We start from the raw sequence: 218044 nt of genomic DNA on the forward strand, positions 1-218044 counted from the left end.
CCTGCGCAAGGATCTAATTAGCGGAAAAATCCGCGACTATTGCCCAACCACCTGTATCCCCGTCGAGGGTGAGGTCGACGTGCCGGTTCAGACCTCGGCCTGATCGCGCAAAAAGACCCAGTTGTCGCCGTCGGTCAGGTCGGCGTTGAACGCATACTCGCCCGTGTCGAAATCCTTGATCGCCTCAGGATCTGACAGACGGTTTTCAATGATGAACCGCGCCATCGAACCCCGCGCCTTTTTGGCGTAAAAGCTGACGATCTTGGGCTGGCCGTTCTTCATCTCCATGAACACCGGCGTAATCACCCGCAGGTGCAGCGCGTCCAGATCGACCGCTCCGAAATATTCCTGACTGGCGCAATTGATCAGGGTGTCGATCCCGGCCTCGGCGGCATCCTCGTTCAGCTGTTTCGCGATCCGGTCGCCCCAGAACGCATAGAGGTTCTTGCCCCGCGGGTTTTTCAGACGGCTCCCCATTTCAAGGCGATAGGGCTGAATCCCATCCAATGGGCGCAGTGCGCCGTATAGCCCCGACAGAATCCGCAAATGCGATTGAGCCCAGCGTAGATCATCCGCCGACATCGTTCCCGCATCCAGACCCGTATAGGTGTCCCCGTCGAAAATCAGGGCCGCTTGCTTCAACTGATCACCGTCCGCATCGGGATCGAAGGTCGCAAACCGGTCCGCATTCAGACGGGCAAGGTTTTCGCTGATCCCCATCAGTTTTTGCAACTCGGCCACGGACAGGTCGCCCGCCACTTTGGCCAGTTCATTCGCCTGATCGCCAAAGCGCGGCGCGGTGATCTCCAGATCCGGCACCGGCGTTTCGTTCAGCTTTTTCGCGGGTGAAATTGCGACCAGCATAAAGGCCCCCTATCTTTCGTCCTGTGCCTGACCTAGGACGCCTCAAGCAGCACTTCAAGAAATGCCTCACCAAAGCGTTCGGCGCGGCGATCGCCCAGCATCCGCGTGATGGTGTTCAGATTGTCAGGCCGGATTTCCGCCAGCTTGGCCAGAACCGACGACGAACAACTCAGCGGCTTGTCGCCCCCGTCCGTTCCCCGTGCCAGATCGGCCTGCACGGCCAACAGACGGTCATAGATTTCACCCGCGCCGCGTGCCGCCAATTTGCGGCGTTTGGGGTGCATGTCGCCCGTCATTTCACCGGTGATGATCTCCAGAAACGCCGCGCCATAGCGTTCAAGCTTTTTGGCACCAACCCCACCAATCCGCGCCATGGCGTCCATGTTGGCGGGCCGTGTTTCGGCCATTTCGATCAGGGTCCGGTCGTTGAAAATCATATAGGCGGGCAGCGCGGCCTCTTCGGCAAAGGCACGGCGCCGCGCCTTGAGCGCCGAGAGCAACGGTGCGTCCTCGTCCGACACCAGCGTGCGCAGCGCGGGGCGCGCGCGTTCCGATTTTAACGTGTCCTTGCGCAGGGTGATCGACGCCTCGCCACGCAAAATGGGGCGCGCGGGTTCGGTCATGCGCAGCGCGCCGTGGCGTTCGGGATCGGGCCGGACAAGGTCATGGCCCATCATCTGGCGAAACACCGCCTGCCATTGACGCCGGTTGAACTCGGTCCCCACGCCAAAGGTCGGCAGTTGGTCGTGATTTCGGCCCAGAACCTTATCCGTACGCTGACCGGTCAGAATGTCGATCAGATGACCCGCGCCGAAATATTCCCCTGTCCGCAGGATCGCCGACAGGGCCTTGCGCACGGCCTCGGTCCCGTCGAAGAGATCGGGCGGGCTGTCGCACAGATCGCATTTGCCGCAGGGTTCGGCCTGTTCCCCGAAATAGGCCAGCAATGCAACACGGCGGCATCCCGTCGCCTCGGCCAGACCCAAAAGGGCGTTCAGGCGGGCGTGATCGGCGCTGCGCCGTTCGGGTGGCGCGAGGCTCTCATCAATCTGGGTGCGGCGCAGGCGGATGTCGTCAGGACCGAACAGGGTCAGGGTTTCCGCCGGCGCGCCGTCGCGACCCGCGCGGCCGATTTCCTGATAGTAGGCTTCAATCGACTTGGGCAAATCTGCATGTGCGACCCAGCGCACATCGGGCTTGTCGACCCCCATGCCAAAGGCCACGGTGGCAACAACGATCAACCCGTCCTCGATCGCGAAGCGTTCTTCGACGTGGCGACGTGCCTCGGGGTCCATACCTCCGTGATAGGAACAGGCGGTATGCCCCGCCTCGGCCAAGGCCGCGGACAGGGTTTCGGTTTTCGCCCGCGTTCCGCAATAGACGATGCCCGACTGTCCTTTGCGCGCATCGGCAAAGCGTAGGATCTGCTGGCGCGGGCTATCCTTGACCGCAAAGGCAAGGTGGATATTGGGCCGGTCGAACCCGCGCAGGAACGTCTCGGGCGCAATGCCATCGAACAGACGCTGCACGATTTCGGCGCGGGTTTCGGCGTCGGCGGTGGCGGTGAATGCGGCGACCGGCACGTTCAGCGCCTGTCGCAATTCCCCTATCCGCAGGTAATCGGGGCGGAAATCATGTCCCCATTGGCTGACGCAATGGGCCTCATCTACGGCGATGCGTGCAATGTTGGACCGGCGCAGCATCGACAGGGTGCCCATGGACGCCAACCGTTCGGGCGCCATATAGAGCAGACGCAATTCACCCGCGTTCAGGGACGACAGAACCGCGTCGTTTTCATCTTCGGTATTGGCCGAGGTCAGGGCACCGGCGCAAACACCCGCCTCTTTCAGTGCGCGCACCTGATCGCGCATCAGGGCAATCAGGGGCGACACAACCAATGTGACCCCATCCCCCATCAGCGCAGGCAATTGATAACACAGGGATTTCCCGCCACCCGTTGGCATGATGGCCAGCGTGTTTTTACCGTCGATCACGGATTGCACGATATCCGCCTGTCCGGGGCGAAAGTCGTCGAATCCGAATACCGAGGCCAAAAGCCGCTGTGCCTGTTCCATTGATCCCTTGGGGGTTTTGTTTACCGCTCTGGCGGAAACATCCCACGTTCAGAATCGGGGGACAAGCCCCTAGAACGCTTACATGTTGTTTCGGATCACAATACGTAGTGCCGCGATGGCGAGGATCACAATCAATGGTGCCAGATCCAGACCACCCGTATAGGGCAGACGGCGACGGATCGGACCATAGAGCGGTTCCAGCAACCGGTTCAGGCCATCCCACAGTTGCGCGACCAACGGCTGACGCAGGTTCAGCACCTGAAAGCTGATCAGCCAGCTAAAGATGATGTGCACGATGATTACAAACCAGACAACATCAAGGATCATCAACAAAATCTGAAAGATCGACTGCATATCCGTTTCACACCCCTAATTGCGCTCTCTATGACCTAGTTGCAGGACCCCCGCGACGCAAGCACCTAACGCAACGTCGTGCCTTGACCCTACCCCGCGACCGGCCACTTTGGCCCAAAGGAGACGCCGAATGTACCCGTTGTTGCGCCTGATCAAGGGCGATCTGACCAGCCGAAACGCCCCGCCCCTGCCCCTCACGGGGACGCATGTGTCCTATCACCTGTGCTGGCCTTGGGACATTGATCCATGGGCGGAACTGAACAACGGGCGGACCCTAACCCTATATGACCTAGGGCGCGTGCCTTTGGCCAACCGCACCGGTTTGCGCAAGGCGTTGGTCGACAACAAATGGGGCATGACCGTCGCGGGCAGTTCGGTGCGCTATCGCCGCCGTGTACGGATGTTTGACCGTGTGCGGATGCACAGCCGCTGTATCGGCTGGGATCACCGATTTTTGTATATAGATCAAAGCATGTGGAACGGGGACATCTGCACCTCGCAGGCCCTGTTGCGCACCGCCATCACCTCACGCGACGGGATCGTCGATCCGGCCCATGTGGCCAAGGTTTTGAACCACGATGGCCCTTCGCCCGAGTTGCCGGATTGGGTCAAAGGTTGGATTTCCGCGGACGGCGAACGCCCTTGGCCGCCTAAAGTTGAAGGTATCTAAACTCTTGCGTTCAGATCGTTTTCCCGATCTTATTTGCCCGCAGCGCTATGAGGGGATGAGCGATGTCCGAAGTTTCGCCGAAACGGCGAGTGTGGGGCTGGTATTTTTATGACTTCGCCAGCCAACCTTACCACACGCTTTTAATCACGTTTATTTTCGCGCCCTATGTCACCGAGGCATTGGGCGACGGAAGCGCCGCACAGGCCGCGTGGGGATATGGCGTTGGCATCGCCGGTCTGATCATTGCCCTCCTGGCCCCCGTTCTGGGCGCGATTGCGGATCGTGCGGGCGGGCGCATCCGGTTCATCTGGGCGTTTTCGGTTCTCTATGTGATCGGCGCGTGGGGGCTATGGCTTGCAACGCCGGACGATTTTAACCTGCCCTTGATCCTGTGCTTCTTTGGGCTTGGCCTGATCGGCATGGAATTTGCCACGATTTTCACCAACGCGATGATGCCTTCGCTGGGCGATCAGGACAAACTGGGGAACATCTCCGGTTCGGGCTGGGCGTTTGGCTATGTCGGCGGGGTTCTGGCCCTTGCGATCATGCTGGTGTTCTTTGCCGAGAGCGCGACCACCGGCAAAACCTTTGTCGGCCTCAGCCCTATCCTTGGCCTTGATCCCGAGATGCGCGAAGGCACCCGTGCCGTGGGGCCGTTCACCGCGATCTGGTTTGCGGTCTTCATGATCCCGTTCTTTTTGTGGGTCAAAGAAGGCCCCGCCGAAAACCGCCAACCGATCCGCGTGGCCGTGCGCGGTGCCCTGCCGGAATTGGCCCAGACCCTGCGCCATTTGCCCCAGAACCGTAGCCTGTTTGCCTATCTCGGCTCGTCCATGTTCTATCGGGACGCGCTGAACGGGATGTATATCTTTGGCGGGATTTACGCGTCGGGGGTTCTGGGATGGACCGTGATTGACGTCGGTGTGTTCGGCATTCTGGCCGCGATTTCCGGTGCGATATTCGCCAAGATCGGTGGCATCGCGGATCAGAAGTTCGGGCCCAAGCCGGTGATCGTGGCCAACGTCCTGACCCTGACCTGTGTGGCGATCGCGATTGTGTTCGTATCGCGCGACATGGTGTTCGGCATCGCGGTTGAGCCGACTTCGAACCTGCCAGACATCGTGTTCTATATCCTTGGCGCGATGATTGGCGCGGCGGGCGGTGCGTTGCAATCGGCCAGCCGTACAATGATGGTGCGTCAGGCGGACCCGCGCCGCACGACCGAGGCATTCGGCCTCTTCGCGCTGGCCGGCAAGGCAACGTCGTTTGTTGCGCCACTGACAATCGGATTTGTCACAGATTTAAGCGGCAACCAGCAATTGGGCATCACACCTTTGATCGCCCTCTTTCTTATCGGATTGTTTTTGCTACTCTGGGTAAAACCCAACGGCGAGAAGTTCGAGCAATGGTCCGCGCCTTCATCACCCTTTGTCTGACGATCTGTGCCTTGGCGACGCCCGTTGCGGCCGAAACCAAGGCGAACACGCTCTTTGGGGCGAAACAGGACGGGTCAAACCAGAAACCCCACGCCATCGGCACCTATGCCAAGGGATGCGGCGCGGGTCTGGTTCAGCTACCGGAAACCGGCCCCACGTGGCAGGCCATGCGCCTGAGCCGCAACCGCAACTGGGGTCATCCGGAAATGATTTCGTTTCTTGAACGGCTCAGCACGAAGGCCGCCGCCCAACCGGGGTGGAAGGGTCTCTATATCGGTGACATCAGCCAGCCGCGCGGTGGCCCGATGGTATCAGGGCACCAATCGCACCAGATCGGGTTGGACGCGGATATCTGGATGCTGCCCCCCAAACGTCTGAACCTCAGCCGCAAGGATCGCGAAAACCTCAGCTCGATTTCGGTGCGCAGCAAGGACCAGACCTCGGTCAACGGCAACTTTACCGCCGCGCATATCGAAATCATTAAGGCAGCCGCGCTTGACCCCGCCGTGGACCGGATTTTCGTGACCCCGCCGGTCAAGATCGAGATGTGCAAAACCGCGACCCGCAAGGACAAAAAGTGGCTGCAAAAGGTGCGCCCCCTGTACGGGCACCACTACCATTTCCATGTGCGCCTGAAATGCCCCGACGGATCGCGTCTGTGCCAAACGCAAAAGCCGACCGTGGCCGAACTGTCGAAAAACGGGGATGGCTGTGATGAGACGCTGAACTGGTGGGTGACCGATTATCTGAACCCACCCAAGGTCGCCAAACCGGCGAAACCGGCCAAGCCTGCCCCGAAAAAACGTGGTGCGCGGGATTACACAATGGACGATTTGCCCAAACAATGCGCCAAGGTCTTGGCCGCGCAGTAGCGGCATTTTTTCTCATCACCGCGCCGGTTCTGGCCCTGAACGAGCGCGACTGGACCACGTTCAACTGGTCCGTTGCGGATGACCGGTTCGGGGGCCTGTCCGCCTTTGACTGGGTGGATGCTGAGGACGGCCGTTTTGTCGCCTTGGGGGATCGGGGCCTTTTCGTGACGGGGCGCGTGATCCGTGACGATGCCGGACAGATCACCGGCATAGAGGACACGGTTCTGTCGCCCGTGCGCAATCCCGAAGGGGCACAGGTCGATGGCCGGGACGCCGATTCCGAAGGGTTGGCCATTCGCGGCGATGGGCGTCTCTTCCTGACGTTTGAGGGCCACCACCGCATGTGGACCTATCGCGACACGGGGTCCGAGGCCGCATGGATGCCCCGCGATCCGTCCTTCCGCTCGCTGCACTGGAACTCGGGACTTGAGTCCTTGGCGATCGCGCCGGACAACAGCCTGTTCACCATAACCGAGGACACCCGCACCAGTCAGGGCGATTTTCCCGTTTACCGATACGCACGGGGCGCGTGGCAAAATGCGGGGACCCTGCCGCGGCAGGGTGACTACCTGATCACCGGTGCGGATTTCGGGCCTGACGGGTATCTCTACGTGCTAGAACGCGGCTTTTCCGGCATCTTCGGGTTCCGCAGCCGTGTGCGCCGGTTTGAATGGACAGGCCGTGCGTTGCGCGAAATCGACACGGTGATGCAATCCCCAGCCAGCCGCCACGGCAACCTCGAAGGGCTGGCCGTTTCCCGCACCGCGGACGGGAACCTGCGCCTGACTATGGTGGCAGACGACAATTTCCTGCGGCTGCTGCGCACCGAGATCGTGGAATACACGCTGCAAGAATCCCTTGATTAGGGACAAAACCGGCGTTAAACGGCCCCGTTCGCCCATGATGGGCGACCAAGTCGCCGCTACCTTGTAAAAACGGATTACATCTATGACTCGCGCACTTTTGCCTGGCGTAATCGCCATGGCCGTTATCGTCGTTGCCTCGAACGTGTTGGTTCAGTTCCTGTTGTTTGACGGGCTGCTGACATGGGGGGCATTCACCTATCCCTTTGCGTTTCTGGTCACCGACCTGATGAACCGCGTCTATGGCACCGCCGCCGCCCGCAAAGTGATCTTTGCCGGTTTTGTCACGGGCATCATCTGTTCGCTGATCGGCACGCAAATCACCCTGCAGGGGGATGGATACACCTATCAAGCCGTCGCCTTCCGCGTCGCCATCGCATCGGCCACCGCGTTCCTGATTGCGCAACTGGTCGATGTTGCGATCTTTGACCGCCTGCGTTCGGGCAGCTGGTGGAAGGCCCCGTTCGTGTCCTCGATCGTTGGCTCCGCCGTGGATACCGCGATCTTTTTCACGCTGGCCTTTGCACAGTTTGTTACATTTTTTGGCCAATCTGCCGATGCAGAGATCAACTGGGCATGGAACACCATGCCGTTCTTGACCACCGGCCCCGAGGCGCCGTTGTGGGTCACCTTTGCTGTTGCTGACTGGGTTCTCAAAACTGCTATCGCATTGGTTGCACTTGTGCCGTTTCGCCTAATTGTTGGGCGTTTAGTGGCACGTGTTGCGTAAAAGGTTTTGACAAACACAAAATCTGTGGCACGCTGAACTTAACGGCAATCAGCAGAAAGGAGGTGGTCCAGTGTCTAGAGTGATATTGGAGAGAGGTGTCCGAACAGTCAGGGGGGCCGTGGTCTGAAGGCAAACCCGAAGACCGAACACTTCTGATTGGGCTACGCTCTAACTGGCCCCATCTCCCAAGAAACTCGAAGGGCTGCTATATCTGGCAGCCCTTTTCGCATGACGGACCCGCACCATGTCGCTGCGCATCAACGATCAGATCGAAATCGCCGATTGGGAACTGACCGAACAGTTCATCCGCAGCAGCGGCCCCGGCGGGCAGAACGTGAACAAGGTGTCCACGGCGGTCGAGCTGCGGTTTGAGGCCGCCAGATCTCCGAACCTGACCGACCCCGTTAAACGTCGCCTGCAACGGCTGGCGGGACGGCGATGGACCAAAGAGGGCGCGCTGATCCTGTTTTGCGACGAAACACGATCCCAAATCCGCAACCGCGAGATTGTGCGTGAAAGGCTGGCCGACCTGATCCGAAAATCGCTGATCGCGCCCAAACGGCGGATCAAAACCAAACCGACCAAAGGCTCGGTCGAGCGCCGGATCAAGGCCAAGAAACAACGCGCCGAGGTCAAGGCCCTGCGCGGCCGGATCGATTAGACCACCACGTCATAGGCCGTTTGGCCACCCACCCCGAACACCCGTTTATAGCGGTCGATCTGGTCGGTGGGGCCCATGGCCTTGTTCGGGTTGTCGGACAGTTTGACCGTGGGTCGCCCGTTGGCCGACACCGCCTTGCAGACCAGTGAAAACGGCGCAAGCGCGTCATTCGGCGTCAGCCCGCGGAAATCATTGGTCAGCAGCGTCCCCCAGCCAAACGACACCTTGGCGCGGCCTGCGAAATGGGTGCTGAGTTCCGCGATTTTGTCGACGTCCAAGCCGTCGCTAAAGATGATCAGCTTTTGCTTGGGGTCCTCGCCACGGCTGGCCCACCATTTGATCGCGGCCTCGCCGCCCTCAATCGGGTCGCCACTGTCGATGCGGATACCGGTCCAACCGGCCAACCAGTCCGGCGCGTTGGCCAGAAACCCGTCCGTCCCATAGGTGTCGGGCAGGATGATGCGCAGGTTGCCGTCGTGTTCCGCGTGCCAATCCGCCAGAACCTGATAGGGCGCATTGGCCAATTCCGCATCCGTATCGGCAAGGGCGGCATAGACCATGGGCAATTCATGGGCGTTGGTCCCGATCGCTTCAACCTCGCGGCGCATCGCGATCAGACAGTTCGAGGTGCCGACGAATTTGTTGCCCAGCCCCTCTAGCATCGCCTGCACGCACCAGTCCTGCCACAGAAAGCTGTGCCGCCGCCGCGTGCCGAAATCCGCGATGCGTAACCCGTCGATTTCGCGCAGGCCTTCGACCTTTTCCCACAGCTTGGTCATCCCGCGGGCGTACAGGATTTGTAACTCGAACCGGTCCATGTCCTGTAGAACCGCACGCCCGCGTAGCTCCATCAGGATCGACAGGGCGGGGATTTCCCACAACATCACCTCGGGCCAAGATCCCTCAAACGTCAGTTCGTACTGACCGTCGCGCTTTTCCAGATGATAGGGCGGCAGTTGCAGGTTCTCGAACCACTCCATGAAATCGGGGCGGAACATCTGCCGTTTGCCATAGAACATGTTCCCGCGCAGCCAAGTGCTCTCGCCCCGCGACAGGCGCAGGGACCGCACATGATCCAACTGCTCGCGCAGCTCACCCTCATCAATCAGATCGGCCAGACGGATGGATTTGGTGCGGTTCAACAGGCTGAACGTGACCTGCACATCGGGCCGGTTGTGAAACACCGATTGGCACATCAACAGCTTGTAGAAATCCGTGTCGATCAGGGACCGGACGATCGGATCGATCTTCCATTTGTGGTTATGCACACGGGTCGCGATGTCGACCATGGGTCCTCCGGGGCCGTTGGGGCGTCGTCGGGTCGGTTAGATCAAAGGGGCGCCACCACGCGCAAGGGGAAACCGCGTTCAGGCCTCTAATACAACGCCTGCATCAAGCATAGCCTCGCGCGAATCTTCAAGAGATCCGTCCAGATCAATCGCACGGCAGGCGCGTTCGATCACCCGCACCTTGAGGCCCAGCCGCGCCGCATCCAGCGCCGAGTATTGAACACAGAAATCCGTCGCCAACCCGACCAGTGTCACCGATTGTACATCCCGCTCGGCCAGATACCCGGACAGGCCCGTAGGCGTGGTGTGGTCGTTCTCGAAAAACGCGGAATAGCTGTCGATCTGGGGGCGGAACCCTTTGCGGATGATCAGATCGGCGGCGGTGGTGTTCAGGTCGGGGTGGAACTCTGCGCCCGCCGTGCCCTGAACACAATGATCGGGCCATAGGACCTGTGCGCCATAGGGCATGTCGATCACGCTGAACGGATCGTGGCCGGCGTGACCTGACGCGAATGACGAATGCCCCGCCGGATGCCAGTCCTGTGTGAATACCTTGACCGGATAATCGTTCAACATCGCGTTGATGATCGGCACCACCTGATCGCCCTCATTCACGGCCAGCGCCCCACCGGGACAGAAATCGTTCTGGACATCGATCACGATCAAAGCGTCGTTCTGGGCGGTCATTGAGGGCTCCTTCCTGTGCGACACATGCGGCAGGCCGGTCGCGGGCGATCAATCCCCCTTGCAGGCCATCACATCTCGGGACTATGAGAACATATGTTTACCGTCGCTGCACTCTATCATTTCACCCGTTTTGACGATCCCGCCGCATTGCGCGAGGGTCTGCTGAAAACTGCCGAAGAGGCAGGCATTGTCGGATCACTGTTGTTGGCCCAAGAGGGTATCAACGGCACCATCGCCGGATCGCGCGCGGGGATCGACACGATCCTCGCCTATATCCGCGCCCTGCCCGGATGCGCCGATCTGGAATGGAAAGAAAGCACCGCCTCGATGCGTCCCTTTGGCAAGATGAAGGTGCGTCTGAAACGCGAGATCGTCACCATGGGTCAGCCCGACGTCGATCCCCGCGCCAAGGTCGGCCATTACGTCGCGCCCGAGGATTGGAACGACCTGATCCGGTCCGAAGATGTGGTCGTCATCGACACCCGCAATGATTACGAGGTCGAGATCGGCACATTCGAGGGCGCAATCGACCCCAAAACCAAGAGCTTTGGCGAATTCCCCGCGTGGTGGGAGGAAAACAAGGACCGGTTCCACAACAAGCGCGTCGCGATGTTCTGTACCGGCGGTATCCGGTGCGAGAAATCGACGAACTTTCTGCTGGGTCAGGGGGTCGAGGACGTCTTTCACCTCAAAGGTGGCATCCTGAAATACCTCGAAGAGGTCCCTGCCGAGGACAGCACGTGGAACGGCGAATGTTTCGTGTTCGATGAACGCGTATCGGTGGGCCACGGGTTGAAAGAGGGGCCGCATGTCCTGTGCCGTGCCTGTCGCCAACCCTTGATGGCCGAGGACGTCAACCGCCCCGAATACGAAGAGGGCGTCAGCTGTCACCGGTGCATCGATATGTATGACGATGCGCGCAAGGAACGATTCCGCGAACGCCAGCGCCAGATCGAATTGGCCAAAAAACGCGGTGAACGACACATTGGCGCGACTCACAAACGGGGCTGATCCGGTCCATTTGGCATACCAAAATCGCAGCATTTTGCAGAAATTGCATAGGCGTCATGTGAAACCCACATGGCGCCTTATGTATTTTGTTTAATTACAAACACTTAACATATTTATTCGTTATGAATTTCCGGTTGTTTTCTATTCGATTTCTGCATGGCGGCAATTCCAACCTGTGGATTGTGCAAGCGCAGCATTTGTCTAAGTTAACGGTAACAGAAGACGGCGAGCGAAAGGCGCTCGCGCCCCAACTCGAAGGAAGACTACCATGGCATTTGCATCTGACATCCGCCGCATCGAAGCCAACATCGCAGCACCGTTCTACTCGGCCTACGCATCGCTCAAGGTCGCTCTGGCCCGCCGCGCCGTGTACAAGCGCACCGTGGCCGAACTGAACACGCTGAACGACCGCGAACTCAGCGATCTGGGCCTGCACCGCAGCATGATCAAAGGTCTGGCACGCGAAGAAGCTGCCAAAATCCACTAACGGATTTCCGATTTCCCTCACCGGTGTCCTCCCACACCGGTTAAAGAACCGCCCGCCTCCTCTGTCGCGGGCGATTTTTTTATTGCGCAGGCGTCGGCGTGACCGGCACGCGACCCGTCGCGGTGACCTGCCAGACCTGCCGCCCGTCAATCGCCACCACGCTAAGGGGACCGTCATAACCCGCCCGCGTGTCGATGTTCAGGCGGTTGCCATAATGCGTCACCTCATCAATCGCGGTGTGCCCGTGCACGATCAGAGGGCCGTGGTCGGTCTGATCGTTCAGAAACCCGTCGCGGATCCAGACCAGATCGTTTTCGTCCTGTTGGTGCAGATCGACGCCCGGCCGCACGCCTGCGTGACAGAAAAACACCTCCCCGCCGTCGTGCCATAGAGGGCAGGACATGATGAAATCCAGATGCGCCTGTGGCACCTTGGCGCGTGCATCGGCGTGGATGGCGGCAACGGTACGATCATGCCCCGCATTCACCCCGTAGGACGCCAATGTCTTGCGCCCGCCGATCCGATCCTCAAGCCAGTGCAAATCAGGCCGAACCGGATCGTCCAGCGCGGGATCCTGCAAAAACAGCCACATCATCCGGTCGTGATTGCCGCGCAGCGTGATCCACGGCGCGCCCTTGGCCTGACCCGCCATGAGGTGCTCCAGAACCCCCGCCACATCCGGCCCACGATCCGCGTAATCACCCACATGCACCACCGGCGCGTCCGCAAAACCAGCGTTCTCGGCACGGTCGAGGGCGATCAGGGCATGCGCGCCCTCCAGCTTGTTCAGATACCCGTGGATATCGCCAATCGCGTAAAAGCAGCCCATCAAAACCATCCGTTCCAAATGCAAAGGCCCGCCACGGATGCGGCGGGCCTTGTTTTCATACCGTATGCGGCGCCTTAGGCCACGTCGAATTCCAGCGGACGAACCTGTTGGAATTTACCGGTGTCTTTCAGGGCCTTCAGGACATCGGCGCTGGGGCTTTGGTCCAGATACAGCAGCGCGATGGCGTTGCCGCCCTGATCCGAACGGCCAAGGGTAAAGTTGGCGATGTTCATGCCGTTTTCGCCCAGAACCTGACCCAGCGTCCCGATGATGCCCGGCACGTCTTCGTTGGTGGTGTAGAGCATGTGCTCACCCACTTCGGCGTCGATGTTGATGCCTTTGATCTGGATAAAGCGCGGCTTGCCGTCGCTAAACACGGTACCGGCGATCGAACGTTCACGGGTCTCGGTTTTCACGGTCAGTTTGACATAGCCGTCGAACACACCCGATTTGTGCTGGGTGGTTTTGCTGATCTTGACGCCACGCTCTTCGGCGATGACCGGCGCGGACACGAGGTTCACGTCGGGGTTGGTCGCCTGCATGATGCCCGCAACGGCGGCACAGTTCAGCGCCTCAAGGTTCATCTCGGCAGCAACACCGTCATAGAGCACGTTGATCGACTTGATCGGCTCATCGGTCAACTGACCCACGAAACCGCCCAGATGACCGGCCAGTTTGATCCACGGCCCCATGACTTTGGCTTCTTCGGCGGTGACGGACGGCATGTTCAGAGCGTTCTGAACCGCACCGGTCAGCAGGTAATCCGACATCTGTTCCGCAACCTGCAGGGCCACGTTTTCCTGTGCCTCTGTGGTCGATGCGCCCAAGTGCGGGGTGCAGACGACGTTGGGCAGGTTGAACAGAACGTTGTCGACAGCGGGCTCAACCGCGAACACGTCGAACGCTGCGCCAGCAACGTGGCCGGATTTCAGCAGCTCGGCCAGGGCTTCTTCGTCAACCAGACCACCACGGGCACAGTTGATGATGCGCACGCCTTTTTTGGTCTTGGCGAGGTTTTCAGCCGACAGGATGTTGCGGGTGCCATCGGTCAACGGCACGTGCAGGGTGATGAAATCGGCACGGGTCAGCAGCTCGTCCAGCTCAACCTTTTCGACCTGCATCTTTTCGGCTTTTTCTTCCGACAGGAACGGGTCAAACGCGATGACCTTCATTTTCAGGCCACGCGCACGGTCGCACACGATGCCACCGATGTTACCGGCACCGATCACGCCAAGGGTCTTGCCGGTCAGCTCAACCCCCATGAATTTCGACTTTTCCCATTTGCCAGCGTGGGTGGACGCGGATGCTTCGGGGATCTGACGGGCAACGGCGAACATCATCGCGATGGCATGCTCGGCGGTGGTGATCATGTTGCCGAACGGCGTGTTCATGACGATCACGCCTTTTTTCGACGACGCCTCTTTGTCGACGTTGTCCGTACCGATACCGGCGCGACCGACAACTTTCAGGTTGTCCGCGTGCTCAAGCAGGCTGGGCGTGACTTTGGTGGCCGAACGAATGGCCAGACCGTCGTATTTGCCGATCACCTCGGCCAGTTTTTCTTTGTCTTTGCCCAGCTCGGGCATGAAGTCGACTTCGATACCGCGGTCGCGGAAAATCTGAACGGCGGTTTCAGACAGTTTGTCGGATACAAGAACTTTGGGGGCCATCTGGCACACTCCTAGATATAGGGGGGATGGTCCGGGCCCACGCGGGGCCCGGCAAATCAGGTCACAGAGGGCCGATTAGGCCGCTTCGGTCTGGGCTTCGATCTCGGCGTTGAACGCCCATTCCAGCCACGGCAGCATCGCCGCAACATCGGCGGTCTCAACCGTGCCACCACACCAGATACGCAGACCGGCAGGCGCGTCGCGATAGGCACCGATGTCCAGAGCAACGCCTTCTTTTTCCAGACGTTTTGCAACGGCCTTGGCGAAGGCTGCACCGTCTTGGATGCGGGCGTCGGTGAACTTCAGGCAGACGCTGGTGTTCGAGCGGGTCGCGGGATCAACGGCAAGGTTGTCGATCCAGTCGCGTGCCGCGCAGAAATCCCAAACGGCCTGTGCGTTGGCATCGGCGCGTGCGATCAGACCTTTCAGGCCACCGATCGATTTCGCCCAGTCCAGCGCAACCAGATAGTCCTCAACCGCCAGCATCGAGGGCGTGTTGATGGTTTCACCGACAAAGATACCGTCGATCAGCTTGCCGCCTTTGGTCATGCGGAAGATTTTCGGCAGGGGCCATGCGGGGGTGTAGGTTTCCAGACGCTCGACCGCGCGCGGGCTGAGGATGATCATGCCATGCGCGGCCTCACCACCCAGAACTTTCTGCCAGCTGAACGTGGTCACATCCAGTTTGTCCCACGGCAGGTCCATCGCGAATGCGGCCGAGGTGGCGTCGCAGATGGTCAGACCTTCGCGGTCGGCGGGGATCGCATCACCATTGGCAACGCGCACACCCGAGGTGGTGCCGTTCCATGTGAACACGACGTCGGTGTTGAAATCGATCTCGGCGAAATCGACGATCTCGCCGTATTCGGCGGTTTTGACGTCTGCCTCGATCTTCAGCTGCTTGACCACATCCGTGACCCAGCCCGCACCAAAGGATTCCCAAGCGACCATCGTGGCCTTGCGTGCGCCAAGCAGCGACCACATAGCCATTTCAACTGCGCCGGTGTCCGACGCCGGTACGATACCGATTTTGTAATCTGCCGGAACGCCCAGAATCTCGCGGGTCGTTTCAATGGCGTCTTTCAGCTTGGCCTTGCCGACGGCGGCACGGTGCGAACGGCCCAGAGCGGCATCATTCAGTTTGTCCAAGGAGAAAGCGGGGTTCTTGGCACAGGGGCCAGAAGAAAAGCGCGGATTAGCCGGACGCGCAGCCGGTTGTTCGATAGTCATTTCTGGTATCCTTCCAGATAATCGCCCTTCGTTGGGGAAGGGTGTCCCGAGACCGCATCTACGGGGCACGCGGCTCTGGCGCAAGAGGGAAAGACGCGCTATTGCGCCGTTTAAGAGCACAAATACGACACCCTTGTTCACTATCGGAAACACGACCATGTACATCGTCACCCTCTTGTCGAACCCGAAAAACCCGACCCTGACACCGGCGACGGTGGACGCACTGCGCAACGCGTGGGGCGGTGGCGATGCCCAATGGCTGGCACCGGATGAGGCCGCCGAATTCGCGGTCGAAATCGTGCCCGAAAACCGGTGGGATGTGTGGTCGGATATGCAGGCGATGGGCGTCGATATGGTGGTGCAGCCTGCCGAGGGCCGAAAGAAAAAAATGCTTTTGGCAGATATGGATAGCACCATGATCGAGCAGGAATGCATCGACGAACTGGCCGATGAGGCGGGCGTCGGTGAGCGGGTCAAGGACATCACCGCGCGCGCCATGAACGGCGAGCTGGATTTCGAGGGTGCGCTCAAGGAACGGGTGGGTCTGCTCAAGGGTCTGGATGAGGCCGTGATCGCCCGCGTTCTGGCCACGCGGATCACATTCATGCCCGGTGGTCGCGAACTGCTCTCGACGATGAAGGCGAACGGCGCCTATGCCGCGTTGGTGTCGGGGGGCTTCACCGCATTTACCCAAAATGTCGCAGGCGAATTGGGCTTTGATGAGAACCGCGCGAACACTTTGTTGGTCGAAAACGGCGTTCTGACCGGTGAGGTGGGCATGCCGATTCTAGGTCGCGAGGCCAAAGTGCAGGCCCTGAAAGAGATCAGCGCGCGTTTGGGTCTGACCCACGGTGACGTCATGGCCGTCGGGGACGGCGCGAACGATCTGGGGATGCTGGGTCTGGCCGGTGCGGGCGTTGCCCTGCACGCGAAACCGACGGTCGCCGCCGAATGCGATATCCGCATCAACCACGGCGACCTGTCGGCGCTGCTGTACATCCAAGGCTATGCCAAGGACGAATTCGCGGCCTAGGCGTCGATCAAACCGGCGGCGGGGCGGATCATACCGGTATCCATCCCGCGCCAATTGCGGACGCGCGGCGTCATTCGTTTGATCACTGCCGGATCGTTTGCATCCAGAATGCCCAAGCGCACCAAAACGGCCGCAATCGTGCATTCGCTGGCCCGTGTTGCGCCATCCGTGACCTTGACCGCGACGCCCAGCTTTTGGTCCGGCAGAATCGCGGTGAACACGCCCTCGGCCCCTGTTTTGATCGCGGCCTGACCTTTGGCGGCGGCCATCAACTCGGTACAGGCGCGCCCGTCACCGGCCACCAGATGCGGATAGGCGATCATCGCCTGACGCAAGCGCGCCGCACCGGATTCGCGTTTGTCCGAACTATCGACATCGGCGGCGGCGAAATAGGCCATAGCGCGGGCCAGACCATACATCGTGGTGGCAAAGTTCGGGGCCGAGCACCCGTCGATGCCAAAACCGGGGCTATCCATATCCGTGACGGATTCAAACGCATCGCGCGCGGCGATCTGTACCGGATGGGTCGGGTCGACATATTCCGTGCCGCCCCCGATGTGTTTGTTCAGGGTCAGAAACCCGCAATGTTTGCCCGAACAGTTGTTGTGCGCCTGACACGGGGACCCTTCGGCGCGGATCATGGCGTGTTTCGTGTCGCGATCGCGCGGCACCTCGGCACCACAGCGCATGTCGTCATCCGTCAGGCCCAGTTCCGACAGCCACGCCGCAACAGGGTCCGTATGCATCGGCGCGCCCTGATGCGACGCACAGGCCAGCGCCAGTTGCGAGGGCTGCAAACCAAACGCATCCGCCGCGCCACTTTCCATCAGGGGTAGGGCCTGAATCATCTTCACCGAGGAACGCGGCAGGATCGTCTGATCCGGATTACCCAGCGCAAAAACGATCTGACCCGTATGATCACAGACCACCACGTGACCGGAATGCAGGGACTCGGCCAGCGGGCCGCGCCAGATCTCAACAAGGGGTGCTGGGTTGGTCATGCGAATCCTCGCTTATTTGTGGGCGAATTTATGCTTACGGGGGTTTCAAAAATCCCCACGTTCGCGCTATTCTGCCAAATATCGAGTTGAATTACGATCCGCCACAGGAAAAGGTCGCGCAAACGACCACAGGCGGTCGCACGAGGCAAATACAGCTGGAGGCTGTGAGTACTATGACTTCATGGGCGAAATTCGGACTGGCCGCCGCACTGGTTGCCGGCGTCAGCACGGGCGCAGTTGCGCAGGAAACGACCAACAAAGTCGACGAACAAACCCATTGGAATGTGTTCGCCGAACCGCCGCAGACCCCGAACGAATGCTTTGGCGTGGCGATCCCCAAGGAAACCGTGAACACCGATGAAAACGGCCGGATCAAGGCCGTGCGTCGCGGTGACATCATGCTGTTCGTGACGTTCAACCGTGGCAAATCGGGTGGCGTCGTGTCCTTTACCGGCGGCTATCCGTTCGCGCCGAACAGCTTTGTCTCGATGGAAATCGGCGACAACAAGTTTGAGCTGTTCACCGATGGCGAATGGGCGTGGCCCGCAACGCCTGCGGATGATTCCAAGATTATCGCGGCCATGAAACGCGGCGCCGAGGCGACGCTGACCGCCCGCTCGTCGCGCGGCACCATCACCAAGGATACGTTCTCGTTGCTGGGCTTTACGGCGGCATCGGAGTCGGCGGCGAATTACTGCGGGGCCTAAGGCCCACGCAAACGGATTGAACGGGGCGCCACGCGGCGCCCTTTTTCGTTCGCTCTCACCCAAAACCGAGCATATGCAGCATGCCTTTGCAGACTCGGAAAAAATCGTGTATCAGCCATCCCTGATTTCCCGAGGATTGAATGATGCAAGCCAGCGCCCCTATCACGCAGGACGTGATGACCATTCCCCGTAAGACCGACACAGGCGGCAAGACCAACCTTGTCGGCCTCACGCGTGAGCAATTGCGCGACACGCTGATCGCGGGTGGCACGCCGGAAAAACAGGCCAAGATGCGCGTGAACCAGATCTGGCAATGGATCTATCAATGGGGCGTGCGCGACTTTGCGGAAATGACCAACCTGTCCAAGGCCTATCGCGCCGAACTGGACGAAAAGTTCACCGTCTCGATCCCCGAAATGGTCAGCAAACAGGTCAGCGCGGATGGCACCCGCAAGTATCTGGTGCGCATCGCGGGCGGCCATGAGGTTGAGGTGGTTTATATCCCCGAGACCGATCGCGGCACGCTGTGTGTCTCGTCGCAGGTGGGCTGTACTCTGACCTGTTCGTTCTGCCACACGGGGACGCAGAAACTGGTGCGCAACCTGACCGCCGCCGAAATCGTCGGTCAGATCATGATGGCGCGCGACGATCTGGGCGAATGGCCCGAACCCGGTGTGGGCACGGGTGAATCCGGTCCGCGTCTGTTGTCCAACATCGTTCTGATGGGCATGGGCGAACCTCTGTACAACTTTGAAAACGTCCGCGATGCGATGAAGATCGCCATGGACGGCGAAGGCATTTCCCTGTCGCGTCGCCGGATCACCCTGTCGACCTCGGGCGTCGTGCCCGAAATCGCCCGCACCGCCGAGGAAATCGGTTGTATGCTGGCCGTTAGCTTTCACGCCACCACGGATGAGGTGCGCGACAAGCTGGTCCCGATCAACAAACGCTGGAACATTGCGGAGCTGCTTGAGGCGCTTAAGGCCTATCCGAAACTGTCCAACAGCGAACGGATCACGTTTGAATACGTGATGCTCAAGGACGTGAACGACACGGATTCCGACGCGCGCCGTCTGGTCAAACTGATCCAAGGCATCCCCGCCAAGATCAACCTGATCCCGTTCAACGAATGGCCGGGTTCGCCTTATCAACGGTCCGACTGGGACCGGATCGAGGCGTTTGCCGACATCATCTATAAGGCCGGTTATGCCTCGCCCATCCGCACCCCGCGTGGCGAGGACATCATGGCCGCCTGTGGTCAGCTGAAATCGGCGACCGAACGCGCCCGCAAATCCCGCGCCCAGATCGAGGCCGAGGTTAATCAGGGCGAATAACGCTGGAACCTTTGGGGCGATGACATAGTTAGTCATCTATGACGAACACCGCCTTTCGCCCACTGCCCCAGCCGACCAATGCCGACGGCACCCCCCGCCTGACGGGGGTCGAGATCGAACTGGGCGGCCTGCCCGAAGATAAGGTTGCCGCGATCGTGGCTAAGGTCCTGAACGGCACCGCCCATCAAGACGACACCACCATCTGGACGGTCCGTGACACCGACATCGGCGATGTCGAGGTGTATCTCGACACCGCCCTGCGCAAGGCCAGTGCCAGCACCTTTCGCGACGCCGGTCTGGCCTTGGGCCGTGAGGTCGTGCCGGTCGAAATCGTCACCGAACCCTTGGACGCGGAGGGGTTGGATCGCCTTGATCATCTGCGCGCGGTCCTCTGTGATCGCGGTGCCTTGGGTAGTACATCTGCGTGGTATTTCGGCTTTGGCGTCCATCTGAACGTCGAAATCGCCAGCACCGACACATCCGACATCCTGCGCCCCCTGTTGGCCTATGCGTTGATTGAGGACTGGATGCGCGCGGCGCGTCCGATTGACGAGTCGCGCAACGCATTGCCGTTCACAGATCCTTATCCGACCTCCTTTGTGCGTCATCTGGTCGAACTGGGGCGCGATGCGTCCCTGAGCGATCTGATCGATCTCTACCTAGAGGACACCCCGTCGCGGAACCGCGGCCTAGACATGCTGCCGATCTTTGCCCATCTGGACGCGGATCGTGTGACCGCCAAGATCGGCACGGACACCGCCGTCACGGCGCGACCCACGTTCCACTTTCGCCTGCCCGATTGCCGGATTGATGACCCCGATTGGACGCTGGTCACCGAATGGGACCGGTGGCGTCTGGTCGAACAGATCGCGGCAAGCGGTGATCTGTTGGACAAACTCGGCGCGGCCTACGTCGATGCGCATCAGGGCATCACCCTGTTCCGATCCGATTGGGCCAAGGAATGCGGCAAACTGCTGGGTGGTCTTGGGGGTACGTCATGAGCCGCCCCGTGATCGGTGTCACAACGTCCACACGGTCGGGGTGGCGCATTTTTCCGTTGGTCGCGCTGAACGTCTGGCTTGCCGGTGGGCGGGCCGTGCGATGGGGCGTTGGCCGCCCTGCGGACGTCGCGACGGTCGACGGCATCATCATCGGCGGCGGCGACGATATTTCGCCTGACCTCTATGGCGGAAAACTGATTACCAGCGCCCGATTGGATCCCGAACGCGATGAACTGGAATGCGATCTGGTACGTGCGGCGCAGGTTCAGAACAAACCGGTTCTGGGCATTTGCCGCGGCAGTCAGATGTTGAACATCGCCCTTGGCGGAACGTTGAACCAAGACGCCTATGCCACCTACACCACCAGCGAGCGCGTCTGGACCGTCCTGCCCCGCAAAACCGTCTGCATCGAACCGGACACCCGTTTGGCCGGTGTCAGTGGCGAGAAACCGATGAAGGTGAACGCCCTGCATTCCCAATCGGTGGATTGTTTGGGCGACGGGTTGCGCGTCGCGGCGCGCGATACCGGCGGCATGATCCAAGCGATTGAGCGCGTCAAAGAACCCTTTGCCATCGGCGTGCAATGGCACCCCGAGCATTTGTTCTATGCGCATCGCCAAATGGGTCTGTTCCGCGCGCTGGTCCACGCGGCCCGCGCCGCACGCCAAGACGACAGCCAGTTGGATGCCGTTTCGGCCGCTGCGTCCTGATTATTCGGCCCAGTTTTCGATATATTCGACCGCCTCGGCGGCGGTTTCGACGAAATGGAACAGGTCCAGATCCTCGGGCGCGATGGTGCCCGCATCGGCCAGAGCGTCCCAGTTGATAATGCTGTCCCAGAACGCGCGCCCGAACAGGATGAACGGCACGCGGCGCATGCGGTTCGTCTGGATCAGGGTCAGGGCCTCAAACATCTCGTCCAGCGTCCCGAACCCACCGGGGAACATGGCGATGACATTGGCGCGCATCAGGAAATGCATCTTGCGAATGCCAAAGTAGTGAAAGTTGAAACACAGCTCGGGCGTGACCCAATCGTTGGGTTTTTGTTCGTGGGGCAGAACGATGTTCAACCCGATGGACACGCCCCCCGCATCCGCCGCGCCGCGATTGCCCGCCTCCATCACACCTGGACCGCCGCCGGTGACAACGACGTTTTCGCGATTGCCGCTCTCGATGCTTTTCAGGGTCATCAGGCGGGCAAACTCACGCGCCTCATCATAGAACTTTGACAGGTTGGCCAATGTCTCGGTCTTGGCCGTGTGCTTTTGCGCGGGCTCGGGAATGCGCGCGCCGCCGAACAGAACGACGGTGCTCTCAATGCCGTATTCCGACATCAAAAGTTCCGGCTTCATCAATTCCAACTGCAACCGTACGGGGCGCAATTCGTCGCGGCAGATAAAGGAATCATCGGCAAAGGCCAGACGATACGCGGGCGAACGTGTCTGCGGCGTGTCGGGAATATCGCGTGCCGTTTCCATATCCTGATGGGCGTTGGGAAAGACGCGGGTGCGGTTCTCGGTCATAGGGGCCTCGGTTCCATTGCGCTGTTGCTCATGTCGGTCTATAGGCTCTGCCCAGATGAGGCCAGATACCTATCGGAGGAACGCGCATGTCGAATGCCCAACTCGAAGCTGCAATCGAAGCAGCTTGGGAAACCCGTGACCAGATCACCCCGCAAACCACGGGCGAAACCCGTGAGGCCATCGAAGACACGCTGAACGCACTGGACAGCGGTTCGCTGCGCGTGGCGGAAAAGCTGGAGAGCGGCGATTGGCACGTGAACCAGTGGGCCAAAAAGGCGGTTCTGCTGGGCTTTCGCATCAAGGACATGGAAGAGCAATCCGGTGGCCCCCAAGGCGGCGGCTGGTGGGACAAGGTCGACAGCAAGTTCAAAGGCTGGGATGCTGAGCAGTGGAAAACCGCAGGCTTCCGCGCCGTGCCCAACACCGTTGTCCGCAAGTCGGCCTATATCGCACCGGGCGTGGTCCTGATGCCGTCGTTTGTGAACCTCGGCGCCTATGTCGATGAGGGCACCATGGTCGACACATGGGCGACCGTCGGGTCCTGTGCGCAAATCGGTAAAAACGTGCACCTGTCGGGTGGCGTTGGCATCGGCGGCGTTCTGGAACCCATGCAGGCCGGTCCGACCATCATCGAAGACAACTGCTTTATCGGGGCGCGCTCCGAGGTGGTTGAAGGCTGTATCGTGCGCGAAGGCTCGGTTTTGGGCATGGGCGTGTTCATCGGCAAATCGACCAAGATCGTGGATCGCGAAACCGGCGAAGTCACCTATGGCGAGGTTCCCCCGTACTCGGTCGTCGTCGCAGGTTCCATGCCCAGCAAGAACGGCATCAACCTCTACTGTGCGGTGATCGTGAAACGCGTCGACGAAAAGACCCGTTCGAAAACCGGCATCAACGAATTGCTGCGCGACTGATCAGCGCCGCAAGAATGAATCGAAAACGCCTCGGGGACCTGTCCCCGGGGCGTTTTTCATTTAGGTCGGCGGCGCGGGTTTCTTGACTCTCTGCCCCAAACCCGCCACCTGTGCCCGCGACAGATGAGGTAGGCCATGAGCACTGACGACAAGAAAAAGGTAAAGCGCGCCCAACAGGTGTTCACGCTGGTGGTCCAAGTGGGGCGCAAGGACGGTGACGGCCTGCCCGACAAGGCGACCGGTGCCGCGCTGATGTGCTATGCCTCTGGCGTGGATGAGGCCGAGGCGGTGCGCGAAACCGTCGCCGTTCTGAAACAGGCCGATCTGAATCCCTTGGACGTCACCGGTTACGGCACCGCGCAGGAACGCCGCGACCAAGGGCACGACATCGCCAAGGACGAACTGGAATTGATGCAACGCGCGTTGGACGAGAACTCTGTCGTCGTGGCCCAGTTCACCCCGTTCTTTGACGGCGAAGAGCAAATGCCGCTCGACGGGCCGCTGAACTAATCAGTTCTGCGCGCCGAAATAGCGGCGGTAAATCCGGTCATAGGTCCCGTTCTCCCGCAGCTTCAGCAGGCTCCGGTTGACCGGCTCGACCAGCGGGCTGTTCGACGGCAGGGCAAAGCCATAGCTTTCACGCCGGAAGGGCGACCCGACCAGCATCGCGTCGCCACTGCCTTGGTTGTTCACGTAAAAGGCCAAGACGGGGGCGTCGAACACGACCGCCTCAACATTCCCGCCCTCGAAATCGCGCAGCAGGCTGTCCAGATCGGCATAGGTGTCGATGTCCAGATCCCGGTCGAGCAGGAACCGCTCGCTGGTTGAGCCTTGGATCGTCGCGACGCGTTTGCCGTAGAGGTCATTGACCGAATTGACCGATCCCTGAATCGCGTCGACCGTCATAACGGCGGTGATTTTCGCCACAAAGATCGACACGATGAACAGGCTGGAAATCACCAGCAACACCGCGAAAATCCGACCGAAAAACGTGCGCGGCACGCGTTCCTCAAACCCGCCGTTCACCACAAGGTTCAACGCCCACCAGAACGACGGGAACATCGCCTCGCGTGCGGGGCGGTCGAAATAGGGTTGGGCGCGGCGCTCCATCGCCCACATCAGCATCCCGCCACCAAACAGCGTCAGAAACGCCAGACCGATGAACATCGCCACATCGCGCGAGATCAGCGCGTTGATCAACAGGCTGTCCTGCCCGTCGTTGGGGATCATGATCTGAAGGCCGCTCTCGAAAATCGTGTGGCTGAAATCCAGAACTTCTTCGCGCTCGGCGGTGATCGAGATATTGGCGACGGCGGCATCACGGGTGCCATTTCGAATATGGCCCAGCATCTCGCCAAACCCGCCGACCATCTCAAAGCTGGAGGTGCGGCCCAGATCCTCGGCCACGGCGTTCCACAGATCGATGCTAAAGCCGTTGAAATCCTCGCCCTGTTTCATCGCAAAGGGCGGCCGTTCAACCGTGACGATCCGCAGATCTTGGGCCACAGCCGTGCCTGCCGTCCACAACAGCACCAAAACCGCCAGCAATTTCCGCAGAAAACCCGTCATATCCCGTCGTCCCACGCCATGTTTGCACCGGTTTAACGGCAAAGTAGCGCGGCGCGAAGAGTAATTGCTTCGAAATTACACAATGCGGGATAGGCCATGGCGTGATGCACAGGAAGTTGGCTGGCTGAGGCCTCGGCCAGAACGGTGGTCGACATGATCTCGGACTGTTCGCGCAGATCACCGATGAACATGGTGTCCATCGGACATCCCGCCACGTCGATCACGCCGTGGTCCTCAAGAACGAGTTGGTGATACCGGATCACGGCAGGCGCGGGGTGCCACGTGGCAAAATTGCTGTGCAAAAAAGTCTGCGCGGGGACCAGAACCGCCTCTTCGTTGAACAGGTATTCAACCTCGGTGCCACTGATCTTGATGCATTGTTCGGGGGATAGGATGATGTCCTGTTTCAGGCCCAGATAGGGGGCCAGCAACCGGATCGGGCGGAACCGTCCACGTGCCAGCACCTCGCGATGGGTGATCCAACGGATCGCGCGGGGACCCTGTTCGGTCTGGACCAGATCGCCCGCCGACAGGGTTTCAATCGGGACATAGCCGTTCGGGGTCAGGATCGGCGTGCCATCGGTCAGGCTGGGCGACAGACCCACGGGTTCAAACCCGTCCGACAGGCCAAAACAGCGCAGGCTAGGCCCAAAAGCAAAGGTCGCGCGCGGGGTTTTCAGACGGTGCAGGTCACCTTGGGTCCATGGCAAAGGCGCGATCATCTCGCGTTGCACCAAAACGCCCTCATCCGGCAGTTCGGCCGAAATCAAACCGGTGCCGCGATCACAATCCCACGACACGGTGACGCGTAGCGTGCCATCAATCATCGCGCCGTTGATTGGCATACAGACCTGTCGCGCCTCACCGTCCAACCGGCGACTAAAGGTCAGGGTCGCGTCCGCACCAAGATGCATGGCGCAATGGCTGTGGATTGGATCGTTGCTATGGAACACGAACAGGGCCTGATCGTCGTGTTTCCAGCGCTGGAGATCGGCCTCTAGATACAGGCTACCGCGGGTCAAATCGTCCGATTGCGCCATCGCACGGCGCGACACCCGCAGACCGGTGGGCGCGCCCTGTTCGAACGCGCTGGATTGATCTTGGGTCACGGCGATCCACGTCATGCGGCAAGGGTTCCGAACAACACGCGCGCCTCATAGGCCTTGAGGGTCCGGCGCGCCGCCGGTCCGTATCCCATACCCGTCGTCGGATCGAGTTCGGGGAAGATGCGGCAAATTTCGGCCACCGTTTCACGCTCAAAGCTGCGGGTGGTTTGCGGGCCGGGCAGAAAGCTCTCGGTTTCCAGACCCTCGGTAAACACGATCTGATGGGCGTCAAACAGGATATGCACGTATTCAACCGTGCCGCCGATTTGCGGACGGATGGAATGATCGTTGACCAGATCCTTGGCCGCGACCAGAACCTCCCCCTCGCCAAACAGAAGTTCGGCCAGATTGTCCCCGATCAACACGCGGTGCTGGGGCGACAGCTTGATGTCGCGCGCATTGCCCAGCGCGCCGGCCTTGATCAGGATCGGGGCCATTGTGCCCTCAGCCGCGACCGTGCGCCGCCCGATCCAGCGCACAGGCTGTAATCCGTTGTCCAGCGTGTGCACCAGATCACCCTCTTGCAGGGTTTCGATCGCCACCTCACCACGGTCCGTCAAAATGCGGGTGCCTGCTACGAAACAGGGCACCGAGTTGACCGTGACAAAGCCCGTGTCCGACAGGCCCACATCGTTTTCGGCGGTGTAGGTAAAGCTGACGCTCTCGGTGTCGCCATCGGCCACAACCGTAAACGTCCCGTCGGGGTTCAGCGTGATCTGCTGACCGGTGGCAAGGGTGACAGTATCCCCCGCAACCACCGGCACGCCGTTAATGTGGGTAATGGTCACGGTACCGGGAACGCGGCTGATGTCATTAGCCAGAACATCAACGGTGGTGGTTTCGCCGGGGGCGACGTTGACGATATCCGCATTTGCAATAAACGCGCTCTGGCCACTTTCGGCAGCGATCAGAACGGACGAGTCAAAATTGCTATCGGCGACGTCGGCGATGCCGATGCGAATGCTGTTCACCTCACCCGGAACGACGGGGATGGTGACCGTCATCGTGACGGTAAACCCGTCCATTTCGGTGTTGAAATCGCTGTTGGTGTTGTCGACGTACAGGTTCTGGTTATCGACATCGTTCACGTTGCCGATGGACGTGGTTTCACCCGCGATTTCCAACGGCACCAGTTCGCCGTTGATCCAGATGCCCACAACGTCGTTGTAGATCGAGTTCGTGAACTCAGGGTATTCCTCAGACGCGAACACGAACTGCAACGTCATCGTGTCGCCTTCGGGAATGAAATCCACATCCAGAATGGCCGCATCGAACGTGCTGGCCCCCGCCAACTCGTTGAAATCCGCGTCGTTGTTTACGCCGCTGGTGTTCGTGCTGGTGTTGGTTTCCTGGTTCGCCTCGGCGTTCCCGCGCGAGCGGTTGGTGAAATCCGTGGCGTCGCCCGTGGACAGGATCACACCCGAATCCGACGGCGTCACGCCAGGCGCGATCGTATCCCCGCCCGAATAGATGGCCGACGAGTCCTGATCGCCCGAATAGCTGGCCGAGACGACGGTGATGCCCTCACCAAAGATCGTCTCCGCCATCTCAACGGCGGTCGCATTGGTATCGTAGTCTAGGTCTGCTGCTCTAACCATCGTGCTGTCCTGCCTCAGTCGGCAAGGCGCACAGGTCACAGCCCGCGTTGCGGGTCAGTGGTTGGTCTGCGCGATTGGGCCCGTTTGTTTTTTTGGTGCCCGTTACCCTGCCTCAGGTACTCTTTGGGATAGGACTGTGCCCTACTTTTGTCACTTTGATAACCCTAAGACTTCATATTCCATGCTTTGGACACGCTATGGTGTTTCCGGCCTGCAACATTGCGGGGGGCAACACGGGGGTGTAAGACGGGCGGACGAACGATGGAGACCCCTTTGACCGACCCTGTTGCCCTGACCGCCGATCTGATCCGCTGCCCCTCTGTGACGCCTGTTGAGGGTGGCGCGCTGGTCCTGCTTGAACGGTTGTTGGGGGATGCGGGGTTTGACTGCACCCGCGTGGATCGCAACGGCACCGCCAACCTGTTCGCGCGTTGGGGCGCTAAGGGACACGCCCGCAGTTTCGGGTTCAACGGTCACACCGATGTCGTCCCCGTCGGGGATGAGGGCGCGTGGACCGTCGGACCGTTCTCGGGCGAGATCAAGGATGGCAAGCTCTGGGGGCGTGGCGCGACCGACATGAAATCGGGCGTGGCGGCATTCGCGGCGGCTGCGGTTGATTTCGTCACCCAAACCCCGCCGGACGGGGCCGTCATCATGACCATCACCGGCGACGAAGAGGGCGACGCGACGGACGGCACCATTGCCCTGCTGGACTGGATGGACGCCAACAACGAAGCGATGAGCGCCTGTCTGGTGGGCGAACCCACCTGCCCCAACACCATGGGCGAGATGATGAAAATCGGGCGTCGCGGGTCGCTGACCGCCTATTTCACCGCCAAGGGCACCCAAGGGCATGCCGCCTATCCGCATCGCGCGCTGAATCCCCTGCCCGCCTTGGCGCGGCTGATCGACCGGCTGGCGTCGCATGAGTTGGACCAAGGCACGGATCATTTCGATGCCTCGACCCTTGCCGTGACCACCATCGACGTGGGCAACCCCGCCACCAACGTGATCCCCGCCGAGGGCCGTGCAACGATCAACATCCGGTTCAACGACATCCATTCCGGCGACAGCCTGACGGGATGGCTGCAATCCCAGATCGACGCGATTGCTGCGGAAACCGGCGTTGCCTTTGACATGCGCATCAAGGTTTCGGGCGAGAGCTTTCTCACACCGCCCGGCGCCCTGTCCGATCTGGTCGCGGCGGCGGTTCGCGATGAAACCGGCGTTGATCCGGTCAAATCGACCTCGGGCGGGACGTCGGATGCGCGGTTTGTCAAAAACCACTGCCCCGTTGTGGAATTCGGTCTGGTCGGCAAAACCATGCATCAGGTCGACGAACACGTCGAGGTCGCCCAGATCGAACAGCTAAAATCGATCTATACCCGCATTTTGCGCGATTATTTCGCCTGATCGGGGCCTTTTGGGCCTCTGTTTCTGCATGACGCGGCATGTGGCGCGTGATACGGCAGGATCATGAACCAGATCCCCGACAAAGCACAGATCCTGCAATGGATCACCGACAACCCCACCCTGACCAACAAGCGTGACATCGCCAAGGCGTTCGGGATCAAGGGGGCCGCGCGTATCGAATTGAAACGCGTGCTGAAAGAGCTTGAGGCCGAGGGGCACCTGCAAAAGCGGCGCAAGACCTATCGCGATTCCGATGGCCTTCCGCCTGTGACGGTTCTGCAAATCCTGCCACCTGATGAAGATGGCGATCAATTCGCACTGCCGATGGAATGGCACGGGGACGGCGAACCGCCGCGCGTTCTCTATGTCGCGGAAAAGGGCGCGATGGCCCTGAAAACCGGCGACCGGATTCTTGGACGGCTCAAGGCCGTCAAGGCCGAGGATCACGCCTATGAGGCCCGTTTGATCCGCCGCATCGGCACCAACCCGCACCGCATTCTGGGTATCTTCCGCAAATCGGCCGAGGGCGGGCGCATCGTGCCCATCGACAAGGGCGCGGACAAGGAATGGACCGTCGCCCCCGGTGCCACGATCAACGCCAAGGATGGCGAACTGGTCGAGGCCGAGCAATCTGGCCCCAAGGGTCGCATGGGTCTGCCGCGTGCGCGGGTCATCAACCGTCTGGGCGATCCGACCGCGCCGCGCGCCGTGTCCCTGATCGCGATCCACCAACACGGCATCCCCGATGATTTCCCTGACACCGTGATGGCCGAGGCCGACCGCGCCCGCCCTGCCGGTCTGGGCAAACGCGAAGACCTGCGCGACATCCCCCTGATCACCATCGACCCTGCCGATGCCCGCGACAAGGACGACGCGGTTCTGGCGATCCCCGATGACGATCCCGAAAACCCCGGCGGGTTTATCCTGTGGGTCGCGATTGCCGACGTGGCGCATTACGTCCGTCCGGGCAGTGCGCTTGACCGCGAGGCGCGCAAGCGCGGCAACTCAACCTATTTCCCCGACCGCGTTGTGCCGATGCTGCCCGACCGGTTGTCGGGCGATCTGTGCTCGCTGCACGAGGACGTCCCGCGCGCCTGTATGGCCGTTCGGATGAAAATCAACGTAGACGGCGAAAAGATCAGCCACCGCTTTACCCGCGGTTTGATGCAATCGGCGGCGTCTCTGGCCTATGAAGAGGTGCAGGCCGCCATCGACGGCAATGTGACCGAACGCACCGAACCGTTGCTGGATGAGGTGATCCGCCCCCTTTACGACGCCTACGCCGCGCTGAAAAAGGCGCGTGAGGTACGTCAGCCCTTGGACCTCGACCTGCCCGAACGGCGGATCATCCTGAACGAAGACGGCAAGGTGGATTCGATCGCGTTTAAGGACCGGTTGGACGCGCATAAGCTGATCGAAGAGTTCATGGTGCTGGCCAATGTCGCCGCCGCCGAGGAACTGAACCGTCTGCGCCGCCCGCTGTTGTTCCGGGTGCACGAAGAACCCGCGCTGGACAAGCTCGACGCCCTGCGGGAGGTCGCGGGCGCATCGGGCTTTACCCTTGCGAAGGGGCAGGTGTTGCAGACGCGGCATTTGAACGGGCTGCTGAACGCGGCGGCGGAGTCCGAGTTCGCCGAACTGATCAACATGTCGACCCTGCGCTCGATGACGCAGGCCTATTACAGCCCTGATAACTATGGGCATTTCGGTCTGGCCTTGCGCAATTATGCGCATTTCACCTCGCCCATCCGACGCTATGCGGATTTGATCGTGCACCGCGCGCTGATCCTTGGGCATGGCTGGGGTGACGATGGTCTGTCGCCGGATGAAATCGAGATTCTGTCCGAAACGGCCAAACAGATTTCGGATAATGAACGTCGTTCAATGGCCGCAGAACGCGACACCACCGACCGCTATCTGGCGGCCTATCTGTCCGAACGTGTAGGCAATGAATTTGGCGGTCGGATTTCGGGCGTCACGCGGTTTGGCGTGTTTGTGCGGCTGGACGAAACCGGCGCGGATGGCCTGATCCCGATCCGCGAGTTGGGCAACGAATTCTTCCATCACGACCCCGAAACCCAGACCCTGACCGGATCACAAAGCGGCATTGAAATCGGGCTGGGTCAACGGGTTCTGGTGCGCCTTGCCGAGGCCGTGCCGGTGACCGGTGGTCTGTCGCTGGACCTGTTGGAACTTGAGGGCGCGAAACTGCCCAGTGGGCGGGGACGCGGCGGCAACCGTCGCGGCAAGGGTCCCGTGCGCCGTAAGGAAAACAAGGCCAAGGCAAAGACCGCCAAGGCCAAGCGCAAGGTCGTGCGCAAACGGCGTTGATCCGCCGAACACTTGGATGTTTCTTGCGTGGCGGCGTTGCTGCGCTAGACTGTCTAAAAAAGCAGTTACAGGCGTTTCAGGTGTTCACATGGGCTTTGCCATCAAAACCGCAATCGCGGCCGTTCTGGTCGGATCATTCTGTTCGGGCGCATTCGCGGCCGGGCTTGAACGGGCGTTGCGCCCCCTGCCACGGCCCGACGCAGGGACAGGTGGCGCCGTGATCGAACAGGCCTCGGCAAATCAGGCGTTCGACCGCTGGATCGCGGGGTTTCGTGGCCGCGCGTTGAACCAAGGGATCAGCCCCAAGGTGTTCGACACGGCGTTCAAGGGCATCAAGTACAACACCGATGTGATCCAGAAGGACCGCAACCAATCGGAATATACGCGCCAGATCTGGGACTATCTGGACAGCGCGGCCTCGCCCACGCGGATCGAGAACGGTCAGGCGGCGTTAAAGAAATACCGCCGTCAGTTGGACGCGATTGAACGCACCTATGGCGTTGAGAAAGAGGTCGTCGCGGCGGTCTGGGGGTTGGAGAGCGCCTATGGCGAGTTCCGTGGTAATATCCCGACGATTGAGGCCTTGGCGACGCTGGCCTATGACGGACGGCGCGGCAAGTTCTTTGAGGGACAGCTGGTCGATGCGTTGAAAATCCTGCAGGCGGGCGATGTGTCCGTGCGTCGAATGACCGGATCATGGGCCGGTGCGATGGGCCACACGCAGTTCATCCCGTCCAGCTATCTGGCCTATGCGGTGGATTTCACCGGCGACGGGCGACGCGACATCTGGGACGACAATGACCCGTCGGACGCGCTGGCCTCGACCGCCGCCTATCTCGCGCGGTTCGGTTGGGTCAAAGGCATGCCGTGGGGGGTAGAGGTGCAACTGCCGCGCGGGTTTGATTACGGGTTGTCCAGCCGCAAGATCCAGAAGATGCCGTCGGACTGGGGCGCGTTGGGTGTGCGGGATATGAACGGACGCACGGTGCGCGATTTCGGCTCGGCGTCGATCCTGTTGCCCGCCGGATCGCAGGGCGCGGCGTTCATGATCTTCAAGAATTTTTCGGTGATCGAACGCTATAACGTCGCGGATGCCTATGTGATCGGGGTGGGGCATTTGTCCGACCGTCTGGCCGGTGGACCCGCCATTCAGGCCGCATGGCCGCGTGGGTACAAACCCCTGTCGTTCAACGAAAAGAAAGACATGCAAAAGCGGTTGGTCAAGCTGGGCTTCCTGGATGACAAGATTGACGGGATCATCGGTCCCAACACGATCAATGCCATCCGGTCCTTCCAGATCAGCCGCGGCGTGACGCCGGACGGCTATCCGTCAGAGGAGTTGCTGGCCCTGTTGAAACGACAGTGACGCTTTGTGAACGTCGTTCATGTGGCGATGTTCCGGTTGAGTATTTTTGCCAAGATGAAGAGGCTAAGCCGCGTTTAGAAGCGGGCGGAGAAGGGCGAGAGGGTGGCGGCGTAGCGTGAGGCGCATTGCGGCGTAATCCTCGACGATCTCTTCGCCCTCGGTCATTTCGGGCAGGGTGACGGTTGGTTCAACGATGCCCTCGCCGTCGAGGTCGGCGGCAAAGAGTGGCAGGGGTTTTGGAGCGGTCAGGGCGCGGGCCTGCCAGAGCGCCTGACGACGGGTCAGGCCAAGGCCGTGGAATGCGTCCGCTTCGGCCAATAGGGTCAGCAGGCGCGACGACAGGCCCGCGCGACGCCAGACGTCATCGACCGAGTGAAAGCCGTTGGCGCGGGTGGCGGTGATCCATTCGGCCTCATCCTGTGGGAGGCGCGTGATCTGGCGAAAGCCGAGGCGCAGGGCGAGGCCACCCTGATCATCCGGTTCCATCGTATTGTCCCAATAAGAGCGGTTGATGCAGAGCGGGCGTACCTCGACCCCGTGTTCGCGGGCGTCGCGGATGATCTGGGAGGGCGCGTAGAACCCCATCGGTTGCGCGTTCAGCAAGGCGCAGGCGAAGATCCCCGGGTGGCGGCATTTGAGCCATGCGCTTGCATAGACCAAGAGGGCGAAACTGGCGGCGTGGCTTTCGGGGAAGCCGTAGCTGCCGAAGCCTTCGATCTGGGAGAAACAGCGTTCAGCAAAGTCACGGTCATATCCGTTTTGCGCCATGCCGCGCAGGAAACGGGTGCGAAAGGTGCTGACGTTGCCGTGCTTTTTGAAGGTCGCGAGAGAGCGGCGCAGGCGGTCGGCCTCATCGGGAGAAAAGCCTGCGCCGGTGATGGCGATCTGCATCGCCTGTTCCTGAAACAGGGGCACGCCAAGGGTTTTGCCCAGCACGCGGCCAAGGTCGTCCGAGGGGAAGTGCACATGTTCCTCACCGTTGCGGCGACGCAGATAGGGGTGGACCATGTCGCCCTGAATAGGGCCGGGGCGGATGATCGCGACCTGAATGACGAGGTCATAGAAGCTGCGCGGGCGCATGCGGGGGAGGAAGTTCATTTGCGCGCGGCTTTCGACCTGAAACACGCCAAGGCTATCGGCGCGGCAGAGCATGTCGTAGACCGCCGGATCCTCGGGCGGGAGGCGATCGAGCGTCACCGTATGGCCCAGATGTTGGCCGATCAGGTCGAAGGCCTTGCGGATACAGGTCAGCATCCCGAGGGCCAGCACGTCGACCTTGAGTATGCCCAGCGTGTCGATGTCGTCCTTGTCCCAGCAGATCACGGTGCGTCCGTCCATCGCGGCGTTTTCAATCGGGACCAGTTCGTCGAGGCGGCCCTCGGTGATGACAAAACCGCCCACGTGTTGGCTTAGATGTCTTGGGAAGCCTTGGATTTCGTCGATCAGACGCAGGGCGCGCAAGAGGCGGGTGTCGGTCGGATCAAGACCGATTTCGCGCAGGCGCGTGGCGGACATCTGGCCGAGGCTGCCCCAGCTCCAGATTTGGGAGGCCATGGCGGCAAGGATATCCTCGGACAGGCCCATGGCGCGGCCGACCTCGCGGATGGCACGTTTGCCGCGGTAATGGATCACCGTGGCGCAGAGGCCCGCGCGGTGGCGACCATAGCGGTCGTAGATGTATTGGATGACCTCTTCGCGGCGTTCGTGTTCGAAATCCACGTCGATGTCGGGTGGTTCGTCGCGGGCCTCGGAGACGAACCGTTCGAACACCATCGTGCCGACCTCGGGTGAGACGGACGTAACCCCAAGAGCATAGCACACGACCGAGTTTGCCGCCGAACCGCGCCCTTGGCACAGGATGTTGCGGCTGCGGGCGAATTCGACGAGGTCGTGCACGGTCAGGAAATAGGGCGCATAGCCGAGCTTGCGGATAAGGGTCAGTTCATGGTCCAGCATGGTGCGCGATTTTTCGGGCACGCCGTTTGGATAGCGGGCACGCAGACCCGCGCGGGCAAGGCGGGTCAGGCGGTCATCCGGCCCCTCACCCCCCGCGATTTCGGACGGGTATTCATAGCGCAGCATATCGAGTTCAAAGGTGCAGCGATCCGCGATCAGCAGGGTGCGGGCGATGGCGTCCTCATATCCCGCGAACAGGGTGGCGATTTCGGTGGGGCTGCGCAAACGGTGCTCGGCATTGGTGAGGGCGTCGCGGCCCAGTTCTTCGATCCGTTTGCCGGTGCGGATCGCAATCATCACGTCGCGCAGGTGGCGACGTTGCGCGGTGTGGATCACCGGTGCACCCGAGGCGACGGTGGGGAGGGTGAGCTTGCGGGCCAGCGCGTTCAGATGGGCAAAGCGGGACGGGTCGCGTCCGTCATAGAGCGGGGTCAGCAAGAGAGACACGTGATCGCCAAAGCGGCGCGCCAACCGTTGCGCCCGTGACGTCCACAAGCCCGCGCCGCAGATCGCCGTTTCGCCGGTGGTGCGCAGGGGTTGGATCAAAAGCTCGGCCCCATCGGCCCATTCCATCAGGTCATCGAAATGGAGGTGACACTCGCCCTTATCCGCGCGGCGTCGGCCCAGTGTGATCAGCCGCGACAACCGCCCCCATGCCGCACGATCACGCGGCAGCATCGTCACCGAAAACCCGTCCTCTAGCACGATCCGCGTTCCCGCGATCAGGCGCGGCACGTGGTAGATCGGGGCCGAGGGTGGGCGCGGGATATGCGCGGGACGGGGTGGGCCAATCGGGTTGCGGTCAGCCTGTTTGCGCACCTCGACCTGATGCGCGATATCGCGCGCCGCCGCAAAGGCACGCACGATCCCCGCCACGGAATTGTGGTCGGCAATTGCAATCGCCCTGATCCCCAACAGTGCCGCGCGGTGCATGTATTCCTCGGGGTGGGAGCCGCCGGTCAGAAACGTGAAATTGGACAGGGCGGACAGTTCGGCATAATCACCCATTGTTCACCTTTTGTTCGATACCTTTGATCGCCTACCCCACCTGATTCTGTCAAGATCATCGGGAATTCGCCGGTGAACACGCACATTTCTTGAGGATTTCGTCGACAATCTGTAAACATGGGACACCCAAGGAAAGAGCAGATCGTGACTGACACTCCCGCCCCGAAATCGACCCAAGACACGGCCATCGTGTCCTCGGCCCATCTGGCACCCGTGACCGGCGATGGCTGGCAGCTAAGCGAGCTGGAATACGCGATGACGATGACGTTTCACGCGTTTCAACGCTGGATGACGCATTGCATGAAGGCGGTCGGGTATAACGATTTCAACCCCTTGGACATTCTGGTGCTGCACCACATCAACCACCGCGCCAAGGAAAAGCGACTGTCGGATGTGGCGTTCGTTTTGAACATCGAGGACACGCACACGGTCAATTATGCGATCAAAAAGCTAGTCAAGGCCGAGCTGATCGAGGGGCGCAAGATCGGCAAGGAAATCTTTTATTCCACCACGCAGACCGGTCAGGATGTGTGCATCGAATACGGTAAAATCCGGCAGGCGTGTCTGTTGGACGCGGCAAGCGCGAATGGGCGCGATTTTGACGAGATCAGCCATATCGCCCGCGCGCTGCGCAATATCTCGGGCCTGTATGATCAGGCGTCGCGTTCGGCTGCGTCGCTATAGACGCGCGGCGTCCAGACGGTCCTGAAACGCGTACCACCGTGTCGCGATCCGCGCGGCCAGCGGGGCAAAGGCGCGCATCGGCACGGGGTTGAACGGCAGATCGTCAAAGGCGGTTTCGCCGCCCCGTTGGCCCAGCATCCGGCGCGCGACCTGACGCCCAAAGAACACCGACCGCGTGATCCCCGACCCGCCATAGCCCCCCGCATACCAAAGGCCGTCGATTTGCCCCAGATGCGGCGCGTGATCCAACGTATGGGCCACCTGCCCGCGCCAGATAAAGTCGGGCGTTTCATCGGGCAGGTCGGGAAAGATGTCGCGCGCCTGCGCCATCAGCTGTCGCGCGCAGATGTCCGTGCGCCCCGTCCGGCCCGTTGTCCGCCCGCCAAAAATCATGCGCGTGCCATCCGGCGTGGGGCGATACCACAGGAACACGCGCTTGGTCTCCCCAAAGATGCGGCCCGACGGGGACATGGATTGAACGGCGTTCAAATCCATCGGTGCGGTGGCAATCGCGCTGACCCGAATGGGGATCACACGGTCGCGCATCTGGGCCGTGGCGGCGTCGCTATAGGCGTTCGTGGCGACCAACACCTGCCCCGCGCGGCAGGTCCCGTTCGGGTGGCGCAGGGTCACCGCCCCGCCCACGCGCGAAAGGTCCGTGACCGGCGTGCCCTCAAACACTTGCCCGCCAGCGGCGATGAACCGGTCGACCAGACCTTGGATCAACTTATGCGGCTGGATCGCACCGTCGTTGGGGTAGAGGATGCCGCCATAATACCGGTCCGATCCGATTTCACGGTGCTGCTCGGACTGAGGGATCATGTGAAATTCCAACCCGATCGCATCGCGCAGGCGCGCAGCCTCTGCCGCCGTGGCGTCATAATCGGCGGGCGTGGCCATGCCGCGAAACCGTCCGCACATGGTCAGATCGCAATCAATCCCTTCGGCCCGCACAAAGTCGGTGAACATGGACAGGGCGCGCAGGCCCTCGGCCTGAATATCATGCGCGCGCTCTTGGCCATATTGCGCGGCCAGACCGGCCAGCCCCAATTTATGAAAGCTGGGCCCGATCATACCGCCACAGCGCGACGATCCCCCCGCGCCGGCCTGTGCGGCCTCAAAAATCGCGACGGAATGCCCCGCGCGGGCAAGGTGGATACCGGCGGACAGGCCCGTAAACCCCGCGCCGATGATGGCGATATCGACCGTATCGGGGACGTCACCCGCCGCGATTGGCGCCAAGGGCACGCCGTCCTGCCAATAAATCCGTTCGCCCATTTATCCGTGCCTTGCCAGAGGGTTGTGTGACGCAGGCTTGGCCGATTTTGCGCGATGTTCAAGCGGGAATTGCAGCGCAGGGTGCGATCAATATTCGGCCTCACACGCGGCGCCATTCATGCAGGCAATCGCCTGATCCAACTGCGCCTCGGCCACATGGGGTAGCACGGCAAAGGCGCATGGTCCTTCGGACACAGACAGGGTGCCGTCGGGGGAGCGCGCCGCAAAAATCAGAACCGGTTGATCGGCGGGGACGCGCGCGCACCAGATGCCGAGACAGGTTTCGGTGACCGTGATGTCAGCATCGACCGGCACGGTGAACCCGTCCATCGCTGCGCCCATCCCGTCAAACCGCGCGGTGAATGTGACATCCGCACGCGACATCCCGTCGGCGGTTTCGGTGTGCGGCGGCATGGCGTCGCCATCAAAGGACAACGCGCCATAGAGCATCACATAGGTGTCGTCGCGGGAGTTGAATTCGACAAAGCTGTTGACCGGGCTGGGGCGCATACAGCTGAGCGCGTGCGCAGGGCCGGTCAGGGCGGCAAAGCAGGCCGTCGCAAGCGCCACGGCCCGCCGGATCATTGGCCCGCCTCGGGGGTCAGTTGGGCCACGACCTGCGCGTAGACCTCGCGTTTGAACGGGACGATATTCGCGACCAGTTGATCAGGGGCCAACCACGTCCATTCCGAAAACTCGGGATGATCGGTGTCGATATTGATCTGATCGTCGCAGCCGTTGAACCGCATCCGGAACCATTGCTGTTTCTGGCCGCGATAGCGCCCTTTCCAGACCTTGCCGACCAATTCAGGCGGCAGATCATAGGTCAGCCAATCGCTCGTCTGCTCCTCAACCGTGACCAGGTCGGCGGTCACGCCGGTCTCTTCCCACAGTTCGCGCAGGGCGGCGGTTTTGGGGTCTTCGCCATCGTCGATGCCGCCTTGGGGCATTTGCCACGCGGCGACATCGCTATCCTTGCGTTGACCCACGAACACCTTGCCATCCGCGTTCATCAGCATGACGCCAACGCAGGGACGATAGGGCAGATCGGTCTTGGACGTGTCGGACATGAACGCCGTTCCTTAGTTGCCACTGCCCAGCGCGGACAGACCTTTCAGGATGTCGACCGCATAGGCCAGTTGATAGTCCTCTTCGCGCAGTTGGGCGGCCTCTTCGGCCTTGCGCTGTTCCTCTTGGGCCTGCAGGCGCTCATCCTCGGTCATCGAATCGTTGGACAGGCTGCCGCGCAGATCGGCCTCGGACCGCGTGGTGCGGGCTTCGGTCTCTTCCGCGTCCTCACCAGGCAGGCGCAGGGGCTGTTGTACGACGATATCGGGCGACACGCCCAGCGCTTGGATCGAGCGACCCGACGGCGTGTAATAGCGCGCCGTGGTCAGGCGCATCGCGCCGTTTCCGGCCAGCGGCATCACCGTCTGGACCGAGCCCTTGCCGAAACTCTTGGTGCCGACAACGATTGCGCGGCGGTGATCCTGCAACGCACCGGCGACGATTTCTGACGCCGAGGCCGAACCGCCATTGATCAGCACGACCAGTGGCTTGCCGTCAATCAAATCGCCCTCGTTCGCGTTGAACCGGCCACTGTCCTGCGGGTCACGACCACGGGTGGACACGATCTCACCGGCATCAAGGAAGGCATCGGACACGGCAATCGCTTGGTTCAACAAACCACCGGGGTTGTTGCGCAGGTCCAGAACAACGCCGTTCAGGTTGTCGATCCCGCCCAGTTCCTCAATCGATTTTTCCAGTTCCGCCTCAAGGTTCGGGTAGGTCTGATCGTTGAACGTGGTGACGCGCAAAACGGCGGTGTTGCCAACCAGACGCGAGCGCACAGCCGTCAGTTTGATCGTATCGCGCACGATGGTGACATCGAACGGTTCTTCCGCACCTTCGCGCACCACGGTGATGATGATTTCCGACCCGACGGGGCCGCGCATCAACTCGACCGCCTCATCAAGGTTCAGGCCAAGGACGCTTTCGCCATCGACATGGGTGATGAAATCGCCCGCCGCGATACCGGCCAGATCGGCAGGCGTGCCATCAATCGGCGAGACAACTTTGACAAAGCCCTCTTCCTGCGTGACCTCAATCCCCAGACCGCCGAATTCACCGCGCGTCTGCACCTGCATGTCGTCGAAATCCTGCGGCGGCAAATAGCTGCTGTGCGGATCAAGCGAGGTCAGCATCCCGTTGATCGCGGCCTCGATCAATTCGGCGCTGTCGACCTCTTCGACATATTGCGCACGGATGCGTTCAAAGATGTCGCCAAACAGGTCCAGCTGTTCATAAACCGTGCTCTCCGGTGCCGCCTGTTGCGCCAGCAGCGGACCCGCGAATTGCGTTGTCACAACTGCACCGGCCAAGGTGCCCCCCAAAGCGGCCATTACGAACTTTTTCATGCAGGTCATTCCTTTTTCGTCCTGAACCACACGGCGGGATCCACCGGCGTATTGTTCCGTCTAATTTCCATATAGAGCGTTTCGGGCCGTTCTGCACCCGTTCCCTGTGCCGCGGCGCTCAAAAACACGTTGGTTTGGTCGACTTGCCCACCCATCAGGCCCAAAGGCGCGCCCGCCGACAGAACCTCACCCGCCTCGGCAAAGATCTGATCCAGACCACCCAGAACGACCAACGTATCACCGGCCGGTTCAATGATCATCACCTGACCGAAATCCAACAATGGCCCCGCATAGCGCACCGTGGCCGCCGTCGGTGTCGTGACCAAGGCCTGCGGCCCCGTCGCGATCAACCACCCCGGACGCGCGACACCGGCGGCGTCGGCCTCGTTCATGGCGCGCAACAACGTGCCCTGCACCGGCCATGGCAATTGGCCCTGAAGGTCCTCAAACCGGCTGGCGGGGGGCAGAACATCCTGATCGGTCAGGCCCGATAGACCGCTGGCAAACCCTTCAAGCGTGTCCGTGCTCTCTAGCAACTCCAACAGCTTCTCGGGATCGGCGGCATAGCGTTCCGGCAGGTCCGTGCGATCAGAAATCGCTTGGCTTAGGGCGGTGCGGGCGGCCTGTGCACCGGTTAGGCCGGTCAATAGGGTGTCCTTGGCGTCCTCTTGCAACTGGCGCAGGACCGTCACCTCGGACAGGGTCGCCGCGATCTGGTTCGCCTCGGCCTGCAAGGCGGGCGTCACATCGCCCAGCATCATACCGGATCGAACGGTCCCCAACGGCCCCGACGGGTGCAGCAACAAAAACGTCTCGGGGGACCCTTGGATCGATCCCAGAACCCCCACCATCTGCATGATCCGTTCGCGTTTCAGGTCCAGTTCGCGCACTAGAACCTGTTCGCGGATGGCAGCACGGCGCAGACCCTCACGCAGCGCGATCAGGCCCTCCTCATAGGCCTGAACGGTTTGGGTCAGGGCGGCCACGCGATCCCGCGCGCCCTCGGCATCCTGCAACGCGATGCCCGCACGGTCCAACTGTTGCGCGGCGCGACGTGCCGTTGAGACCGGGTCGACCTGCGCCATAACCGGCAGCACCGCCACCAGCCAACAGCCCACGATCATCCCCAGTCGTTTGATCATGATTGGATCAGGCTCTGCCCTGTCATTTCCTCGGGCTGCTCCAGCCCCATCAGGGCCAGAACCGTCGGCGCCAGATCCGACAGACGCCCGTTTTTCAACATCGCGCCCGCAGGTCCGCCCACCATCACAACCGGTACAAGGTTCAGCGTATGCGCGGTATGCGGCCCACCGGTTTCGGGATCGACCATGGTTTCGCAATTCCCGTGATCGGCGGTCACAATCATCGCGCCCCCCACCTCGGCCAGCGCGTTCAGGGCCTCACCCAAACCGCTATCCACCGCCTCACAGGCTTTGATCGCGGCGTCCAGATCACCGGTATGCCCGACCATATCGGGGTTCGCGTAATTCACCACGATCAGGTCATAGCCGCCCTTGATCGCCTTGACGAAATTCTCGGTCACCTCTGGCGCGCTCATCTCGGGCTGCAGATCATAGGTCGCGACCTTGGGCGACGGGGCCATATGGCGATCCTCACCCTCTTCGGGGGTCTCTTTACCGCCGTTCAGGAAAAACGTCACATGCGGGTATTTCTCGGTCTCGGCCAAACGGAACTGACGCAGCCCCTGTTTCGCCACCCATTCGCCCAGCGTGTTGACGATCGACCGCTTCGGATAGGCGGTGGTCATGTACCCGTTGTGACCCTCGGAATATTCCACCATCCCCAACAGTGCCGACAGGTTGGGCCGCGTGCCGGTTTCGAAATCCGCAAACCCCGGCTCACCAATGGCACGCAGAATCTCGCGCGCACGGTCGGCGCGGAAGTTCAAACAGAACACACCGTCGCCATCCTTGATCCCCGCCGGATCGTTGATGACGCTGGGCAGGATGAACTCGTCCGTTTCACCGCGTGCATAGGCCGCCTCAACCGCCTGCTCGGCCGAGGTGCACTCTTCTCCCATGCCATTGACCATGGCGTGATAGGCAAGGCTAACGCGTTCCCACCGGTTGTCACGATCCATCGCGTAATAACGCCCGATGACCGATTCAATCACCGCCCCCTCGGGCAACTTGGACACGAACTCGGCCATGAACGCATCCGCCGATTTCGGCGCCACATCGCGCCCGTCGGTGATGGCGTGGATCACCACCGGCACGCCTGCATCGGTGATCATCTTCGCCGCGGCCAGAACATGGTTCAGATGCCCATGCACCCCGCCATCCGAAATCACCCCCATCAGGTGGGCGCGACCCCCTTTGTCTTTCACCTTGGCAATGAAACTCAAAATCGCATCGTTCTGGAAAAAACTGCCGTCTTCGATAGCGAGATCGATCTGGCCCAGATCCATCGCCACAACGCGGCCCGCGCCGATATTGGTGTGGCCAACCTCGGAATTGCCCATTTGACCGGTGGGCAGTCCCACATCGGGACCATGGGTGATCAACTCGGCATTGGGACAGTCACCCATGATCCGGTCAAAGTTCGGCGTTTGGGCCAGCGCGGGCGCGTTCGCGCCGGTCTCAAGGCGTTTGCCCCACCCATCCAGAATACACAGAACTACGGGTTTGACTGTCGACATCGCGCTTCCCTCTTGGATCGTTGCCCTGTTTCTAGGACCCGCCGCGCGATTGGACAACCGCCGTTTTACCTAGGCGCGGTGATAGGGCGATCCCGACAGGATGGATGCCGCCCGATAGAGCTGTTCTGACAGCATCACGCGCACCAACATATGCGGCCAGACCATTTTGCCAAAGGACAACGAGAAATCCGCGCGGGCCCGCAATTCGGGGTCAATCCCGTCTGCACCGCCAATGATGAACGCCAAATCCGAACATCCACCATCGCGCCACCGGCCCATGGTCTGGGCAAAATCGGGCGACGTTATCAGTTTGCCGCGCTCGTCCATGGTACAGATCATCGCGCCCTTGGGGATCACCCGATCCAAAAGCGCGGCCTCGGCGGCCATTCCGCCGCCTTTTTTATCCTCGACCTCATGGATTTGCACAGGCCCAAGCCCAAGTGCCCGCCCCGTCCGGTCGAACCGTTTCAGGTAGTCATCAATCAAATCGCGCTCGGGGCCGGTACGCAACCGACCCACCGCGCAGATGTGTACACGCATCAGTTCTGTGTCGGTGCGGCCCCGCCAACCGGCAGCCACATCTTTTCGATCTGGTAGAACTCGCGCACTTCGGGACGGAACACGTGGACAATCACGTCACCCGCGTCGATCAGAACCCAATCGCCCTGACCCTTGCCCTCGACCTTGCAGTGCCGTCCGAACTTTTGTTTCAGACGATCGGCCAGCTTTTCCGAAATCGCGCCAACCTGACGCGAAGAACGGCCCGAACACACGACCATATGGTCCGCCATAGCCGATTTGCCGCGCAGATCGATCTGCACGATTTCCTCGGCTTTGTCGTCGTTCAGGGACTCGATGATTTCGGCCAAAAGCAGTTCGCTGGTGGCTTCGATGGGCGGCGTCGTCATTGGGGCGCCCGCTGCGGCATTGCTGGGTGCCGCATCCGCTTGATGAGACAGGACATGGTCCTCCTAAGATAAACGCCGATATCCCCGGCGCTGGATACCTCAAAAATAGCACCGCACGCGGGGAATCTCAACCAACCGTATCGTTCGCCTGTTGGGATGTGTTCAACAAGGTGACTTCGCGCTGTGGGAAGGGGATGGAAATGCCATGTTCCTGAAAGCTATCCCACAGGCCCAGATAGACCGCGCCCTTGACGTTGGTCAGGCCCGCAGACGGGTCAGAAATCCAGAACCGCAGGATATAATCCACCGAACTATCGCCAAAACCGACGATATGACAGACCGGCGCGCGATCCTTCAGGACACGCCCCACACCCGCCGCAGCGGCCACCGCCAGTTCCCGAACCTTGTGCGGATCATCGTGATAAGAGGTGCCAAAAAAGATGTCCAAACGCACGAAATCATTGGTGTGGGACCAATTCACCACCTGATTGGTGATCAGGTCTTCATTCGGAATCAGGTATTCCTTGCCGTCCCGCGTGACCACGGACACGTACCGTGCGCCAAGGGCGTTGATCCACCCGAACGTATCGCCAAGGGAAATCACGTCGCCGGGCTTGATCGACTTGTCCAGCAGGATGATCACGCCAGACACAAGGTTCGACACCACCTTTTGCAGACCAAAGCCCAGGCCAACACCAATCGCACCCGACAGAACCGCCAGACCGGTCAGGTCGAACCCAACCGCCTTGAGCCCGATAAAGAACGCAGACCCATAGAGAATCGTTTGCACGATCTTGATGACCAGAACCTGCATGGATGGGGAAATGTCGTCGTTCCCCCGCAACCGCGACGCCGTGGTTTGCGACGTCACCCGCGCCAGCGTCAGCAAGACACCGGTCACGAACAGCGCCTTGAACACGATCAGGGCCGAGATGCGGAAACTGCCAAACGTGACCGCGATATCATCCAGAAACGCCGACACATCCCCCGACAGTCCAAGGATATAGATCGTCGCATAGGCCCACAGGACCCATGTCACCACCTTGCGCAGGAACGGGTTGCGCACCAATCGCGCCGCCAGCCCGACCAGCAACCACGCGGTCGCCAATGTCGCCACCACCCCGATCAGATAGCTGCGAGAGGGCCATGTGGTTTCACGCATGATCCATGTCGTGCCCCACGCCAGAATGACGAACAGGATCAACCGCGTGCGCCGGTGCAGCACCAACAGCGCCCGCAACCGCCATTTCGGCCAGCCCTCAAGTTCGCGCATCTGATCGCGCAGGCGGGGCATCAGAACCCAAGACGCCCCTTGGGCCAGCGCCAGCAGGGCAATGATGATGAACACCTGATATTGCCGCCATCCGGGTGTCAGCAGGCTCTCGGCGAACCCGACGGCCTGTGCACCGAACTGTGCAATCTGGTTCAATAGGCTTGCGGCGTCTGCTTCCATGATGTCCCCTCTCGCCTTTGATGATGGGGCGAGGTCCCCCCTATGGCAAGCGCCACCTCTTGCGAGACTCAGTTCAAAAGAGTATCTGAACGCGCATGAAACGGATTTTCGACATGGACGACCGCGCCCGCCTACCTTGGCGGTTCTTTGGCGCGACGCTGACGGTTCTGGCACGCCTATAAGGCAGTGCCCTCTTTTTCCATTTCACTTCCTAGTACCTGAAACACCCGCGGGAGAGGACCGATATGACCGCCCCGAAGACACTCTATGACAAAATCTGGGACGCCCATGTGGTAGACCAAGCCGATGATGGCACCTGCTTGCTGTACATCGACCGCCACCTTGTGCACGAAGTCACCAGCCCCCAAGCCTTTGAAGGTCTGCGTATGGCAGGCCGCAAGGTGCGCGCGCCGGAAAAAACCATCGCTGTGCCGGACCACAACGTGCCGACCACGCTGGACCGCGCCGATCCGGAAACCATGACCGAAGACAGCCGCATTCAGGTGGCCGCGCTGGACAAGAACGCCAAGGAATTCGGCATCAACTATTATCCGGTGACTGACGTGCGTCAGGGCATTGTGCATATCGTTGGACCCGAACAGGGCTGGACCCTGCCCGGCATGACCGTTGTCTGCGGCGACAGCCACACCGCAACGCACGGTGCGTTCGGCGCGCTGGCCCACGGGATCGGCACCTCCGAGGTGGAACATGTTCTGGCCACCCAGACCCTGATCCAGAAAAAGTCCAAAAACATGAAGGTCGAGATCACCGGCAAACTGCGCCCGGGTGTGACCGCCAAGGACATCACTCTGGCCGTGATCGGCGCGACCGGCACCGGTGGCGGCACCGGCTATGTCATCGAATATTGCGGCGAAGCGATCCGCGATCTGTCGATGGAAGGCCGCATGACCGTCTGCAACATGGCGATTGAGGGCGGCGCGCGCGCTGGTCTGATCGCACCGGACGAAACCACCTATGAATACGTCAAGGGCCGTCCCCACGCCCCCAAAGGCGCCCAGTTCGAGGCGGCTCTGGCGTGGTGGAAAACACTGTTCACCGACGAAGGTGCGCATTTCGACAAGGTCGTCACCCTGAAAGGCGAAGAGATCGAGCCCGTCGTAACCTGGGGCACCTCGCCCGAGGACGTTCTGCCGATTTCCGGCGTCGTTCCCGCACCCGAGGATTTCAAAGGCGGCAAGGTCGAGGCGGCCAAGCGTTCGATCGAATACATGGGTCTGACCGCCGGTCAGAAACTGACCGACATCGCAATCGACACCGTGTTCATCGGCTCCTGCACCAACGGCCGGATCGAGGATCTGCGCGCTGCTGCGGAAATCCTGAAGGGCAAAAAGGTCAAGGACGGCATGCGCGCCATGGTCGTACCCGGTTCGGGTCTGGTCCGTGCACAGGCCGAAGAAGAAGGTCTTGCCGACATCTTTAAAGAGGCCGGTTTTGAGTGGCGCATGGCCGGTTGTTCCATGTGTCTGGCAATGAACCCCGACCAGTTGGCGGAGGGTGAGCGCTGTGCCTCGACCTCGAACCGCAACTTTGAGGGTCGTCAGGGCTATAAGGGTCGTACGCACCTTGTTTCGCCTGCGATGGCCGCCGCCGCAGCCATCACCGGTCACCTGACCGATGTTCGTGAGTTGATGTAAGGATCTGATGATGAAAAAGACGATCCAAATCGTTTCCTTTGGTGCGCTGTTGGCCGTTGCGGCCTGCGGCAGCACCACCGCGGACTTTGCGTCGAACAAGTTCACCTTTGAACAAAAAGACGGTGCGCTTGTCGGTGCCTATGGCACGGATTGGACCAAAGACGAGGTCCAAAATTACCTCGTCGCTGAATGCTCCAGCCGCGCACTCGGCAGCTACGTCGAGCAAGTCCAGCCGACCGGAACCGTCACCTTTACCGCAACGTGCGCTTGATGCCGGACAGAAAGGCAAACTGAATATGGAAAAGTTTGAAACAGTCACGGGCATCGCTGCCCCCATGCCGCTGGTCAACATCGACACGGACATGATCATCCCCAAGATCTTCTTGAAGACGATCAAACGGTCCGGTCTGGGTGTGAACCTGTTTGACGAGATGCGCTATGACCGTCAGGGCAACGAAATCCCCGATTTCGTCCTGAACAAACCGCAGTACCGTGAGGCCTCGATCCTCGTTGCCGGTGATAACTTTGGCTGCGGCTCGTCGCGTGAACACGCGCCGTGGGCTCTGGCCGATTTCGGCATCAAGGTCATCATCTCGACCTCCTTCGCGGACATCTTCTATAACAACTCGTTCAAAAACGGGATGTTGCCGATTGTCTTGCCGCAGGAACAGGTCGACGCCCTGATGAAGGACGCCGAAAAGGGGGCAAACGCCCGCATGACCGTCGATCTGGAAAACCAGATCATCACCAGCTCGGACGGCGAGGAATTCCCGTTCGAGGTCGACGCGTTCAAAAAGCACTGCCTGCTGAACGGTCTGGATGACATCGGTCTGACGATGGAGAAGGAATCGTCGATCACCACCTTTGAAGGTGCCGCAGCACAGGCGCGCCCCTGGGTGTGACCAGATTAAGGCGGCCCCTTGGGCCACCTAGTCAAAAGTATACAAAATCTAGCGCCCTCCCATACGGAGGGCGCTTTTTTGATAACTTTTTGATGTAAAGTCGCGACACTTTCTCCACGAAATTGCCCGAAAGCTTTTGTCTTATTTAACAAGTTGTTGCTGAACATTGTGAAAGTAGGCAAAAATTGGGCAAGATTGAGGCGCCGCGCCATAATTTGCGGAACACCAAATGGAACAAGGACTTGGCAATGCACCAGGTCAGTCCGGGTTGGGGAACGAAGGCAGTGATTTCACATGCGACAGGCGTGATTGCGCGCGCATTTCTGGTCGTGTTGCTGATTGCAACGCCGTCCTTGCTGTTGCCGACGGTGTCGTCGGACGTGGCACAGGTCGTTGCGCTGGCCGCTATTCTGGCGGCGGGTCTGGTGATCTTTGAATACACCGCCACCTATCCCGGCCTGATCGAATTCCGCGACGCCCCGCCGTTCAACCGCATCCGCTTTGGTGCGATGTTCATTTCGGTGTTTCTGGTGTCCGTTGTTTGCCGGTCGCAGATTGATCCGAACGTCCCCAATAGCTTTGTCGCGGCGGTTGGCATGCTGATGGGGCATGTGATGGACTTCCCCTATAGCCCCGTGCACCTGTTTTTGTTGATGCTGCCCGATGACACGCCCGGTCAGACGGTGAACATCACACGCTCGGCCGCCGGTCTGGCCTATGTGGTCTCGATCGCGTCGATTGCCGCGTTTTCCATCGTGCTGCGCCTCTATAACTGGCCGCTGCGCAACGGGAACTTTAACGTGTGGGTGAACCTGCCGACCTTTGACCCGACCACGGGCGGGGATGTGGTGGAGCGCTTGCAACGGGCGGCGCGCGTTAACCTTTTGTTAGGCTTCTTGCTGCCATTCCTGTTTCCGGCGGGCGTGACACTCCTGACCAGCATGGTCGACACGCTGACGTTTGAGAACTCGCATACCCTGATCTGGACGGTGACCGCATGGGCCCTATTGCCAGCAAGCCTGTTCATGCGCGGCATCGCGGTGCAACGCATCGCGCATCTGATCTGCGAACAGCGCCGCCAGACCGAGGCGTTCATCGCCGATACTGGGCTACAGCCTGTCTGATCCTGTGGGCGTGGATGGGCGCGGCGTGGGCCGAGCCGATCCGCATCGCCACCTATAACATCGAACTGTCCCGTCGCGCGCCCGGCCTGTTGATCCGTGATTTGCGCGACGGCAAAGATCCCCAAGTCGCCGCCGTTTTGTCCGTGATCGCCCATGTGGCGCCGGATGTGATTGTGCTGCAGGGGATTGATTACGATTACGGCGGGGTCGCGGCGGCGGAGTTGCGCACGGCCCTGTCTGACGCCAGCCACGACATGCCACATGTATTCACGCGCCCGCCCAACGCGGGGCTCCGCACGGGGTTGGATCACACCGGCAATGGCTACACCGACAATGCGGGCGACGCCCAAGGATACGGGCGCTTTACGGGTGAGGGCGGCATGGTCGTCCTGTCGCGCTATCCCATCACGTCCTTTGTCGATTTCACCGAATTCTTGTGGGCTGACCTGCCCGATGCGGATTTGCCGACGCACCCCGATGGCACGCCCTTTCCGTCCGCCGCGGTGCAGGCGATCCAAAGATTGAGCAGCGTGTCGCATTGGGACCTGACCATCGACACGCCGGACGGCCCTCTGCATCTGTTGACCTACCACGGCACCCCGCCGGTTTTTGATGGTCCCGAGGACCGCAATGGCCGCCGCAATAAGGATGAGCTGTTGTTCTGGACCCGCTATCTGAACGGGGACCTGCCGTTCGTGCCGCCAACGGGGCGCTATGTTCTGGCGGGCGATGCAAACCTTGATCCCGATCGTGGCGATGGCCAAAGCCACGCGATGACGGCGACCCTGTCGGGCGGTCTGTTCACCGATCCAGTGCAAACCGGCGCGGACGGGGCGACCTATACCGCGGATTGGCGCGAAATCGGTGTCGGGTTGATGCGGGTCGATTATGTCCTGCCCGCGCCCGACCTGCGCGTCACAGACGGCGGTGTGTTTCGCCCCGCCGATCCCGAATGGGCCGACACGGTCGCGCGCGCATCGCGTCACAATCTGGTCTGGCTGGACGTCGAAATGCCCCGTTAAACCGCAGATACCTTGACCATATGGGGCCAAGCGGATAGGCGAAGGCAACCCTTGGACAAAGGATATCTGACCGATGAGCAACCCTTCCCTTCTTATCCTTCCCGGCGACGGTATTGGCCCCGAAGTCATGGCCGAAGTTCGCAAGATCATCGACTGGTTCGGTGACAAGCGCGACCTGAAAATCGACGTCAGCGAAGATCTGGTCGGTGGCTGTGCCTATGACGCGCACGGCACCCCCCTGACCGACGAAACCATGGCCAAAGCGCAAGAGGTGGACGCGGTTCTGCTGGGCGCTGTGGGTGGTCCGCAGTACGACAATCTGGACTTTTCGGTAAAGCCCGAGCGCGGCCTGCTGCGCCTGCGCAAGGAAATGGATCTCTACTCCAACCTGCGCCCCGCACAATGCTTTGACGCGCTGGCGGATTTCTCGTCCCTGAAAAAGGACGTGGTTGCCGGTCTGGACATCATGATCGTGCGCGAACTGACCAGCGGCATCTATTTCGGTGAGCCGCGCGGCATCTTCGAAGAAGGCAATGAACGCGTCGGCATCAACACCCAGCGCTACACCGAGAGTGAAATCGAACGCGTTGCGCGCTCGGCCTTTGAACTGGCCCGTCGCCGCAACAACAAGGTGTGCTCGATGGAAAAGGCCAACGTCATGGAATCGGGTATTCTGTGGCGCGAAGTGGTTCAAAAGGTTCACGACGAAGAATACGCCGACGTGGAACTGTCGCATATGTACGCCGATGCAGGCGCGATGCAGCTGTGCCGCTGGCCCAAACAGTTCGACGTCATCGTGACCGACAACCTGTTCGGCGACCTGTTGTCGGATGCGGCGGCGATGCTGACCGGTAGCTTGGGCATGTTGCCCTCGGCCAGCCTTGGCGCACCGATGGCCAATGGCCGTCCCAAGGCGATGTACGAACCGGTCCACGGCTCGGCCCCCGACATCGCGGGCCAGGGCAAGGCGAACCCGATCGCCTGTATCCTCAGCTTTGCAATGGCGCTGCGCTATAGCTTTGATCAGGGCACCGAGGCAGACCGCCTTGAGGCCGCGATCGAAAAGGTTCTGGCCGATGGCGTTCGCACCGCGGACCTGTTGCAGGCCGAGGGCGAGACCCCCGTCTCGACCAGCGAAATGGGCGATGCCGTGATCGCCGCACTGGACGCCAGCCTGTAAGGCGCATCCACATTTCTGAACTTTTTATGGAACCGGGCGACCTCTCGCCCGGTTCTTTCCGTATATGGGCGCGAACCGTCTTGGCAACGGAACCATTCGCGTGCCAATAATTTTGAACTGTTTGCGATAACGACAAAGGTGACCGTATGATGGGGTCAAATGCAAAAGGGGCTATTCTCGCGTTGATGGGGTTTGCCGTCTATTCCCTGCACGACGTGATCATCAAGGTCCTCGGCGCATCCTATCAACCCGCCCAGATCCTGTTTTTTAGCGTGCTGTTGGGCTTTCCCCTGACCACGGTCATGCTAATCCGCGATTCATCGGGCGAGAGCCTCAAGCCGCGCCGCCCCTTGTGGACATGGATTCGCACGGTGGCGGTTTGCATCACTGGCCTGTCTGCCTTCTATGCCTTTTCCAAGCTACCGCTGGCGCAAACCTACGCGATCATCTTTGCGACGCCTTTGTTGATCACCGTGCTGTCGATTCCGATTCTGGGTGAAACCGTGCGTCTGCGCCGCTGGGCCGCCGTGATCGTGGGTCTGATGGGCGTTATGGTCGTGCTGCGCCCTGGAGAAACGGAACTGGGCCTTGGGCATCTCGCCGCCCTTGTCGCCGCGTTTAGCAGTGCGATTGCGTCTATCATCGTGCGCAAAATCGGCCATGAGGAACGCAGCATCGTTCTGTTGCTGTATCCGATGCTGGCGAACTTTGTGATTATGGGGGCGTGGCTGCCGTTCATCTATGAACCGATGCCGGGGATGCATTTGGCAGGCCTTGGCGCGATTGCCGCAATGGCCCTGATTGCTATGTTGTGCATGATTTTCGCCTATAAGGTCGGCGAGGCCGTCGTGGTCGCCCCGATGCAGTATTCCCAGATTCTGTGGGCGTCTCTGTATGGCTGGTTCTTTTTCGGGGAGAGCGTGGACTCCGCCACGATGATCGGCGCGGCCATCATTATCGCAAGTGGTCTCTACATCCTGTTCCGCGAGGGCAATTCGGATGCCTCGGAGAACACGCCGGTTCTGCGCACACGCTCGCGTCCGGAAACGGGCACGGCTCCACGGGTTGGCGCCTATCTGCGACGGATGAACAAGCGCAAGAAATAGGGGAAATGGCCTCTTGCAAAACCCTGCAGGGCACTGTAATCCGCCCCCATTCGGTCGGAGTGTAGCTCAGCCTGGTAGAGCACTGTCTTCGGGAGGCAGGGGCCGGAGGTTCGAATCCTCTCACTCCGACCAAATAAACAAGGCGCCCACCGGCGCCTTTGTTTGTTTTAGGCGGCCCCATGTGCGCTCGACCACCGACGGATGATCGTGGGCCCCAGAACGTTGATCCCGACCCCGATCAGAACCAGCGCCGACGCGATCAGTTTCCAACCCTGCATCGGTTCGCCCAAAACAGTCGCCGCAAAGGCCATGCCGAACACCGGCACCAGCAAGGCAAAGGGCGCGACCGTGCTGGCCGGATAGGTGTTCAGCAGCTTGCTCCAGACGGAAAAGCCATAAAACGTCGTTGGATAGACGATATAGGCAATCGCCCCCACGCCGATCCACGACACATCCGACAGGGCGATGGCGATGCGTGCTGGCCCCTCAACCGCCAAGGACACCGCCAACAAGGGCACCGGCGGTACCAGACCGCCCCAAACCACAAGGGACAGGACGTTGACCGGCCAGATCCGCTTGGACACCAGATTGGCAATGCCCCAACTGATTGCGCCACAGATCACCAAGGCAAACCCGACAATCGCGCCCGTGCCGCCCGTATTCAACGCGACAATCCCAAGCCCCGCCAGCGCGATCAGGATCCCCGCGACCTTATAGGGGCGGATCGCCTCGCCCAGCACCAGAACCGACAGCACGACCGTGACCAGCACCTGAAACTGCAACACCAGCGACGCCAGACCGGCCGGCACGCCAAGGTACATGCCGCCAAACAGAAACGCGAATTGCAGCGTGAACATGAACAGCCCGTACAGGATCAGCAACCGCACCGGCACCCGTGGACGCGGCAACAGGAACACCGCCGGAACCACCACCAGAACGAACCGCAAAACGGTCAGCAATATGGGCGGAAATTCCCGCAAGCCCACCTGAATAACCACAAAGTTGAACCCCCAGATCGCCACGACCGACAGGGCCAACACGATGTGACGCGCGGACATGTCAGTCGACCTGCGGCACGTCGGCGGCACCGCGTTTATGCGCCTCTTGGATGATCTGTTTGTTCAGGATACGCACCTCGCCCACCATCAACAGGCGCATGTCCTTGACGATGTAAGCCGCCAGATCCGCGTCCGCGATGTCATCCCCGTCGATGTCCAGACGGAACCCTTGGCCCTGAATGCCGCCGCCGTTGCTAAAGTCAATCTCGAAATCAAAGACCACGCGATGCTCTGTCATTGGGGTGCCTTTCCATGTTTTTGGGCCGCGATACGCGCGCGCCGGTTTCTGGTTTTTGCCTGATTGCCACAGCCCGCCGCCGACGAGCACCATTTACGTCGGCCCGGGGGTGAGGCGTCAAAAAACAACATGTTACATCCGCCGCAGCGGCGCAGGCGTGCCCGACGTTCGCCCCCCAAAAGGGCAATGGCGTCGCCCGCAATTTCGGCCATCATCGCGCCAAACGGATCATCGGCACGCGTCACAACCCCGTCGCGCGTCAACACGGGCCGTGGCGCGCCCACCGACGCGGCCGCGTTGATCACGGCCAAATCCGCGTCATCCATCGGCGCGCCCTCGATACAGGCGCTGGCGGCGTTGAAAATCGCCTCACGCAATTTACGCACCGACGCGATGTCCCCGACCGCCCCTGCCGCATAGGCCAAACGCCCCGTCCCCGTGATCCACCGCGCCACATCGGCCTCAGTCGCCAACAGGTCCACATCCCCGACCCCGCGCTCGGACACGGTGTCGACCAGATCAAGGCACAGGCTGCCCGCTTTGTATTCGAAACCTCTCATGTCGACACTAGTATAACAGGTGTCGATTCGTCACAAACATTTCCCGATCCCGATTGCGTGATCGCACGGATCAAACGGGAATCGGGTCGCGACAAGCCACGGCAGGTAAAAGGAAAAGCCCCAGAAACGCGAAAACCGCCGGACCAAGGTCCAGCGGTTTTTCGAGTCCGACCAGCGGAGAAAGTGGTGAGCCGTGAAGGATTCGAACCTTCGACCCACTGATTAAAAGTCAGTTGCTCTACCAACTGAGCTAACGGCCCACTTTGTGTGGCGCTAACTAGGGAAACCGACGGATGGGGTCAAGTGCATTTTTGCGATTTTTTGCGACGATCTGGATAAAGTTTCACACAAGGGTTATATGCCGCCCTATGAGCACCACAGAGCCCCAACAAGGCATGGCATTTTATAAGATGCATGGCCTTGGCAATGATTTCGTCGTTTTTGATCACCGCGCGCAGGCCACCCCGCTTGCGCCGTCTTTGGTCACGGCCATCGCCCATCGCCATATGGGAATCGGCTTTGATCAGCTGGCGATCATCGAAAATCGCGGGAATGCGGACGCGCATCTGGTGTTTCTGAACGCGGATGGCTCGGAATCGGCGGCCTGCGGAAACGCGACGCGCTGTATCGCGCGCCACCTGATGAACGAGACCGGCAAGACCGATCTGACCCTGACCACCGGTCGCGGCACCCTGTTCGCGCGCGATGCGGGCGATGGTCTGACCTCGGTCAACATGGGACATCCGCAACTGCGCTGGGACGAAATCCCTCTGACGCATGAGATGGATACGCTGATTCTGCCGATCGACGGGGACCCGACGGCCACCGGCATGGGCAATCCGCACTGCACCTTTTTCGTCGAGGACGCCGAGGCGATCGATCTGCACACCCGCGGGGCCGAGATCGAACATCACCCCCTCTACCCCGAACGCACCAATGTGCAATTTGCCTCGGTGATCGGGCCTGACCACCTGCGCATGCGGGTGTGGGAACGGGGCGTGGGGCCGACGCTTGCCTCGGGCTCGTCCTCTTGCGCAACTGCCGTGGCCGCCGCGCGTCGGGGTCTGACGGGCCGCAAGGTGCGCATCGATCTGGACGGCGGTACGCTGCACGTGGAATGGGCGGATGACGGCGTCTGGATGACCGGCCCGACCATGCATGTCGCCACCGGCTATTTCACGCCCGAATTTCTGGACGCGCACCGATGACCACGCCGCCCAAATTCACGACGCTGGGCTGTCGCCTGAACGCATATGAAACCGCCGCGATGCAGGAACTGTCCGAACAGGCCGGCGTCGACAATGCGGTGATCGTGAACACCTGCGCCGTCACCGCCGAGGCCGTGCGCAAAGCGCGTCAGGAAATCCGCAAACTGCGCCGCGAAAACCCCGACGCGACCCTGATCGTGACGGGCTGCGCGGCCCAGACCGAACCCGAAACCTTTGCCGCCATGGACGAGGTCGATCAGGTCATCGGCAACACCGAAAAGATGCAGGCCGAAACGTGGCAATCCATCGCCAAAGGCCCCGATTTCATCGGCGAAACGGAAAAGGTCCGCGTCGATGACATCATGTCGGTCACCGAAACGGCGGGCCACCTGATCGACGGCTTTGGCCGCCACCGCGCCTATGTTCAGGTGCAAAACGGCTGCGATCACCGCTGTACCTTCTGCATCATCCCGTTCGGGCGCGGCAATTCGCGCTCGGTCCCTGCGGGCGTCGTTGTGGAACAGATCAAACGCCTCGTCGGGCGCGGCTTTAACGAGGTCGTCCTGACCGGCGTCGACCTGACCAGCTGGGGCGCGGACCTGCCTGGCGAACCGCGCCTCGGCGATCTGGTCATGCGCATCCTGAAACTCATCCCCGATCTGCCCCGCCTCAGGATCAGTTCGATCGACTCGATCGAGGCCGATGAGAACCTGATGGCCGCCATCGCGACCGAATCCCGCCTGATGCCGCATCTGCACCTGTCGCTGCAGGCGGGCGACAACATGATCCTCAAACGGATGAAGCGCCGCCACACCCGCGAAGACGCCATCGCCTTCTGCCAAGAGGCCCGCAAACTGCGTCCCGATATGACCTTTGGCGCGGATATCATCGCCGGGTTCCCGACCGAAACCGAAGAGATGTTCGAAAACAGCCTGCGCATGGTCACCGACTGCGACCTGACGTGGCTGCATGTCTTTCCCTATTCGCCCCGCCCCGGCACCCCCGCCGCCCGCATGCCACAGGTCAACGGCAAGGCGATCAAATCCCGCGCCGCCCGCCTGCGCGCCGCCGGTGAGACACAGGTCCAAACACACCTCGCCGCGCAAATCGGACGCACCTGCGAGATCCTGATCGAAACCCCCCGCCTTGGCCGGACCGAGCAATTCACCGAGGTCCATTTCGACACCGACCTCCCCGAGGGCCAAATCATCCGCGCCGAAATCACAGGGCGTACCGATTCCCACTTGCTGGGCCTGCCTCTTCATCTTGGCTAAAATACTCAAATTCCGAGACCGCCATGAGCACCCCGATCCTTTATACCTTCCGCCGCTGCCCCTATGCGATGCGCGCGCGCCTTGCCTTGGCTTCGGCGGGGATCACCGTCGAACTGCGTGAGGTCGTGTTGCGCGACAAACCCGCGGACCTGCTGACCGCGTCGCCCAAGGGCACAGTTCCGGTTCTGGTCGACGGGGACGATGTGGTTGAGGAAAGCCGCGACATCATGCTCTGGGCGCTCCATCGCAATGACCCCGAGGGCTGGCTGAACCGGCCCGACCTGAACGACCTGATCGACACGATCGAGGGTCCGTTCAAAACCGCGCTGGACCGCTATAAATACGCCACGCGGTATACGGACGCCGACCCCGACTCTGAACGGGCCAAGGCCGCCGCGATCCTGATGGGCCTCAACGCGAAACTGGACGGAAAGCCGTGGTTGGGCGGGGATTCTCCCTGTTTTGCGGATATGGCCACCGTGACTTTTGTGCGACAATTCGCCATGGTCGACCTTGCGTGGCTCCGCGCGCAGGACTGGCCGCATGTCACGGCGTGGCTGGACCGGTTCCTGAACAGCGACCGCTTTGCCGCGATTATGGCGAAATACCCCCAATGGGTGCCGGATTCGCCCCCGTTTTATACGGATTTCGCGCTCAACCCCTGATCTAGCGCGCAATGCTAAACACGCGTGACCACAGGATCCGCAAGGAATCGCCTGCATACTTTTGTGCACAGATTTCTGAAAATCATCGCGGGAAATGGGGATGGGCAGTGCCCTTTTCAAGATAAAAGGCAGCGTTATGTCGTCGCGGTTGCGCGAATTCGGTGCAATCGTGCTGGACGGTTGGAAGCAAGGCCGCTAAATACCGGCCCGATTGGAATGCTAATGGCCGAATGCGGTCGCAGACCAAGCGTTTGGTCCAGGAAGGGAGAAATCTCGTGTCCCACGCAGAAGATCACGCAGGCACACGCCGCGATTTTCTTTATTACGCAACCGCCGGTGCGGGCGCCGTTACCGCAGGTGCAGCCGCATGGCCGCTCGTCAACCAGATGAACCCCTCGGCAGACGTTCAGGCGCTGTCGTCGATCCGCGTTGATGTTTCGGGTGTTGAGGTCGGCACGCAGCTGACGATCAAGTATCTGGGTAAGCCGGTGTTCATCCGCCGCCGCGCCGCAGATGAGATCGAAGCAGCCCGCGCTGTTGATCTGAGCGAGCTGATCGACACCAACTCGCAAAACGCCAACAACCCCGCCTCTGACGCAGCCGACGAAAACCGGACGCTGGACGAAGCTGGCGAATGGCTGGTCATGGTTGGCGTTTGTACGCACCTTGGCTGTGTGCCGATCGGCAACGGCGCAGGTGAGTTCGGCGGCTGGTTCTGCCCGTGCCACGGCTCGCACTACGACCAATCCGGCCGTATCCGCAAAGGCCCGGCGCCGCGCAACCTGGACGTTCCGGTTGCCGAGTTCGTCGACGAAACGACCATTAAGCTGGGCTAAGGGAGGCACCTATGTCTGGAATTCCACACGATCATTACGAACCGAAAACGGGTGCCGAAAAGTGGCTGCACAAGCGCCTGCCCGTTGTCGGTCTGCTGTATGATACCCTGATGATCCCCACACCCAAGAACCTGAACTGGATGTGGATCTGGGGCATCATCCTGACCTTCTGCCTTGGCTTGCAGATCGTCACCGGCATCATCCTTGCGATGCACTATACCCCGCATGTCGATCTGGCGTTCGCCTCGGTCGAACACATCATGCGCGACGTGAACGGCGGTCACATGATCCGCTATTTCCACGCCAACGGCGCTTCGCTGTTCTTTATCGCTGTTTATGCCCACATCTTCCGTGGTCTTTACTACGGGTCGTACAAGGCCCCGCGTGAGGTCACATGGATCATCGGTATGCTGATCTATCTCTGCATGATGGGCACCGCGTTCATGGGCTATGTTCTGCCTTGGGGTCAGATGTCCTTCTGGGGCGCGACCGTGATCACCGGCCTGTTCGGCGCGATCCCGTTCATCGGTGAGTCGCTGCAGACTTGGCTGCTGGGCGGACCGGCAGTGGACAACGCCACGCTGAACCGCTTCTTCTCGCTGCACTATCTGCTGCCGTTCGTGATCGCTGGTCTGGTTGCTGTCCACATCTGGGCGTTCCACACCACCGGCAACAACAACCCCACGGGTGTTGAAGTTCGCCGCACGTCCAAAGCAGACGCCGCCAAAGATACCGTTCCCTTCTGGCCCTACTACGTCATCAAAGACGTGTTCGCGCTGGCGGTTATTCTGGCTGTGTTCATGGCGATTGTTGGCTTTATGCCCAACTACCTTGGCCACCCCGATAACTACATCGAGGCAAACCCGCTGGCGACGCCCGCACACATCGTTCCCGAATGGTACTTCCTGCCGTTCTACGCGATCCTGCGTGCCTTTACCGCCGACGTCTGGGTTGTTCAGTTCGCAAGCTGGATCACCGGCGGCATCATCGACGCGAAATTCTTCGGCGTTCTGGCGATGTTCGGCGCGATCATCGCGATGGCTCTGGCACCTTGGCTGGACACCTCGTCGGTACGTTCGGGCCGTTATCGCCCGATGTTCAAATGGTGGTTCGTCCTGCTGGTCATCGACTTCTTCGCCCTGATGTGGCTGGGTGCGATGCCTGCTGAAGAACCCTTTGCAAGCTTCTCGCTGATCGCTTCGGCCTACTGGTTCGGTTACTTCTTCGTCATCCTGCCGCTGCTGGGTGTGATTGAGAAACCGCTGGCAACGCCTGCGACCATCGAAGACGACTTTAACGCCCATTACGGCAAGGGCGGGACCGACGCTTCGTCGACCCCGGCCGAGTGAGAAAGAGGATCAAGAGAACAATGATCAAGAAACTCACCTTCTCGGCGCTTTCCGCCCTCGCAATTTCGGCCAGTGGTGCACTGGCCGCGGGCGGCGAAGGCCACATCGAGGACTTCGACTTTTCGTTCGAAGGTCCCTTCGGCACCTATGACCAGAACCAGCTGCAGCGCGGCCTCAAGGTTTACACCGAGGTGTGTTCGGCCTGTCACGGTCTGAAATTCGTCCCCCTCCGCACCCTTGCGGATGAGGGCGGACCGCACCTGCCTGAAGATCAGGTTCGTGCCTATGCCGAACAGTTCGACGTCTACGATCCCGAGATCGACGACTTCCGTTCGGGTACGCCGACCGACTTCTTCCCGAGCTCGGCTCTGGAAAACGCACCTGACCTCAGCCTGATGGCCAAGGCACGTGCCGGTTTCCACGGCCCGATGGGCACCGGTATCAACCAGCTGGTTAAAGGTATCGGTGGCGCGGAATACATCGCCTCGATCCTGACCGGTTACACCGGTGAGGAAAAAGAGGAATACGGTTCGATCTTCTACGAAAACACCGCCTTCCCCGGTGGCTGGATCGCGATGAGCCAGCCCCTCTATGGCGAAGACGTTGAGTTCGACGATGGTCACGACAACAGCCTGCACCACGAAGCAGAGGACGTTGCCGCGTTCCTGATGTGGGCCGCAGAACCCAAGATGATGGCACGTCAGCGCGCCGGTTTCGTGGGCGTGACCTTCCTGATCGTACTGTCGGTTCTTCTGTACCTGACGAACAAGCGCCTGTGGGCCGGCGTCAAAGGCAAGAAGAAAGACTAAGGTCTAGCGAATACGCAAAACACAAAACGCGCCCCACTCGGGCGCGTTTTTTTTGGTCCTTAACAGCAATTTAAATCTAGGCTGACCTTGTGGATCGGGGGCAAAGCCCCTATTCATATATCAAAAGATGAATATGAAGGTCCTGTTATGCGACTGTCTGCCCTACGTCCCCTTGCGCGGTATCTGCCCATTCTCGAATGGGGCAAGACCTATAACCGCGATGCGCTGACCAATGATGTGGTGGCGGCGGTGATCGTGACGATCATGCTGATCCCGCAATCGCTTGCCTATGCGCTGTTGGCCGGACTGCCTGCGGAAATGGGTCTCTATGCGTCGATCCTGCCTCTGGTGGCCTATGCGATCTTTGGCACCTCGCGCGCGCTGGCCGTGGGGCCCGTGGCGGTTGTGTCCCTGATGACGGCAGCGGCGGTCGGGAACCTTGCCCTGCAGGGCACCGCCGAATACGCGGCGGCGGCAATCATTCTGGCGTTCCTGTCGGGTCTGATCCTGATTGTGATGGGGGTGTTCCGTCTGGGCTTTCTGGCGAATTTCCTGTCCCACCCCGTTGTGGCGGGGTTCATCACCGCGTCGGGCATCATCATCGCGTTCAGCCAGCTGAAGCACATCCTTGGCGTCTCGGCGTCGGGGCATAACCTTGCCGAACTGCTGCATTCCCTGATCTCCCATCTGGGGCAGGTGAATATTCCGACCCTGATCATCGGCGTGACCTCAACCGCATTTCTGTTCTGGGTGCGCAAGGGGCTAAAGCCCCTGTTGCTGGCCCGCGGCCTGAAACCCCGCACGGCCGACATTCTGGCCAAGGCGGGTCCGGTGGCCGCCGTTGTGGTGACCACCCTTGTGACGGCCCTTTTCGGCCTACAGAACTATGGCGTGGCGATTGTGGGCGACGTGCCGCGCGGCTTGCCGCCCCTGACATGGCCGTCCTTTGACATGAGCGTCTGGAGCAGCCTGTTCGGCAGTGCCGTCCTGATCTCGATCATCGGGTTCGTGGAATCGGTCTCTGTGGCGCAAACCCTTGCGGCCAAGAAACGCCAACGCATCGTGCCCGATCAGGAACTGATCGGTCTGGGCGCCTCGAACATCGCCGCCGCCGTGTCGGGCGGGTATCCGGTCACGGGCGGTTTTGCGCGGTCGGTCGTGAATTTCGACGCGGGTGCCGAAACCCCCGCCGCTGGTGCGTTCACGGCGATTGGGATCGCCCTTGCCGCGCTGGCCCTGACGCCGCTGTTGTTCTTTTTGCCCAAGGCGACACTGGCCGCGACGATCATCGTTGCCGTTCTGTCCCTGGTCGACTTTTCCGTCCTGAAAACCACGTGGGCCTACAACAAGGCCGATTTCGCGGCCGTGACCGCGACGATCCTTCTCACCCTTGGGTTTGGCGTGGAAACCGGCGTGTCGGCGGGTGTGGGGATTTCGATCTTTCTCTATCTCTACCGCACCTCGCGCCCCCATATCGCCGAGGTGGGCGTCGTTCCGGGGACCGAGCATTTCCGCAACATCAACCGCCACCGCGTGAACACCACGCCGGACATCCTGACGATCCGCGTCGACGAGAACTTGTATTTCGCCAATGCGCGTTACCTTGAGGACTACTTGTTTGACCGTGTGGTTGGCGAAAAGGATCTGAAACACGTGGTTCTGATGTGCTCGGCCGTGAATAACATCGACACCTCCGCTCTGGAATCGCTGGAGGCGATTGATCACCGGTTCCGCGACATGGGCCTGAAACTGCACCTGTCCGAGGTGAAGGGCCCCGTGATGGATCGCCTTAGCCGGACCTATTTCCTGCACCACCTGTCGGGGCGCGTGTTCCTGTCCCAATACGAGGCGATTCAGGAATTGTCGAAATCCGCCGATGACGGTCACGAAGCCGAAACCGCGACGAACTGACTATTGATTCATATCGGATTCGCGTGCACCAACACTGTCAAAGTACCGATGGTAAACCCTAGGGAGAGACCTATGAAAACCAAGTTCGCTGTAATCGCTGCCACGCTTTTGGCTGCTGGTCCCGTATTTGCCGATGGCCACGGTGCCTCGGGCGACGCCGAAGCCGGTGAAAAAGCATTCCGTCAGTGCATCTCCTGCCACGTTGTCGTCAACGAAGCGGGCGAAACGCTGGCCGGTAAGGCCGCGAAAACCGGCCCGAACCTCTATGGCGTTGCTGGCCGCGTTGCCGGTAGCGTTGAGGATTTCCGCTATTCCAAACTGCTTGAGGCCGCGAACGGCGCTGGCGTCACCTATGACGAAGACACCTTTGTCCACTTCATCATGGACCCCTCGGGCTACATGAGCGAAGCAACCGGCGAAAAAGGCCGCTCCAAGATGTCCTACCGCGCACGTAAAGAAGACGACGCGAAAAACATCTACGCCTACCTGACCAGCCTCGCCGCTGAATAATCCGTCCCACGTGGATGGCAGGGCCGTCGGAGCGATCCGGCGGCCCTTTGTTTTGCGCTATTGCTTGCCCCGATCCGCGCGGACCGCTATTTCACCCCCAACAAGGAGCACAGCGTATGAGCATCAACAGTTTCGGACACCTGTTTCGCGTGACCACTTGGGGCGAGAGCCACGGGCCCGCCCTTGGCGCGACTGTGGACGGCGTTCCCCCGGGCGTGCCGGTGGATGAGGCGATGCTGCAGCACTGGCTGGACCGCCGCAAACCGGGGCAGTCGAAATTCACGACCCAGCGCCGTGAACCCGATGCGGTCAAAATCCTGTCCGGCGTGTTTGAAGGTCAGACCACCGGCACCAGCCTTCAGTTGATGATCGAGAACACCGATCAGCGCTCCAAGGACTACGGTGAGATCGCCGAGAAATTCCGCCCCGGCCATGCCGATATCACCTATTGGCAGAAATACGGCATCCGCGATTATCGCGGTGGCGGGCGCAGTTCGGCGCGCGAAACCGCCGCCCGTGTGGCCGCCGGTGGCGTGGCGCGCGAGGCGCTGAAATCCCTGATCCCCGGCGTACAGATCACGGGCTATATGACCCAGATCGGCCCGCACAAAATCGACCGCGCCAATTTCGATTGGGACCAGATCGAACAGAACCCGTTCTGGACCCCTGACGCACAGGCCGCCGATGATTGGGCAACCTATCTGGACGGTTTGCGCAAGGACGGCAATTCGGTCGGCGGTGTGATCGAGGTCGTCGCACGCGGCGTGCCTGCGGGTCTTGGCGCGCCGGTCTATGGCAAGCTCGACACCGACCTTGCCGCCGCCATGATGAGCATCAACGCCGTCAAAGGCGTCGAGATCGGCGATGGCATGGCCGCAGCCGAGCTGACAGGCGTCGCCAACGCCGATGAGATCCAAATGGGCCCCAACGGCCCCGAATACAGTTCCAACCACGCTGGCGGCATTCTGGGCGGTATTTCGACCGGTCAGGACATTGTCGTGCGCTTCGCGGTCAAACCGACCTCGTCGATCCTGACCCCGCGCAAGACGATCACCAAATCCGGCGAGAACACGGAAATCGTCACCAAGGGTCGCCACGACCCCTGTGTCGGCATCCGCGCGGTTCCGGTGGGTGAGGCGATGATGGCCTGTGTCCTGCTGGACCACGTGTTGTTGCACCGCGGTCAGGTCGGCGAAAACCGCGGCCAGATCGGTTAAATCAGGCGGGCGGTTTCTGGCGCGACAGTTGGACCGCCAGAATGCCCGCCATGATGATCGCTACCCCGATCACATCCGTCAGGCCAAGGGTCTCGCCCAGCAGGACCGCCGCCACGGCCACCCCGAAAAACGGGTTCAGAAAGTGAAAGGTCGCCGCGCGCACGGCGCCAATGCGGTTGACCAGCACAAACCAGATCAACGTCGCCGCCAGACCAGGCACCAGCGTGGTGTAGATAAAGGCGGCGATCAGACGGGCGCTCCACGTCACCTGCCACGTCTCGGTGAGCAGGGCGACAACGCCCAGAACCACCGCCCCGACCAGCATCTGTAGACCCACGATCATCAACAGGTTCCCGCCGGAGGACGCCCCGCGCACCGATAGGGTCGCCACCGACAGGGCCAGCGCCCCGATGATACACATGGCAAGGCCGGTCATATCGACGCCGCCACTGATCCGCGTGGCCATGATGACCGCCACGCCGACGAACCCCATAACCAACCCCGCGATGCCCAGCGCGGGCAGACGTTCGCGAAACACGATCCACCCCAGCATCCCCACCATCAACGGCATGGACGAGGCGATGATCGACGCCAAACCGGCCTCAATCGTGCGCATCGCGACAAAGTTCAGACCCAGATACATCGCGTTCTGGCAAATCCCGAAAATGATGGTCGAGCGCCACTGCGCACGGCTCAATCCCGCCGTCTGGCCCAATGCCGCCGCCAGACCCACACCGATCAATCCGGAAATCAGAAACCGCAGCGCCAGCGCCGTCACCGGCGGGGCGTCCTGAACAATGATCCGCGCCGAGGTAAAGGCCGACGACCACATCAACGCAAAGGTCAGGCCCAGAAAAATCGCGCGAATATCCATGCAGGTCTCCGGAAAAATTAAAGGGCCGCCACTGGCGACCCTAGACACTTGGTGCTTGCGTGCAAGCGAGAAAGATTAGCCGTTCACGCTGTCTTTCAGAGCCTTGGCGATCGTCATTTTGACAACCTTGTCGGCTTCTTTCTTGATCTGCTCACCGGTCGCGGGGTTGCGAACCATGCGCTCGGGGCGCTCACGGCAGTAGATCTTGCCGATGCCGGGCAGAGTTACAGCACCACCGCCGGAAACTTCGCTGGTGATCACGCCGGTGATCGCATCCAGAGCAGCGCTTGCGGTTTTCTTGTCTGCGCCCATTTCTTCTGCCAGAGCGGCGACGAGCTGGGTCTTGGTCATGGGTTTTGCCATGTATTGTCTCCTCGTTGTGCCCTCTGATTTGGGGCTCATTTGCGCAATCTACCTGAATATTGTGGTCGGACACAACGATTTGTGGTGCCGAAACCCTATTTTTCAAGGCAAAAAGGCCGGTTTTTCGCCCTACAGGAAGGCAGTTTCTTCAAAGCTACGCAATTTACGCGAGTGGATTCGTTCCAACGGCATCTCACGCAGCAGTTCCATGGCGCGTATCCCAATCTGCAGGTGGCGTGCAACCTGCGTTTTGTAAAAATCCGACGCCATGCCGGGTAATTTCAATTCGCCATGCAGGGGTTTGTCCGAAACGCACAGCAGCGTGCCATAGGGAACGCGGAACCGATACCCGTTCGCGGCGATGGTCGCGCTCTCCATGTCCAGTGCAATCGCGCGGGATTGGGACAGGCGTTGCACGGGTCCCGATTGATCGCGCAGTTCCCAGTTCCGGTTGTCGATCGTTGCGACCGTGCCCGTACGCATCACGCGCTTCAACTCATAGCCCTGTAGTTCCGTCACCTGTTCCACCGCCGTTTCCAGTGCGATCTGGATTTCGGCCAGCGCAGGGATCGGCACCCAGACCGGCAGGTCCGCGTCCAGCACGTGGTCCTCACGCAGGTAGGCATGGGCCAGAACAAAATCACCAAGGCTCTGGCTATTCCTCAGACCGGCACAGTGCCCGACCATCAACCACGCATGCGGGCGCAGAACGGCGATGTGGTCGGTCGCGGTTTTGGCGTTCGACGGCCCCACCCCGATATTGACCAAGGTAATCCCGCCACCATCCGCGCGCTTCAGGTGATAGGTCGGCATCTGCGGCAATTTCGCGGGCACCTGCATCGGGGCCTCGGGGTCGGTGATCACCTGATTGCCCGGACCGACCAAGGCGACATAGCCCGAGTCCGGATCGGCCAGCATCTGGCGGCCGTAGTCCTCAAACTCTTCGACGTAGAACTGATAGTTGGTGAACAGAACGTGGTTCTGAAAATGGCTGGGGTCGGTGGCCATGTAATGCGACAGACGGGCCAGCGAATAATCCACCCGCTGGGCCGTAAAGGGCGCCAAAGCCGAGGATCCATCGGGATGCTGGAACCCGTATCCGTTGACGATATCGTCGTTCGTGGTCGACAGGTCCGGCACGTCGAACACATCGCGCAGCGAGAACGACAATACCCCGTCCTGCGGGATCGTCACCGACTGATCCCCCGCCATGGCAAAGTGCAGAGGGATCGGCGTGCTCGACGGGCCGACCATCACGCCCACGCCGTGGTTTTCCATCAGCAGGCTGATTTGTTGTTCCAGATAGTGGCGGAACAGGTCAGGGCGCGTGATCGTTGCGGAATAGACCCCGGGATCGGTGACGTGGCCAAAGCTCAATCGGCTGTCGATGCGCGCATAGCTGGTCGTGACCAAACGCACCTCGGGGTAAAACGCGCGATAGCGTTGATTGCCCATGCCATTCTGGATCACATCCCCGAACTTGGCGCACAGAAACGTGGTCGCCTGCGTGTACAGATCGCACAACCGATCCACCGCCGCCGCCGGATCCGTGAAATGTTGGGGTCCGGTCATTTCGGGGGTTTGGATGGGGAATTCTTGATCTGCCTGCATGTGGTTCTTACCTGTCCAACACTTATTGTTTGCGTTATCGCAGGTTGTCACCAAGTGACAGGGTGACGCAAGCCCTTGGTCTTGCACACGCTGACGAATGCCGGAATGATCGCGCCATGAAAAAGATATTGCTGTCCCTCGGCCACGGCTATTCGGCCCAAGCACTGGCCCGTCTTTTGCCCCGTGACGAATGGGACATCATCGCCACTACCCGCGATGCGGATAAGGCCGCGCGCCTTCGTGATGAGGGCGTTGAGGCGATCCTTTGGCCGGGCACCGACCTGACCCGCTATTGCGAACGGGCGACCCATGTTCTGGCGTCTATCGCGCCGGGGCCTGAGGGCGATCCGGTCCTGCGTGAGGTGGCCGCGCCACTGCGCGCCGCGCCGAACCTGGACTGGGTCGGCTATTTGTCGACCACGGGCGTTTACGGCGATCATCAGGGCGATTGGGTCGATGAAGACACGCCCCTGACCCCATCCACCCGTCGCGGCATGGCCCGAAAACAGGCGGAGCTGGCGTGGGGGTCGTTTGACCTGCCGCTGCATATCTTTCGCCTTGCCGGTATCTATGGCCCCGGACGTGGTCCGTTCTCCAAGGTGCGCAAGGGCACGGCGCGCCGCATCATCAAGGAAAACCAGCTGTTTTCGCGCATCCATGTGGATGACATCGCTCAGGTTCTGCTGGCCTCGATCAACAGCCCTCGTCCGGGCGCGGTCTATAACGTCTGTGACAACGATCCCGCACCGCCCCAAGACGTAATCGCCCATGCGGCGGAATTGTTGAACATGCCGATCCCACCCGCGATCCCGATTGAAGAGGCCGAGATGTCCCCGATGGCGCGCAGCTTTTACGCCGAGTCCAAAAAGGTGCGCAACGACCTGATCAAGGATGAGCTTGGCGTCGACCTGCACTATCCAACATATCGGCAAGGTTTGGCCGCGTTGTTGGCTGCCGAAGAAAAACAATAGGCAACCCAAACGCGGGGAAATGCGTTATATTCCCGATCCAACAACGCAGACGCCCATGATTTCGAACCGCGAACCCCAGAGCCTGAACGACATTCTGACCGCCTTGCGCAAGGCGGCAGAGGGCGATCATGTGTCCGTGCGCGATATCCTTGCCCAGATCGGGTCGCACTCGTTCGCGCCGCTGTTGCTGGTGCCCGCGTTGATCCTGATTTCGCCGATTTCGGGCATTCCCGGGACGCCGACCATCGGGTCGATCATCATCCTGCTGATCGCCGGTCAGGCCGTTCTGGGGCGCGATCAATTGTGGCTGCCGGGGTTCATCATGCGCCGCAAGATCAGCGCCGCGCGGTTTTGCAAGGCGCTTGATTTCATGCAGCGCCCCGTCGATTTCGTGGACCGACACAGTCACAAGCGTCTGGCCGTCCTGACCTATCGCCCGTTGTCGTTCATCGCGATGGGAATTTGCGTGTCGATTGCCGCGATCATGCCGTTTCTGGAACTGTTGCCGATGGTCACGTCACTGGGCGCAACCGCGATTGCCCTGTTCGCGGTTGGCCTGATGGTGTCGGACGGGTTGTTCGTCGTGACGGGCTACGCGGTTCTGGGTGGTGCGGCGCTATTGCTGACGCACCTGATCAGTCTGGCCTAGCTGCTGGCCCGTGCGTCCAGAACCTCAACCCCCAGAACCTCAAGCACCTTGCGTTCGATATCGGGCGCATTCATCGCCGCGATATCATACATCGCCTCGGGGCTGGCCTGATCAATGAACGTGTCGGGCAGAACCATCGACCGGAATTTCAGACCGTGATCGAACACGCCCTCATCCGACAACAACTGGGCCACGTGACTGCCAAAGCCGCCCACGGCGCCCTCTTCGACGGTGATCAATGCCTCATGTTCCGCCGCGAGGGACAGGATCATGTCGCGGTCCAGCGGCTTGGCAAACCGCGCATCGGCAATCGTCGGGGTGATCCCGCGCGCCGACAGGGCCTCTGCCGCCTTTTGCACCTCTTGCAGGCGCGTGCCAAAGGACAGGATCGCAACGCGGCTGCCCTGTGCGATCATGCGACCCTTGCCGATCTCCAAGATCTCACCGCGTTCGGGCATGTCGACACCGACGCCTTCGCCACGGGGATAGCGGAACGCAATCGGCCCGTCGTCATAGGCGGCGGCGGTCGCGACCATGTGCTTGAGCTCGGCCTCATCCGCGGCGGCCATCACGACCATGCCGGGTAGGTTGGCCATGAACGCCACATCGAATGACCCCGCATGCGTCGCGCCATCGGCCCCGACCAGACCCGCGCGGTCAATTGCGAACCGGACCGGCAGGCGTTGGATGGCGACGTCATGCACCACCTGATCATAGCCGCGCTGTAGGAACGTCGAATACATCGCGCAGAACGGGCGCAGACCACCGGCGGCCAAACCCGCGCTGAACGTGACGCCGTGCTGTTCGGCGATGCCCACATCGAACACCCGCGTCGGAAAGCGTTCGGCAAACAGGTTCAGGCCCGTTCCATCAGGCATTGCCGCCGTCACGGCAACAACCCTGTCATCGGCGGCGGCTTCTTGGATCAATGCCTCGGCAAAGACCTTGGTATAGCTCGGCGCGTTCGACGGGGCCTTGCGTTGCTTGCCCGTCACCACATCGAATTTGGCGGTGGCGTGGCCCTTGTCCGGCGCGCCCTCGGCGGGGGCGTATCCTTTGCCCTTTTTGGTGATCGCATGGATCAGGATCGGGCCGTTCGCGCGGGATTTCACCGTGCGCAGAACCGCCAACAGCTGTTCCATGTCGTGACCGTCGATGGGGCCGATATAGCTGAACCCCAGCTCTTCGAACAGCGTTCCGCCAACGGTCAGATGTTTCAGCATCTCGCGCGCCCGTTTCGCGCCCTCTTGGAACGGCGGGGGCAGCAGGCTGACCGCGCCTTTGGCGGCGGCCTTCAGCTCTTGGAACGGCGCGCCTGCATAGAGGCGCGACAGATAGGACGAAAGCGCGCCCACCGGCGGGGCAATCGACATTTCGTTGTCGTTCAGGATGACGATCAACCGCTTGCCCAAATGGCCCGCGTTGTTCAGCGCCTCAAACGCCATGCCGGCACTCATCGAGCCGTCCCCGATCACGGCAATCGCGTCGCCCAGACCGTGTTCCGGCGCACCGCCCAGATCCCGCGCCACGGCAAAGCCCAGCGCGGCGGAAATGGACGTCGAACTGTGCGCGGCACCGAAGGGGTCATAGGCGCTCTCGCTGCGCTTGGTGAACCCGGACAGGCCCCCCTGTTGGCGCAGGGTACGGATGCGGTCGCGGCGACCGGTCAGGATCTTATGCGGATAGCACTGGTGCGACACATCCCAGATCAGGCGGTCGCGCGGCGTGTCAAACACCGCGTGCAGCGCGACGGTCAATTCGACAACGCCCAGACCCGCGCCCAGATGGCCACCGGTTTCGGACACGGCGGAAATGGTTTCCTGACGGACCTCTTCGGCCAGACGGGTCAGATCGGCATCGCTCAACCCTTTCAGGTCGGCGGGGACGTTCACCTTGTCCAAAAGCGGTGTCACAGGTTTATCGCCCATTGTGCGATCTCCGGTCTGATTAGCTGCGACGCGAAATAACGAACCGTGCCGCATCCCGCAAGGTATCGGCCCCTGCGCCATATGGTTCCAGTGCGCCAATCGCCTCATCAATCAGGTCGCGCGCACGGGCCTTGGCCCCGTCCAGACCCAATAGCGTGACGAATGTCGCCTTGCCTGCGGCGGCGTCTTTGCCGACGGCCTTGCCGACCTCGGCCGCGTCGCCCTCAATATCCAAGATGTCGTCGGCGATCTGAAAGGCAAGGCCGAGCGCTGCGGCATACCGCGTCATCGGCGCAATATCCGCACGCGCCAGACGCGCGCCGGCCTCAGCCGACCATGCGATCAGGGCACCGGTTTTACCCGCCTGCAATTCGGTGATTTCGTCCAAGGTCAGGGGACGATCCGCGCTTTCGGCGGCGATGTCCAAGGCCTGACCATAGACCATCCCGCGCGCGCCCGAAGCACGGGCCAGCGATCCGATCAAATCTACGCGAACATCGGCATCCGCGTGCGTCGCCGGATCGGACAACAGATCGAACGCCAGCGTCTGCAGGGCATCACCGGCCAGAACGGCCGTCGCCTGATCCCATTTCACATGTACGGTCGGCAAACCACGGCGCAGGTCGTCATCGTCCATGCAGGGCAGATCGTCGTGCACAAGGCTATAGGCATGGACCGCCTCAATCGCGGCGGCGGCGTTCAATGCGCGCGCGGGATCAACCCCGTAGAGCGCCGCGCCCTCAACCACCAGAAACGCCCGCAGACGTTTGCCCCCCGACACGGCATAGCGCATCGCGTGCACAACCGGCTGATCGGGGTAGTCCGCCAAAACGGCATCCAGATGGGCGCCGACCTGATCGGCGACGAATTCCAACCGGTCGCGGAACATTACATACCTTCGACGGGTGTGGTGCCGGTCGGGTTGCCGTTACCATCCAGCGTGATGGCGGCGACCTTTTCCTCGGCCTCTTTCAGCTTTTCCTCACAGCGCTTGTTCAGGGCCGCACCGCGTTCATAGAGCTTGATCGAATCCTCAAGCGGGACATCGCCGCGCTCCAACTGATTGACCACGCGTTCCAGTTCGGCCATGGCCTCTTCGAAACTCATCTCGCTGACTTGCTTGTCGCTCACGTCTACTGCTCCATCAACACCGCTATGTGGGCCGCTACGCTGGCGGCCAGCGCATCAAGATCATATCCGCCCTCAAGTGTCGAGACCACCCGCCCCTGACACAGACGATCCGCCGCCTCGCACAGACGCCGCGTGATCCATTCGAAATCGGTCGTGTCCCAGTCCAGTTGCGCTAGCGGGTCGTCGCGGTGCGCATCAAACCCCGCCGAGAGCAGAATCAATTCGGGTTGAAAGGCGTCCAGCGCCGGAATGATCTGCTCGGTCACGGCGGCGCGCATTTCCGATCCGCCGGAATGCGGCGGCAGGGGGATGTTGATGACATTGCCATGGGCACCGGTTTCCGACGCCTGCCCCGTCCCGGGATAGAGGGGCATCTGATGCGTGGAAATGAACAGCGTTCGATCCTCGTCCCACAACAGGTCCTGTGTGCCGTTGCCGTGGTGCACATCGAAATCCACAACCGCCACGCGGGACAGGCCGTGATGATCCAACGCATGTTTCGCGGCCAAGGCCACATTCCCGAACAGGCAAAACCCCATCGCGGTTTCGGTTTCCGCGTGGTGCCCCGGCGGACGGGTGGCGACGAATGCGTTCTGCACTGCGCCCGACAGGACCAGATCCACCGCCAACAGGTTCCCGCCAACAGCCCGCAATGCGGCGTCCAGTGAACCGGGCGATACATGGGTGTCACTGTCCAACATGACCATCCCCGTCTCGGGGATCGCGGCGGCAATACGGTCGGCATAGGATGCGGGATGACAGGCGTGAACCGCGTTCAATTCGGCGCGCGGGGCCTCATGCCGGATCAGCGCGTCAAACGCGGGATCCGACATGCGGGTTTCAATCGATTCTAGGCGCGCGACACGTTCCGGATGGCCCGGCGGCGTCACATGGCCCAGACAATCGGAATGGGTGATGTAGGCGGTGCTCATACTCTGAGCTTAGGTAGGCGCAGGCGCCCCGTCAAACCTAGGCCGTCAAAGCTAGTCAGGGGCCAACATATACCCCGCACCGCGCACGGTTTGCAGGTAACGCGGCTTTTTGCTGTCGGCCTCGATCTTGCGGCGCAGGCGGGTGATCTGAACGTCTACGGCGCGCTCTTGGGCCTGACCTTTGTCGCGGCCCAGATCCTCAACCAGTTTCGCGCGGCTGATCGGTTCACCCGGACAGGCCGAGAACAGGCGCATCAGCTGGCTCTCGGTTGCGGTCAGACGGACAAGAGACGTGCCTTGCCACAGTTCACCGCGTTCGATGTCATACCGTACCGCACCCAGATGCAGAACCTTTGGCCCCGCCTCAACCGTGGTTTCCTGCGGCACACGGCGCAGGATGGCGTTGATCCGCAACAGCAGCTCTTTGGGCTCAAACGGTTTGGCAAGGTAATCATCCGCCCCCGCCTCTAGGCCCGAAATACGGTCCGATGTCTCGGCCCGCGCGGTCAACAGCAGGATCGGCGTGGAAATCGTTTCGCGCAGGGATTGGGTCAGGCTTACGCCGTCCTCGCCCGGCATCATCACGTCCAGAACGATCAGGTCGAATTCCAGACCGCCCAGCAGACGCCGCGCCTGTGCCGCGTCGCGCGCCGCGCTGACCAAGAACCCGTTGCGCATCAGGAATTTCTGCAACAATCCGCGGATGCGTTCGTCGTCATCCACGATCAACAGGTGTGCGTCGCAATTATCGGTCATTGGCCCCCTCCTTGAGCGCGGCGAAATGGCGATGCATCTCGGGGTCCATCATCGCCTCAAGCACCTGCCGGAACCCGATCACGGCCTCGGGGCCTGCGATCTTGTACGCCTCGCGCATGCGGGCGCGTTGGGCATCTGACAGTTCTTGTTCCAACGCTTCACCAATTACAGTCAAATACAAATGACGTTCACGTTTGTCGCGCTTGCCAACCTTGCTTTCGACAAGGCCGTCCGCGATCAAACCGCGCAAAACTCGGTTCAGAGACTGTTTCGTAACCCCAAGAATAGCAAGCAGATTGTTGACCGTCGTACCCGGAGCGCGGTGGATAAAATGCAACGCGCGGTGGTGCGCCCGCCCATACCCATATTTTTCCAGAATACGGTCGGGATCGGCGGTAAACCCCCGATAGGCAAAGAACATTGCCTCAATCCCTTTGCGCAGCTGTTCGTCCGTCAGAAACAGCAGGCTTTCACCCCGTTGCGAGGATGCCGTGCCCGGTTCGGCCATGTCGCGCCCCTTAATCCTTTGTTTTTCGAAGTTTAAGTCAGCCTTGTTGACTTTCCAAGAATCAATTGGTAGCGATCCGGACAATTTAGCGAAACTTTCTGTCTGTTTGTCGCGCTAACGGCGCAATTTTCGCAAATCTGACAGCACCTTATTCGGAAAGGGTCGGCGAATGGCGGGCTATGACGATCGCGATGGCTTTATCTGGATGGACGGCGAAATGGTGGAATGGCGCTCGGCCAAGGTCCACGTTCTAAGCCACGCCATGCACTATGCCTCGTCCGTATTTGAGGGTGAGCGGTGCTATAACGGCAAGATCTTCAAAAGCCGCGAGCACTCCGAACGCCTGATCAAATCCGGTGAACTGCTGGACATGCCGATCCCCTATTCGGTGGATGAAATCGAAGCCGCCAAAGAGGCCGTGATCAAGGCCAACAACCTGACCGACGCCTATGTCCGTGTGGTTGCATGGCGCGGCGCGGGCGAAGACATGGGCGTGGCCTCGTCGCGCAACCCCGTGCGCATGGCCGCGGCCGCGTGGGAATGGGGGGCCTATTACGGCGACGCCAAGATGAAGGGCGCCAAGCTGGACATCGCGAAATGGAAACGGCCCAGCCCCGAAACCATCCCCACCGCCGCCAAGGCCGCCGGTCTTTACATGATCTGTACCATGTCCAAACACACCGCCGAGGCCAAAGGGTGCTCGGACGCGTTGTTCATGGATTACCGCGGCTATGTGGCCGAGGCGACCGGCGCGAACGTGTTCTTTGTCAAAGACGGTGAGGTCCACACGCCGATCCCCGACGCGATCCTGAACGGCATTACCCGTCAGACCGTCATCGGTATGCTGCGCGACAAGGGCATCACGGTGCACGAACGCCGGATCATGCCCGAAGAGCTGGCCGAGTTTGAACAGTGCTGGCTGACTGGTACGGCGGCCGAGGTCACGCCGGTCGGGCAGATTGGCGACTACACCTTTGAGGTCGGCGCGATCACCCGCGAGATCGCTGAAGACTACGAAAAGCTGGTCCGCGCCTAAGCGACCTGCGATCCGAACAATTCGGCCCCGTACCCCCGTGGTGCGGGGCCTTTTGTTTAGACGTTGCCCGGTGTGGCGGCCTTGCGCGAGGTGCGTTGTTTGCCCAACTGACGTTCGCGCCAGATGATCAGGATACCGGCGAAAATTACCAAGCCCGCCCCGATCAACATCGGCACCGTCGGCACCTCGTCAAAGATGAAATACCCGATCAAAAGTGCAAACAGCATCGAAGCATAATCAAACGGCGCCACAACGGCGGCATCCGCCAGACGATAGCTGGTCGTCAGGAAAATCTGCCCGACCCCGCCAAGCAAACCCGCGGCGACGAGGGCCAGAGCGGCGTTCATCGGCGGGACGACCCACCCGAACGGGATCGTGCACAGCCCCAATATGGACGAAGTCACCGAGAACCAGAACACAATCGCCGCCGTGTTTTCGGATTTCGTCAACTTGCGGATATAGACCTGTGCCATGGCCGCGCAGATCGCCCCGCCAAGGGTCACCACCGCGCCCAGCGCCAGAACCGCGTCACCCGTGTCCGCGCCCGAGAATGACCCCAGACGGGGCCACATCACGATCATCACCCCGATCAGGCCCAGACCTACGGCAAACAGACGAAACGCCCGCACCCGTTCATTCAGGAACATCGCGGCAAAAACGGTGATAAAGATCGGCGTGGCATATCCAATCGCCGTCACCTCGGGCAGGGGCAACAGGGCAAGGCCCGCGAAAAACAGCCCCATCGCCATGGTCCCCATAATCCCGCGCCAGAAATGGCCCAACGGGTCGCGCGTGCGCCACCCCGTCGCCAAATCACCGCGCGCCGCCAACCACCCCAGAATGATCGGAATGGCAAAAAAGGACCGGAAAAACACCGCCTGACCGGGCGGAACGTGTTGGGTCCCGAACTTGATCAATGCGGACATGACCACAAAGATCGTGACCGATCCCAGTTTGAACAAAATAGCCTGAGCGGTATGCATCCGCGCCCCCAAATACCCGTGGGTTACAAACCCGTTTAGGCCCGTTTGGAGTCGTTGAAAAGTGCGCCCGCGATCAGAGCAGTGTGCGTTCGACCACCCACCACGCGCCAACAAGGGCGATCAGGATCGACACAGGGTTCGCGATCCGCGTCCGATACCAATCGCGATCCCCGAACCAGAACCCCACCGCGATATAGGCCAGCGCGATCACCGTCAGCTGTCCCAGCTCGACCCCGATGTTGAACGCGATCAAATCCATCACAAGGCGCGACGGGTTCAGACCGAATTCGCCCAGAACCGACGCAAACCCCAACCCGTGCAACAGACCAAAGACAAACACGACGCCGATCCGCACAGGTCCAATCGCCCCGCCCCGCAGGTTTTCCAGCGCGACAAACACGATAGACGCCGCGATCAGGGGCTCAACAATCGAACCGGGGATATTCACCAGCCCCAGCGCCGCAAGGGCAAGCGTCACAGAATGGGCAACCGTGAAGGTCGTGACCTGAATAAGCAGTGGCCGCGCCTTGAGGCTAAAGAAGAACAGGCCCAGTACGAACAGGATATGATCCAACCCCTTGGGCAGGATGTGATCGAACCCCGAAACGATATAGCGGCCAAATTCCTGAACACCGTTCAATTCGGCAACACCTGTGCGGGGCAACGGATCGCTCAGCCCGCCATTGTTCAGATAGGCGGAATAGGGATCTTCGGCATCCGGCGCGATCTGGCGCACGATCAGAGGGCCATTCGCCGCGTCCCATCCCACCTGCACGGCCGTGTCACCGGCGGGCAATGCGGCACGGATTTTAACGGTACTGTCACGCGGAATGTCGACATCACCGACGGCGGGCACCTGAACCTCAACCAGTTCAGGCGACAAAACCGTTCCGTCCTCAAGCGTTACGGTGAACACCGTTCCAATTTCATCCCACCGCGTGGTGAAGACGTCGACCAACTCGGCAGGAGGCAGCGCGCGCGCGGCGTCATATTGCGCAGAGTCAGGCGTGTCATCCGTGTCCTCAACCCCCGCAAGGTTCAGACCCACCACCAGCGCCTCAATCGTGTGGGTCAGGTCGATCTCGACCTGTTCCGCGCTGACCCGCACATCGGCAACCGCCGGACGGACCTCATGCGCGGCAACGGGCGCAGACAGGGCGCAGAGCAACGCAATGCTTGACATCACCCCCAACAGCCGCAGCTTGGTCAGGGACAACAACGGGAATGACATCATGCGCATAAAACGGCCTTTGTTCTGGTTTCTGGGGGCGCTCATCGCATTTGTGCACACCGCCCACGCGCATGAGTTTTGGGTCTCGATGGATGAATATCAAGTCGAAACCGGCACGCCGATGACCGCACAGTTGCGGGTGGGCGAGAACCTGAAGGGTGTCGGCTATCCCTATATCCCCGACCGTGCGACGCGGTTCGATCTGGTGATCGGCGATACCGTCACACCGGTTAAGGCCCGTCTTGGCGACCGGCCCGCATTGAACACTGTTGCACCCGAGGACGGGTTGGTGATCGTCGTGCATGAAACATCCGACCTGAACCTGATTTACCGTGACTTGGACAAGTTTCGGAACTTTACCACGCATAAGGATTATCCCGACGCCGTGGATCGGCACCTTGCGCGCGGCCTACCCGACACGGGGTTCAAGGAAACCTATCGCCGGTATGCCAAGGCGCTTGTCGCCGTGGGTGATGGCGCGGGCGCGGATCGTGAGGTGGGCCTAAAAACCGAAATCGTCGCGCTGGCCAATCCTTATACCGATGACCTGTCGGGGGGACTGCCGGTTTTAGTGTTGCTGGACGGGGAACCGCGCAGAAACACGCAGGTCGAGATTTTCGCCAAATCCCCCGATGGCGCGGTCCAAGTGTCACAGATCCGAACCGATGACACCGGTCGGGCGGTGGTGAAGGTTGCGCCGGGGGTGGAATACCTGCTTGATGCGGTTGTGTTAGAGGACACCGGCAATGACGATCCGGAACAGGGGGCGGTTTGGCATTCCCTTTGGGCGTCGTTGACCTTCCGTGCCCCCCAGTGATGAGGACCACGCGCATGCGTCTTTTCGGGTTGATCTGTCTGGCCTTGGCCACCCTGCCTCAGGTGGCGCTGGCCCATGCGCCCCTAACGCCCGACACCCCGATGGGCGGCGCGTTTTTCCACAGCGCCCTGACATGGGATCACGCCGCTATGGCCGCCCTGATGGGGATGTGGGCCGCGTTTATCGGACGTCCGTCGATCTGGGTCATGCCGATTGTCGCGATGGCCGCGATCCTGATTGGCGGCGCGCTGCCGATGGTGGACGTTTCCCTACCCGGTGCGGATGTCGCCATTCCGATGGCCAGCGTTGTGTTCGGCCTCTGTGTTCTGTTCGCGGTTCAGCCGCCCATCGGAGTGACCAGCGTGATGATCTGTGTTGGGGGCCTCTACCTTGGGCAAATCCATCTGACGGGCATGGGGCCTATGGATTGGCCCCTAATGGGGGTCATCGGGTTCCTTGGCGGCATCTTGGCCGCAATGGCCGTGGGGACGGCGGCGGGTGCGCTGACCTATATCGGGCGCGGTGAATTCTTTGTCCGCCTCGGCGGCGCGGGCATGACGGCACTGGGCGTGTCGTTTCTGGCCGGCGCAATGATGTCCTAACGATCCGGCGTCAGACGCAGCACGCCCCCATCCGCCGCATCGACCAGCGCCAAGATCGCCCCGTCCGGCGCGATTTCAATGTCGCGAATACGGGTGCCGCGCAGGAACCGTTCCTCGCCGATCACTCGGTCCCCCTCCAGACGCAGGCGCACTACCCCGCCGGGGTTCAGTGAGGCGATGATCAGATCGCCCTGCCATTCGGGGAACATCGCGCCCTCGTAAAACGCCATGCCACCCGGCGCGATCACGGGGTCCCAATAATAGACCGGCTCTGCCATGCCTTCGGCGGAGTGCTGGCCAGTACCCACCGGACGCCCGTTGTAGTTCTCGCCATAGGACACCACAGGCCAACCGTAATTCGCGCCGCGCTGGATCAGGTTCAATTCGTCCCCGCCCTTTGGCCCGTGCTCAATCGTGAAGAGCGCACCGTCGCTGGGCCGCACCGCCGCGCCCTGCATGTTCCGGTGCCCATAGGTCCAGACCTGACTGTCATAGGGGTTGTCGGTCGGCGTGGAACCATCACCGTTCAGGCGGATCACCTTGCCGTAGGTGGTATTCAGATCTTGAGCCAAGACCCGTTCGTTCCGCGAAGAATGCTCCCCCGTCGTGATGTACAAATCCCCGTCCGCCCCGAACAGGATACGCGATCCATAATGCGCGGCAGTCGGACTGGGCGGATCTTGGACAAAGATATCTTGAACATCGTTCAATTGCCGCGCCTCTGCGTCGAGTGTCGCCACAAACGCCGCCGTCACCGATGTTCCACCGTCCATTGGTTTCGCATAGGTGCCATAGACCAACCCATCATCCGCGAAATTCGGACCAACCATCACGTCCAACATCCCGCCCTGCCCTTTGACGAACACCTCGGGCAGGCCGCTGACCTCCCCCAAATCCGTCCCGTCCGGCGACAGCATCCGCAACCGCCCGACCCGCTCGGTCACCAAAAACCCGCCATCGGGCAGGGTCGCCATGCCCCACGGACGCTCTAGACCGCGCGCAAACCACGCGGCATCCACGCCAAAGCTCGACGTCATCGCGGGCGCACGGGTCTGATTGGCAAAGGCGGGCTCGAACTCGGGCACATTCTTGGGACCTTGGGCCACCGGATCGGCGGCCAAGGCAACGGTCGGCAAACAAAGGGTCAAAAGAACAGATCGCAACATCAGAAATCTCCTGTTTCAAATGACCCTAGCGCGCCACCGCCCAAAGTCCCGTCACAGATTGGTTAGCCGCCCCACGGCCCACCGCGCCGCATCCGCAACCGTCTCATCTGGATCATCAACCAATGCCGCCGCCGTATCCCGCAACGTCACGTCGCCCGAGTTGCCGATGGCATAGAGGACATTGCGCACAAACCGGTCACGTCCGATGCGCTTGATCGGCGATCCGGAAAACAACGCCCGAAACGCCGCATCATCCAACGCCACCAGTTCGGACAGCTTTGGCGCAACGAACTCGGGCCGTGCCATATACCGTATCTCATGCGCCTCAACGGCAAACTTGTTCCACGGACAGGCCGCCAGACAATCATCGCACCCGTAAATCCGGTTCCCCAGCGCCGGTCGCAACGCCGGATCAACCGGCCCGTGATGTTCAATGGTCAAATAGGAAATGCACCGCCGTGCATCCAACTGATAGGGCGCGGGAAACGCCCCGGTCGGACAGGCGTCCAAACAGGCCCGACAGGACCCACAATGGGACACCTCTGGCGCATCAACGGGCAACTCCACGGTCGTAAAAATAGACCCCAGAAAGAACCAGTTCCCCAATTCGCGCGACAACAGGTTCGTATGCTTGCCCTGCCACCCCAACCCCGCCGCCTCGGCCAACGGCTTTTCCATCACGGGGGCGGTATCGACGAACACCTTGATCTCCGCCTCGGGCGCCTGGTCAATCAACCAACGCCCCACACGTTTCAAACGCTTCTTAACCAGATCATGATAATCGCGATTCTGTGCATAAACCGAAATCGCCGCGCGATCCGGCATGCCGACAACCTCACGCGGATCATGCTCGGGCGTATAGGCCTCGGCCAACATGATGACCGACCGCGCCTCGGGCCAGAGCGCAGACGGGTCCCCCCGCCAATGCACCCGATCCGACATCCATGACATTTGCCCGTGATGACCCGCCTCCAGAAACGCCTGCAAGCGCGCCATCGCCTCGGGGATCGCATCCGGCCGCGTCACACGCATGGCCGAAAACCCCTCCTCGACCGCCTTGGCCGCCAACCGCTCTTTCAGCCGCTCCATAAGGTCTTCACCTTGTCAAAATACTCTCGGGGGAGTCGCCCGTCAGGGCGACGGGGGCAGACGCCCCCCTCCGACCGTATCAGAAATCCAGATCGGCGTAATGGGCGGGCGGCGGGAAACCGGGCACCTGATCGGCCAGCAAACTACGAAACGCGGGACGCGATTTGATCTTGGCGTACCAATCCTTGACGTTCGCGTTGCGGTTCCAATCGACGTCACTGATGTAATCCAGACAAGACAGATGCGCCGCCGCCGTAAAATCGGCCAACGTCATCACATCCCCCGCCAACCAGCGCCGCTGGTCCAGCAACCAGCCCATGTAATCCAGATGGAACTTGATCCGCTGGGCGCCGTACTTGACGTTCTTACTGTCGGGATAGCCCTGCTTGGTGACCTTCTTGTTCACCCGCTCATACAGCAACTTTGACGTCACCTCGTGATGGAATTTGTCGTCGAACCAGAACACCAAGCGGCGCACTTCGCACCGGTCCGCCGGATCGCGCGGCATTAACGGGGGCGTCGGGTTGGTTTCCTCGATATATTCGCAAATCGCCTGACTTTCGGACATCAACCGTCCGTCCATACGCAGGATCGGCACCTTGGCCGCCGGATTGCGGCGCAAAAAGTCCGGATCCTGCTCCCAATACCGCTCTTCGACCAGTTCGACCTCAATCCGCTTTTCGGCAAGCGCGAGGCGGACTTTGCGGCAATACGGGGACAGGGGCACATGGAACAGACGGTTCATACACAGACTCGCAATCAATCGCAGACGTCACCCTCATGACGTGTGGGGCGGGATATTTCAACTGTCGAAACAGTCTGAGCGCCCATCCGCCTGTATCGTCGCCGCCCCGTCCAGAACCTGAGCTGCGCGGGCCCGCAAATTCTTGGACAAATTGCGGGGATCGCGCTCTTTGGGGTTGGGTAACAAAACCGCGAGGCGTGCGGATTGCACCGCGCTCAGGTCTTTGGCGCGTACGTTGTAATAGTGCTGGGCGGCGGCCTCGACGCCAAAGACGCCTTCGTCAAACTCGGCGATGTTCAGATAAATCTCCAGCATCCGGCGCTTGGGCCACAGAACCTCGGCCAGCGGGGTAATCGCGGCCTCAATCACTTTGCGCGGCCAACTGCGCCCTTGCCACAGATAGACGTTCTTGACGGTTTGCTGGCTGATCGTGGATCCGCCGCGCGTGGCGCCATTGGCCAAAGCCGCGCGGATCGCGGACATATCGAACCCCCAATGCCGACAGAAATTCGCATCCTCGGCGGCCACAACCGAACGCGCCATGTCGGGCGCGATTTTCTCCATCGCGACCCAGTCATGCGAAATCCCGCCAAGGCGCAGACGCTCGGCCATCATATAGGGCCCATAGGGCGTCGGCAGGAACCGCGGCCAGATCAGAGAGATCGCAAACAGAACGACAAAGGCCAACAGCCCGCGCCGCAGCCATTTGCGCAGACCGGCGGGCAGGGCAAACCGACGCCGTTTCGGCGCGGAACCTTTTTTTCGGGATGTCGTTTTGCGGGCCATACAGCCACTAAGCGCGCCCGCGCACGGGCGTCAAGAACGCGGGGCACACGCAGGGCGATTTATGCGGCGGTGTTATTCCCGCGCCAAGTTGGCGGTGATGTTTCGTAGGTGCTCGGCCATGAACGCAGCCTCATCCGCGGTAATCCCATCGGCCAGCGCATCGCGCAGTGAGGCGCGGTAGATTTCCCACATCCGCGCGCGCAGGTCCTGCCCCGCAGGGGTCAGCGTCAACAACTGTCCGCGCCCATCCTCATCGACCGTGTGACGCGCGACCCAGCCCGCATCGACCAAGCGCGCGATCTGACGCGACAGGTTGTATTGGCTGATCAACAGGCGTTGCTGCATCTCGACCGGGCGAATGCCATGCTCGCCCGCCCGCCAGATTTCCAACAGCAGGTCATAGACCGCCAGCGTCGGCAGACCGTGCGATTTCAATGCGGCGTCGATGTCCTGTTGCAGGCCACCGGTAAAGCGCATTGCAGCGACCCAAAGGTCGATATGGGCATCGGTCAGATCGGTCATAGAGCGGTCCTAGCATATATATGCAATTGCATCAACCTTGACTCAGATCGAGCCGCGCCCCATCTTACATGCAACTGCATGTTGTTTGAGGTTCCCATGACACAGACCGACCTGACGCTAATCAGTCACCATCTTTGCCCCTATGTACAGCGCGCGGCGATTGCGCTGGCCGAGAAAGAGGTGCCGTTTGATCGCAAGTACATTGATCTGAGTAATAAACCGGCGTGGTTCACGGCGATGTCGCCGCTGGGCAAGGTGCCAGTGTTGCAGGTGGGGGACGTGGGCGCGACCGATCCCTTGTTCGAATCCTCGGCCATTCTGGAGTATATTGAGGACACGGCGGGCAGGCCCCTGCACCCCACCGATGCGATTCAACGCGCGCGGCATCGGGGCTGGATCGAGTTCGGGTCGAACGTCCTGAACACCATCGGCGAGTTCTACAGCGCCAAGGACACAGAAACCTATGAGGCACAACAGGCCAAGCTGCGCGGGTTGATGGAACGGCTGGAGGCCGAGTTGGAGGCCCGCGGTGCGGGACCCTATTTCGATGGCGCCCGGTTCTCTCTGGTCGATACCGTATTCGCGCCGGTGTTCCGGTATTTCAATACGTTTGAGGAGGGCGGGGATCTGTACCTGTTGACCGGCCTGCCCCGTATCGCGGCGTGGCGGATGGAACTGGCGAGACGGCCCAGCGTCCAAGGTGCCGTACATGATGATTTCGCCGAACGCCTGCATGTATTCATGTGCGCGCGCCAGTCGGTTCTGGGTGAACGGTTTCGCAGGATCTCACCCCCGCCCGCCTGATACCAAAATGAAAAACGCCCGCCGTGTCCGGCGGGCGTTTTGTTGTTTTTTGCTATGCGGGCTTATTCCGCCGGCACGGCCTGATTTTCGATGCCCAGAGGTTGGGGCAGCTTGTTCAGCATCTCTTTGGGGCAGACCTGAACAAAGTTCGCGATCTCGGTTTCCCAATGCTGCAGGATCTCTGCACCCTTGACGCTCTTGGTTTCTTCGACGTGGCGTTCGACCAGTTCACGCAGCTGATTTTCCCAATGGTCCACCGTGACCGGGCAGGTCACCAGCGTTTCCATGTTCATCATGTCTGCGGTCAGGCCTTCGGGGTCATAGAGATAGGCCATACCGCCCGTCATACCCGCTCCAAAGTTCGCGCCGATGGTCCCGAGGATCACCGCGATGCCGCCGGTCATGTATTCACAACCGTTGCTGCCACAGCCCTCGATCACCACTTTGGCGCCCGAGTTACGCACGCCGAAACGCTCACCCGCGCGACCAGCCGCGAACAGGTAACCGTCGGTCGCCCCGTAGAGAACCGTGTTGCCGATGATCGTGTTATCGGCGGCAACCAGCGGGCTTGCCATCGGCGGACGGACAACAACCGTACCACCCGACAGACCCTTACCAACATAGTCGTTCGCGTCGCCCGACACTTCGATTTTGAGGCCCGGTGCCGAGAATGCGCCCAGCGACTGACCCGCGCTGCCGGTCAGTTTGACCGTTAGGTGATCGGGCTGCAGGCTGTTGCGCATGCCAAAGCGCTTCACGATGTGGCTCGACACACGCGTACCAACGGTACGGTCGGTGTTCTGAACCGCATAGGACAGCTGCATCTTTTCGCCGTCCTGCAGGAAGCGCGCGGCGTCCTTGACGATTTCCGCGTCCAGCGTATCGGGCACCGCGTTGCGTTCACGGTCACGGTTGTAGACGATGTCATGTGCACCATCGACCGTGATCAGCATCGGGTTCAGGTCCAGATCATCCAGATGTGCAGACCCACGGCTGACCTGCGTCAGCAGATCGGCACGGCCGATGACCTCATCCAGCGATTTCGCACCGATCGACGCGAGGATCTCACGCACCTCTTGGGCGTAGAAGGTGATCAGGTTCACAACCTTGTCGGCGTTGCCCGTGAACTTGCCACGCAGGCGTTCGTCCTGGGTACAGACACCAACGGGGCAGGTGTTGCTCTGACACTGACGCACCATGATACAGCCCATCGCGATCAGCGCGGCGGTGCCGATGCCGTATTCCTCGGCACCCATCATCGCGGCCATAACGATGTCACGACCCGTGCGCAGACCACCATCGGTCCGCAGCGTGACGCGGTCACGCAGGTTGTTCATCGCCAGAACCTGATGCGCCTCGGTCAGACCCATTTCCCACGGCAGACCCGCGTATTTGATCGACGTCGCGGGCGATGCACCGGTCCCACCGTTGTGACCCGAGATCAGGATCACATCGGCCTTGGCCTTGGCCACACCGGCGGCAATCGTACCGACACCGGACGACGCAACCAGTTTCACCGTCACCTTACAGCGCGGGTTGATCTGTTTCAGGTCATAGATCAGCTGGGCCAGATCCTCGATCGAGTAGATGTCGTGGTGCGGCGGCGGCGAGATCAGGGTCACACCCTTGGTCGAGTGGCGCAGACGGGCGATCAGGTCGGTGACCTTCATGCCGGGCAGCTGACCACCTTCGCCGGGCTTGGCGCCCTGTGCGACTTTGATCTCCAGCTCTTCACAGTGGTTCAGGTATTCGGCGGTCACACCGAAACGGCCCGACGCCACCTGTTTGATCTTGGCCGACGGGTTGTCGCCGTTGGGTTCCGGTACAAAGTGTGCCGGATCTTCACCGCCCTCACCCGAGTCCGATTTCGCGCCAATGCGGTTCATCGCAACGTTCAGGGTCTTGTGCGCCTCGGGCGACAGCGCGCCCAGCGACATGCCCGGCGTCACGAAACGCTTGCGGATCGAGGTGATCGATTCGACCTCTTCCAGCGGGATCGCTTTGCCCATCGGTTTGATATCCAACAGGTCGCGCAGATGGATCGGCGGGTTTGCCCGCATCGAGGCGGCGAAACGCTTCCACATCTCAAAGCTGGCGTTGTCACAGGCCGATTGCAACATGTGCATCGTCTGTGCTTCCCACGCGTGCTTTTCACCCGAGCGGCGCGATTTGTAGAAACCACCAATCGGCAGCACGTCGGAACCACCGCGCCAACCAAGGGCGTGGACCTGTTCCATTTTGTGCTGAACACCGCTGACGCCGATGCCCGAGATGCGGCTGTGCATACCGGGGAAGTATTCGGCAACCATCGCACGCGACAGGCCGACGGCCTCAAAGTTCAGACCACCACGGTAGGACGAGATCACCGAGATCCCCATCTTGGCCATGATTTTCAACAGACCTTGGTCAACCGCGTTGCGATAGGCGTGCACCGCATCCGTCAGGGACATCTCCAGCAGACCGCGTTCGATACGGTCGGCCAGCGAATCCTCGGCCAGATAGGCGTTGACGGTGGTCGCACCACAGCCGATCAGAACCGCGAAATAATGCGGGTCGATACATTCGGCCGCGCGCACGTTGATCGAGGTGAAGGTCCGCAGACCTTTGCGCGTCAGCCACGAGTGAACCGCGCTGGTCGCGAGGATCATCGGCATGGCGACCTTGTCTTCGCCTTGGTTCTGGTCGGTCAGAACGATGTGACCGGCACCCGAACGCACGGCCTCTTCTGCCTCGCTGCGGATACGGGCCAGACCGGCGCGCAGGGCGTCGTTGCCGCCATTCACAGGGAAGGTACAGTCGATTTCGACCATCGGCGCGTTGAAATGGCTAACCATTTCGTCGAACTGGGCGTTGCCGACAAAGGGGCTGTCCAGAACCAAGATCTCGGTCTGGCTGCTGTCCTCGTCCAGCACGTTTTTCAGGTTCCCGAACCGCGTCTTCAACGACATGACGCGGTATTCGCGCAGACTGTCGATCGGGGGATTGGTCACCTGGCTAAAGTTCTGGCGGAAGAAATGGCTGAGCGGACGATATTTTTCCGACAGAACCGCGGACGGCGTGTCGTCGCCCATCGAGGCAATCGCCTCTTTGGCGTCTTCGGCCATCGGCAGCAGGATTTGCTCCAGCTCTTCCATGGTGTAGCCGGCGGCGATCTGACGCTTGCGCAGTTCATTGCCGCTGAACAGGGCCTTTTCGGTCACCTGCGACAGCTCTTCGTCAAGCTCGTTGATCTTGCCAACCCAGTCGCCAAAGGGCTGGGACTCGGCCAGTTTGTCTTTGATTTCAACGTCGTGGAACAGTTTGCCCTCGGCCATGTCGACCGCGATCATCTGACCCGGACCCAAAGCGCCTTTTTCACGGACGGTGGATTCGTCGACCGGCACCATGCCTGCCTCGGACCCTGCGATCAGCAGACCGTTGCCCGTCACAACGTAACGCATCGGGCGCAGACCGTTCCGGTCCAGACCGGCGCAGACCCAGCGACCATCGGTCATGGCCAGAGCGGCGGGGCCGTCCCACGGTTCCATCACCGAGTTCACATAGGAATACATGTCGCGCCACGACTGGGGCAGTTCAACCGCCTGCTTGGACCACGATTCGGGGACCAGCATCGTTTTTGCCATCGGGGCGTTCCGACCGGCGCGCACCAGAACCTCAAACACGGCGTCCAGAGCAGCCGAGTCAGACGAGCCCTGCGGCACGATCGGTTTGATGTCTTCGGCCATGTCACCGAACGTGGTCGAGGCCATGCGGATTTCATGGCTCTTCATCCAGTTCAGGTTGCCCTTCAGCGTGTTGATCTCACCGTTGTGGGCCAACATGCGGAACGGCTGGGCCAGCCACCACTGCGGGAAGGTGTTGGTCGAGTAACGCTGGTGATAGATCGCGAAGGCCGATTCAAAGCGCTCGTCCTGCAGGTCGGGATAGAATTCCGACACCTGCTCGGCCAGCATCATGCCTTTGTAGATGATCGAACGGCAGGACAGCGAACAGACGTACAGGCTGGGCACTTGGGCGGCAGCGGCAGCCTTTTCGATGCGGCGACGGATCACGTACAGCTCACGCTCAAACGTGTCTTCGTCCACGCCTTTGCTGTTCGAGATCAGAATCTGTTCGATCTCGGGGCGGGTCGCGTTCGCCTTGTCACCCAGACAGGACACATCCACCGGCACATGACGCCAGCCGTAGATGTAATAACCCATCCGCAGAACTTCGGTTTCGACGATCGTGCGGCAGGTCTCTTGGGCACCGAAATCCGTGCGCGGCAGGAACACCTGACCCACAGCGATCAGTTGATCTTGCTTGGGTTCATGACCCGTGCGGCGGATCTGGTCATAGAAAAAGCGGACAGGGATCTGAACGTGGATACCGGCGCCGTCGCCGGTTTTCCCGTCTGCATCCACAGCACCACGGTGCCAGATCGCCTTGAGCGCGCTGATCCCGTTTTCAACAACACTGCGCGATGCTTTGCCGTTCAGCGCAACAACAAGGCCAACACCACAGGACGAATGTTCATCTTCGTCGCGATACAGGCTGTGTTCGGCCATATAGGCGCGTTTCGCCTCTTCGCGGGCCACCCATTCGGCATCGTATTTGGTCATGGGTCTTCTCCTATTCATCGGCATGGATCGGGCGCCTTGGCGTCCCGCCTGTGCCGGGTCAAATCGGGTGATGGCCGGACCTCTCCGGCCATCTGAAATTTCGGGATTATTCTGCGGCGACCTGTGCGGTCTGGTTCAGGAAATCCATGATGCTTTCGGACGCTTCGCGACCGTCACGGATGGCCCAAACAACCAAGGACGCGCCGCGCACGATGTCACCAACGGCGAACACGCCCGGCAGGCTGGTCTCATGGGTGCGGAAGTCGGCCTTGATGGTGCCCCAACGGGTCACTTCCAGTGCCTGTTCGCCCCAGAGCGTCGGCAGGTCCTCGGGCTCAAAGCCCAGCGCCTTGATCACCAGATCGGCGGGTTCGTTGTAATCCGCGCCCTCGATGACCTCGGGCGAACGACGGCCCGACGCATCCGGTGCACCCAGACGCATCTTTTGCACGATCACCGATTCCACGCTGTCGCCGGTGAAACCTTTGGGGGCCGTTTGCCAGACGAATTCCACGCCCTCTTCTTCGGCGTTCTGCGTTTCACGCTGTGAGCCCGGCATGTTGGCGCGGTCACGGCGATACAGGCATTTGACCGAGGTCGCGCCCTGACGGATGGCGGTACGCACACAGTCCATCGCGGTGTCACCACCACCGATGACGATGACGCTCTTGCCTTCGGCGTTCAGCTCACCGCTCTCGAACTCGGCGACATCGTCACCAAACGATTTGCGGTTGCTGGCGGTCAGATAGTCGATGGCGCGCACGATGCCGTCGGCACCCGAACCCGGACCGTTCAGGTCACGCGATTTGTACACACCGGTCGCGATCAGAACCGCGTCGTGTTTGCCACGGATGGCGTCAAAGCTGATGTCTTCGCCAACGTTACAGTTCAGGACGAACTCGACACCGGCCTCTTCAAGCTGTTTGACACGGCGCATAACCACGTCTTTTTCCAGCTTAAAGCCCGGAATACCATAGGTCAGCAGACCGCCGGCGCGGTCGTGACGGTCGTAAACGGTGACCTGCACACCCTGACGGCGCAGCATATCCGCCGCGGCCAGACCACCGGGGCCTGCGCCGATGATGGCAACGCTCTCGCCACGCTCTTGGGCGGGCGTGACGGGCTTGACCCAGCCCTGTTCCCATGCGGTGTCGGTCACGAATTTCTCGACCGAGCCGATGGTCACAGTGCCATGGCCCGATTGTTCAATCACACAGTTGCCTTCGCACAGACGGTCCTGCGGGCAGATACGACCACAGATCTCGGGGAAGGTATTGGTGGCTTGGCTGATGGCATAAGCTTCTTCCAGACGACCTTCAGCGGTCAGGCGCAACCAATCAGGGATGTTGTTGTGCAGGGGGCAGTGGGCTTGGCAATAGGGAACACCACACTGGCTGCAACGGCTGGCCTGTTCCTTCGCCTTTTTGTCGGCGAATTCTGCATAGATCTCCTGGAAATCCTGCGCGCGCGTATCGGCCGCCCGCTTTTGCGGCATTTCCCGATCTACGTCCACGAACTGGAGCATCTTTTGTTTCGCCATTGCGAAGTTCTCCTGAAGATTTCCTTGAATTGCGCCCTGACTACACAGAACGAAATGAAAATAAAAGTCAGTACACGTGACCTTTTTAAAGATTTTTCGTCGCAGATCATGTGAATTTTCGCTGCAGCGCCGAAAATTTAGGTAACTACTACTTACCCTTTAATTGTCTTTCGTTTTAAAATCAGATGATTAGGATAGGGTCGCTATTGGTTTTCGGGAAGGCCTTCATGCCCTTGTACTATCTCCTATTGGTCGCCGTAATTCAGGGCATTACCGAGTTTTTGCCGGTCTCGTCGTCCGGACACCTGATTCTCTTGCCGAATCTGACAGGGATGACCGATCAGGGCCAAGCCATTGATGTCGCGGTACATGTCGGCACCTTGGCCGCCGTTGTGATCTATTTCTGGCGCGATGTTGCGGTTGGATTGGGCGGGTTGCCGCGCCTGATGCGCGGGCGGGTCGACACGCCGGGGGCGAAATTGGCCCTGTTACTGATCATATCGACGGTTCCGGTGATTGTGGCCGGTTTGATCCTAAAGGTGACGGGCCTGAGTGACGCGATGCGGTCGGTCGCGGTGATCGGATGGACGATGCTGGTGTTTGGCATTGTCCTGTACTGGGCCGACCAAAAGGGGCCGACCGAAAAGACCGCCGAAGACTGGACCATGGGCGACGCGATCAAGATGGGTCTGTGGCAGGTTCTGGCCCTGATCCCGGGCACATCGCGGTCGGGCATTACAATCACCGGTGCACGGATGATGGGCTATGCCCGCACCGATGCGGCACGCCTGTCGATGCTGATGTCGATCCCGACGATTGTGGCCTCGGGTCTCTTGTTGGGGGTTGAGGTCGCGGGCGAGGCCGACGCCGGTCTGGCGCGCGATGCGGGGATTGCCGCGCTGTTTGCCTTTGGCGCGGCGTTGCTGGCGCTGGTTTTGATGATGCGCCTGCTGCGCTCGGTCAGCTTTACGCCCTACGTGATTTACCGCGTGGTTCTGGGCGCGATCCTGATCTGGGTCGCCTATACCTGAAAATGAAAAGGGCCCCGCGTGGGGGCCCAATCAATTCTATCTGTAACCGGCTCAGGCCTTGAGGTTCTTGGCCGATGCCTTGATCGCATCGTACTGACCCGACGGACGGAAGCGGTACAGGTATTCAGGGATAACAACGCCAATCGCGGTCGGCGTGATACCCAGATCCGCAAACCCTTTGGCGTCCTCGGCAACCACGTTGTCCGAACCCAACTGTTTCACCTGATCGCGCGTCAGAACACCGTTGCTGATCAGACCCAGCGTAACCGCCGACAGCATATCGAACCCGAACGCCATCGCCTTGGCCGCAAAGAACGGAATGTTGGCGATCAGACGGCGGCGGTTGATCACCTGCAGCATCTGTTTCATCAGATCGCGGAAGGTCGATACCTCGGGCCCGCCCAATTCATAGATGCCCGGCTCAACCTGACCCAGAACGCCTTTGACGGCGGCGGCGGCGACGTCATCGACATAGACCGGTTGGAATTTCGTATCCGCACCGACGACCGGCAGGATCGGCCCAAGGCGCGACATGCTGGCGAAACGGTTAAAGAACTGATCCTCGCCGCCAAAGATCACCGACGGACGCAGGATCACGGCACTGGGCATATGCGACAGGATCGCGGCCTCGCCTGCGGCTTTGGATTGGGCGTATGCGCTGGGCGCATCGGCATCGGCGCCAATGGCCGAGATATGCACCATATGGGTGATGCCGTTTTCCGCAGCGATGCGTGCGATACGCTCGGCGCCTTCGTTCTGAACCGCGTCAAAGTTGTTTTTGCCGCCCGCGTCGAAGGTCCCGACACAGTTCACAACCGCATCCGCCCCTTGGGTCGCAGCCGCAACCGACGCGTCATCGCGGATGTTGCAGAAAATCGGTTCAACCTGACCGACGACACCGTAGGGGCGTACGAACAGGGCCTCATTCGGGCGACGCACCGCCACGCGCACGCGCCAGCCCTCTTTCGCCATCCGGCGCGCAATGTAGCGCCCTACGAAACCAGAGCCGCCGAAAATCGTGACAAGCTTGGACATTAGGGTGGCCTCCATCATGTGTAAGAACGTTCTTTCAATAGCTTTCCGGTCGCCTCGGAACAAGCAAATAACAAAGATCGAAAAAATCTGGAAAAAGGTCGTTGACACTCCCCGCAACTATCCGTAAATCGCCCCTCACGACACCTGCCCAGGTGGCGGAATTGGTAGACGCGCTAGCTTCAGGTGCTAGTGTCCGTATGGACGTGGAGGTTCGAGTCCTCTCCTGGGCACCACCCTTCTTTATAAGGGTCCGATGTGACGAATTTCCTTTATCAGAACGACCTACCGAACGATCTGGACCTTGGTCCGGTTGTTGCCATCGACTGTGAAACCATGGGTCTGAACCCGCATCGGGACCGCCTGTGTGTGGTGCAGCTGTCGGGTGGCGATGGGCACGCCCATATTGTGCAGATCGCCAAAGGTCAGAGCGACGCGCCGAACCTGTGCAAACTGCTGGGCGATTCGTCAGTGTTAAAACTGTTCCACTATGGCCGGTTCGACATCGCGGCGATGTATCATGCGTTCGGCACGCTGGCCGCGCCGGTTTATTGCACGAAAATCGCGTCGAAACTGGTGCGCACCTACACGGATCGCCATGGTCTGAAGAATCTGGTGCAGGAACTGTTGTCCGTCGACATCTCCAAGCAACAACAGATGAGCGACTGGGGCGCCGAGACCCTGACCGACGCACAACTGTCCTATGCGGCGTCGGACGTGTTGCACCTGCACCGCCTGCGGGATGTTCTGGATGAGCGTCTGGCGCGCGAAGGGCGCAGCGAGATCGCGCAGGCCTGTTTCGATTTCCTGCCGACGCGGGCGAAACTGGATCTGGCGGGCTGGCCCGAGATCGACATTTTTTCGCACTAAGCACGGGGACGTCTCGGCAATCTGCCGCGCACATCCCATATGCAGCTTGGACAGGGGCGTCGCACTGCCTATGGTGCGATGCCAAACCCCGCCAAAGGTCCCGACCCGCAGATGCGCACCTATGACAACAGCTATTCCCGGTTTATCGCCTGGGTCAAAGTGATCCTGCCGCTTGCGGCGCTGGGTCTGTTGTCGACGCTGTTCCTGTTTTCGCGCGGCTCGGACGGGTTGCAGAACCTGCCCTATGCGCAATCCGAGCTGGAACAACTGGCACAGGAACAAGGGTTTCGCGCACCGCAATATGCGACCGTGACGCCCGACGGCACCGCCATTTCCCTAGAGGCAGACCGCGCCGTCCCGAACGCCGCCGACACCGGCCAGGGTCAGGCACAAAACCTGCGCGGACGGCTGGATTTCACCGATGGCGGCTTTGCCGCGATCACATCTGCGCAAGGCGTAATTGATAGCGACCAGACCACCGCCCATCTCTCTGGCAACGTCGAAATCGAAACGTCGCAGGGATATGTGATCATGACACAGGAACTGGATACCGCGTTGAACGCCGTTCGTCTGTCCACGGACACCCCCGTCGACATCCAGTCCCCAATGGGAAATCTGACCGCCGGTGGCCTTGATCTGCGCCCCGACGAGAACGATCCGAATTCGTATGTTCTTGTTTTCAATCAAGGCGTGAAACTGATATACGATCCCCAGACATCGGGGGATGAACGGTGAAGTTTTCGTCGATGGGCGGGATCGCCCTAGCTGTTATTTGTGCTGCCACCATGACCTTGGCCCAAGGGGCTCAGGTGGCTTTTGGCGGCCTAAAACAAGACGCCTCGTTGCCGGTTGAGGTGACTGCCGATCAACTGCGTGTTGACCAAGCCACTGGAATTGCAGAATTTTCCGGCAACGTCCTGATCGGTCAGGGTGCCATGCGCCTGAGTGCCGATAACGTCGCCGTCGAATATGCCCAAGGCGACACTCCCGGCCAAATCGCCCGCATGATTGCCACGGGGAACGTCGTTCTGGTCAATGGTGGTGAGGCCGCCGAGGCCGCCCGCGCCGAATACACGATCGACTCTGCCTCGATCATTCTGTCCGGTAACGTTTTGCTGACCCAAGGACAGAACGCCCTGTCGGGGGAGCGCCTGATCGTGGATCTGAACACAGGGCAGGGCACCATGCAGGGCCGCGTCAAAACCATTTTTCAACCCGGCGCGGCACAATGAGTGACGGCCCCTCCCTGACCGTGACCGACGGCGCCGCCGGTCTGCGTATTTCGCACCTGATGAAGAGCTATCGCAAACGTCCGGTCATCCGTGACGTCAGCCTTGATCTGGGTCGGGGTGAGGTTGTCGCGCTGCTGGGTCCGAACGGGTCGGGCAAGACCACGTGCTTTTACAACATCGCCGGTCTGATCAAACCTGAAGGCGGCACGATCAGTATCGATGGCCGCGATGTGACCAGCCTGCCGATGTATCGCCGCGCCAAGCTGGGTATCGGATACCTGCCCCAAGAGGTCAGCATCTTTCGCGGGATGAGTGTTGAGGACAATATCCTCGCCATTCTCGAAATCGCCGAACCCGACCGCCACAAACGGCGCGAACGGCTTGAGGAATTGCTGTCCGAGTTCTCGATCAGCCACCTGCGCCGCGCCTCTGCACTTGCCCTGTCGGGCGGGGAACGGCGGCGCGTGGAAATCGCGCGCTGTCTGGCGGCGAACCCGAAATACCTGTTGTTGGACGAACCGTTTGCGGGCGTGGACCCGATTGCGGTCGGCGAAATCCGGCATCTGGTGGCCGACCTGAAAAACCGAGGCATCGGCGTTCTGATCACCGACCACAACGTGCGTGAGACGCTGGAAATCGTGGATCGCGCCTATATCCTGAACGACGGTGTGGTTTTGATGAGCGGCACCACAGACGAGGTCGTGCGCGACGAAAACGTGCGCCGCGTGTACCTCGGCCAGAACTTCAAAATCTCCTAACCCGTCATCGGCGCCCAAACGCAAGTTTGGTTTCTTCGACCTCTGAGACATTGACAAGCGGTCCATATCGCGCGCCAATGTAAGGGATGGATGACCACAGACTCATCTCTTTCGCCACGGCCCTGAACGGCCAGGCACCCATCGCCCCCTCTGCCACGGGGCGGCGACGCGCACCATCAATTAACAAAATTTCAGGATACTGCCGGTCCCGCGACCGGTCTGTCCTGTTGTGCGGATAACCAAAAAAGGAGGCACCGTGATGCGTTACTCAATCACCGGCAAACATATTGATATTGGCGATGCCCTGCAGGTCCACGTCAAACAAGGCCTTGGTGAAATCGTCGACAAATACGCAGAGCGACCAACAGATGCGACCGTTGTGTTCTCGCGTGACGCCCATGAGTATGTGTGTGAGGCCACGATCCACCTGTCGACCGGTCTGACCGCTCAGGCCAAAGCGCATGCCACCGAAATCTACGCGGCCTTTGAGGATTGCGCCGCGAAAATGGAAAAACAACTGCGCCGTTACAAGCGCCGCCTGAAGGACCACCACAAGGACCGCGCCCAGCCGGTTGAATTGATCGGGGGTTCCTCGTATATCCTCGCCAACTCTGATGACGATTCGGAGCCGGATTCGCTGCAACCGATGATCATCGCCGAGATGGAGACGCAAATTCCGTCCCTCTCTGTTGGTGAAGCTGTGATGCAGATGGAACTGGCGGGGGCACCGCTTTTGGTGTTTCGCAATGAAAAATCGGGTGGCGTGAATGTCGTGCACCGTCGTGAAGACGGCAATGTAGGCTGGATCGACCCGTAAGATGGACGATTGTGGCGGCCGCTAGGTCCCTGACAACGTAGGATTCATGGAATTATCTAATATCTTGAAACCCGAGGCTGTGCGGGTGTTCAGCACCTTGTCCAGCAAGAAACGTCTGTTTCAGGACCTCGGCGATATCGCTGCATCGGTTTACGGTTTGCGGGCCTCGGACGCGGTTGACGCGCTTCAGGACCGTGAGAGCCTTGGACCAACGGGCGTAGGGCACGGTGTTGCCCTACCCCACGCACGTCTGGATGGCATCGACCACGTGGTTGGTGCCTTCCTGCGTCTGGAAAAACCTCTGGATTTCGATTCCGTCGACCGTCAGCCGGTCGATCTGGTCTTTGCCCTGTTCGCGCCCCGTGAATCGGGTGTGGATCACCTCAAGGCGCTGGCACTTGTGTCACGGACCCTGCGGGATGAGGGATTTTGCGCCAAGCTGCGGGCCAATTCGGACCCTGCCGCGCTGCACGCTATGCTGACCGATTCAACGGCCAGTCAGGCGGCCTGACGCATTGGCGTGGGCGGGATCGACCCAGCTCTGATAGCCGAACATCATATAATCACGCTGATACGCGTCCCGCGCGGCGCGCTCAACCTCACCGTCATAAATCGCGGATAGGGGCACAGGCCCCTCATCACCGATGTCCACAGGGACCAGTTTGGTCTTGCCGATCTGGGACGTCACCATGGCCAGATCGTCGATCAACCGTTCGGCGCGGATCACCAGATCGGGCACGCCGAATTGCGCGAACCCCTGTAGGACGTTCATTTGGGACGCCCATGCGGGATCGATCCGCACGCTTGTTTGGCCCGATAGGTTGGCCTTTACGAACTCAAGAAACCCTAAAAACGCCGCGCGGTGGGCAGTTGCGTCATAGCCCGCGTCCGGCGCGCCCTCGGGGATCGGCAGCTTATGCACCTTGATCAGGGTGCCGCGCACCTCGGGGTAGCATTTGGGTCCCGGCATCAGGATATGACGGCAAAACGCCGTGTGCGCCCGTTCAAGCGGATGGGTCACAACCGTAAACGTCCGGTGGCCCGGGTTCTGGCGTTTCCATTGGCGCAGGGATTTCTGGGTAAAATCGCGGGTCAGTTCATCAACCCCCACCCCGTCAATCGCCGCCATCCACGATTTGATCGCCTGCACCGGTCCGCCCTGCACCGGCATAAACAACAACGGCGTGCGATGCCCCGCCACATAGGACGGCACCAACGGACCCTTGCGGGGCTCAAAGCTGGGCAATTCGGACAGGGCGAACATGTCGATATCCGCCAGCGCCTGCTGCATCTCGTCGAAATTCTCGACCTTTTCCGAAATCGGTTCGGGGTTCTGTTTCTTGAGCTTGCCGCTGAGCGAGTCCAGACCCTTTTTCGCGCCCAGAAACCGGCCCAGACCGTTCATCACATCCAGATCGTTGATGTCCTCATACCGGATGTAAAACGCGGTCTGTCCGCTGCGTTGCATCGTGTTCTGGATCAGGGCCTGAAAATCGCCAAGCTGTTCCAGATGGGTGCGGAATTCTCCGGCGTCAAACACGGCCTTGGCGGTCTTTTTGTGGGTCACGTTGGTCAGGCGCCATTGCCCCGTCGCCACCGCGATCTTGCGCGACACGTAGCTGTCGACCGGATTGCGTTGCAGCACCACCTTGGCACAGCGCCGGTCGGTCAGAACGTGTTTCAAAATCCGCGGATCGTGGTCGTGGAAAAACCGGAAACCGGGCACGACCCCGTCCTGACCCTGCATCGCCGCGATCAGGCGCATCGGGTCCGCCTCACGCTGGCGCAGGTTGACGCCCAGCAAGGCCATCTGATCCTTGTGCCCGACGAAATGCGGATTGAACGCCTCGCCATGACAGATCAGGCCGGAAAATTCGTTCAGGTTCGCCTCGAGGAAATTCGAACCCGTCCGCATGTCGGCCAGAACTACAAAGTAATCGAAATCGCGCGCCATCGGGGGTTACTGCACCAAATAGGGTTTGCCGCCCTCGGGGCGGGAGGTTCCGTTGGGGTCCTCAATCGGGAAATCGCCCATGAGATAGGGCTGCATCCCTTGGTTTTTCAGGTTCTGCAGGAACTGTCCAAACCCGTTCAGATCGGACAGGCGCGGGGCCTCGGTCAGGCGACGTTGGCCGCGCGGCGCGATTTCGTCGATGATGATCTGAAGCGGCTCCATCGGGTTCTGGATGAAATCGGCCATGGACCAGATACGCACGCGGGCCTTTGTGCTGGATTCCCGCAGGATCGCCAGATGCTTGGCCTCGATCTTTTGCAGGGCGGCGGCCTCACGCCGGATATAGGCGAAGTTGTTGGACGAATGGAACAGGGGCACGGCCCACGCGCCGGTGATCACGGAAATCTGGGCGTTGGGGTCCTTGGCGATGAACCGCCCGATGTCCTGTTGATCGCCCGGACCGAATTGGAAACACTGCCGTTCGCCCCGCGTGTTCCAGATCAGATTGGTCAGGAACCGGCGCGGGTTATAATCGCGCAAGGCCGCCGAGTTCGACAAGCCGCCGTTATAAACCGTCTCGCCACCCGCGAATTGCACGGATTCGGGATGGTACAGATGGCCATGCACACGCACGCCGGCCGCGCGGTTCAGCCATGTTTCGAAATCGACAAACAGTTCGCTGAACCCTTGGAACACCGAATAGGGCGCACAGGTCGGGCCGTTCTCCCAGTTCTCGTTGGGAAAACGGCTCTGCATATAGAGGCCCGCGCGGCCACGGGTGCGGCGATCCACGGCCTTGGCAAACAGGCGATCGATCTTGCCCGGGTTCGGCTCGGCCACCTTGGTGACGTCAGGGTCCTTGGACAAAAAGCTGGCGTACAGACGGTCCGCACGGGGCCAGATTTTACGCGCGACAAAACAATCCGACCGACGCAGCAATTGCAGGTGGTCATCGTAAAAGATGTGCGGTTTGCCCTGAAAATCGAACTTGGACAGGGTCAGAGAGCGGCTCTCGATCGTTTCGGAATGCAGCCGGACCAGCGATTGGAAATAGCTTTCGTCCGGAATCCAGACCCGTTTGAAATAGCGGTCATAGGTGTCACGCTCGGGGTCTTTCAGGATCGCCTCAAGCGTGCGGCGCGTCAGGCACCACCATTGCGACCCCAGATGCGGCACCAGCCCTGCGGGAATGCGGCGTTTGAACCCTATGCGGCGTTGAAACCGCACATAGGCGTCGAACAGTTGGCGATGCTTTTTCCACGAGAACGGAAACCGCAGGGTAAAGCGTTCGCTGTCCAGCCCGCCGACGGTCCACGGCACGTCCTCGGTCGTGACGGATTCGATAAAATCGGTGCGCGGCCGCGCGGCCAGATATTCGCGCAACTCGTGAACCGAGCGCAGCGGCAAACACGATCCCGACGCCAGATAGACGTGCCGAATGTCGGGATAGCTGTCGAGGAACAGTTCGCCCGCCGATTGGGTCGCCGCGACCAAGGACCACGTGCCCCATTCCACCTTGTGGCGGGGGCTGAACTGAACGTTGTCCAAATCGGACAGGTCGGCGGCAAATTCACGATAGACGCGATTGGACACGGATTTGTCCACGTGGATCACGATGGGGCATCCCGCCTCGGCCCAATAGCGCGCGACCTGCGCCGCACGGTCCAACGCGGTGTGCACCAACATGATGAACCCGACGCTCATGCCCAGTTTCCTTTGGACATCAGGCCAAGGATCTCAAGCTGGCGCCAGTTGATGTATTTCTCGGACCACTTGTTCCACAGCTCGGGCTGGCTCTTGAGCACGTCGAGATACATCATGTACTCGCGGCTATTGGCATAGTGTTCCTTGCGGTCCAGTTCCTCTTCGGCCTTGGACACAAAGGTGTTCAGAAACTTGGCGTGCAGCAAACAGCCCGACGCCTTTTCCCCACCCCATTCGTCATAAACAAGGTTCAAACCCCGCGGCAAAAGCATGTGGGTCGAACTGATATAGACATAGTTCCGGTTCCACCGCACCAAGGGCGTCTTGTTCAACGCAGGCGCCTTTTTTGGCTGATCGGCAAAGAACACACGCGCGCGCGGTCCGCCCTGAATCCACAGGTTTTTATACTTGTTGTTCTTTTCGATGGTGAAATTGCCGCTGTCGAACCAGCTTGCGATCTCGAACGGATCGTCGCCCTCGGTATAGGGTTGGGCGTCAACAGGTCCGCGCGGGTACATGTCCAGAACCATCGTCCCGAACGACGTCACCCCCGAGGAATCCAGCCAATCGGTCAGCGCGGGGATCGAGCGCGTATCGCAATAGGGATAGACCAGAAATTCATCCGCATCGACGACTAGGGTCCAGTGATCGTGCCCGTATTTGCGTTGCAGCCAGTTCAGCCAATCCACACCGAAATGCGATTTGCGATAGCTGTGCTTGGTCTGCCAGACGGACACATCGGGCTGTTCCATCAGGTAATCAAGACTACCGTCATCCGAGCCATTATCGACGATCAGGAAATGCCCGACGCCCTTGTCGCGATAGTATTTCAGGAAATAGGGCAGGCGCACCCGTTCGTTGCGCAGGGTCGAAAACAACAGAATATCGTCGGGCTTGATCGTAGCAGTCCGGTTCGCGCACGGCTTTAGCTGACGGCGCTTGCGAAACGCGCGCATCTGCCATTTCTTACGCTCCCACCGTAGGCGGTAGGACGTTAGATATGCTGAAAGCTTGCCCAACGTATCTCCTTGACCTCGGCCTACCTCAGAAGTTGGACGAAAAGGTTAACCCAACAATTTGAAACGGCCCAAGCCCCCACATTTCTTAGATTTTCGCACAACCTACTGTTTTATTGGGTCAATACTAGGCCCAGCGACGATGCAAGTAAATTCAGAAACAAAATTAGTATTTTCGCGCTATACCCACGACCCTGGAAACAATAGCCCCTGCTGGGCTAGCTTTTCCCAACCTTCATAGGCGCTGGACGTCTCGGTCCAGAAATCTGGGTCCGCGATCAGACCGTCGTAATAGGCATCAAACAGGGTACTGTTGGCGAAATGCTCTTGTCGGTGCTTTTCCTCACGCGACTTTTCGATGACCGTCGGCAGGAACTTGGTATGCAGTAGAACCCCCGACACCATCCCCCCGCCATCCGCACCGCGAACGGCGTTCAACCGCGTCGGCAAAACCGAATGGGTCGAACTGACATAGGCATAGCGCCGGTTCCACTTGACCAAGGGTGTTTTGGATAGGGTCGGTACGCGATCGGGCAATGCGCCAAAAAACACCCGCTCCCGCACCCCGCCCCGCACCAGCAGATTGCGCAGGTTCGGTTGGTATTTTGTCGAGTAATTCCCGACGTCGTACCAGTTCAGCGTGCTGAGGGGATCATCCCCCGCCTGATACGTCTGTGCCGACAGCGGCCCCTTGGGATAAAGGTCCAACATGACCGCCCCAAATGCATCCTTGCCGATGTGTTCAAGGTGGCGCGTCAGTTCCGGCAATGGCCGCGTATCGGACTGCGGATAGATCAACAGCTCATCCGCGTCGACGGTCAGACACCAATGCCCGTGCCCGTGCCGGATCATCAACCACGTCAGCCAATCCATCCCAAAGCGCGATTTCTTGTAGCTATCGGCGGTGGTCCACAGCGAGACATCGGGTTGATCCCGCAGGAACGCGGCGGTGTCGTCCGTGCTGTGGTTGTCGACGATCAGGAAATGTCGAACGCCCAGCGCGCGGTAATGAGCCAGAAAATGCGGCAGGCGCACCGCCTCATTCCGCAAGGTCGCAAAGACCAGAATGTCGTCCGGCGCAATAGCGTCCGTGCGATCCACCACCGGGGTCAGTTGCCGCCGCTTGCGCCACGCCCGTGCCAGCAAACGCCGACGGGTCCACCGCATGCGATAGGCCTGCCACATCTCGACAAGCCACGGCCTTCTCGGCCCGTGATCACCGTTCAGCAACAGATCCCCATTCGGATTATTTGTCGTAATGCCCATTCTGGTGCCAGCGCCACGCGTCGGAAATCATCCGTTGCAGCGTAGACCGTTCAGGCGACCAACCCAACTCTGCATTTGCGCGGGTGCTGCCGGACACCAGCGCAACCGCATCACCGGCGCGGCGATCCCCCTCGACAATCGGGACGGGTTTGTTGGTGACGGAACTGGAATGATCGATCACCTCGCGCACCGAGAACCCTTTGCCGGTGCCAAGGTTGAAGACGCGGCTGCCCTTGCCGTCCTCCAGCCATTTCAGGCCAAGAACATGCGCATCGACCAAATCCATCACATGGACATAGTCGCGGATACAGGTGCCATCGGGCGTCGGGTAATCGGTGCCAAAGACGGTCAGCGCGGGGCGCTTGCCCTCAATCGCGTCCAGCATCAGCGGGATAAGATGCGTCTCGGGCTGATGGAACTCGCCCACCTCACCATCGGGATCACACCCCGCCACGTTGAAATAGCGGAAGATGACCGAATTCAGACCGTCACTGGCGCCGAAATCGGTCAGGATGTCCTCGATCGCGCGCTTGGATGCCCCATAGGCGTTCAGCGGCATCTGGGCGCTGTTTTCGTCCAGAACGACACCGTCCTGATCGCCATAGGTGGCGCAAGTCGACGAGAAGACAAAGTTAAGACATCCGGCGGCGACGGCGGCCTCAATCAACACCAAGGAGCCGCCGACGTTGTTGTGCCAGTACTTACCGGGTTCGCGCATCGCCTCGCCGACCTGACTAAAGGCGGCGAAATGCATCACGGCGACGGGTTCGTATTTGGCGAACACCTCATCCAGACGGGCACGGTCTTGCAAATCGCCGCGTTCGAACGGACCGAACTTGACCGCATCTTCCCAGCCGGTGGACAAGTTGTCATAGGTGACGGGCACATAGCCCTGATCGCGCAATACCTTACATGCGTGGGACCCGATATATCCGGCCCCACCCGTCACCAAAACGTTCTTCATCGACTATTAGACCTTTTATTGCGCCGCGTTCTGCAACGCGACCATCTCAGTCAGGTAATCGCTGAATTCGTCGCGCAAGTCATCCCGTGCAAGGCCAAATGCTACAGTTGCCTGCAGGAAACCGGCCTTAGAGCCACAGTCGAACCGCTGACCACGGAAGCGATAGCCGTACACGCCGCCGTCCTCTTTGCCGATTTCCTCGGCGATGGCATCGGTCAGCTGGATTTCACCACCAGCACCTTTTTTGGCCTTGGAAATGTTCTGCAGAACTTTGGGCGTCAGGATATAGCGGCCGATCACAGCAAGGTTCGAGGGCGCATCGTCGGGTTCGGGCTTTTCGACCATGCCTTTGACCGAGACCATGGACCCCATGTCGTCTTGGACGTCCAGAACGCCATAGGCTTTGGTCTTTTCGTGGGGCACTTCCATCGCGGCAACCATATTGCCACCGGTTTCAGCATAGGCCTCGACCATCTGCTGCAAACAAGGGGTTTCGCCGGCGATGACGTCATCGGGCAGAATGACCGCAAAGGGTTCGTTGCCAATCAGGCGACGCGCACACCATACGGCGTGCCCAAGGCCCAGTGCCTTTTGCTGGCGGATATAGGCGATTGCGCCGCTGTCCATGTTGGTCGCCTTGAGGGTCTCCAACAGGTCGGTTTTGCCTTTTTTGCGCAGCTCGGATTCCAGATGCGGCGAGCAGTCGAAATAATCCTCGAGGGCGCTTTTGCCTTTGGCCGTGACAAAGATGAATTCCTTGATCCCCGCGGCGCGGGCCTCATCAATCGCATATTGGATCAGCGGGCGATCAACCAGCGTCATGATCTCTTTGGGGACCGACTTGGTCGCGGGCAAGAACCGCGTGCCCATACCGGCGACGGGGAAAACTGCTTTGGTCACTTTACGTTTCATTCGATCTCTTTCCGCCTTTGGCGCTACACACGCGCCGTCAGAGTGCATTTTCGCATATCAGTATATTTGACATGGCAGCCAAAGGTAACAGCTGCGTATTTTGTTAACGAACTGACCCCTTTGAGGGATCCCCATTCTGGGCAAATTCGTCTTCGCAAACGCGCAATCCAATAGCATTCAGCAACTCAAGCCTACCTCAAGCTGAATTCTTGTGCATCTCAAAAACTTCCATCCGGTGACCGAGAATTGGGTAAATATAATTGATAAGCAGCGGATCTTTGCTGCTTGGTGTTAGGTTCGGCGCAAAAGACAAGTTCGGAGGCTCGCCACAATCGCCGAAAATTTAAGCAGACACACCCGAGGTCGCGGATTTCCGCGCGTTAAATTGCACTTCGGCATACACTCGGGCGCAAATTTAGCAGACCAGAGCGCGAACGCCCCCGCACGAGTCGACCTAGACTGTCGTTGGAATGCTGTACGCGATGGCGCGGTTATTCCGCGCCCATCTGGGCCAGCATCATCTCAATCCGTTCGACATCCGAAGGATTGTTCAGCTCCCAGAACGCACGTCCCTTGCCGTCAACCTCAACACAGAGGACGGGCTGCTCGCGCTCCATGAACCGCAACTGCTCCAGACCTTCGAGGTCCTCAAGCGCCCCTGCGGGCCATGTCGGATACTCAACCAGCGCCTCGGGCCGATAGGCATAGCACCCGACGTGGTGAAACACCGGCGTCAGGTCATCGTCGGCAAAGGTCTGACCGGTGTAGGGAATGACCTCTTTGGAAAAATAGAGGGCCTTGTTCCCCGCGCCGAACACGGCGGTTGTCCCGCCGACGCGACCATTGCGGCGATCCTCAAGGAACGCGTTCACCGCCGCCCCGTCACAGCGCAACACCGGCGTTGCCACCTGAGACGTCGGATCGGCGCGCAGGGCGGCGACCAGTTCATCCACGAACCACGCAGGGGTCAGCGGCGCGTCGCCCTGCAGGTTCACCACGACATCAAAGGTTTCGCCCAAGGTCTGATAGGCCTCGGCGCAGCGCTCGGTCCCGTTGGCACAGGTGGTCGCGGTCATGACGACCTCGGCCCCAAAGGCCTCAGCCGCCTCGCGGATGCGATCGTCATCTGTTGCCACCACGACGCGCGGATTGCCGGGGACGGCCATCGCGGCCTCCCACGAACGGCGGATCAACGACTTCGCCGTCCCGCCCGCACCGCGCAATTCCACCAAGGGTTTGCCCGGATAGCGGGTCGAGGCATAGCGCGCCGGAATGACAATCAGGAACGACATCAGGCGGATTTCAGCTCTACTTCGGGCGACAGAACGATGAAGAACGGGTTTTCATAGCCGTCTTTGCCGTAAGTCAGATCGGTGTGATCGTCAAAGCGCACGACCTTGCCGCCTGCGCCCAGAACCACGGCGTGACCTGCGGCGGTGTCCCATTCCATCGTGCGGCCGAGACGCGGGTAAAGATCGGCCTCACCCGTCGCGACCAGACAGAATTTCAGGGACGAGCCTGCGCTGGTCATGTCCTTGACGCTGTACTTGGCGATGTAGTCGTCGGTTGCCTGATCGCGGTGCGATTTCGAAGCGACGATCATCAGGGCGCTATTGTCGGCCTTGGTCACGGACATCGGGGTCAGATCACCCACCGTATCGACGGCCAATGCACCGGTTTCCTCAACCGACTGACCATCGGCACGGGTGTAAAACAGGCGGTCCTTGGCAGGCGCGTAAACCACACCACGCACCGGCACACCGTTTTCGACATAGGCGATGTTCACGGTGAATTCGCCGCGGCGTTTGATGAACTCTTTGGTGCCGTCCAGCGGGTCCACGATCAAAAAGCTATCGGCGTGGGCGCTGTGGCTGTCGGCCTGTTCCTCGGTCACGATCAGGGTGTCGGGGAATTCAGCACGCAGGATTTCGGCGATCAGGGCGTCGGCGGCCTCATCGGCCTCGGTGACGGGGCTCTGGTCCGACTTGGACTTCACCTCAAAATCGTCCGAGTTGTAGATGTCCATGATCTTTGCACCCGCCAAAAGGGCTGCACGGCGCGATACTGATTCAAGCTTTTCGTAATCCAAGGTCACTCTCCCGGCTTGGTCACCAACAAGCGAACGGACCAAGCGTTGTAAGAAAATCATAATGACCTTATGCTTTGCATGAGCAGAATGGGCAAGCCACGCAGCAGCGCCCGAAAAATTCTTAGGACAGTGATGTCATGTTTCAACGACGGTCCCAGCCTCAGACGTTGTTTGGCACGGCCCTGCGCATGGCCGAGCTGATTTTTCACGACTCTGTCCGCAATATCCGCAAAGGCCACCGGCACGCCCTGATCGGGTTGTTGATGAACATGCTACAGACGTTGCTGTTTGTCGGCATTTTCTATGTGATGTTCACGGTTCTGGGGATGCGAACCTTGGCGGTGCGCGGGGATTTCCTGCTCTATCTGTTGTCGGGCATTTTTCTATTTATGACGCACAACAAAACCCTAAAGGCCGTGATGGGCGCCGAGGGTCCGACGTCCCCAATGATGCAACACGCGCCGATGAACACGATCGTCGCCATTGGGTCCTCGGCCATGAGCACCCTGTATACTCAGGTTCTGTCGCTGGCGATTTTGTTGCTGGTGTACAACGCGATCAACGGACCCATCTACGTTTATAAACCCGGTGGTGCGCTGGCGATGCTGTTGTTGGCGTGGTTTACGGGCATTGCGGTTGGGATCGTGTTTCTGGCGCTGAAACCGTGGGCCCCCAAGGCCATTCCAATGATCGCCAATATCTATCAGCGGGCGAACATGATCGCGTCCGGCAAGATGTTTCTGGCGAACACTCTACCGGGATACATGCTGGCCATGTTCGACTGGAACCCCCTGTTTCATGAGATCGATCAGGCACGCGGCTTTATCTTTTTGAACTACAACCCCCATTTTTCATCGATCACATATCCGGTGGTCGTGTCTGTGGTCCTGCTGGTGGTGGGCTTGATGGGCGAATCCTATACCCGCCGGCATGCCTCGGCAAGCTGGGCGGCCGGGAAATAACACAGACTCATTGTTGCGTTTCTGTCGGTTTTGGACGTTGAATGGCGTTGGCGACTGGATTTTTTGTCGCGCGTAAGACATTATTAAGCTGAGCACCGCAAACCAAAAGAGTGCAGGCAGGATTTAACACATGAAACACACCCTTATCTGCGCAGGCATTGGCCTGACGATTCTGGCGGGATGCGAGACGCCGCCGCAAACCATCATCGCAGGACAATATGCCGGTGCGGCAATCGGCGCGGCGACTGCCGGTGCCTCGACGACACCGCCTGTGATGATCGGAATGATGGCCGGTATGGCGGTCGGTGCGGCGTATGAGGCGGCCAATGCTCCGCCGATGTGCCGCTTTGTCTATCCCGATGGCAGCGAACGGATCGCCGAAGGTCCCTGCCCCATCGCCGCGCATCACGATCTGGCGCAAGAGCTGATCGATGCCGCCGCGGCCCAAGACGACGCAGCGACCGATTTCTAATCGACCACGCGCAGGGTCAGGTTGATCCGCCCCCTGCGCGACAACGGGGATGTCAGGGCCGCACGAATGCGGTCCACCCCGTGATAGGCCAACCGTGCCGCACCCCCCATCACAACCACATCACCCGAGGCCAACCAGCGGCTCTCGGTTTTGCCGCCGCGCGTGTCATTGCCCATACGGAACAAACCGTCATCACCCAGGGACACGGACACGACGGGCTGGGTGAAATCAGCCTCATCGCGGTCCTGATGCATGCCCATGCGGGCGTCCTCATTATAATAGTTGATCAAACAGCACTCGGGCCGACGATCCACACCCGCGACGGCCTCCCATATGGCCATCACAGACGCTGGGATTTCGGGCCACGGGACACCCGTGGGATGCGCGCGGTCATAGCGATAGCCACGCCTGTCCGACACCCAACCGTATTGTCCCGCCGAGGTCATGCGCACGCTCATCGGTTTGCCACGCGGTGTGGTCGGCGTGAACAAGGGCGCGGCGCGCACCACGTCACGAATATCGTCCAGAACCTGCGTTTGCTGATCCGGCGACAACATCCCGCGATAGATCTGAAACCCGCGAATTTCCTCATCTGGTGTGATTTGCATCATTGAACCCTGTTCCACGGCATCAGAATCGCAGAAAACCCCGGTTTTGTTCACATTCAAGCGCTTGCAGGGCCTGAAACCCATCCTTATATACGCCCAGAAGCCTGGTGCGGGTCAAAATTAGCCAAAGACCCAAACCAAACTGGGATCGGGTGGCAGAAGCCTTATCAGGGTCTGTTGCCCAAAACATCGCCGAAAGAAGAGGTAGAGTATTATGGCCAAAGTCATCGGGATCGACCTCGGGACGACCAACTCCTGTGTTGCAATCATGGACGGCTCGCAGCCCCGCGTTATCGAAAACGCCGAAGGTGCACGCACCACGCCGTCGATCGTCGGTTTCACCGACAGTGAGCGCCTGGTCGGTCAGCCCGCAAAACGCCAAGCGGTCACCAACCCCGCAAACACCGTATTCGCCGTGAAACGCCTGATCGGGCGCCGCGTCGACGACGCTGAGGTCACCAAAGACCAGAAACACGTCCCCTATTCGATCGTAGACGCCGGTAATGGCGACGCATGGGTCGAAGTTCAGGGCGAAAAATACAGCCCGTCGCAAATCTCGGCCTTCATCCTGCAAAAGATGAAAGAAACCGCCGAGAGCTATCTGGGCGAGGACGTCACGCAGGCGGTTATCACCGTTCCCGCGTATTTCAACGACGCCCAGCGTCAGGCCACCAAAGACGCCGGTAAAATCGCCGGTCTCGAAGTGCTGCGCATCATCAACGAGCCGACCGCGGCTGCGCTGGCCTATGGTCTGGACAAAAAAGAAACCCGCACCATCGCGGTCTATGACCTTGGCGGCGGTACCTTCGATATCACCATTCTGGAAATCGACGACGGCCTGTTCGAAGTGAAATCGACCAACGGGGACACGTTCCTTGGCGGCGAAGACTTTGACATGCGCATCGTCAACTATCTGGCCGAAGAGTTCAAAAAAGAGAACGGCGTCGATCTGTCCAAGGACAAGATGGCTCTGCAGCGTCTTAAAGAAGCTGCGGAAAAAGCCAAGATCGAACTGTCCTCCAGCCAGCAGACCGAAATCAACCAGCCGTTCATCGCCATGGACCCCAACAGCGGCACCCCGCTGCACATGGTTCTGAAGCTGACCCGCGCCAAGCTGGAAAGCCTGGTGAACGACCTGATCAAGGGTTCGCTGAAACCCTGTGCGGCCGCTCTGAAAGACGCAGGTCTGTCGACCAACGACATCGACGAGATCGTTCTGGTCGGTGGTATGACCCGCATGCCCAAAGTGGTCGAAGAGGTCACCAAGTTCTTTGGCAAAGAGCCCCACAAGGGTGTGAACCCCGATGAGGTTGTCGCCATGGGTGCCGCCATTCAGGCCGGCGTTCTGCAGGGTGACGTTAAAGACGTGGTTCTGCTGGACGTGACGCCGCTGTCGCTGGGGATCGAAACGCTGGGTGGTGTGTTCACCCGTCTGATCGACCGCAACACGACGATCCCGACCAAGAAATCGCAGGTCTTCTCGACCGCCGAGGACAACCAGAATGCTGTGACCATCCGCGTATTCCAAGGGGAACGCGAAATGGCTGCGGACAACAAAATTCTGGGTCAGTTCAATCTGGAAGACATCCCGCCCGCACCGCGCGGCATGCCCCAGATCGAGGTGACGTTCGACATCGACGCCAACGGCATCGTGTCGGTTTCGGCCAAGGACAAAGGCACCGGCAAAGAGCAAAAGATCACCATCCAAGCATCGGGTGGTCTGTCGGATGACGACATCGAACAGATGGTCAAGGACGCTGAGGCAAACGCCGAGGCCGACAAAGAGCGTCGCGAAGTCGTAGAGGCCCGCAACCAAGCGGAAAGCCTGATCCACTCGACCGAAAAGTCGATGGAAGAGCACAGCGACAAAGTCGACCCGACCACGATCGAGGCGATCGAACTGGCCATCGCCGCCCTCAAGGATCAGCTTGAGGACGAAGGTGCCAGCGCCGAAAAGATCAAATCGGGCGTTCAGAACGTGACCGAAGCCGCGATGAAGCTGGGCGAGGCGATCTACAAGTCGCAGCAGGACGCATCCGAAGGCGCCGCGGCCGAGCCCGCCGGTGACGAAGATGAGCCCCGCAGCGTAGACGATGACATCGTTGACGCTGACTTTGAGGACCTCGACGGCGACAAACGCTAAGGCGATGGAACATGCGTGCCGGTCCGGACCCCGCGTTCGGGCCGGCATGACGTTTCCAGAAGGGATTGCAGATGGCAAAACGCGACTACTACGAGGTTCTGGGTGTAACCAAGGGCGCCTCGGCAGATGAGCTGAAAAAGGCTTACCGCAAAAAGGCCAAAGAGCTGCACCCCGACCGTAACGCCGACAACCCGGATGCAGAATCGCAGTTCAAAGAGGTCAACGAGGCCTACGAGACGCTGAAGGATCCGGATAAAAAGGCCGCGTATGACCGCTATGGCCACGCCGCATTCGAAGGCGGCATGGGCGGTGGCGGCGGACATGGCTTTGGCCGCGGTGGCGGCGATTTCTCGTCCGCTTTTTCCGACGTGTTTGACGATCTGTTCGGCGACTTTATGGGCGGTGGGGCACGTGGTGGCGGTGGCCGCCAACGCGCCGCGCGTGGCTCGGACCTGCGCTATAACATGCGCATCACCCTGCAAGAGGCCTATAACGGCGCGCAGAAAACCATCAACGTGCCGACCTCTGTGTCCTGCGCGGGCTGTGATGGGACCGGCGCCGAAAGCGGTGCGGAACCCGCCGCCTGTCCGACCTGTTCGGGCATGGGCAAGGTGCGCGCGCAACAGGGCTTTTTCACGGTCGAACGCACCTGTCCGACCTGTGGTGGCCTTGGTCAGATCATCAAGAACCCCTGCAAAAGCTGCGGTGGCGTCGGGCGTGTGGAAAAAGACCGCTCGCTGTCCGTGAACATCCCCGCCGGTGTGGAAACGGGCACCCGTATCCGTCTGGCCGGTGAGGGCGAAGCGGGCCTGCGCGGCGGTCCGTCGGGGGATCTCTATATCTTCATCGATGTGACCGAGCATCAGATCTTCCGCCGTGAAGGCGTGCACCTGTCCTGTCTGGTGCCCGTGTCCATGACGGCGGCGGCTCTGGGGGGTGACATCGAGGTGCCGACGATCGACGGTGGCCGTAGCCGGGTGAAAATCCCTGCAGGTAGCCAGTCCGGCAAACAGATGCGCCTGCGCGGCAAGGGCATGCCCGCCCTGCGTGGCGGTGGTCAGGGTGACATGTTCATCGAACTGGCGGTGGAAACCCCGGTGAATCTGACGTCCAAGCAAAAAGAGCTGCTGCGCGAGTTTGAGCGCCTCAGCGAAGACAATAACCCCGAGAGCACGGATTTCTTTTCAAAGGTGAAGAACTTTTGGGACGGGATGAAGGGCTAGGTTAACCGGCGTTAACCCGTCGTTTACCAGTTATTGAAAGGGTCGGCCTATGCGCCGACCCAATTCATTTCAGGAACCCCAACTGCCCTTGATGGACCCCGCCCCCGCGGTGCCCGCAATGATGGCCCCCGTCGCGGGTCGGGTTCCGTCCTATATCAAGGACCACCGCAAACGCCTGCGCGACCGGTTCATGTCGGGTGGCGCGGCGGCGATGCCCGATTACGAGATGCTGGAACTGGTCCTGTTTCGCGCGATCCCACGGGCGGATGTCAAACCGTTGGCCCGCGCGTTGATGGACCGGTTCGGAGATTTCAACCGCGTCCTGTCCGCCGATCCCGAACGGTTGAAAGAGGTCGCGGGCATTGGTGATTCCGTCATCACCGACCTGAAAATCGTCGAGGCCGCCGCGCATCGCATGGCGCGCTCGCGCGTGATCGACCGGCCCGTGATGTCGGGGTGGGACGCGGTGATTGATTACTGTCACACCTCCATGGCGCATCGCGAGACCGAGCAGTTCCGCGTGTTCTACCTTGACCGGAAAAACATCCTGATCGCGGATGAGGAACAGGCGCGTGGGACCGTCGATCATGTACCGGTCTATCCGCGTGAGGTCGTGAAACGCGCGCTGGAGCTGAATGCCTCGGCCCTGATCCTTGTGCACAACCACCCGTCCGGCGATCCGTCCCCGTCCGAGGCCGACATCGCCATGACCGCCCAGATCGAAACGGCGGCACAGGTTCTGGGCCTGACCCTGCACGATCATATCATCGTCGGAAAATCGCGGGAACTCAGCCTGCGGGCCGAGGGGTTTATCTAGCGCAGATCGCGCACCCAGACCTCAACGCGGCGATTTACGCGTTTGCCCCAATCCGTATCGTCACAGGCAATCGGCAAGGCCTCACCATAACCCGCCACCGACAGACGCAACCGCGACGGATCGGCGGTCAGGGCGGCGGTGCGCACCGCCTCGCGCACGGCCTCGGCGCGGGTTTGGGACAGACGTTTGTTCACCTCCCAACCGCCTTCGCCGTCGCTGAACCCCACGAAAATCAGTTCCTGATCATCGTAAAGACCGCTTTCCAGATCGCGGGCCAGACTGATCACATTGCCCGCCGATTGAGGCTCGAGTCGCGATTGGCCGCCCTCAAACCGGAAGGTTGTCGTCAGGCGCCGCGCATCGCCCAGATCGGCCAACAATCCCTGCACCTGATTCAGCGGTACGTCACCCCCCGCAATCCCGATCGCATTGGCAAGGCGCAGACCTTGGTTCGCTATCCCGATCTCCTCGCGGCTCTGGTCCACGAACCCCGCGCGCCGGATCACCAGTTGCGCGGCGGGTGAGCGCAGATAGCGCAGGAATTCCCGCGCGAACAACGGCAGACGCCGTTCGGGCAGGTACAGAAACAGGGGCGCAGTAAAGGGGTAATCTCCAGTCTTCAGGCTGTGCCGCGTGGCAGGCAGGGGAATTCCGCATCCACCACGCAGGGTCACAGGCAAGGCATTGCCACGCTCAGACAGACCCACCACGGCCAATGCGTTTACGTCCTGCGCCACGGCATCGGCGACCTCGGCGTCGCTATTGTGGCGGCGCATATCCTCGCTGAGGGTCAGGCCAAGCGACGCCAGCAAACCGTCCTGAACCGCCTGTCGCGGACCGGTGCCGTTCTCCAGACCGTGCAACACGACCGAACCTTGTTCACCCGGCCATTCGGTCACGGCACCCGACAGGATCGCGCCCAGATCTTCGACCTGCATCGACGTCACCGGATTGCCCAGCGCGACCACGGGAATAACGGCGTCCAAGGCGACTACGCGGCTGCGCCCCGGTTCGGACAGATCGCCCAGACCGGCGGTTTGGCCCAGCGCCACCTCATCCCCGCGCACGGGTCGGGCGGCCATGGTGATATCGGCCTCGCCCGTCACCAGATCTGCGAACCCTTCGGCGGTGGAATTCTGGCGCACCTCAATACGGGCGACATCGCGGCCCGCGTTTTCATCGCGCAGGATCAGGCGGAACGCGTCCGCACCTTCAACGATCCGCGTCACGGCCAACCCGCGCCGGTCGGCATAGGATTCAAGCAGCGCAGGAATCAACAACCTGCCCAGTTTCGGATCGCCCGACAGGGTGAATTCGGCGACATAGGCCTCTAGATCGGGACACCCGGGCCCCGAACACACCACGCCCTGTCCATCCAGAACCAATTGGCCATATTCCGTTTCGATCCGGTAAAACTCGCCATCAAAGGAGGTCAGCGCGCCCGACACCTGAATAGACCCATCGCGCGAGGTCAGGGTCACGTCCTGCGCCACGGATTGCTCCGCGCCAAAACAGAGGGTCGCGGCGAAAACCGCCGCGCCGAACAGGTGTTTGATCATTGATTTTCCGCCAGCCTCAGTTGGCGGCGAGTTTCAGGTCTCGGACGATATTTTTCAACACCAGAAATTCACCAACGGCGTCACATCCGGGCAGATTCAGAACGATATCCGTGGCCTGCAGGTGACCGTTTGCACCGGGTTGCAGGATTTCCGCGCTGGCCTGTGCGCCACAGGTGCGGTCGGTCACGGCGACCTCAACCGACATACGCACAACACCGTTCAGGTGCTCTTGGGCCTTTGGGAAGGAATAGACCTCGGCGAACTGCGCGGCGGGACCTGTGCCCGTGCCCAAACGGGTCAGAAACCCGCCCGAATGCGCGGTGGCCGAACGTGGGTTTTCGGCCCAGACATGGCCCGCGTCATCGAACGATGCACCGAATTCAAAGGCATGTAGGCCCATCGCCTGATCCCCGACCCATTGCAGGGCAATCCGGTCGAATTCCGTGGCATCGGGCACGGATGTCGTTGCGCTTAACGTGTCGCCGGTGTCCAGAACCGCCGTCACGGTGGCGTAGTCGTCCATCGCGGGGATGGTCACGTCCAGACGTCCGATGTGGTCCGTGCGCGCGCTGAACACCAGTTTGTCATGGTGCAGCGTCACGCGGGAATCGATTAGGCAACTGGCAATCAGAGACACGGCCACCAACCCACCTGTTTCGGGAGTCAGGGTCAGGTTCGCCTCACAGGGCAGGCCGTATTCATTAATCGCGGGGTTGGCCGACGCGGGCAGGGTCAGGTGGTCATGATCGCTGTTCACGCGGGCGGTCAGGTCCATGGAAATCGTCGGCAAGGACGGCATGTCCCCCAACCGGACAATGGATGTCGGCACGTCGTCCGTCGTGGCCGACAAGGGTTGAATCGTGTTCACGAACGTATCGGTGACCGCGACGACCGGCTGCAACGGCGCCGCCGAGGCGCGCGTTGTGCCAAGGTACATATCCTTGTTCTGAACAAAGTGGCCTGCACCAACTGCAATTACACAGGCCGCAGCGATTGAAAGTGACTGTTTCGCAAACTGCACCGACTCATACCCTTTTGATTATGGGTATAACCTTTAGTTTCCAAACAAGGCATGAAAGTGGCAAAACGCGCGATTGTTTCGAAAATCGTGCGAAAAGGGCCCGGTCGCGCGCATTGTCCGCGCGCCGGGCCGTGTTTTTAGGTCAGCTTGCCGTGGCAATGCTTGAACTTTTTGCCCGACCCGCAGGGGCAGGCATCGTTGCGGCTGGGGTTGCCCCATGTGTCAGGGTTGGTCTCATCGAACCCATCGACCAGCGGGGTTGGAGTGTCCTCTGCCGACGGCACCTCGGCGGCCTTTTGCAGGGCGGCCTGTTGCGCCTGAAGCTGGGCCATCATGGCGGCCTGTTCTTCCTCGCTGAGGGGGCGCACCTGACCCAGTTTCTGGGTCACATCGGTACGCAGCGCATTCAGCAGGGATTCGAACAGGGCGAAGGCCTCGTTCTTGAACTCGTTCAACGGGTCACGCTGGGCATAACCACGGAAGCCCACGACCGACCGCAGATGTTCCAGCGTCAGCAGATGCTCACGCCATTTGGTGTCGATCGTCTGCAGCAACACCTGCTTTTCGATGTTGCGCATGGTGTCGGGGCCAAAGGCCTCGGCCTTTTCGGCCATGGCTTCGTCCGATGCGGCCTCAATCCGCTCACGGATGACCTCGTCATCAACACCTTCTTCGTCGACCCATGCGACGATTGGCAAGTCGATGTTCAGATGTTCGATCACCGCCGCTTGCAGGCTCGGTCCATCCCATTGATCGGCGTAGGAGCGTTCAGGGATGTGCGTGGCGACCAGATCGTCAATCACCTGATAGCGCATGTCCTGCGCGATCTCGGACAGATCGTCGGCCTCCATGATTTCGCGACGCTGACCAAAGATGACCTTACGCTGATCGTTCATCACGTCGTCGAATTTCAACAGCTGCTTACGAATGTCAAAGTTGCGGCCTTCGACCTTGGCTTGGGCCTTTTCAAGCGACTTGTTCACCCACGGGTGCACGATCGCCTCGCCCTCTTTCATGCCGAGGGTCGACAGAACCTTGTCCAACCGTTCGGACCCGAAGATGCGCATCAGGTCGTCTTCAAGGCTGAGGAAGAACGAGCTGCGGCCCGGGTCACCCTGACGGCCGGAACGACCGCGCAGCTGGTTGTCGATGCGGCGGCTTTCGTGACGCTCGGTCGCCAGAACGAACAGACCACCGGCGGCCTTGACGGCCTCTTCGTCGGCGGTGTGCTGCTCTTCGATCTGGGTGCGGATCTGTTCGGGATCGGCGTCAGGGTTGGCGGCGATGGCCTCCATGATCTTGAACTCGACGTTACCGCCCAGTTTGATGTCGGTACCGCGCCCGGCCATGTTGGTGGCGATGGTCACCGCGCCCAGCTTGCCCGCATCGGCAACGATCTGCGCCTCTTGTTCGTGGTGACGGGCGTTCAGCACGTTGTGCTCAACCCCGGCGGCGGTCAGCATCTGCGACAGCAGTTCCGATTTCTCAATCGACGTGGTGCCGACAAGGATCGGTTGGCCTTTGGCGTGCGCCTCATGGATGGTTTTGACGATGCCCTCGAATTTCTCGCGGGCGGTGCGGAACACCTGATCATCCTCGTCGATCCGCGCGATGGGACGGTTCGTCGGAACCTCAACCACACCCAGACCGTAGATTTCTTCGAATTCCTCGGCCTCGGTCGCGGCTGTACCGGTCATCCCGCCCAGCTTGTCATAAAGACGGAAGTAGTTCTGGAAGGTGACGGACGCCAAGGTGACGTTTTCCGGTTGGATCGCACAGCCCTCTTTGGCCTCAATCGCCTGATGCAGACCATCGGACAGACGGCGACCGGCCATCATACGACCGGTGAATTCGTCGATCAGAACAACCTGATTGTCACGAACGATGTAATCCTTGTCCTTGGTGAAGGCGGTATGCGCCTTGAGCGCCTGCGTCGCGTGGTGGACCAAGGTTGTGCTCTCGGGATCATAGAGCGACTGACCCTCGGGCAAGAGACCGCGGCGCAGCAACTCTTGCTCCATGAACTCGTTGCCTTCGTCGGTAAAGGTCACGTTTCGGGTCTTTTCGTCCAGCGTGTAGTGCTCTTCGGTCAGCAGGGGCACCACATCGTTCAGCGCGACGTAGAGTTCCGATTTATCCTGGCTGGGACCCGAGATGATCAGGGGCGTCCGTGCCTCGTCGATCAGGATGCTGTCCACCTCATCCACAATCGCGAAGTAATGGTCGCGCTGTGCCATCTGGGCCAGTTCGGATTTCATGTTGTCGCGCAGGTAATCGAAGCCCAACTCGTTGTTGGTGGCATAGGTGATGTCACAGGCATAGGCCTGTTTCTTTTCTGCGTCGGGCTGCATCGGGTAAACCGCGCCACAGGTTAGGCCAAGCGCGTTATACACCTTGGACATCCATTCGGCGTCGCGACGGGCCAGATAGTCGTTCACGGTCACAACGTGCACGCCACGCCCCGTCAGCGCGTTCAGATAGGCCGGGAAGGTCGCAACAAGGGTCTTGCCCTCACCGGTCTTCATCTCGGCAATGTTACCTTGGTGCAGGAAAATACCGCCCATCAACTGGGTATCAAAGGCCCGCAGACCCAACGCACGCTTGGCGGCCTCACGGCAGACGGCGAAGGCTTCGGGCAGCAGCGCGTCAAGGCTCTCGCCATCGGCGACACGCTGTTTGAACTCGGCCGTTTTGGCGATGATGCCCGCGTCGTCCAGCGCCTCGATCTCGGGCTCTAGCGCGTTGATCTGGTCCACCAGCGGACGCGTTGCCTTGATTTTGCGATCATTCGGCGTGCCAAAAACCTTTTTGGCGAGTGTTCCGATGCCCAGCATGTTTTCTCCGCTTGGTGGCTCTTTTCCTGATCGTGAAAGAGGACGCCTTGTCCGCCCCCTGTTGCACCATTAGGTAGGTTCAAGAAAAAAGGGCGGTCCGGCACTTTCGGACCTGTGAGCGATGTAAGCGCCAGCCTATAAAGTGTCAACGCCGCCACACAGGTGGCCGCAAGGGAGTTGCCCATATGACAAAGAACTTTTTCACCGCTTTGGCCATGACGACCGCGATTGCGTTCACGTCTGTTCCGGCTGTCGCACAGGAAACCGATCTGGGCACCGTGGTGGCCACCGTAAATGGCGAAGAGATCACCTTGGGTCACATGCTGGTCCTCAGCGCGCAATTGCCCCAGGAATACAACCAATTGCCCGATGACGTCCTGTTTGACGCCGTTCTGGACCAACTGGTGCGCCAAGCCGCAATCGCCCAAGGCCTAGAGGGTGGCCTGAGCACCGCATCCGAACTGGCGCTGGAAAACCAGCGTCGCACGTTTATGGCGACCGAGACCCTGAACGCGCGGGTTGATGCCGAAATCACCGAAGAAAAAATTCAGGCTGCTTATGATGCGGACTATGCAAGCGCCGAACCCGAGCCCCAATTCAACGCCTCCCACATTCTGGTCCCGACCGAAGAAGAGGCGCTTGAGGTTAAGGCGCTGCTGGATGGTGGTGCGGATTTCGCCGAAACCGCCAAGGAAAAATCGACCGGCCCCTCGGGTCCTTCGGGCGGCGAACTGGGCTGGTTCGGCAAGGGCATGATGGTCGAACCGTTCGAGGCCGCTGTTCTGGAGATGGCCGCCGGCGACGTGTCGGGCCCCGTTCAGACACAATTCGGCTGGCACATCATCAAGGTGAATGAGACCGGCACTGTGCCGATCCCGCCCTTGGAACAGGTGCGCAGCGAGATCGAGGAACGCCTGAACCAAGCGTTCGTGGAATCCCTGATCGCCGAATATTCCGAAGCGGCCGAGATCGTGAAACCCGAAACGGCAATTGACCCCGCCGTCATTCGGGATATGGAATTGCTGGAAAACTAACGTCGCCTGCAAGGACACCGCCGATGGCCAAGACCGACAAGCCCGACCACAAATCCAAGATCAAGGAACTGCGCAAAAAGGTTTCCAAGCTGCGCAAACGTCTTGATCGCGTCCAAGAGGCCGCCACGGCGGTCACAGAGGCGCCTAAGGGTCCGTTGGTCTCGCCTCTGGCACCTGTCGGCGGTATGCCACCCCTGCCCGTGATTGAGGGCGTCGAGATCTCCGCCTGTGCCGCCGGTGTGCGCTATAAGGGGCGCAATGACGTCATGCTGGCCCGTCTGGCCCCGGGGACCGAGGTCGCGGGCGTGTTCACACGTTCGGCCACGCGGTCGGGTCCGGTTCTGGACTGTCAGGCGAAGATCGGCACCCCTGCGGGGGATGAGGGCGCGGCCTTTCTGATCAACTCTGGCAACTCGAACGCCTTTACCGGTGCCGCCGGTGATGCCTCGGTTCAGGCGATCTGTGCCAAGGTGTCCGAGGTTCTGAACATCCCCGCCTCGCGCGTGTTCACCTCGTCCACCGGTGTGATCGGCGAACGCCTGCCCCATGATCGCATCACCAATGTGGTACAGGATCTGGCCGATACCCTGTCCCCTGACGGGATGGCCGATGGCGCGCGCGCGATCATGACCACCGACACCTTTCCCAAGGCCGCGACCACCACGGTCGAACTGGACGGCAAAGAGGTCAAAATCGCCGGTATCGCAAAAGGCTCCGGCATGATCGCGCCCGATATGGCGACGATGCTGGTCTACATCTTTACCGACGCCAAAATTGCCCACGCGCCGCTGCAAAAGATGCTGTCGCGCCTAGTCGATCCGACCTTCAACAGCATCACCGTGGATAGCGATACCTCGACGTCGGACACGTTGCTGTTGGCCGCGACGGGCAAGGCCGATGCGCCCGAGATCACCGACCTGCGCAGCAAGGCGTCCAAGGACTTTGCAGAGGCGCTTGAGGCCGTGATGATGAACCTCGCCCATCAGGTCGTGCGCGATGGCGAAGGGGCGACCAAGTTCGTTCAGGTTGCCGTGACCGGTGCCGATAGCGACGCGGATGCCCGCAAGGTGGCGATGGCGATTGCCAACTCGCCCCTCGTGAAAACCGCCGTAGCCGGTGAGGACCCGAATTGGGGCCGCGTGGTGATGGCTGTCGGGAAATCGGGGGCCAAGGCCGACCGAGACCTTCTGTCGATCAGCTTTGGCGATATTCTGGTGGCCGAAAAGGGCTGGGTCTCGCCCGAGTACCGCGAAGAGCTGGGCGCGACCTATATGAAGCAGCAGGATCTGGAGATTAACGTCGATCTGGGCATTGGCGAGGGCAGCGCGATTGCGTGGACCTGTGATCTGACCAACCGTTACATCCAGATCAACGCCGATTACCGCTCATGAAGACGGTTCTGGTTTCCGCCGTTGCCCTGATTGATGCCGACGGGCGCGTTCTGTTGGCACAGCGCCCCGCAGGCAAATCCATGGCCGGTCTGTGGGAGTTCCCCGGCGGCAAGGTCGAACCGGGCGAAACGCCCGAGGTCGCCCTGATCCGTGAGCTGCAAGAGGAACTGGGCATCGACACGTGGTCGTCCTGTCTGGCCCCGCTGACCTTTGCCAGCCATAGCTATGACGATTTTCACCTGCTGATGCCGCTGTTTGCCTGCCGCAAGTGGGAGGGAATCCCGCAGGCGCGTGAGGGTCAGGTTCTGAAATGGGTGCGGGCCGCCGAACTGCGCGATTACCCGATGCCACCGGCGGATGTGCCGTTGATTCCGATCCTGCGCGATTGGCTGTAACTGACTGAAATACTGCCTTTTGCATAGCAAAGTCTTACTTTTGCGCAAAATTTCACCGTTATAGGGCGGGCTTTGCCGGTTTTTTAAATGGATTTTTTATGAATTTTTTGCAACTTTAGGGATGTTCTACTTGCTGGGGGCTTTTAGATGTTGAGAACAATCACTGTAGGGAGCTGCGTTTCGATCCAGGGCGCATTCGTCAAAACCTTGGACAACGGAAACGTACAGGTACGCGTTGGTGAGCGCGTATTTGAAGGTCGGCCGATCTCCACCGCAAAAACTGCCGCTTGATTACGCATCCCTAACCGGATGACGGCATCGCGACAAAAAAGGGACGCTAGCATCGCTAGCGTCCCTTTTCATTTCTCTGGCGACTGGCGCCGCTGGACTTAGTCCAGCTTGCGCTCAATCTCTTCGCGTTCAAAGATCTCGATGACATCGCCCGGGCGGATATCATCGTAGTTCTCGAATGCCATACCGCATTCCTGACCCGACTGAACCTCGGCGACCTCATCCTTGAAGCGCTTGAGCGTCTTCAGGGTGCCCTCGTGGATCACGACGTTGTCGCGCAGCAGGCGCACGCCGGCGCTGCGGCGGGCGACGCCCTCGGTGACCAGACAGCCGGCAACCTTGCCCACGCCCGAGACCTTGAAGACCTCTTTGATCTCCGAGTACCCGATAAAGTTCTCGCGGATCTCTGCGGACAACAGGCCCGATGCAGCGGCTTTGACGTCATCAACCAGATCGTAGATCACCGAATAGTAACGGATCTCGACGCCCTTTTGGTTGGCGGCGTTACGGGCCGATGCGTTGGCACGTACGTTAAAGCCGATGACAGGCGAACCCGATGCTTCGGCCAGACCAACGTCAGTTTCGGTGATCGCACCCACACCTGCGTGCAGGACGCGAACGCGAACCTCGTCGTTGCCGATTTTTTCCATCGCCTGCACGATCGCCTCGGCAGAACCTTGCACGTCTGCTTTGACAAGGATCGGCAGTTCCGAAACGTTTTCGTCGGCTTTGGCTTTCGCCAGCAGCTGATCCAGCGTGGTTGCAGCACCCGCAGCGGCACGTTTGTCCTTGGCGGCCTGTTCACGGTATTCGGCGATCTCACGGGCCTGTGCCTCGGTGTCGACGACGTTCAGAACGTCACCGGCCTCAGGCGTGCCGTTCAGACCCAGAACCTCTACCGGAACGGACGGACCGGCCTCTTTGACGCGCTCACCCTTGTCGTTGACCAGCGCGCGGACCTTACCCCACTGCTCGCCCACAACAAAGATATCGCCTTGTTTCAGCGTCCCGTTCTGAACCAGAACGGTGGCAACCGGACCACGACCAACGTCAAGCTGGGCCTCAATCACCGCACCCGACGCAGCGCGCGTGGGGTTGGCCTTGAGTTCGAGGATCTCGGACTGCAGCGCGATGGCCTCAAGCAGCTCGTCCAGACCCTGACCTGTGTGGGCCGAGACCTCAACGTCCTGAACGTCACCCGACATCTGCTCCACGATCACTTCGTGTTGCAGCAGGTCGGTGCGGACCTTCATCGGATCAGCAGCCGGTTTGTCGCATTTGTTGATCGCAACGATCATCGGAACACCCGCCGCCTTGGCGTGGGCAATTGCCTCAATCGTTTGGGGCATCACGGCGTCATCGGCCGCAACCACCAGAACAACAATGTCCGTCACCTGAGCACCGCGGGCGCGCATCGACGTAAACGCCGCGTGGCCAGGGGTGTCGAGGAACGACAGGGTGGTGCCGCTGTCGGTGGTGACCTGATAGGCGCCGATGTGCTGGGTGATGCCGCCGGCCTCACCTGCAACAACCTTGGCGTTACGGATCGCATCCAGCAGCGACGTCTTGCCGTGGTCAACGTGACCCATGATTGTGATGACCGGCGGACGCGGCTGCAGGTCTTCTTCTTTGTCGTCAACCGTGTCGATCACGTCTTCAACGTCAGCATCGGAAACGCGCACGATCTTGTGGCCAAATTCCTCGATGATCAGTTCGGCCGTATCGGCGTCGATCGATTGGTTCTGCGTTACCATCATGCCCATTTTCATGAGCGCTTTGACAACATCAGCCACACGTTCGGCCATACGGTTGGCCAGTTCCTGAACCACGATGGTTTCGGGAACCTGAACATCGCGGACAACCTTTTCACGCGACTCGGCGCCACCCATGGCCTTTTGGCGCATGCGTTCCTGTTTCCGCTTCATCGACGCGAGCGAGCGCTGACGCCCACCTTCGCCACCCGTCAGGGCCTGATTCACGGTCAGTTTGCCGGAACGACGGTCGCCTTTGCCGCCACCGCGGTTGTTGCGGCCACCACGGTCATCGTCGCGGTTGTTGCCGGGACGGTCGCCGCCTTTGCGCGGGGCGCTACCCGGACGGGCCGGGGCGTCTTGGGCCGGAACCGGCTGTGCGGGATCGGCAGCAGCGGCCTTTTTCGGCGCTGACTTGCGTTCTTCTGCGGCGCGCTTTTTGGCCTCTTCGGCCTCAACGCGTGCTTTTTCTTCTTCCTCGGCCTTACGACGCGCGGCTTCTTCGATCTCGCGCTGTTCGCGTTCTTTGGCCTCGGCCTCTTCGCGGCGGCGCTGGCGTTCTACCTCGCGCTCACGCTCTTCCTTTTCGCGGCGCGCAGCCTCTTCGGCCTCGTTGGCCTTAGCAGCTTGCAGCGCGCGCAGGCGGCGTTCCATTTCCGCGTCGGAAATACCGGCGGGCCGTTTGGACGGGTCGCCCAGATGCGGGTTGCCACCGCCACCAGCGCCTTTGCCAGAGGGCTTGGGAACGACGACGCGCTTGCGTTTCGTCTCGACTACGACGCTTTTGGTCCGTCCGTGGCTAAAGCTCTGCTTTACCTGTCCAGAACGGGGTCCGCCGCGCAAACCGAGAGTTTTTTTGCCGTCATTATCGCTCATATGGTCTTTTCACCCTTCTCGGGGGTCACTCCCCCGTCGATCCTTCGCACGCCGATCAGCTTGGCTGCATCCTCTACAACACGTTGTGTGAGTCCACCAGCCGCAAGCGCGCCATGTATCACATGTTCCCGGCCAAATGCCAAACCCAATTCATGGGCGCTGAGACAGCCGATAAATGCGTTCGTATCTTCAGGGGGCCGCAGTTTGGATTTACCCCGTTCCGAGCCATCACTGGACTGTATCAGAACGGCGGCTTCTCCGGTTAACAGCCACCCTTTTACCTTTTCAAACCCGCACACCGCGTACCCGCCCTTGCGGGCCAGCGATATGCCGTCAATCACCCTGCGGGTCAGACCCGCGTGCACCTGATCGATCAGATCCTCAGGTACAGTCACCGCTTGTTTTGCACCGCGCGCAAACAGACGTTTGCGAATGGCCAGTTCAAGCGCATCCCGATCCGCCGACACCCAGATGCCCCGCCCCGGCAATTTGCCAAGGATATCGGGGACGATCTGATTGTCCGGACCAACGACAAACCGGATCATGCCAGCGGACGGTTGAGTTTCCCCCGTCGCAATACAGCGTCGTTCCGGTTCATCGGGTCGTATTTTCTGACCTCCGCGCGCCATGCGATGCACCAAGCGGCCCTAGGATCAGGCCTCTTGCCCTTCTTCGGTCTCGCCGTCGATCTCGTCTTCGGCGTCTTCTTCGGAAACCAGATCAGCCGGATCAACCCAGCCCAACTGAACCCGTGCATTCATAACCAAGGTCTGTGCTTCTTCGAGGCTGACGTCGAATTTCTCAAGAACGCCGTCGTCCTTGATGCGTTCGCCGTTGACGGTGGTCCACCCACCGGCCAGTTCCCAGTCCGCGCAGGTTGCAAAATCCTCAAGGGTTTTTACACCATCCTCGGCCAGTGCCTCAATCATTTGGGGGGTCAGGCCGTCGAAATCAACCAGGCTGTCCTCAACACCCAATTCGCGAGCGCGTTCCATGGACTTGCGGTTCATCTCTTCCAGAACGTCGCGGGCACGGGCCTGCAGTTCCTCGGCGGTGCCTTCGTCCACACCATCAATGACCAGCAGTTCGTCCAGATCGACATAGGCGACCTCTTCGAGCGAGGTGAAGCCTTCGGAGACCAGCAGCTGGGCAAAGAATTCGTCCAGATCGAGGTTGTCCATGAACAGCTTGGTGCGCTCGGCGAATTCGGCCTGACGACGCTCGGACTCTTCGGCCTCGGTCATGATGTCGATGTCCAGACCGGTCAGCTGCGAGGCCAGACGCACGTTCTGACCGCGACGACCAATGGCCAGCGACAGTTGCTCGTCGGGAACGACGACCTCGATACGCTCGGCTTCTTCGTCCAGAACCACCTTGGTGACTTCTGCGGGCTGCAGCGCGTTCACAAGGAAGGTCGGCTGATCTTCATTCCACGGAATGATGTCGATCTTTTCGCCCTGCAGTTCGTTCACAACGGCCTGCACGCGGCTGCCGCGCATACCAACACAGGCACCGACGGGGTCGATCGAGTTGTCGTAGGAGATCACGGCAATCTTGGCGCGCGAACCCGGATCACGGGCAACGGCCTTGATTTCAATGATGCCGTCATAGATTTCCGGCACTTCCATTTTGAACAGTTCGGCCATGAAATCGGGCGCGGTCCGCGACAGGAAGACCTGCGGGCCACGGGTTTCACGACGGACGTCCTTGATGAAACAGCGCACACGGTCGTTCGGGCGATAGCTCTCGCGGCCGATCTTTTCGTTGCGGCGCAGGATGCCTTCGCCACGGCCGATATCGACGATGACGTTGCCGTATTCTTCGCGCTTGACGACACCGTTGATGATGGTGCCAACGCGGTCTTTGAATTCGTCGAACTGACGATCACGCTCGGCCTCACGGACCTTTTGCAGGATCACCTGTTTCGCGGATTGGGCGGCGATCCGGCCCAGTTCTACCGGCGGAACCTCATCGCGCAGTTCATCACCGACGCTGGGGTTGTCCATGTATTGCTTGGCCTGCTCAACGGTCAGCTGGGCCTGATAGTTCTCAAGCTCATCATCGGCAACAACCGTACGCACACGGGTAAAGGTCGCGCGACCGGTTTTACGGTCGATCGCCACGCGGATATCCATTTCCGCGCCGTACCGCGATTTAGCAGCACGGGCGAGGCTCTCTTCCATCGCCTGTACGACCAGATCGGGGTCGATCATCTTTTCGCGGGCCACGGCCTCGGCGGTTTGCAGCAACTCCAGCTGGTTTGCAGAGGTAATCGCCATAACTCACTCCTCCTCGGAAGCGTCGGTTTCAATCTCATCGAACTGGTCCTCATCGACCAGACCTGCCGCTTTGCGCGCACGCAACATTTCGCGGATCAGATCATCGGTCAGAACCAGTTTCGCGTCACTCAGCCAATCGAACTTCAATCCGATTGTTACATCTTCACCCTGATCATCCAGAGTAATCAGAACTTCGTCGCCCTCGGTGCCGGCAAGGATACCTTTGAACCGGCGGCGCCCGTCGATCAGTTCCGTCGTTTCGATCTTGGCCTCATAGCCGTTCCACGTATCGAAATCTTTCAGACGGGTCAGCGGACGGTCGATCCCGGGCGAGGACACCTCAAGGGTATAGTTTTCCTCAATCGGGTCCTCGACGTCCAAGATCGCCGACAGCGCGGTCGAGATTTTGGCGCACTCATCAACCTCAATCCCGCCGTCGGGACGTTCGGCCATGACCTGCAGAACGTGGGTCTTGCCACCCATCAGGCGAATACGCACCAGTTCGAACCCCAGATCTTCGATCACGGGCTGTGCGATTTCGGCCAATCGGCGGTCGATGGCGGCTTTGGCAATCAGTTCAGTCATATCTTTCGTCGGACAAGCCGATGGTTGGGAGAGATGCCTAGGCATCAAACAAAAAACGGGCCCGCGGCCCGTCGATCTTTCCCGGTGGAGCGTGAGACAGTGTCCGGCGCGCCGCTGTTGAGCAGGCATATACGCCCGATCCCCAAAAACTGCAAGCCCCGTGTGATTTTCCGCGCCTGTTGCCGCCGATCACCGGTTTACACCACCGCGCGGGCGGGGTTTATTTTGGTATACCAAATCGGGCGCGCGGGTCTGCGCGTGCCGAATTTCAGAAAAACGGGGGGAAGAACCGTGCAAAAGCTTGCACTTGTGACCGGGGCCGCGCGGGGCATCGGATTGGAAACAACGCGGGTTTTCCTGCGTGAGGGCTGGAATGTCGCCATGATCGACCGCGATGGCGATGTCTTGGCAGAGGAGGCCGCGAAACTGGACGGCGCGGTGCCCTTTGTCTGTGACGTGTCCGATCCGGATCAGGTCGACGCCACAATCGCCGCCGTACAGGAGCGGTTCGGGCGAATCGATGCCCTTGTAAACAACGCCGGTGTCGCGGATTTCGGCCCGATTGAGGACACGGATTTCAAACGCTGGCGCACGGTGATGGACACGAACCTTGATGGCGTTTTCCTGATGTCACAGGCCGCAACGCCCGCGCTCAAGGCCACGCACGGCTGTCTGTTGAACATCGCGTCGATCTCGGGCCTGCGGGCCAGCACCCTGCGCGTCGCCTATGGCACGTCCAAGGCCGCCGTGATCCACCTGACCAAACAACAGGCCGCCGAACTGGGCGAATACGGGGTGCGCGCCAATTGCGTCTGTCCGGGTCCGGTGAAAACGAAACTGTCGATGGCGGTGCATTCGCCCGAAATCATCGCCGCCTATCACGATGCGATCCCCCTGAACCGCTATGGGTCGGAAAACGAAATCGCCGAGGTGATTTGCTTTCTGTGTTCCGACAAGGCCAGCTATGTCACCGGCCAGATCGTCGCGTCCGACGGTGGGTTCGAGAGCACCGGCGTCGGCCTGCCGGCCCTGCGGGTCTAAAAGCCCAGCGCCGTCGCCTGACGTTGAATACCGCGCATGGTGCGGACCAATTCGGCGGTGATCCCTGCCTCGGACAGGGCGTGCCCCGCCATCGGCACCATGCGCAAATCGGCACGGCCCCAGTTTTCGGTCAGGCGATAGGACCCCTCGGGCGGACAGATCATATCGTACCGCCCCTGCACAACGGTCGCGGGGATGTGGCTGATCAAGGGGACGTTGTGGAGTAGCTGTCCGTCCCGCTCCATCCAGCCGTTGTGATAGAAATAGTGGTTCTCCAGCCGCGAAAACGCCCGTGCGTAATCCGGCGGGGCCGATCCGACGCGCCCGTCGCTCTGGATCGAGGCCAGCGCGTTTTCCCAATTCGCCCATGCCTGCGCGTACCGGTTTTCCAGCATCATATCGCCAGAGAACAGCCGCTTGTGATAGGCGGCGATCATATTCCCGCGCTCATCCTCGGGGATCATATTGGCAAACCGCGCCCAGAGGTCGGGCCAGAATTTACCCGCGCCGCCGCCATAGAACCAATCCAGTTCCGACTGCATCATTAGGAACACACCGCGCAGCACAAGATAGGCCGCGCGATCAGGATGCGTCTGGGCATAGGCCAACGACAATGTCGCACCCCAACTGCCGCCAAACACGATCCACCGGTCAATGCCCAGCGTTTCGCGGATCTTCTCGATATCGGCGACCAGATGCCATGTGGTGTTGTCCTTGACCGACGCATGGGGCGTGGACCGGCCACAGCCGCGTTGGTCAAACAGGATCACACGAAATTCATGCGGATCGAAATAGCGCCGCATCGCGGGACTACACCCACCACCCGGACCGCCATGCAGGACAACAACGGGGATGCCATTGGGGTTACCGCATTGCTCGACATAAATGCTGTGGCCATCCCCCACATCCAGCATCCGTTGGTCAAACGGATCGCTGGGCGCAAAGAGATAACTTGTCGCGTGTCGATGGCCTGCGGATTTATCCATATTTGTCCTATATAAGCCTAAAGCGCCCTGTTACAGGGGGGCACCACACAGAATGACCGGATCAAAGCCCATGATGCAACCCGCTGAATCCACCGTCGATGCCGCCGAAGTCGCCAAGTTCGAAGCTATGGCCGCCGAATGGTGGGATCCCAATGGCAAGTTCAAGCCGCTGCACATGCTGAACCCCTGTCGTCTGGACTATATCACGCAGCAAATCGCGGCGGAATTCGGTCGCGACCTGACCACGCCTGAACCGTTCAAAGGTTTGCGATTGCTGGACATCGGGTGCGGTGGCGGGTTGCTGTCCGAACCGATGGCGCGTCTTGGGGCCACGGTGGTCGGTGCCGATGCGGCCGAGCGTAACATCCCCGTCGCCCGCGTGCATGCCGAACAATCGGGCCTAGAAATCGACTATCGCCACACCACGGCCGAGGCCTTGGCCGCCGCCGGTGAGCAATTCGATGTCGTCCTGAACATGGAAGTGGTCGAGCACGTTGCCGATCCGCTGGCCTATCTGACCGCCTGTCGTCAGTTGCTGCGCCCCGGCGGGTTGCACCTGTGTTCGACGATCAACCGCAATCCCAAAAGTTTTGCCATGGCGATTGTGGGGGCGGAAATCATCATGCGCTGGCTGCCCAAGGGCACGCATGACTGGAAGAAATTCATCACGCCGGATGAGCTGTTCGATCTGCTGCGTCAGTCGGGTGTCGATCCCGTGGACCGCAAGGGGTTCGTGTTCAACCCGATTGCGTGGACGTGGTCGATTTCGGATCGGGATCTTAGTGTGAATTACGTCACGGCCTCGGTCAAACCGGACTAATCGACCCTATTCCGCCTCATCCAGACGTTGGCGTAGCGCGCGCAGAACCGGCAGGGCCGCGCGCACCTTATCCACGCCGACGTCGTTCACCACATCCGCCAACAGGGGCGACATGGCCAAAATCGCCGTGTCACGGGCGCGCACGCCTGCGGGACTGATCGAGACCAGCTTGCGCCGTGCGTCGTCCCAATCGGGGCGGATATGTACATGCCCCGCCCACTCCAGCTTGTTGAGCGTGTTCGTCATCGCGCCACGCGTGACGTGAAAGCTCTGGGCCAATTGCGCGGGCGTGCGTTCCTCACCGATCCGCGCCAGATGGTTCAGAACCGAAAAATGGCTCAGCTCCATCCCTTTGGGAAGGATTTTGGACAGGCGGTTGCGCGCCAACTGATCGGCCATAAACAGTTCGCCGAACAGGGAAACGGCAAGGCTTTCAGTTGGGTCAGACACGTGCAGGGCCTTTGAATTCGCGATCATGGGTCAATGAGGGCACCCGTTTACGTGCCTCGGCGACCTGTTTCAAATCAATATCTGCAAAAACAATGCCTGCGTCTGTACCACCATCGGCCAAAACGTCGCCCCACGGGGCAACGACCAGACTGTGACCATAGGATTGGCGGGGTTTGCCGCGCGTTGTGGGGTGCGTACCGGTCTGTGCGGGGGCCACCACGAAACAGCCGGTTTCGATCGCGCGCGCGCGCAACAGAACATGCCAATGCGCCGCGCCCGTCACGGGATGAAACGCCGCCGGAACGGTCAGGATCTGCGCACCCGCCTGCGCCAGATCGCGGTAGAGATAGGGAAAGCGTACGTCATAACAGATGCTCATCCCGACGGGCGCGAAATCGGTCTGGGCCACCACGGCCTGATCCCCGGGGCGATAGCCATCGGATTCGCGAAAGCTCTCCCCGTTGCCGATATCGACGTCGAACATGTGGATTTTGTCATACCGCGCCGCGATCTCACCCGTGGGGGTGATCAGAAATGACCGGTTGGCAAACCGCCCGTCCGCGTCATCGGTGGTCAGGCCCAGCGAGCCGATCAGAACCCAAACCCCGCGCTTGGCCGCCACGTCGCGCAGGGTGGATAGGGTGATGTCCTGATCCTCGGACGTCAGGACGGCACGTTGATGCGTCCGGCTAGAGGACAGGCAATTCGTCACCTCGGGCGTCAGGACAAATTCCGCGCCCTGATCGGCGGCCTCATTCACCATGGCGGCCGCCGTCCGGGCGTTCTGCGCGGGATCATCGCCCGCGCACATCTGGATCAACCCAAGGCGCGTCACATCAATCGGCCAGCAGAGGGTCCAGTTTGCCCATCCGCTCTAGCGCCATCAGATCGTCACAGCCGCCCACATGGGTATCGCCGACGAAAATCTGGGGAACGGTGCGCCCGCCATTGGCGCGCTGGGTCATCGCCGCGCGCTTGTCAGGATCGCCCGCAACGTCGATTTCGGTAAAGGTGATACCCTTGGTGCCCAGTAGGCGCTTTGCCATCATGCAAAAGCCGCAGGTGGGGGTGGTGTAGATTTCAACTTGTTTCATAACAGGACCCTTAATTTCGTTGCACTATACGCAATCAAGTATCCCGCGCAACGCGCGCAAGGGTCAGGATGTAAACATCTCGTGCACCGGCGGCGCGACAGGCCTGTGCGCAGACCTCTAATGTGGCGCCCGAGGTCATGACGTCATCAATCAGCAAAACCACCCGATCCGCGATCTGATCCACGCGGCGCGGGTTCGGCGCAATGGCATCGGCAAGGTTCTCCAGCCGCGCCTCATACCCCGGTCCGGATTGCGGTTGGGTGCGGCGCGTGCGGATCAACGCATCGGGACAGCACGGCAATTTCGTCTGTTTCGCCAGATCATGGGCCAGTAACGCCGATTGATTATACCGCCGACGGAGCAACCGAAACCGATGCAACGGCACGGGCACCAACACCATGTCGGACCGGAAAATATCGCGCCCCGCCCGCGCCATCCATTGCGCCAAGGTGCCCGACAAATCCGCGCGGTCCCCGTGTTTCAGGGCCAGAACCATATCCCGTCCCTTGTCCCTGTATAAAACCGCCGCGCGGCCCCGCGACCACGATCTAGGGCGGGTTAGACACGCATCGCAACGATCCCCGACCTCGGCCTCATCCCCGATCAGGGGCGTGCCACAGCAATCACAGACCGCACCGGAAATGAAATGCGTGCCCCGCCAGCATCCACCGCACAGGCTAAACTCGGTATCGATCAATTCCCCGCACCCAAGGCATGTAGGCGGATAGATCAGGCGCAGCACGCGTTGCAATTTGGACCCAGCCTTCTAAAACGTTGCCTGAAGGAGAGCCCATGTCCCAGACCCCCCCGAAAATCACGGATGTGACCGCATTGCGCCGGAACCGCGCGCGTGCCCTGAACGGCACCTCGCCCGCGATGTTCCTGCAACACGAGGCCGCCATCGAAGTTCAGGAAAGACTAAGTGAGGTTAACAGAACCTTTACGGATGTGGCCGTGGTGTCAGGGTTTCCCGAAATCTGGACGGAATATTTCCCCGAGGCGACCCATGTCCCCGATGATGAGGTTCTGAACCTGCCGGTCGAACAGTTCGATCTGGTGATCCACGGGCTGTGCCTGCATTGGGCGAACGATCCGGTGGGTCAGGTCATCCAATCCCGCCGCGCCCTGCGTCCCGACGGGTTGTTCATGGGGGTGATGTTCGGCGGACAGACCCTGTTTGAGCTGCGCGCGACATTGGCCGAGGCGGAAATCGCCCTGACCGGCGGTCTGTCGCCCCGCGTCCTGCCGATGGGGGAGATCCGCGATCTGGGCGCGCTGATCGGGCGGGCGGGTCTGAACCTGCCGGTTGCCGATCTGAGCCCCCGAAATGTGTCCTATCGCGATGCGATCCACCTGATGCGCGATCTGCGCGCCATGGGCGAGGTCAACGCGTTGACCCAACGCCACCGAAAAACGCCGCCGCGCCAGTTGTTTGTCGAGACCGCAGAACGCTACGCCGCGACATATGGCGACGCGGACGGGCGCATTCCGGCGACGTTTGAATTGGTGTTTCTGACCGGTTGGGCCCCGGATGAAAGCCAGCCCAAACCCCTGCGCCCCGGATCGGCCAAGACGCGGCTGGCCGATGCGCTGGGCGCGTTTGAGATGCCCACGGGTGAAAAAATCCCCCCAAAGGACGTTTGACCCGCTAAGAATTGGACATAGTTTCGTCCCTGATAGGCAACCCTAAAACCAAGGCCAAAACACAGAATGCTGGACAACAAAAAAGGCACGGACCTGCCGTTTACCAAACTGCCAGACGCCAAATGCCCCGCCCATGCACCGGCGGATCACCCCAAGGTGCCGCCCGAAAAGGTGGGTATTCTGTTGGCCAACCTCGGGACGCCGGACAACTATGACTACTGGTCGATGCGCCGGTATCTAAACGAATTCCTGTCGGATCGCCGCGTGATCGACTATGCGCCGTGGAAATGGCAGCCCCTGTTGCAGTTGATCATCCTGACGAAACGCCCGTTCAGCTCGGGCGCGGCGTATAAATCCATCTGGAATGAGGACAAGGGCGAAAGCCCCCTGATGACCATCACCCGCGACCAGACCGCCGCGATCCGCGACAAGATGGTTGAGGTGTTCGGCGATAAGGTCGAGGTCGATTTCTGTATGCGTTACGGCAATCCGTCGACCAAGGCCAAAGTGCAGGAGATGGTCGATAAGGGCTGTCAGAAGATCCTGTTCTTCCCGCTCTATCCGCATTATGCGGGCGCGACATCGGCCACGGCGAACGATCAGTTTTTCCGCGCCCTGATGGAGCAGGCATGGCAGCCGTCCGCGCGCACGGTTGCGCCCTATTTCGAGCATCCGGAATATATCGACGCCCTCGCCCAGTCGGTTGAAACCGCCTATGCCAAGGCCGAAAACCGCCCCGATATTCTGGTCGTGTCCTATCACGGGATGCCGCAGCGCTATCTGCGTCAGGGCGACCCGTACCATTGCCAGTGCCAGAAAACGACGCGATTGCTGAAAGAGCGCCTCGGCTGGGCCGATACGGACATTGTGACGACGTTCCAGTCGGTGTTCGGCCCCGAGGAATGGCTGCGCCCCTATACGGTGGAGCACGTCGCCGAACTGGCCAAACAGGGGAAAAAGAGGATTGCCGTTATGGCCCCCGCGTTCTCGGCCGACTGCATTGAGACGCTGGAAGAGATCAACGAGGAAATCCGCGAGAGCTTTGAGCACGCGGGCGGTGAAGAGTTCACCTATATCCCCTGCCTCAACGATGATCCGGCCCATATTCAGGCCCTGAGCACCGTGATCATGGATAACCTCAAGGGGTGGTTGGACTAACGTCCCCGCCCCACGGCGCGGGTCCATTCATGGGCCCACATTCCGGACAAATAAAAAAGGCGGTGGATGATCCACCGCCTTTTTCAAATTCTGTGCGTTCGCGCGGAACTTAGGCAGCAGCAGCTACCAGAACCAGGAACAGCAGCGGAACCAGGATGCCGCCGTTCGAGGACGAAGTCTCGGTGATGACGACTTCGGGCTCAACTTCAACCGGAGTGATGTTGCCAGCGAAAGCGGTGGATGCTGCGACCGACAGAGCGGCTGCGAGAGCGAGTTTTTTCATTTTAAATCCTCCAGATTACACGCGCCGGATAGGATTCCCGGAGCGCAATCAAGACTGTCATAGGTGTTTTCCGTCTAATCAGTCCCACACCAACTTTTCAACAAGCGTTTTGGTTTCAAACAAAAAGACAAAAAACTTGTGGTCAAATCAGCAACACTTGGGTGCCAACTTTGGTGATACCGAAGAGTTCGGCGATGTGTTCGTTGAACAGGCCGATGCAGCCGTTCGACGACCGACGCCCGATTTTGCGCGTGTCGTGGGTGCCGTGGATGCGATAATAGGTCCAGCTGAGGTACAACGCATGCGTGCCCAGCGGGTTGTCCGGACCCGGGCCGATATAGTCGGGCCATTCGGGGTTGCGTATTTTCATCGACGGGGTCGGGCTCCACGAGGGGCCATCGACCTTACGCACGATCGAGGTGCGGCCACGACGGGTCAGTTCCTCGGACAAGGGCACCGAGGTCGGGAACAGACGGTAATCCGTGCCATCCTCGGACCAGTAATGCAGCGCACGCGAGGTCGTATCGACCAAGATCGCCCCGTTCTTCAGCGAGCCGAAATACGGCTCCCACTGGAGCGAGCGAAAGCTGGAGATGTTGTGCTTGACGGGCTGCTCGCCCTGCAGTTCCGGACGGGTTTCAGGGGCAAAGGGTTCACTTTGCGACCACGCAGGCATCGCCGCGCCGCCCAATGCCGCCGCACCAGTGGCCAGAAACCCGCGACGCGAGGTTTTCGTGTTCTCACCCATGGCAATCATCCTTTTACATATCACGTTGCGGTGAAGTTATGGCGATTTCGCATCGGCGGCAAATCAAACGGTGGATTTCCGCCAGCTTTGACTTGGAACCGTTTGAACCGTGCAACGCTTGACTGTAGAGATACAGGGACCAACGCAGGGACTTTGGGTTATGATGCGCACTCTTCTACTTGTTTTTATTGCTGCTTTTGGCTTGGCCGCCTGTGACGTGACCAGCCCGCCCTTGGGTCCCGATGGCAAACCCCTACAACAGGTCTATCGCATCAGTGACCGCGACACGGCCAAAATTCAGTTCCGTATGCTGGATTCGGTCAACGCCCTGCGTCAGGCCTCGGGCGCGCCTGCCCTGACGTTGAACGCCGAACTGAACGCCGCCGCCGCGACCCATTCGCGCGATATGTCGGTGCAAAACCGTCCGTGGCATTTCGGGTCGGACGGCTCGTCGCCCCTAGATCGCGCCGCACGTGCGGGGTACGCGGGTCGCTTGCTGGGCGAAAACATCTCGGAAACCTACGAGACCGAGCTTGAGACGCTGGCCGCATGGATGGAACAGCCCGATACGCGCAACGTGGTTCTGGACCGGAATGCGGTTGATCTGGGCTTTGCGTGGTTTCAGGAACCCAACGGCAAAATCTGGTGGACCATGGTCACCGGCAACGGCATTGCCGCTGAGGCCCTGATCCTAGCGGCGGTCGAAGAGGAGACCACCGCAGAAGACGATCTTACGGAAACAGATCAATAACCGTACCCAGCGCGACCATCGAATAGATTTCTTCGATCTCGGGGTCCGTCACCGCGACACAGCCCGCGGTCCAATCGTCCGTGCGACCCTGGAACCGCTTGGTCTGGCCGTGGATAAAGATATCCCCACCCGGTGATTGGCCCAGACTGCGCGCGACCTCAATGTCGCGGGCGTTGGGATAGGAAATCCCGACCGACAGGTGATAGGCGCTCTGGGGGTTGCGGCGATCGATGTAATACCGCCCCTCGGGGGTTTTGCCGTCGCCCTCAACCACCTTGTGCCCCTCAGGCGCAAAGCCCAAAGAGACGTCATAGGATTTCAGAACCTCGGACGCGTGCAACAGGTGCAGGCGCCGCGCGCCTTTCATCACCACAACACGGGTCACTTCGGGACCGCGATAGGGCGCAACGCCTCCGCCGCTACAGGCCGAGACCAATCCCGCGCCACCGGCGGCCATCAGCATCCGTCTGGAAAGTTTCACTGTCGTATCCTGCCATTTATTTTTTGCGCAATTTACCGCGAAACCCCGATCCGCAAAAGACGGCAAATTCGGGATCACGCGATATTCATGTGCTGCAGGTTTCGTGCCGCGCGGATCAGTCGCGGATAAATTGCGCGACCACCTCGATATGCGGGGACCAGCGGAATTGATCCACCACCTGAACCCAAGCCAGACGATAGCCGCCTTTGACCAAAATCGCCGCATCGCGCGCAAAAGTGACGGGATTACAGGACACGGCGGCAATGACAGGCACCTCCGATGCGGCCAGTTCGATGGCCTGTGCCTCACACCCTGCGCGGGGCGGGTCGATCACAACGCCGTCAAAATGGCGCAATTCGTCGGGCATCAAGGGACGGCGGAAGAGGTCACGCTTTTCGGCGCGGATCTGGTGCAGATCGGTCGCCTTGCGCCACGCCGCGTCCAGCGCGGATAGGGCGGGCACATCTGATTCGACCGCCGTCACATCGGCGCGCCGCGCCAAGGGGAACGTGAACGTGCCACAGCCCGCGAACAGGTCGGCCACGCGTTTCGCCCCTGCAAGGGCACGGTCCACACCGTCGATCAACGCCGCCTGTCCCGCGTCAGTGGCCTGCAAAAACGCACCGGCGGGGGGAACCACGGGCACGCCACCAAAGATCTGGGCGGGCGGGTTGCGTGTCACGATCAGCTCGCCATTCCACGTCAGGCGGGCAAGGTTATGCCCCTCGGCAAACGCGGCCAGTTGCGGCCACAGATCGTCGTCCAGCGGTTTCGCCCCCGTCACCGACAGGTCGATACCAATCGCCGCGCTGGTCATGGCATACTGCACCTCGCCCTTGCGCGATCCGGCCAGCTGGGTCAGCTCCCGCAGGGCGGGCACCATCGCCATCAACTCGGGCACCAACAGGTGGCAATCGGTGATGTCCACAACCGTGTCGGACGCCCGTGCATGGAACCCGACCAAAGCGCCCTTTTTCGTGCGCCGACCGGTCAGGGTCGCCCGCCGCCGCGACCGCGCGGGGGACGTCGCGATGCCGGTGATCGGCGCGTCCAGACCTTGGGCGGTCAGGGCGGTTTTGACCACCTCGGCCTTCCACCCCGCGACCAGATCATCCGAGGCATGTTGCAACGCGCAACCGCCGCACATCTTGTAATGCGAACAGGGCGGGCGCACGCGGTCGGGCGATGGCGTGACGATCTTGGGCGCGATCATGCGTTCGCCGTCGATCTCGCCCTCGACAACCTCACCCGGCAGAGTTTGTGCGACAAATACGGGGCCTTGCGCGATCCCGTCGCCCAAGTGTCCCAAACGTGTGATTGTGACCTGTTCCATGGCCCCTGCCCTAGCGCCAAACGCCGACGCGGCCAAGGGTCTTATTCGGCGGCGTCCTGCACGCCGATGAACCCGCCCGATTGCCGCGCCCAATACCGCGCATAGAGACCACCCTGCGCCAACAGGTCCTCATGGCTGCCCTGTTCGACGATCTGGCCGTTGTCCATGACGATGATGCGGTCCATCTGTACAAGGGTCGATAGGCGGTGCGCGACGGCCAAAACCGTCTTGCCCTCCATCACGCGCTCCAATGCGCCTTGGATTTCGGCCTCAACCTCGGAATCAAGCGCGCTTGTAGCTTCATCCAGCACCAGGATCGGCGCGTCCTTGAGGAATGCACGGGCAAGGGCGATACGCTGCCGCTGGCCCCCGGACAGTTTCACGCCACGCTCGCCCAGATGGGCGTCATAACCGGTGCGGTCCATGTGGTCGCGCAGGTTCTGGATGAACTCATGCGCCTCGGCCTTTTCGGCGGCGGCAATCACGTCGTCCATATCTGCGTCCTGACGGCCATACATGATGTTGTCGCGGGCGGATCTGTTGAACATCGCCGTTTCCTGCGTGACCATCCCGATCTGACGCCGGACACTGGTCTGGGTGACGGTGGAAATATCGGTCCCGTCGATCAGAACAGACCCTTTTTCGGTGTCATAGAGACGCAACAGCAACGACACCAAGGTCGATTTGCCCGCGCCAGACGCCCCGACAATCCCCAGCTTTTCACCCGCCTGAATGTGCAAGGTGACGCCATCAATCCCGCCCGTCGCGCGCCCATAGGCAAAGCTGACATCGCGGAAATCAATCGCGCCCTTGACCGGCGGCAGGTCCCCCGCATCCGGCGCATCGGCCAGCGCGTGATCAGGCGTCAGGGTTTTGATACCGTTCTCGGCCTCACCGATATTGGCGTACATCGCCATCAACGTGAAACTGACCCAACCGGTCATCTGGGCAATGCGCAACGAAATCGTACCGGCGGCGGCAATGTCGCCCGCGCTTGCCCCGCCTTGGGACCAAATGGCCAGCGTTCCACCGATCAGCATCACCGGCAAAATCCCCGCCGTTGCCATCAGAAAAAAGCGGAATTTGACCGAGACATACCCGAATTCCAGCGCCTTTTGCCGGTATTTCGCCATCGCGGTCAGGGCGACACGGTCCTCATGATCGTCATGGGCGAACAATTTGACGGTTTTGATATTGGTGATTGTATCAACAACTTGGCCCGACACGTCCGATCTCGCGCCCGCCCGTGCGCCGGACCGTTTGCGGATGCGCGGCATGAACCACCGGATCAGCCACAGATAGCCGATCAGCCACACAAACAGCGACGCCGCAATCCGCACATCAATCGCAACCAACATCGCCGCCGACCCCAAAAGCGTGGCAAGGGCAAAGGCCATCGTATTGTTCACCTCAACCACGATATCGGTGATCGCGCGCGAGGTTTGCATCTGTTTCTGCGCGATCCGACCGGCGAAATCGTCATCAAAGAACGACACCGAATGCCCCATGGTCCAGCGATGCAACCGCGACAGGACCAGCATCGAAATGTTCGGCGTCACGATCAACGCGTTACTGACCGAGTTCAGCCCGAACAGAACCGGGCGAAACACCAGAAAGAAAAAGAGCGACCCGATCAACAGCCACATGTTTTCGGCGACAAAGGTGGCGGGTCCGCTCTCCAACGCTGTGTCGATGATCGCGCCGAGCAGAAACGCCGACGTCACCTCAACCGTGCCTGCAACCGCCGAGAACAGCGCGGCCAAGATCAGGATCGGCCACGCCCCCGCAAGCGCCCAGCGCAGAAACGCCCACAACGTCTTGGGCGGTGCGCCTTCTGCGGGGCGAAACGGGTCGATGAGGCTGCTAAAGGTCATGTATCCGGCGTATCCGTACCAATAAATCCGCCCGACTGACGGGCCCAATATCGGGAATATAGGCCCTGTTGCGCCAAAAGCGCGTCGTGGCTGCCAATTTCCGCGATTTTTCCGGCGTCCAGAACCACAATCCGGTCCATATGCGCAATGGTCGACAGGCGGTGCGCAATCGCGATCACGGTTTTGCCGTCCATCACGTCATAGAGGGTCTTTTGGATCTCGGCCTCAACCTCGGAATCCAGGGCGCTTGTCGCCTCATCCAGCACCAAAATCGGCGCGTCTTTCAGGATCACGCGGGCAAGGGTGATCCTCTGACGCTGCCCACCGGACAGTTTCACGCCGCGCTCACCCACATGGGCGTCATAGCCCCGCCGCCCCTGCGGGTCCTCCAGCGCCAGAATGAACTCATGCGCCTCGGCCTGTTTTGCGGCAGCGATGATCTGATCATCCGTCGCGTCGGGACGGCCATAGGCGATGTTCTCCCGCACCGAACGGTGCATAAGGGAACTGTCCTGCCCCACCATCCCGATGGCGCGCCGCACGCTGTCCTGTGTGGCGTCGCGGATGTCGGTGCCATCGATCAGAATGCGACCCTGTTCCACCTCATAAAAGCGCAACAGCAGCTTGACCAAGGTCGATTTTCCGACGCCGGATTGCCCGACCAAACCCACCTTTTCCCCCGGTTTGATGTCCAGAGACAGGCGGTCCAACCCACCTGACGTCCGCCCGTAATGGTGCGATACGCCCTCAAACGAAATCGCCCCACCCTCAACACTCAGGGGCCGCGCATCGGGCCGGTCGGTCAGGGTGATCGGGTCGGCAATCGTCTCCATCCCTTCGGCGATAATCCCGAGGTTCCGGAAAAAGCTGGACAGCGCCCACATGATCCAACCGGTCATGGAATTCAGCCGCAGAACCAGCGCCGTTGCCGCCGCAACCACCCCCAAATTCGCCGCCCCCTGCATCCAAAGGGCAATCGCCCAGCCCACAACGCCCACGATCAGGAACCCATTGATCGTCACCAACACCACATCCATGATCGTGAACAGACGCATCTCGCGCGCGAATGTCTGGCGCGCGACCTCAATCGCAGACTTGGCATAGTCCATTTCCTGATCGTTCTGCGCAAACATCTTGACCGAATGGATGTTGGAATAGCTGTCAACGACCCGCCCCGTCACCGCACTTCGGGCATCCGAGGCGGCCTTGGACGCGGGGCCGACGCGGGTGATCGTCCAATAGACCAGCCCGCCATACATCCCCAACCAGATCACCAACGGAATGGCCAACCGCATATCCGCCTGCCCCAGCAGAAACAGTGCACCAAGGACATAGGCCAAAGAAAACGCAATCGCGTCAAAGACTTGGAACACCGCCTCCCCCACGGCGGGCGGGGTTTGCATGATCCGGTTCGCGATCCGTCCGGCGAAATCGTTCTCGAACCATCCGACCGATTGGCGCAGTACCTGTGCGTGCGCGCGATACCGCACCACCGTCCCGACGTTCGGCAAGAGCGTCTGGTTCAGCAACACCGCATCCAACGCCTGAAGCGCCGGCCGGATCGTCAACAGGAACACAGCGGCAAAGATGAACTCGGTCCCGTGGGTGTCCCACGCCTGTTCCGGCGGGGTGTCGGTCAGGACATTCACCAGCCGCCCCATGTAGGAAATCAACCCCACCTCGACCAAGGCGACCACCACGGCCACCACAGACGCAATCAGAAACAACCGCCGGAACGGGTGCAGGTAATGCCACAAAAACGGCCACAGACGACGAGGCGGGGCATCGACCGTGGGCAGGTGGGCGTAGGGATCAATCAGGTTTTCGAAAAATCGGAACATGGGTCAGCTTTACTTGGTCGCGCCATCCTAGTTGTGGCCCGTCACAGGGGTATGACCCCTATCGTTTCAGCAATTCGTCACGGGTCAATCGGAAACCCGATGCGATCCAATCGGATTTCAGGGACTTTAGCCGCTGGCCCAGCGCGACGCCCGCATAGTCCGGCATCAAATCCTGTGCTGTCACGGGGAATATGGCCGCCGCGCCCTTGGCGATCTGATCCGGCGCATCGGGCGGTAAAACAGTCTCTAACATGGCCGAACGCGCCAAAATTCCGTCCCGCGCCGCATCCACCCCATACCGATAGCCCAGCGCGGCGGGGCCTTCAGTCGACGCAATCATTTCCCGCAGATCGGTCAATTCTTTCATCTGCGCGCGCGATAGGCGAAGGTGATTTTCAGGCTCTATTCCACCTGAAACGGCCAATCTGCGCATCGGATTTGGCGGCGCATCCACCGCCGTTTCCAAATGGATCAACGGGGCCAGCGCGCGGTCATCCGCGCCAGGCAGCAGCGCATTCAAAACCCCACTGACCCGCATGGACGCCACCGACGGCGCGGGATCGGGCGCGGACAACAACTTGATCAGCTCGGTCGTCACACGTTCTTTGGCCAGATGCTCCAGACCCTCCAGATTTTCCGCACAGGCCGCCAACCCGTCTGGATCCACACCTTGGGCCACGTCCCCGTACCACGCGTGAAAGCGGAAAAACCGCAGGATACGTAGGTAATCCTCGGTAATGCGGGCATTCGGGTCACCGATGAAACGGACACGTCGCGCATTCAGGTCGGGGATGCCGACTAACGGATCAACAACCGTCCCATCCGGCGCGGCATAAAGGGCATTCATCGTGAAATCCCGCCGCGCCGCGTCATCCCGCAGATCGGTGGAAAAGGCGACGGTGGCGTGACGGCCATCCGTCTCTACATCACGGCGAAACGTGGTGATTTCATGTGGGATGCCGTCGGACACAACGGTAATCGTGCCGTGCTCAATCCCCGTCGGAACCTGACGCAGACCCGCGCCCGCCGCACAATCCTGAACCTGTTGGGGCAACGCATCGGTCGCAATGTCGATGTCGCTGACCGGTGCACCGATTAGGGCATTTCGCACGCATCCGCCGACGAAATAGGCCTGAAATCCCGCACGGGTCAGGCAATCGGTCACAGCGCGCGTCGCTGGCCGGTCGATCCAGTCCGCACGGATACGGGTCATTGCGGCCACCGGTCCGCCAGCCCCCGCAGAATGCGCGCCGTCGCACCCCAGATGTAATAGGGCCCATAGGGAACCGTGAAATAATGCCGCCGCGTCCCGCGCCAGTGGCGTCCCTCAACCGAAAAACGGTCCGGATTTGTGACGTGCGACAGGGGCACGGTGAACACCTCATCCACCTCGCCGACCTCGGGTTTCGGCGTGAAATCAGTCTCTATCAAAGCCAAAACCGGTGTCACGGTGAACCGCGTGACGGTTTCATGCGTCGGCATCGTCCCGATGACACGCACGTTTTCGGGGGGCAGGCCGACCTCTTCATGCGCCTCGCGCAACGCCGCCTGAACGGGGCCTAGATCGTCGGGCTCAACCTTGCCACCGGGAAAGGCGATCTGTCCCGGATGGTGTTTCAATTTGGATGAGCGTTTGGTCAGCAACACCGACGGACCATCCGGCCCGTCCATCACCCCGACCAGAACCCCCGCCGCACGCAAGGTGCGGTCGGCGGGCAGAACCGTGTCTGGGTTCAGGTCGAAATCGGATGATTGGGTCCCCTCCGCAGCCACCGCAGAGGTCAGATGCTGCAGAAGGGTATCCATATCAGTCCTGATCCTCGTCGGTTGGCGCCGATCCCTCAAACCCGACGGTCGCGGGATCCAGCACGTAGTGCGCGCCACAGAATTGGCAGTCGGCGGTGACCTTGCCATCTTCGGTGGTCATATGGCCGATGTCCTTGGCGGAATAAATCGACAGGCTTTGGCGCACGCGATCCTCGGAACAGGTACAGCCAAAGGTCACCGGCTGCGCATCAAACACGCGCGGCTTTTCCTCATGGAACAGACGGACCAACAGGTCCGTAGGATGCACGCTTGGGCCCACCAGTTCCAGTTCGTCCACGGTGTCCAGATGCATGTTCACGCGGTTCCAGTTTTCCTCATCATCGCCGTCGAGGATATCATTGGCCCGCAATAGACCCTGATCGTCGCCGCCGTCCTCGGATGCTTCGGCCCGCAGGGGCGAGGCCTTGGGCATATGCTGAAGCATCACGCCGCCCGCGCGCCACCCCTCATCGTCACCGGCCAGAACGGATTTCCCAAAGGCCAGTGAAAAACGCGTCGGGATTTGTTCAGACTGGGCAAAATAGGTCTGGGCACAGGCCGACAGGGACCCACCCGCAATTGGCGTGATCCCTTGGTAGGGCGTCATGCCCTTGCCCTGATCGATCATGATGCCGAAAAAGCCGCGGCCGATCTGCGAAAACGGGTCTACATCGGCCTGAATGCGGGTTTCGTCAAAGCTTGCATAGGCGCGGATACGGGCAGGTTGGCCGTCCTCGGTCGGGCCATAATAGTCCGTCGCAATCAGACGCGCGGGTCCATCCCCGCGGATTTGCAGCGACAGTTTCCAGCGCAGTTTGACCGTCTGCCCGATCAGCGCGGTCAACAATGCAGCCTCGGCCACCAGCGCCTCAATCACGGGCGGATAGTCGTGCTGTTTCAGAACATCGTCCAACACCCCGTCCAAACGGGCCACGCGCCCACGGATGTCGCTGTGGTCAAGTTGGAACGGCAGGACCGTATCGTCCCAAGCGATTTTAGAACCAAGTGTCATGGGGTTTCCTTGCAAGCCTGTGCTTGGCATACCGTGTCTATATAGTGGTCACAACAGCCAGACCAAGGGAACATTATGATCCAACGTATCGGTGAACCGCCCCGTCTTGATCAGACCTACACTGTGCGGCACGGGGTTTATGCCGTTCTGCTGCGGGGTCAACAGGTTTTGGTGACCCATCAACAGGACCCCCATCCGGAATATCAACTGCCCGGGGGCGGCATTGATCCGGGAGAATCGCCATTGGCGGCGCTGCACCGCGAGGTGATTGAGGAAACCGGTTGGACCATTCAACCCGTGCGGCGTCTGGGGGCGTTTCGCCGGTTTACCTATATGCCGGAATACGATTTGTGGGCGGAAAAGGTCTGTACCGTTTATCACGCCCAACCTGTACGTCCGATCGGCCCGCCAAGTGAGCCCGGCCATACCGCCGTCTGGATGTCGCCCGAGGTCGCGATTGCCGAATTGGGCAATGACGGAGACCGACAGTTTCTGATGCGCGCATTGATCGGGACGCGTTAGGACCCGTTGTATTCAAGAACGATGGCGGACACGTCGTCTTCAAGCGGGGCATTGGGGCGGCGTTCGGTCAGGGACCAGAACAGCCCGTCCAGACAATCCTTGCCCCGCACATCATGCGCGGCCTCGATCATCGCGGCCATACCGTCGTCGTCCAGCATCACGCCTTCGCGGTCCACGCTTTCGGTGAACCCGTCCGAGCACAAAAACACCCGATCCCCCGGATTGAGGCGCAGTTCGATGCAGTCAAATTCGGGCTCGGGCAACAGGCCGATGGGCATCCCGCCATCGCCCAGAACCTCAACCGAGCCATCCGCGCGTTGCAGAAACATAGGCGGATGGCCTGCCTGAACCAGACGGACAATCCCGTTGGTCAGGTCGGCCGTCCCATAGATCATGGTGAAATATTCCTCGACGCCCTGATCCGAGAGCAAACGTTCGTTCAAGATGTTCGCCACGTTCTCGGGCGAGCGCAGCGCATAGAATTTATCAAACCGCTGCTCCAGCGCGATGTTCTGTTCCACGTGGCGGCCCGACAGATACCCCGACAAACGTGCGGTCATCATCGCCGAGGTCACCCCATGACCGGACACGTCGATGTTGTAAAATCCGATCCGGTTCGGCCCCGGTGAAAACGCACCAACAAGGTCGCCGCCAACATGCCCGCAGGGTTTCAGCAACATCGAAACGGTACTTTTGCCGAAATGCAGCACACTGTCGGGCACCAGAGATTCCTGAATTTTTCGGGCCTGTTGCAGGTCGCGGTCGATGGAATCATAGACGGTCTGCAACTCGGACAAGGCCGAGGCGACCTGTATGGTCTTTTGGCTGAGGGCGGCCTCCATTTGCAGGATGCGTTCCCCCGCCCGCAAACGTGCGCGTAACTCGCCACTATCCACAGGTTTGGTCAGGAAATCATCCGCCCCGACATCCAATCCGCGGGCGATTTCGCGCGCCTCGGATTTCGAGGTGAGCAGAATGAAATAGCCGTAACTGTCACGCCCCAGCGCGCGGAAATGTTCGCAAAAATCAATGCCTGTCATATTCGGCATCATCCAGTCGCTGATGACGATATCGATTGGTTGAACCGCGCAGATCTGCAACCCTTCGGCGGCCGACGCGGCCTCAACCACCTCATACCCCCATTTGGTCAGCATCAGTTTCAGGATGCGCCTTTGCAGGCGGCTATCATCCACCAACAAGACGCGCCTTTTGGCACTGATTTCCGGTTCACTCTTTACTGGCTGCACGAATCCATCCTCATCGTCATGGGCTCACATTCGCCCAGAACCCTTAAGAGGCCGTGAAAGATTCAATTGAATGGATGTGATCCGTGCTCGGTTAGGAACCGTTAACGGTTGGTGCGTAGGAATGGTGGTGGATGTGGGGGCATTCCGCAAACGCCTGAGGGGGTGTTGTTATGATTGATTGGGATCGAGTGAGAGAGTTACGCGCCGAGGTTGGTGAAGACGCCTTTGACGAGGTGGTCGAACTGTTTCTGGACGAGGTGGATGAGAGCGTGGAATCCTTAACGCCGGAATGCGATGTTCCGGCGACGCTGCATTTTATCAAGGGTTCGGCGGCCAACCTTGGATTCAACGAATTCTGTGCTGCCTGCGCCGAGGCAGAACAGACGCCCGCGGATCAGGTCGATCTGGCCGCGATCCGCGCGACCTATCATGACTCTCGGACCGTCTTCCTGAGTGGGCTGAACAACCTGCAGGCCGCCGCCTGATCACAACAGGAACTGGGCCAACATCTCGTCTTCGGTAATATCCTGATAGGTGAACCCCGCCCGATCCAGTTGCGCGAACAATCGGTCAAAGTTCTTGGGTGCCTTGGTTTCAATCCCGATCAGGACCGAGCCAAAGTTGCGCGCGGATTTCTTGAGGTACTCAAACCGCGCGATATCGTCATCCGGGCCAAGGATTTCGAGGAAGTCGCGCAACGCCCCCGGACGCTGGGGCAGGCGCAGGATAAAGTACTTTTTGACGCCCGTATAACGCTGGGCGCGCTCTTTGACCTCGGGCAGGCGTTCGAAGTCGAAATTGCCGCCCGACGTCACACAGACCACGGTCTTTCCGGCGATCTGCGCGGACAGTTCGGGCAACACATCGACCGACAGAGCACCGGCGGGTTCCAGCACGATGCCCTCAACGTTCAGCATTTCCAAAATCGTGGCGCAAATCCGGTCCTCGGGCGCGCCAAGAACGTGATCGGCGGGCACGTCGCGCAGGGCGGCAAAGGTTTTGGTCCCGATCCGCGCCACGGCGGCCCCATCCACAAACGTATCGATATGATCCAGCGTCACCGGCTCACCGGCCTGAACGGCGGCATATAGCGACCGACCGCCCGACGGTTCGACAAACCAGAACTCGGTCTGGGGACTGACCTCGGCAAAATAGCTGCGCATACCGGCGGACAAGCCGCCCCCACCAACGGGCAGGATAACGATGTCCGGCGCGTGCTCCATGACGTTCAACAGTTCGACCGCGACGGACGCCTGTCCCTCAATCACATCGTCATCGTCAAACGGCGACAGAAAATGCGCCCCGACCCGCGCACAGAACGATTGCGCATTGGCCAAGGTGTCGTCGAAATAGTCCCCGATCAGACGGATTTCGACGTTGTCCCCACCAAAGGCGCGGGTCTTGTCGATCTTTTGTTGCGGCGTGGTGACGGGCATGAAAATCACCCCGTTCACCCCGAAATGGCGACAAACGAACGCGACGCCTTGGGCGTGATTCCCTGCGCTGGCACAAACGAACACCTTTTGATCCGGCTTGTCCGCCAGAACCTTGCGCATCGCGTTGAACGCCCCGCGAATTTTGTAGGACCGCACCGGCGACAGGTCCTCCCGCTTGAGCCAGATATCGGCCCCAAAGCGCTGGGACAGAAAATCGTTGCGCAACAACGGGGTCGGCGGAAACAGGACGCGCATCGCCTGTTCGGCCACGCGGGCGGAATGTACAAAATCGGTCATCCCCGATCTGTCGCGCGAATTCGACGCCCTGACAAGAGCCAACGCCGCCGCACCCGTTTGATCACAATTTGCCTGTGGTTAAGCCGTTCGTAACCGTCCTGCGGTGGACTGTCCTCATCATCATGACGGAGGGCACTTTGATGAAAACACTGTTGAACGGATTAGGCATCGCCCTGTTGATCGGGGCAACCACCGGCGCGTTGTCGGCGGCCACACCGCGCACCATGGCCGAGGTTCAGGCGGACCTATTCTATCTGGACCCATATGAAGCAGGGTTCGATACAGCAATCGACGCGTTGTTGCGGGAATTGGCCGACCTAGGCGGTTTGCATTAGGCGCCACGAGACTGGTGTGCGGAACGGTTGGAGTTGGGTGTTCGCGGTGAAATGCGCCTCGCAAAGACTCCACCGTTTCCCACATGGTTTGAGAATGTACACGGCGCGTAGGCGTTTTCGCCTGCTTCTACGGCCGCATGAGTTTATAGCGTAAGACCAAGCGCCTCTTTTTTCTTCTCAAGCGATACCGCGCCGCCGTATGACGCGGCCTCCCCAGAACCGTACGAGTGACCCAGTAGGGCCCTTTGGGTTGCCTCAAATACCTCTGCGAACCTCAGCCTGTCTTTCATGTTGTGCCGCAGGCTGTAGGGGATGTGTTTCCTGTCGGGTGTGAAGGCCCTGATGCGTTTGGTGAGGGCCTTGGACAGGCGGTCCATTCCGCCATCGCCTTGAAACCGTGGGAAGAGCGGGGCGGTCCCTTCCCCTGTCCCTTGCAAGAGCGACTTGGCGGTTTCCAGCGCGGGACCCACAAGGGGGACTTCGCGGTTTGACCATGTGGTCTTCAGGCTGCGGTCGTCGCGTTCGCGAATGACGATGTGTGGTATGGAATGGTTCAAGATGACCTCTGCGCGTAGCAATTCGCTTATCTCGCTGGGTCTGGCTCCGGTGTGATCCAGAAGCGTCCAGATTGCCAGAAGGTCCTGTGGCCCCTCACCCAGCGCCTTGTAGACCCCATCAATCACCTCTTGCGGAAGGGCTTCGCGCTGGTTCTGGCGACTGGCTTCCGACTTGGGCAGTTTCAATTGGCTGAACGGGTTTTCCCCGCTTGCGTCCAGTTCACTGCGGGCCAGATTGATGACCGCGCAAATCGTGTTCTTTTCACGCCGTACCGTAGCGGGGCTGACGTTGGCGCTGAGACGCATATCCCGCCACTTACGGGCATCTTCACGCTTTAGCTGGGACAAAAACTTGTCGGACCCTACAGCCGCCAGCAGATCACGTTCCGCCCGCCGAAGCCTCTGAATGTCCTTCCTCTGCTTCTCAGCGGTCCCTTTCAGGTTTTCCTGAAGGTAGAATTTGAAGGCATCGGTGATGGTTGGTTCCGGCCTATCCTCGCTGACACCTGCCAGTAGCACAGACGCCAGTTCATCCTTGTCCTTTGGAACCTCATCATATTCCCCTGTCAGGTCGTCCTGATAGGGCCCGACAAGGCGCTCGGCCTCTACTTCCCGCCATGTTCTTTCATTCTCGTCACGGCCACCGGAAAACGGGTCAGCACCCCACTCCTCTAACAGGGCGATCATGCCCTCTCGGGTCTCTGCGGGGGAAAGCTCTTGGTAACCTCGTTCGGCCAACGCCTTTAGGTGTTCGATCTTCTGGTGGGTTGGTCCGTAGTTGACGAGGGCGTCCTGCTTGGTCCGACCAAGGGTCTGAACGAACTCAGTCTTCTTGACCAATTCTTTGAGGACTTTCGGCACCCGCCGACGATAGAGCCAATTGCCGTTTCTGGGGTCTTGTTTCAGATATTCCACGACCAAATTCCGCAACCAAATCACTCCCGTGTGGATACAGGTGTGGATACAATGGCAACTTTATGCGCGGAATTTTCTTACTTTTCAACACTTTAAGGCGTGAAAAGTGGTGCCGCTGAAGGGACTCGAACCCCCGACCCCATCATTACGAATGACGTGCTCTACCAGCTGAGCTACAGCGGCACTTGCTGTGCGCGGTCTTGTAGCGCCGCGACGTGGCTTGTGCAAGATCGAAAACGGCGCGCATCAATCACGTCGCGCGCCGTTTGAAATATCGCGGATCAGGCTGATTTGACCTCATCCTCGGGGGTATCGGTCGTCTCAACCTCATCCACCTCTTCGGGCGGGACATCGGGGCGCACCTCGGGGCCGGGTTCGTCGGTGATCACCTCAACCGGTTCAACCTCTTCGATCTCTTCCTCGTGGTGCTCAAGCGCGCCGACGATCAGGGGCAACATGCCCGCCGCGTTGTTCGTGAGGGCCAGATCACCGGCGGGCGCCTCTTTCCACGCCAGGGTGTCAAAGGCCGAACAGTTGCTACAGACCGGACCCCATTCCGCATGAACAGTGCCGCAGTTATCGCAAATCCATTGCGGGCCACGCGGCGCGGTCAGGGCACGCGCAAGCCAGCCGCGCACCACCGCGTCATCCGATCCCGAACCGCGCTCAACCGCGGCCATCAGGGTCAGGCTGCGGGCGGTCGGTTCGGTTTCCGGCAGATCGCCCAGCGCCTTGCGCGCGGCTGGGAAATCCTCGGCCGCGATGTGCAATTCGGTCAACAACATACGCGTTTCGCTGTCGCCCTCGGTTCCGGCTACGAACTTGGTGAACCGCGCCAGACGCTGGGTCGGCGTCTCATCGGGTTCAATCGCGGCGAATGCGGCGGCCAGATCGGGATGCGGGCGGGCGGCCCATGCCTTTTTCAGAACGCGGTTCGCATAGCGCGGTTTGCCGTTCTCGACATACCCGCGTGCGGCCATAACGGCGGCGGGGATCAGGTCGGGCGACAGGCGGTTTGCCTCAATCGCGGCCTCGCGCGCCTCAATCGATTTGCCATCGTCCAGAACATCCTTGGCCTCGGACAGGGCCAGAACCGCATCGCGGCGTTTGTGCACATCGCGGGTCAGGGATCCGTGTTTCAACTTGGCCGACAGGGTGCGGCGGGCACCGGCCCAATCGGCGTGCTCGGCCTGTAGGCGCAACAGGACGTCTTGGGTGTCCTCATGCGCGGGTTTTAGGGCGAACGCCTTTTTCGCCAGTTGCAGCGCGGTGTCCTTGTCCCCATCGGCAAGCTTTTGTTTCATCAAACCGCGCACACCGACAAACCGCGTGCGGTCGTCTTGCAAGAGGGCCTTATACGTCTCGGTCGCCTTGCGTCGATCACCAGCCAATTCCGCCGCCTGCGCGGTCAACAGGTTGGTCAGTTCGGGACGGTTCAGCAGGCGTTGCGCCTTGGTCGCCTTGGCAATCGCCTCACGCCCATCGCCCGAGGCCAGCGCCATCATACCGTCGGCAAGTGCCTTGAACCCGCGGCGTTCGCGGTTGCGGTTGAAATAGCGCGAGATCGCCGTTTCATCGCCCGAGATGAACTTGATCACGGCCAACAGCAGGCCCAGCAGTTTGATGAACAGCCAGACCGCCACCAACAACAGCGCGCCAACGATCACCGCCTGTAGCGGCTTGAGGGTGAATTCCCACCCGCCAAACGCCACGCGCAGGGCCGCATCGGTTTCAATCAGCATCCCCGCACCAAAGGCCAGCGCGGCAACAAGAACGACGAACAGGATAATCTTGAAAAGGGACCAGAGCATGTGTTCGTCCTTAGTTCGTTGTCAGGGTTTGGGCCAAATCACCGGCGGCGGAGATGGCATCGACGCGGGCCTGTGCCGTGGCGCGCCAATCGGCCATTTCGGCCTGACCTGCGGCGGGCAGGGCGTCCAGTTCACTCAGCGCGGTGGCGACATCCCCACCGTCCAACGCCGCCTGTGCACGCGACAGAACCGCGTCGGGATCATCGCCCTCACGCGGGGTCAGGGACCGAAGGCCAAGCTGCGCCTTGAGGAAGGACGAAATCCGCGCATTCGCATCGCCGTCCGCAAGGTCCCGCAGGGACGCGGACAAGGCGGCGCGGGCCGCATCGTCATAGGTCGCTTGTAGCTGGGACAGGGACGCGACGCCGGTGTCGGCGACGGCGTTCAATGCCTCGGGGACATCGGCGCCGGTCAGGCCGCTGAGCGCGTTTGCGAACGGCTCACCCGTGTCTAATGCGGCCTGAATGGCCAACAGGGCCGAGGACTGCGCAATCGCCTCAGAACGGGCGGCGGCGGCGTCCAGTCGCTGTGTCGCGGTTTCGGCGGTCGCATCCAGTTTCGCCAGCAGTTCGGCGTTCAACGCCTGTTGCTCGGCCAGTTGCGCGCGGGTTTCTTGCAACTCACGCTCATACGTGTCGATCGTGGCGGCTAATTCGGCGGGACCTTGGACCAGAGGGCGGCTTTCCAGCGTCACAATCCGTCCGTCCAATTGGGTCAGTTGATCGGCAACCGCGCCAAGACCATCAGTAATGCCGCTCAGGCTATCGCCCAGCGCCGTTTCCAGCGCGGCGGCAGGATCGGCCGGTTCAGGGGCAGGGCGGTCGGCCAGTTCCGCAATTTGTTTGCTCAGCGCGTCCATCTGTGCCTGATAATCAGGCGTTTCTGGCGCGGAATTCAAAAGGGGACCGGCGAATTGCGCCGCGACAAAGCCCAATCCGGCGGCAACAACCCCGCCCAGCAACACGGCGGTGAACCCAGAGCCACCCGATTTTTCGGCCACGGGTTCGGGGGTAGGGGGTGGCGGCGGGGTCTCGGCAACGGGTTCTTCGACAGGTTCAGGATCGGCGGGGGTGTCGTCCGTTTCGGCGATCACCTCGGCGTCTTCAACCTCATCCACAGGCGCGTCGGCCTCGGATGATTCAGTCTCTGTTTCTGCGGAAACTTCGGTTGTCTCGGCGACCTCGCCCTCGGCTTGATCGGCGTCCGTGTCGGGCGTTTCTGTTTGATCAGTGTTCAGATCGGCTTCGTCGGTCTCAGTGGCGTTCTGCTTCTTTGACTCTGTCACTGACACGTACTCCTGAATGAATCAAACTTGGTCTTGCGATCTATCGCGATGAACTTAGCCCGCGCGCGCCTAGCCCTCAAGGTTCTGCACTGCGTCAAAAACGGCGACTATGGTGTCGAGCATACAATCGGCGGATGGCCGCTTGGCCACGTGGCGGGCACGGGTTTGGGGCACGGTCCACGCGGTATCGGCGGCAGAACTGATCGCAACGGTGTAAAACGGAGCGCGCGCGGCGCGGGCCGCACCGGCCAGCAACGCCGCACTGCGCGGTGAATAGAGGGGCAGGATCACGGGGGTTTGATCCTGAAGCGCGCTTTGCGCCGCTTGGGTCAGGGGCACGGGATCCTGTGCATAAACCACCTGTTCCGCACAGAGCAGACCGGCGCGGGTCAAGGTGGCGGCGATGTCCCCACGGCTATGGACGCCGCGCAGATGGATCAGACGGGCAGGGGGCGGCGTATCGGTCAGGCGGGTCACCAGTTCACCGGCGCTGTCGCCCATCTGATGCGCGATCAGACCCAATTCCCGCGCCCGCGCCGTTGTCCGTGCGCCCACGCAATAGGCCAAGGTGCCGGCGGGAACCACACCGGTCTGCGCCACCCAATGCACCGCGTTCTGGGATGTCAGGATCACCGCGCGATCACCGATCTCGACCGGCGCGTCCATATACCGGATGCGCATCACCGGCGATTGCAGCACCCGCGCCTGCGGACAGCGCACGCCCAATGCCTGCGTCAAACGCGTGGCCCCCGGTTCGGGCCGTGTGATCAGAATAATCGGTTGCGCGCCCTGCACGGTCCTAGCCAGTGTTGTCTGTCGCCTATCTTGGTGTTACCTGCCAAGGGGACCCCTTGCAACGGCAGAGCGATGTCAGACACCCTGACCATACTTGGACTGGAGAGCAGCTGTGACGACACAGCCGCCGCCGTCGTGCGCCATACGCCGGGTCAATCGCCTGAAATTCTGACCACCGTCGTCGCGGGCCAGACCGAATTGCACGCCGCCTATGGGGGCGTTGTCCCCGAGATTGCCGCGCGGGCGCATGCGGAAAAGCTTGATATCTGCGTGGAACAGGCTCTGGAACAGGCAGGCGTTACCCTGCGCGATATGGATGCGATTGCCGTGACCGCTGGGCCCGGTCTGATCGGTGGCGTCATGTCCGGCGTCATGTGCGCCAAGGGTCTGGCCGTCGGCGCGAACCGCCCCCTGATCGGGGTGAACCATCTGGCTGGTCACGCCCTGACGCCGCGTTTGGTTGACACGGTCGCGTTTCCATACCTGATGTTGTTGGTCTCGGGCGGGCATTGTCAGTTCCTGATGGTTCACGCGCCCGACGAATTCACCCGTCTTGGCGGCACGATCGACGACGCCCCCGGTGAGGCATTTGATAAAACCGCGCGCATCCTTGGCCTGCCCCAACCCGGTGGGCCCAGTGTCGAGGCCGCCGCGACATCCGGCGATCCGCGCCGGTTCTCCTTACCCCGACCCCTGTTGAACCAAGAGGGCTGTAACATGTCCTTTTCGGGTCTCAAGACCGCCGTTTTGCGCGCCCGCGATGCGTTGGTTGCCGATCAGGGCGGGATCACGGAACAAGATCGCGCCGATCTGTGTGCCGGATTTCAGGCCGCCGTGTGCGATGTTCTGGCTGAAAAGACCCGCCGCGCCTTGGCCATTTACCTGACCCAAAAGTCCGCCACGCCAACCATCGCCGTGGCCGGTGGTGTCGCCGCAAATCAGGCCATTCGCGGTGCGTTAGAGACGGTTTGCAATGCAAATGGCGTTGCATTTACCGCGCCGCCGCTGAACCTGTGCACCGATAACGCGGCGATGATCGCATGGGCGGGGATCGAACGTATCCGCACCGGCGCACCCTATGACGACCTGACCCTGATGGCGCGCCCGCGCTGGCCGCTGGACCAGAGCAGCCCGTCGATGCTGGGCTCCGGCAAAAAGGGGGCCAAGGCATGAGCCGGATCGGGGTTGTCGGCGCGGGATCGTTCGGCACCGCATTGGCCATCGCCTTGGCCGAGGCAGGGCGCGACGTCACCCTGTGGGCGCGTGACGCGGAACATGTGGCGGACATGGTGGCGACGCGCTGCAATGCCCGCCGCCTGCCCGGACCGGTGTTTCCCACATCCTTGACGCCGACCGCCGATCTGAGTGACCTCACCAAATCCGACGCGGTTCTGTTGTCCCTGCCAATGCAACAGTTGGAACCGTTTTTAGGCCGGAATAGAGACGTTTTTGACGGCATGCCCTTGGTCGCGTGCTGTAAGGGCGTGTCGTTGCAATCGGGGAACGGACCGACCGCGATTATCGATCAGGCCTGCCCGAACAGCACCTCCGCGATCCTGACCGGACCCAGCTTTGCCGCCGATATCGGACGCGGTTTGCCCACCGCGCTGACCCTTGCCTGCGCGAACGCGGAGGCGGGTGAGACATTGCAATCCCTGCTTTCGACCCCCGTTTTGCGTCTCTATCGCAGCACAGATCCCATCGGTGCGGAACTTGGTGGGGCATTGAAAAACGTGGTCGCCATTGCCGCCGGTATCGTGATTGGTGCGGGGTTGGGTGACAGTGCGCGCGCGGCCCTGATGACCCGTGGCTTTGCCGAGATGCGGCGGTTCGCCGAACACTCCGGCGCGGCGCCGGACACGTTGTCGGGGCTGTGCGGTCTGGGCGATCTGGTCCTGACCTGTACGTCGGAACAGTCACGCAATTTCCGCTATGGCATGGCTTTGGGGCAGGGCGACGCGTTTGACCCCGCCGTCACGGTCGAAGGCGCATCGACCGCCCGCGCCGTGGCGCATCTGGCTGCCCAGCGGTCGATCGACATGCCTATTGCCACCATGGTCGCCGCCGTGTTGGATCAGAACCTAAGTGTTGCTGACGCCGTTCAGGCGTTGATGAACAGACCCCTGAAGGAGGAATAAATGCCCCTGTTTGCCGTTATGTGCACCGACAAGGAAAACCATCTGGAGACGCGCAAGGCGAACCGCGACGCGCATCTGGCCTATTTGAAAGAAACCGGCGTCGCGCAGGCGGGTCCGTTTCTGGATGCCGACGGGAACATGTGCGGCTCGCTCTTGATCCTTGATGTGGCCGATCTGGCCGCCGCACAGGATTGGGCCGCCAACGACCCCTATGCCAAGGCCGGTCTGTTCCAATCCGTGTCGATTCAGCACTGGAACCGGGTGATCGGGTAATGGCGTATTGGCTGTTCAAATCCGAACCCAACACCTGGAGCTGGGACCAACAGGTCGCGCGCGGGGACGCGGGTGAGGAATGGGACGGCGTGCGCAACTATCAGGCCCGCAACAACATGCGGGCCATGCAGATCGGGGACCGCGGGTTTTTCTATCACTCGCTGAAGGAAAAGTCGGTCGTCGGCATTGTTGAGGTCATCACGACCGCGCATCCCGACAGCAAAACCGACGATCCGCGCTGGGAATGTGTGGACATCCGCGCGGTGCGCCCCTTGCCGAAACCGGTGACGTTGGATCAATGCAAAACCGATCCACGTCTGGCCGAAATGGTGTTGGTGAATAACTCGCGCCTATCGGTCCAACCGGTCAGCGACGAGGAATGGCGGATTGTTTGTGAATTGGGCAGTCTAACCGATCCGGAATAAAACGGGGGCCCCCGCCCAAGAGGGCCCCCTTCACCCCGCGTGCATTTCGCACCACACGCGTTCTTTGAAGATCGGGCCCTACTGGCTTGATGTTTTATGGATACCGCATTCGCCGCCCTGCAGCAAATTCCAAGTATCTAAAATCTAACTCAAACCGGAAATGCAAACGCCCGCCAGATAGGGCGGGCGCGGTCGTCTTGGCGCGGCGCGATTAGCCGTAGATCGCCTCTTTGCCGAAATGCTTGGTCAGCATGTAGTAGACCACGGCGCGGTATTTGTTGCGCTCGGACTTGCCATAGGTTTCGATGACCGAGTCAATCGCTTCCATCAGTTCGGGACCATCGGACAGGCCCAGCTTTTTGATGAGGAAGTTGTTTTTGACGGTTTCCAGTTCGCCCTCTTGGCTGGACGCGACGGTCGAGGCGTCGGCGTCATAAATCGACGGACCACAGCCAATCGTCACCTTTTTCAGCAATTCCATGTCCGGCGTGATGCCGCATTTTTCTTTCAGATCGTCCGCGTATTTGGCGATCAGATCGTCGCGTTTACCCATAGTCTGTCCCACCCTGTGTAAGTTTTCGTCGTCCCAAAAGACCCGTCTAAAACGGGCTATATTCACGGTACGGGCGATTTCATGATCCACAAAGGGATTTTTTGCCGCGTTTTTCCCCGCATTTAGCCGCGTTAGGCCCGAAAAACCGCCGCCATCCTAGCGGCAAGTCCCCCAGCCGCGCGATTGCAGGTGAAAGTGATCGGCGTGCAGCGCGTTGTAATCGGGCGACAGGGTCGTCTCGAACCACTTGCAGGCACTGTCGCGCGCGGCACGCAAGAACGCGGCCTTTTGCGGATCGCCGTCCCAATCGCGGATCAGGCGCACCGTGGTGCCATTGGCCAGATCAAAACCGGTGATATCAATCGCCTCGGCGGTGGCGTGGGTGCTGAGCTGGGTCGAATTGCCAGTGGGGGTGCGAATGTTGCGGCAACTGTAACTGCCGACCTGACGCAACTCGGTGAGAGGGCTGCCAAGGATTTCCAAAGCGGCGGGTTGAAGGCCATGCCGTTCCCACATCGCCGTGCGCAAGGCGATGGCGCAAGAGGTCTGGAGCGGATCAATCTGGCTCTGCCCCACGGCGGCCAGCGTCACCCGATCCGCGATACCGCACTGACCCTCACCCGATAGGGGCGTCATTTCGCTCAGGCTCGCCACCCCGTCCAGCGCGGCAAGACATGTGTCCAGCGACATCTCGGCATGGCGCAGTTTCATCGGTGTGAACGGCGTTACCGCATCAGTGACATGCAAAGGCGCCAAGGGGTTCCAGCCATCTGGGACGGGACTGTCCGGTTGGGTCAGAATGCTCCAGCCGATGACCCCGATACAGCCCAGCAGCGCCAGAAAAAGGGCCGCCCACAGCGTTGCGAGCGGCCCTTTATGTTCTCTGTATCTACTCATTCAAGAGTATCCACTTAATAGCGGTAATGTTCCGGCTTGAACGGGCCTTCGGGTTTCACGCCGATATAGTCGGCCTGATCTTTGCCCAGCTTGGTCAGTTTCACGCCAATCCGGTCGAGGTGCAGCATGGCGACCTTTTCATCCAGATGTTTGGGCAGGATGTAGACGTCGTTGCCGTAGTTTTCACCCTTGGTCCACAGTTCGATCTGCGCCAGAACCTGGTTGGTGAACGACGCCGACATCACGAACGACGGGTGGCCCGTGGCGTTCCCGAGGTTCAACAGACGACCCTCGGACAACAGGATCAAGCGATTGCCCGACGGCATCTCGATCATGTCGACCTGTTCTTTGATGTTGGTCCACTTGTGGTTCTTCAGGTTCGCGACCTGAATTTCGTTGTCAAAGTGGCCGATGTTGCCGACGATGGCCATGTCCTTCATCTCGCGCATGTGCTCGATGCGGATCACGTCCTTGTTGCCGGTGGTGGTGATAAAGATGTCCGCGCTGTCGACCACGTCTTCCAGCAGAACAACCTCAAACCCGTCCATGGCGGCCTGCAGAGCACAGATCGGATCGACCTCGGTGACCTTGACCCGCGCACCGGCACCGCGCAGCGACGCCGCCGAGCCCTTGCCCACATCGCCATAACCGCAAACGACGGCGACCTTACCGGCCATCATCGTGTCGGTTGCGCGGCGAATGCCGTCGACCAGCGATTCCTTACAGCCGTATTTGTTGTCGAACTTGGACTTGGTGACCGAGTCGTTCACGTTGATCGCAGGGAAGGGCAGCTGACCGTCGCGCACCAGTTGGTACAGGCGGTTCACACCGGTGGTGGTTTCTTCGGACACGCCTTTGATCTGGTTGCGGACCTTGGTGAACCAACCGGGGCTGGCGGCCATACGCTTGGCGATCTGGGCTTTGATGACTTCTTCTTCTTCGGACGACGGGACGGGGATGATGTCCTCACCCGCTTCGGCGCGTGCACCCAGCAGAACGTACAGGGTCGCGTCACCACCATCGTCAAGGATCATGTTGGGGCCGTCCTCGAACATGAACGACTTGTCCAGATAATCCCAATGCTCTTCAAGGGTTTGGCCCTTGATCGCAAAGACGGGCACACCGGCCTGTGCAATCGCGGCGGCGGCGTGGTCTTGGGTCGAGAAGATGTTGCACGACGCCCAGCGCACATCGGCCCCCAGCGCGACCAGCGTTTCGATCAGAACTGCCGTCTGGATCGTCATGTGCAGCGAGCCAACGATGCGCGCCCCGGCCAGCGGTTTCGCCGCGCCGTATTCCTCGCGCAGCGCCATCAGACCAGGCATTTCAGTTTCGGCAATCGACAATTCCTTGCGGCCAAAGTCAGCCAGCGAAATGTCCTTTACGATATAGTCTGTCGCCATCGGGACGGCTCCTTTGAGTATCTGTTGTGGAGCAGATAGCACCCCTGACCCCACTCGACAATGATACGGGCGCATGGCATGCCATAACAAAAAGGAGTGGCGCGCAGTGAAACAGCCCAGAGCATGGCAACGGATGTTGTCCGGACGCCGTCTGGACCTGTTGGACCCGACCCCGTTCGATATCGAGATTGAGGATATCGCGCACGGTCTGGCCTTTGTGGCGCGCTGGAACGGGCAAACACGGGGCGACTATGCCTATAGCGTGGCCGAACATTCCCTGTTGGTCGAACAGATTTACCGGCGCATGTATCCGCGCGATCCGGTGCAATGGTATCTGGCGGCCTTGCTGCATGACGGGCCGGAATATGTGATCGGCGATATGATTTCGCCCGTGAAATCCGCCGTGGGACCGGAATATGAGGTTCTGGATCAACGTCTGTGCGCGGCGATCCACATCCGGTTCGGCCTGCCCGCGAAAATCCCTGCCCAGATCAAAAAGCGGATCAAAAAGGCGGATAAGTTTTCGGCGTGGCTTGAGGCGACGCAAATCGCGGGGTTTGAAGTGGCCGAGGCGAACAAGCTCTTCGGGCGACCGGACCCCGAGATCATGGACGGTTTGCGCATCCATCTGCGCCCACCGGTCGAGGTGCGCCGCGATTACACCGCGCGCCACGCCGAACTGATGGCCGCGATGCCCAGCGCCGTTTAAGGCACGCAAACCTCGCCCGCCGTGGCCCCGTCATAGGACCACGCGGAAAAAGCGTTTCCGGTGAAATAGAGACGTAATCCGGACGCATACCCCACCACGCGGCAGGTGGTTCCGGTATCTGAAACCGGCGCGCCCTCGAACGACGATACGGCGGCAATCGCCCCGTCGATGTGGCGTCCAAATCCGATTTCCTGACCCGTGCCCGCCACGTCGATCCCCGCAGATGCAGGGACCAAAGACGCCGAAATCTGGTCAGGCGGTGCAACAGTGGCACAGCCCGACAGGATCACGGCGATCAGGGCGCGGCGGATCACTTGGGGCTGCGCTTGGCCAGAATGCGTTGCAGGGTGCGGCGATGCATGTTCAGGCGGCGTGCGGTTTCACTGACGTTACGATCGCACAGCTCATACACGCGCTGAATATGTTCCCAACGGACGCGATCCGCCGACATCGGGTTTTCCGGCGGCGGGGGCAATTCATCGGCGGTCGCCAAAAGGGCGGCGGTGATGTCATTCGCATCGGCGGGCTTGGACAGGTAATCCGAAGCCCCCATTTTCACCGCAGCCACCGCCGTCGCAATCGCGCCGTATCCGGTCAGAACGATGATGCGCGCATCGGGACGCTTTTCCCGCAGGGTTTCGACAACGTCCAACCCGTTCCCATCCTCAAGCCGCAGGTCCACAACCGCATAGGCGGGCGGACGCGCGGTCGCGATGGCTTTGCCGCCTGCGACGCTCTCGGCGGTTTCGACCTCGAACCCGCGTTTTTCCATGGCACGTGCCAGACGGCGCAGAAACGGCTCGTCGTCATCCACCAGCAACAGCGACTTATCTTCGCCGATCGTATCGATTTCGTGCTCGGTCATCTGGCCCTCCTCCGGAATACCATCGCATTCCTATTTAGAGCGTTTCTAAGCACTTAAACACCATCGGTCAATTTAACGCAGTCGTAGATGTATCTTAGGCACCCGCTGCGTCGATGAAACAGGCCGTGCCGTCGGCGATTTGTTCAGGCGTGTGTTCACGACGATAGAATTCCACAAACCCGATTTCCGGCAGCACCAGATAGGTAAAGGTCGAGTGATCGACGAGGTAGAATTCATCGCCCTCTTCGGGCTCTTGCTTGCGGTAATAGGTTTTATAGGCCGTGCTGGCCGCCTTGACCTGCTCAGGGGTGCCGGTCAGACCGATCATGTCGGGATGCATGTAATCGGTGAATTCCGCAAGAACCTCGGGCGTATCGCGTTCGGGGTCGATCGAGATGAATGCGGTCTGCACGTCATAGCCGCGCTCGGTCAGGATATCGGCGGCCTCGGCATTGCGGGCGGCGTCAAAGGGGCAGACATCGGGGCAATAGGTATAGCCAAAATAGAGCAGGGTCGGGCGCGTGATCACGTCGGCGTCCGTCACGGTTGCGCCGGTCTCGCTGACCAAGGTGAAGGGCCCGCCGATGGCCCCGCCCGCGACCGTGCTTTCGCTGCACTGGGCGAACTGGTCCTCGGGTGATTTCAGGAACGTCCACGCGGCGGCGCCACCAATTCCGATCACGACGATGGCTGCGGCCACTAGGGCATAGATACGTGTCACTGTTCTTCTCCGGCTCTACGTTTGGTGCATTGATTGAACGTCTGGCCGGAATGTACAAGGGTACAGCTTGCCTCAGGGGGGAAACGCGCGCATGGCCGAAACCGCGAATATTGGTGTTCTACCGTTGCAAAAGCGGTCCCAATGGGTGCGTCTGCGCACGCTGATCGGTCTGCGCTGGGTCGCGATTGCCGGTCAAATTGTTGCGATCACCGTGTCTCAGGCGTGGTTTGACCTGAAAATGCCGATCGGGCTGTGCTTTTTCGCGGTGGGTCTGGCGATCATCGCGAACCTGTTTTCGATCTTTGTCTATCCGGAGAACAAGCGCCTGAGCGAACAGGAAGCCGCCGGAATGCTGATGTTCGACATCGTGCAGATTACGTTGCTGTTGTTCTTTACCGGCGGTTTGAACAATCCGTTCGCCTTGTTGTTGTTGGCGCCCGTGACGGTGTCCGCGACGGCCCTGCGGGTGAAATCGACCATCGTTCTTGGCGCGACATCGGCGGTTTTGATGTCCGTTCTGGCGTTCGCCTATATTCCGTTGGTCGACACAAACGGCGTGGTGCAACAGTTGCCCGTTCTGTTCCGGTTCGGATTCTGGGTCGCGAACCTGATCGGGATTGTGTTCATGGCCGCCTATGCGGGCAAGGTCATGTCCGAGGTCAACAACATGTCCGACGCCCTTTTGGCGACGCAAATGGCGCTGGCTCGTGAACAGAAACTGACCGATCTGGGCGGGGTCGTTGCCGCCGCCGCGCATGAACTTGGCACGCCATTGGCGACGATCAAGCTGGTCTCGGCCGAGTTGATGGAGGAACTGTCGGACAACCCCGATCTGCGGGACGATGCCGCCCTGATCCGCGATCAGGCGGACCGGTGTCGCGATATCCTGCGGTCCATGGGGCGCGCGGGCAAGGACGACACACATATGCATGTCGCGCCCTTTGCCACCGTGGTCAGCGAGGCCGCCGAGCCCCATCAGGATCGTGGCAAGACGGTACATTTTGAATTCGCCGCCGATCTGGAAAACGATCCGCGCGAACCCACGATCATGCGCCGCCCCGAGATCATCCATGGCCTGCGCAATCTGGTGCAGAACGCCGTCGATTTCGCATCGGCCAACGTTTGGGTCGAAATGCAGTGGTCCGAGCATCAGGTCGGCGTGCGGATCATGGACGATGGCGACGGCTATAGCCCCAATATCATCGGGCGGATCGGTGATCCGTTCATGCGCAATCGCCGCACCAGCGAGACCACCAAACGACCGGGATACGAGGGCATGGGCCTTGGCCTGTTCATCGCGAAAACCTTGTTAGAGCGGTCCGGCGCGTCCCTGAGTTTCGCCAACGGTTTTGACCCGTTTATGGACGACGGACCCCGCCCCGAACGCTGCGGCGCGGTGGTTGAGGTTCTGTGGCCGCGTGAGTTGATCGAGGCCCCGACGCGCCAAGGCGGTGAGAAATGGGATGAAAACAAGCGTTTCTAGCCAAAGAACGCAGGATTTTAATCTTTTGCTTAACCACTGATTAACCATTCAGGCGCTTGATTGATCACGCTCAGTTTATGAGGTCGTGATGGATCACAATATCGCCCTGTCCATAGTTATCGTCGGCACCTCTCTGGCCATCGCGCTGGCCGCGTTGGTGTCCAGTGAAATCCTCAGCCAATGGATCATGGGGCGTGTTCCGGTGCGTCAGACCCTATCGGCGGGGACGGTGTTTCTGTTCGACGGGCCTGTGTTGCTGAACGCGACCCCGCAGGCGCGCAAGATGCTGTCGAATGCCCCCGACGGGCACGACGACTGGACGCGGCTGCTCTCGGTTCTGGGTCCGCGCTTTCCCGGTCTGGCGGGGAATTTGGCCCAGATACAGGACATCGGCGAAACCGAACTACCCGCGTCACAGGGCGGGGATCGCGTGCATGCCCTCTATTCCGGCGGGGTCACGCGGATCAGTGTGCAGGACACCTCGGAAATGGCCGAGGCGGTGATCGACAACATCAGCCTCAGCGCCATGCGCACCGAACTGGAAACCCTGCGCCAACTGGCCACGCATATGGATATGCTGGCGTGGCAGGTCGATGAGAACGGCACAATTGTCTGGGCCAACCGGTCGTATCTGTCGATGCTGGATGACGTCAGAGAAACCGAGGATCACCTGATGTGGCCCTTGCCCGCGTTGTTTCCCGATGACCTGCCCACGGATGGCAGTTTGGTGACCCTGTCCCTGCCCAACGGCACCTCGCGGATATTCGAAAGCCGCGCCGTTTCCGTCGATGATGCGCGGCTGCACTTTGCCCTGCCCGCCGACCGCGTTGCCCACGCCGAGGCGCAGTTGCGTGAGTTCATGCAAACGCTGGCCAAGACCTTTGCCGGCCTGCCCATCGGTCTGGCGATTTTTAACCGCGCGCGGAATTTGGTGATGTTTAACCCCGCGCTGATCGACCTATGCCCTGTTGGGCCCGCGTTCCTGGTCGGGCGGCCGTCGCTGTTTGAATTTCTGGACGCCCTGCGCGACAAAAACATGATCCCCGAACAGCGTAACTATCCCAACTGGCGCCGCCATTTCGCCAATCTTGAGGAATCCGCCGCCACCGGTCAGTACGAAGAAATCTGGTCCCTGCCCTCGGGCCAAACCTATAAGGTGCGCGGCCAACCCCATCCCGATGGCGCGATTGCCCTGTTGTTTGAGGACATCACCGCCGATATCTCGCTGACCCGCCGGTTCCGCGCGGAACTGGAAATGGGGCAGGCGGTTCTGGATGATCTGGACGAGGCCGTCGCGGTCTTTTCCCCCGCCGGTATCCTTGCCATGGCGAACAAGCGCTATGTCGCCCTGTGGAACAGTGATCCATCGCAAAGCCTGACGGAAATCGGCATCCACGACACGATCCGCCTGTGGCAGGACAATGTTGACGGCACCGCACCATGGATGGCCCTGCGCGACATGGTTCTGGGCCACGCGCCGCGTCAGGAAATGACCGCCACATTGGATCACATCAGCGGGGTCCAAATCACTATGCGCGCCCGTCCGATTTCCGGCGGTGCGATCATCGTGGGGTTCCGCCCCGCCGTGGTTGAACAGGTGGACATGGAAACATTGGAAACCGCGATGTGATGCGGGCTTGCGGGGCGCGCTGGGGTCGCTAAAACTGCGGGTATGACTGTTTCCCGCACCCGCGTTGTGCCCACCCCCGACGACATGACCGCCTTTGCTGCGGGTCTGGCAACGCGCCTGAATGCGGGCGATGTTTTGCTATTGTCGGGACCGATCGGGGCGGGAAAGACCCATTTTGCTCGCGCGCTGATCCAGAAACGTCTGGCCGATCTCGGGGTGGCCGAAGACGTGCCCAGCCCCACCTTTACCCTTGTGCAGACCTATGACGCGGGCGGGGTCGAGATTTGGCACGCCGACCTTTATCGCCTGACCCATCCGGATGAGGCGTTGGAACTGGGCCTGCAGGACGCGTTTGACACCGCGATCTGTCTGGTGGAATGGCCCGATCGTCTGGGCGCGGATACGCCCGACGGGGCGCTGCACCTTACCTTTTCTTCGAACCCTGACACCGAGGCGCGTTTGGTCGAAATGACCGCCGATGCGCCGCATTGGGCCGACCTGATTTCGGAATTTTGCGATGACTGACCGCGACACGCTGCGCGATGATTTCCTGACCCGCGCCGGATGGGGCGATGCCACGCGGGCCAAGCTGGCCGGTGATGCGTCGAACCGCAGCTATGACCGTCTGACTGCGCCCGACGGCACGCCCGCCGTTCTGATGAACGCGCCCGCGGACAAGGGCGAGGATACCCGCCCGTTCATCCGCATCACCAACCACCTGCGCGCGGCGGGCCTGTCCGCGCCGCGCATCTTGGCCGAGGACGTAGAGCACGGGTTCCTGTTGCTTGAGGATCTTGGCGATGACCTGTTCGCGCGGGTTCTAGAGCGTCAGCCGGAATTGGAAATGACCCTCTATACGGCCGCGACGGATGTGTTGTTGGATCTGCATCAACACCCCCTGCCCGAAGACCTGAAACCCTATGGCCCGATCATGGCAGAGATGGGGGCGCTGGCCGTGAAATGGTACGCGGGCAACGCGGATGCCGTTTCCTTGTTTCAAGCCGAGTTAGAGACGGTTTTGGCCCATCTCAGCCGCGCGAAACCCGTCCTGATCCAACGCGATTATCACGCCGAAAACCTGCTCTGGTTGCCGCGTCGAACGGGGTCGGCGCGGGTTGGATTGTTGGACTATCAGGATGCGATGTCGGGCCATCCGGCCTATGACCTTGTGTCGATGTTGCAGGACGCGCGCCGCGACGTGTCACCCGCCGTTCAGGACGCCATGATCCGGTATTACGCGGATACCGCCGGTCTGGACGAACCCACGTTCCGCGCCGATTATGCGATCCTTGGGGCGCAACGAAACCTGCGTATCCTTGGCGTCTTCGCGCGCCTGTGCCTGCATTACGCGAAACCGCATTACGTTGACCTGATCCCACGCGTTTGGGACCATCTGCAGGTCGATCTCGCCCACCCGATCCTGACCGATCTGCGCCGCGCGGTTGACGAAATCCTGCCCCCGCCTACCCCAGAACGCCTAGCCACGTTGAAAGCCGCATGCGGAACCATCCCGACGCTGTCATGATCTTTGCCGCAGGGCGCGGGACCCGCATGGGGAACCTGACCGCCCAGCGCCCTAAGCCCCTGATCCCGGTCGCCGGTCGCCCGTTGCTGGACCATGCGCTGAGCTTTGCGCGCGGTGTTGATCCGGCGCGGATCGTGGTGAACACGCATTACCTTGGCGATCAGATCGCGGCGCATCTGGATGGACAGCCCGACGTAACCCTATCGGATGAGGTCGACCTGTTGGAAACCGGCGGGGGGTTGCGTCACGCGCTGCCCCTGCTGGGGGATGGGCCGGTTTACACGATGAATTCCGATGCCGTCTGGACCGGCAGCAACCCGTTTCACCAACTGCGCGCCGCGTGGGATGGGGATCGTATGGATGCGCTGTTGCTAATGATCGACCCGACACGTGCGCACGGGCACAAGGGCGCGGGCGATTTCATCATTGCCGATGACGGGCGCATCACGCGTGGTCCTGGCGTGACCTATTCCGGCGCGCAAATCATCCGCACCGATGGCCTGAACGATATTGCCGAGGATGCGTTTTCCCTGAACAAATTGTGGGACATCTACATGGCGCGTGGACGGGTGTACGGGATCGTGCATGACGGGGCGTGGTGTGACGTCGGTCACCCGCAGGGCATTGAAATCGCGGAACAAATGGTGGGGTATTCTGGTGTTTAAGGGTCCATCGCCGCGTGTGTTCGGCCTGCCCCCCGGGGCGGATTTCCCCAAGGTTCTGTATCAGGGGCTAGAGGACCGGCTGGCCACGGCGGCGCCCCACGACTGGGCCGCGGTTGAGATCTATGTAAACACCCGCCGGATGCAGCGCCGGTTGATCGACCTGTTCAACGCGGGTCCCGCGCGATTGATGCCGCGCATCCGTTTGATCACCGATATCGCGTCGGTCTACAGCGTCGCGGGTACGGGCGAAACCGTGTCGCCCCTGCGCCGTCGTCTGGAATTGGCGCAGGTCGTGTCGCGTCTGTTGGACAGCGCGCCGGATCTTGCCCCACGATCCGCGATTTTCGATCTGGCCGACAGTCTGGCCGAATTGATGGACGAAATGCAGGGCGAAGGCGTGTCGCCCGACGCGATCCGTGATCTGGACGTATCACACCTGTCCGCGCATTGGGATCGGACGCGGCGATTCATCGACCTGATCGCGCCCTATTTCACCGAAACCCTGTTGAATGCCGAGGGACAGCGTCGGTTGGCCGCCGAGCGTCTGACGGCGCTCTGGGCCGAGACCCCGCCAACGCATCCGATCATCGTGGCGGGCTCAACCGGTTCGCGCGGGGCAACGTCCCTGTTCATGCAGGCGGTTGCGAAACTACCCCAAGGGGCGGTGATCCTACCCGGTTTCGATTTTGATCAACCCGCCGCCGTTTGGGATGCTCTGGACGACGCCCTGACCGCCGAGGATCATCCGCAATACAGGTTCCACAAAGTTCATCAGGCGCTGGATATCACAGCGGCCGATGTGCGCCCGTGGACGGATGTTGATTTAGGCTCTGTTTCACCACGAAATGCGCTTGTGTCGCTTGCCCTGCGCCCCGCACCAGTGACGGATCAATGGTTGGAATCCGGCCCCGACCTGACCGATCTGGATCGCGCGACCGAGGGTTTGACGTTGATCGAGGCCGCGTCGCCACGGCATGAGGCCCTAGCGATCGCCCTGCGTCTGCGCCAAGCGGTTGAACGCGGCGAAACCGCCGCCCTGATCTCGCCCGACCGGATGTTGACACGTCAGGTGACGGCGGCGCTTGACCGTTGGGGGATTGAGCCCGACGACAGCGCCGGCATCCCCCTGCAACTGACCGCGCCGGGTCGGTTCTTGCGCCACGTGGGTGCGTTGATGGGCATGCAACTGACCGCCGAGGCGTTGCTGATCCTGTTAAAACACCCCCTGACCCACTCGGCGGATCAGCGAAATCAGCACCTTCTCTGGACGCGTGAGCTTGAGCTGCACATCCGACGCAATGGCATCGCCTTTCCCGACCCGACCGCGTTGATGGCGTGGGCTGCGGCCAAAGACGACGCGCGCGCCACGTGGGCCGAATGGATTTGCACCGCATTTTTGGGGCATGAAGGTGTCCAAACCGCCCCCCTGTCTGACCACCTGAACCGCCATATTGCGACCGCCGAGGAAATCGCGCGCGGGGCCTTTGGCGCGGATTCGGGTGAGCTTTGGTTGAAAAAGGCGGGGGAAAAGGCGCGCGCCACTGTGGATAACCTCATCGCCGAGGCGGAATTCGGCGGTGATCTGCATATCCGCGACTACCTTGATCTGTTCGGCGCGGTCCTGAGCACGGCCGAGGTCACTGATCCCGTCCGCCCGCATCCACAGGTCATGATCTGGGGTACGCTGGAGGCCCGCGTACAGGGCGCGGATGTGGTGATCCTTGGTGGTTTGAATGAGGGCAGTTGGCCCGAGGCACCATCGCCCGACCCGTGGTTGAACCGCGAAATGCGGGCGAAATCGGGTCTATTGCTGCCCGAACGGCGCATCGGTCTGGCCGCGCACGATTTCCAACAGGCAATTGGCGCGCCGACCGTGATCCTGTCCCGTGCGATCCGCGATGCCGAGGCGCAGACGGTCCCGTCGCGCTGGATCAACCGTCTTGTGAACCTGATGTCGGGCCTGACCACGAACGGCGGGCCGGATGGTTTGGCGGCAATGCGCGCACGGGGTCAGGCGTTGCTAGACATGGTCGATCTGTTCGATGCGCCGATTGCGCAACCCACCCCTGCACCGCGCCCCGAACCCGCGCCACCCGTCGCCTATCGCCCCGATCGCCTCTCGGTCACGCGGGTACAGACCCTGATCCGCGATCCCTATGCGATCTATGCGTCCTATGTGTTGAACCTGCGCCGCCTGAACCCGCTGCGCCCCGAACCGGATGCCGCCCTTCGCGGTACAGTGTTGCACAAGGTGCTAGAGGAATTCGTGCGTGATGCCGATCCGAATGCTGCGGACGCACGCGCGGATCTGATGGCAAAAACAGACACTATTCTGTCGGAAATGGCCCCGTGGCCCGCCGATCGCCGTGCATGGCGCGCCGCGATGGAGCGCGCCGCTGATTGGTTTATTGAGGGCGAGGTTGAGCGGCGCAAAAACGCGGTGCCAGAACGGCTTGAGGTGCGGGCACAGACGGTGATGGAAAACGGGTTCACCCTCACGGCAGAGGCGGACCGCATTGATCGCAACACCGACGGGACCGTGACGATCTATGACTACAAAACCGGCCGCGTCCCGACCAAGGCCGAGATGGATGCCTTTGACAAACAGCTGTACCTTGAGGCGATTTTGGCCGAACGCGGCGCGTTTCAGGACATTGACCCAACCGTCGTTCACTCCGTCGCGCATATCGGGATGGGCAGCGATCGCAAGGTCAGCAGCCACATGATGAACGACACTATTCTGGCGGATACGTGGTCCGGTCTGGCCGAATTGGTCGACCGATATCGCGACCCGACGCTGGGCTATAAAGCGCGGCGCGCGCTGACCAAAACGTCGGATCGGTCCGATTACGATCATCTGTCGCGCTTTGGCGAATGGAACGAAAGCACCCCGCCCACATTGATCAAGGTAGGTCGCCATGATCCCGAATGACGCCACATTGGCCCAAGTCGCGGCCGCCGATCCGACCGTTTCGACGTGGCTATCCGCGAACGCGGGGTCGGGCAAAACCCGTGTGTTGACCGACCGCGTGGCGCGGTTGTTGCTGAACGGGGTCTATCCCCAGCACATCCTGTGTCTGACCTACACCAAGGCCGCTGCAAGCGAGATGCAGAACCGCCTGTTTCAACGCCTTGGCGAATGGGCGATGCTGGCCGATGCAGCGTTGCAAAAACAGCTGTTGGATTTGGGGCACCAAGAGGCCCTGTCGCCAGATGCGCTGCGCCAAGCACGTCGCCTGTTTGCCCGCGCGATTGAAACGCCGGGTGGCTTGAAAATTCAAACGATCCACTCGTTCTGTTCGTCTCTATTGCGGCGCTTTCCGCTTGAGGCGGGGGTGACGCCGCAGTTTGTCGAGATGGATGAACGCGCCGCCGATACATTGCGCGGCGAGATTTTGGATGACATCGCCGAGTCCGCAGATTGCGGCGTTCTGGACGCGGTTTTGGCATCCGGCACCGTAGATTTGACCAAGTTGACGGGCGAAATCGTCCAAAAGCGCGGGCATTTCGGGGTCGAGCGGTCGGTGGACGATATCCTGCGCACCTTTGACCTGAAACCCGGCACGGGACCGGACGATATCTTGGCCGAGGTGTTCTTGGGGGATGAAGGCGTATGGTTGCCGACAGTGATTTCGCAGATGGCTGCGGGGTCCAAAACCGACGCGGCCAACGCTACGAAGCTATCGGCCGTTCTACCGCGCTTGCGCAGTTTGGAGACGCTGCAGGTCTTTGAGAAAATATTCCTGACAGGCAAAGATACGAAATCCCCGTTTTCCGCCAAGATTGGGTCTATTCCTACCAAGGGCACCCAGAAATCCATGGGCCCCGAGCTGGACAAGCTGAACGACCTCATGGCGCGGGTTGAGGGGGCGCGCGAACGGCGTTTGGCCCTGATTGCGGCCCAGCGCGCCATCGCCTTGAACGATTTCGCCGCCGTGTTCCTGCCCCGCTACGATGCGCGCAAACAGGCGCACGGGTGGCTGGACTTTGACGATCTGATCCTCAAGGCGCGCGATTTGTTGACCGATCCGGGCGTGGCGGAATGGGTGCTGTTCCGGCTGGACGGCGGTTTGGACCACGTTCTGGTCGATGAGGCGCAGGATACAAGCCCCGAGCAATGGCAGGTGGTCGACCTGTTGACCCAAGAGTTCACGGCGGGCGCGGGCGCGCGCAGCGATGTGGAGCGTACCCTGTTCGTGGTGGGCGACCGGAAACAGTCGATCTATTCGTTCCAAGGGGCCGATCCAGACAAGTTCAACCACATGCAGGCACAGTTCACCGCGCGTCTGGAGGCCGTTGAAAAGACCCTATTCAACCGGAAACTGGAATATTCCTTCCGCTCGTCCTATGCCGTTCTCAGCGCGGTGGACCATACATTCCACGAGGGCGCACGCCATGGTGTGGGCGATGATTTCCTGCACCGCGCGTTCCACGACCAGATGCCCGGGCGGGTCGATGTCTGGCCCGTGGTTGAGCCGAACAAAGGCACCAAGGACAGCGATTGGACCGATCCGGTCGACCTCTTGTCCGAGGAGCATCACGCGATCCAACTGGCCCAACAGATCGCGGCCGAGATCAAGCGCATGATCGACGCCGGTGTGACGTTGAAAAACGGGGACAAGGTGCGTCCGGTTTCGGCGGGGGATTTCCTGATCCTTGTGCAACGCCGGTCCGACCTGTTTCACGAGGTGATCCGCGCGTGCAAGAACATGAACCTGCCGATTGCGGGGGCGGACCGGTTGAAAATCGGCGGGGAACTGGCGGTTAAGGATTTGAACGCGCTGATGTCCTTCCTTGCCCTGCCCGAGGATGACCTGTCGCTGGCCTGTGCGTTGCGCTCACCCCTGTTCGGGTGGGATGAGGGGCGGATTTTCGACCTTGCCGCCGGACGGAAGCAGAAATTCCTGTGGCCCGAACTGCGCGACCGTCAGGCGGAATTTCCCGAAACCTTTGCGATCCTCGACGCGTTACTGCGCGATGCGGATTTCCTGCGGCCCTATGACCTGATCGAGCGCATTCTGACGCGGTTCAAGGGGCGGCAAAACCTGATCACCCGCCTTGGCGAAGAGGCCGAGGACGGGATCGACGCCCTACTGAATCAGGCCCTGGCCTATGAGCGCACGGATGTGCCCAGTCTGACCGGATTTCTGGTCTGGTTGGCTTCGGGTGAGGTGACGATCAAACGCCAATTGGACAACGCGGGCGACCGTATCCGCGTGATGACGGTGCATGGCGCCAAGGGTTTGGAGGCACCGATCGTCATCCTGCCCGACACGATCAAACAACGCCGCGGACCGCAGGATCGGGTCCATATCGCCGCCGATGGCACGCCCCTGTCCGCCGGTGCCGACGCCCCCTCCGTGCTGCGCGATGCGTCCGATGTCCTGAAAACCAAGGCCGAGGAAGAGGCACAGCGGTTGCTCTACGTGGCGATGACGCGGGCCGAGCAATGGTTGATTGTCTGCGGTGCGGGCAAGCTGGGCAATGAGAGTGATCACCAATGGTACGCCCGCATGACCGACGGGGTGACGCGCGCGGGTGGTGTGCCGTTCGAATTCGCGGGGGGTCAGGGTCTGCGCCTTGAGCACGGGGACTGGCCCGAACCGGTGGGCGCGGGGCCTGTGGCGACGCAAACCACGGCAGACACCCTGCCACCATGGGCGATTGATCCGGTCAAAACGCCGGATCGGCCTGCGCAGACGATGAAACCTTCGGACCTTGGCGGGGCCAAGGTGGTGTTTGGCCCGATGGACGACGATGCCCTGTCCCAAGAGGACGCGATGGAGCGTGGCACGCGCATTCACCTGTTGCTGGAACATCTGCCCAAGGTCGATGCGGCGGAGTGGGGCGATCTGACCGCGCGCCTGTTACCCACGTTGGATGATCCCACACGGGACGAGATCCTGAACGCCGCGCGCAGTGTTCTGACCCATCCGGACATCGCGCCGGTCTTCGCACGTCCCGCCCTGTGTGAGGTCGATATCACCGCCAACCTGCCCGCCCTGAACGGTGCCCGAATTTTCGGCGCAATCGACCGTTTGATCGTGGAGCCCGACCGCGTTCTGGCGATTGATTACAAAACCAACGCACATATTCCTGACACAGCCGCACAGGTTCCCACCGGAATCCTGCGCCAAATGGGGGCCTATCACGCCGCGTTGAGCCAGATTTATCCTGAAAAAACCGTGGATACCGCGATTTTGTGGACGGCTGGACCGGTCTTGATGCCGCTGTCATCACAAATGATTGCCGCCGCTTTGGGCCAAACCGCCACATCTTGACGTTCGTCGGGGGTGTTCTTAGGTTCCAAGCCAACGCTGCTGCGAAGGAGAAGCATTATGGCGACTGTCGCTGTTACCGACGACTCGTTCGACGCCGAAGTCCGCAATTCGGACATTCCGGTCGTCGTAGATTTCTGGGCCGAATGGTGTGGCCCGTGTAAGCAAATCGGTCCGGCTCTGGAAGAGCTGTCCGAAGAGATGAACGGTCAGGTCAAGATCGTTAAGGTCAACGTGGACGAAAACCCGAACAGCCCCGCGCAAATGGGCGTTCGTGGCATTCCCGCGCTGTTCCTGTTCAAGGATGGCGAAGTTGTGTCGAACAAAATCGGCGCAGCCCCCAAGGCCGCTCTGCAAAGCTGGATCGCTGAATCGATCTAAGCGGCGGGTCAAACCGACGTTCTGGGGGCGCCTTTGGGTGCCCCTTTTGCTTTTGGTCCACAGCTGTGCCAGAACGGGCGCAGCAACATGCGAACGATAGAGGTCACGATGGCGGATAGCGATTTTCCCGGCTGGCACGGTACCACAATTCTGGCGGTCAAACGCGGGGGCGAGGTGGTCGTCGCGGGCGATGGTCAGGTCAGCCTTGGCCAAACCGTGATCAAGGGCACCGCGCGCAAGGTGCGCCGCCTGTCGCCGGGTGGAAATGAGGTCGTGTGCGGCTTTGCCGGATCGACGGCGGATGCGTTTACCCTGCTCGAACGGCTTGAGGCCAAGCTTGAGGCGACGCCGGGTCAGCTTCAGCGCGCAGCGGTCGAACTGGCCAAGGATTGGCGCACGGACAAGTACCTGCAGAAACTTGAGGCGATGCTGATCGTCACCGATGGCGCCCAGATTTACGTGATCACCGGCGCGGGCGACGTGTTGGAGCCCGAACATGACGTTGCCGCGATCGGGTCCGGCGGGAACTATGCATTGGCGGCGGCGCGCGGGTTGCTGGAAACCGATCTGGACGCCGAGGCCATCGCGCGTCAGGCCATGGCGATTGCCGCCGACATCTGCGTCTATACCAACGGCAAGCTGACCGTCGAAAAGATCAGCGCCTGATCACCCGATCCGAACCGTCCCCTGCACCGCGTCGTAACCCGACCACGACAGGGGCCGTTCCCCCAACGCGCCCGCGATCTGATCCACCAGTTCGGCCAGCTTTTCGTCGATGACGTGCAGGTATTCCGTCCAATCGGTGATGTCGGACAGATCCGCATCCCCGTCCGACACGCCGCGCAGCGCCAACAGGGGCACATCGAATTCCTGACAGGCGCGCAGGATGGCAAAGGTCTCCATATCCACCAGATCGGCGTTGATCCCGCCATAAGCGTCCCCCGACACGATATTCGCGCCGGTCGATAGGGTCGCCTCAGGGATGCCCGCCACCCGCAGGGGCAGCTCCATCACCGCAGGTCGGTCCAAAAACGGCGTCACCCCCACCGCAAACCCAAGGGGTGAGGCATCCATGTCGCGATAGCTGACCTGCGTAATCTGGAAAATATCGGTGATGCGTTTATGCGCCGAACCGGCGGACCCCAGGGAGATCACCAGATCGGGCAGGGCGTCCATCGTCGCCAGTTCGCCCAACGTGCGCCCCATATGCAGGGCACCCTCAATCGGACCAACGCCGGTGATCAGGGGCGAAAACCGCGCCTGCAGGTGGGGGCCATATTCGGGCCGCGCGGCCATGACAAACAACACACGCATTTCGCCAAAATGGGTCAGATCATACATCACGGGGCCCTCATATCCTGTCCCGTTTGTCGCATCGCCCCCCGCAAAAGAAAAGGCCCCGCCGAGGCGAGGCCGATCCATCAGATTTTCGCGTAGCCCAGCGGGACGCTGAATTCCTCACACCAGATCCAGACCTCATTCACATGGTCCAGATCGATGTTGGCGGGCACTTTGTAAGAACTTTTGCCCTTGTTCTTTTCCAGCGGGGCCAGAATCCATTCGGTTTTCACACCGTTATAGCCCAGCGCGACCTTGGGGTCCGGCGCGCCATCCAGAATGAAATCGTCCAGCAGGTGCACCATGTCGCCCACGATTTCCACGGTGCCGCCCGTGACGTGACCGCTGCGGCCCGAGAACGTGCCCAGACGGCCGTGCCCACCGGCAAAAACCGGCCCAGCCACCGCGCCCGCAACCATTGCCGCACCAGCGGCCATAAAATTCCGACGTGTGATCATTATATCTCCCTCATCCAGAGCTGTGATCAAAACCACGGTTAAGATGAAACCGTTAAGCCAACCTGACTAGTGGCCCCACAGAGACGTTAGAGGTGGTGATCGATCCGTGTTCGATCTTGCGTTCTGGGCCCCATGGCTTACCTAGAAACCAAAGGAATGAAAGGCAGACCGACGTGACAGACCTGACCCCGCGCGAAATTGTTTCAGAACTCGACCGGTTCATCATCGGCCAGAACGACGCAAAACGGGCGGTTGCCGTAGCGCTGCGCAACCGGTGGCGGCGCAAACAGCTGGGCGATGATCTGCGTGATGAGGTCTATCCGAAAAACATCCTGATGATCGGCCCGACCGGCGTGGGTAAAACGGAAATCAGCCGCCGCTTGGCCAAACTGGCCCGCGCGCCGTTCATCAAGGTCGAGGCGACCAAGTTCACCGAGGTCGGCTATGTCGGGCGGGACGTGGAACAGATCATCCGCGATCTGGTAGACAGCGCGATTGCCCAGACCCGCGACTGGATGCGCGAGGACGTCAAAGCCGCCGCTCATCAAGCCGCCGAGGATCGCGTGATTGAGGCGATCGCCGGTGAAAACGCCCGCGAGCAAACCCGCGAGATGTTCCGACAAAAGCTGAAACGCGGTGAGTTAGACAATACCGAGATCGAACTGGACGTCGCGGATACCTCAAACCCGATGCCGATGTTCGACATCCCTGGTCAGCCCGGCAACGGCATGGGCATGATGAACCTTGGCGATATCTTCGGCAAAGCGCTTGGCGGTCGGACCGTGCGCAAAAAGATGACCGTCGCACAGAGCTATGAGGTTCTGATCGGCGAAGAGGCCGACAAAATACTGGACGACGAAACGGTGCATCGCGCAGCACTTGAGGCGGTTCAAGAGAACGGCATCGTCTTTCTGGACGAGATCGACAAGGTCTGTGCCCGCTCGGATGCACGCGGCGCCGATGTCAGCCGCGAGGGCGTCCAACGTGACCTGCTGCCGTTGATTGAGGGCACGACGGTGTCCACCAAATACGGTCCCGTCAAAACCGACCATATCCTGTTCATCGCCTCGGGCGCGTTTCATATCGCGAAACCAAGTGACCTGCTCCCCGAGCTGCAGGGTCGTCTGCCGATCCGCGTGGAACTGCGCGGTCTGACCGAGGATGACTTCGTCCGCATCCTGACCGAAACGGACAACGCCCTGACCCGTCAGTATCAGGCGTTGATGGCGACCGAGTCCGTGACCGTCTCCTTTACCGAGGACGGCATTGCCGCGCTGGCGAAAATCGCCGCCGAGGTGAACCGCACGATCGAAAACATCGGCGCGCGGCGTCTCTATACCGTGCTGGAACGCGTGTTTGAGGATCTATCCTTTGCCGCGCCGGACAAGTCGGGCGAAACGGTGACAGTCGATCAGAAATTCGTAGACGACAATCTGGGCGCGTTGACGAAATCCACGGATATGAGCAGATACGTCCTATAATCTGCCCCACGCGGATCGCCATTTGGATTAGGTCATGTTTCGTGCGCTTTGTTTTGTCTGTCTGGCGGTTTTGACCGGCTGTATCCCGCGTCCGTCCCTGCTGGTTAATCCCGACGCCGCCGAGGTTGGTGAGGTCACGCGCGTGTTTTTCGCCACCGCGCGTGAGCCCCTGACCGGTATTGATTTCGGGACCGAGCGTGCATTGGACGTACGGTTTGGACAAATTGGCGTCTCTGTTCCGCCTGAACACGAACCTGGACGGGTAGAGGTAACGGATCAGGTGCCCGATCCCACCCGCCATTTCGTCGCCGCCGAAAACGCCGCCTATGACACGGATGTGGCGTTCCGCACGGCCCTTGCCCGTGATCTGCGCGCTCGTCCGCGCGGTGCACGTGAGGCGGTGATTTTTGTGCACGGATTCAACACGAACTTTGCCGAGGGTGTGTTTCGCGTCGCGCAGCTGTCCCATGATTTCGGGATCACCGCGCAGGTTATCCACTATTCGTGGCCGTCTCTGGGCCATCCGCTTGGCTATGCCTATGACCGCGACAGCGCGCTGTTCGCCCGCGACGGGCTAGAGGATCTGATCCGCACTGTGAACGCCGCCGGTGCCGAAAGCGTGGTTTTGATCGGTCATTCCATGGGGGCCCACCTGTCGATGGAGGCGATGCGCCAACTGGCCATTCGCGCACCCAAAAGCGTGCCGAATTATGTTGATGGCGTGGTTCTGATCTCGCCTGACATTGATGTGCAGGTGTTCCTGTCCCAGACCAAACGCATTGACGTTCTGCCCGATCCGTTTGTGATTTTCGTGTCGAAAAAGGACCGCGCGCTGGCCCTATCTGCGCGCTTAAGCGGCGAGAGCAACCGCCTTGGCAACGTCGAAAACGCCCAGCGTATCGCGGATTTGGACGTAACCGTCGTGGATGTTAGCCAGTTCTCGCAGGGCTTTGACCTTGGCCATTTCACGGTCGGTAGTTCACCCGCGTTACTGAGCATTTTCGGACAATTGCCAAGCGTCGGCGCGTTGATTGCGGGGGATCAATCGGGGCGGACAGGTCTTTTGACAGGGACCGTTCTGACCGTGCAAAACGCGACCCAAATCATCCTTAGCCCGATTTCGGCGATCTCGGGCCCCTAACGCGTTCGGCGCAAATAAACGTAATAGGCCCCGCCGCCGCCGTGTTTTTGATGCGCCTGCGTCACCTGCAAAACCACACCGCGCAACGGCGGTAGGGCCAACCACTGTGGCACCTGATGTTTCAAAACGCCGTGGCGCACGGGGATAGGGCCGCCATCGTCCGCCGATTTGCCCTTGCCCGTGATCACCAGAACCAGACGCGCGCCGCGCCCATGGTTACGCATCACGAAATTCACCAGGGCGGGGTGCGCTTGGGACATGGTCATGCCGTGCAGGTCGATCTTGGCCTCGGGTACCATTTTGCCCTTGCGCAGACGGTCATAGTTCTTGCGATCCATCTGAACCGGCGCGGCGGCCACCGCATCCTCAATCGACGGGGCAAGGTGGTGGCGCGCACCCTTGGCAGGGCTAAGGGCGCCGACCTGAAACGCACCAATCGGATCACGCGGGGTCGGGGGCGTTTTGGACTTTTGCGGCGAAACAGGCTCTGTTTTCGGGGTGTCCGACATGCGGCGCGCGTGCATTGGTTGGGCTGTTTCAGCCACCTTTTGCCAGAGCTTACGCTCTTCAGAGTTCAGATTGCGGGGCGGGCGACGGCGCATGGATCACCCCCCGGGGACCAGCGCATAGGCGCGATCAATCGGCAAGAGAACCACCATGCGTCCACGGTCGCGCACGGTTCCCGCCGCCTGACCCGCCGCGTCGCCTGTGCCGAAAAAGATATCGGCGCGTTGGGCTCCCTTGATGGCGGAACCGGTGTCTTGGGCAATCATCAACCGCCGCATCGGGCCCTTACCGCCCTTTTCAATCCAGACCGGTGCGCCCAAGGGGGTGAACGCCGGATCCACCGCAATCGACCGCAACGCCGTAATCGACCGGTTCATCGCGCCAAGCGGACCCTTGTCCGCAGGGACATGCGTCACAGGGCGAAAGAACACATAGGACGGATTGTGCTGTAACAGAGCCTTTCCATCGGCCGGATTGCGCCGCACCCAGTTCTGGATCACCTGCGCGGAAACCTGATGCGGTTTGTAAATCCCGCGTCGCACCATTTCCTGTCCGACGGATTTGTATTCATGCCCGTTTGCGCCGCCATATCCCACGCGGATATAGGACCCGTCTTGCAATCGGATGCGACCAGACCCCTGAATTTGCAGAAAGAACAATTCGACCGAGTCATCGACCCAAGCGATTTCCAGACCGCGACCGGCCAGAACACCGTCATCTTCGATCTCTTGGCGGGTACGCCAGCGCTGGTTCGAGGCCAGTTCTGGCGGCTTGCGATAGACGGGGAACCGGAACTGACCCGTGCGGGTGCGTGATCCGTTCAACTCAGGCTCAAAATAGCCGGTGAACAACACAGGCTTTTCCCCGCCGATCAGGACGGGACGAAAGAACAGCTCAAAGAACGTCCGCGCGTTCGGCGTCGTTTTCGCCAGATTGCACAGAGGTGCCCATTCGGGATCTTTGAGGTCGCCACAGGTTTCCAGAAACACCGAAAGGGCCGCGTCGTGATCATCGGCGGCCCATCCGTTAAGGTCTTCAAATCGCAGGATTTCCATGGTCGCGGCCCATGCTGTTTGTACCGAGGTCGCGCAGACGGCTACCCCGACAGCCAATGCCGCGACGACCTGTTTCATTCGCCAGTGGCCACCAGTTGCCAGTTCGGATCGTCGGCCCCCATCACGCGGGCAAAGGTCCAGACGTCACGCTGGCGTTTGATCTCGTGGGGATCGCCCTCGACGATCTCGCCGGCGGCATTGCGCACAACCGAGGTCAGTTCGGCGATCAGACGCACGGTGATCTCGGCCTCACCCGTGCCGCGATCAAAGGTGGCGTCGTGCAGGTTCGCCTCTCGCAGACCGACAAAATTCGCCTCAATCGTCAGGCCTTGTTCCTGACGATGCGCGACACCTGCGGCGAATGAGTCATAGACCTCGGGCGATAGGAACGGGCGGATCGGTTCGATGTCGCCGTTTTCATAGGCCATCAGGATCATCTCATACGCGCCGCCGGCACCGCCGAGGAATTCACTGACGCTAAACCCGGGTTCGGCCATTTTCATCGCAGCCAGCGATTTGGCCGCGCTGGACCCGTCGGGAACATGGTCGATGATATCGCGGTCAGGACCACCTTCGATCACCTCAAACCGCGACGGGCGCGAGGGCTCGGGTGCGCTTGCAGGATCAATTGGCGGCTTTTCAAAACCTTCGCGTGTGCCCAACACCGATTTCAGCCGGATAATCAGGAATACGGCAATGCCGACCAATACAAGCAATTGGATAAAGGGTTGGCCCATATTCGTTAATGCTCCGTCTGGGGTTGGTATCTTGGCTCTTGTCCACATATGTAAGCCACGGGGTACGTCAAGTCCACCGACCAGCCCCGTAAAGGAAAGGATCGGCCATGTGGCTATTTGTACTGTTTATTGCGGTTCCGCTGATTGAAATCGCCCTGTTCATTCAGGTTGGCGGCGCGATCGGCCTCTGGGCCACGTTGGCCATTGTGGTGATCACCGCGTTGATCGGGACAAACATGATGCGCGCCCAAGGTGCGGCGGCCATGCGGGACATCAAGGGGTCGTTCAACGACATGCGCGATCCCAGTGAACCCTTGGCACACGGGGCGATGATTCTGTTCTCGGGTGCTCTTCTGCTGACGCCCGGGTTTTTCACGGACACGGTCGGTTTTCTGTTGTTGATCCCCGCGTTTCGGCGCGCGGCGTTCCAATCGCTAAAATCGCGGATCAAGGTGCAGACGTTTGAGACGCACACGACCTATCAATCCCGCCCCACACCGCGCGATCCCGACGTGATTGAGGGCGAGTTCCGTGAGGTCGATCAGACAAATAAGGGCGATAACACGCCTTCGGGATGGACACGTCATTGAGCCTATGGCGCGGGTCTGTTAAACCCCCTGCCGACGCTTTTGCCTTTTTAGGAAAATGAAATGACCGATACCCCCGAAGCTGGTGCCGAAACCGCGGCCCAACCGCAACAGCCCCCTGCCGTGAAAATGCAGATCCTGGGCCAGTACATCCGCGATCTGTCCTTTGAAAACGTGTTGATGCAAAAAGGCGTCAACGGTGAGGTCAGCCCTGAAATTCAGGTTCAGGTCTCGCTGGATGCAAAAAAACGTCCCGCCGATCATCAGTTCGAAGTGATCACCAAATTCACGGTGACCTCGAAAAACAAAGGTGACGGCGCGAACCTGTTCATGATCGAACTGGATTACTCCGGCATCTTCCACATCGAAGGTGTGCCCGAGGATCAGCTGCACCCGTTCCTGATGATTGAATGCCCGCGCATGCTGTTCCCGTTTGTGCGCCGCATCGTCAGCGACGTCACCCGTGACGGTGGTTTCCCGCCGCTGAGCCTTGATCAGGTGGATTTTGTGGCTCTGTACCGCCAGAATCTGGCGCGCCGTGCGGCCGAGCAGCAAGCGGCCCAGCCCACCAACTAAGCGCTATTCGCTAAAGCTGTTCCACAGAGCAGCCTCGCCCATGCCTTCGACGAATTTGGCATGGGCTTTTTGTTCGTCCTCGGTGAGGCGCGGGGGCAGGGCGTTTTCCCGCGGACGCGGACGCCAATCGTCGGCGGCGACGCTGGCCCCTTCGGATTTCGAGCCTGTTCCGCCCGAATTCCCCATCGACAGGGCGAAATCGGGCTGACGTCCGCCGATCAGTTCCAGATAGACCTCGGCCAAGATTTCCGAGTCGAGCAACGCCCCGTGTTTTTCACGGGCCGAGTTGTCGATCCCGAACCGACGGCACAGCGCATCCAGTGACGCGGGCGAACCGGGAAAACGGCTGCGCGCCATGGCAAGCGTATCCACCGCGCGTTCCCACGGGATTTGCGGCAGGCCCATCCAGCGCAGCTCGGCGTTCAGGAACTTCATGTCGAACGCGGCGTTGTGGATGATCAGTTTAGCGTCACCGATGAAATCGACGAAATCCTGTCCGATCTTTTTGAAAACCGGCTTGTCCAGCACCGTCACCTCACCCGGTTTGGCGGCGCGGGGCGGGTTCAGGATGTCGGGACCAATGCCGTGAACACCGAACGCCTCATCCGGCATCCCGCGTTCGGGATTGATATACTGGTGATACGTCTGGTCGGTCGGCAGATGGTTCCACAGCTCAACCGCCCCGATTTCGACGATCCGGTCGCCTGATTCAGGGTCAAATCCGGTGGTTTCCGTATCCAGTACGATTTCGCGCATCACAAAGTCTTTCGAATTTCGGTCAGGACATGGTGGACCGCCGCGCGGGCGGCATCAAGTGTCGTGGTCTCGACAATATAATCCGCACGGGCGCGTTTGTCGGCATCGGGCATCTGACGGTTAAGGATCGTCTCAAACTGTTCAACCGACATGGTGCCACGGTCCAGAACGCGGGCACTCTGAACCTCGGGTGGGGCGGTGACAACGACGATGGCGTCCACCTCTTGGTCGCCACCGGTTTCAAACAACAACGGGATGTCCAGCAACACAATCGGCGCATCCGCGTTTTCGGACAGGAAATCGACCCTATTCCGCCTGACAAGGGGGTGAATAACCGCGTTCAGGCGGTCAATCGCATCGGGTGTTTTCCCGACCCAAGCGCGCAAAACATCGCGGTCCACGCGGCCCTCAACCACCGCATCGGGGCACAGGCGCGCAATTTCGGAAACCGCCGCACCGCCCACGTCATACATCGCATGCACCGCCGCATCCGCGTCCCACACAGGAACGCCCGCATCGCGAAACATCGTGGCCGTGGTCGATTTGCCCATGCCGATTGATCCGGTCAGGCCCAATTTGAACGGCGTTCTGGTCATGCCTTTTGCACCGCCGCGCGGGATTGATCGGTGATGTCAGGTCGCACACCGAACCAGCGTTCGAACACGGGTATCAATTGGTGTTGCAGCATCCCCGCGCCATCGGCCACGGCACATCCCATCGCGCGCGACTCGGCCATCAGGCGGGTATCGTCGGCGCCGACGGAGACATCCGCAACCGCCATATGCGGCGCCAGTCCATCAAGGGGGACGCGAAATTCGGGTTGGTCCACCTGACCAAGGGGCGTTGTGTTCACGACGATGCCGGCGTCCTCGATCATATTGCCGGCCTGAACCCATTCATAAACAGTAACCTTGGCCCCGAAATCGGCGCGCAGGGCCTCGGCCCGTGCGCGTGACCGGTTGCACAAACGGATTTCGGGCACGCCGACCTCAATCAAGGACGCGACAACGGCGCGCGCGGTGCTGCCCGCGCCAAGAACGGCGGCAAAACGGGCGCGCGGATCCCAATGCGGGGCGGTCTCACGCAAGTTGGCGATGAACCCGAACCCTTCCGTATTATCCGCATGGATTTTGCCATCTTTGCGAAAAATCAGGGTGTTCGCCGCCCCGATCAACGCCGCGCGGTCCGTCACCAGATCGGCGATGCCGAGGACCGTTTCCTTATGCGGTTGGGCAACGTTGACGCCGCTGAACCCCATATGCGGCAGGGTTGTCACAACGCCGCGCAGGTTTTCGCGACCGACCTCCATCGGGATATAGTGACCCCGAATACCGCCGCGCCCCAACCAATGCCCCATCAGACGGGGCAGGGCGGACGTCGCAACGTCGGTCCCGATCACACCGGCCAATGGTATCGTCTGTGTCATGCGGTCAGGGTCCCAGTCACGGTCAGATGGTTCAAAAGCTCTAGCAAGGGCAGGCCAAGCACGTTGAAATAATCGCCCTCAATGCGCGAAAACAGGCGCACGCCCTCTTCTTCAAGCTTGTAACAGCCAACCGCAGATTGGACCGACGCCCAGTTCCGATCAAGGTAGTCATCCAGATACGCGTCGGAAAATGGCCGCATCCTAAGCCGCGTTTCGCCGACGTGCCGCCAAACGGGTTTGCCATCGTCATAGAGAACGGCGGCAGACATCAGTTTATGCTGATTTCCGCGCAGCTTTTTCAGTTGCGCGCGGGCGGTGGCGACATCGGGTGCCTTGGTCATGACCTGACCCTTGAACTCCAGCACCTGATCGCATCCGATCACAAGGGCGCTGGGGTTCTTATCACTGATCTTGCGGGCTTTGAACTCGGCCAAGGTATCGGCCACATCGCGCGGCGTTGCGTCCTCGGCCTCAAGCGACCGGCGGATTGCATCCTCATCAATGCGGGCGGGCATCACGGACACTGATACGCCCGCGTTTTCCAACAGCTCACGCCGGATGGACGAACCCGACGCCAAGATGATCGGTTTGGTCATGTTAAAAACCCTGTGGATAATTTGCGGGTATCTGCGGGGACAAACAGTGGGTGTTTCCGCACCCCTGTGGTGATCGTGGAAAACCCCGCGTTTTGTCAACCGATACCCACGTTTCATCCCTCGTGGAAAACGGGTTTTCCCGCCTTGGGATGATCTACATGCTTTCGCAAAAACCGCGGCTTATCCACATGCGGAAATGTCAAGTCATAAACAGATTAAATATCTGTTTATACACAGAAAAATACGGTTTTTCGCAAAGTTTCCCCGATGTTTTCCACGTCCAAACGCGCTGTGGATAAAAAGGTGAACGAAACATTAATCCACACTATCCACAGGGCCTACTAATTCATCATCTTTTCTTTTTATTTATTTTATATTTAGAAAGAGACAGAGAGAGCAGAGAAGGACAAAGACATGATTGGCGATTTTCTGGCATCGGCCTATCCGTGGACCAAGTCCCTGCACATCATGTCGGTCATCACATGGATGGCGGGTCTGTTCTATCTGCCTCGTCTCTATGTCTATCACACGGAACGTGTCCAAGCGGGCACGGACACCGATGATCTGTTCCAGACGATGGAATTCAAACTGCTGCGTGTGATCATGGCACCGGCTTCGATTGCCACGTGGATCTTTGGCTTGGCTTTGGTGTTCACACCGGGGATCGTCGATTGGGCGGCGGTCTGGCCCTATACCAAGGGCGCGTCGGTCATCGTGATGACGTGGTTTCATCATTGGCTTGTGAAACGGCGCAAGAATTTTGTGGCCGGTGACAATACGCTGACCGGAAAACAGTACCGGATGATGAACGAGGTGCCGACGATCCTGATGCTGATCATCGTGTTCTCGGTTGTCGTGAAATTCTGAGATCGTTGACTCAGAAAAGATTTCGGTCTATCTGGCGATCTAAGGGCCGTCCGGCCACGTATTTTCCCCTGATTGACATAGAACGGGCGCAACACTGACGCCGTTCGCAATGCAGTATCCCATTACATGACCCAAGACCGTCTGAACCTGTCCGACCTCAAAGCCCAGAGCCCCAAAGACCTGTTGGCGATGGCCGAAGAGCTTGAGATCGAAAACGCGTCCACGATGCGCAAAGGCGACATGATGTTCGCCATCCTGAAAGAGCGCGCCGAAGACGGGTGGGAAATCTCGGGTGAGGGCGTTCTTGAGGTGCTGCAAGACGGGTTCGGGTTCCTGCGCTCGCCCGAGGCGAACTATTTGCCGGGTCCCGATGACATCTATGTCTCGCCCGACATGATCCGTCAGCACTCGCTGCGTACCGGTGACACGGTTGAGGGCGTGATGGAGGCCCCGCGCGAGAACGAACGCTATTTCGCGATCACCAAGGTCACCAAGATCAACTTTGAAGAGCCCGAAAAGGCCCGTCACAAGATCGCGTTCGACAACCTGACGCCGCTCTATCCGGATGAGCGTCTGAAGATGGAAATCGAAGATCCGACCATCAAGGACCGTTCCGCGCGGATCATCGACCTTGTGTCGCCGATTGGTAAGGGCCAGCGTTCTCTGATCGTGGCGCCGCCGCGGACGGGTAAAACCGTTCTGCTGCAAAACATCGCGCACAGCATCGAAAAGAACCATCCGGAATGCTATCTGATCGTTCTGCTGATCGATGAACGTCCCGAAGAGGTGACGGACATGCAGCGCTCGGTCAAAGGTGAGGTGATCTCGTCGACCTTTGACGAACCCGCGACCCGTCACGTGGCCGTGTCCGAGATGGTCATCGAAAAGGCCAAGCGTCTGGTCGAACACAAACGCGACGTTGTGATCCTGCTCGACTCGATCACCCGTCTGGGTCGCGCGTTCAACACGGTTGTGCCGTCCTCGGGTAAGGTTCTGACCGGTGGTGTGGACGCAAACGCCCTGCAACGCCCCAAGCGCTTCTTCGGTGCGGCGCGCAACGTCGAAGAGGGTGGGTCGCTGACCATCATCGCGACGGCCCTGATCGACACCGGTAGCCGCATGGACGAAGTCATCTTTGAGGAATTCAAAGGCACCGGTAACAGCGAGATCGTTCTGGACCGTAAGGTCGCGGATAAACGCGTCTTCCCCGCGATGGACATCCTCAAATCCGGCACGCGGAAAGAGGACCTGTTGGTCGACGCCAAGGATCTGCAGAAAACCTTTGTTCTGCGCCGCATCCTGAACCCGATGGGCACCACGGACGCGATCGAGTTCCTGATTTCCAAGTTGAAACAGACCAAGACCAACTCGGAATTCTTCGACTCCATGAACACCTGATAGGTCACCCGACAGGGGGGATTGATGGACACGATCTATGCGTTGGCTACGGCCCGCGGCAAGGCGGGCGTCGCCGTCATCCGGCTATCCGGCCCGCAATCCCGTTCGGCCGTCACTGCACTGGGTGCGACATTGCCCAAGCCGCGTCAGGCGGGGTTACGGCGGTTGCGTGGCCATGACGGTGTGCCGTTGGATGAGGCCTTGGTCCTCCACTTTCCCCATGGCAGCAGCTTTACCGGTGAAGAGGTGGTCGAGCTGCACCTGCACGGCAGCACGGCCATTGTTACGGCGGTGTTGCGAGAGCTGTCGTTGGTCGATGGCTGTCGTATGGCCGAGCCGGGGGAATTCACCCGCCGCGCGTTGGAAAACGAGCGTCTGGATCTGGCGCAGGTCGAAGGTCTGTCCGATCTGATTGAGGCCGAGACCGAGGCACAGCGCCGTCAGGCCTTGCGCGTTTTGTCCGGCTCCATCGGTAAACGTGCTGAGGAATGGCGGTCGAACCTCATTCGCGCGATGGCCTTGCTTGAGGTGACGATCGATTTCGCGGACGAAGAGGTTCCCGTTGATGTCTCGCCCGAGGTGTTGGACCTGCTCGACCGTGTGCGCCATGACCTGTTGTCCGAGCAATCCGGGATCTCCAGCGCCGAGCGTATCCGAGAGGGGTTTGAGGTCGCCATCGTCGGTCCGCCCAACGCCGGGAAATCGACGTTGCTGAACGCGCTGGCAGGACGTGAGGCCGCGATTACATCGGAATTCGCGGGCACCACCCGCGACGTGATCGAGGTGCGGATGGATTTGGGTGGCCTACCGGTGACGGTTCTGGATACTGCGGGCTTGCGCGAAACCACGGATTATGTTGAGGGCATCGGGATCGACCGCGCCCGCGAACGCGCGCAACTGGCCGACCTACGGGTGTTCCTGTTGGATGGGACGGATGTGGACCTTGGCCTGACTCCGTCGGGCGCGGATATCGTCGTCTATGGCAAGGCCGATTTGGGGCATACCGGCGCGACGGTGTCCGGTAAAACGGGGCAGGGCGTTGGCGAATTGATCGACCGGATCACCGCGATCCTGTCCGAACGCGCCGCCGGAGCGGGATCCCTAACGCGCGAGCGGCACAGGATTGCAATCGTTCAGGCGCTGGCCTCTATCGATATGGCCGAGAATCATGTAAGAACGGCCCCTGATTTGACCGAGATCGCCGCCGAAGAGCTGCGCTCGGCTGTGCGTGCTCTGGATAGTTTGGTCGGGCGCGTCGATGTCGAACATATTCTGGATGAGATTTTCTCAAGCTTCTGCCTTGGGAAGTGAGGAGTGTTTCACGTGAAACATTTGGACTTTGATGTGATCGTTGTCGGGGGCGGGCACGCGGGTGCCGACGCCGCACATGCGGCTGCGCGTATGGGCGCGCGGACCGCTCTGGTCACGTTGCGCCGCGACGGCATTGGCGTCATGTCCTGTAACCCCGCCATCGGTGGTCTGGGTAAGGGCCATCTGGTGCGTGAGGTCGACGCGATGGATGGCCTGATGGGTCAGGTCGCCGACCGTGCGGGCATCCAGTTTCGTCTGTTGAACCGGCGTAAGGGGCCCGCGGTCCAAGGGCCGCGCGCGCAGGCCGACCGCAAAATCTATCGCGAAACCATGCAGGCCTTTATCGCCGCCACGCCGAATTTGGATGTGGTTGAAGGTGAGGCGACCGATCTGATCATGGATGGCGACCGCGTTGCGGGGATCGTTCTGGGGGATGGGTCCGAACTGCGCGCCGGTGCGGTGGTCCTGACAACGGGCACGTTCCTGCGCGGTGTGATCCACATCGGCGACGTGCAACGCCCCGGTGGTCGGATGGGGGACAAGCCGTCGGTCAAGCTGGCCGAGCGGATTGATGGGTTCAATCTGCCGCTTGGGCGTTTGAAGACCGGCACGCCGCCGCGTCTGGATGGGCGGACGATCAATTGGGATATCCTTGATGATCAGCCGGGCGATGACGAACCCGTACTGTTCTCATTCCTGTCCAAGACCCCCTTTGCGCGTCAAATCGCCTGCGGGATTACCCACACGAATGAGGCGACGCATGAGATCATCCGCAACAACCTCGACCGCTCAGCCATGTACGGCGGCCATATTGAGGGTGTTGGCCCGCGCTATTGCCCATCGATTGAGGATAAGATCGTCCGCTTTGCCGATAAAACCTCGCATCAGATCTTCCTTGAGCCTGAGGGGCTGGACGATCACACGGTCTATCCGAACGGGATTTCGACCTCGCTGCCCGAGGATGTTCAACATGATTATGTCCGGTCCATCGTGGGCCTTGAGAAGGCAGAGATCACCCAGCCGGGCTATGCGATCGAATACGACTACGTTGATCCCCGCGCGCTGAGCAACACATTGAACGTCCGCGACGTACCGGGCCTGTATCTGGCCGGTCAGATCAACGGGACCACGGGCTATGAAGAGGCCGCCGCGCAGGGCATGGTTGCCGGTCTGAATGCCGCCGCCGCCGTCTTGGGCCGCGATCCCGTGCATTTCAGCCGTACTGAAAGCTATATCGGCGTCATGATCGACGACTTGATCACCCGCGGCGTGACCGAGCCCTATCGCATGTTCACCTCGCGCGCCGAATTCCGGCTTAGCCTGCGGGCGGATAACGCGGATCAACGCCTAACGCCGAAGGCCGCCGAAATCGGCTGTGTGTCCGACGAACGCCTGAGCGCGTTTAACGCCAAGATGGATAAGATCGGCGCGGCACGAGACATCTTGTCGGCATGGGCTTTGACGCCCAAAGAGGTGAACGCGGGCGGGATCAATGTGAATGCTGACGGACAACGGCGCAGTGGTCTGGACCTTCTGGCCTTTCCCAACGTGACCTTTGCCGATCTTCACCCGTATGATGATCGACTGCGTGACGTAGACCCCGAAGTGGGCGAGCAAATCGCGCGAGACGCCCTATATGCCAATTATGTGCGTCGCCAAACACAAGATGTTGAGGCGATCAAACGGGATGAAGCGCAGGTCATTCCGGCGGACTTTGATTACGATGTCCTCCAAGGCCTGTCGAATGAGCTCAAGCTCAAGCTGAACCGCGCACGTCCAGCGACCTTGGGGCAGGCGGGTCGGGTCGATGGAATGACCCCATCCGCGATGACGCTGATCCTTGCCAAGCTACGGCAGCACAACCGAAAGACCGCCTAATGGGACATGAAATCGCGGGGCTCAATGTTTCACGTGAAACATTGGAGCGGTTGGAAACCTATGAGCAGCTTTTGCACAAATGGAATCCAGCGATCAACCTGGTCTCCAAAAACACACTCGCGGAAGCGTGGACACGGCACATTGCGGATTCCGCGCAGATCTTTTCGATGGCCCCATCCGCGAAAATATGGGCTGATTTGGGCAGTGGCGGCGGATTTCCCGGCATGGTCGTCGCCATTTTGGCGGCAGAGCTGAGCCCGGACCAAGAAACGGTTCTAGTCGAAAGCGATCAGAGAAAATCGGTATTTCTACGCACGGTGGCCCGCGAAACGGGGGTAAAGGCCCGCGTTTTGTCCGAGCGGATCGAGCAGGTACCCGCGTTGAACGCGGATGTCCTGTCCGCGCGGGCTCTGGCCTCTTTGACGGACTTGCTGGGCTTTGCCGACCTGCACCTTGCCCAAGACGGTGTCGCCCTTTTCCCCAAAGGCGAGAATTTTCAAATGGAAATCGACCACGCGCTTGAAACATGGCGCTTTGACGTCCAAAAATTACAAAGCGCCACCGATTCCGGCGCGGTCGTCTTAAAAATCAAAGGTCTTTCCCGTGTCTGAACAGAGTGCGCCGTTGGGCCCAAAAATCATCGCCATCGCCAACCAAAAGGGTGGTGTGGGTAAGACGACGACGGCAATTAACTTGGCCGCGGCTTTGGCTGAAGAGGGTAAGACGGTCCTGATCGTGGATCTCGACCCACAGGGCAACGCGTCAACTGGCCTAGGGATTGAGGCAAGCGATCGCAAAAAGACCACTTATGATCTGCTACTCGATGAGGCGCCCTTAAATGAGGTGATCCGTGCGACAGATGTTGAGGGCCTGTTGATTGCGCCCGCGACAACGGACCTGTCGTCGGCTGACATCGAAATGGTTTCCAACGAAAAGCGTAGCTATCTGCTGCATGACGCGCTGCGCCAACCGGCGATGCAGGCCTATGGGTTCGATTTTATCCTGATCGACTGCCCGCCGGCGCTGTCACTTTTGACGGTCAACGCGATGGTGGCCTCGCATTCCGTTCTGGTACCGCTTCAGTCCGAATTCTTTGCGTTGGAAGGTTTGTCGCAATTGATGCTGACGGTCCGCGATATCCGTCAAACCGCGAATCCGAACCTGCGGATTGAGGGCGTCGTGATGACCATGTACGACCGTCGAAACAACCTGTCGCAATTGGTCGAGGGCGACGCACGCGAATATCTGGGTGATCTGGTCTTTAAAACGGTTATTCCGCGCAACGTTCGTGTGTCCGAGGCCCCGTCCTATGCGATGCCGGTCCTGAGTTATGATCCCGCGTCGCGCGGGGCAGAGGCCTATATCAGCCTCGCAAAAGAAATGTTGGAACGGGCCGAACCCGTATCCGCGTAAAATTGGGGTGGAGTTATGAGCAAAAAGCCTGAACGTCGGGGCCTTGGCCGTGGGTTGTCTGCATTGATGGCGGACGTTGGTCCGGCAGAGGAAAAATCGACGGATGCGCCCGCGCGTAAGGCCGATCTGCGCGTCCCGATTGAGCGTGTTTTCCCGAACCCCGATCAGCCGCGCCGCCATTTTGCGGATGAGGCGTTGCAAGAATTGGCGGCCTCAATCCGTGAAAAAGGCGTGATTCAGCCCCTTATCGTGCGTCCATCCAAGGCCGGCGATGGGAAATACGAAATCGTTGCGGGCGAGCGTCGCTGGCGAGCGTCGCAGCTGGCTCAGGTGCACGACGTGCCCGTCATCGTGCGCGAATTCGATGATACCGAGGTCCTTGAGGTCGCGATCATTGAGAACATTCAGCGTGCTGATCTGAATCCCGTCGAAGAGGCGCAGGGCTATCGCCAGCTGATGGATCGGTTCGGTCATACACAGGAAAAGCTGGCCGAGGCGCTGTCGAAAAGCCGCAGTCACATCGCCAATCTGATGCGTCTTTTGCAGTTGCCCGAGGATGTTCAGGATCACCTGCGTGAGGGGCGTTTGTCCGCGGGTCATGCGCGCGCGTTGATTACTTGTGATGATCCCTCGGGTCTAGCCAAGGTCGTTGTGGCCAAGGGTCTGTCGGTGCGGGATACCGAAAAACTGGCCAAAGGGGACAAGGCACCGAAGGTAAAGGGCACCCCTAAGATCGGTGGCGGCGCTAAGGAAAAGGACGCCGATACCCGCGCGCTAGAGCTCGACCTGTCTGCGAACCTGAAAATGCGCGTGGAGATTGACCACCCGCCGGGGCAGGAAGCGGGCAAGATCACGGTATCCTATGACAACCTTGATCAGCTGGATGAGCTTTGCCGCATCCTGTCCTCGATTTAAATTTCGGGACGAGACCAGATAAACAGGGCGACCACGGATAGCGTGATCGCCTGAACCACCATGATCAATGGCCCGACATTCAGCAGATATGATATCCCGAATGTCGCCAAGATAGACATGGTCGCCGCCCATTTGATCTGGCGGCGAATTGCGCCGCGTTCATTCCAATCGTGGATTGGTGGACCAAGGCGCGGGTGGCCTAGCAGCCAGTCATGCATGCGGCGGGACGATTTGCTAAAGCAATAGGTCGCCAGCAAAAGAAAGGGCACGGTCGGCAATCCGGGCAAGATCACCCCGATCAGGCCAAGCCCCAGCGTGACCAATCCGCATATCAACCACACCAAGCGCATATCAGCCGTCCGGCAAGAGTTCCCTGATCACCGCGTTCAGAACCGCGATACCTTTGGGTGTAGCACGTACACGATCTTGGTCGAGAGCGATAAGATCAAGATCGCGTAAATCATTGATAACATTGGCGTTTAAAGGCGAGCCACCAATGGACGTGAACCGGTTTTGCGAGATTCCGGTCGATTTTCGCAAGCCCATCATCAGATATTCGGCCGCTTGCTCGGTCGGTTCGATGGCGATTGTTTTAAAATTGGAAAACGCCGAATTTTCTACCATTTCCAACCACTTAGTCGGAAAAAGCGGGGTTTCGGTGGCCATTCTCGTCCCGTTCAGCGTCAAACGTCCATGGGCACCAGGCCCAATGCCGCCATAATCACCGTATCTCCAGTAGATCAGATTGTGTTTTGACTCGGCCCCGGGTTTGGCATGGTTAGAGACTTCGTACGCGGGTAGGCCCGCACGCTCGCACAGCTCTTGGGTGATGAAGTACATATCCGCCGCGGTGTCGTCATCGGGTAGGCCGCGCAGCTTGCCCCGATCATAGCGGTCCCCGAATGCGGTGCCGGCCTCAATCGTCAACTGATAGGCGGACAGGTGGTCGATGCCCATCGACAGAGCCTTGGACAACTCGGCGCGCCACGCGTCGGGCGTCTGATCCTGCCGCGCATAGATCAGATCAAAGCTGACCCGATCGAAATGGGCGCGGGCGGTGTCATAGGCGGCAAAGGCCTCTTCGACCGTGTGTAGGCGACCAAGGCGGCGGAGGTCGTCGTTGTTCAGGGCCTGAAATCCCATCGACACGCGGTTGACGCCCGCCTGTGCATAACCGCGAAAACGACCGGCCTCGACCGAGGATGGGTTGGCCTCTAGCGTGGTTTCCAGATCGTTCGCAGTGGGCCAGCACGCGCGGATTTCATCCATGATCGCGTGAACGACATCGGGGTCCATCAGGCTGGGCGTGCCACCGCCAAAGAAAACGCTGTTGAGAACGCGACCGGGGGTCAGGGCGGCCAGCCGGCGGATTTCAGACAGATAGGCCGCCTGCCAGCGGGATTGGTCGAAGGTGGCGGCGACGTGACTGTTAAAGTCGCAATAGGGGCATTTGGCCTGACAAAACGGCCAATGGATATAGAGGCCAAAGCCCCCGTTTTGCCAATCCTCAGTCACCGAACACCTGAATCAGCTTTTCAAACGCGCGGGCGCGGTGGCTGATCTTGTTCTTTTCCCAGCGGTCCATTTCACCAAACGTGATATCATAGCCGTCGGGCTGAAAGATCGGATCATAGCCGTGCCCCTGATCGCCGCGCATGGGCCAGACCAGTTGACCGGGCATGGCGCCCTCGAACACCTCATCATGACCATCGGGCCACGCAAGGACAAAGGTACAGCGGAATTGGGCCGTACGGGGGAAGGGGGCGTTGACCGCCTCAAGCTCATCCCACGCGCGCGTCATGGCCATGACAAAGTCGCGACCAGTCTCTGTTTCGGCCCAATCCGCCGTATAAACCCCTGGCGCGCCGTTCAGACCGTCGATGGTGATGCCGCTGTCATCGGACAGGGCGGGCAGGCCGGTTGCCTTGGCGGCGGCGTGGGCCTTGATGCGGGCATTGCCGACAAACGTGGTTTCGGTTTCCTCGGGCTCGGGCAGGTTTTGATCCGCCGCCGAGGTGACCGTGATCCCGTAGGGGGACAACAGATCGGCGATTTCCTCAAGCTTGCCCTTATTGTGCGTGGCGACCAGCAACTGTTTCTCGGCAAATTTGCGCATGATCAGCCCTCGGTCGCGGCGCGTTGGGCGGCGACCAGTTCGGCCACGCCCTTGTCGGCCAGCGTCATCAGCTGATCCATTTCCGCGCGGGTGAAGGTTTTGCCCTCGGCGGACATCTGAACCTCAATCAGTTTGCCCGAACCGGTCATGACAAAGTTGCCGTCGACGCCTGCCTCGGAATCCTCGGGGTAATCGAGGTCCAGAACCGGCTGACCCGCGTAGATGCCACAGGATACGGCGGCCACCGGATCGACCAGAGGATCGGACGTGATATCACCGGCCTTGAGCAGCTTGTTCACCGCCAGACGCAGGGCAACCCAACCACCGGTGATCGAGGCACAGCGCGTGCCGCCATCGGCCTGAATGACGTCACAGTCGACGGTGATTTGGCGTTCACCCAATGCAACCCGATCCACACCGGCGCGCAGCGAACGACCGATAAGGCGTTGAATTTCAACGGTACGTCCGCCTTGTTTGCCTGCCGTCGCCTCACGACGCATCCGCGAACCGGTCGAGCGGGGCAGCATCCCGTATTCCGCCGTGACCCAACCCAGACCCGAGTTTTTCAGAAACGGCGGCACGCGCGGCTCAAGGCTTGCCGTGCAAAGCACATGCGTGTCCCCGATTTTGATCATGCACGACCCTTCGGCGTGCTTGGTGACGTTGGTCTCGATTGAAATCGGGCGCATTTCGCTTACATCACGACCAGAGGGGCGCATCGGGTTTCCTTCCTTATTTGGTTGATGTTTGCCTCCCACGATGTTGGGATTGATGCAACCCCGATTGACGTTCTGGGCGCTTGGTCTTTAATGAAAAGGCGAATGGAAGGTAGGCTGTTTGACCACCAAGGCGGAAATTCTAAGCGAGATGAACGACCGGAGCCGTGAGGTCTTCCGTCGTGTCGTCGAAGGCTATCTGGACACTGGCGATCCCGTTGGGTCACGCACCCTGACCCGCGATTTTAGCGAAAAGGTCAGCGCGGCGACGATCCGTAACGTGATGCAGGATCTGGAATTCCTTGGCCTGCTGGATTCCCCGCATGTGTCGGCAGGGCGTATTCCCACGCAACTGGGTCTGCGGATGTTTGTGGATGGTCTGCTTGAGGTGCGGGATCTGGACGCGCAGGACCGCGAAAAGTTGAATGCGACCTTGGGCAGCAACGAACAGGACGTCGGCAGTATGCTGGACCGCGTCGGTTCGGCCCTGTCGGGGGTGACGCATGGGGCCAGCATCGTTTTGGCGCCCAAGCATGAGGCCCCGATTAAACACATCGAATTCGTCAGTCTTGCGCCGGATCGGTCGCTGGCCGTTCTGGTGTTTGCCGACGGACATGTGGAAAACCGGATTTTCAACCCGCCGCCCGGTCAGACGCCCAGTTCCATGCGTGAGGCCGCGAATTTCCTGAATTCCCTCGCCGAGGGGCGCACGATAAGCGAGTTGCGCTCGGTCATGGCGACCGAGATGAAGCGGCGCAAGGCCGAGCTGGACGTTCTGGCCCAAGATATGGTCAACAGCGGTCTGGCGATCTGGGAAAATCAGGGCGAACAGAATGAGCGCTTGATCGTGCGCGGCCGGTCGAATCTGCTTGAATCCGGCACCGCATCCGAAGATTTAGACCGCATCCGCAATCTGTTTGATGACCTTGAACGCAAGCGGGACATCGTCGAATTCCTTGAGCTTGCCGAAAATGCCGACGGTGTGCGCATTTTTATTGGCTCAGAGAATAAACTTTTCTCTTTGACGGGTTCCTCTTTGGTCGTCTCTCCATATATGAACGCGGACCGAAAGATTGTTGGCGCGGTCGGTGTGATCGGTCCTACGCGACTGAATTACGGACGGATCGTGCCGATTGTGGATTACACCGCGCAATTGGTCGGAAAGATGATTTCCGATCAGGGTAAGGGGTAGGAAAATGGCTGAAGCAGAGAAAAAAGACGAATTGGACATCGAAGACATCCTTGCAAGCGTGGGCGAAGACGACGCGCCGGTTGAGGACGTTCTGGGCGCCGAAGACGAGTTGGACGCGCTGCGTGCCGAACGTGATGAGTTCCGTGACCGGTTCATGCGCGCGCTGGCCGATGCCGAAAACGCCCGCAAACGCGGTGAGCGTGACCGCAAAGAGGCCGAGCAATATGGCGGCAGCAAGCTGGCCCGCGATATTCTGCCCGTTTTTGACAACCTGAAACGTGCGATCGACGCCGTGGATGAGGAACAGCGCGAGGCGAACAAGGCGCTGCTTGAGGGGGTTGAACTGACCCTGCGCGAGCTGCTGAATATCTTTGGCAAACACGGGATTGAGCCCGTTGCACCCGAGGTTGGCGAGCAGTTCGATCCGCAAATCCATCAGGCGATGTTCGAGGCGCCGTTGCCGGGCACCAAGGCGGGCGAGATCATTCAGGTGGTCGAGGCCGGTTTCATGTTGCACGAGCGTCTGTTGCGCCCTGCCAAGGTGGGTGTGTCGTCCACACCGGCGTAAAAGCGGCACCGTCAGGCCGCCTTCGGCGAGAGTATTTTGACCAAGATGAAGAGGCGTTCCAGTTAGGTCTGGGACGCCTTTTTCAGATCATAGAGCACCTGAAGCGCCTGACGGGGGGTCAGGTCATCCGGTTGGATGTCGTCCAGCATATCGAGCGCGGGCGAGGGTTCTGGTGTTGCGGGGGCCGCAGGCGGGGGTGGCGCGGCCGCGAACAGCGGGAGGTCGGTCAAGAGGGGGGAGCCGCCATTCTGTGTGCGACCGCGTTCTTCGAGGGCGTCGAGGACAACACGGGCACGGTTGACCACCGCATCGGGTAGGCCGGCGAGGCGTGCGACCTGAACACCATAGGATCGGTCGGCCGCACCTTTGTGAACCTCGTGCAGGAAGATCACGTCGCCGCGCCATTCCTTGACCGCGACGGTGGCGTTTTGGACGCCAGCAAGCGTGTCGGCCAGCGTTGTCATTTCGTGGTAGTGGGTGGCGAACAAGGCGCGGCTGCGGTTGACGTCGTGCAGGTGTTCAAGCGTGGCCCACGCGATTGACAGGCCGTCGTAGGTCGCCGTGCCACGGCCGATTTCGTCAAGGATGACGAGGGCGCGGTCGTCGGCTTGGTTCAGGATGGCCGCCGTTTCGACCATTTCCACCATAAAGGTCGACCGTCCACGTGCGAGGTCATCGGCGGCGCCGACGCGGCTGAACAGTTGCGAGACGAGGCCGATGTGGGCCGATGTCGCGGGCACGAAGCTGCCTGCTTGGGCCAAGAGAGCGATCAGGGCGTTCTGACGCAGGAAGGTCGATTTACCGGCCATGTTCGGACCGGTCAACAGCCAGATCGCGGCGTCGTCTTGGGCCGAAAGGTTGCAGTCGTTGGCGACGAACGGTGTGCCGCCTTGCTTTTGCAGGGCACGTTCCACCACGGGGTGGCGGCCGCCCACGATATCAAAGGCGCGGCTATCGTCGATGCGAGGCGCGCACCAGTTCAGATCGCGGGCCAGATCGGCAAAGGCGCAGGTCAGGTCGATTTCGGACAGGGCGCGGGCGGATTGCGCGATCCGGTCTGCGTTGTCGAGCACCGCCGTGCGCAGAGTTTCGAACAGTGCCTTTTCGATCTCTAGCGCGCGGCCACCGGCGTTCAGGATACGGGTTTCCAGTTCGGACAGGTCCACGGTCGTGAACCGAACGGCGTTCGCGGTGGTCTGGCGATGGATAAAGGTTTCGTTCAGGGGCGCCGACAGCATCTTGTCCGCGTGGGTTGCGGTGCATTCGATGAAATAGCCCAAGACGTTGTTATGTTTGACCTTTAGCGACGAAATACCCGTAATTTCGGCGTACTGCGCCTGCATCGAGGCGATGACGCCGCGTCCCTCATCGCGCAGGGTGCGGGCCTCATCCAGTTCGTCGTGATAGCCGGGGGCGATGAAGCCACCGTCGCGCGTCAAAAGCGGCGGTTCGGCGACCAGAGCGTTGTCGAGCAGGTCCAACAGTTCATCGTGCCCACCAAGATCGGTGATCGCCTGCTGCATCAGATCGGGCGCGTCGCCGGGCATATCGGCGGCGATCAACAGAGCCTGTTCCAGCCCGTTTCGGATCGCGGTCAGATCGCGGGGCCCGCCCCGTTCAAGCGCGAGGCGCGATAGGGCGCGGTCCATATCGGGGGCCTTGCGCAGGTGGTCGCGCAACGTGGAACAGGTGCCCGATTGATCGACCATATAGCCGACGGCGGCCAGACGCGGGTGGATCACCGACAGTTTGCGCGCAGGACTGGAAATGCGGCGTTCCAACAGGCGGGCACCGCCCGAGGTCAGGGTGCGGTCAATCGCGGACAACAGCGACCCGTCGCGTGCGCCGGAGAGGCTGTGCGTGAGTTCGAGGTTTCGGCGGGTGGCGGCGTCGATCTGGATGTTTTCGTTGGCGAATTCACGCACCGGCGGGCGCAGCAGGGGCAATTTGCCCTTTTGCGTGATGTCGAGGTAATCGATCAGCGCGCCCATGGCTGACAATTCCGCGCGCTCAAACGTGCCGAACCCATCCAGCGATGACACTTGGAACAGGGATTTCAGGCGGTCCTCACCACTGGTGCTGTCAAAACTGCTGCGGCCCAAGGGGGTGATGGCCGCGCCGGATTCAGAGACTATTTCACCGTAATTCGTGTCGACGCCGTCGAGGACCAAGACCTCTTTGGGGCTGAGGCGGGCCAATTCGGGGGACAGGCGGACGGGCGAGATCGGCATCACGCGGAAGGCGCCGGTGGAAATGTCGACCCATGCCAACGCGGCCTCATCTCGCACCACCGCAAAGGCCGCCAGATAGTTGTGGCGGCGCGCCTCAAGCAGGGATTCCTCGGTCAATGTACCGGGCGTCACCAATCGCACAACGCCGCGTTTCACCACGGATTTCGAGCCGCGCTTTTTCGCCTCGGACGGATCTTCAAGTTGTTCACAGACGGCGACGCGGAACCCCTTGCGGATCAGGGTCAGCAGGTAATTCTCGGCCGAATGCACCGGAACGCCGCACATGGGGATATCGTTACCCTCATGCTTGCCGCGTTTGGTCAGGGCGATGTCCAGCGCCTCGGCGGCAGCGACGGCGTCGTCAAAGAACATCTCGTAAAAGTCGCCCATCCGGTAAAACAACAGGGCATCGCGATGCTCTGCTTTGATTTCCAGAAACTGCGCCATCATGGGCGTGATTTGTCCGGATGCGCCTGCCACGGTTTCCCCCTGTTGATTTGTAGGGCGGACCTTACAAAGCAGGCCCAAAGCATGAAAGACGCAATTCCATCTTTTGTTGTCCAAGGCGCATTTGGGCGTTAAGACGCGTAGGCCCGAAACAGGAGACTGCCCGCTTATGTCGTCGAAGAACCGTATCACGCCCGAAGAGGCGCTGGCCTATCACCTTGAACCGACCCCCGGTAAGTTCGAGATCACCGCATCGACCCCGATGACGACCCAGCGCGACCTGTCGCTGGCCTATAGCCCCGGTGTGGCCGTTCCGGTTGAGGCAATCGCGGAAAACCCCGAAACCGCCTATGATTACACGACCAAGGGCAACATGGTCGCCGTTGTTTCGAACGGCACCGCGATCTTGGGTCTGGGGAACCTTGGCGCGCTGGCGTCCAAACCGGTGATGGAGGGCAAGGCCGTCCTGTTCAAACGGTTCGCCGATGTGAACGCCATCGACATCGAACTGGACACCGAGGACCCCGAGGAAATCATCAAGGCGGTCAAGCTGATGGGGCCGACCTTTGGCGGCATCAACCTTGAGGACATCAAGGCACCGGAATGTTTCATCATCGAACAGCGTCTGAAAGAGGAAATGGACATTCCCGTCTTTCACGATGACCAACACGGCACCGCCGTGATCTGTGCGGCGGGTCTGATCAACGCGCTGCATATCTCGGGCAAAAAGATCGAAGATTGTAAGATCGTTCTGAACGGTGCGGGTGCGGCGGGCATCGCCTGTCTGGAACTGATCAAGGCGATGGGTGCCAAGCACGACAACTGTATCATGTGCGATACCAAGGGCGTCATCTATCAGGGCCGCACCGAGGGCATGAACCAGTGGAAATCGGCCCATGCCGCGAAAACCGATGCGCGTACGCTTGAGGACGCGATGAAGGGCGCGGATGTGTTCCTTGGCGTCTCGGCCAAGGGCGCGGTGACCCAGGACATGGTCCTCAGCATGGCCGACGATCCGGTCATCTTTGCGATGGCCAACCCCGATCCCGAAATCACCCCCGAAGACGCCCATGCCGTGCGCGCGGACGCCATCGTGGCCACCGGTCGTTCGGATTACCCGAACCAGGTGAACAACGTTCTGGGCTTTCCTTATCTGTTCCGTGGCGCGCTGGACATCCACGCCCGCGCCATCAACGACGAGATGAAGATCGCCTGCGCCGAGGCCTTGGCCGAAATCGCGCGGATGGACGTGCCCGATGAGGTCGCAATGGCCTATGGGCGCAAGCTGTCGTTCGGGCGCGATTATATCATCCCGACGCCGTTTGACCCGCGCCTGATCTACATGATCCCGCCCGCCGTCGCGCGCGCCGGTATGGACACCGGCGTGGCCCGCCGCCCGATTGTCGACCTTGAGGGCTATGAGGCCTCGCTCAAGGCGCGGATGGACCCGACTGCCAACATCCTGCGTGGCATTTCCGCCCGCGCCCGCGCCGCACAGGCCCGCATGATTTTCGCCGAGGGCGACGATATCCGCGTTCTGCGCGCCGCCGTGAACTATCAGCGTGCGGGGTATGGCAAGGCACTGGTCGTTGGTCGCGAAAGCGACGTCAAAGAACGCCTTGAGGGCGCAGGCCTTGGCGACGCGGTGCGTGAGCTTGAGATCGTCAACGCCGCCAACACCCGCCATTTGGATACGTACAAGGAATACCTGTACAACCGCCTACAGCGCAAAGGTTACGACCGCCACGATATCCACCGTCTGGCCGCGCGCGACCGTCACGTGTTCTCGGCGCTGATGCTGGCGCATGGGCATGGCGACGGCCTTGTGACCGGCGCGACGCGGAAATCGGCCCATGTGATGGAACTGATCAACCATGTGTTCGATGCAAGTGCCCAAGACGGTGCCGTCGGTGTCACCGCGATCTTGCACAAGGGGCGTGTGGTCCTGATTTCGGATACGCTGGTCCACGAATGGCCGGACGAGGAAGATCTCGCCAACATCGCCGAGCGCAGCGCGGATGTCGCCCGCGGCATGGGCCTTGACCCGCGCGTCGCCTTTGTCAGCTTCTCGACCTTCGGCTATCCGGTGTCCGAGCGCGCGACCAAAATGCACATCGCGCCTAAGGTTTTGGACAAACGCGGCGTCGATTTCGAATACGAAGGCGAAATGACCGTCGACGTGGCCCTGAACAAGGCCGCGCAAGAGGCCTACCCGTTCTCCCGTCTGACGGGACCTGCGAATATTCTGGTTGTGCCCGCGCGCCACTCGGCGTCAATCTCGGTCAAGCTGATGCAGGAAATGGCTGGCGCGACCGTGATCGGGCCGATCCTTGCCGGTGTCGATAAACCGATCCAGATTTGCTCGACCGTTTCGACGGTCAGCGACATCACCAACATGGCGCTCTTGGCGGCGTCCAAAGTGGGGTAATTGCGATGACAGTGTTCAACCTTGGCTCGATCAACGTGGACTATTTCTATTCGGTCCCGCACATGATCGCGCCGGGGGAAACGCTGTCCTCCACCGCAATGACCAAAGGGCTGGGCGGTAAGGGCGCGAACCAATCCGTCGCCGCCGCCCGCGCCGGATCGAACGTGGTTCATATAGGGGCCATCGGTCGGGACTCTGATTGGATCTTTGAAACACTGCGCGGTTATGGCGTCGACACCACCCATATCGCAGTGACGGACGCCGCGACGGGCCATGCGGTGATCATGGTCGAACCTGAACATGGTGAAAACGCGATCCTGCTGCACGCGGGCGCGAACCATGTTCAATCCGTGACCGCGATTGACGATGCTCTGGCGACCGGTGGGGCGGGCGATTACCTGCTTTTGCAAAACGAAACCACGGATCAGGTCGCGGCGGCCAAGGCGGCCCATGCACGTGGCATGAACGTCGTTTATTCGGCGGCCCCGTTCGATGCAGAGGCCGTGAAACAGGTCCTGCCGTATCTGTCCTATCTTCTGCTGAACCGTGTAGAATACGACCAACTCTGCGCCGCGCTGGGCGAGGTATCGGTGCCCAACCTGATCATCACCTTGGGCGGTGACGGTGCGCGCTGGCAAATGGCCGATGGTACCACGATCAACCAACCCGCGTTTCACGTGACACCGGTGGACACGACCGGCGCGGGGGATTGCTTTGCGGGCTCTCTCATCGCGGCTCTGGATGCGGGTCAGGACCCCCAACCGGCCCTCGAATTCGCCGCCGCCGCCGCCGCGCTGCAGGTCACGAAACATGGTACGGCCGACGCTATGCCCACGGGCGATCAAACCCGCGCGTTTCTCAAAGATCGCTAGTCACCGGCGCACCGGTCAACATCACGCGAACAACCGCAAAATGCACGCGTGCCTCGGCGGCCCCTTGGCACACCTCACAAACCTCAGGCTCGGCCGCGCTGATTTGCAGCCGCTCCACCGTCTGCGGGCAGTTCGCCAGAATACCCACGCCAATCGCCAACATCAGGGCGCTCGTCTTAATCTTTTGTTCAACAGGGATCAGATGGCGCATGATCGCCTCCTCTTTACCAACCTGTCCCCACAATAAATCGACCGCCTCGCGCCCTTAACCCACAAGAATGTGACCTCACCACACTGGGAAGCGTTGAAACAAATCCCTATCTAGGCGCGCGATTTTTCCCATCTTCATCTTGGCAAAAATACTCACGTCACACGGCCCGCCAACTTGATCACCGCAAATGAAAAATGCCCCGGCGTTTCCACCGGGGCATCCCATACATTTAACGGTGCAAGTACCGTCTTATTTTTTGACGCGACGGTCGCGCGCGGCCAACAATTTAAGGCGCAGCGCGTTCAACTGGATGAATCCAGCGGCGTCCTTTTGGTCATAGGCACCGGCGTCCTCTTCGAACGTCACATGCGCTTCGGAATAGAGGCTGTGATCGGACCAGCGACCCACGGTGTTGACCGACCCTTTGTACAGTTTCAGGCGCACGGTGCCCGAGACGTGTTCTTGGGATTTATCGATCAGGGCCTGTAACATTTCACGCTCGGGGCTGAACCAGAACCCGTTGTAGATCAGTTCGGCATAACGCGGCATGATCGAATCTTTCAGGTGGCCCGCACCGGAATCCAGCGTGATTTGCTCAATCCCGCGGTGCGCCTCAAGCAGGATGGTCCCGCCCGGCGTTTCATAGATGCCGCGCGATTTCATGCCCACGAAACGGTTCTCGACGAAATCCAGACGACCGATGCCGTGCTTGCGACCGTATTCGTTCAACTCGGTCAGGATGGTCGCGGGGGACATGGCGGTGCCATTGATGGCAACCGCGTCACCCTGCTCAAAGGTCACTTCGATGAACTCGGGCGTGTCGGGGGCGTCCTCGGGGTGGACGGTGCGCTGGAACACGTAATCGGGGGCCTCTTGGGCCGGATCTTCCAGAACCTTACCCTCGGACGAGGTGTGCAGCAGGTTCGCATCGACCGAGAACGGCGCCTCGCCACGTTTGTCCTTGGCGATCGGGATCTGGTTCTTTTCGGCAAAGTCCAGAAGCTTGGTGCGCGAGGACAGGTCCCACTCACGCCACGGCGCGATCACCTTGATCTCGGGGTTCAGAGCATAGGCCGACAGTTCGAACCGCACCTGATCGTTGCCCTTGCCGGTCGCGCCGTGGGACACGGCATCGGCGCCGGTTTGTTCTGCGATCTCGACCAGACGCTTGGAAATCAGAGGACGCGCAATCGACGTACCCAGAAGATACAGACCCTCATACAGGGCGTTTGCGCGGAACATCGGGAAGACGAAATCGCGCACGAATTCTTCGCGCAGGTCTTCGATAAAGATGTTTTCCGACTTGATGCCCAGCATCTCGGCCTTTTGACGGGCCGGGTCCAGTTCCTCACCCTGACCCAGATCGGCGGTAAAGGTGACCACCTCACAACCGTATTCGGTCTGAAGCCATTTCAGAATGATGGACGTATCGAGGCCGCCAGAATAGGCCAGCACAACTTTCTTGGGCGCGGACATGAGATTTCCTCTTGATCAGAACGACTGCGCCCTAACGCTTTTTTCGGGTAAGGGCAAGGTTTTCAGGGGTTGCCGCATGTCCCTGTTGCGATAGTGTCGGCGGGCGATGCAACTTTGGCGATAAAGGTGGGGTCAGGTGACAAGTTTCGGGTTAGCAAAGGCGTTGTTGGTCAAATCGGTCGCGATGCCGATCCAGAATTTCGGGGCGGTGATTAGAATTTTCGCAATCCCCATGTTGGTCTATGCCGCGTGCGTGACGTATGCCGCGCGCCTCTCCATGTCTGGGTTCGCACAAGACCCTGGGATCGAATATGGCGAATTTGCTGGCATGTTCTTGCGCGGATTTGTGCCAACCTTGGCGGGTCTGCTCTTTTTGGTGTGGGCTGTCGTTGGGTGGCACCGCTATGTCCTGAACGAGGGGCCCGCGAAATGGTTAACGCCGGTCGGCATGCGCAACTTTCTGCGCTATGCGCTCGACTCACTTGCCATAACTCTCCTCATGGCGCTCATCGCAATCCCGGTACTTTTTATTCTGTCCAGCGTCTTGTCGGCGGCGGAGGCTTACACAGCAATCGTCATATTAAATCCCTTCGCCACTCTGTTGATGTTCTGGGTTTTCCTGCGCCTGTCGCCGCTTTTACCATCCTCGGCCATTGATAAACGTACCGGCCTTGGGGGCGCATGGCGCGTAACGTCCAAGGGGCGATTGGCCCTTTTGTGGGTCGCGGTTGTGTGGCTGGTAATAAATAATCTTGGCAGGCGCGCTCTGGGTAATCTGGGAATGACCCAACTGATCACCGAGGGGAACCTCGGAGTATACGTGGCAGCAGAAATGGTCTCGATGGCGATCTTCGGCATGTGGGGCGTCAGTCTGATCACCACCATCTACGGCTATTTCGTCGAGGATCGCGCGCTCTGATCCATTGGGGGCGCTGGCCTGTTCGGGCGGGCGCCGCTGGTGACATCGCCTAGATGTTTTCAGGCGTCACAATTTCGAATGGGACCGTGTGTTGCGTGGTCGGGCGGGGTTCTTTGGCAGAAACCGCCTCAATCATGGTTTGGATCAGAGCATCCGAGGTCGGCCCAAGGGGATGGCAGAGCGCGGCGGTAATCAGCCCCTCGGAAAGCCCCTTTCTGGTTTCCGGCCCAAGATCTCGGCAAACCAGTTTAATGTCACGCCGCCGTTCTAGAGGCGTCTCGCGCAGCGCCCGAAGGACGCCGGAAATACCGCCCCCCACGATCAAAAGCCCGACGATATCGTCCGAGGTTTGCAGTAATTCCCGCACCATTTCGTACGCGTTTTGGGAATCCTCGTGTGTTGCGCGGCTTTCATCCACGGTCAGATTGGGCGCGTGCTCTCGCATGTAAGAGCGAAAGCTTGCCTCGGCGATGTCTTGGCATTGATAGCGTGAGTGACCGAAAAAGACCGCGACGCGACCGGGGCGGTGTGTTGTTTGGGCGATCAGCCACGCCGCCGTTCTGCCGAGTTTCCAGTTATCGGCCCCCACGTATCCCGCCCTTTCTGGGGCGGATTGATCTGTGATGTAACTGATGACCGGTGTGCCCTCGTTTTTCAGATTGCGAATCGTGTTTCCGATCTGGGGGTGGTCCGCGGCGATGACGGCAACCGCATCGCAATTCTCGCCGAGGGCTTGCAGGCGGCCAGCGATGTTTTCCGGCGTTAGAAGATCCACAAAGTCCACGACGGGCTGAACCACATCCAGCGGGCGTTGAAGGCAACAGTTCCGAATCTCCCGCGCCATCATCTGATAAATCTCACGCGTGGATTGCTGCATAAGAAAGCCAAGACGATAGGTCGGCGCGGATTGTTTGATCTGATCCTCGATCGTTCCGAGGCCATAAAACCCAATGTTCTCTGCCGCGTTCTGGATCCGCTGGGCGGTCGTGGAGCGAACAGTATTCGACCCAGACATAAGCCTGTTCACCGTTGAGACAGAGACTCCCGCCTCTTTGGCCAGGTCAGAAATGGTGGGTCGTTTCATATGTCTCGCCTTCTCGAAGTTTCATCATGAATGACATGAAATGAAACAAAAGCAACAATTAAATCAAAACGATCTGCTTTTCGTGTCACCATGGGTGTATAGATATGCGCGCCGGGTCTCAGACACGGACAAGACAAATGGGAGGAAATCACTATGACTAAATTCAGCCGTTTCGCGGCCAAAGCGTCCTGCACCCTGATCGCAGCATGTGCTGCGACTTCCGTAATGGCCGCCGATATTTTCGTGGTTGGTGGCAAGCCTGACGACCCCTTCTGGTCGCGCGTTAAAAAAGGCGCAGAAGACGCCGGTATCGTTGCCGAAGCACAAGGTGGCTCGGTCACTTGGCTTGGTCCGCAAAACTACGACAACTTGGGCCCGGATGCGGCGGAACTGATCCGTCAGGCGATCGACCAAGGCGCAGATGCGATTGTTGGTCCCGACTGGGTCCCCGAAGCTATGGATCCCGCCTTTGAAGCTGTTGTTGCTGCAGGCATTCCGCTTGTGATTTACAACGCCGGTGGTCTGGAAGCGGCTGATAAGCTTGGCGCGCTGAACTATGTCGGCGCTGTTGACTACAAATCGGGCTATGCTGGCGGCGAGTACCTGGGCAACGCGGGCCACAAGAACGGCGCATGCGTGAACACCCTGCCCGGCGCGGCCAACATCGAAGCGTTCTGTAACGGCTTTAACGACGGCATTGCCGCCGCTGGTGGCACCGGTTCGGTTCTGCAACTGCCTGCAACCGCATACGGCGACTCGACCGCTGTTGCACAGGCCGTCCGTGCGCACCTGCTGCAAAACCCCGAAATCGACGCAATGTTCGCCATTGGTGGCGGTGACACCAGTGCAACGATCTCGGGCATCCAGCAGTCTGGCAAAGCCGGCAAAGTGCATGTCTGTGGCATGAACTTTAACGAAACCGTTCTGGCAAACATCCAGCAGGGCAACCAAGCCTGTGCCGTTGACCAGCAGGGGTATCAGCAGGGCTTTTTCGCCGTGTCGATCCTGAACAACTACGTCAACTACGGTGTTACCATCCCGACCCGCGAAATCCTGACTGGCCCGGGCATCGTCGACGCATCGAACGTCGATCTGGTGATCGAGGGCGTTAAGGCAGGCGCGCGCTAAGCCTCCTCCCAGCCGGCCCAAGACCGCGTGTCTAGGGCTGGTCACCTGAGGCCGCCCCCAACCAGTGGCGGCCTCAACTAACCCCGCGCGTTCAACGGACGCGGGCGGGATGAATACCAACGGGCTTCACTACAGGAACCTGAAATATGTCAACACAATCCGTCAAAGGTCCGAGCGGCATATCGCTGGGCGGTCTTATCCGACGCCCCGAGACCGGGTCCCTGATCGGCCTGATCGTCGTCTACGTTTTCTTTGCCGCCCTCGGCGGGAAGGTCTTTATGGGCGCACCCGGCTGGTCGAGCTGGCTGAACATCGCAGCCGAAGTCGGAATCATCGCACTGCCCGTGGGACTGTTGATGATTTCGGGTGAATTTGACATCTCTGTCGGTTCCGTCGTTCCGGCTTCTTCGATGACGACGGCAATGCTGTCGGGGCATTTCGAACTGCCTGCTCTGATCGGCATCTTGGGCGGCCTGTCTGTTGGCCTTTTGATTGGCTTTCTGAACGGGTTGATCGTAACCCGCACGACCATTCCCTCGCTGATCGCGACGATTGGTACGATGTTTGCCGTTATGGGGCTGACGCTGGGCTTTGCGGTGCTGATCAAAGGCTCAACCAGCGTGTCCTATGTGCCTGACGCAACGACCAAAGCTCTGTTGGGCACCTTTATCAACGGCATGTTCAATGTCTCGATTTTCTGGTGGCTCGGTTTCGTCGCGATCTTCTACTACGTCTTGCATATCTCGCCCCTTGGCAGCTGGATTTTCGCGCTGGGCGGCGACAAGGAAAGCGCGCGTAACGCGGGTATTCCGACGGCGAAAGTCACCATTGGCTTGTTCATGGCTTCGGGCTTTGCCGCGGCCTGTGTGGGGGTCGGTCAGGTGATGACCTACCAGACCGCGCAAGTGGCGGGCGGTCAGGCCTTTATCTTTAACTCGATCATGTGCGTCGTCATCGGTGGCGTGCTGCTGACGGGGGGGGCTGGCTCGATCATCGGAATCGTTTTGGGCACGATGACCTTTGCCGTTGTGAACCAAGGCATCTTCTTTGCCGCGCTGGATCCCAACATCGGGTCGATCATCATCGGGGCTTTGCTGTTGGCTGCGGTTCTGTCGAACGACACCTTCCGCACGCTTGCCCTCAACTACTCCCCCAAAAAGAAGTGACGACGCGCTAATGGACCTGTTTGCAAACCTGCTTCGCCGCCCCGCTGCTGCCTCGATCCTCAGCCTTTTGGGTGTGATTGTCTTTTACGTCGTGATTGGCGGCGTGGACTTGGGCAAGCTGCTGCCCGCCGCCAGCTGGGTGAACTATGCCGCGCGGATCGGCATCGTGGCCGCCGCCGTCGCCCTTTTGATGATTTCGGGCGAGATCGACATCTCGATCGGGGCAATGATCCCTGCGGGTGCGATGACCACCGCGATCATCTCGGGCTATTACGAACTGCCGATGATCTTTGGCATCCTTGGGGCGCTGGGCATCGGCGTGCTGGTTGGTCTGGTGAACGGCATTCTGGCCGTGCGCACCGCTGTGCCGACGCTGATCATCACACTGGGCACACTGGTTGCGATGCAGGGCGTTGTTCTGGCCGGTTCCAAATTGCTGACCGGGGCGGCGTCGGTGCCGCTGACGGCTGCGCCTTGGGCCAAGACCGTATTCGGTGACTTTATCTTTGGCGGCAGCCACCAAGTGGTGATCCTGTGGTGGGTTCTGATCACTGTGATCTTCTGGTTCATCGTGCATCAGACCAAATACGGTAGCTGGATCTTTGCCATTGGTGGCGACAAGGACAGTGCCCGTAACGCAGGTATCCCCGTGGACCGGATCACTGTGCTGCTGTTCATCGGGACGGCCACGGCTGCGTCCTTTGTCGGGATGTGCCACGCCATCCTGTTCAACTCGGCCCAAGTGTCGGGCGGCATGAACGACATCTTTAACATCATCGTCAGCGTCGTCGTCGGCGGGGTCCTGTTGACGGGGGGCTATGGCTCTATCGCTGGGGTTTTCGTCGGGACCATCACCTTCGCCATCGTGATCAAAGGCATCGACTTTACCAGCATCGACCGCAACTGGGCCAACCTGATCATCGGGATCATGCTGCTGGCCGCCGTTGGGATGAACGAAAGCTTCCGCAAGCTCGCCATGCGCGCCGCGACCAAGAAGTAACCCCAGTCGCCCGACGAACGGGCACCGATCAAAGGCCGAATTCGGCCAAACCTATGTCGACCCGTCGGAGGAGGCGGGACCAAAATCAGGGAGGATATCGACATGAAACTGACCAAAACCCTTACTGCAGCTATGACCGCGGTCTTGGTGTCGACCGGCGCTTATGCCCAAGACATCGCCGTGATTGCAGGCTCGATCGAAGATGCCTTCATGGACAAGATCAAGAAGGGCGTCGATGACGCGACCCACATGGTCGAAGCCAACGGCGGCACCGTGCAGTACCTGCGCACCCAGAACTATGAAAACTTTGGCCCCGATCTGGTGACCCTGATCAACCAAGCCATTGCCCAGGGCGTTGACGGGATCGCGATCCCGGTATGGGTGCCTGATGCACAAATCCCCGCGCTGCAAATGGCGGCGGAAGAAGGCATCAAGATCATGCAATACAACTCGGGCCTACCGGTCAAAGCAGACATCGGTGCCATCAACTATTTCGGCTCTGACGAATATGCAGCTGGCTTTGGTGGCGGCAAATACATGGCCGAGAACGGCGCGACCCACATCCTGTGCCACATTCAGATTCCGGGTGCGATCAACCTTGAGCAGCGTTGCCAAGGCGTGTCCGATGGCGGTACCGAGGCCGGCGCGAAAGTGACCGTGATCTCGACCCCCGCCAACCTTGACGGCGACGTGACCGGCACCGCAGAGGCCATGAAAGCCGAGCTGATCGGTGATCAGTCCATCGACGCCATCATCTCCACCGCTGACTTCGGTGCCGCTGCCGCAGCCAACGCGGTCGAGCAGACCGGCATCGACCTGAAGATCGGCGCGTTCGATTTCTCGCCCGCCACTCTGGAGCGTATCTCCGGCGGTCTTCAGACCATGGCGATTGACCAACAGCCCTACCTGCAGGGCTTCCTCGCGACCTCGATGCTGTTTGCGCACCTCAAGTTTGGCACCGAGATCTCGACCGATCCGGTTCTGACCGGCCCTGCCATCATTGATGCCTCTAACGTGGATGCCGTCAAAGCAGGCGCAGAGCTTGGCGCACGCTAATCCAAACCATTGCTCCGGTCGGCACATGCCGACCGGGGCCCCAAGTTACACCCAGCGAAAAGCATCCCGAGGACGTTTCCATGGCTGACACTCAAGACAAAACCAACGCCGAGCCGGACGCGCGTTTTTCTCTGCTCGATCTTTTCCGGAACCCTGCCGCCGGCGCTTTTGCAGGCTTGGTTATCATCTTTATTTTCTTTTCTGTCTTTGGTTGGGAAAAGAACTTTCTGACCCCGTTGGGCGCGTCTACGTGGCTGAACTTTGCGTCCAAGGTTGGCATCATTGCCCTGCCGATCGGCTTTTTGATGATCGCCGGAGAACTGGACATTTCAGTCGGCGCACTGATCCCCGCAGGCGGTATCGTGTTGGCCATGTCGGTCGAGAATTTCGGTCTGAACATCTGGGTCGCCGTGGCCGTCACCTTTGCGGTGGCCGCATTCATCGGCTGGATCAATGGTGTTCTGGTGACCCGAACCGGCGTTCCGTCCCTGATCGTGACGCTTGCGACGCTGTTTGTGGTCGCAGGTCTGAACGCGTATTTCTCGAAACAGATCGCAGGCACCACGCAGCACAGCCTGCCTGATGTCGGTGTCGTGTCCGAGTTTATTCTGGGCGACTATCACTCGTGGATCATCGGTGAGGGCGACAGCCGCATCACGATTTTCCGCTCGCTGCAAAGCTCGTTCTTTATTTGGATCGTGGTCGCGGCGGCCTTCTATTACGTGCTGCACCTGTCGCCGTGGGGCAACTGGATCATGGCGCTGGGTGGCGATCAGGAAAGCGCCCGCAACGCCGGTATCCCGACCGACCGTCTGAAGATCGTCCTGTTCATGTTGTCGGCCATGGCCGGGGCCCTCGTTGGGATGACCGAAGGCGTGCTGGCGAACTCGGCGTCGACCACAACGCAGTTCGGTATGATCTTCAACTCGATCATCTGTGTGGTTGTCGGTGGTGTGCTGCTGACGGGGGGCTTTGGCACCGTCACGGGCACGGTCTTTGGCACGTTGACCTTCGGGATCGTGTTCCAAGGCATCAACTTCACCACGTTCGACAAAGACCTCAACATGCTCTTCATCGGTGTGCTGCTGCTTGCGGCCGTGCTGATGAATGACTCCTTCCGCAAATTTGCTAGCCGCGCGTCGACCGGCACGAAGAAAAAGTAAGGACCATTCCTATGTCTGATAACACTCCAGTCATCGAACTTCGCAATGTCGACAAGTCCTTCGGGCCCATCGACGTTCTGCATGAAATCAGCCTCAAGGTCGGCGCAGGCGAGGTGCTTTGCCTGCTGGGCGACAACGGTGCCGGTAAATCCACACTGATCAAAACCCTTGCCGGTGTGCATGCGCCGACCCGTGGTGAAATTCTGGTCGACGGCGAACCGGTTTCCTTCTCTGGGCCGCGTGATGCCCAAGAGCGCGGGATCGCCACCGTGCACCAGTTTGGCGGGACCTATCCGCTGATGTCGATTGGCCGCAACTTCTTTATGGGGGTTGAGCCGACCAAAGGTTTCGGTCCGTTCAAAATCTTTGACCGCGCCAAGGCCAACAAGATCGCGGTCGAGGAAGTCCAGAAGATGGGCATCACCCGTATCACTGACGGCGACCGTCTGGTTGGGGGTCTGTCAGGCGGTGAGCGTCAGTCGCTGGCCATTGCGCGCGCAGTGTATTTCGGTGCCCGCGTTCTGATCTTGGACGAACCGACCGCTGCTCTGGGTGTGAAACAGGCCGCGCACGTGCTGCGTATCGTGAATGAGGCCAAAAAGCGTGGTCTGGCCGTGATCTTCATCACCCACCAGGTGATGCACGCCATGGCCGTTGGAGACCACTTTGCCGTTCTGATCCGTGGTGCGATCGCGGCGGACTTCCGCAAGGGCGAGAAGTCGCGCGAAGAGATCGCCGACCTGATGGCGGGCGGTGAATCCATGGCGGACCTCGAGGCCAGCATCGAAGGCTACATGGAAACCCACGACGGCCATCCGCCCAAAGTGGGCCAAGAGGCTTCGGCCTAATCCACCCTTTTCAACCCTAGCTCGGGCTCCGGCCCGGGCGCTCAAGGATGACGCTCATGTCTCATTCATTCCAACTCGCCGCTTGCGCCGAGATGTTGTGGCAAGACAAGCCGATTGATTGGCGCGCCGCGCGTTTGCGCGAGATGGGCTTTGATGTCGGGCTTTGGTACTGGCAGCCCCACGATCATGACAAGCTGATCGCGACGGGTGCGACCTTTACCATCGTGAACGGCTATCTGCGCGGCACCCTTGCGGATGATGAGGGTGCGGACGAGCTGATCGCGACGGCGCGCGAAACCGTGCATGGCTGTCGTCGTCTGGGCATTCAGCGCTTTAACCTGCATGGCACGGGCCTGAATGAGAAGGGTCTGCCGGTCAAACCCTGTGAGGTGGTGACGGGCCAGATGTGGCTCAAGGCGCGCGACACGCTGTGCCGGATTGTGGAACTGGCCGAGGAAGAGGACGTGGTCTTTACCCTCGAAAACCTCAACCTGCCGGTCGATCACCCTAGGACGCCCTTTGCCAAAGCTGAAGACACGATCGCCTTGGTGTCGAGCATCGACAGCCCGCGTCTGAAACTGAACCTGGATCTCTATCACGCCCAAATCGGCGAGGGAAACCTGACCGAGCTGTGCCGCAAGGCCCAGCCTTGGATCGGTGAAATTCAGGTGGCCGATGTGCCCGGGCGCTGTGAGCCGGGCACCGGAGAAGTCAACTTTGCCGGTGTTGCCCGTGGTCTTGCCGCCATGGGCTACGACGGGCCGGTTGCGATGGAAGCTTGGGCCTCGGGTGACTCTGACGCCGCGCTCGAAGCATTCCGCGCCGCCTTTACACTTTGAAAAAGAACACAAATCGGGAGGAAACCCAGCCATGAAAATCGCACTCGACCCGTATATGCACCGACATCTGTCGCTTGAGGAACTTCCTTCTAAGGTCAAAGAGCTTGGCTATGACTGGATCGAACTCAGCCCCCGTGGCGATTTCCTTGAATGGTTCAAGGCACCGCGCGTATTTCCCGACCGCATCAAGAGCTTCAAGAAGGCGCTGAAGGATGCCGATGTAGGCATCGCCACCCTGCTGCCGATGTATCGCTGGGCCTCGAATGACGAGGACGAGCGTCAGGCCGCCATCAAGCATTGGAAACGTGCCATCGAGATCGCCGTCGAGATGGAAGTGGACACCATGAACAGCGAGTTCGGCCGTGGCCCGCATCCCGACAAAGGCACCTGCTATTGCTGTCACACGGGTTCGATGATCGAAGCCTGTGAAGACGCTTGGTGGCGGTCGATGGACGAGCTGGTCCCGATCTTTGAGCGTGAAGGGATCAACCTGCACATCGAACCGCACCCCGAGGATTGGGTCGAAACCCTGCAGCCGTCCGTGGACCTGATCCGGACCGTGAACAGCGATCGCGTAAAGTTCCTCTACTGCACGCCGCACACCTTCTATTTCGGGGATGACACCGTCGCGATGCTGCGCGAATGCGCCGACGTTCTGGCCCATGTGCATATCGCCGACACGTTCAACCACAAGGGCAGCTCGGGCCTGCGTTATATCCTGAACCCGCCGGGCACCGAGGCCCGTGTGCACCAGCACCTGAACATCGGTCAGGGCGAAGTGCCGTGGGATGATTTCTATCGCACCCTCGCCGAAATCGGCTTTGACGGCATCATGACCGCCTGTGTCTTTGCATGGGAAGAAAAGGCCGACGAGAGCGGCATCTTCATGCGCAATGAAATGCAGCGCCTCTGTGACAAGTACGGGGTGGGCAAATGACACTGAACGTAGGCGTCATTGGCACGGGTATGATCGGACAGGATCATATCCGTCGCCTCACCCAAGTTCTGTCGGGTGTAGCAGTTACGGCGGTCAATGACATCGACCGCACGCGGGCCGAGTCCGCCGCACCCGAAGGGGCCGAAGTGTTTGACACACCGCAGGCTCTGATCCGCTCGGATACGGTTGATGCTGTGTTGATCTGTTCTTGGGGTCCGGCACACGAAGAGCAGCTTCTGGACTGTATCGCCGCAGGCAAACCCGTGTTCTGCGAAAAGCCCATGGTCACCTCTGAGGCGGCCGCGCTGAAGGTCATGGAGGCGGAAGCCAGCTTTGGCCGCCGGTTGGTTCAGGTCGGGTTCATGCGCCGTTTCGACGGTGATTACCGCCGCCTGAAGGCCGTGATCGATGGGGGCGGTCTGGGGCTGCCGTTGATGTATCACTCCGTGCACCGCAATGCGTCGGTGCCGCCGGGGCTCTATACCTCCGAGATGCCGCTGAATGACACCTTGGTGCATGATGCGGATATCTCGCGCTGGTTGCTGTCGGATGAGATCACCGGCGTCGAGGTCCGTCTGCCGCGCCGGTCGCGTCAGGGCGTCGAATTGCGCGATCCGCATATTGTGCTGTTGCACATGGCACAGGGCGCGATTGTCGACGTCGAGATTTCGGTGAACATCGCCTATGGCTATGACATCCGCGGCGAGGTCAGCTGTGAAAAAGGCGTGGCCAGCCTGCCCAACCGTCCTGCCACGGTGATTTCCGATCAGTTCGGCATTCGCCAAGCGATCCCCGAAGATTGGCGTGAGCGTTTCATCGACGCCTACGACCAAGAATTCCGTGAATGGATTGATGCTGCCAGCAACGGCACGGCCACAGGGCCTTCGGCATGGGATGGCTATGCCGCCACGTTGACGGCCGATGCCGCGCTGCGCGCGGTGGACAGCGGTTCGTTGGAAAAAATCCACATGATCGAAAAACCCGCACTGTACGCGGCCGAGGCCCCATTGGCGGCCGAGTAGCTTTCTTAAGGGATTAAGAGAATGATCAACGGTGAAAGAACCATTCAGCGCCCCCTTCGCTGGGGCATGGTCGGGGGCGGCCGGACCGGTCAGGTAGGCTATAAGCACCGCACCGGCGCCTTGCGTGATGGTACCTATCAGCTTGTCGCGGGCGCGTTTGACCTTGATGCCGAACGCGGGCGTGACTTTGGCATGAACTTGGGCGTGGCAGAGGACCGGTGCTATGCGACCTATCAGGATCTGATCGCGGGCGAGAGCGCGCGCGAGGATCGCGTGGATGTCGTTTCGGTCGCCACGCCGAACTTTACCCATTACGAGATCACCAAGGCGCTGCTTGAGGCGGGCTTTCATGTGATCTGTGAAAAGCCGCTGTTTTTCACCGTTGCCGAGTGCGACGAAGTGGCAAAGCTGGCGGCGGACAAAGGTCTGATCGTGGGCGTGACCTATGGCTATTCGGGGCATCCGATGGTGCACCAGATGGCCGCCATGGTGGCCAAGGGTATGCTGGGCGACATCCGCATTGTGGACATGGAATACACCCATGGCTTTAACGCGGGCGACGATGACAGCGCCGACGCGGTCAAGTGGCGCACCAACCCCGCCACCGCGGGCTCGACATTTGTTCTGGGCGATATCGGCACCCACCTTTACTATATGTCCGAGGTGATCCTGCCGCAGCTCAAGATCGAAAAGCTGTTGTGCGACCGCAAGGCGTTCATCCCGTCGCGTGCACCTTTGGAAGATCACGCAACCGTCCTGACGCACTATGACAATGGGGCGCGCGGGCGGCTTTGGGTCTCGTCCGTGGATGCGGGCAACATGGGGTCCCAGCGTTACCGGTTCGTAGGCACCAAGGCCTCGGTCGCGTGGACAGAAACCCATCCTGATCAGATCGTCTATCAGGTTCAGGGCGAACCCGAACGCATCCTGCATCATGGCATGCCCTATCTTGCGGACGAGAGCCTTGCCTGCGACCGCATGGGTGCACTGCACACCGAGGGCTTGGGCGAAAGCTGGGCCAATATCTATCTTTGGATTGCCCAAGCCATCGACGCCAAGATGCGCGGCGATGAGGACTTCCTGAAAACCCACCACTACCCAGGCATCGAGGCCGGCACCGAAGGCGTGCGCTGGCTTGAGAACTGTGTGCGCTCGGCCGATGCCGGTGCCGCCTGGATCGACTACGCATAACCGTCTCTTTTGAGGAGTTCAGAGACATGAAACTTTCCATTTGCACCGATGTAATGGGCGATCTGTCCTTTACCGATATGCTCGACAAATGCGTCGACCTTGGGGTCGAGGGTATTGAGATGACCGGCGGCGGTTGGTCCCCTGCGCCGCATTTTCGCGCGGATGAACTGCTGGCGGACAAGGGCTTGCTCAAGCAGAAGATGGCGGAAATCAAAGCGCGCGGTCTTGAGATCGCCGCGCTGAACTGTTCGGCCAACCCGCTGGATCCCGGTGAGATGGGCAAACGCCACCTGCAAGAGGTGCAGGACACGGTTCGTCTGGCGGGTGAAATCGGCGTGAAAAAGATCGTCACCATGTCGGGTCTGCCCGAGGCGGCCCCCGGTGACACCGTGCCGAACTGGTTGGTGTGCACCAAGTCCTGGCCCGCTGAAATGCCCGAGTGGGACCGTTACCAGTGGGAAGATCGTGCCTTTCCCCTGTGGCACGATCTGGTGAAGCTGGCGACCGAAGTCGGCGTTGAGAAATACGCGCTGGAAAACTTCTCGGCCATGTTGGTTTGGAACCCGCGCACCCTGTTCCGTCTGCGCAATGAGGTTGGCCCGATGGTGGGTATGAACCTTGATCCCAGCCACCTGATGTGGATGGGCGCAGACCCGATTGCGTCGGCCCGTGCTCTGGGCGATGCGATCCACCACCTGCACGGCAAAGACACGCGGATCGAGCGCGTCAAAGCCGACATCGACGGCCTGCTGGAACCCAAAGAGGTCACCGACGTCAAAGATCGGACCTGGAACTACGTTGCCGTGGGTGCTGGGCGCGATCTGCAGTGGTGGAAAGAGTTCTTCTCGGTCTGTGGCATGGAAGGCTACGACGGCTGGGTCAGCCTCGAGATGGAAGATTTCACCATGTCGACCGAGGCAGGCATCCGCTCCTCCATCGACGCGCTGCAAGCAACAATCATTCGCTAAGGGGAAACACCATGAAGATCGGTGTTGTAGGTTACGGAACCGGAGGGCAGCATTTCCATACGCCCTTTATCGCGGCCGCCAAGGGTTGCGAATTGGCGGGCATCGTTGCGCGGGCGGAAAAGACCGTGGCAAAGGTGCGCTCTGATTGGCCGGATACACCGATCTTTGCCTCTTTGACGGATATGATTGATGCAGGCGTCTGTGACGCCGTGACCATCACCACCCCGCCGCACACGCGGCGGGAGCTGGTTCTCGAAGCGATCTCGGCAGGGCTGCATGTGATCGCCGACAAACCCTTTGCCCCTGATTACGACAGTGCCATTGCCTTGGGCCAAGCGGCGGAAAAGGCGGGCGTGACTCTGGCCGTCTATCAAAACCGTCGCTTTGACGCGGATATGCAGACCCTGCGCAAACTGGTTATGGACGACCGGTTGGGCAAGGTCTGGCGCGTGCATTCGCGCATGGATCAAAACAGCCCCGAAACCATCGAGGCCGGTCCGACCGGCGGCATGCTGCGCGATATCGGCAGCCACGTGGTCGATCAAATGATCTATCTGCTGGGGCCGGTGTCCTCGGTCGATGCGCAAATGGACATGTTCGATCTGCCTGCGGGCCCGACGGATGTCAGCTTTACCCTCACATTGCGCCACGAAAGCGGCGCGCACAGCCACCTCTCCTCGTCCAAGATGAACTATCTGGATGCGCGCGAATTCCGCGCCTATGGCGAAAAGGGCAGCTATCAATCGCTGACCACGGATGTGCAGGCGCAGGACATTTTTGCGGGCAAACGTCCCGCCGATGATCCGGAGGCTTGGGGATACGAGCCCAAAGAGAATTGGGGCATTTTGCGCGACGCGGATGGGGAACACATCATCCCGTCGGAACAAGGGCGCTATCACGACTATTACGAAGCCTTTGAAACGGCTGTGCGTACGGGTGTCGCCCCGCCGGTCACCGCCACCCAAGGCGCACGCACCCTTGCCGTGCTGGATGCCGCCCGGTTGAGTGCGCAGGAAAACCGGACCGTTCGCCTTGACGAAATCACCAAGGATTGATCGCCATGTACAAGTTCATCATCGCAATTCAGCTGCAACCGGGCACGCGTGAGAAAATCCTGAAACGCGCCCCTGTTGCACAGGCCGCGACCCGCGCCGAACCCGGTTGCATCGCCTATGATTTCTTTACGTGCACGGATGATCCGGACCGTCTGGTGTTTGTTGAAACATGGGTGGACCAAGCCGCGCATGATTTCCACATGGAGCAACAACACACCAAGGACTTCATCGCGTTTCATGAGCAGTTCCATGAATCGCTGGTCTTCGAAACCATCAACATCGCGTCCAACCAATGACCAAGCCGATCACGATATCCTGCGCTCCATGTTGCTGGGGTGTTGACGACGTGAACAACCCGCACCTGCCCAGTTGGGAGAAGGTGCTGGATGAGGCGCGCGATGCAGGTTTTGGCGGTCTGGAACTGGGTCCTTACGGCTACATGCCACTGGACGTGACGCGGGTTTCGGATGCGCTGGATCAGCGCGGTCTGTCGATTGTCGCGGGCACCATTTTTGATGATCTGGTATCGCTGGATAACCGCGAGAACCTCTTGCGGCAAACCCGCGAAATCTGTGCCCTGATCACACAACTGCCCAAGCCGCATTCGCATGATGGACAGCGTTTTGAGGCGCCCTATCTGACGGTCATGGACTGGGGTCACGGCGTGCGTGACTTTGCCGCCGGTCATTCTGACCGTGCCCCGCGTCTGGATGGAACGGCATGGTCGAACATGATGGAAACCATCCGTCAGATCAGCACCCTCGCGCGTGATGAATACGGTGTGCGCGCCACGATCCACCCCCATGCCGGCGGCTATATCGAATTCGCGGATGAGCTTGAGGCGCTGGTGCGCGACATCGACGCCGACACTGCGGGCCTGTGTCTCGATACGGGCCATATGGCCTATGCCGGTATGGATCCGGTTGAGACCCTGAGACGCTATTGGGACCGCGTGGATTACATCCACTTCAAGGACATTGATCCGGTTGTATTCGATCAGGTCATGGCCCAGAAAATCCGCTTTTTCGATGCCTGCGCCAAAGGGGTCATGTGCCCGATCGGTCGCGGAATTATCGACTATCCAGCCGTCCGCGCCTTGCTCAGTGAACTGGGCTATGGCGGCTATATCACCATCGAACAGGAACGCGATCCACAGAATGCGGGCTCTATCCTAGACGACCTCGCAGCATCGCGAACCTTCCTCAAACAAACAGGTTTCTGACTATGACCACACTTGATTTGATTACCATTGGGCGTTCCTCGGTTGATTTGTATGGGTCTCAGGTTGGTGGGCGCTTGGAGGATATGGGGTCCTTTGAGAAGTACATCGGCGGGTCCCCGACGAACATTGCGTGCGGGAC

The 218044-nt window shown here is 60.3% G+C and carries 213 protein-coding genes and 4 tRNA genes (1 of these 217 cut by a window edge); 111 read left to right on the forward strand and 106 right to left on the reverse strand.

The window, feature by feature from the left end; translation table 11 throughout:
* Window positions 1-103, forward strand: the 3' portion of a protein-coding gene (locus R1W00_RS12890) for a response regulator (RefSeq protein WP_317263162.1). Its footprint begins 2393 nt before the window's first position; the window shows 103 of its 2496 coding nt (coding positions 2394-2496); the start codon falls outside the window, past its left edge; it ends in the stop codon at window positions 101-103.
* Here the strand turns inward: R1W00_RS12890 and yaaA are convergent.
* The 3 genes from yaaA to R1W00_RS12905 all read right to left on the reverse strand — a co-directional run bounded on the left by yaaA (window position 88) and on the right by R1W00_RS12905 (window position 3293).
* Complete coding sequence (yaaA, locus tag R1W00_RS12895) at window positions 88-864, reverse strand: peroxide stress protein YaaA (protein WP_317263163.1); 777 nt, start codon at window positions 862-864, stop codon at window positions 88-90. The genes R1W00_RS12890 and yaaA overlap by 16 nt on opposite strands.
* Window positions 865-896: 32 nt before the next feature.
* The gene (recQ, locus tag R1W00_RS12900; protein ID WP_317263164.1) at window positions 897-2939 is read right to left on the reverse strand and encodes a DNA helicase RecQ; all 2043 of its coding nucleotides are present in this window, start codon (window positions 2937-2939) and stop codon (window positions 897-899) included.
* 78 nt (window positions 2940-3017) lie between these two features.
* Window positions 3018-3293, reverse strand: coding sequence for a YggT family protein (locus tag R1W00_RS12905; RefSeq protein ID WP_317263165.1), 276 nt, complete (start codon window positions 3291-3293; stop codon window positions 3018-3020).
* A gap of 130 nt (window positions 3294-3423) precedes the next feature.
* Here R1W00_RS12905 and R1W00_RS12910 point away from each other — a divergent pair, with 130 nt between their 5' ends.
* The 6 genes from R1W00_RS12910 (at window position 3424) to arfB (ending at window position 8525) form a co-directional block, all read left to right on the forward strand.
* A complete protein-coding gene (locus R1W00_RS12910; protein WP_317263166.1) occupies window positions 3424-3963 on the forward strand; it encodes a thioesterase family protein in 540 nt (179 codons plus the stop codon).
* Window positions 3964-4025: 62 nt separating this feature from the next.
* Window positions 4026-5399: an MFS transporter gene (locus tag R1W00_RS12915; protein ID WP_317263167.1), complete on the forward strand. Its 1374-nt coding sequence runs from the start codon at window positions 4026-4028 to the stop codon at window positions 5397-5399.
* Window positions 5369-6271, forward strand: a complete 903-nt coding sequence (mepA, locus tag R1W00_RS12920) for a penicillin-insensitive murein endopeptidase (RefSeq protein ID WP_317263168.1) — start codon at window positions 5369-5371, stop codon at window positions 6269-6271. The genes R1W00_RS12915 and mepA overlap by 31 nt, the downstream gene beginning before the upstream one ends.
* Window positions 6244-7137: an esterase-like activity of phytase family protein gene (locus tag R1W00_RS12925; RefSeq protein WP_317263169.1), complete on the forward strand. Its 894-nt coding sequence runs from the start codon at window positions 6244-6246 to the stop codon at window positions 7135-7137. The genes mepA and R1W00_RS12925 overlap by 28 nt, the downstream gene beginning before the upstream one ends.
* Window positions 7138-7219: 82 nt before the next feature.
* Window positions 7220-7864: a queuosine precursor transporter gene (locus tag R1W00_RS12930; RefSeq protein WP_317263170.1), complete on the forward strand. Its 645-nt coding sequence runs from the start codon at window positions 7220-7222 to the stop codon at window positions 7862-7864.
* A gap of 244 nt (window positions 7865-8108) precedes the next feature.
* Complete coding sequence (gene arfB, locus R1W00_RS12935; RefSeq protein ID WP_317263171.1) at window positions 8109-8525, forward strand: alternative ribosome rescue aminoacyl-tRNA hydrolase ArfB; 417 nt, start codon at window positions 8109-8111, stop codon at window positions 8523-8525.
* Here the strand turns inward: arfB and pncB are convergent.
* Window positions 8522-9814: a nicotinate phosphoribosyltransferase gene (gene pncB, locus R1W00_RS12940; protein WP_317263172.1), complete on the reverse strand. Its 1293-nt coding sequence runs from the start codon at window positions 9812-9814 to the stop codon at window positions 8522-8524. The genes arfB and pncB overlap by 4 nt on opposite strands.
* Before the next feature lie 78 nt (window positions 9815-9892).
* Complete coding sequence (pncA, locus tag R1W00_RS12945; protein ID WP_317263173.1) at window positions 9893-10501, reverse strand: bifunctional nicotinamidase/pyrazinamidase; 609 nt, start codon at window positions 10499-10501, stop codon at window positions 9893-9895.
* A 93-nt stretch (window positions 10502-10594) separates the two neighbouring features.
* Here pncA and R1W00_RS12950 point away from each other — a divergent pair, with 93 nt between their 5' ends.
* Together R1W00_RS12950 and R1W00_RS12955 are read left to right on the forward strand one after the other, a co-directional pair.
* The gene (locus R1W00_RS12950; RefSeq protein ID WP_317263174.1) at window positions 10595-11512 is read left to right on the forward strand and encodes a rhodanese-related sulfurtransferase; all 918 of its coding nucleotides are present in this window, start codon (window positions 10595-10597) and stop codon (window positions 11510-11512) included.
* A gap of 268 nt (window positions 11513-11780) precedes the next feature.
* Complete coding sequence (locus R1W00_RS12955; RefSeq protein WP_317263175.1) at window positions 11781-11999, forward strand: DUF1127 domain-containing protein; 219 nt, start codon at window positions 11781-11783, stop codon at window positions 11997-11999.
* Window positions 12000-12078: 79 nt separating this feature from the next.
* Here R1W00_RS12955 and R1W00_RS12960 read toward each other — a convergent pair whose 3' ends face one another.
* The 3 genes from R1W00_RS12960 to R1W00_RS12970 form a co-directional block, all read right to left on the reverse strand.
* On the reverse strand, window positions 12079-12828 hold the full coding sequence (locus R1W00_RS12960) for a metallophosphoesterase (RefSeq protein WP_317263176.1): 750 nt from the start codon (window positions 12826-12828) through the stop codon (window positions 12079-12081).
* Between the two features lie 74 nt (window positions 12829-12902).
* Window positions 12903-14498, reverse strand: coding sequence for a phosphoglycerate dehydrogenase (serA, locus tag R1W00_RS12965; RefSeq protein ID WP_317263177.1), 1596 nt, complete (start codon window positions 14496-14498; stop codon window positions 12903-12905).
* A gap of 75 nt (window positions 14499-14573) precedes the next feature.
* Complete coding sequence (locus R1W00_RS12970; protein ID WP_317263178.1) at window positions 14574-15728, reverse strand: phosphoserine transaminase; 1155 nt, start codon at window positions 15726-15728, stop codon at window positions 14574-14576.
* A 157-nt stretch (window positions 15729-15885) separates the two neighbouring features.
* On the opposite strand from R1W00_RS12970, the gene serB reads away from it, so the two are divergent.
* Entirely contained in the window at window positions 15886-16761 is an 876-nt protein-coding gene (serB, locus tag R1W00_RS12975) for a phosphoserine phosphatase SerB (RefSeq protein ID WP_317263179.1), read from the forward strand.
* Here the strand turns inward: serB and R1W00_RS12980 are convergent.
* A complete protein-coding gene (locus tag R1W00_RS12980) occupies window positions 16758-17762 on the reverse strand; it encodes an asparaginase (protein WP_317263180.1) in 1005 nt (334 codons plus the stop codon). The two genes, serB and R1W00_RS12980, sit on opposite strands and share 4 nt — an antisense overlap.
* Window positions 17763-17935: 173 nt before the next feature.
* On the opposite strand from R1W00_RS12980, the gene R1W00_RS12985 reads away from it, so the two are divergent.
* The 4 genes from R1W00_RS12985 (at window position 17936) to R1W00_RS13000 (ending at window position 21514) form a co-directional block, all read left to right on the forward strand.
* Window positions 17936-18469: an invasion associated locus B family protein gene (locus R1W00_RS12985; RefSeq protein WP_317263366.1), complete on the forward strand. Its 534-nt coding sequence runs from the start codon at window positions 17936-17938 to the stop codon at window positions 18467-18469.
* Between the two features lie 143 nt (window positions 18470-18612).
* Window positions 18613-19803, forward strand: coding sequence for a 23S rRNA (adenine(2503)-C(2))-methyltransferase RlmN (gene rlmN, locus R1W00_RS12990; protein WP_317263367.1), 1191 nt, complete (start codon window positions 18613-18615; stop codon window positions 19801-19803).
* A gap of 38 nt (window positions 19804-19841) precedes the next feature.
* Window positions 19842-20804: an amidoligase family protein gene (locus R1W00_RS12995; protein WP_317263181.1), complete on the forward strand. Its 963-nt coding sequence runs from the start codon at window positions 19842-19844 to the stop codon at window positions 20802-20804.
* On the forward strand, window positions 20801-21514 hold the full coding sequence (locus R1W00_RS13000) for a gamma-glutamyl-gamma-aminobutyrate hydrolase family protein (protein ID WP_317263182.1): 714 nt from the start codon (window positions 20801-20803) through the stop codon (window positions 21512-21514). Before R1W00_RS12995 ends, R1W00_RS13000 begins: the two co-directional genes overlap by 4 nt.
* On the opposite strand, the gene R1W00_RS13005 is transcribed toward R1W00_RS13000, so the two are convergent.
* Window positions 21515-22327 carry an LOG family protein gene (locus R1W00_RS13005; protein ID WP_317263183.1) on the reverse strand — a complete coding sequence of 271 codons (813 nt, stop codon included), beginning with the start codon at window positions 22325-22327 and terminating at the stop codon, window positions 21515-21517.
* A gap of 86 nt (window positions 22328-22413) precedes the next feature.
* Here R1W00_RS13005 and dapD point away from each other — a divergent pair, with 86 nt between their 5' ends.
* Together dapD and R1W00_RS13015 are read left to right on the forward strand one after the other, a co-directional pair.
* Window positions 22414-23241, forward strand: coding sequence for a 2,3,4,5-tetrahydropyridine-2,6-dicarboxylate N-succinyltransferase (dapD, locus tag R1W00_RS13010; protein ID WP_317263184.1), 828 nt, complete (start codon window positions 22414-22416; stop codon window positions 23239-23241).
* Between the two features lie 135 nt (window positions 23242-23376).
* Window positions 23377-23751 carry a hypothetical protein gene (locus R1W00_RS13015; protein WP_317263185.1) on the forward strand — a complete coding sequence of 125 codons (375 nt, stop codon included), beginning with the start codon at window positions 23377-23379 and terminating at the stop codon, window positions 23749-23751.
* Here R1W00_RS13015 and R1W00_RS13020 read toward each other — a convergent pair whose 3' ends face one another.
* Genes R1W00_RS13020 through R1W00_RS13030 form a run of 3 tightly spaced genes read right to left on the reverse strand, consistent with a single transcriptional unit; the run spans window position 23752 to window position 27514 of the window.
* The gene (locus R1W00_RS13020) at window positions 23752-24810 is read right to left on the reverse strand and encodes a transporter substrate-binding domain-containing protein (protein ID WP_317263186.1); all 1059 of its coding nucleotides are present in this window, start codon (window positions 24808-24810) and stop codon (window positions 23752-23754) included.
* A gap of 32 nt (window positions 24811-24842) precedes the next feature.
* Window positions 24843-25934 (reverse strand): Hint domain-containing protein, encoded by a 1092-nt coding sequence (locus R1W00_RS13025; RefSeq protein ID WP_317263187.1) that lies wholly within the window; start codon window positions 25932-25934, stop codon window positions 24843-24845.
* A complete protein-coding gene (locus R1W00_RS13030) occupies window positions 25931-27514 on the reverse strand; it encodes a Hint domain-containing protein (RefSeq protein ID WP_317263188.1) in 1584 nt (527 codons plus the stop codon). The genes R1W00_RS13025 and R1W00_RS13030 overlap by 4 nt, the downstream gene beginning before the upstream one ends.
* Window positions 27515-27775: 261 nt before the next feature.
* Between R1W00_RS13030 and dapE the strand changes: the two genes are divergently transcribed.
* From dapE to R1W00_RS13045, 3 genes are all read left to right on the forward strand, one after another.
* The gene (gene dapE, locus R1W00_RS13035; protein WP_317263189.1) at window positions 27776-28927 is read left to right on the forward strand and encodes a succinyl-diaminopimelate desuccinylase; all 1152 of its coding nucleotides are present in this window, start codon (window positions 27776-27778) and stop codon (window positions 28925-28927) included.
* A 63-nt stretch (window positions 28928-28990) separates the two neighbouring features.
* Window positions 28991-31258 carry a ribonuclease R gene (gene rnr / locus R1W00_RS13040; RefSeq protein WP_317263190.1) on the forward strand — a complete coding sequence of 756 codons (2268 nt, stop codon included), beginning with the start codon at window positions 28991-28993 and terminating at the stop codon, window positions 31256-31258.
* 88 nt (window positions 31259-31346) lie between these two features.
* On the forward strand, window positions 31347-32624 hold the full coding sequence (locus R1W00_RS13045; protein WP_317263191.1) for a lytic murein transglycosylase: 1278 nt from the start codon (window positions 31347-31349) through the stop codon (window positions 32622-32624).
* A 63-nt stretch (window positions 32625-32687) separates the two neighbouring features.
* On the opposite strand, the gene R1W00_RS13050 is transcribed toward R1W00_RS13045, so the two are convergent.
* Complete coding sequence (locus R1W00_RS13050; protein ID WP_317263192.1) at window positions 32688-35588, reverse strand: error-prone DNA polymerase; 2901 nt, start codon at window positions 35586-35588, stop codon at window positions 32688-32690.
* Between the two features lie 144 nt (window positions 35589-35732).
* Between R1W00_RS13050 and R1W00_RS13055 the strand changes: the two genes are divergently transcribed.
* Entirely contained in the window at window positions 35733-36272 is a 540-nt protein-coding gene (locus R1W00_RS13055) for a winged helix DNA-binding protein (RefSeq protein WP_317263193.1), read from the forward strand.
* On the opposite strand, the gene R1W00_RS13060 is transcribed toward R1W00_RS13055, so the two are convergent.
* The 9 genes from R1W00_RS13060 to R1W00_RS13100 all read right to left on the reverse strand — a co-directional run bounded on the left by R1W00_RS13060 (window position 36267) and on the right by R1W00_RS13100 (window position 44987).
* Window positions 36267-37550: an FAD-dependent oxidoreductase gene (locus R1W00_RS13060; protein ID WP_317263194.1), complete on the reverse strand. Its 1284-nt coding sequence runs from the start codon at window positions 37548-37550 to the stop codon at window positions 36267-36269. The two genes, R1W00_RS13055 and R1W00_RS13060, sit on opposite strands and share 6 nt — an antisense overlap.
* A gap of 87 nt (window positions 37551-37637) precedes the next feature.
* Window positions 37638-38135: a hypothetical protein gene (locus R1W00_RS13065; RefSeq protein WP_317263195.1), complete on the reverse strand. Its 498-nt coding sequence runs from the start codon at window positions 38133-38135 to the stop codon at window positions 37638-37640.
* The gene (locus tag R1W00_RS13070; protein WP_317263196.1) at window positions 38132-38620 is read right to left on the reverse strand and encodes an RNA pyrophosphohydrolase; all 489 of its coding nucleotides are present in this window, start codon (window positions 38618-38620) and stop codon (window positions 38132-38134) included. Before R1W00_RS13070 ends, R1W00_RS13065 begins: the two co-directional genes overlap by 4 nt.
* Before the next feature lie 12 nt (window positions 38621-38632).
* Complete coding sequence (locus R1W00_RS13075; RefSeq protein ID WP_317263197.1) at window positions 38633-39967, reverse strand: S41 family peptidase; 1335 nt, start codon at window positions 39965-39967, stop codon at window positions 38633-38635.
* Between the two features lie 5 nt (window positions 39968-39972).
* Window positions 39973-41109 carry a murein hydrolase activator EnvC family protein gene (locus R1W00_RS13080; protein WP_317263198.1) on the reverse strand — a complete coding sequence of 379 codons (1137 nt, stop codon included), beginning with the start codon at window positions 41107-41109 and terminating at the stop codon, window positions 39973-39975.
* Window positions 41106-42626: a 2,3-bisphosphoglycerate-independent phosphoglycerate mutase gene (gene gpmI / locus R1W00_RS13085; protein WP_317263199.1), complete on the reverse strand. Its 1521-nt coding sequence runs from the start codon at window positions 42624-42626 to the stop codon at window positions 41106-41108. The genes R1W00_RS13080 and gpmI overlap by 4 nt, the downstream gene beginning before the upstream one ends.
* A gap of 69 nt (window positions 42627-42695) precedes the next feature.
* A complete protein-coding gene (gene rlmH, locus R1W00_RS13090) occupies window positions 42696-43166 on the reverse strand; it encodes a 23S rRNA (pseudouridine(1915)-N(3))-methyltransferase RlmH (protein WP_317263200.1) in 471 nt (156 codons plus the stop codon).
* Window positions 43166-43534, reverse strand: coding sequence for a ribosome silencing factor (gene rsfS / locus R1W00_RS13095; RefSeq protein ID WP_317263201.1), 369 nt, complete (start codon window positions 43532-43534; stop codon window positions 43166-43168). The genes rlmH and rsfS overlap by 1 nt, the downstream gene beginning before the upstream one ends.
* Window positions 43535-43661: 127 nt before the next feature.
* The gene (locus R1W00_RS13100) at window positions 43662-44987 is read right to left on the reverse strand and encodes a mechanosensitive ion channel family protein (RefSeq protein WP_317263202.1); all 1326 of its coding nucleotides are present in this window, start codon (window positions 44985-44987) and stop codon (window positions 43662-43664) included.
* A 245-nt stretch (window positions 44988-45232) separates the two neighbouring features.
* Here R1W00_RS13100 and leuC point away from each other — a divergent pair, with 245 nt between their 5' ends.
* From leuC to R1W00_RS13140, 8 genes are all read left to right on the forward strand, one after another.
* Window positions 45233-46642, forward strand: coding sequence for a 3-isopropylmalate dehydratase large subunit (gene leuC / locus R1W00_RS13105; protein ID WP_317263203.1), 1410 nt, complete (start codon window positions 45233-45235; stop codon window positions 46640-46642).
* A gap of 10 nt (window positions 46643-46652) precedes the next feature.
* Window positions 46653-46913 carry a hypothetical protein gene (locus R1W00_RS13110; RefSeq protein WP_317263204.1) on the forward strand — a complete coding sequence of 87 codons (261 nt, stop codon included), beginning with the start codon at window positions 46653-46655 and terminating at the stop codon, window positions 46911-46913.
* Between the two features lie 25 nt (window positions 46914-46938).
* Window positions 46939-47544, forward strand: coding sequence for a 3-isopropylmalate dehydratase small subunit (leuD, locus tag R1W00_RS13115; RefSeq protein ID WP_317263205.1), 606 nt, complete (start codon window positions 46939-46941; stop codon window positions 47542-47544).
* 305 nt (window positions 47545-47849) lie between these two features.
* A complete protein-coding gene (locus R1W00_RS13120; RefSeq protein ID WP_317263206.1) occupies window positions 47850-48668 on the forward strand; it encodes a hypothetical protein in 819 nt (272 codons plus the stop codon).
* A 14-nt stretch (window positions 48669-48682) separates the two neighbouring features.
* Window positions 48683-49690, forward strand: coding sequence for an endonuclease/exonuclease/phosphatase family protein (locus R1W00_RS13125; protein ID WP_317263207.1), 1008 nt, complete (start codon window positions 48683-48685; stop codon window positions 49688-49690).
* Window positions 49691-49763: 73 nt separating this feature from the next.
* Window positions 49764-50870: a 3-isopropylmalate dehydrogenase gene (leuB, locus tag R1W00_RS13130; RefSeq protein ID WP_317263208.1), complete on the forward strand. Its 1107-nt coding sequence runs from the start codon at window positions 49764-49766 to the stop codon at window positions 50868-50870.
* A gap of 149 nt (window positions 50871-51019) precedes the next feature.
* Window positions 51020-51976, forward strand: coding sequence for a DMT family transporter (locus R1W00_RS13135; RefSeq protein WP_317263209.1), 957 nt, complete (start codon window positions 51020-51022; stop codon window positions 51974-51976).
* 55 nt (window positions 51977-52031) lie between these two features.
* Window positions 52032-52108, forward strand: a tRNA-Pro gene (locus R1W00_RS13140).
* Window positions 52109-52143: 35 nt separating this feature from the next.
* On the opposite strand, the gene R1W00_RS13145 is transcribed toward R1W00_RS13140, so the two are convergent.
* The 4 genes from R1W00_RS13145 to R1W00_RS13160 form a co-directional block, all read right to left on the reverse strand.
* A complete protein-coding gene (locus tag R1W00_RS13145; protein ID WP_317263210.1) occupies window positions 52144-53034 on the reverse strand; it encodes an EamA family transporter in 891 nt (296 codons plus the stop codon).
* Between the two features lies 1 nt (window position 53035).
* Window positions 53036-53272 carry a hypothetical protein gene (locus R1W00_RS13150; protein WP_317263211.1) on the reverse strand — a complete coding sequence of 79 codons (237 nt, stop codon included), beginning with the start codon at window positions 53270-53272 and terminating at the stop codon, window positions 53036-53038.
* Window positions 53269-53832, reverse strand: a complete 564-nt coding sequence (locus R1W00_RS13155) for a CGNR zinc finger domain-containing protein (RefSeq protein WP_317263212.1) — start codon at window positions 53830-53832, stop codon at window positions 53269-53271. The genes R1W00_RS13150 and R1W00_RS13155 overlap by 4 nt, the downstream gene beginning before the upstream one ends.
* 184 nt (window positions 53833-54016) lie before the next feature.
* A tRNA-Lys gene (locus R1W00_RS13160) sits at window positions 54017-54092 on the reverse strand.
* 108 nt (window positions 54093-54200) lie between these two features.
* Here R1W00_RS13160 and dapF point away from each other — a divergent pair.
* From dapF to aroC, 9 genes are all read left to right on the forward strand, one after another.
* The gene (gene dapF, locus R1W00_RS13165; RefSeq protein WP_317263213.1) at window positions 54201-55040 is read left to right on the forward strand and encodes a diaminopimelate epimerase; all 840 of its coding nucleotides are present in this window, start codon (window positions 54201-54203) and stop codon (window positions 55038-55040) included.
* Window positions 55037-56314, forward strand: a complete 1278-nt coding sequence (gene mtaB / locus R1W00_RS13170; protein WP_317263214.1) for a tRNA (N(6)-L-threonylcarbamoyladenosine(37)-C(2))-methylthiotransferase MtaB — start codon at window positions 55037-55039, stop codon at window positions 56312-56314. The genes dapF and mtaB overlap by 4 nt, the downstream gene beginning before the upstream one ends.
* A gap of 23 nt (window positions 56315-56337) precedes the next feature.
* On the forward strand, window positions 56338-56979 hold the full coding sequence (locus R1W00_RS13175) for a glutathione S-transferase (protein ID WP_317263215.1): 642 nt from the start codon (window positions 56338-56340) through the stop codon (window positions 56977-56979).
* Window positions 56980-57254: 275 nt separating this feature from the next.
* Entirely contained in the window at window positions 57255-57815 is a 561-nt protein-coding gene (gene petA / locus R1W00_RS13180) for a ubiquinol-cytochrome c reductase iron-sulfur subunit (RefSeq protein WP_317263216.1), read from the forward strand.
* Between the two features lie 11 nt (window positions 57816-57826).
* Complete coding sequence (gene petB, locus R1W00_RS13185) at window positions 57827-59164, forward strand: cytochrome b (RefSeq protein ID WP_317263217.1); 1338 nt, start codon at window positions 57827-57829, stop codon at window positions 59162-59164.
* 20 nt (window positions 59165-59184) lie between these two features.
* Entirely contained in the window at window positions 59185-59973 is a 789-nt protein-coding gene (locus R1W00_RS13190) for a cytochrome c1 (protein WP_317263218.1), read from the forward strand.
* A 147-nt stretch (window positions 59974-60120) separates the two neighbouring features.
* A complete protein-coding gene (locus R1W00_RS13195) occupies window positions 60121-61884 on the forward strand; it encodes a sulfate permease (protein ID WP_317263219.1) in 1764 nt (587 codons plus the stop codon).
* A gap of 72 nt (window positions 61885-61956) precedes the next feature.
* Window positions 61957-62394: a c-type cytochrome gene (locus tag R1W00_RS13200; RefSeq protein ID WP_317263220.1), complete on the forward strand. Its 438-nt coding sequence runs from the start codon at window positions 61957-61959 to the stop codon at window positions 62392-62394.
* Between the two features lie 116 nt (window positions 62395-62510).
* The gene (gene aroC, locus R1W00_RS13205) at window positions 62511-63611 is read left to right on the forward strand and encodes a chorismate synthase (RefSeq protein WP_317263221.1); all 1101 of its coding nucleotides are present in this window, start codon (window positions 62511-62513) and stop codon (window positions 63609-63611) included.
* A 1-nt stretch (window position 63612) separates the two neighbouring features.
* On the opposite strand, the gene R1W00_RS13210 is transcribed toward aroC, so the two are convergent.
* The 3 genes from R1W00_RS13210 to R1W00_RS13220 all read right to left on the reverse strand — a co-directional run bounded on the left by R1W00_RS13210 (window position 63613) and on the right by R1W00_RS13220 (window position 66459).
* Window positions 63613-64485 carry a DMT family transporter gene (locus R1W00_RS13210; RefSeq protein WP_317263222.1) on the reverse strand — a complete coding sequence of 291 codons (873 nt, stop codon included), beginning with the start codon at window positions 64483-64485 and terminating at the stop codon, window positions 63613-63615.
* A 75-nt stretch (window positions 64486-64560) separates the two neighbouring features.
* A complete protein-coding gene (locus R1W00_RS13215; RefSeq protein WP_317263223.1) occupies window positions 64561-64848 on the reverse strand; it encodes an HU family DNA-binding protein in 288 nt (95 codons plus the stop codon).
* 129 nt (window positions 64849-64977) lie between these two features.
* The gene (locus R1W00_RS13220; protein ID WP_317263224.1) at window positions 64978-66459 is read right to left on the reverse strand and encodes an AMP nucleosidase; all 1482 of its coding nucleotides are present in this window, start codon (window positions 66457-66459) and stop codon (window positions 64978-64980) included.
* Window positions 66460-66575: 116 nt separating this feature from the next.
* Between R1W00_RS13220 and R1W00_RS13225 the strand changes: the two genes are divergently transcribed.
* Window positions 66576-67430: an SDR family oxidoreductase gene (locus R1W00_RS13225; RefSeq protein ID WP_317263225.1), complete on the forward strand. Its 855-nt coding sequence runs from the start codon at window positions 66576-66578 to the stop codon at window positions 67428-67430.
* 55 nt (window positions 67431-67485) lie between these two features.
* On the forward strand, window positions 67486-68079 hold the full coding sequence (locus tag R1W00_RS13230; RefSeq protein WP_317263226.1) for an exopolysaccharide biosynthesis protein: 594 nt from the start codon (window positions 67486-67488) through the stop codon (window positions 68077-68079).
* Here R1W00_RS13230 and dxs read toward each other — a convergent pair.
* The 6 genes from dxs to R1W00_RS13260 are packed head-to-tail and all read right to left on the reverse strand — an operon-like array spanning window position 68076 to window position 73334.
* The gene (gene dxs / locus R1W00_RS13235; protein ID WP_317263227.1) at window positions 68076-70007 is read right to left on the reverse strand and encodes a 1-deoxy-D-xylulose-5-phosphate synthase; all 1932 of its coding nucleotides are present in this window, start codon (window positions 70005-70007) and stop codon (window positions 68076-68078) included. The genes R1W00_RS13230 and dxs overlap by 4 nt on opposite strands.
* A gap of 19 nt (window positions 70008-70026) precedes the next feature.
* On the reverse strand, window positions 70027-70896 hold the full coding sequence (locus tag R1W00_RS13240; protein WP_317263228.1) for a farnesyl diphosphate synthase: 870 nt from the start codon (window positions 70894-70896) through the stop codon (window positions 70027-70029).
* Window positions 70896-71138, reverse strand: coding sequence for an exodeoxyribonuclease VII small subunit (locus R1W00_RS13245; RefSeq protein WP_317263229.1), 243 nt, complete (start codon window positions 71136-71138; stop codon window positions 70896-70898). The genes R1W00_RS13240 and R1W00_RS13245 overlap by 1 nt, the downstream gene beginning before the upstream one ends.
* Window positions 71139-71140: 2 nt before the next feature.
* On the reverse strand, window positions 71141-72070 hold the full coding sequence (locus R1W00_RS13250) for a histone deacetylase family protein (protein WP_317263230.1): 930 nt from the start codon (window positions 72068-72070) through the stop codon (window positions 71141-71143).
* A gap of 51 nt (window positions 72071-72121) precedes the next feature.
* Entirely contained in the window at window positions 72122-72826 is a 705-nt protein-coding gene (locus R1W00_RS13255) for a response regulator (protein WP_317263231.1), read from the reverse strand.
* Window positions 72816-73334 (reverse strand): MarR family winged helix-turn-helix transcriptional regulator, encoded by a 519-nt coding sequence (locus tag R1W00_RS13260; protein WP_317263232.1) that lies wholly within the window; start codon window positions 73332-73334, stop codon window positions 72816-72818. The genes R1W00_RS13255 and R1W00_RS13260 overlap by 11 nt, the downstream gene beginning before the upstream one ends.
* A gap of 169 nt (window positions 73335-73503) precedes the next feature.
* On the opposite strand from R1W00_RS13260, the gene R1W00_RS13265 reads away from it, so the two are divergent.
* Window positions 73504-74370, forward strand: coding sequence for a branched-chain amino acid aminotransferase (locus R1W00_RS13265; RefSeq protein WP_317263233.1), 867 nt, complete (start codon window positions 73504-73506; stop codon window positions 74368-74370).
* A 56-nt stretch (window positions 74371-74426) separates the two neighbouring features.
* Here the strand turns inward: R1W00_RS13265 and R1W00_RS13270 are convergent, their stop codons facing one another.
* Together R1W00_RS13270 and R1W00_RS13275 are read right to left on the reverse strand one after the other, a co-directional pair.
* On the reverse strand, window positions 74427-75353 hold the full coding sequence (locus tag R1W00_RS13270; RefSeq protein WP_317263234.1) for a DMT family transporter: 927 nt from the start codon (window positions 75351-75353) through the stop codon (window positions 74427-74429).
* 73 nt (window positions 75354-75426) lie between these two features.
* Complete coding sequence (locus R1W00_RS13275) at window positions 75427-76593, reverse strand: HupE/UreJ family protein (protein ID WP_317263235.1); 1167 nt, start codon at window positions 76591-76593, stop codon at window positions 75427-75429.
* Here R1W00_RS13275 and R1W00_RS13280 point away from each other — a divergent pair.
* Both R1W00_RS13280 and R1W00_RS13285 read left to right on the forward strand, forming a co-directional pair.
* On the forward strand, window positions 76586-77401 hold the full coding sequence (locus tag R1W00_RS13280) for a DUF4198 domain-containing protein (protein ID WP_317263236.1): 816 nt from the start codon (window positions 76586-76588) through the stop codon (window positions 77399-77401). The genes R1W00_RS13275 and R1W00_RS13280 overlap by 8 nt on opposite strands.
* 14 nt (window positions 77402-77415) lie before the next feature.
* Entirely contained in the window at window positions 77416-78003 is a 588-nt protein-coding gene (locus R1W00_RS13285; RefSeq protein ID WP_317263237.1) for a HupE/UreJ family protein, read from the forward strand.
* On the opposite strand, the gene R1W00_RS13290 is transcribed toward R1W00_RS13285, so the two are convergent.
* From R1W00_RS13290 to R1W00_RS13310, 5 genes are all read right to left on the reverse strand, one after another.
* Complete coding sequence (locus R1W00_RS13290) at window positions 78000-79172, reverse strand: PQQ-dependent sugar dehydrogenase (RefSeq protein ID WP_410901560.1); 1173 nt, start codon at window positions 79170-79172, stop codon at window positions 78000-78002. The genes R1W00_RS13285 and R1W00_RS13290 overlap by 4 nt on opposite strands.
* A gap of 48 nt (window positions 79173-79220) precedes the next feature.
* Window positions 79221-80258: a tRNA epoxyqueuosine(34) reductase QueG gene (queG, locus tag R1W00_RS13295; protein ID WP_317263239.1), complete on the reverse strand. Its 1038-nt coding sequence runs from the start codon at window positions 80256-80258 to the stop codon at window positions 79221-79223.
* Between the two features lie 79 nt (window positions 80259-80337).
* Window positions 80338-81003 carry a glutathione S-transferase family protein gene (locus tag R1W00_RS13300; RefSeq protein WP_317263240.1) on the reverse strand — a complete coding sequence of 222 codons (666 nt, stop codon included), beginning with the start codon at window positions 81001-81003 and terminating at the stop codon, window positions 80338-80340.
* Window positions 81004-81060: 57 nt separating this feature from the next.
* Entirely contained in the window at window positions 81061-81789 is a 729-nt protein-coding gene (gene mtgA, locus R1W00_RS13305; RefSeq protein ID WP_317263241.1) for a monofunctional biosynthetic peptidoglycan transglycosylase, read from the reverse strand.
* A gap of 72 nt (window positions 81790-81861) precedes the next feature.
* Window positions 81862-82311, reverse strand: coding sequence for a MarR family winged helix-turn-helix transcriptional regulator (locus tag R1W00_RS13310; protein ID WP_317263242.1), 450 nt, complete (start codon window positions 82309-82311; stop codon window positions 81862-81864).
* 96 nt (window positions 82312-82407) lie between these two features.
* Between R1W00_RS13310 and R1W00_RS13315 the strand changes: the two genes are divergently transcribed.
* Entirely contained in the window at window positions 82408-83115 is a 708-nt protein-coding gene (locus tag R1W00_RS13315) for a glutathione S-transferase family protein (protein ID WP_317263243.1), read from the forward strand.
* A gap of 62 nt (window positions 83116-83177) precedes the next feature.
* Here R1W00_RS13315 and gltB read toward each other — a convergent pair whose 3' ends face one another.
* Both gltB and R1W00_RS13325 read right to left on the reverse strand, forming a co-directional pair.
* Complete coding sequence (gltB, locus tag R1W00_RS13320; RefSeq protein ID WP_317263244.1) at window positions 83178-87716, reverse strand: glutamate synthase large subunit; 4539 nt, start codon at window positions 87714-87716, stop codon at window positions 83178-83180.
* Between the two features lie 106 nt (window positions 87717-87822).
* A complete protein-coding gene (locus R1W00_RS13325) occupies window positions 87823-89256 on the reverse strand; it encodes an NAD(P)-dependent oxidoreductase (RefSeq protein ID WP_317263245.1) in 1434 nt (477 codons plus the stop codon).
* A 227-nt stretch (window positions 89257-89483) separates the two neighbouring features.
* On the opposite strand from R1W00_RS13325, the gene R1W00_RS13330 reads away from it, so the two are divergent.
* Entirely contained in the window at window positions 89484-90287 is an 804-nt protein-coding gene (locus R1W00_RS13330) for an undecaprenyl-diphosphate phosphatase (protein WP_317263246.1), read from the forward strand.
* 51 nt (window positions 90288-90338) lie between these two features.
* Here the strand turns inward: R1W00_RS13330 and R1W00_RS13335 are convergent, their stop codons facing one another.
* Complete coding sequence (locus R1W00_RS13335; protein ID WP_317263247.1) at window positions 90339-91322, reverse strand: complex I NDUFA9 subunit family protein; 984 nt, start codon at window positions 91320-91322, stop codon at window positions 90339-90341.
* Between the two features lie 146 nt (window positions 91323-91468).
* Between R1W00_RS13335 and R1W00_RS13340 the strand changes: the two genes are divergently transcribed.
* From R1W00_RS13340 to R1W00_RS13370, 7 genes are all read left to right on the forward strand, one after another.
* Window positions 91469-91555, forward strand: a tRNA-Leu gene (locus tag R1W00_RS13340).
* A gap of 22 nt (window positions 91556-91577) precedes the next feature.
* On the forward strand, window positions 91578-92189 hold the full coding sequence (locus R1W00_RS13345) for a ribonuclease D (RefSeq protein ID WP_317263248.1): 612 nt from the start codon (window positions 91578-91580) through the stop codon (window positions 92187-92189).
* 39 nt (window positions 92190-92228) lie between these two features.
* On the forward strand, window positions 92229-92924 hold the full coding sequence (gene lptC / locus R1W00_RS13350; protein ID WP_317263249.1) for an LPS export ABC transporter periplasmic protein LptC: 696 nt from the start codon (window positions 92229-92231) through the stop codon (window positions 92922-92924).
* A gap of 11 nt (window positions 92925-92935) precedes the next feature.
* Entirely contained in the window at window positions 92936-93421 is a 486-nt protein-coding gene (gene lptA, locus R1W00_RS13355) for a lipopolysaccharide transport periplasmic protein LptA (protein WP_317263368.1), read from the forward strand.
* Window positions 93418-94179, forward strand: a complete 762-nt coding sequence (gene lptB, locus R1W00_RS13360; protein WP_317263250.1) for an LPS export ABC transporter ATP-binding protein — start codon at window positions 93418-93420, stop codon at window positions 94177-94179. The genes lptA and lptB overlap by 4 nt, the downstream gene beginning before the upstream one ends.
* 259 nt (window positions 94180-94438) lie before the next feature.
* Window positions 94439-94996: a ribosome hibernation-promoting factor, HPF/YfiA family gene (gene hpf / locus R1W00_RS13365; protein WP_317263251.1), complete on the forward strand. Its 558-nt coding sequence runs from the start codon at window positions 94439-94441 to the stop codon at window positions 94994-94996.
* A 46-nt stretch (window positions 94997-95042) separates the two neighbouring features.
* Window positions 95043-95507, forward strand: coding sequence for a PTS sugar transporter subunit IIA (locus tag R1W00_RS13370; RefSeq protein WP_317263252.1), 465 nt, complete (start codon window positions 95043-95045; stop codon window positions 95505-95507).
* Here R1W00_RS13370 and R1W00_RS13375 read toward each other — a convergent pair.
* The 8 genes from R1W00_RS13375 to cysQ all read right to left on the reverse strand — a co-directional run bounded on the left by R1W00_RS13375 (window position 95484) and on the right by cysQ (window position 104901).
* On the reverse strand, window positions 95484-96950 hold the full coding sequence (locus R1W00_RS13375; protein ID WP_317263253.1) for a nodulation protein NodH: 1467 nt from the start codon (window positions 96948-96950) through the stop codon (window positions 95484-95486). The genes R1W00_RS13370 and R1W00_RS13375 overlap by 24 nt on opposite strands.
* Before the next feature lie 6 nt (window positions 96951-96956).
* Window positions 96957-98654, reverse strand: a complete 1698-nt coding sequence (locus tag R1W00_RS13380) for a beta-1,6-N-acetylglucosaminyltransferase (RefSeq protein WP_317263254.1) — start codon at window positions 98652-98654, stop codon at window positions 96957-96959.
* Window positions 98651-99610, reverse strand: a complete 960-nt coding sequence (locus tag R1W00_RS13385) for a glycosyltransferase family 2 protein (protein WP_317263369.1) — start codon at window positions 99608-99610, stop codon at window positions 98651-98653. The genes R1W00_RS13380 and R1W00_RS13385 overlap by 4 nt, the downstream gene beginning before the upstream one ends.
* A 240-nt stretch (window positions 99611-99850) precedes the next feature.
* Window positions 99851-100936 carry a glycosyltransferase family 2 protein gene (locus tag R1W00_RS13390; protein WP_317263255.1) on the reverse strand — a complete coding sequence of 362 codons (1086 nt, stop codon included), beginning with the start codon at window positions 100934-100936 and terminating at the stop codon, window positions 99851-99853.
* Entirely contained in the window at window positions 100917-101900 is a 984-nt protein-coding gene (gene galE / locus R1W00_RS13395; RefSeq protein ID WP_317263256.1) for a UDP-glucose 4-epimerase GalE, read from the reverse strand. The genes R1W00_RS13390 and galE overlap by 20 nt, the downstream gene beginning before the upstream one ends.
* Window positions 101901-101915: 15 nt before the next feature.
* Window positions 101916-102812: a UTP--glucose-1-phosphate uridylyltransferase GalU gene (gene galU, locus R1W00_RS13400; RefSeq protein WP_317263257.1), complete on the reverse strand. Its 897-nt coding sequence runs from the start codon at window positions 102810-102812 to the stop codon at window positions 101916-101918.
* 491 nt (window positions 102813-103303) lie between these two features.
* The gene (locus R1W00_RS13405) at window positions 103304-104104 is read right to left on the reverse strand and encodes a manno-octulosonate cytidylyltransferase (RefSeq protein WP_317263258.1); all 801 of its coding nucleotides are present in this window, start codon (window positions 104102-104104) and stop codon (window positions 103304-103306) included.
* On the reverse strand, window positions 104104-104901 hold the full coding sequence (gene cysQ, locus R1W00_RS13410) for a 3'(2'),5'-bisphosphate nucleotidase CysQ (protein ID WP_317263259.1): 798 nt from the start codon (window positions 104899-104901) through the stop codon (window positions 104104-104106). Before cysQ ends, R1W00_RS13405 begins: the two co-directional genes overlap by 1 nt.
* A gap of 137 nt (window positions 104902-105038) precedes the next feature.
* Here cysQ and R1W00_RS13415 point away from each other — a divergent pair, with 137 nt between their 5' ends.
* Window positions 105039-105863, forward strand: coding sequence for an ABC transporter permease (locus R1W00_RS13415; RefSeq protein WP_317263260.1), 825 nt, complete (start codon window positions 105039-105041; stop codon window positions 105861-105863).
* A 130-nt stretch (window positions 105864-105993) separates the two neighbouring features.
* Entirely contained in the window at window positions 105994-106335 is a 342-nt protein-coding gene (locus R1W00_RS13420) for a hypothetical protein (protein ID WP_317263261.1), read from the forward strand.
* Here R1W00_RS13420 and R1W00_RS13425 read toward each other — a convergent pair.
* Window positions 106332-106943 (reverse strand): alpha-ketoglutarate-dependent dioxygenase AlkB, encoded by a 612-nt coding sequence (locus R1W00_RS13425; protein WP_317263262.1) that lies wholly within the window; start codon window positions 106941-106943, stop codon window positions 106332-106334. The genes R1W00_RS13420 and R1W00_RS13425 overlap by 4 nt on opposite strands.
* A 214-nt stretch (window positions 106944-107157) precedes the next feature.
* On the opposite strand from R1W00_RS13425, the gene dnaK reads away from it, so the two are divergent.
* From dnaK to radC, 3 genes are all read left to right on the forward strand, one after another.
* Entirely contained in the window at window positions 107158-109086 is a 1929-nt protein-coding gene (gene dnaK, locus R1W00_RS13430; RefSeq protein WP_317263263.1) for a molecular chaperone DnaK, read from the forward strand.
* 71 nt (window positions 109087-109157) lie between these two features.
* A complete protein-coding gene (dnaJ, locus tag R1W00_RS13435; RefSeq protein ID WP_317263264.1) occupies window positions 109158-110309 on the forward strand; it encodes a molecular chaperone DnaJ in 1152 nt (383 codons plus the stop codon).
* Between the two features lie 49 nt (window positions 110310-110358).
* Window positions 110359-111126, forward strand: coding sequence for a RadC family protein (radC, locus tag R1W00_RS13440; protein WP_317263265.1), 768 nt, complete (start codon window positions 110359-110361; stop codon window positions 111124-111126).
* Here the strand turns inward: radC and R1W00_RS13445 are convergent.
* The 3 genes from R1W00_RS13445 to secA form a co-directional block, all read right to left on the reverse strand.
* Entirely contained in the window at window positions 111123-112685 is a 1563-nt protein-coding gene (locus R1W00_RS13445; RefSeq protein WP_317263266.1) for a phosphate ABC transporter substrate-binding/OmpA family protein, read from the reverse strand. The two genes, radC and R1W00_RS13445, sit on opposite strands and share 4 nt — an antisense overlap.
* A gap of 16 nt (window positions 112686-112701) precedes the next feature.
* Window positions 112702-113622, reverse strand: coding sequence for a hypothetical protein (locus tag R1W00_RS13450; protein ID WP_317263267.1), 921 nt, complete (start codon window positions 113620-113622; stop codon window positions 112702-112704).
* A 221-nt stretch (window positions 113623-113843) separates the two neighbouring features.
* Complete coding sequence (gene secA, locus R1W00_RS13455) at window positions 113844-116540, reverse strand: preprotein translocase subunit SecA (protein WP_317263268.1); 2697 nt, start codon at window positions 116538-116540, stop codon at window positions 113844-113846.
* A gap of 185 nt (window positions 116541-116725) precedes the next feature.
* Between secA and R1W00_RS13460 the strand changes: the two genes are divergently transcribed.
* Genes R1W00_RS13460 through mutT form a run of 3 tightly spaced genes read left to right on the forward strand, consistent with a single transcriptional unit; the run spans window position 116726 to window position 119360 of the window.
* Entirely contained in the window at window positions 116726-117574 is an 849-nt protein-coding gene (locus tag R1W00_RS13460) for a peptidylprolyl isomerase (RefSeq protein ID WP_317263269.1), read from the forward strand.
* 23 nt (window positions 117575-117597) lie between these two features.
* Window positions 117598-118965, forward strand: a complete 1368-nt coding sequence (argJ, locus tag R1W00_RS13465; RefSeq protein ID WP_317263270.1) for a bifunctional glutamate N-acetyltransferase/amino-acid acetyltransferase ArgJ — start codon at window positions 117598-117600, stop codon at window positions 118963-118965.
* Window positions 118962-119360: an 8-oxo-dGTP diphosphatase MutT gene (mutT, locus tag R1W00_RS13470; protein WP_317263271.1), complete on the forward strand. Its 399-nt coding sequence runs from the start codon at window positions 118962-118964 to the stop codon at window positions 119358-119360. The genes argJ and mutT overlap by 4 nt, the downstream gene beginning before the upstream one ends.
* Window positions 119361-119749: 389 nt before the next feature.
* Here the strand turns inward: mutT and infB are convergent, their stop codons facing one another.
* From infB to rimP, 4 genes are read right to left on the reverse strand one after another with little or no spacing between them, the layout of a single operon-like run.
* A complete protein-coding gene (infB, locus tag R1W00_RS13475) occupies window positions 119750-122278 on the reverse strand; it encodes a translation initiation factor IF-2 (protein ID WP_317263272.1) in 2529 nt (842 codons plus the stop codon).
* Complete coding sequence (locus R1W00_RS13480) at window positions 122275-122907, reverse strand: RNA-binding protein (protein ID WP_317263273.1); 633 nt, start codon at window positions 122905-122907, stop codon at window positions 122275-122277. Before R1W00_RS13480 ends, infB begins: the two co-directional genes overlap by 4 nt.
* A 24-nt stretch (window positions 122908-122931) precedes the next feature.
* Window positions 122932-124557 carry a transcription termination factor NusA gene (gene nusA, locus R1W00_RS13485; RefSeq protein ID WP_317263274.1) on the reverse strand — a complete coding sequence of 542 codons (1626 nt, stop codon included), beginning with the start codon at window positions 124555-124557 and terminating at the stop codon, window positions 122932-122934.
* A gap of 3 nt (window positions 124558-124560) precedes the next feature.
* A complete protein-coding gene (gene rimP, locus R1W00_RS13490) occupies window positions 124561-125142 on the reverse strand; it encodes a ribosome maturation factor RimP (protein ID WP_317263275.1) in 582 nt (193 codons plus the stop codon).
* A 291-nt stretch (window positions 125143-125433) separates the two neighbouring features.
* On the opposite strand from rimP, the gene R1W00_RS13495 reads away from it, so the two are divergent.
* The gene (locus R1W00_RS13495) at window positions 125434-126183 is read left to right on the forward strand and encodes an SDR family oxidoreductase (RefSeq protein WP_317263276.1); all 750 of its coding nucleotides are present in this window, start codon (window positions 125434-125436) and stop codon (window positions 126181-126183) included.
* Here the strand turns inward: R1W00_RS13495 and pip are convergent.
* Window positions 126180-127169, reverse strand: coding sequence for a prolyl aminopeptidase (gene pip, locus R1W00_RS13500; protein ID WP_317263277.1), 990 nt, complete (start codon window positions 127167-127169; stop codon window positions 126180-126182). The genes R1W00_RS13495 and pip overlap by 4 nt on opposite strands.
* 73 nt (window positions 127170-127242) lie before the next feature.
* Here pip and ubiG point away from each other — a divergent pair, with 73 nt between their 5' ends.
* Window positions 127243-127989 carry a bifunctional 2-polyprenyl-6-hydroxyphenol methylase/3-demethylubiquinol 3-O-methyltransferase UbiG gene (gene ubiG, locus R1W00_RS13505; protein WP_317263370.1) on the forward strand — a complete coding sequence of 249 codons (747 nt, stop codon included), beginning with the start codon at window positions 127243-127245 and terminating at the stop codon, window positions 127987-127989.
* 6 nt (window positions 127990-127995) lie between these two features.
* Here ubiG and R1W00_RS13510 read toward each other — a convergent pair whose 3' ends face one another.
* Genes R1W00_RS13510 through R1W00_RS13525 form a run of 4 tightly spaced genes read right to left on the reverse strand, consistent with a single transcriptional unit; the run spans window position 127996 to window position 130284 of the window.
* Window positions 127996-128466 (reverse strand): MarR family winged helix-turn-helix transcriptional regulator, encoded by a 471-nt coding sequence (locus R1W00_RS13510; RefSeq protein WP_410901555.1) that lies wholly within the window; start codon window positions 128464-128466, stop codon window positions 127996-127998.
* Window positions 128432-129274 carry a carbon-nitrogen hydrolase family protein gene (locus R1W00_RS13515; RefSeq protein ID WP_317263279.1) on the reverse strand — a complete coding sequence of 281 codons (843 nt, stop codon included), beginning with the start codon at window positions 129272-129274 and terminating at the stop codon, window positions 128432-128434. The genes R1W00_RS13510 and R1W00_RS13515 overlap by 35 nt, the downstream gene beginning before the upstream one ends.
* 1 nt (window position 129275) lies before the next feature.
* The gene (gene grxC, locus R1W00_RS13520) at window positions 129276-129533 is read right to left on the reverse strand and encodes a glutaredoxin 3 (protein WP_317263280.1); all 258 of its coding nucleotides are present in this window, start codon (window positions 129531-129533) and stop codon (window positions 129276-129278) included.
* Between the two features lie 34 nt (window positions 129534-129567).
* Complete coding sequence (locus R1W00_RS13525) at window positions 129568-130284, reverse strand: ComF family protein (protein WP_317263281.1); 717 nt, start codon at window positions 130282-130284, stop codon at window positions 129568-129570.
* Between the two features lie 41 nt (window positions 130285-130325).
* Between R1W00_RS13525 and R1W00_RS13530 the strand changes: the two genes are divergently transcribed.
* The gene (locus tag R1W00_RS13530) at window positions 130326-131177 is read left to right on the forward strand and encodes a methyltransferase domain-containing protein (RefSeq protein WP_317263282.1); all 852 of its coding nucleotides are present in this window, start codon (window positions 130326-130328) and stop codon (window positions 131175-131177) included.
* A 66-nt stretch (window positions 131178-131243) separates the two neighbouring features.
* Complete coding sequence (gene hemH / locus R1W00_RS13535; RefSeq protein ID WP_317263283.1) at window positions 131244-132335, forward strand: ferrochelatase; 1092 nt, start codon at window positions 131244-131246, stop codon at window positions 132333-132335.
* A gap of 109 nt (window positions 132336-132444) precedes the next feature.
* On the opposite strand, the gene R1W00_RS13540 is transcribed toward hemH, so the two are convergent.
* Together R1W00_RS13540 and R1W00_RS13545 are read right to left on the reverse strand one after the other, a co-directional pair.
* Complete coding sequence (locus R1W00_RS13540) at window positions 132445-132618, reverse strand: hypothetical protein (protein ID WP_317263284.1); 174 nt, start codon at window positions 132616-132618, stop codon at window positions 132445-132447.
* A gap of 142 nt (window positions 132619-132760) precedes the next feature.
* The gene (locus R1W00_RS13545; protein WP_317263285.1) at window positions 132761-133366 is read right to left on the reverse strand and encodes a L,D-transpeptidase; all 606 of its coding nucleotides are present in this window, start codon (window positions 133364-133366) and stop codon (window positions 132761-132763) included.
* A gap of 160 nt (window positions 133367-133526) precedes the next feature.
* On the opposite strand from R1W00_RS13545, the gene R1W00_RS13550 reads away from it, so the two are divergent.
* A complete protein-coding gene (locus R1W00_RS13550; RefSeq protein ID WP_317263286.1) occupies window positions 133527-134117 on the forward strand; it encodes a CAP domain-containing protein in 591 nt (196 codons plus the stop codon).
* On the opposite strand, the gene R1W00_RS13555 is transcribed toward R1W00_RS13550, so the two are convergent.
* The 7 genes from R1W00_RS13555 to R1W00_RS13585 all read right to left on the reverse strand — a co-directional run bounded on the left by R1W00_RS13555 (window position 134098) and on the right by R1W00_RS13585 (window position 142464).
* Window positions 134098-134574, reverse strand: coding sequence for a murein L,D-transpeptidase family protein (locus R1W00_RS13555; RefSeq protein ID WP_317263371.1), 477 nt, complete (start codon window positions 134572-134574; stop codon window positions 134098-134100). The two genes, R1W00_RS13550 and R1W00_RS13555, sit on opposite strands and share 20 nt — an antisense overlap.
* 139 nt (window positions 134575-134713) lie before the next feature.
* A complete protein-coding gene (locus R1W00_RS13560) occupies window positions 134714-135931 on the reverse strand; it encodes a class I SAM-dependent RNA methyltransferase (protein ID WP_317263287.1) in 1218 nt (405 codons plus the stop codon).
* 41 nt (window positions 135932-135972) lie between these two features.
* Window positions 135973-137805 (reverse strand): ABC transporter ATP-binding protein, encoded by a 1833-nt coding sequence (locus R1W00_RS13565; protein ID WP_317263288.1) that lies wholly within the window; start codon window positions 137803-137805, stop codon window positions 135973-135975.
* On the reverse strand, window positions 137802-139646 hold the full coding sequence (locus tag R1W00_RS13570; RefSeq protein ID WP_317263289.1) for an ABC transporter ATP-binding protein: 1845 nt from the start codon (window positions 139644-139646) through the stop codon (window positions 137802-137804). The genes R1W00_RS13565 and R1W00_RS13570 overlap by 4 nt, the downstream gene beginning before the upstream one ends.
* 58 nt (window positions 139647-139704) lie before the next feature.
* The gene (locus R1W00_RS13575) at window positions 139705-140859 is read right to left on the reverse strand and encodes a CCA tRNA nucleotidyltransferase (RefSeq protein WP_317263290.1); all 1155 of its coding nucleotides are present in this window, start codon (window positions 140857-140859) and stop codon (window positions 139705-139707) included.
* Window positions 140856-141452, reverse strand: a complete 597-nt coding sequence (locus R1W00_RS13580; protein WP_317263291.1) for a CoA pyrophosphatase — start codon at window positions 141450-141452, stop codon at window positions 140856-140858. The genes R1W00_RS13575 and R1W00_RS13580 overlap by 4 nt, the downstream gene beginning before the upstream one ends.
* Before the next feature lies 1 nt (window position 141453).
* On the reverse strand, window positions 141454-142464 hold the full coding sequence (locus R1W00_RS13585; protein ID WP_317263292.1) for an Hsp33 family molecular chaperone HslO: 1011 nt from the start codon (window positions 142462-142464) through the stop codon (window positions 141454-141456).
* A 75-nt stretch (window positions 142465-142539) separates the two neighbouring features.
* On the opposite strand from R1W00_RS13585, the gene R1W00_RS13590 reads away from it, so the two are divergent.
* On the forward strand, window positions 142540-142986 hold the full coding sequence (locus tag R1W00_RS13590; protein WP_317263293.1) for an NUDIX hydrolase: 447 nt from the start codon (window positions 142540-142542) through the stop codon (window positions 142984-142986).
* Here the strand turns inward: R1W00_RS13590 and R1W00_RS13595 are convergent.
* Window positions 142983-144233, reverse strand: coding sequence for a PP2C family protein-serine/threonine phosphatase (locus tag R1W00_RS13595; RefSeq protein WP_317263294.1), 1251 nt, complete (start codon window positions 144231-144233; stop codon window positions 142983-142985). The genes R1W00_RS13590 and R1W00_RS13595 overlap by 4 nt on opposite strands.
* Window positions 144234-144403: 170 nt before the next feature.
* On the opposite strand from R1W00_RS13595, the gene R1W00_RS13600 reads away from it, so the two are divergent.
* A complete protein-coding gene (locus tag R1W00_RS13600; RefSeq protein WP_317263295.1) occupies window positions 144404-144718 on the forward strand; it encodes an Hpt domain-containing protein in 315 nt (104 codons plus the stop codon).
* Here the strand turns inward: R1W00_RS13600 and ilvA are convergent, their stop codons facing one another.
* Window positions 144719-145966, reverse strand: a complete 1248-nt coding sequence (ilvA, locus tag R1W00_RS13605; RefSeq protein ID WP_317263296.1) for a threonine ammonia-lyase IlvA — start codon at window positions 145964-145966, stop codon at window positions 144719-144721. It lies immediately after the preceding gene.
* A 140-nt stretch (window positions 145967-146106) separates the two neighbouring features.
* Here ilvA and R1W00_RS13610 point away from each other — a divergent pair, with 140 nt between their 5' ends.
* Window positions 146107-146301 carry a hypothetical protein gene (locus tag R1W00_RS13610; RefSeq protein WP_317263297.1) on the forward strand — a complete coding sequence of 65 codons (195 nt, stop codon included), beginning with the start codon at window positions 146107-146109 and terminating at the stop codon, window positions 146299-146301.
* A gap of 143 nt (window positions 146302-146444) precedes the next feature.
* On the opposite strand, the gene R1W00_RS13615 is transcribed toward R1W00_RS13610, so the two are convergent.
* The 5 genes from R1W00_RS13615 to R1W00_RS13635 form a co-directional block, all read right to left on the reverse strand.
* Window positions 146445-147773, reverse strand: coding sequence for an integrase (locus R1W00_RS13615; RefSeq protein ID WP_317263298.1), 1329 nt, complete (start codon window positions 147771-147773; stop codon window positions 146445-146447).
* 107 nt (window positions 147774-147880) lie between these two features.
* Window positions 147881-147956, reverse strand: a tRNA-Thr gene (locus R1W00_RS13620).
* Window positions 147957-148054: 98 nt separating this feature from the next.
* Entirely contained in the window at window positions 148055-149584 is a 1530-nt protein-coding gene (locus R1W00_RS13625) for a heme biosynthesis protein HemY (protein WP_317263299.1), read from the reverse strand.
* Between the two features lie 10 nt (window positions 149585-149594).
* Window positions 149595-150869 carry a hypothetical protein gene (locus R1W00_RS13630; RefSeq protein ID WP_317263300.1) on the reverse strand — a complete coding sequence of 425 codons (1275 nt, stop codon included), beginning with the start codon at window positions 150867-150869 and terminating at the stop codon, window positions 149595-149597.
* Between the two features lie 69 nt (window positions 150870-150938).
* The gene (locus R1W00_RS13635) at window positions 150939-151664 is read right to left on the reverse strand and encodes a uroporphyrinogen-III synthase (protein ID WP_317263301.1); all 726 of its coding nucleotides are present in this window, start codon (window positions 151662-151664) and stop codon (window positions 150939-150941) included.
* A gap of 72 nt (window positions 151665-151736) precedes the next feature.
* Between R1W00_RS13635 and tsaD the strand changes: the two genes are divergently transcribed.
* From tsaD to R1W00_RS13655, 4 genes are read left to right on the forward strand one after another with little or no spacing between them, the layout of a single operon-like run.
* Window positions 151737-152837, forward strand: a complete 1101-nt coding sequence (tsaD, locus tag R1W00_RS13640; protein WP_317263302.1) for a tRNA (adenosine(37)-N6)-threonylcarbamoyltransferase complex transferase subunit TsaD — start codon at window positions 151737-151739, stop codon at window positions 152835-152837.
* Window positions 152834-153802, forward strand: coding sequence for an NAD(P)H-dependent glycerol-3-phosphate dehydrogenase (locus tag R1W00_RS13645; RefSeq protein WP_317263303.1), 969 nt, complete (start codon window positions 152834-152836; stop codon window positions 153800-153802). The genes tsaD and R1W00_RS13645 overlap by 4 nt, the downstream gene beginning before the upstream one ends.
* Complete coding sequence (locus tag R1W00_RS13650) at window positions 153803-154075, forward strand: YciI family protein (protein ID WP_317263304.1); 273 nt, start codon at window positions 153803-153805, stop codon at window positions 154073-154075.
* Window positions 154075-154500, forward strand: a complete 426-nt coding sequence (locus R1W00_RS13655; RefSeq protein ID WP_317263305.1) for an EVE domain-containing protein — start codon at window positions 154075-154077, stop codon at window positions 154498-154500. The genes R1W00_RS13650 and R1W00_RS13655 overlap by 1 nt, the downstream gene beginning before the upstream one ends.
* 211 nt (window positions 154501-154711) lie before the next feature.
* Here R1W00_RS13655 and R1W00_RS13660 read toward each other — a convergent pair whose 3' ends face one another.
* The 3 genes from R1W00_RS13660 to ahcY all read right to left on the reverse strand — a co-directional run bounded on the left by R1W00_RS13660 (window position 154712) and on the right by ahcY (window position 157353).
* Complete coding sequence (locus R1W00_RS13660) at window positions 154712-155053, reverse strand: DUF2853 family protein (RefSeq protein ID WP_317263306.1); 342 nt, start codon at window positions 155051-155053, stop codon at window positions 154712-154714.
* A gap of 156 nt (window positions 155054-155209) precedes the next feature.
* Window positions 155210-155950: an extensin family protein gene (locus R1W00_RS13665; protein ID WP_317263307.1), complete on the reverse strand. Its 741-nt coding sequence runs from the start codon at window positions 155948-155950 to the stop codon at window positions 155210-155212.
* Between the two features lie 14 nt (window positions 155951-155964).
* Entirely contained in the window at window positions 155965-157353 is a 1389-nt protein-coding gene (gene ahcY / locus R1W00_RS13670) for an adenosylhomocysteinase (RefSeq protein WP_317263308.1), read from the reverse strand.
* 73 nt (window positions 157354-157426) lie between these two features.
* Between ahcY and R1W00_RS13675 the strand changes: the two genes are divergently transcribed.
* Window positions 157427-158062, forward strand: a complete 636-nt coding sequence (locus R1W00_RS13675; protein ID WP_410901556.1) for a hypothetical protein — start codon at window positions 157427-157429, stop codon at window positions 158060-158062.
* Here R1W00_RS13675 and R1W00_RS13680 read toward each other — a convergent pair.
* The 3 genes from R1W00_RS13680 to R1W00_RS13690 all read right to left on the reverse strand — a co-directional run bounded on the left by R1W00_RS13680 (window position 158059) and on the right by R1W00_RS13690 (window position 159648).
* Window positions 158059-158376 (reverse strand): hypothetical protein, encoded by a 318-nt coding sequence (locus R1W00_RS13680; RefSeq protein ID WP_317263309.1) that lies wholly within the window; start codon window positions 158374-158376, stop codon window positions 158059-158061. The genes R1W00_RS13675 and R1W00_RS13680 overlap by 4 nt on opposite strands.
* Window positions 158373-158927 carry an ActR/PrrA/RegA family redox response regulator transcription factor gene (locus R1W00_RS13685; protein WP_317263310.1) on the reverse strand — a complete coding sequence of 185 codons (555 nt, stop codon included), beginning with the start codon at window positions 158925-158927 and terminating at the stop codon, window positions 158373-158375. Before R1W00_RS13685 ends, R1W00_RS13680 begins: the two co-directional genes overlap by 4 nt.
* A gap of 94 nt (window positions 158928-159021) precedes the next feature.
* The gene (locus R1W00_RS13690; protein ID WP_317263311.1) at window positions 159022-159648 is read right to left on the reverse strand and encodes an SCO family protein; all 627 of its coding nucleotides are present in this window, start codon (window positions 159646-159648) and stop codon (window positions 159022-159024) included.
* 91 nt (window positions 159649-159739) lie between these two features.
* On the opposite strand from R1W00_RS13690, the gene regB reads away from it, so the two are divergent.
* The 9 genes from regB to hslV all read left to right on the forward strand — a co-directional run bounded on the left by regB (window position 159740) and on the right by hslV (window position 172276).
* Complete coding sequence (gene regB / locus R1W00_RS13695; RefSeq protein ID WP_317263312.1) at window positions 159740-161131, forward strand: sensor histidine kinase RegB; 1392 nt, start codon at window positions 159740-159742, stop codon at window positions 161129-161131.
* 88 nt (window positions 161132-161219) lie between these two features.
* A complete protein-coding gene (locus R1W00_RS13700; protein ID WP_317263313.1) occupies window positions 161220-162761 on the forward strand; it encodes a PAS-domain containing protein in 1542 nt (513 codons plus the stop codon).
* 42 nt (window positions 162762-162803) lie between these two features.
* A complete protein-coding gene (gene tsaE / locus R1W00_RS13705; RefSeq protein WP_410901557.1) occupies window positions 162804-163286 on the forward strand; it encodes a tRNA (adenosine(37)-N6)-threonylcarbamoyltransferase complex ATPase subunit type 1 TsaE in 483 nt (160 codons plus the stop codon).
* On the forward strand, window positions 163279-164286 hold the full coding sequence (locus tag R1W00_RS13710) for an aminoglycoside phosphotransferase family protein (RefSeq protein WP_317263314.1): 1008 nt from the start codon (window positions 163279-163281) through the stop codon (window positions 164284-164286). The genes tsaE and R1W00_RS13710 overlap by 8 nt, the downstream gene beginning before the upstream one ends.
* Complete coding sequence (locus tag R1W00_RS13715; protein WP_317263315.1) at window positions 164259-164951, forward strand: nucleotidyltransferase family protein; 693 nt, start codon at window positions 164259-164261, stop codon at window positions 164949-164951. Before R1W00_RS13710 ends, R1W00_RS13715 begins: the two co-directional genes overlap by 28 nt.
* Window positions 164944-167883: a double-strand break repair protein AddB gene (gene addB, locus R1W00_RS13720; protein WP_317263316.1), complete on the forward strand. Its 2940-nt coding sequence runs from the start codon at window positions 164944-164946 to the stop codon at window positions 167881-167883. Before R1W00_RS13715 ends, addB begins: the two co-directional genes overlap by 8 nt.
* Entirely contained in the window at window positions 167870-171232 is a 3363-nt protein-coding gene (gene addA / locus R1W00_RS13725; RefSeq protein ID WP_317263317.1) for a double-strand break repair helicase AddA, read from the forward strand. The genes addB and addA overlap by 14 nt, the downstream gene beginning before the upstream one ends.
* 57 nt (window positions 171233-171289) lie before the next feature.
* Window positions 171290-171610: a thioredoxin gene (gene trxA, locus R1W00_RS13730; protein WP_317263318.1), complete on the forward strand. Its 321-nt coding sequence runs from the start codon at window positions 171290-171292 to the stop codon at window positions 171608-171610.
* Window positions 171611-171718: 108 nt separating this feature from the next.
* Entirely contained in the window at window positions 171719-172276 is a 558-nt protein-coding gene (gene hslV / locus R1W00_RS13735; protein ID WP_317263374.1) for an ATP-dependent protease subunit HslV, read from the forward strand.
* Here the strand turns inward: hslV and R1W00_RS13740 are convergent, their stop codons facing one another.
* Both R1W00_RS13740 and R1W00_RS13745 read right to left on the reverse strand, forming a co-directional pair.
* Window positions 172277-172951, reverse strand: a complete 675-nt coding sequence (locus R1W00_RS13740) for a 5'-methylthioadenosine/S-adenosylhomocysteine nucleosidase (protein WP_317263319.1) — start codon at window positions 172949-172951, stop codon at window positions 172277-172279.
* A gap of 80 nt (window positions 172952-173031) precedes the next feature.
* Window positions 173032-173406, reverse strand: a complete 375-nt coding sequence (locus R1W00_RS13745) for a DM13 domain-containing protein (protein WP_317263320.1) — start codon at window positions 173404-173406, stop codon at window positions 173032-173034.
* A 173-nt stretch (window positions 173407-173579) separates the two neighbouring features.
* On the opposite strand from R1W00_RS13745, the gene hslU reads away from it, so the two are divergent.
* Entirely contained in the window at window positions 173580-174887 is a 1308-nt protein-coding gene (gene hslU, locus R1W00_RS13750; protein ID WP_317263321.1) for an ATP-dependent protease ATPase subunit HslU, read from the forward strand.
* 34 nt (window positions 174888-174921) lie between these two features.
* Window positions 174922-176028 carry an alpha/beta hydrolase gene (locus R1W00_RS13755; protein ID WP_317263322.1) on the forward strand — a complete coding sequence of 369 codons (1107 nt, stop codon included), beginning with the start codon at window positions 174922-174924 and terminating at the stop codon, window positions 176026-176028.
* On the opposite strand, the gene R1W00_RS13760 is transcribed toward R1W00_RS13755, so the two are convergent.
* The 3 genes from R1W00_RS13760 to R1W00_RS13770 are packed head-to-tail and all read right to left on the reverse strand — an operon-like array spanning window position 176025 to window position 178327.
* Window positions 176025-176630 (reverse strand): Smr/MutS family protein, encoded by a 606-nt coding sequence (locus R1W00_RS13760; RefSeq protein ID WP_317263323.1) that lies wholly within the window; start codon window positions 176628-176630, stop codon window positions 176025-176027. The two genes, R1W00_RS13755 and R1W00_RS13760, sit on opposite strands and share 4 nt — an antisense overlap.
* Before the next feature lie 3 nt (window positions 176631-176633).
* Entirely contained in the window at window positions 176634-177668 is a 1035-nt protein-coding gene (locus tag R1W00_RS13765; RefSeq protein ID WP_410901558.1) for a murein transglycosylase A, read from the reverse strand.
* Window positions 177665-178327 carry a Tim44/TimA family putative adaptor protein gene (locus R1W00_RS13770; RefSeq protein WP_317263324.1) on the reverse strand — a complete coding sequence of 221 codons (663 nt, stop codon included), beginning with the start codon at window positions 178325-178327 and terminating at the stop codon, window positions 177665-177667. The genes R1W00_RS13765 and R1W00_RS13770 overlap by 4 nt, the downstream gene beginning before the upstream one ends.
* A gap of 107 nt (window positions 178328-178434) precedes the next feature.
* Here R1W00_RS13770 and R1W00_RS13775 point away from each other — a divergent pair, with 107 nt between their 5' ends.
* Together R1W00_RS13775 and secB are read left to right on the forward strand one after the other, a co-directional pair.
* Entirely contained in the window at window positions 178435-178917 is a 483-nt protein-coding gene (locus R1W00_RS13775) for an FxsA family protein (RefSeq protein WP_317263325.1), read from the forward strand.
* A gap of 60 nt (window positions 178918-178977) precedes the next feature.
* Window positions 178978-179490 carry a protein-export chaperone SecB gene (gene secB / locus R1W00_RS13780; RefSeq protein WP_317263326.1) on the forward strand — a complete coding sequence of 171 codons (513 nt, stop codon included), beginning with the start codon at window positions 178978-178980 and terminating at the stop codon, window positions 179488-179490.
* A 3-nt stretch (window positions 179491-179493) separates the two neighbouring features.
* On the opposite strand, the gene dnaQ is transcribed toward secB, so the two are convergent.
* The 4 genes from dnaQ to R1W00_RS13800 are packed head-to-tail and all read right to left on the reverse strand — an operon-like array spanning window position 179494 to window position 182268.
* The gene (dnaQ, locus tag R1W00_RS13785) at window positions 179494-180246 is read right to left on the reverse strand and encodes a DNA polymerase III subunit epsilon (RefSeq protein ID WP_317263327.1); all 753 of its coding nucleotides are present in this window, start codon (window positions 180244-180246) and stop codon (window positions 179494-179496) included.
* Complete coding sequence (gene coaE, locus R1W00_RS13790) at window positions 180246-180842, reverse strand: dephospho-CoA kinase (protein ID WP_317263328.1); 597 nt, start codon at window positions 180840-180842, stop codon at window positions 180246-180248. The genes dnaQ and coaE overlap by 1 nt, the downstream gene beginning before the upstream one ends.
* Window positions 180839-181672 carry a shikimate dehydrogenase gene (locus R1W00_RS13795; RefSeq protein ID WP_317263329.1) on the reverse strand — a complete coding sequence of 278 codons (834 nt, stop codon included), beginning with the start codon at window positions 181670-181672 and terminating at the stop codon, window positions 180839-180841. Before R1W00_RS13795 ends, coaE begins: the two co-directional genes overlap by 4 nt.
* Complete coding sequence (locus R1W00_RS13800) at window positions 181669-182268, reverse strand: Maf family protein (RefSeq protein ID WP_317263330.1); 600 nt, start codon at window positions 182266-182268, stop codon at window positions 181669-181671. Before R1W00_RS13800 ends, R1W00_RS13795 begins: the two co-directional genes overlap by 4 nt.
* Before the next feature lie 414 nt (window positions 182269-182682).
* Between R1W00_RS13800 and R1W00_RS13805 the strand changes: the two genes are divergently transcribed.
* From R1W00_RS13805 to R1W00_RS13835, 7 genes are all read left to right on the forward strand, one after another.
* Window positions 182683-183135: a CopD family protein gene (locus tag R1W00_RS13805; protein ID WP_317263331.1), complete on the forward strand. Its 453-nt coding sequence runs from the start codon at window positions 182683-182685 to the stop codon at window positions 183133-183135.
* Between the two features lie 126 nt (window positions 183136-183261).
* A complete protein-coding gene (gene rho / locus R1W00_RS13810; RefSeq protein ID WP_317263332.1) occupies window positions 183262-184533 on the forward strand; it encodes a transcription termination factor Rho in 1272 nt (423 codons plus the stop codon).
* 24 nt (window positions 184534-184557) lie between these two features.
* Window positions 184558-185844, forward strand: coding sequence for a tRNA uridine-5-carboxymethylaminomethyl(34) synthesis GTPase MnmE (gene mnmE / locus R1W00_RS13815; RefSeq protein ID WP_317263333.1), 1287 nt, complete (start codon window positions 184558-184560; stop codon window positions 185842-185844).
* Between the two features lie 3 nt (window positions 185845-185847).
* Window positions 185848-187722 carry a tRNA uridine-5-carboxymethylaminomethyl(34) synthesis enzyme MnmG gene (gene mnmG / locus R1W00_RS13820; RefSeq protein ID WP_317263334.1) on the forward strand — a complete coding sequence of 625 codons (1875 nt, stop codon included), beginning with the start codon at window positions 185848-185850 and terminating at the stop codon, window positions 187720-187722.
* Complete coding sequence (gene rsmG, locus R1W00_RS13825) at window positions 187722-188333, forward strand: 16S rRNA (guanine(527)-N(7))-methyltransferase RsmG (RefSeq protein WP_317263335.1); 612 nt, start codon at window positions 187722-187724, stop codon at window positions 188331-188333. Before mnmG ends, rsmG begins: the two co-directional genes overlap by 1 nt.
* Window positions 188326-189135 (forward strand): AAA family ATPase, encoded by an 810-nt coding sequence (locus tag R1W00_RS13830; RefSeq protein WP_317263336.1) that lies wholly within the window; start codon window positions 188326-188328, stop codon window positions 189133-189135. Before rsmG ends, R1W00_RS13830 begins: the two co-directional genes overlap by 8 nt.
* Window positions 189136-189150: 15 nt before the next feature.
* The gene (locus R1W00_RS13835; protein ID WP_317263337.1) at window positions 189151-190050 is read left to right on the forward strand and encodes a ParB/RepB/Spo0J family partition protein; all 900 of its coding nucleotides are present in this window, start codon (window positions 189151-189153) and stop codon (window positions 190048-190050) included.
* Here R1W00_RS13835 and R1W00_RS13840 read toward each other — a convergent pair.
* From R1W00_RS13840 to rph, 4 genes are read right to left on the reverse strand one after another with little or no spacing between them, the layout of a single operon-like run.
* Complete coding sequence (locus R1W00_RS13840) at window positions 190047-190400, reverse strand: YbaN family protein (protein WP_317263338.1); 354 nt, start codon at window positions 190398-190400, stop codon at window positions 190047-190049. The two genes, R1W00_RS13835 and R1W00_RS13840, sit on opposite strands and share 4 nt — an antisense overlap.
* Before the next feature lies 1 nt (window position 190401).
* Entirely contained in the window at window positions 190402-191565 is a 1164-nt protein-coding gene (hemW, locus tag R1W00_RS13845; protein WP_317263339.1) for a radical SAM family heme chaperone HemW, read from the reverse strand.
* Window positions 191558-192166 carry an RdgB/HAM1 family non-canonical purine NTP pyrophosphatase gene (rdgB, locus tag R1W00_RS13850; RefSeq protein WP_317263340.1) on the reverse strand — a complete coding sequence of 203 codons (609 nt, stop codon included), beginning with the start codon at window positions 192164-192166 and terminating at the stop codon, window positions 191558-191560. Before rdgB ends, hemW begins: the two co-directional genes overlap by 8 nt.
* 2 nt (window positions 192167-192168) lie before the next feature.
* On the reverse strand, window positions 192169-192885 hold the full coding sequence (gene rph, locus R1W00_RS13855; RefSeq protein ID WP_317263341.1) for a ribonuclease PH: 717 nt from the start codon (window positions 192883-192885) through the stop codon (window positions 192169-192171).
* A 118-nt stretch (window positions 192886-193003) separates the two neighbouring features.
* On the opposite strand from rph, the gene hrcA reads away from it, so the two are divergent.
* Together hrcA and R1W00_RS13865 are read left to right on the forward strand one after the other, a co-directional pair.
* Window positions 193004-194074, forward strand: a complete 1071-nt coding sequence (gene hrcA, locus R1W00_RS13860) for a heat-inducible transcriptional repressor HrcA (RefSeq protein ID WP_410901559.1) — start codon at window positions 193004-193006, stop codon at window positions 194072-194074.
* Window positions 194075-194078: 4 nt separating this feature from the next.
* Entirely contained in the window at window positions 194079-194642 is a 564-nt protein-coding gene (locus R1W00_RS13865; protein WP_317263342.1) for a nucleotide exchange factor GrpE, read from the forward strand.
* Window positions 194643-194704: 62 nt separating this feature from the next.
* Here R1W00_RS13865 and mutS read toward each other — a convergent pair whose 3' ends face one another.
* Window positions 194705-197323, reverse strand: coding sequence for a DNA mismatch repair protein MutS (mutS, locus tag R1W00_RS13870; protein ID WP_317263377.1), 2619 nt, complete (start codon window positions 197321-197323; stop codon window positions 194705-194707).
* A gap of 166 nt (window positions 197324-197489) precedes the next feature.
* On the opposite strand from mutS, the gene R1W00_RS13875 reads away from it, so the two are divergent.
* The gene (locus R1W00_RS13875) at window positions 197490-199748 is read left to right on the forward strand and encodes an NADP-dependent malic enzyme (RefSeq protein ID WP_317263343.1); all 2259 of its coding nucleotides are present in this window, start codon (window positions 197490-197492) and stop codon (window positions 199746-199748) included.
* A 5-nt stretch (window positions 199749-199753) separates the two neighbouring features.
* Window positions 199754-200620 carry a ribokinase gene (locus R1W00_RS13880; RefSeq protein WP_317263344.1) on the forward strand — a complete coding sequence of 289 codons (867 nt, stop codon included), beginning with the start codon at window positions 199754-199756 and terminating at the stop codon, window positions 200618-200620.
* On the opposite strand, the gene R1W00_RS13885 is transcribed toward R1W00_RS13880, so the two are convergent.
* Both R1W00_RS13885 and R1W00_RS13890 read right to left on the reverse strand, forming a co-directional pair.
* The gene (locus tag R1W00_RS13885) at window positions 200607-200831 is read right to left on the reverse strand and encodes a hypothetical protein (RefSeq protein WP_317263345.1); all 225 of its coding nucleotides are present in this window, start codon (window positions 200829-200831) and stop codon (window positions 200607-200609) included. The genes R1W00_RS13880 and R1W00_RS13885 overlap by 14 nt on opposite strands.
* A 249-nt stretch (window positions 200832-201080) precedes the next feature.
* Window positions 201081-202307 carry an argininosuccinate synthase gene (locus R1W00_RS13890; RefSeq protein WP_317263346.1) on the reverse strand — a complete coding sequence of 409 codons (1227 nt, stop codon included), beginning with the start codon at window positions 202305-202307 and terminating at the stop codon, window positions 201081-201083.
* Between the two features lie 136 nt (window positions 202308-202443).
* Between R1W00_RS13890 and R1W00_RS13895 the strand changes: the two genes are divergently transcribed.
* Window positions 202444-203226 (forward strand): hypothetical protein, encoded by a 783-nt coding sequence (locus R1W00_RS13895; RefSeq protein WP_317263347.1) that lies wholly within the window; start codon window positions 202444-202446, stop codon window positions 203224-203226.
* A 49-nt stretch (window positions 203227-203275) separates the two neighbouring features.
* Here R1W00_RS13895 and R1W00_RS13900 read toward each other — a convergent pair whose 3' ends face one another.
* Entirely contained in the window at window positions 203276-204310 is a 1035-nt protein-coding gene (locus R1W00_RS13900; protein WP_317263348.1) for a substrate-binding domain-containing protein, read from the reverse strand.
* Window positions 204311-204463: 153 nt separating this feature from the next.
* On the opposite strand from R1W00_RS13900, the gene R1W00_RS13905 reads away from it, so the two are divergent.
* The 14 genes from R1W00_RS13905 to R1W00_RS13970 all read left to right on the forward strand — a co-directional run bounded on the left by R1W00_RS13905 (window position 204464) and on the right by R1W00_RS13970 (window position 217905).
* Complete coding sequence (locus R1W00_RS13905; protein ID WP_317263349.1) at window positions 204464-205438, forward strand: substrate-binding domain-containing protein; 975 nt, start codon at window positions 204464-204466, stop codon at window positions 205436-205438.
* A 146-nt stretch (window positions 205439-205584) separates the two neighbouring features.
* On the forward strand, window positions 205585-206604 hold the full coding sequence (locus tag R1W00_RS13910) for an ABC transporter permease (RefSeq protein WP_317263350.1): 1020 nt from the start codon (window positions 205585-205587) through the stop codon (window positions 206602-206604).
* A gap of 10 nt (window positions 206605-206614) precedes the next feature.
* On the forward strand, window positions 206615-207604 hold the full coding sequence (locus tag R1W00_RS13915) for an ABC transporter permease (protein ID WP_303967757.1): 990 nt from the start codon (window positions 206615-206617) through the stop codon (window positions 207602-207604).
* A 102-nt stretch (window positions 207605-207706) separates the two neighbouring features.
* Window positions 207707-208660 (forward strand): substrate-binding domain-containing protein, encoded by a 954-nt coding sequence (locus tag R1W00_RS13920; RefSeq protein WP_317263351.1) that lies wholly within the window; start codon window positions 207707-207709, stop codon window positions 208658-208660.
* Between the two features lie 80 nt (window positions 208661-208740).
* Entirely contained in the window at window positions 208741-209823 is a 1083-nt protein-coding gene (locus R1W00_RS13925; RefSeq protein ID WP_317263352.1) for an ABC transporter permease, read from the forward strand.
* 11 nt (window positions 209824-209834) lie between these two features.
* Window positions 209835-210671, forward strand: coding sequence for an ATP-binding cassette domain-containing protein (locus R1W00_RS13930; protein ID WP_303963147.1), 837 nt, complete (start codon window positions 209835-209837; stop codon window positions 210669-210671).
* Window positions 210672-210727: 56 nt separating this feature from the next.
* Window positions 210728-211510, forward strand: coding sequence for a TIM barrel protein (locus R1W00_RS13935; RefSeq protein WP_317263353.1), 783 nt, complete (start codon window positions 210728-210730; stop codon window positions 211508-211510).
* Window positions 211511-211541: 31 nt separating this feature from the next.
* Window positions 211542-212447, forward strand: a complete 906-nt coding sequence (locus tag R1W00_RS13940; RefSeq protein WP_303963154.1) for a sugar phosphate isomerase/epimerase family protein — start codon at window positions 211542-211544, stop codon at window positions 212445-212447.
* Window positions 212444-213469: a Gfo/Idh/MocA family oxidoreductase gene (locus R1W00_RS13945; protein ID WP_317263354.1), complete on the forward strand. Its 1026-nt coding sequence runs from the start codon at window positions 212444-212446 to the stop codon at window positions 213467-213469. Before R1W00_RS13940 ends, R1W00_RS13945 begins: the two co-directional genes overlap by 4 nt.
* A gap of 21 nt (window positions 213470-213490) precedes the next feature.
* Window positions 213491-214660 carry a Gfo/Idh/MocA family oxidoreductase gene (locus R1W00_RS13950; RefSeq protein ID WP_317263355.1) on the forward strand — a complete coding sequence of 390 codons (1170 nt, stop codon included), beginning with the start codon at window positions 213491-213493 and terminating at the stop codon, window positions 214658-214660.
* A 26-nt stretch (window positions 214661-214686) separates the two neighbouring features.
* Window positions 214687-215628, forward strand: a complete 942-nt coding sequence (locus R1W00_RS13955; protein WP_317263356.1) for a sugar phosphate isomerase/epimerase — start codon at window positions 214687-214689, stop codon at window positions 215626-215628.
* An 11-nt stretch (window positions 215629-215639) separates the two neighbouring features.
* Window positions 215640-216683 carry a Gfo/Idh/MocA family oxidoreductase gene (locus R1W00_RS13960; RefSeq protein WP_317263357.1) on the forward strand — a complete coding sequence of 348 codons (1044 nt, stop codon included), beginning with the start codon at window positions 215640-215642 and terminating at the stop codon, window positions 216681-216683.
* Window positions 216684-216688: 5 nt separating this feature from the next.
* Complete coding sequence (locus tag R1W00_RS13965) at window positions 216689-216979, forward strand: putative quinol monooxygenase (RefSeq protein ID WP_317263358.1); 291 nt, start codon at window positions 216689-216691, stop codon at window positions 216977-216979.
* Between the two features lie 50 nt (window positions 216980-217029).
* Complete coding sequence (locus R1W00_RS13970; RefSeq protein ID WP_317263359.1) at window positions 217030-217905, forward strand: sugar phosphate isomerase/epimerase family protein; 876 nt, start codon at window positions 217030-217032, stop codon at window positions 217903-217905.
* Window positions 217906-218044 lie beyond the last annotated feature (139 nt).

This window comes from Rhodovulum sp. FJ3 (assembly GCF_032918305.1).
GTDB lineage: Bacteria > Pseudomonadota > Alphaproteobacteria > Rhodobacterales > Rhodobacteraceae > SAT37.

Excerpts from the sequence above, each read along its gene's own strand:
- tsaE (WP_410901557.1), top strand. The coding sequence starts at position 162,804 with ATGACTGTTTCCCGCACCCGCGTTGTGCCCACCCCCGACGACATGACC.
- R1W00_RS13965 (WP_317263358.1), top strand. The coding sequence starts at position 216,689 with ATGTACAAGTTCATCATCGCAATTCAGCTGCAACCGGGCACGCGTGAG.
- R1W00_RS13030 (WP_317263188.1), bottom strand. The coding sequence starts at position 27,514 with ATGGTTAGAGCAGCAGACCTAGACTACGATACCAATGCGACCGCCGTT.
- R1W00_RS13405 (WP_317263258.1), bottom strand. The coding sequence starts at position 104,104 with ATGTCGTTCCTGATTGTCATTCCGGCGCGCTATGCCTCGACCCGCTAT.
- leuD (WP_317263205.1), top strand. The coding sequence starts at position 46,939 with ATGGAAAAGTTTGAAACAGTCACGGGCATCGCTGCCCCCATGCCGCTG.
- R1W00_RS12995 (WP_317263181.1), top strand. The coding sequence starts at position 19,842 with ATGACGAACACCGCCTTTCGCCCACTGCCCCAGCCGACCAATGCCGAC.
- coaE (WP_317263328.1), bottom strand. The coding sequence starts at position 180,842 with ATGACCAGAACGCCGTTCAAATTGGGCCTGACCGGATCAATCGGCATG.
- R1W00_RS13015 (WP_317263185.1), top strand. The coding sequence starts at position 23,377 with ATGAGCACTGACGACAAGAAAAAGGTAAAGCGCGCCCAACAGGTGTTC.
- grxC (WP_317263280.1), bottom strand. The coding sequence starts at position 129,533 with ATGAAACAAGTTGAAATCTACACCACCCCCACCTGCGGCTTTTGCATG.
- R1W00_RS12915 (WP_317263167.1), top strand. The coding sequence starts at position 4,026 with ATGTCCGAAGTTTCGCCGAAACGGCGAGTGTGGGGCTGGTATTTTTAT.
- pncA (WP_317263173.1), bottom strand. The coding sequence starts at position 10,501 with ATGACCGCCCAGAACGACGCTTTGATCGTGATCGATGTCCAGAACGAT.
- serA (WP_317263177.1), bottom strand. The coding sequence starts at position 14,498 with ATGGCCCCCAAAGTTCTTGTATCCGACAAACTGTCTGAAACCGCCGTT.
- lptA (WP_317263368.1), top strand. The coding sequence starts at position 92,936 with ATGGGCGGGATCGCCCTAGCTGTTATTTGTGCTGCCACCATGACCTTG.
- R1W00_RS13005 (WP_317263183.1), bottom strand. The coding sequence starts at position 22,327 with ATGACCGAGAACCGCACCCGCGTCTTTCCCAACGCCCATCAGGATATG.
- R1W00_RS13380 (WP_317263254.1), bottom strand. The coding sequence starts at position 98,654 with ATGAGCGTCGGGTTCATCATGTTGGTGCACACCGCGTTGGACCGTGCG.
- mtaB (WP_317263214.1), top strand. The coding sequence starts at position 55,037 with ATGACCACGCCGCCCAAATTCACGACGCTGGGCTGTCGCCTGAACGCA.
- R1W00_RS13875 (WP_317263343.1), top strand. The coding sequence starts at position 197,490 with ATGTCGTCGAAGAACCGTATCACGCCCGAAGAGGCGCTGGCCTATCAC.
- R1W00_RS13760 (WP_317263323.1), bottom strand. The coding sequence starts at position 176,630 with ATGCGCCGTCGCCCGCCCCGCAATCTGAACTCTGAAGAGCGTAAGCTC.
- R1W00_RS13480 (WP_317263273.1), bottom strand. The coding sequence starts at position 122,907 with ATGGCGCGCGGAGGTCAGAAAATACGACCCGATGAACCGGAACGACGC.
- ubiG (WP_317263370.1), top strand. The coding sequence starts at position 127,243 with ATGCAACCCGCTGAATCCACCGTCGATGCCGCCGAAGTCGCCAAGTTC.
- R1W00_RS13450 (WP_317263267.1), bottom strand. The coding sequence starts at position 113,622 with ATGTACCTTGGCACAACGCGCGCCTCGGCGGCGCCGTTGCAGCCGGTC.
- R1W00_RS13255 (WP_317263231.1), bottom strand. The coding sequence starts at position 72,826 with ATGACCGATAATTGCGACGCACACCTGTTGATCGTGGATGACGACGAA.
- R1W00_RS13060 (WP_317263194.1), bottom strand. The coding sequence starts at position 37,550 with ATGGGCGAACGGATTTATTGGCAGGACGGCGTGCCCTTGGCGCCAATC.
- R1W00_RS13285 (WP_317263237.1), top strand. The coding sequence starts at position 77,416 with ATGCGTCTTTTCGGGTTGATCTGTCTGGCCTTGGCCACCCTGCCTCAG.
- R1W00_RS13660 (WP_317263306.1), bottom strand. The coding sequence starts at position 155,053 with ATGGGTAAACGCGACGATCTGATCGCCAAATACGCGGACGATCTGAAA.
- queG (WP_317263239.1), bottom strand. The coding sequence starts at position 80,258 with ATGGAGCGGCTGAAAGAGCGGTTGGCGGCCAAGGCGGTCGAGGAGGGG.
- R1W00_RS13145 (WP_317263210.1), bottom strand. The coding sequence starts at position 53,034 with ATGTCCGCGCGTCACATCGTGTTGGCCCTGTCGGTCGTGGCGATCTGG.
- R1W00_RS13265 (WP_317263233.1), top strand. The coding sequence starts at position 73,504 with ATGGCGGGCTATGACGATCGCGATGGCTTTATCTGGATGGACGGCGAA.
- R1W00_RS12970 (WP_317263178.1), bottom strand. The coding sequence starts at position 15,728 with ATGACTATCGAACAACCGGCTGCGCGTCCGGCTAATCCGCGCTTTTCT.
- R1W00_RS12980 (WP_317263180.1), bottom strand. The coding sequence starts at position 17,762 with ATGACCAACCCAGCACCCCTTGTTGAGATCTGGCGCGGCCCGCTGGCC.
- R1W00_RS13545 (WP_317263285.1), bottom strand. The coding sequence starts at position 133,366 with ATGGGTGAGAACACGAAAACCTCGCGTCGCGGGTTTCTGGCCACTGGT.
- R1W00_RS12930 (WP_317263170.1), top strand. The coding sequence starts at position 7,220 with ATGACTCGCGCACTTTTGCCTGGCGTAATCGCCATGGCCGTTATCGTC.
- R1W00_RS13070 (WP_317263196.1), bottom strand. The coding sequence starts at position 38,620 with ATGTCCGACACGTCCAAGACCGATCTGCCCTATCGTCCCTGCGTTGGC.
- R1W00_RS13270 (WP_317263234.1), bottom strand. The coding sequence starts at position 75,353 with ATGCATACCGCTCAGGCTATTTTGTTCAAACTGGGATCGGTCACGATC.
- leuB (WP_317263208.1), top strand. The coding sequence starts at position 49,764 with ATGAGCAACCCTTCCCTTCTTATCCTTCCCGGCGACGGTATTGGCCCC.
- recQ (WP_317263164.1), bottom strand. The coding sequence starts at position 2,939 with ATGGAACAGGCACAGCGGCTTTTGGCCTCGGTATTCGGATTCGACGAC.
- R1W00_RS13330 (WP_317263246.1), top strand. The coding sequence starts at position 89,484 with ATGCCCTTGTACTATCTCCTATTGGTCGCCGTAATTCAGGGCATTACC.
- dapD (WP_317263184.1), top strand. The coding sequence starts at position 22,414 with ATGTCGAATGCCCAACTCGAAGCTGCAATCGAAGCAGCTTGGGAAACC.
- R1W00_RS13940 (WP_303963154.1), top strand. The coding sequence starts at position 211,542 with ATGAAAATCGCACTCGACCCGTATATGCACCGACATCTGTCGCTTGAG.
- R1W00_RS13335 (WP_317263247.1), bottom strand. The coding sequence starts at position 91,322 with ATGTCCAAGCTTGTCACGATTTTCGGCGGCTCTGGTTTCGTAGGGCGC.
- R1W00_RS13795 (WP_317263329.1), bottom strand. The coding sequence starts at position 181,672 with ATGACACAGACGATACCATTGGCCGGTGTGATCGGGACCGACGTTGCG.
- R1W00_RS13570 (WP_317263289.1), bottom strand. The coding sequence starts at position 139,646 with ATGTTCCGATTTTTCGAAAACCTGATTGATCCCTACGCCCACCTGCCC.
- R1W00_RS13200 (WP_317263220.1), top strand. The coding sequence starts at position 61,957 with ATGAAAACCAAGTTCGCTGTAATCGCTGCCACGCTTTTGGCTGCTGGT.
- R1W00_RS13045 (WP_317263191.1), top strand. The coding sequence starts at position 31,347 with ATGGGCTTTGCCATCAAAACCGCAATCGCGGCCGTTCTGGTCGGATCA.
- dxs (WP_317263227.1), bottom strand. The coding sequence starts at position 70,007 with ATGGGCGATAAACCTGTGACACCGCTTTTGGACAAGGTGAACGTCCCC.
- R1W00_RS12985 (WP_317263366.1), top strand. The coding sequence starts at position 17,936 with ATGACTTCATGGGCGAAATTCGGACTGGCCGCCGCACTGGTTGCCGGC.
- R1W00_RS13775 (WP_317263325.1), top strand. The coding sequence starts at position 178,435 with ATGTGGCTATTTGTACTGTTTATTGCGGTTCCGCTGATTGAAATCGCC.
- R1W00_RS13260 (WP_317263232.1), bottom strand. The coding sequence starts at position 73,334 with ATGGCCGAACCGGGCACGGCATCCTCGCAACGGGGTGAAAGCCTGCTG.
- R1W00_RS13300 (WP_317263240.1), bottom strand. The coding sequence starts at position 81,003 with ATGAACCGTCTGTTCCATGTGCCCCTGTCCCCGTATTGCCGCAAAGTC.
- R1W00_RS13510 (WP_410901555.1), bottom strand. The coding sequence starts at position 128,466 with ATGATCGCGAATTCAAAGGCCCTGCACGTGTCTGACCCAACTGAAAGC.
- R1W00_RS13590 (WP_317263293.1), top strand. The coding sequence starts at position 142,540 with ATGATCCAACGTATCGGTGAACCGCCCCGTCTTGATCAGACCTACACT.
- R1W00_RS13865 (WP_317263342.1), top strand. The coding sequence starts at position 194,079 with ATGGCTGAAGCAGAGAAAAAAGACGAATTGGACATCGAAGACATCCTT.
- yaaA (WP_317263163.1), bottom strand. The coding sequence starts at position 864 with ATGCTGGTCGCAATTTCACCCGCGAAAAAGCTGAACGAAACGCCGGTG.
- rdgB (WP_317263340.1), bottom strand. The coding sequence starts at position 192,166 with ATGCGCAAATTTGCCGAGAAACAGTTGCTGGTCGCCACGCACAATAAG.
- pip (WP_317263277.1), bottom strand. The coding sequence starts at position 127,169 with ATGGATAAATCCGCAGGCCATCGACACGCGACAAGTTATCTCTTTGCG.
- R1W00_RS13765 (WP_410901558.1), bottom strand. The coding sequence starts at position 177,668 with ATGAAACAGGTCGTCGCGGCATTGGCTGTCGGGGTAGCCGTCTGCGCG.
- R1W00_RS13540 (WP_317263284.1), bottom strand. The coding sequence starts at position 132,618 with ATGAAAAAACTCGCTCTCGCAGCCGCTCTGTCGGTCGCAGCATCCACC.
- R1W00_RS13080 (WP_317263198.1), bottom strand. The coding sequence starts at position 41,109 with ATGATCAAACGACTGGGGATGATCGTGGGCTGTTGGCTGGTGGCGGTG.
- R1W00_RS13800 (WP_317263330.1), bottom strand. The coding sequence starts at position 182,268 with ATGACCAAACCGATCATCTTGGCGTCGGGTTCGTCCATCCGGCGTGAG.
- R1W00_RS13215 (WP_317263223.1), bottom strand. The coding sequence starts at position 64,848 with ATGGCAAAACCCATGACCAAGACCCAGCTCGTCGCCGCTCTGGCAGAA.
- galE (WP_317263256.1), bottom strand. The coding sequence starts at position 101,900 with ATGAAGAACGTTTTGGTGACGGGTGGGGCCGGATATATCGGGTCCCAC.
- R1W00_RS12960 (WP_317263176.1), bottom strand. The coding sequence starts at position 12,828 with ATGGGCTGCTTTTACGCGATTGGCGATATCCACGGGTATCTGAACAAG.
- R1W00_RS13280 (WP_317263236.1), top strand. The coding sequence starts at position 76,586 with ATGCGCATAAAACGGCCTTTGTTCTGGTTTCTGGGGGCGCTCATCGCA.
- R1W00_RS13840 (WP_317263338.1), bottom strand. The coding sequence starts at position 190,400 with ATGCGCTTGGTGTGGTTGATATGCGGATTGGTCACGCTGGGGCTTGGC.
- addA (WP_317263317.1), top strand. The coding sequence starts at position 167,870 with ATGATCCCGAATGACGCCACATTGGCCCAAGTCGCGGCCGCCGATCCG.
- lptC (WP_317263249.1), top strand. The coding sequence starts at position 92,229 with ATGCAGCTTGGACAGGGGCGTCGCACTGCCTATGGTGCGATGCCAAAC.
- R1W00_RS13190 (WP_317263218.1), top strand. The coding sequence starts at position 59,185 with ATGATCAAGAAACTCACCTTCTCGGCGCTTTCCGCCCTCGCAATTTCG.
- lptB (WP_317263250.1), top strand. The coding sequence starts at position 93,418 with ATGAGTGACGGCCCCTCCCTGACCGTGACCGACGGCGCCGCCGGTCTG.
- R1W00_RS13925 (WP_317263352.1), top strand. The coding sequence starts at position 208,741 with ATGGCTGACACTCAAGACAAAACCAACGCCGAGCCGGACGCGCGTTTT.
- regB (WP_317263312.1), top strand. The coding sequence starts at position 159,740 with ATGGCCGAAACCGCGAATATTGGTGTTCTACCGTTGCAAAAGCGGTCC.
- R1W00_RS13550 (WP_317263286.1), top strand. The coding sequence starts at position 133,527 with ATGATGCGCACTCTTCTACTTGTTTTTATTGCTGCTTTTGGCTTGGCC.
- R1W00_RS13050 (WP_317263192.1), bottom strand. The coding sequence starts at position 35,588 with ATGGGTGATTATGCCGAACTGTCCGCCCTGTCCAATTTCACGTTTCTG.
- leuC (WP_317263203.1), top strand. The coding sequence starts at position 45,233 with ATGACCGCCCCGAAGACACTCTATGACAAAATCTGGGACGCCCATGTG.
- R1W00_RS13225 (WP_317263225.1), top strand. The coding sequence starts at position 66,576 with ATGAAAAAGATATTGCTGTCCCTCGGCCACGGCTATTCGGCCCAAGCA.
- R1W00_RS13210 (WP_317263222.1), bottom strand. The coding sequence starts at position 64,485 with ATGGATATTCGCGCGATTTTTCTGGGCCTGACCTTTGCGTTGATGTGG.
- R1W00_RS13530 (WP_317263282.1), top strand. The coding sequence starts at position 130,326 with ATGTCCCAGACCCCCCCGAAAATCACGGATGTGACCGCATTGCGCCGG.
- hpf (WP_317263251.1), top strand. The coding sequence starts at position 94,439 with ATGCGTTACTCAATCACCGGCAAACATATTGATATTGGCGATGCCCTG.
- R1W00_RS13555 (WP_317263371.1), bottom strand. The coding sequence starts at position 134,574 with ATGGCCGCCGGTGGCGCGGGATTGGTCTCGGCCTGTAGCGGCGGAGGC.
- R1W00_RS13580 (WP_317263291.1), bottom strand. The coding sequence starts at position 141,452 with ATGGATACCCTTCTGCAGCATCTGACCTCTGCGGTGGCTGCGGAGGGG.
- R1W00_RS13675 (WP_410901556.1), top strand. The coding sequence starts at position 157,427 with ATGGCATGCCATAACAAAAAGGAGTGGCGCGCAGTGAAACAGCCCAGA.
- dnaJ (WP_317263264.1), top strand. The coding sequence starts at position 109,158 with ATGGCAAAACGCGACTACTACGAGGTTCTGGGTGTAACCAAGGGCGCC.
- rsmG (WP_317263335.1), top strand. The coding sequence starts at position 187,722 with ATGGGACATGAAATCGCGGGGCTCAATGTTTCACGTGAAACATTGGAG.
- R1W00_RS13275 (WP_317263235.1), bottom strand. The coding sequence starts at position 76,593 with ATGCGCATGATGTCATTCCCGTTGTTGTCCCTGACCAAGCTGCGGCTG.
- R1W00_RS13625 (WP_317263299.1), bottom strand. The coding sequence starts at position 149,584 with ATGCTCTGGTCCCTTTTCAAGATTATCCTGTTCGTCGTTCTTGTTGCC.
- R1W00_RS13425 (WP_317263262.1), bottom strand. The coding sequence starts at position 106,943 with ATGCAAATCACACCAGATGAGGAAATTCGCGGGTTTCAGATCTATCGC.
- dapE (WP_317263189.1), top strand. The coding sequence starts at position 27,776 with ATGGAGACCCCTTTGACCGACCCTGTTGCCCTGACCGCCGATCTGATC.
- mnmE (WP_317263333.1), top strand. The coding sequence starts at position 184,558 with ATGGACACGATCTATGCGTTGGCTACGGCCCGCGGCAAGGCGGGCGTC.
- rlmN (WP_317263367.1), top strand. The coding sequence starts at position 18,613 with ATGCAAGCCAGCGCCCCTATCACGCAGGACGTGATGACCATTCCCCGT.
- R1W00_RS13065 (WP_317263195.1), bottom strand. The coding sequence starts at position 38,135 with ATGATCCGGCGGGCCGTGGCGCTTGCGACGGCCTGCTTTGCCGCCCTG.
- R1W00_RS13920 (WP_317263351.1), top strand. The coding sequence starts at position 207,707 with ATGAAACTGACCAAAACCCTTACTGCAGCTATGACCGCGGTCTTGGTG.
- mutT (WP_317263271.1), top strand. The coding sequence starts at position 118,962 with ATGAAGACGGTTCTGGTTTCCGCCGTTGCCCTGATTGATGCCGACGGG.
- nusA (WP_317263274.1), bottom strand. The coding sequence starts at position 124,557 with ATGGCGATTACCTCTGCAAACCAGCTGGAGTTGCTGCAAACCGCCGAG.
- R1W00_RS13910 (WP_317263350.1), top strand. The coding sequence starts at position 205,585 with ATGTCAACACAATCCGTCAAAGGTCCGAGCGGCATATCGCTGGGCGGT.
- R1W00_RS13220 (WP_317263224.1), bottom strand. The coding sequence starts at position 66,459 with ATGCAGGCAGATCAAGAATTCCCCATCCAAACCCCCGAAATGACCGGA.
- R1W00_RS13155 (WP_317263212.1), bottom strand. The coding sequence starts at position 53,832 with ATGAGAGGTTTCGAATACAAAGCGGGCAGCCTGTGCCTTGATCTGGTC.
- R1W00_RS13685 (WP_317263310.1), bottom strand. The coding sequence starts at position 158,927 with ATGACCGAGCACGAAATCGATACGATCGGCGAAGATAAGTCGCTGTTG.
- R1W00_RS13445 (WP_317263266.1), bottom strand. The coding sequence starts at position 112,685 with ATGATCAAACACCTGTTCGGCGCGGCGGTTTTCGCCGCGACCCTCTGT.
- rnr (WP_317263190.1), top strand. The coding sequence starts at position 28,991 with ATGAACCAGATCCCCGACAAAGCACAGATCCTGCAATGGATCACCGAC.
- rimP (WP_317263275.1), bottom strand. The coding sequence starts at position 125,142 with ATGACTGAACTGATTGCCAAAGCCGCCATCGACCGCCGATTGGCCGAA.
- R1W00_RS13930 (WP_303963147.1), top strand. The coding sequence starts at position 209,835 with ATGTCTGATAACACTCCAGTCATCGAACTTCGCAATGTCGACAAGTCC.
- R1W00_RS12905 (WP_317263165.1), bottom strand. The coding sequence starts at position 3,293 with ATGCAGTCGATCTTTCAGATTTTGTTGATGATCCTTGATGTTGTCTGG.
- R1W00_RS13885 (WP_317263345.1), bottom strand. The coding sequence starts at position 200,831 with ATGCGCCATCTGATCCCTGTTGAACAAAAGATTAAGACGAGCGCCCTG.
- R1W00_RS13650 (WP_317263304.1), top strand. The coding sequence starts at position 153,803 with ATGCCCCTGTTTGCCGTTATGTGCACCGACAAGGAAAACCATCTGGAG.
- rsfS (WP_317263201.1), bottom strand. The coding sequence starts at position 43,534 with ATGACGACGCCGCCCATCGAAGCCACCAGCGAACTGCTTTTGGCCGAA.
- R1W00_RS13100 (WP_317263202.1), bottom strand. The coding sequence starts at position 44,987 with ATGGAAGCAGACGCCGCAAGCCTATTGAACCAGATTGCACAGTTCGGT.
- R1W00_RS13890 (WP_317263346.1), bottom strand. The coding sequence starts at position 202,307 with ATGTCCGCGCCCAAGAAAGTTGTGCTGGCCTATTCTGGCGGCCTCGAT.
- R1W00_RS13715 (WP_317263315.1), top strand. The coding sequence starts at position 164,259 with ATGCGGAACCATCCCGACGCTGTCATGATCTTTGCCGCAGGGCGCGGG.
- R1W00_RS13415 (WP_317263260.1), top strand. The coding sequence starts at position 105,039 with ATGTTTCAACGACGGTCCCAGCCTCAGACGTTGTTTGGCACGGCCCTG.
- R1W00_RS12925 (WP_317263169.1), top strand. The coding sequence starts at position 6,244 with ATGCGCCAAGGTCTTGGCCGCGCAGTAGCGGCATTTTTTCTCATCACC.
- R1W00_RS12910 (WP_317263166.1), top strand. The coding sequence starts at position 3,424 with ATGTACCCGTTGTTGCGCCTGATCAAGGGCGATCTGACCAGCCGAAAC.
- R1W00_RS13125 (WP_317263207.1), top strand. The coding sequence starts at position 48,683 with ATGGGCGCGGCGTGGGCCGAGCCGATCCGCATCGCCACCTATAACATC.
- radC (WP_317263265.1), top strand. The coding sequence starts at position 110,359 with ATGCGCCGACCCAATTCATTTCAGGAACCCCAACTGCCCTTGATGGAC.
- R1W00_RS13960 (WP_317263357.1), top strand. The coding sequence starts at position 215,640 with ATGAAGATCGGTGTTGTAGGTTACGGAACCGGAGGGCAGCATTTCCAT.
- R1W00_RS13645 (WP_317263303.1), top strand. The coding sequence starts at position 152,834 with ATGAGCCGGATCGGGGTTGTCGGCGCGGGATCGTTCGGCACCGCATTG.
- R1W00_RS13565 (WP_317263288.1), bottom strand. The coding sequence starts at position 137,805 with ATGACCTTTAGCAGCCTCATCGACCCGTTTCGCCCCGCAGAAGGCGCA.
- R1W00_RS13135 (WP_317263209.1), top strand. The coding sequence starts at position 51,020 with ATGGGGTCAAATGCAAAAGGGGCTATTCTCGCGTTGATGGGGTTTGCC.
- mutS (WP_317263377.1), bottom strand. The coding sequence starts at position 197,323 with ATGATGGCGCAGTTTCTGGAAATCAAAGCAGAGCATCGCGATGCCCTG.
- gltB (WP_317263244.1), bottom strand. The coding sequence starts at position 87,716 with ATGACCAAATACGATGCCGAATGGGTGGCCCGCGAAGAGGCGAAACGC.
- R1W00_RS13950 (WP_317263355.1), top strand. The coding sequence starts at position 213,491 with ATGATCAACGGTGAAAGAACCATTCAGCGCCCCCTTCGCTGGGGCATG.
- aroC (WP_317263221.1), top strand. The coding sequence starts at position 62,511 with ATGAGCATCAACAGTTTCGGACACCTGTTTCGCGTGACCACTTGGGGC.
- R1W00_RS13325 (WP_317263245.1), bottom strand. The coding sequence starts at position 89,256 with ATGGCGAAACAAAAGATGCTCCAGTTCGTGGACGTAGATCGGGAAATG.
- R1W00_RS13390 (WP_317263255.1), bottom strand. The coding sequence starts at position 100,936 with ATGGGCATTACGACAAATAATCCGAATGGGGATCTGTTGCTGAACGGT.
- ahcY (WP_317263308.1), bottom strand. The coding sequence starts at position 157,353 with ATGGCGACAGACTATATCGTAAAGGACATTTCGCTGGCTGACTTTGGC.
- secB (WP_317263326.1), top strand. The coding sequence starts at position 178,978 with ATGACCGATACCCCCGAAGCTGGTGCCGAAACCGCGGCCCAACCGCAA.
- R1W00_RS13315 (WP_317263243.1), top strand. The coding sequence starts at position 82,408 with ATGACACAGACCGACCTGACGCTAATCAGTCACCATCTTTGCCCCTAT.
- secA (WP_317263268.1), bottom strand. The coding sequence starts at position 116,540 with ATGCTGGGCATCGGAACACTCGCCAAAAAGGTTTTTGGCACGCCGAAT.
- R1W00_RS13755 (WP_317263322.1), top strand. The coding sequence starts at position 174,922 with ATGTTTCGTGCGCTTTGTTTTGTCTGTCTGGCGGTTTTGACCGGCTGT.
- R1W00_RS13575 (WP_317263290.1), bottom strand. The coding sequence starts at position 140,859 with ATGACCCGTATCCGTGCGGACTGGATCGACCGGCCAGCGACGCGCGCT.
- R1W00_RS13915 (WP_303967757.1), top strand. The coding sequence starts at position 206,615 with ATGGACCTGTTTGCAAACCTGCTTCGCCGCCCCGCTGCTGCCTCGATC.
- R1W00_RS13905 (WP_317263349.1), top strand. The coding sequence starts at position 204,464 with ATGACTAAATTCAGCCGTTTCGCGGCCAAAGCGTCCTGCACCCTGATC.
- R1W00_RS12955 (WP_317263175.1), top strand. The coding sequence starts at position 11,781 with ATGGCATTTGCATCTGACATCCGCCGCATCGAAGCCAACATCGCAGCA.
- R1W00_RS12950 (WP_317263174.1), top strand. The coding sequence starts at position 10,595 with ATGTTTACCGTCGCTGCACTCTATCATTTCACCCGTTTTGACGATCCC.
- mtgA (WP_317263241.1), bottom strand. The coding sequence starts at position 81,789 with ATGGCCCGCAAAACGACATCCCGAAAAAAAGGTTCCGCGCCGAAACGG.
- R1W00_RS13600 (WP_317263295.1), top strand. The coding sequence starts at position 144,404 with ATGATTGATTGGGATCGAGTGAGAGAGTTACGCGCCGAGGTTGGTGAA.
- R1W00_RS13150 (WP_317263211.1), bottom strand. The coding sequence starts at position 53,272 with ATGACAGAGCATCGCGTGGTCTTTGATTTCGAGATTGACTTTAGCAAC.
- R1W00_RS13230 (WP_317263226.1), top strand. The coding sequence starts at position 67,486 with ATGATTTCGAACCGCGAACCCCAGAGCCTGAACGACATTCTGACCGCC.
- R1W00_RS13075 (WP_317263197.1), bottom strand. The coding sequence starts at position 39,967 with ATGAAAAAGTTCGTAATGGCCGCTTTGGGGGGCACCTTGGCCGGTGCA.
- R1W00_RS13610 (WP_317263297.1), top strand. The coding sequence starts at position 146,107 with ATGAAAACACTGTTGAACGGATTAGGCATCGCCCTGTTGATCGGGGCA.
- R1W00_RS13460 (WP_317263269.1), top strand. The coding sequence starts at position 116,726 with ATGACAAAGAACTTTTTCACCGCTTTGGCCATGACGACCGCGATTGCG.
- R1W00_RS13710 (WP_317263314.1), top strand. The coding sequence starts at position 163,279 with ATGACTGACCGCGACACGCTGCGCGATGATTTCCTGACCCGCGCCGGA.
- R1W00_RS13700 (WP_317263313.1), top strand. The coding sequence starts at position 161,220 with ATGGATCACAATATCGCCCTGTCCATAGTTATCGTCGGCACCTCTCTG.
- pncB (WP_317263172.1), bottom strand. The coding sequence starts at position 9,814 with ATGGTCGACATCGCGACCCGTGTGCATAACCACAAATGGAAGATCGAT.
- R1W00_RS13740 (WP_317263319.1), bottom strand. The coding sequence starts at position 172,951 with ATGTATGATCTGACCCATTTTGGCGAAATGCGTGTGTTGTTTGTCATG.
- hslV (WP_317263374.1), top strand. The coding sequence starts at position 171,719 with ATGGCGGATAGCGATTTTCCCGGCTGGCACGGTACCACAATTCTGGCG.
- R1W00_RS13025 (WP_317263187.1), bottom strand. The coding sequence starts at position 25,934 with ATGACGTGGATCGCCGTGACCCAAGATCAATCCAGCGCGTTCGAACAG.
- dapF (WP_317263213.1), top strand. The coding sequence starts at position 54,201 with ATGAGCACCACAGAGCCCCAACAAGGCATGGCATTTTATAAGATGCAT.
- R1W00_RS13880 (WP_317263344.1), top strand. The coding sequence starts at position 199,754 with ATGACAGTGTTCAACCTTGGCTCGATCAACGTGGACTATTTCTATTCG.
- R1W00_RS13375 (WP_317263253.1), bottom strand. The coding sequence starts at position 96,950 with ATGGCGCGCGATTTCGATTACTTTGTAGTTCTGGCCGACATGCGGACG.
- tsaD (WP_317263302.1), top strand. The coding sequence starts at position 151,737 with ATGTCAGACACCCTGACCATACTTGGACTGGAGAGCAGCTGTGACGAC.
- R1W00_RS13385 (WP_317263369.1), bottom strand. The coding sequence starts at position 99,610 with ATGCGCGCGTTTCGCAAGCGCCGTCAGCTAAAGCCGTGCGCGAACCGG.
- mepA (WP_317263168.1), top strand. The coding sequence starts at position 5,369 with ATGGTCCGCGCCTTCATCACCCTTTGTCTGACGATCTGTGCCTTGGCG.
- R1W00_RS13935 (WP_317263353.1), top strand. The coding sequence starts at position 210,728 with ATGTCTCATTCATTCCAACTCGCCGCTTGCGCCGAGATGTTGTGGCAA.
- hemH (WP_317263283.1), top strand. The coding sequence starts at position 131,244 with ATGCTGGACAACAAAAAAGGCACGGACCTGCCGTTTACCAAACTGCCA.
- gpmI (WP_317263199.1), bottom strand. The coding sequence starts at position 42,626 with ATGTCGACAGTCAAACCCGTAGTTCTGTGTATTCTGGATGGGTGGGGC.
- R1W00_RS13665 (WP_317263307.1), bottom strand. The coding sequence starts at position 155,950 with ATGAGTAGATACAGAGAACATAAAGGGCCGCTCGCAACGCTGTGGGCG.
- R1W00_RS13420 (WP_317263261.1), top strand. The coding sequence starts at position 105,994 with ATGAAACACACCCTTATCTGCGCAGGCATTGGCCTGACGATTCTGGCG.
- rho (WP_317263332.1), top strand. The coding sequence starts at position 183,262 with ATGACCCAAGACCGTCTGAACCTGTCCGACCTCAAAGCCCAGAGCCCC.
- infB (WP_317263272.1), bottom strand. The coding sequence starts at position 122,278 with ATGAGCGATAATGACGGCAAAAAAACTCTCGGTTTGCGCGGCGGACCC.
- R1W00_RS13560 (WP_317263287.1), bottom strand. The coding sequence starts at position 135,931 with ATGGAACAGGTCACAATCACACGTTTGGGACACTTGGGCGACGGGATC.
- R1W00_RS13175 (WP_317263215.1), top strand. The coding sequence starts at position 56,338 with ATGAGCACCCCGATCCTTTATACCTTCCGCCGCTGCCCCTATGCGATG.
- R1W00_RS13250 (WP_317263230.1), bottom strand. The coding sequence starts at position 72,070 with ATGAGCACCGCCTACATCACCCATTCCGATTGTCTGGGCCATGTGACG.
- R1W00_RS13805 (WP_317263331.1), top strand. The coding sequence starts at position 182,683 with ATGATTGGCGATTTTCTGGCATCGGCCTATCCGTGGACCAAGTCCCTG.
- R1W00_RS13020 (WP_317263186.1), bottom strand. The coding sequence starts at position 24,810 with ATGACGGGTTTTCTGCGGAAATTGCTGGCGGTTTTGGTGCTGTTGTGG.
- trxA (WP_317263318.1), top strand. The coding sequence starts at position 171,290 with ATGGCGACTGTCGCTGTTACCGACGACTCGTTCGACGCCGAAGTCCGC.
- R1W00_RS13955 (WP_317263356.1), top strand. The coding sequence starts at position 214,687 with ATGAAACTTTCCATTTGCACCGATGTAATGGGCGATCTGTCCTTTACC.
- R1W00_RS13655 (WP_317263305.1), top strand. The coding sequence starts at position 154,075 with ATGGCGTATTGGCTGTTCAAATCCGAACCCAACACCTGGAGCTGGGAC.
- rlmH (WP_317263200.1), bottom strand. The coding sequence starts at position 43,166 with ATGCGTGTACACATCTGCGCGGTGGGTCGGTTGCGTACCGGCCCCGAG.
- arfB (WP_317263171.1), top strand. The coding sequence starts at position 8,109 with ATGTCGCTGCGCATCAACGATCAGATCGAAATCGCCGATTGGGAACTG.
- ilvA (WP_317263296.1), bottom strand. The coding sequence starts at position 145,966 with ATGACCGATTTTGTACATTCCGCCCGCGTGGCCGAACAGGCGATGCGC.
- R1W00_RS13195 (WP_317263219.1), top strand. The coding sequence starts at position 60,121 with ATGCGACTGTCTGCCCTACGTCCCCTTGCGCGGTATCTGCCCATTCTC.
- serB (WP_317263179.1), top strand. The coding sequence starts at position 15,886 with ATGTACATCGTCACCCTCTTGTCGAACCCGAAAAACCCGACCCTGACA.
- argJ (WP_317263270.1), top strand. The coding sequence starts at position 117,598 with ATGGCCAAGACCGACAAGCCCGACCACAAATCCAAGATCAAGGAACTG.
- galU (WP_317263257.1), bottom strand. The coding sequence starts at position 102,812 with ATGAAACGTAAAGTGACCAAAGCAGTTTTCCCCGTCGCCGGTATGGGC.
- R1W00_RS13900 (WP_317263348.1), bottom strand. The coding sequence starts at position 204,310 with ATGAAACGACCCACCATTTCTGACCTGGCCAAAGAGGCGGGAGTCTCT.
- dnaQ (WP_317263327.1), bottom strand. The coding sequence starts at position 180,246 with ATGCGCGAAATCGTACTGGATACGGAAACCACCGGATTTGACCCTGAA.
- R1W00_RS13240 (WP_317263228.1), bottom strand. The coding sequence starts at position 70,896 with ATGTTCCGCGACCGGTTGGAATTCGTCGCCGATCAGGTCGGCGCCCAT.
- R1W00_RS13770 (WP_317263324.1), bottom strand. The coding sequence starts at position 178,327 with ATGGGCCAACCCTTTATCCAATTGCTTGTATTGGTCGGCATTGCCGTA.
- R1W00_RS13000 (WP_317263182.1), top strand. The coding sequence starts at position 20,801 with ATGAGCCGCCCCGTGATCGGTGTCACAACGTCCACACGGTCGGGGTGG.
- R1W00_RS13945 (WP_317263354.1), top strand. The coding sequence starts at position 212,444 with ATGACACTGAACGTAGGCGTCATTGGCACGGGTATGATCGGACAGGAT.
- R1W00_RS13110 (WP_317263204.1), top strand. The coding sequence starts at position 46,653 with ATGAAAAAGACGATCCAAATCGTTTCCTTTGGTGCGCTGTTGGCCGTT.
- R1W00_RS13310 (WP_317263242.1), bottom strand. The coding sequence starts at position 82,311 with ATGACCGATCTGACCGATGCCCATATCGACCTTTGGGTCGCTGCAATG.
- rph (WP_317263341.1), bottom strand. The coding sequence starts at position 192,885 with ATGCGCCCCTCTGGTCGTGATGTAAGCGAAATGCGCCCGATTTCAATC.
- dnaK (WP_317263263.1), top strand. The coding sequence starts at position 107,158 with ATGGCCAAAGTCATCGGGATCGACCTCGGGACGACCAACTCCTGTGTT.
- R1W00_RS13835 (WP_317263337.1), top strand. The coding sequence starts at position 189,151 with ATGAGCAAAAAGCCTGAACGTCGGGGCCTTGGCCGTGGGTTGTCTGCA.
- R1W00_RS13370 (WP_317263252.1), top strand. The coding sequence starts at position 95,043 with ATGGAATTATCTAATATCTTGAAACCCGAGGCTGTGCGGGTGTTCAGC.
- R1W00_RS13585 (WP_317263292.1), bottom strand. The coding sequence starts at position 142,464 with ATGACACTTGGTTCTAAAATCGCTTGGGACGATACGGTCCTGCCGTTC.
- R1W00_RS13745 (WP_317263320.1), bottom strand. The coding sequence starts at position 173,406 with ATGATCACACGTCGGAATTTTATGGCCGCTGGTGCGGCAATGGTTGCG.
- petB (WP_317263217.1), top strand. The coding sequence starts at position 57,827 with ATGTCTGGAATTCCACACGATCATTACGAACCGAAAACGGGTGCCGAA.